The organism is Marinobacter sp. CA1 (assembly GCF_020546665.1).
Lineage (GTDB): Bacteria > Pseudomonadota > Gammaproteobacteria > Pseudomonadales > Oleiphilaceae > Marinobacter > Marinobacter xestospongiae.
Window position 1 is genome coordinate 2,275,610 of record NZ_CP071785.1, and the last position, 230,686, is coordinate 2,506,295.

The window sequence follows — 230,686 nt, forward strand, 5'->3', positions numbered from 1 at the left end:
ATCGGAATTCTGCACCGCCATCATCAGGCCATTGATAACGGCCTTGATGGACGCGCCGCCGTGGATGATCTCATAGAGGCCCCGCACCAGCGGCATGTAGATGCCGGCGTCTTCAGCCTTCTCCTTCACCAGTTGCAGGGTGTGGATGCCTTCGGCAACCTGGCCAAGTTCGGCAGCGGCGTCCTCGAGGGAAGCGCCCTTGCCCACCGCGTAACCCACCCGGTAGTTGCGGCTTTTTGAGGAGGTGCAGGTCACCACCAGATCGCCGACACCGGCCAGCCCCATGAAGGTCATGGGATTGGCACCGAGACTGACGGCAAATCGGCTCATCTCCGCCAGGCTGCGGGTGATCAGCATGGCCTTGGCGTTCTCGCCCAGATCCAGCGCCGCGGCCAGGCCGGAGACGATGGCATAGATGTTCTTCAGTGCACCGGCCAGCTCCACGCCGTAGATGTCGACATTGGCGTAGACCCGGAAATACTCACAGCCCAGCAGCCCCTGCACAGTGCGGCGAACATCCGGGTCTTTGGCGGCAATCACAGTGGCGGTCAGGTCGCGGTTAACAATCTCGCCCGCCAGGTTGGGCCCGCTGAGCACCCCGATCCGGGTGCGGGGAATCTCTTCCTGGAGGATCTCGCTCATCAGCTTGAAGCCGTGGCGTTCGATGCCCTTGGTCAGGCTGACTACGATCTGGTCGTTGCAGAAATCCGCGGCGTGTTGCTGGATCACCGCGCGGAAGGCCTTGCTGGGAATGGCGACAAACACCGCCTCGGCCGACTGCACGGCCGTGGAGAAATCGGTGGTGGGGCGAATGTCACCCGTCAACTGGATTCCGGGCATGTAACGCTGGTTGGTGCCCTGCTCTGCCACTTCCCGGGCCTGTTCGCCATCGCGCATCCAGAAGTGCACAGTGTGGCCGTTCTCCGCCAGCACCTTGGTGATGGCCGTGCCAAAGCTGCCACCGCCGAGCACGGCGACCTGCTTCTTCTGGTCGGAGTGGGATGAGGTTGAGTGAGATTGTTGAGACATAGGGTTTCCGTCTACGCATCCATGAGAACGTACTGTGTGGCTGGAGCACGGCGGAGCGGCGTCGCCCTCGCATTACACCCGTGACAGTGCGTGCAACCGTGGCAACACAAGCCAATGCAGTGGGCAGTGACTCAGCCGTGGTCCTCGCATTCCAGCGCCCGGACAAGATTCTTGAACTCTTCGCGGTTCTTGCTGTTCAGGCCCATCAGTACGCGGTGAGCGTCCAGTACCTTGTCGCGGACCTGGTGTTCGCTGGCCCGCAGGACTGGAATTTCTTCTAGTTCTTCAATTCGAGAGGCGGGTTCGCGAACAATGATGAAGATCTTGTCGAACCCCATAGAGGTGATGATTCGGGTAATGTCCGGGTTGGTCGAAATCAGTGTGGGCAGGAATTTGCTCTGTCGGTGGGCGGCCATCGCGATCTTCGCCAGCAGTCCCAGGGTGGTGCTGTCGATGATTTCGGTTTCCGTCAGATCAATCACCACCGTCTTGAAGTGCGGGTCCTGGGTGATGGATTCCACCAGATTATCCAGCGTCGAACACAGGTTCAGACGGATCTCGCCAATAAACTTGAGGACGTAGATGCCCTGTTTCTCAGCTTGGAGGATCTTGTAGCCAGCCATGTTCACACTGCCACTATTTCGACTCGGGGCTGTCCGTCAGCAAGGGTCCGTTTGCTGGGGCAGCGGTTGATTCGCCATCGGTCGCGGGTACTCCATCGGAATCGGACTCAGCTACAGTGACGTCTGACCCGGACAGAGCTCTATCGGACACAGATACAATCGCGATGTCATCCGGCAGCTCGTTCATCTCACCAAGCTGCAGGGCGTCGCTCAAAGATGCGATAGTGTGACGACCTCCTGATACGAGTTCAAGTAATCTCGCCTCCTTTTCGGCGAGGCTCTTGGCCTTTATAACTTCCAGTATTCCATCGGAAAACAGATATAACTGGAATGGTCTGTCCAGGCGAACCTGGTACACCTCCCACTCGGGATCTTCGAACAGTCCCACCGGTAATCCGTTGCCCTCAAGAAACAGCGTTTCCCCCTGCTCGAAAGACAGGATGGGCATCGGGAAATGGGCACCGACCGCGTAGGTCAGCGTGCGTTCTTTCTCCGAAATAATGCCTACAAACACTGTGACATGTTTTCCCAGCCCGGTATCCAGCAATTCCGAATTAATTCGCTGCAGGAACCGGTCGGGGTACAGAATGTCGTCGCTGGAACCTCGCCGCAGGTTGCGCTGGAGCCGGTTGGTCAGATTCTTCAGCAGTACGGTGACAAACGCCGAACTGGCGCCATGGCCGGATACATCGGCGATGTAGACCAGGGTCTGGTCGCGGGAAATGCGGAAGTAGTCGAGGAAATCACCGCTCAGGTAGAGCGACGGTTTGATCAGGTGATCAATGTCCAGCGCTCCGAGCTGGTAGTCGTGCTCCGGCAGCATCTTGAGCTGAACCTTGCGACCGGCCCGCTGATCAGCGCGCAGCTCCGAGATACCGGCCCGCAGATCGCTGTTGGCTTCCTCAAGCTCCTGGCGATATAGCTGGTTGAGCCGGTTCACCCGAACCCGGTCAAACAGCTTGCCCAGCACGTCATCGATCAGCGACTTGTCACGCAGCGGTTTGAGCACAAAGTCCTCCGCGCCGGCACGAAGGGCCTCCACAACCACGGTGGCTTCGGCGGTTTCGCCGTAGGCAATGACGGGGATGAAGGTGTCCGTGGCTTCAAGCTGGTCGCAGAGTTTACGGAGGTCGGCGGGTGACAGGTCGGCGAAGACGGCGTCAGGCCGGGGTTCGGAGGACAGGGCCTTTGCGGATGCCAGATCGGCGTAGCCGCAGACATAGAAGCCCTTGGATTCAAGGTAACGATCCAGTTCCTGTCGGGATGTTTCATCCGGATCGATGATCACGATGCGCTCGGTGCGCGAGGTCATGGCTGTCGCCCTAAACTACCAGTGTGAAACGACAAATCGCTTGGAAGAGTCCATATTTGCCTATTCTGGCACGTCCCTGTGATATAACAAGACACGAATCCGTCTGTTGGAGACAATTTCACAATGCGCAGCGCCGTAAACGACCTGCTTGGTGCTTATGACAAGCTGATCATGGACCCGGTTCACGGTGGTATTCCGCTTTACCGCCACGAGATTCGGGTCATCGACCACCCGCTGTTCCAGCGACTGCGCAACATCTGCCAGAACGACATCCTCAGCCTGGTGTTTCCCGGCGCCACCCACTCCCGTTTCCTCCACAGCGTGGGCGTCATGCACGTGGGTGGGCGCATGTTCCGGGCGATGATCGATGCCTACCTGCGGGAGAAGCAGCTCAGCGAACAGGTGGATCTGACCCTGAGCCAGCTCGATGCCATCGATTACCTCACCAAGGTGATCCGTCTTGGTTGCCTGCTGCATGACAGCGGCCACTCCAGTTTCTCTCACCAGTTCACCCAGGCGCGGCGGATCAACGAGCTGATGGCTCGGGGCAACCGCTTTGAGGAACTGTGGCGGGGGGAGGATTACCGGCGGTACTACCCCGACCAGCCACCGGAGCTGGAGCACGAGCACTATTCCGTGCGGGTGGCCCATGATGTTCTGGGTGCCATCGGGCTGGATGAGGCTGGCCTGCATACGGAGGACGTGCTGGGGATCATGGAGACCACAGACGTGGTGCCCAGCGAGGCCTTCTGTCGTCACGCCCGGACCTTCTGGTCGTTCATCGCCGGTGGTGACGCCGACAGCGGCGCCCTCGCCCACGAGAACATCCCCCGGCTGGTGATGGACCTGCTGTCATCCATCGTGTCCGGAGAGATTGATGCCGATCGGGCCGATTACATGCTACGGGACGGCTTCCACTCATCGGTCACCATTGGCGGGTTCAATCTGGACCACCTGCTCAGTAACCTCCGGTTTGGCTGGGAGGTGGAAACACCCTGGCTGGGCCTGGCGATTACCCACAAGGGTCTGGGTGCGCTGGAGGATTTCGTCTACAGCCGACACCAGATGTACCGCAAGGTCTATGCCCACAAGACCGCCCTGGGTTTTGACTGGCTGCTGAGGGAGGCCATCAACGAAGTGCTGGAGGAATCCGAGACCTTTGACTGGGTCGACACCTGCCTCAGCGATATGACCCATTTTGCCGACCTGACCGACAGCTTCTTCTGGGAAGCCTTCCGCCGCTACGCCCGCCGGCACCCACGGAGCTACTCACGCTGCATTGTTGATCGGGTCAAACTGGATCACCTCGATACCCGTGAGAACCTCACTCAGCAGGCGATCCAGAACCACTGCCAGGCGCTGGAGCAGCAGCTGGGAATGGCCGCTGGCGAAGTGGTGACCTGCTCGATGCGGGCCCGCTTCTCCAATATCCAGGACAACTTCAACGGCATCAAGGTGTTGATGAAGGACCCGATCCACCGCACCCGCAGCCTGAAGAAGATTACCGATGTCAGCGCCTTTTTCAGCAAGTTTGGCGATGGCACCATCACCCACTTCTACCGTCGCCCGGCCCTGCTTAGGAACTGACCTACCCGCTCAGACCCCAGGCCGTCAGCAGGCTTTCAGCGCTGAGGAAGGCGCCCTCCACCCGGCCGCCGTGCAGCCAGTCGCCACACACCGCCAGCTCGCCGCCAGCGAGGATGAGGTGACCCGGCGCGGCGGACACTTCGGCACGGGCGAACAGCCAGCGGTGGCTCAATACCTGATCCGGCTGTACAGTCTCGCCGGTCTGCTCCCGAAACGCCGCCAACAGCGCAGCCTCCACCTCGGCGCCGGTGGCCTCCCGGTGGCTATCGGACCACTCACTGCTGCCATGCAGCACCCACCACTGGCCAGCGTCCTTGCGGCCGGGCTTGCTGCTGTTGTTGGCGGCCCACTGCAGCGGCCCCTGCTGAAACTGAATGCCATCGTAGTCAAGGGATAACGGTGTGCTGAAGTGCGCCGCCACCGCCCAGCAGGGCGTCAGGGCGTCGAGGTGATCCGCCAGGACATCGGCCTCATCGTCCAGATCACTGGCCGCCAGCAGGTCCCGGGCCTGAACCGGCGGCTGGCACAGGATGAGCCGATCGTAGTCGCCCCAGCTGGCGCCGGCCTCATCCTCCAGCTGCCAGCCCTGGTCCGGGGTTTGGCTGATGCGGGTAATGCGGGTGCCGGTGTTCAGCGCCAGGCCGTCTGACAGGGCCCGGGTGATGGCTGACATTCGGGGCACGCCGACATACCGGGTGTCGGCATGGTAGGGGCTCAGGGTGCCGTCAGGGCGCTGGTAGCGCAGCGTTCCCGTCCATTCGCCGAGGCAACCGCTGGCGTGGTCGGCCAGAAACCGGCGGAATCGCGGGTCCCGTACGGTGAAGTACTGCGCGCCCAGGTCCAGGCTGCCCTGCTCAAGCCGCTTCGAGGCCATGCGGCCACCAGGTCCCCGGGCCTTGTCGAACAGGGTGACCTGGAAATCGGCCTGTTTCAGGCGTTGGCCCAGGGTCAGGCCGGCAATGCCTGAACCGATCACGGCGATACGGCGTACCCCTGCCAGCATTGACGATTCTTTTCTCATTCTTGACGCATCCAAACTCATGATCCTAAACGTAGTTAAGGTCATAACATTGCTTTGTTCGCTGAATGCCAAGGTATTTCGAGGTCTTATCAGCGCGACAGCACCGAGCAGACACGTACAGGAAATGACAAGGAAACAGCGGGTATGACCCAGGCGAACCGTTGGCTTTTAAACATTCTAAGGTGGTTCGATTCCGAGGCCGGATTGGATCACATTGATTCCAAATCCCGAAAATTCAATGCGTTGAGGGTGATACCTTTCCTGCTACTTCATGCCGCCTGCCTGCTGGTTCTGGTGGTTGGCGTCAGTCCCTTTGCGCTGGCGTTTGCGCTGGCGTTCTTTGTGGTGCGGATGTTCGCGATCACGGCGTTCTATCACCGCTATTTCGCTCACAAGACCTTCCGCACCTCCCGCTTCTGGCAGTTCCTGTTTGCCCTGCTGGGGGCGAGTGCGGCGCAGCGGGGGCCGCTGTGGTGGGCGGCCCACCATCGCCACCATCATCAACACTCCGATCGCTCCGATGACCTGCATTCCCCACATCATGGCGGCTTCTGGTGGTCCCACATCGGCTGGTTCACCTGCGATGCCGGTTTTGTCACCGACGAGCGCAGGGTACGGGACTGGCTGCGCTTTCCTGAGCTGCGTTTTATCAACCGGTTTGATGCGCTGGTTCCGCTGACGGCCGCCCTGGCGATCTTCGGACTCGGCGAGCTGCTGGCGGCAACGGCGCCCTCCCTCGGCACCAATGGCTACCAGCTGTTGGTGTGGGGATTCTTCGTCTCCACCGTGGTGCTGTTCCACGCCACGGTTTCCATCAACTCACTGGCCCACGTCTGGGGCAGGCGGCGTTTTGACACCGCCGATGACAGTCGCAACAACTTCTTCCTTGCCCTGCTGACGCTGGGGGAAGGATGGCACAACAACCACCATCGCTGGCCCCAGTCGGCCCGCCAGGGCTTTCGCTGGTATGAAATTGATCTCACTTACTACGCACTCTGGCTGATGGCGCGTCTCGGGATCATCTGGGACCTGAAACCGGTTCCGGAGCATATCCAGCAGGAAACCCGGGCAAGGGATGCCAAGAACGGGAGGGGAACATGTCGTCAGTAACTGCAATCAATGGCACTCCGGCATCCAACGGGTCGATGAGTTCGGAGGCCGCGAAAAAGGACATGATTGAACGTTTCCAGGCGCTGTTCCAGGCCATGGCCGGCGGACAGGTTGCCGGCCTGGAGGCGGTCTATCATCCGGACGTGGTGTTTGTGGACCCGTTCACCCGGGTTCAGGGGCTTGAAGCGTTAACCCATTATTTTGAAGGCGCCTACCAGAACGTGATCCGCTGTGACTTCGCCTTTGGCGCCACCGTTGCCGATGATCGGGGATTCTGCCAGCCCTGGACGATGTCCCTGCGCCACCGCCGGCTCCGAAAGGGCGAACTGATCCGGGTGGATGGCATCAGCCAGCTCACGGTGGACTCTGGCCTGGTGCGACTGCACCGGGATTACTTTGATGCCGGCCAGTTGCTCTATGAAAACGTACCGCTGCTTGGTTCGGCGGTTCGCTGGTTGCGGAGGCAGGCGGTATGACCCGGCGACTGACGACACCAACCACCATCTGGCTGACCGGGGCGACCTCCGGCATTGGCCGGGCCCTGGCGGAACAGCTGGTGGCCCGCGGGCATAGGCTGATTGCCTCCGGGCGTAATGAAAGCGCATTGGAGGCATTGCAGGCCCTGAACAGTGAACGGGTCATGCCACTGGCCCTGGACACCACCAGCCAGGAGGATCTGGCGCAGGCCCGGGCCGCGTTCGACCAGCCCTGGCCGTTGCAGATGGTGATACTCAACGCCGGTACCTGCGAGTACCTGGACCCGGCGGATTACCAAAGCTCGGTGGTGGAGGCCAACCTGACCACCAACGTGATCGGCACCAGCCGCTGCATTGAAGCGGCGCTGCCGGCGCTCCGCCAGGCTCGGGCCCAGGGACTGCCCGCCACCCTGGTGATCGTGTCGTCCTCGGCCTGGTGGTTTCCGTTTGGCCGTGCCGAGGGTTACGGCGCCTCCAAGGCGGCCCTGAGCTACCTGGCCCACGCCCTGCGGGCGGACCTTGCTGCGGAGGGCATTGAAGTGGTGACGGTATCGCCGGGGTTTGTGAAAACCCCGCTCACTGATCGCAACGACTTTCCCATGCCTTTTCTCATCGATGCTGACGATGCCGCCGGCAGAATCATCAGTGGGCTGGAAAAGGGGCGCCGAGACATCGAGTTTCCCCGACGCTTTACCTGGACACTGCGGCTGCTTGGTGCCCTGCCCCGGTGCTTGATCGACCGCATGGCGGCGGCAATGTCGAGGAACCAAAAAAACCAGCAGGAAGCCAATCAATGAACCAACCGCGTCAGCGAATTGCCATCATCGGAACCGGGATCGGCGGGCTCACCGCCGCCTGGCTGCTGAAAGATGAGCACGACGTACAGCTCTACGAGGCCAACGATTACGCCGGTGGCCATACCCATACCCGGGTGGTCCATCGCAATGGCGTTGACTGGCCAGTGAACACCGGGTTCATCGTGTTCAACGACTGGACCTACCCCAACTTCATCAAGTTGATGGACCGTCTGGGCGTCGCATCCGAAGAGAGCGACATGAGTTTCAGTGTCGACAGCGAGGCGTCGGGTCTGCAGTACAACGGCAATCGCCTTAATACCCTGTTTGCCCAGCGCCGTAATCTTCTGAATCCGCCGTTTCTGCGGATGGTGCTGGAGATCCTCAGGTTCAACCGTCTGACCCGGGATGACCTGGCCAACGACCGCATCCAGGACGATGAGCCGCTGGGCAGTTACCTCAACCGTCACGGTTTCTCCCGCTACTTCCGCAACCATTACATCGTGCCCATGGGCGCGGCGATCTGGTCGGCGCCGGAGGTGGTGCTGGAACAGTTCCCGGTGCGGTTTTTCCTGCAGTTCTTCAACAACCACGGCATGCTGTCGGTGGATGACCGCCCCACCTGGCGGGTGTTGTCCGGCGGGTCCGCCAGCTACGTGCACCGGATGATGGCCACCTTGGGCTCGCGTACCCGGCTCAACTGCCCGGTGACGTCGGTCAGGCGCGAGGCGGACCAGGTGCTGGTGTCCTGTGCAGACGGCACCGAAGCCTTCGATCAGGTGGTGTTCGCCTGCCACAGCGATCAGGCGTTGGCGATGCTGGCCGATCCGACCGAGGCCGAGCGGGAGATCCTTGGCGCCATTCCCTACCAGATGAACGACGTGGTCCTGCACACCGACGAATCGGTGCTGCCTTCCAACCGGTTGGCCTGGGCCGCCTGGAACTACCGGGTGCCGGCCCATGCCACGGAACCGGTGTCGGTGACCTACAACATGAACATCCTGCAGAATTTCCATCAGTCGTCGGAGACGTTCTGCGTCACCCTGAACCGGACCCGGGATATTGATCCCGACAAGATCATCGATCAGTACCGCTACGCCCATCCGGTGTTCAGCATGGAGGCCGTTGCCGCCCAGCAGCGCTACCACGAGATTGGCGGCCACAACCGCAGCCACTTCTGTGGTGCCTACTGGTTCAACGGCTTCCATGAGGATGGCGTTCGCAGTGGCCTGCGCGTGGCACAAGCCTTTGGTCTGGGGCTGGACTCATGACCGCAACGTCTGCGCTATCGCCCTGGCGTAGCCAGTGGCTGCAGGGCGAGGTCCGTCACCGGCGCCGGGCACCGGTGAACCATGAGTTCCGTTACCACACCGGCATGCTGTGTCTGAACCTGGCGGAATGGCACCGGCTGGACTCCCTCAGTCGCTGGTTGTCAGTGGAGCGCTTCAACTGGGTATCCCTGTACCGACGGGACTACTTTCTGCCCGAGGCACCGGATCTGGACACAGCGGTGCGAGACTGGGTACACGATGCCACCGGCTGGCGCCCGGACGGGGCCGTTGAGCTGGTGACGCACCCCCGCTACGCCGGCCATGTGTTCAACCCCGTGAGCTTCTACTTCTGCTATCCGGAGAGCGCGGACCCTGCCAGCGGCGCCGTGCCGAGAGTCATCCTGGCCCAGATCACCAACACGCCCTGGAAAGAGCGCCACGTCTACTGCCTGGAACCAGACACGGAACAACAGGAGCGCAAGGCTGGCGGCTGGCAGAGCGTGCGTTTCCGTTTCCCCAAACGCTTCCATGTCTCTCCGTTCAACGGCATGCGGCAGGACTACCAGTGGCTGTTCAGCTTTCGTGATGACCAGCTGCGCATTCACATGAATGCGTACGAAAACGGTGAGAAGCAGTTTGACGCCACCCTGGCGATCCAAAGGCAGCCACTGACTCGTAAGATCTTCCATCAGGCGCTGCGGCGCTTTCCCCTGGAGTGCGCCAAGGTGGTCACCGGCATTTACTGGCACGCGCTGCGACTGAAACTCAAGGGCGCGCCGTTCTATACCCACCCGGACAAACTGCCGGAGGATTGCCCGGAGCACGCCCTGGGCCGCAACGACACCGGGCGCCTGTTACCGGGTAGTGCGGGAACCGCGGCGGGTAGTACCAGTGACATTAACAGTGACAGTGCCAGTGACATTAACAGTAACAGCCGACAGACAAACCGCAGGCATACACCGACAGACAGTGGAAGGGTCCATTCATGGCGAACCTAGAATCAGCAAATACCGTCTCGCAGACCGGGAATGGCAACTCGAAGGGTGATGCCGCGTCATCACGCGATGGTGGCGGTGCCGCTATTCAGCTCACCCGCAAGCTGGTACTGGCCCAGTTGGGTGCCCTGGGTAACGGTGTGCTGAGGATTCGGGAGCCTGGCCGGGCAGATGTGGTACTGGGAGATGGCGATGCCCGCTATCCCGCCGCGGAGATGGTGGTGCACGATGCCAGCACCTGGACCGATCTGGTCACCGGCGGCAGCATCGGAGCGGCTGAAGCGTTTGTTGCCGGCGACTGGGACACACCGGATCTCACCAGTCTGCTGCGGTTTTTCGCCCGTAACGTCGACCGGATGAACCGTTTCGAGGATCGCTTCTCCTGGATCTCGAAGCCGCTGCTTAAAGGGCTGCACTGGCTCAATCGCAATACCCCTGCTGGCTCCCGCAAGAACATCCAGGCTCATTACGACCTGGGCAACGAGTTGTTCGAGACCTTCCTCGACCCGACCATGATGTACTCCTCCGCCAAGTACCCCCATGAGCAGGCCTCGCTGGAGGAAGCGGCGGTGCACAAGCTGGACCTGATCTGCCGCAAGCTGGATCTCGGACCCGACGATCACGTGGTGGAGATCGGCACCGGCTGGGGTGGCTTTGCCATCCACGCAGCGAAGCACTATGGCTGTCGAGTCACTACGACGACCATCTCCGAACAGCAGCTGGCGCTGGCAAAGGCGCGGGTTGAAGACGAAGGTCTGGCGGATCACATCACCCTGTTGTTCGATGACTACCGCGACCTTGCCGGCCAGTTCGACAAGCTGGTGTCGATTGAAATGATCGAGGCGGTGGGCCCGCAGTATCTGGACAGCTATCTGGCCAAGATTGATCAACTGCTCAAGCCCGGTGGCCAAGCACTGATTCAGGCCATCAACATGCCGGAGCAGCGTTATCAACGGGCGTTGAAAAATGTGGATTTTATCCAGCGCTTCATCTTCCCGGGCAGCTTTATCCCGTCGTTCGGCGCCATCCTGGGCTCGGTACGGCGGCGCAGCGATCTGGTGCTCTCACACGTGGAGGATCTGACCCCGGACTACGCCCTCACCCTGGCTGACTGGTGCCAGCGCTTTATGGCCCACAGCGACCGCCTAGAGGCGCTTGGCTATGACCAGCGGTTCCGCCGGCTGTGGCAGTTCTATTTCGCCTACTGCGAGGCCGGGTTTTCCGAGCGGACCGTCGGTGTCGCCCAGATCCAGCTGGAGAAGCCGTTCGGAGTCTGAATGAGCCACATCCGATCCCGTCCTTGGCGTCTGTTCACCAACTTTGTGCTGTTCCAGGCCGGTTGGCTGGTGTGCGTTATCGGCACCAACCATCTGGCGGTGCTGGTGGCTGTGGCGCTGGTGGTGCTTCATCTGCTGCTGGTCAGTCACCGGCCGGCGCTGGAGCTGGGATACATAGCTCTTGGTACCGTCGCAGGTTCACTACTGGACGGACTGTGGTGGCAACTCGGTATCCTGCAGCCGGCAACCGGCGCACTGGATGCGGCATGGATTCCGTTATGGCTGGTGTTGCTGTGGTCGCTGTTCCTGACCACCATCAATCACTCCCTGGCGTGGGTGGCTGACCACCGCTGGCTGCCCTGGCTGCTCGCTCCCATTGCCGGCCCGTTGGCGTACTGGTCGGCAAGCCAGCTTGATGCCGTCCGGCTGCAGCCGATGTCGCTGGCCTTCATCGCGCTGGGCTGGCTGCTGGTGTTTCCTCTGCTGATCCAGCTTCGCAACCGCTGGTTTCGGGCGCTGGCAGCGGGAGAGACCTCATGAGCGGGGCAGGCTATCAACCACGTCTTCAGGCTGTCCGGCCCGCCCGGACGGTGGCGGTGGCCGCTGTGGCGGCGCTGGCACTGGCGGCTGGGCCGGCGACAGCGCAGGAGCTGTTCCGCTTTACCGGCACCGCCTACGCCGGGTCGGAGCAGCCGGTCTATGAGGAACAGCACCAGGTACGCGGCCAATGCCGTCAGGGCCGGTTCCGGCCGGAGCAGCACGAGGTGCGCTACGTCGATGTTGGCAGTGGCGAAACCATCGGCAGCAAGCAGCTGACCTACCCCGGACGGCTGACCCAGCCGGAGGTGAGATTTGAGCTGCCATCGTGGCAGCAGTCCCTGGTGATTACATCCAGTGGCAACGGGGAACTCCGGGTTGAATCCCGTGAGCGCGGGAATCTTGAGACCGCCAGAGTTGAAATCAGCGACGCCGTGGTGGTTGATGCCGGCTTTGATCACCTGGTTCGGCAACACTGGTCGACCCTGTTAAACGGCGAATCGGTGCCGTTCCGGTTTCTGGCGCCGTCCCGGGGCGAGCACTATGGCTTTGAGCTGGAGCCCGAGCCGGGCAATGACTACCACCTGGCGGTCACCATCCGGCCCAGCGGGTTGATGATGAGACTGCTGGTCGATCCGATTGTGCTGGGCTACGACCGCACCGGCGCCCTGGTGCACTATGCCGGCCTGACCAACATTCCCCGCACCCGGGACCAGAACCATGAAGCGGACATCCGCTACCAGGTGACAACCCAGCCCGCCTGCCCCCTGCTTTCCCCTCAATAACGCCCGCTCTGGCCTCGGCCGACTCGCAACTGACACTTTCGCCCCGATTGCCGTAGACCGTGCCACATCCGCTCCGGGCTTTCTGTGTTAGACTCGGGCGATATTTGACGGGGCTGTCTCAAAGCCCCCTAACCCTATGAGTCAGTTGAGTATTCGCCCATGATGTTTGTATCGTTCAACGTCAACAGCATCCGTACCCGGTTGCATCAGTTGCAGGCTGTTATCGACACCTTCCAGCCGGACGTGATTGGTCTGCAGGAGACCAAGGTGGCGGACGACGCGTTTCCCCGGGCGGAAGTGGAGGCCATGGGCTATCACGTTCACTTCCATGGCCAGAAAACCCACTATGGCGTTGCCCTGCTGTCCCGTCAGGCGCCGGCTTCGGTGCAGAAGGGATACCCCTGGGATGACGAGGACGCCCAGCGCCGGTTTGTAGCGGCGGACTTTGAGGTTGGTGACCAGACCCTGACGGTGATCAACGGCTATTTCCCCCAGGGGGAGAACCGCAGTCATGAGACCAAGTTTCCGGCCAAGCGCAAATTTTACGCCGACCTGATGCAATACCTCGACGATATCGGTGGAGACAACCGCCAGATCGTGGTGATGGGCGACATGAACATCTCCCCCACCGACCGGGATATCGGCATTGGCGATGCCAACGCCAAGCGCTGGCTGCGGGAGGGCAAGACCAGCTTCCTGCCGGAGGAGCGCGAGTGGCTGTCACAGGTTGAGTCTCGCGGGCTGACCGACGTGTTCCGCCACCTTCATCCTGAGGAAGCGGACACCTTCAGCTGGTTTGACTACCGCAGCCGCGGCTTTGAACGGGACCCCAAGCGGGGCCTGCGTATCGACCTGATCATGGCGAGTGCCGGGTTGCTGGATAAGGCGGTTGAGGCCGGCGTGTCCTACGAAATCCGCGGGATGGAGCGTCCGTCTGATCATTGTCCGGTGTGGGCGCGGATTGATATCTAGGGACGGAGGGCCGATCGCGCCACCATGAAGAAAAAGGTCAAGACCCGGGATCGCATTCTCAGCACCAGTCTGGTGTTGTTCAACTCGGTGGGGGAACCCAACGTGACGACCCTGCTGATTTCCGACGAACTGGAAATCAGCCCCGGCAACCTTTACTACCACTTCAAGAGCAAGGGCGACATTGTCGCCGAACTGTTTGACCAGTTTGAACTGGAAATGCAGGACCTGCTGGCGGTGCCGGACGATGTGGAGGTATCGCTGGACCAGCTGGGCATCTTCCTGCATCTGCTGTTTGAGGCGGTGGCGCGTTACCGCTTTCTGTACCAGGACCTGGTTAACGTGCTGTCCCGTTACGATGCCCTGCAGGCCAGATTCCGCCGTATTCTGGCGGCCAAGAAGCGGGCCTTTCAGACCCTGTGCGCCAGTCTCCAGCGCCAGAAGATGGTGGCACTGCCGGGGCCCCAGCTTGATGCACTTTGTGAGCAGTTGACGCTAACTTGCTGTTATTGGAGTAGTTACGACACCCTTTCACATCTTGAAGATCGGGACTCGGTAAACCCGGGGCGTGGGGTTTACCAGATGCTGCACCTGCTGATGCCCTACCTGGGCGAAGCAGAACGTGAACAGATGGCGCTGATCAGCCAGGATTACTGGTAGGCATGACCGCCGGCAAGAGCCGGCTCGGCGCATTGAAATTCCCCTACTCTTCTTCTGACCGCGGCTCGCCCCGCAGTTCACGGAGCTCCGACTCCAGCGCGTCGATGCGCTTTTCAAGCAGTTCGATTTCCTCCCGGCGATGAATACCAAGCCGGCGCAGTGCGCCGGAGACCCGCTGGTCAAACAGGTTTTCCAGCTTGTCCCAGGTACCGGTGGCTTTTTCCCGAACGTCTTCGACCCGGTCTTCCACCGACTTCACGTGTTTCTCAACCACGCCACGGGTTTTGCTCTCAAGCTGTTCGCCTTCCTGTACCAGTCGATCAAAAAACTTGCCGGCATCCTCTTCCGCCTTGGTGTAGGCACCGAGACCGGCCAGCCAGATCTGCCGGGCCGAGTCCTTGATCTTACCATGCAGCTGGGGATCGGTTTCTGGCTTGTGATCGTCGTGTTCAGACATCGGTAAAACCTCGGGCGCAAGGGGCTTGGGTGTTGTTGTGCAGCGTTCTCATTGTATCGCAGTGTTGTCAGAAATTCAGTGTCTTAGCGGCCTGAGCGGAGTCAAAAAAGCGTAATCAGGAACGGTTGCTATAAGCATTGGTTCAATATGACGAAATGAACTCAAACAGCCGTGAAACCACCTTGAACTGTGCAAAATTTCGTCAATACTTCCTATACCGGTATCCCTGCTGATGCCGGTTTGTCTGGAAGTCTTTCATGGATACTACTCGCACGCCTCTGCCCGGCCATCAGTGCCGGGCTTTTTTCCGCCGGCAAAACGATATATAATTTAATATATTGTATAATAGCATATTGATACTGCGGGCCGCCCATTGGTCCGCTGCGGATTGACCGGAGAGCGCCCATGCTTGATCGCAACCCTGATTGCCATTCTGACCACAGCTCTGATCACCGTCTTGATCACTGCCCTGAACACTACATTGATCAGGAAGCCATGCTGCAGTCGGCGGAACAGGCCAGTCTGTTTCTGAAGTCCCTGGCCAACCGTGATCGCCTGCTGTTGCTCTGCCAACTGACGGAGGGCGAAGCCAGCGTCAGTGATCTGGAACAGCGAACCGGCATCGGCCAGCCGTCGCTGTCCCAGCAACTGGGGGTGTTGCGCCGGGAAGGGCTGATCGCGCCCCGGCGCGCCGGCAAGCAGGTGTTCTACCGCCTGGCCGATCCCCGGGTCGAGGCTCTGCTCGGCCAGCTTTACGAACTGTTCTGCCGGCCCCAAGGCCCGGATGAACAACCGGATGAGACCATTGGAGACATGAAATGATCACCATTGACTGGGCGTCCTTTACGCCCCTGTCGGCCTTGCTGGGGGGCGTCATGATTGGTGGAGCGGCAGGCCTGCTGTTGCTGCTCAACGGTCGCATTGCCGGCATAAGCGGCATCCTCGGTGGCCTGCTTGGCGGCAATCGTCGCGACGCCGGCTGGCGCCTGGCCTTTCTGGCCGGGCTGTTGCTCGCTCCGTGCCTGTGGATGCTGGTTGCCGCCCTGCCTGCTGCGGTGATCGAGGCCGACTATGCCACCCTGGTGGTCGCGGGGTTACTGGTTGGGGTTGGCACCCGGTATGGCTCCGGCTGCACCAGTGGTCATGGTGTGTGTGGGCTGTCGCGGTTGTCGCCGCGATCGCTGATTGCCACGCTGAGCTTTATGGCCGCCGGCTTTGGCACCGTTTACCTGATTCGACACGCTGTAGGAGGCTAATCGATGAAACTCTGGATCACGTCGTTTCTGGCCGGGCTGGTCTTTGGGCTTGGGCTGATCGCCTCCGGCATGGCAAACCCGGACAAGGTGCTGTCCTTCCTCGACCTTGCCGGTGCCTGGGACCCGTCCCTCGCGCTGGTCATGGTGGGGGCCATTGCAGTCGCCAGTGTCGCGTTTGCTCTGGTGAAGCGACAGTCGGCACCGGTATTTGGTCGCGAGTTCCAGCTGCCCACAGCAGTCCGCCCGGACCGTCGTCTCGTCTTGGGCAGTCTGACCTTCGGCGTCGGTTGGGGCGTTGCCGGCTTCTGCCCCGGCCCGGCCCTGGTGGCTCTTGGCGCCGGTATTCCCAAGGCTGCGGTGTTTGTGGCGGCGATGGTCGCCGGTATGGCACTGTTTGAATTGCTTGAACGTTGGCGCACACCCCGGCGGGCCGGATAGAATAGTTGATCAACCGTGTCGGAAACATGATGCCCAGAGGACCTGCTGCATGGACCCAAGAAAGATAGACGACGACATCTCGGTAGCACCGCAGATTCAGCCGGAAGACGTGGCAGAGGCCGCGCGTCTGGGATTTAAGACGCTGATCGCCAACCGTCCGGATCATGAGGAGATGGGGCAGCCGGAGATGGACGAGATTGCCGCGCTCGCCCGTGAACATGGTCTGGACTGGATCTATCAGCCGGTTCAGTCCGGCAATATCCAGGATCAGGACGTCGAGGCGTTTGGCCACCATTACCGGGATGCCCAAAAACCTGTGCTGGCGTTCTGCCGTAGTGGCACCCGTTGCTGCGCCCTGTGGGCCCTCAGCCACGCCGGGGAGCTGCCTGCAGACATCATCCTGCTCAAGGCCCTCAATGCCGGCTATGACCTTTCCGGCCTGAAGTATCGGCTGCTGTAGCACCGACTGCCCTGCCCGGGCTGCATCCGCCGACTGATCTCTATCGGCTGCGGCCCCGTATTCCATCAGTTGTCATTTGCGCCAAAGGAACTCTCATTTCATGCAATACAAAGGTGTCGATCACTTCACTCATGGCCAGCCAGAGCGGCTTGGGGTTCTGATTACCAACCTGGGGACGCCGGATGCCCCCACCACACCCGCCCTGCGCCGTTATCTGGCGGAGTTTCTGGCAGACCCCCGGGTGGTGGAAGTGCCGCGACTGATCTGGTGGTTCATTCTGCATGGCGTAATCCTGCGTATTCGGCCATCCCGCTCGGCCGAAGCCTACAAAAAAGTCTGGACCAGCGAAGGGTCACCGCTGATGCTCCACACCGAAAAGCAATGCGAAAGCATCCGGGAGGTACTGCAGACCCGTTACGGCGACGATCTGGTGGTGGACTTTGCCATGCGCTACGGCGAACCCTCGATTGCTCAGGCGCTGGACCGGATGGAAGCCAAAGGCGTGCGCAAGCTTCTGGTGCTGCCGCTGTACCCTCAGTATTCCGCCTCCACCTCCGCCTCTACCTTTGACGCCCTGGCCGCGGACTTTGTCGCCCGCCGTCGGCTGCCAGATCTGAGGTTTGTCTCCCACTACCACGACTTTCCGCCGTACATCGAGGCAATGGCGGCGCACATTGAGGCGCACTGGCAGGCTCATGGCCGCAGCGACAAGCTGATGCTGTCCTACCACGGTGTTCCGCTGCGCTACCTGAAGAACGGCGACCCCTATCACTGCGAATGCCACAAGACATCACGGCTGTTGGCCGAACGCCTTGGGCTTGAAACCGGGGATTACCTCACCACCTTCCAGTCACGGTTTGGCCGCGAAGAGTGGCTCAAGCCCTATACCGATGAGACGCTCAAATCGCTACCCGGACAGGGCGTGCGAAGCGTGGACGTGTTCTGCCCGGGATTCTCGGCGGACTGCCTGGAGACCATTGAGGAAATTGACGAAGAAAACCGGGAGTACTTCCTGGAAACGGGTGGCGAGTCCTTCCGCTACATCCCCGCACTGAACAGCGAGCCCGGCCATATCGACGCGCTGGTCGCACTTATTGAGCAGAACCTTCAGGGCTGGCCCCGTCCGGACAATCGCGAGCAGCTGTTGCAGGATCAGGCTCAGCAGGCCCAGGCCCTGGGCGCTGAGAACTAGACCCCAGCTCTTCATTCCCCTTCTGGTCCTGACCTGGCAGTGATTGGCAGAACACGCAGTCCTCCAGGTCGTTCCCGGCGCCACCGGTTTCCACGTACCGGACCCGGTGCCGGGACTGTCCCCGATTGGTCGACACGGCGTATCGAGAATTCTCCATGCGATCAGTTTCTGAATAGTCTTTGCTCATGAGAAAACCTTCTGGGCGAAGCAGCGGAATCGGTTCTTGAGTGGCCATTAGAGACTCATGGCCTGAAAAGGTTCCGCACAGAAACTCAGTGAGCTTACGACGGCTTCGCTGGCCTACCATGCCGCCCCGGTCCACTACCAGCAAAGGCAGCCAGGTTGTTGAAATATTGAGCATAATTATTGCCTGACCGTCCGCGTCTGTTTTACACTCTGCGGCGCGCTGCCGACGTGCAAACGGTATGCATTCAAGCCTCATCAGGCCCTCGCTCACCGGAGCTGCAAACGCTGAAAGGACGCTGTCGGAGACGCTGCAGGCCGGCAGTACAGGCCATTGAGAGGCCCTACAAACAGTAAGAAGGGATGCTTATGAAGGACTTCAAGATGGGCGAAGTTCTGGGGTTGATGCGCCAGACCGCTCCTTTTCTCATTTTCCGCTTTCTGATCTATTTCGGTATCACCCTCGCCTATGTCCTTGCGACCGGCATAGGTGCAGGCCTGGGCTATTTCGTCGGTCATATCGGTGACGATCCCAGTGGGTACGGCGCCTGGGGTGGCCTTATCGGGTTCGGTGCTATTTCGGGCGTGGCCTATTTTCTTCGCGAATACCTGCTATACGTGGTCAAGGCAGGCCATATCGCCGTTCTGGTGGAGCTCATGGAAGGTCGCGAGCTGCCGCAGGGGCGCGGCCAGATTGACTATGCCCAGGAAATCGTGCGCCAGCGCTTTGTCCAGGCATCAACACTGTTCGGCGTTGACCAGTTGATAAAGGCGGTATTGAAGACCTTTAACAAGGCCTTTTTCACGCTTTCGTCGTTGATCCCGATTCCGGGTTTCCAGGGCGTGGCCAATTTCATCAATACCGTCATCAACCTGTCGCTAACCTATCTGGATGAGGTCATCCTGGCGTACAACTTGCGCACCAAAGCCGACAACCCCTGGCGCGCCAGTCAGACAGCCCTGATTCTCTACGCGCAGAACTACAAAGTCTTTCTGAAAAACGCCTTCTTCCTGGCATTCGTGATCTGGGGCATGACCCTGGTCGTGTTCCTGCTGATCCTGGCCCCGGTGGCCGGACTGGTTTCTCTGTTTCCCGGTACCGCAGGTCCGTTAACGGTGATTATTGCTCTGGTCTTTGCCTGGGGCGTCAAACAAGCCGTCATTGAGCCGCTGGGCATGACCGCCCTGATGCAGATCTTCTTCAATACCACCGAAGGCCAGGAGCCAGATCCCGAGTGGGACGCCCGGCTTAACGAGGTGTCCGACAAGTTCGCGTCATTCCGCGACAACGCCTTGGCATGGGACAAGGACAACAGCAAGGGGTAACTTCTACCAACGCCCCTACCCCTGACGTGCCTGCTCCTTCAATTGGTGGCCGTTGGCGATCATTGCGGAGGAGTAAGGTATGTCGAGGAAAGCGCGGTCGCGCTAATACTCCTCCTGTTCTGGTGTTGCTGGCGGTTGCTGAAGTGGTCTCGTTGAGCGCCGGTAACGCCATTCTGATTCTGACAGCCACAGCGGATCGATCAATCCTTGGCGCAACGGTTGCCAGTTGAGCAACCGGAGGAACCGCCCTGAGCGGAACCACATGCAAATAGCAAAATCACCCGAAGATTGAACCGATAATATTGCCGATCATTTCAAAAACAGAAAGCACACCTTCCACGAACACTTCGAAGAAACCTGTGACGCACTCCAGAGCGCTGTCAGCGGCTATCACAACTGGGGTTGCTATTGCCCCAAAGGAAGAGACAAGCACGAAAGCGACTACCAGATTGAGTCCCGCAAAAACAATGTAAGTTGTTGCGCCAATAAGCGACAAGGAAGACGCCGCTCTCAACAGCTTTATCCAGATAGGACAATCTTCTTTTCTCTTCATTTCAGTCCCTGAAACAATGACGACTGGTTTTGGCGGCGACTAGGGAGCCTCGGATTAATATGTTGAATTAACTTAGTCTTCGCATCTTTACTTATCAGAGCTTCAATTATAGATAGGCACCACACTAGCACTACTTCTTCTTCTCAGCCGCTCAACTATAGTATTTAACTCATCTTCCGTGATCACCTTTTCTGAAGCCAAAAACTTCAAATGCCTCAGGTAGATTGATACTTTTTCATTTTTAGATAGTTTATTGCTATATTCAATTGCCTTGATCTTTCTCTCCAGTTCATCAACAAATTCTTCTACAGCCTTCTTTGATGGTTTGGATGGGCTAAGAAAAATGATACCCTCGCTGGTCCTTCGATCATTGAATATAAGCAGGTTTTTATATGCCCCTTGAAGCTTTACCATTGAAACAAACGAAAATGTACCAAAAACCAAAAAAGCGACAAGAGCTTTGGCGCCCGTATCTTCACTGTCGGCTGTAGTGATCATAATATAGAGCGAAATTAGAGCTAGCGCGGTCGATAACAGAAACGCTGATATCGTAACAACTTTTAGATGTCGATAAGTTGTAGGGCGTGATGTTAAATTATCTATGGGAATCGATGTAGTAGTGGAATTTGAAAGGCTTGAGCTTGTGAACTCCAATTCTCTGTCATCATTAACTGTCAATACAACTTTCTTGAACGGAAAGTACCTTTGTTCGAGTTTAAGCATTATATCTCCTTGGACATAAGGTCGCCAGCATACGGGCCTTTGTAGTAGAGGGAAGCCGAAACGGAAAAGCCGCCGCTACCCTTAGCACCACTGCGCAATGGATGGTTCAAGCTTCACCATTCCCAGGGTCTCCCCTTTTCGGAGCTGTATATAGAGTGTTTTGAGGCCTAGAGTCAAATACCCAGGCTACCTAATCAAATGATCTCTATACTCCAACCACAAAAACAAGCCTAATGGTATCAAAATTAAAGGTAAGTGCTCTACACCCCAAACACCAACAACTGCGATTACTATTTGATGGATAAGCAAAACGGAAGATGCCAACAGCACGCTCCAGAAACGCAGAAAGAACAATCCAATATTTGAGATTAGCCAAAGTACCAACAAGGATACAATTGCATAAAAATACCAGGGTTCAAAGTTCGCATCATAAGATGCCTTATTGGTTATCGCGATTGCAAGAACTCCTGAACCTACCAAAGCGGAGATTACGCAGAATAGCGGAATAATTAATGGTCGCTTCATGTTCGCTCTTTAAAAGGCAGCTGGGTAGCATGGCGGCATGCATAATCGAATAGGCGCCAATTTTTCCGATATTAGTTTTAATCGTAAAATATAGAAGATTAAGGCACTAGCCCCCTATATTTTTACCTATTTACCGACACTTTGGCGGAAGACCGGTAAATAACAGCGGTTATTCAGATATTCCCTAGACACATACCTTAAATCCGGCTTAAATGCATCGATTGACATCACAGCAAATTGTTATTCGCCACTCAAAAACCGGGATTCACCATCAATGACCCAAAAGATCTTTTCTACAGGAATTAAACCCCAGAAGTCATCATAAGCTGAGCTCCAATTTTTAGGGGCAAACTTTTCAAAAACTCCACTAGGCTCTGGAAACAAATTCTTTAGAACTTTGAGATCTAAATCAATGTATACGGATGGCCGCATCTCCAAAACACTTTCATTAGAGGCTAAGGGTTGGTAAAGCTGCATTAATTCCTGTAGTTCGTCCGTTGACACTTCGAATTCTTTGAATCTTTCTATTAGTAATTTCCCGTTACCATTAGTCAACGAATCCAAAAGCTCTATATCACTTTGATCCGCCTCCTGCCCGAACACACTGGACAGCGACACTCGATCCAAAAAGCACTCATCTTTCTCCACTACATACCAAGTGCCTACGCCCCCTGACACCACATACGCAATTATGTTTTCAGAATACTCCGGATATAGCTTCATTCCGCCAAAAAACTCCGCAGAGATTTTATACGACATAAAAATGTGCAAAATAAGAAACTCACGACAACGGCGATGTCTTGGTTGTGGACTCAATTCACGGACATGGCGCTCAGCTAAGCTCTGTCTCTATAATATTAAATGTAAGATTTATTATCTCTCACTTATAACGCTGTAGTTTTAATTATGCCGCAATAGTATACATAGTTATCCATTGAAGCATCTGCATACGCATCAGCATTTGATACATGTCCATAGCCACCCACTCTAGCTATTTCTACACCGTTTCTGAATGATATCAGAACTCCGTGCTCCTCCTCCCAATCACAACCGCCAGTAAACTGACAATAGAACTCCTTAGTAATTTGACTACAACAAATAGACAATGATGATATGTGAACATAGTCGAGAATATTGGAATCGTCATATTGAGGTGGCATCTCTTCAAGAGATTCCTCACCAGCAACAAAAACGAAATTTTTATAGTAGGCATACAGATGCTTTTTTGTGATATCTCTGGCTTCGTTACCTAAGGCCAGAGAGTTCAATAATGTCTGCTCGATTCCATCTCTCAAATCTTGTAAATCCTGATCATCAAAGTCCAATCTTATCGATACCTTTAAACCATTTAGAAACTTTATGGAAACTTCTTCTGACATCCAATCGTACAAACTCTCGTCATATTCGCTCTCGACTCTATTGAAAATGATATTTGCCAGATTAATTTCCATTGACAATTCCTTAGAACAATTGTGAAAAATAATTATCTGAACCAATCCTGGCAACAATCATGGAAAGTCTTCAGCTCAGGTTTCATAATGACTAACCTCCGAAGAATTTTTCTCTGATGGTTCTAAACCGTGTTGCCACTGCTTAATGTGGAACCGCCACATCGGCATAATGGCGCCGACTTGGTTCGCGCCATAAGAGACAATCCGCAAAAAACAGAACAGACCTATTACTTATTTAACTTCGGGCTTATAAACCGTCTAAACCTATTATCCAATTTGTGATGTTTTTCTCCAAAACTCTACATCTTCATTGGTGATTTTTTCTTTACCCCATCCATCGCCCTCATGAAACAATGAAAACTTGAACGGGGTTAAGCAAGGCAAATGATGTAGTTTGGAAGCAATGATAACTTGCTTAAGTGATTCATAAGAGATTTGGTTGTTAGCAGAACCCCAAAAGCTGGACCAAAGAATTTCAACAGTTCCCTCAATAAGTGTTCGAAACACATGCTCTGAAACACCTGAACCCTGAAGCTGCGATTTTAGCGCCTCAGGAAAAGAATCGCCAAGCCCACAATTTACTAATTCTGGCTTTGCTTCTTCCCAAGAACAAAACTCATCCGGATATCTTATTAATGGATATTGCCACATATACTCTAAAAACTCTGTTGTGTAATCAGAGTTCACTGAGTTTTTATTACAAAATCTCTCTATGATTAATAATGCTATAGCTTCTCTGGCTGTTAGAGATAGTGTTTTACATGATTCCAAATAAGATTCCATACTCCTCCAAGGAATAACGCCGCGCTCTGGGGCAAATCGAAGCGCAGAGTAGGTTTGTCAATAGCAGCACTTGATGGGCAGTCAGCTATGTCTGAATCCACCAAGTTCTCGCACTCAAATTCCGATCTTATCGGAAGACAACATTATGTTACGAAGAATTTGCGTTGAGATTGCTGCGCCATCCTCTTCGATAGCCAATGAAAGGCTCAACTCCTCTGAGTTATCAAGAAATTTCCATACTAGCGCAATAGTTTCTTCAATCTCGTTGTCAAAGATCTCATGCTCGAAAACAGGCGCCTCGGTTTCGAGGGCCCAGGTGACTTCAGCAATATTTGCCTTGGATAGTGAGCGGACTGCCTTCACGACAGCGGCCGATTTCGAGCCACCAAGAACCGTAATTGAGATCACCGACATACATATCCTCTGCTTTTCCCTAACAGACATTATATAGCGTGCTTCAATAGTGAAAAAATTTGACTGCATCATTATTACGTAGTGTAGTGGCAATAGCGATCCCTTGAGTTCCTAGCAGAACAATAGCCTATCCACCCGTAACGACAAACACCCTCATCTATGGCATTTCGGTAATGTCAGCCCGTCAAAATAGCCGTGAAGGAAGCAGAACGCCCATGGAAGAACTTGAGGGTTTCTCTGTATACCCCGTGTCAGAAACCGAATCTTATCTGCGTGATGCAGACGGCCAGCGTGTTGCCCGACTTCCCGGTGTTGTCCTGGAGAAAGCGTTCCGCCTGAAGGATGGCGCGTTTCTGGCTGTGACCACCGACGATTGCCCCTTTGAGGAGGGGTTTCACATTTCGCTGTTCAGATCGGATGGTTCACCGCTGGAAACAGCCTGCAGGGCGATTCCATACTGCCCCGGTATCATCACGGATCTCTTTGCGATCAGCGATGATGCGGTGAAGATGGTGCTGCAGGACGGCGAAACCATCGTCATCGCGGTCCGCCCAGAGGGGACCAGAAGTCCGTTGAAGTTCATCCAGCAACGATTCATTTCCAATAACGGTATCTTCGGGAGGCACTACCTTGAGATTTCAGCCCCATAGGATGACAGCGGGCCAGCGATAGGATCAGGGGTGTAAGCGGCTGATGAAATCCAGGATTGCTGTTGCGCCTCAGAAAACCGCGACCATCGGAAAGGTTCAATGATTGTGAAAATATCGTTTTCGAGAGGAGGCAAAAATCGGAGAGGATTGAAACGATGTTGAAGCCAGAGAAGAAAGTGGCGGTGGGCCAGGGATTCGAACCCCGGGAAGGCTATTAACCTTCGGCGGCTTTCAAGACCGATTCACTTAATTCTATAAAATGCATAAAAATCAATGCATTAAGATTTTTTTCTTAGAAGATGGCGTATGCCAAAACTCAAGCGCAAGGCCCGTGGTTACGCGAGTAAAGCATTGCATTTTCTAAGCAATGTTTTTGTGTATCATTAGCTACTGAAGGCTAAAGACTAGTCGTGTTCTGTGAAACCGGCCCTATTCACAAGTCCATCGGGGGAATCTTACGTTACCTCATCTTTAAATTTGGCAAGTCAATTAAAGCTGGCCTTCCTTGCGACGTTGAGTGGGCATTAGTTATAGAGCAAAAGTTCCGATTTGATAAGATCGCAAGAGTCAGTTGTCTCGGCGACGCTCCTTGATGTCAACAATAAGTCGTTTAAGTTCTTGAATGTCAGTACCTAGGTCTGTTGCGGACGGTAAAGATATGCCCCGATCCGCAGATGGGTCATGTGCTTCAACCACATCACAGCAGCGTTTGTGAATACGATCGATAGCTTCATATTCGGGCATGCTAAAGCCCACCACGCCTTTTAGCTTGTTAACCTTAACCCAGTCCCGGTACCTGGCGACAACACCGTTGAAGATAACATCCTGGATAACTCTCTCAACTGTGGCTCTTAACTCGCTATAGAGTATCCTAAGCTCGCGAATTAGAGCCTCGGACGGGTATGGTGACCATTGGTGGGCTAAATCTTGCTGGCCGATCTCTAGCGACTCTATACGTGCTTTATATCCTTGGTGTCCCCAGGGCAGCCCTTCTCGCACATAGCCCACAGAGTCTCGATCTCTCTCCAGATACATTAACCGATAGCTTGTAGCGCTTTGATCTATTTCGTCGCGTAGTTGTCCGAGAAACGAAGTGTCGTGAGTGAAAACGATTACTTGTCTTTTCGATGCCTCCTCCACCAATCGTTTGGCAACGCGTATTCTCCGCCAGTGATCAAGAGAAGAAACAGGATCATCAAAAATGATACCGCCCTTATGGTTAGCTGTGGCTAGCTCAGCGAAAAAGGATGCCAGCGCGATGGCGCGCTGTTCCCCTTCGCTTAGTATTTCATCAATTCTTGTTTCGGTCGGAACATCTAAGATTAGCCTGTGAAGCATCTGTCCCTTGAGAGTTCGGCTCGTTAGCACAGTCCTTATATGATCTACCCCAAGCGCGCCCAACTCTTCCTCTAAAGCCGCTCTCAGCTCTTCGTTAACTGCGTGGCTTGCGAGTTCTTTTGACTTGGCTGATATTGGCCTTGTGTTTAGGGTGCGTTGGCACTCCTGGAGCGCGGCTTTCTGCTTGATATTGCGTAGCACAGTTAACAGGGGCGCTAGAACTTTCGATAGCTCCAAGCGAGCTGAAAGCTCCGCTCGCTCTTCTTCGAGCCTCCGCTTCTTTTTTGGATCTGAAGCGCGGATGAAATTTCTAGCGAGTTGTAACTGCTTCGCCGCTAAGCTGCGAATATCTGTTCGTGGTGAGGCGTGAAGAGGACTGACGTTTAGCCAGTCATTGGATGTTACGGCACGAAGCATCGATTCTCTGCGGTTTTGAACACTGGTCTCGAATTCCCGAATCTGAAACGGGAGATTCGCATCTAGCATGGAAATTTCGTCAGCCAGATTTATGGTCATACCCACATGGAGCTTGGCGCTTTCTATCTTGTTCACCGCATCGGACAGGGCTTGCTGGTTCTTATTGGCTTGTACCGATACGTCTGATTCGACGTATTTTGCAAAGCGAATGAGTCGACTATTTGCCTCTTCGGTCAGGTTCTGCTGACAGAGGGGGCAGGCCTCGTATGCCTCAGCTGAAGGAAATCCTGTTTCCTTGTACACTTCTTCCACAGCAAAGCGCTTGGCTGCATAGAAAAGTGCTTTCCATGCTTCCGAGCCAGTTCCTGGTATCAAATCTTCCCCAGCTCGCAAAGCTTCTGCTGCATCGTTGACCGCTTTGTCAGCGGATATTTTATCGTTGGTTAGCTTTGCTAGCTTCCTGACGGCTGCGTCTGACACCCATTTAAGTGGATCGTCTAGATCATCTGCCAGATTCTTCAAACGCTCTTTGGATAGCGTTAGTTCTTTGGCCTTTACCAGTGGATCGACGTTAGCCAGAACATCATTTAATTCCTTTAGTCGTTCATTTTCCTCTTCACTGAGAGTGCTTAGCTCTGTGATGTCTTCTTCGCTGGTATTGGGTCCCAGCTCGCTAACCATTCTGCCCGCTTGGGTCGCTCCCCTTAAGTGAACGAAGGGGCTGGTATCAACGTTAAGCTTTTCAATTTCCTCATCTAAAAGATGCTTAATCCGTGGGATTACTTTGTTGGCGAGACTTTCAATGATATCCAAGCCGTAAGGCAAGTAAGCTACGTCGTGTTCGTCAGTCAGGATAGAGCGCGCGCATCTAGTGTCGAAAACGGATATTGTCGACAGAGGCTCAGGTGATACCTGATCTCGAGACCAGTCGAGCGTTTGAGGGCTGCCTTCCAGCTCAATTTCAAACCGGCCTGTTGGCTCCTTTAGAGCGGCTTCAGAATCTGAAGCGTCAGGGTGTATCGACTCAGTTTGATCGCGCGCTCTGCACGCTCTTTTAAGTACTCGAGCATACCCAGATTTGCCAGAGCCATTTGCGCCGAATATCACTGTGATGCCGCTGGGTTCGAAGATCAGCTCTTGGTCAGGACTGATCTTATTTACGTGGCTAAGGCCTCCCATCGACTTGACAATAACAGAGCTTTCAGGAGCGAGAGTGGTGGGTAGGTGGTCTTTGCTCAGAGGGTCGGGCGACAGTTCGGTCTGATCCAGCAGTCCATTCTCTGCTTTCATCAGTGCATAAAGTTCCTGATAGTCTTGGTCGCTTAAGATACTCTCCTGTGCAAATAGCCGCCTTAGTGCGTCCCTTATCCAGTCTGGAAGGTCTTGGCTCCAATCTAGAATGTTTTGTAGCAGAGGTGTGGTAGATGGTGTTTCGTCTACCTCACTGACTGTTTCTGGTGCCTCCCCTTCGTTTCGCTCATATGTACTTTGTGAGGAGCTTGCTTGAAAAGGTTCCCAAGGAGTGCATGAGTTGATCCATCGCTCTGCAGCATCGTCGCTGACGTCAAAAGTTTCTTTTGTGATTACGTTAATCAATTTCATCGCCCGACTCCTTGGCTGGGATGGCAACTCCACGTCCCGAAGAAGAATAAATTTTACTCCATGTTGGCTAAAATAGCGTGCTTGCGCAAATTTAGGTATTAATCCCGATTCGGGGCAAGGAGATGGACGCTATAGATTATTGCCATGGACAGGTTTTGATTGCTCACGAAGTATTAATGCGCTGAAAGATCGCGCCGAGGCTGCATTATGAAACTGGGGCTTACCGATAGGGCGCACAAATTGCGGAAGAAGCTGAAATAGATTGGCTAAAAGGAGGGGGCCTTGTAAAGCGATCTCTCGGCCGAAACTGTGATAGATCCGCAATTAGCTTCAGGTACGGCCGAGGGCACCGTGTCTCAAGTAAGCGCCGACAATGCTGCCAGACGGGTGCAGCAAATTTCTTGAGTAATCTTTGTTAAATTCGCGAATTTTGGGAGAGCATCTTCTAAAACCATAGAACATGGAGTTATCGAGAGCTTTTCGGTAGCTCTTAGGAGGAATCTTGAAAGGATCTGTAGAGTATTGCATTTAAAGGAAAAAATGGCGGTGGGCCAGGGATTCGAACCCCGGGAAGGCTACTAACCTTCGGCGGTTTTCAAGACCGCTGCATTCAGCCACTCTGCCAGCCCACCGTTTAACACTTTTTACGCCGTCGTTGCGACAGCGGTGTGCATCATACCGGAATCGCCCTGCCTGTCAACGCCTTGCAATCGAATTCATGGAATTCTTTGAGTCCCCCGTTTTCACTGCCAGGCGGAAAGAACGTATCATCGCCTTATGGAAAGATCTGCCCGGGACATGGACGCCTATGAAGAACGCCCTCAAAAAACTGTCACGCCTGCTCGTTTTTATCTCACTGATGGCGTTTCTGCTCTATACGCTCGGGCAGGCAATGATCACCCAATGGCAACACGCGGAGGGCGATCTCTGGCGCTACCTGGGAAGCCTGGCAAAAAGCGTTCTGATGGTTGTCTTCATCTGGAAAGTTCTGCCGTTTGTGCTCAAGACGATAGACCCGGTTCTGATCAGGCGCCACCAGGCGAGGTTGAAGAAGCAGTTTCCCGACTATGCGGGCTGTAAACCATTTCCCGACGACCGCGACCCCGCGGTTGCTCTGGGGAAAGAGACCCTCTTTCTGTTCCGGGATGGCGAACCGGACACCATTGCTCTGGCAGGTCTGTCGGGGTTGGAGTTTGGCCGTGACCGGCACTGTCTGTTTCTGGCCAGCAGGTACCAGGACGGCGCTGGTTACCGCTACTGGTTTCCCGACGATAGCCGGGATTGGAAGGTGGTCGCGGGCTTTCTGGTGCAGGAAGGTCTGCCAGTCAGCGCTTCCGGGTTTGAGGACGCCCCGCCCTCTCCCGAGCAGTAACGCCAACATTACCCCGATTTAATGAAATCCTTGTGGGGGTTGGAGGTCGTAAATGATTGAAAGTTACGTATGCAACATTATGATGAGGGGTAGTGTAAGAGTCATCGTAACTACAAACCCTGGCTCGTCATTCAATCGGAGAAAATAATGGAACACAGACAAGTTCACACCCGGCAGGCCTACCAGGCGTCGCACGCCGGTACATCCACCGGTCTCAATGCTGACGTCTCGAAGGTCCTGCGTAACACCTACACCCTGCTGGCCATGACTCTGGCATTCAGTGCCGTGATGGCCGGTGTGTCCATGGCAGTTGGTCTGGGCCGTGGCGCCAGCTTGATCTGTAGTCTTGGCGCCCTGGCGCTGGTCTGGCTGGTACTGCCGCGTACCGCCAACAGCACGGCCGGTATCGGCGTGGTTTTCGCGTTCACCGGTCTGCTGGGTCTTTCCCTTGGGCCGCTGCTCAGCTACTACCTCGCCCTGCCTAATGGCGGCGCCATTGTGATGCAGGCCCTGGGCGGAACGGCCCTGGTGTTCTTCTCGCTGTCTGCCTACGTGCTGACCACCAAGAAGGACTTCAGCTTCATGGGCGGGTTCCTGTTCGCCGGCCTGATGGTGGTGATCTTCGCTGCCCTGGGTGGCTTCGTTGCTTCCCTGTTCGGTGTTGATGTCAGCGCCTTCAGCCTGGCCATCAGTGCCGCCATCGTGCTGCTGATGTCCGGTCTGATCCTGTTCGATACCAGCCGTATCGTTAACGGTGGTGAGACCAACTACATCATGGCCACGACTGCGCTGTACCTGAACATCTACAACCTGTTCACCAGCTTGCTGCACCTCATCGGCGCCTTCAGCGACGACTGATCTGCCCGCTGGCAAGAAAAACCCCGGCCTATTGCCGGGGTTTTTTGTTTCTGGGTTACAATGCGGCCAGAACTATCCCATTTCATTCATCCATTCGCTTTGGAATTCAGCAGGTTGCAATGAGTGCCGTCAAACCGGTTTCGTTTACGTTGGTGATTACCGGCGCCCCGTACGTCAGTCAGGCGCCGCAGACAGCGCTGTCGTTTGCCAGGGCGGCCGTATCTGCTGGGCATGCCATTGATCGGGTATTCCTCTATGGTGACGGCGTTCACCTGGCCAGCAGTCTTTGCTGCGCTCCCAGCGACGAGGTGAACTGGCACCGGGAATGGTCGGATTTTATTGCCCAACAACAGATTCCCGCCGTGGCCTGTATTGCCTCTGCCCTGCGCCGCGGCCTGGTGGATGACGGCGAGGCCCGGCGTTACGAACGGGATGCCCACAATGTCCAGCCTCCGTTCCGGTTGCTGGGGCTCGGGGAATGGGTGGAGAGCATGACCTCTTCGTCACGGGTGCTGTATTTCCAGCCGGGAGGCGGTCACTGATGTCGGTGCTGGTGATTGTGGATCGCTCGCCCTATGGCAGTTGGAGTGGTCGCGAATCGATGGACATGGCGCTGTCCCTGGCGGCCTTTGATCAACCCGTCACCCTGCTGTTTAGTGGCGTTGGTGTGAACTGGCTACGTGCGGGACAGGACCCGGCCGGCATTTTCCAGAAGGCGGTGGAGCGCAATCTCGCTGCAGCCCCGATTTTTGGCATTGGCGCCCTGTTGGCAGATCAGCAGTCCCTGGAAGACTTTGGCCTTGATGCCAGCCAGTGCGTCACCGGCGTTATGCCGGTGACGGTGGAGCCGACGCTGCTGGCCCGCTTTGATGATGTGGTGTGTTTATGAGTGAATCCTCAGTGGCTGATGGCGCCGGTATGGCGAGCCGTCATGCAGTATTGCACATTCTCAATAAGCCGCCGGGGCATGCACGTACCCGCCTGTGCTTCGCCACCCTGGCGGCGACCGATGCCCTGGTATTGATTGAGGATGCAGTGCTGGCGCTGGCCAGCGGGCTTGAAACCTCCGCCGCCATCTATGCTCTGGGCCCAGATCTGGCGGCCCGAGGTCTGGCGGCCGATAACGGCCAGACTGGCGTGATCGTGATTGATTATGAGGAGCTGGTGGCCTTGGCCGCTGGCGCTGACAAGACAGTGAGTTGGTAATGTCGCAGACCCCTGAACGAAACAACGAAGGCTTTCTGGAAGATCCGTGGGCCTGGAGCCGCGATGTTGCGGCGGTGATTGCCGGTGAGGACGGAATCGAACTCACCGGGGCGCACTGGGAGATCATCGAGTTCCTGCGCTCGTTCTACCGGGATTACCAGATGTCCCCGCCGTCCAACCGGCTGTTCGTCAAGGCGGTGAAGGAAACGCTGGGAGACGACAAGGGTAACAGCATCTATCTGATGCAGCTGTTCCCGGGTACCCCGGCCAAGACCGCCTGCCGCATCGCCGGTCTGCCCAGGCCAACCAACTGCCTGTAACCGCTTTTCATTTCATTGTTTGACCCTGGAGTTGCCATGGACCTGAAGCAGCCATCTTCTGCCCTGCCCAAGCCGAAACCCGGTGAGCACCCCTTTGCGCCCTATGTCCGCATCCTGGGCAAGGGAAAGCGCGGTTCCCGCTCGCTGACCTTCGACGAAGCGCGGCACGCCATGGCACTGATCCTTCGTGGTGAGGTGGAGGACGTCCAGCTGGGCGCCTTCCTGATGCTGTTGCGGGTCAAGGAGGAAACACCGGAGGAGCTGGCAGGCTTCGTTCAGGCCGTGCGGGATCAGGCGCAGGCGCCGGCCTCACTGCAGGTGGATCTGGACTGGTCATCCTACGCCGGTAAGCGTCGCCACAATCCCTGGTTCCTGTTCTCCATCCTGCTGCTGGCCGAACACGGCCTTCGCGTGTTCGTCCATGGTGCCGAAGGGCATACCCCCGAACGCATTTACCTCAGTGAAGCGATGGCGGATTTCGGGTTTCGGACGGCGGAGTCCTGGGATGAGGTGAAAAGCCAGCTCGATAGCCAGGGCTTCAGTTACCTGCCCCTGGCCCGGTTTGCCAAACCCCTGGCAGAGATGATTGACTTGCGCCCAATCATGGGCCTGCGCTCCCCTGTGCACTCCCTGGCCCGGCTGATTAACCCGCTGGGTGCCCGTACAGTGCTTCAGGGCATCTTTCACCCACCCTATGCGCCCATGCACCAACAGGCGGGGCTGCTGTTGGGCTATCAGCACCTGGCGGTGATCCGTGGCGAAGGCGGTGAGATTGAGCGCAATCCGGACAACGCCCTGAAGGTGTTCCAGGCAACACTTGCTGAAGATGGTGTGGGCGAAGGCCGCCTGGCGGAAGTGACCTGGCCGGCGCTGTTCGAACGCCGGCATGTCAAGCCCGAAACCATTGGAATGGAGGCGATGCGCCGGGTCTGGCGGGGTGAGGAACGGGACAGTTACGGCGAGGCGGCAACCGTGTCGACGGCTGCCCTGGCGTTGCTGGAGACCGGCCGCGCCGATAGCCAGGAGAAAGCAATGGCCCTCGCCCAGCGGTTATGGGACGGACGCGACAAGACACGCTTTGCGGCGTCCTAGTTGCTTGCGGCTTTACAGCTGCCCCGGCTCTGTTAAGACCGGCTTGTTATGACTGATTGCGGGGGCGTTCACGGCCGTTGGATCGTCGAGCGAGGTCCTCGGCCGTGCCCAGAAAGCTGCTCAGGCCATTCTCAAACAGATCCGAACCGAACCTCAGAAACTGGCGGGTGGACTCTTTCGCCGCGGCGTCCGGCAGCTCCTTCAGGGACTCGCTGACCCCCTGTTTTACCCCGGCCCGTACCTTTGGCTCCAGCTGGTCAGTGGCGGCAATGAGCTGTTCCACTTTCCTATTCAGGAAAGGCTTTAGAATAAGCCAGTAAAATACTGATAAAACGAGTGTTACTGTCGCCGCTGTTGCGACAATGTGAATCAGCAGTGTCTGCCAGAATGCCATAACGTCTCCCGTTCCAGTCAGGCCGCCAGGTTCAGCAGGGCAAACTGCAGTGCCCCTGCCAATGCGCCGAAAATACCGCCGATCACCATCAGTTGCAGTTCTTCTTCCCGAAAGGCTGGCCGCAGGATGTCCTGAAACTCCTCCGGTCCGAGCCCTTTCATCTGTTGCGACAGTACGCTGGCGACAACCGGCGCCCGTTCACGATTGAACGCAGGGTCGCAGAATACATCCTGGGTGGCCAGTACCGCCTTGTTGTTCATTGCTTTTTTGAGATCGGTGTAGCCGGTCATGCCGATGGCCACCTGCGTGGTGAGTTTCATCATCACGGTGTTGTCCAGCAGCGGTCGCAGGTGCTTCTGGATGATGGTACGGGTGCGGTCACCGTGTTTACCGTGAATCATCGCGTCGGCGACTTTTTCAACGGTGATCAACTCTTCCGCCACCAGTCGCGACCAGATCTCGCTGATCTCCGGCTGGCGCCGCAGGAACAGGCCCTGGATGCGCCAGAACAGCAGTCGGCGGGGACGTAGCGGGCTGAAAATCAGGTTGATGGCCAGCCAGTTGGTGGCAAACCCCACCAGAAATCCGCCCAGCGGCAACAACCACGGTTCCGGATAACGCACCCAGAATGGCACCAGTGCAGCCCCCAGCAGGCCGCCAATAATGGCGCCTTTGTTGATCACCGAGTTCAGCTCAACAGAGCCTGCCTCCTTGAAGATGCGGTTCATCAGGTCCGGATGGGTGGACAGCTCCCGGCTCAGCAGCGCCTTGAGGTCCACCAGGTCGTTCAGGTCGTCACCGAAATCCTCCACCATGGTTTCAATCCGGGACGGTAGCTGTTCCCTGGCCCACTGGTAGATGCGGTTGCGCAGGAACAGCGGCATGTTGTCCCACAGCACGGGCTGGATCTCGTACATCACCTCATCGATGTACTCGTCCAGCCGGGGGGTAACCTGGGACACAATCTGTTCAACGATGCGCTGGGGTTCCAGCTTTCGGTAGACTTCATTGAGGTTGCCGAACTGCTGCAGAGTGCGGTCAATACAGATGTGGGCCATCTTCTCGGATTTGCGGGGAATGACCCCCTGCCAGCCTACAACGCCAAGCCCAATAAACTGGACCGGATAGAACGACATCTGGATTGCCAGCCAGTTGGTACACCAGCCCACGATCGCAGCCATGAGCGGCACTGACCAAAGTGCGAGATCGACCAAGATAAACCCCAGTGACAAATTTCGGCGCTTGCGCGCATGGTTTGCTGCAGTGACCGTCCCCAACCGGAAACGCCCACCCTTATTCTCGTTGTGCGAAAAATGATGAAGTATACGGGAATGGCGGGCATTGGCCGTGCCGCCATGCACAGACGGGAAACGAAGCCGTAAAAACGACAAACCGGCCATACCGCCGGTTTGTCAGGAAGGGTCTATCACAATGCCAGAGGGGCCGACTTTTTAGGGATCACCGGCCTGTTGCGGGTCCGCAAACCTCCTGTTGAAACCAGGTACGGTTACTGACAGCGATCGCGGTTACTGATAGTGATCACAGTTATTGATAGTAGGCATTGTCCTTGACGGAATGGTCGGTGACGTCGCGGACCGCAGTAATCTCCGGCACCCGCTCTTTCAGGGTCGATTCCACACCCTGCTTGAGGGTCAGGCTCACCGCACTGCAGCCCTGGCAGCCGCCGCCAAAACGCAATACCGCGACGGATTCGTCCACCACTTCAACCAGGGCCACATCGCCACCGTGGGAGGCCAGACCGGGGTTGATCTCAGAGGCCAGGACGTAGTTGATCCGGTCCGGCAGCGGAGCGTTCTCGTCAACGTTCGGTACCTTGGCGTTGGGCGCTTTGATGGTGAGCTGGCCACCCATCTGGTCCTTGGCGTAGTCGACGTAGGCATCTTCCAGGAACGGTACCGAGGCATGATCCAGGAACAGGGTAAACTTCTCCAGATCAACCTGCTCATCGGTGGGCACAATCTCGTTCGGCGGACAGTAAGCCAAACAGGTTTCCGCATGCTTGGTACCGGGCTGGGTCACGAAGATGCGAACCCCCATGCCTTCCACGTCCTGCTTCTCGATAAGTTGCGCTAGGTAGTCCCGCGCGGAATCTGTCACAGTTACCAGTGCCATTTCCAATAAAACCTGTTTGAAGAATGTGGGTTTATTTTAATGGAGTTCCAGCGAACAAAAAAGACCAACCAATACACTCAGACATTCCCGGGTGCCTGTGCGCTGCACAGTCCGGGAAAACGGGTCAGGGATCATATCCTTAGACGAAAACCTTCAGGACGGTGTGTAGCATTTTTGCTATGATCTCGCGCCACCTGACACCGATGAGAGCCGGAAGCACGTCCTATGAATGACCGCGAAACGCGCCTTGCCACCCTTAACAAGATCCTGAAAGAGCGCATCGTCGTCCTCGATGGTGGCATGGGCACCATGATCCAGAATGAAAAGCTGGATGAGGCTGCCTTCCGTGGCGAACGATTTGCCGATTACGACCGGGAGGTGAAAGGCAACAACGATCTGTTGTGCCTGACCCAGCGTGAACTGCTGCGGAAAATCCATGAAGACTATCTGCTTGCCGGCGCCGACATCATCGAAACCAATACCTTCAACTCCACCCAGCTGTCCCAGGCGGACTATGGCCTGGAGGCGATTGCCCGTGAGCTCAATGTCGAATCCGCCCGCCTGGCACGGGAGATTGCGGATGAGGTGACGGCACGTCAGCCCGACAAACCTCGCTTTGTCGCCGGCGCCGTTGGCCCTACCTCCCGTACCGCGTCCATTTCACCGGACGTGAACAATCCCGGCTACCGCAATGTCGATTTCCAGACCCTGGTGGACAACTACTACGAGGCGGTGGGTGGCCTGGTTGAAGGCGGCTGCGACCTGATCCTGATCGAGACGGTGTTCGACACCCTCAACGCCAAGGCGGCCATCTACGCCACCCAACAATTCTTTGAGGACAGCGGCATTGCCCTGCCGATCATGATTTCCGGCACCATCACCGATGCGTCGGGGCGGACCCTGTCCGGCCAGACCACGGAGGCGTTCTGGAACTCCATTGCCCATGCCAAGCCCATCTCCGTGGGCCTCAACTGCGCCCTGGGTGCGGATGCACTGCGGCCTTACGTGGAAGAGCTGTCCCGGCGTGCCACCACTTACGTCAGCGCCCACCCCAACGCCGGCTTGCCCAATGAGTTTGGTGAGTACGATCAGACGCCGGAGGAGATGGCGGAGATCATTGAGGGGTTCGCCCGGGATGGTTTCCTCAACATTATTGGTGGTTGCTGTGGTTCCCGCCCCGACCACATTGCCGCCATCGCGGAAGCCGTGGCCAAGTACCCTCCCCGCGCCATTCCAGACGTCAAACCCGCTCTGCGGCTGTCCGGGCTGGAGCCGTTCACCGGCGACGAGAACACTCTGTTCATTAACGTCGGTGAGCGCACCAACGTTACCGGCTCCAAGCGTTTCCTGCGCCTGATCAAGGAAGAGCAGTATGAGGAAGCGCTGAGTGTCGCCCGGGACCAGGTCGAGAACGGTGCCCAGGTGATCGACATCAACATGGATGAGGGCATGCTGGATTCCCGGGAAGTGATGGTTACCTTCCTCAATCTGGTGGCCTCCGAGCCGGACATCTCGAAGGTGCCGATCATGATCGATTCCTCCAAGTGGGAGGTGATCGAGGCCGGTCTGCGGTGCGTCCAGGGCAAGGCGGTGGTGAACTCCATCAGCCTGAAGGAAGGCGAAGACGAATTCATCAAACGCGCGCGTGACTGCATGCGCTACGGCGCCGCGGTGGTGGTGATGGCGTTCGACGAAACCGGTCAGGCCGACACCTATCAACGCAAGGTGGAGATCTGCAAACGGTCCTACGATGTGCTGGTGGGGATTGGCTTTAACCCGGCCGACATCATTTTCGACCCCAACATCTTCGCCATCGCCACCGGGATTGAGGAACACAACAACTACGCGGTTGATTTCATCGAGGCAACCCGCTGGATTCGTGAGAACCTGCCCCACGCCTCGATCTCCGGCGGCGTCAGTAACGTGTCGTTCTCGTTCCGGGGCAACGACGTGGTCCGCGAGGCGATCCACTCCGTGTTCCTGTACCACGCCATCAAGGCCGGCATGAACATGGGGATCGTCAATCCGGGCCAGCTGGTGGTCTACGATGAGATCGAGCCGGATCTGAAGGAAATGGTTGAGGACGTGGTCCTCAACAAGCGTGCCGATGGTACCGACCGGTTGCTGGAAATCGCCGAGAAGTACCGCGGCAAGGGCGGCAAGACCCAGGAGGAAGACCTGGCCTGGCGGGAGTGGCCCGTTGAGAAGCGGCTCCAGCATGCGCTGGTCAAGGGCATCACCAGTTACATCGTTGAAGACACCGAGGCTTGTCGCATCAACGCTGAGCGCCCGATCGAAGTGATCGAAGGCCCGTTGATGGATGGCATGAACGTGGTGGGCGACCTGTTCGGCGACGGCAAGATGTTCCTGCCCCAGGTGGTCAAAAGCGCCCGGGTCATGAAGCAGGCGGTGGCCCATCTGATTCCGTTCATCGAAGCGGAGAAGAGCGAAGGCCAGAAAGCCAAGGGCAAGATCCTGATGGCGACGGTCAAGGGCGACGTTCATGACATTGGCAAGAATATCGTCGGCGTGGTGCTGCAGTGCAACAACTACGAGGTGATCGATCTCGGGGTAATGGTGCCCTGCGACAAGATTCTGGAAACCGCCCGCAAAGAGGACGTGGACATCATCGGCCTCAGTGGCCTGATCACCCCCTCGCTGGATGAAATGGTGCATGTTGCCAGGGAGATGCAGCGGCTGGATTTCCAGATTCCGCTGATGATTGGCGGTGCCACCACTTCCAAGGCCCATACCGCCGTCAAGATTGAGCCTCAGTACCAGAACGACATTGCACTCTATGTCTCCGATGCCTCCCGCTGCGTCAACGTGGCGTCCCAGCTGCTGAGTGATTCAGCCAAGGAGCGCTTCGTCTCCGCTGCCCGCGACGAGTACGACACCATCCGGGAGCGCCGCAAGAATCGTGGCGACCGGGTGAAGCTGGTGTCCCTGAAACAGGCCCGTGAGCGCGCCACCGAGCTGGAACTTGCGGACTATAACCCGACCCGGCCGGAGTTCACCGGGGTTCGGGTGTTCGAGGACTACGATCTGGCGGAACTGGAACCCTACATCGACTGGACGCCGTTTTTCATTTCCTGGGACATGTCCGGCAAGTACCCCGCCATCTTTGACGATCCCAAGCGGGGTGACGCGGCCCGCACCCTGTTTGCCGACGCCCAGCGGATTCTTCGCCGGATGATCGATGAGCGCAAGGTCACGGCAAAGGGTGTCATCGGTTTCTGGCCGGCGCACCGTCGTGGTGATGACATCGTGGTGTACACCGATGAGAGCCGCCGTGAGGAACTGACCGTGCTCCACCACCTGCGCCAGCAGGATGAGAAATCACCGGGCAAGCAGATGCAGGCGCTGTCCGACTTTGTGTTACCCGAAGGTGATGAGCGCTGCGATTACGTCGGCGGTTTTGCCGTTACCACCGGCATCGGCGCAGAAGAGTTTGCCAAAGAGTTCGAAGCCGCCAACGATGACTACAACGCGATCATGGTCAAGGCCCTGGCGGACCGTCTGGCCGAGGCTTTCGCCGAGCGCATGCACGAACGTGTGCGCAAGGAATTCTGGGGCTATGACCCGGATGAGGCGTTCGATAACGACGCGCTGATCAAGGAGCGCTATCGCGGCATTCGCCCTGCCCCCGGTTACCCGGCCTGCCCGGATCACACCGAGAAAGCCGCGCTGTTCGAGCTGCTCAACGCGACCGAGAACGCCAGCATTGAACTGACCGAACATTTTGCGATGTTCCCGGCTGCGGCGGTGTCGGGCTGGTACTTTGCCCACCCTGAGTCAAAGTACTTTGCCGTTGGCCGCATTGGACGTGACCAGGTGGAGGACTATGCTGAACGTAAGGGCATCAGCCGTGATGATGCCGAGCGTTGGCTGGCCCCCAGCCTGGGGTATGATCCGGCGGAATAACCGCCGCTCTGCCTCCAGCGCTCCCCCAAGGACGACCAGGAGGCAGAGACATGTTGGAAGAGCGAGAATCACAGACCCAGACGCCGGAATCCCAGCCTGACCGAGCCCGCTCCCCCGGGGTACTCAAAGTCATGCAAAGCATCCTGGCCGGGGCGTTTGGGGTTCAGTCCGAAAAGCGGCGTCAGGAAGACTTTGCCGGCCACAGTCCCTGGCCCTACATCGTAGCAGGCATCCTGTTCACCACCGGTTTCGTGCTCACGCTGGCACTGGTGGTGCGCTGGGTGCTGTCATCCTGATCCAACCACCAGTCGCGCTACTGCCCGCTTACCCAGATCACGGCGAAGCTGACCGCCAACAGGATCACGACGGTGATAACGACGGCATCGGCCTGGCTGTCTGAAAGCTCGTTCTTCTTCATCTCGCGGTTCCTTGTGATGTGCTTTGTAGTGGCGCTTTGTTGTTGTGCTGCCTGTCTTGCTGCCCGCAGTGATGGTCGATTGCACTGAAGGAAAAAGCTGCGAACAGCGTTGATGGATAGTCTGCGGATGCTTCAGAGACTCTTTAAGAAGCTAGGTCGAGAACGGCCGGACGTCCAGTCTGCCAGCGCACCAATGAGCGGCTATTTATATCTCCTAAATCGATAACCATATTTAGAAATAATCATTTTAACAATAAAGACAGGGTGATATTCTCCTCTGCGCACAACCACCCCGCACTGATTAGCAGGAAGTTCCGCTATGTATGTTTATGACGAACACGACCGGCAGATCCTCGCCGAAAGGGTCGCCCAGTTCCGTGATCAAACTGACCGCGCTCTGGCCGGTGAGCTGAGTGAAGACGAGTTCCTGCCGCTGCGATTGCAGAACGGCCTCTACGTCCAGCGCTTTGCGCCGATGCTTCGGCTCTGTGTTCCTTACGGCATGCTGCGTTCCGACCAGTTGCGTCGCCTGGCCCGCGTTACCCGGGACTACGACAAGGGCTACGCCCATTTCACCACGCGCCAGAACGTCCAGTTGAACTGGCCCGCGCTGGAAGACGTGCCTGACATCCTGGCCGAACTGGCTGAGGTGGAAATGCACGCCAACCAGACCAGCGGCAACTGCATCCGGAACACCACCACCGACCAGTTTGCCGGCGTTCAGGCCGACGAAGTGGCCGATCCGCGCCCCTACTGCGAAATCATCCGCCAGTGGTCAACGTTCCACCCGGAGTTCGCGTTCCTGCCACGGAAGTTCAAGGTAGCGGTCAACGCTTCCGAACACACCGATCGCGCGGCGATTCAGGTGCACGACATTGGTCTGCAACTGGTCCGCAACGATCAGGGCGAGCTTGGTTTCCGCGTGCATGTCGGCGGTGGCCTGGGGCGGACACCCATGGTCGGGCCGGTGATTCGTGAGTTCCTGCCCGAGTTGGATTTGCTGACGTACCTCGAAGCGGTGCTGCGGGTCTACAACCGCTATGGCCGTCGCGACAACAAGTACAAAGCCCGGATCAAGATCCTGGTGAAGGCGCTGAGTCCGGCCGTATTTGCTGAGAAAGTGGAAGCGGAATGGGCCCATCTCAAGGATTCCCCGACCCGGCTGACGCCGGACGCGGTTGAGCGGGTGAAAGTCTACTTCACTGAGCCGGAGTATCAGACTGTACCGGATCAGAGCGACGCGCTGGCGAAACTGCGGTTCGAGCACAAGGGATTCGACAACTGGATTTCCCACAACGTCGAAACCCATAAGCATTCCGGTTATGCGCTGGTGACCCTGACCATGAAGAACACCGGCACCCCGCCGGGCGATATCAGTGACCAGCAGCTGGATCATCTGGCTGATCTGGCGGACCGCTTCAGCTTCGGCGAAGTCCGGGTCACTCACCAGCAGAACGTGGTACTTGCAGACGTGCGTCAGGACGAGCTGTTCGAGCTGTGGCAGGCCATCACCCCGATGGGCTTTGCCACCGCCAACCTCAATACCCTGACAGACATCATCTGCTGCCCGGGCGGTGACTACTGCGCACTCGCCAATGCCAAGTCCATTCCGGTGGCCGAGTCAATCCAGCGTCGTTTCGACAATCTAGATTTCCTGTACGACCTGGGCGACATCGACCTGAACATCTCGGGCTGCATGAACGCCTGTGGCCACCACCACGTTGGCAACATCGGTGTGCTGGGGGTCGACAAAAAAGGTGAGGAGTTCTACCAGATCAGCCTGGGCGGTTCGTCCCATCACGACGCCGCCATTGGCAAGATCCTTGGACCTTCGTTTGCTCGGGAAGCCATGCCGGACGTGATCGAGAAGATCATTGATGTGTATGTCCAGAACCGCAACGACGAAGAAGCCTTTATCGATACTTACCGCCGGATTGGGATCGATCCCTTCAAGGAGCGTGTTTATGCCTAACATCATCAAACTCGATGGCAGCGTCCATAACGACGAATGGCAGGTGGTTGCCCGCCCGGCTGATGGTGAATCGCTGGTGGTGCCTGAAGGCCCTGCCCTGGTGCCAGTCGACCTCTGGCTCGCCGGCCGTGAGCACTTCGCCGATCGCAGTGACATCGGCGTGTGGTTCGAAGGCCACGACGAACCGGAAACCCTGGATGGACTGGTCAATGAGCTGCCGCTGATTGCCGTGAACTTTCCCAAGTTCGCCGACGGACGTGGCTACAGCATTGCCCGCCTACTACGGGAGCGTTACGGCTTCCGCAACGAACTACGGGCGATTGGTGATGTGCTGCTGGACCAGCTGCAGTTCATGAAGCGCTGCGGCTTTGACAGCTTCGCACTCCGGGAGGACAAGGACCCGGCCAAGGCGGCCCGTTGCCTGAACTTCTTCAGCCAGAACTACCAGGCCGCAACGGACAACGATACACCGCTGTTCCGCCGTCGGGCATCCTGACGGGATTTGGTATTACCCTGCACAGCGGGGTGATCGATCAAAAAAAGAGGCAGCCGCCAAGCGGTTGCCTCTTTTTTATGGGATGCGAGTTGCCAGAACTGGGCATTGAAACCGCGTCGGTTCAACGCCTCACAGCGAGTGATCGAGTACGATCTTGCCGGCGGACTCACCCCGCAGGAACGCGGCCAGTGCCGAATCCAACTCCCCGCGCCCGATACGACGCACCTGCCCTTCGGTCGTCGGGCAGGCCCAGGAGCCCGCCAGTTTTTGCCAGACCTGCTGTTTGTCGGCCAGCGGAATCTCCACCGAATCCACGCCCAGCAGGTTCACGCCACGCAGGATAAAAGGCAGCACGGTGGTTTCCAGTTGGGGGCCGGCAACCAGGCCACAGCATGCCACCGACCCGCCGGGCCGGATTTGCTTCAGCAGCTCCGCTAGCGGACTGCCGCCGACGGTGTCAATGCCGTGGGCGAACACGGGTTTCAGCAGCGGTTTCTTCTCGGGACCAAGAACCTCCCTCCCCTGGACGTCTTTGGCACCCAGGGCCTTCAGGGTACCGGCCTGACTCGCCTTGCCGCTGATTGCCACAACCTCAAAGCCCAGCGAGGCCAGAATTTCCACCGCAACGGAGCCAACAGCACCGCTGGCTCCGGACACTGCAACCGTACCGTCGCCGGGATCAGCGCCTGCCATCAGCAGCTTGCTGACACAAAGACCGGCCGTCAGGCCCGCGGTGCCATAGATCATCGCGGTCTCCGCCGTCCAGTCTGCGGGCATTGGAACGCACCAGCCAGCAGGGACCCGAATGTACTCGCCAAATCCACCCGCGGTGTTCATGCCCAGATCGTAACCGGTCACGATCACTTTCTGGCCGGGCTGAATAGCTTCGCTGGACGAAGCCACCACGTCTCCCGCCGCATCGATACCGGGGGTGTGGGGATAAGATCGGGTAACCCCCTTGTTGCCGGAGGCAGACAGCGCGTCCTTGTAGTTGAGTGACGAGTGGCTCACCCGAACCAGAACCTCATGGTCCGGCAGGTCTGCGGTATTGCAGGTTTCTTCCTGGCCGGCGAAACCGTTGTCCTGCTCCCGGACAACCCAGGCTTGGTACTCCAGACTTTCGGTCATGCTGTCTCTCCGTTCTCGGCGTTGTTATTGAATTTTCTGGTTACGAAAGGCGCTGATCAGGCGCCAGAAGCCGTGCTCAATGGCGCCGCTGGCTGCCAACCCCAGTTTCTCGGCAACCGAGCGTTTGTGGTGGAAGCTGACGGTAATGACGTCCGCGCGATCACAGGCTTCGATCAGATACTCGTCCGAGGTGCGGATCTCGTCAATCAGATGAACGTCCAACGCCCGTTTGCCGAACCAGATATCGCCATTGGCGACCGCGCCGATATCCAGGTCCGGGCGACGCTGGCTGACGTACTCCTTGAACAGACCGTGGGTATCTTCCAGATCGGCCAGAAACTTCTGCCGGCCCTTGTCAGTGTTCTCACCGAAAATCGTCAGGGTGCGCTTGTGCTCGCCGGCGGTGAGCACTTCAAAGTCGACATCGTTCTTCTGCAAAAATCGATGGAAGTTGGGCAACTGGGCAACAACGCCAATTGAGCCAATAACCGCAAAGGGCGAGGCTACGATGCGGTCAGCCACGCAGGCCATCATATACCCGCCACTGGCAGCCACCTTGTCGACGCAGGCGGTCAGCGCAATGCCCTTGTCCCGAATTCGATCAAGCTGGGCCGAGGCCAGGCCGTAGGCGTGCACCAGCCCGCCACCGCTTTCTAGCCGGACCACCACTTCGTCTCGGCCCGGTTCCGCCACGCTGAGAACACCGGTGACGGCCTTGCGCAGGTTGTCGGTATCGCTGGCCTTGATATCACCATCAAAATCCAGCACAAACACGCGAGCTTTGGCGGACGCGTCAGAGTCGCTCTCTGAGTTGTCGGCAGAGGCTTTTAAGGCCTGTTTGCGGGCCTTGTCTTCGGCCTTGCGTTGTTTCTTCTGCTGCTTCTGCCAAACCTTGCGCTCCTGGTCGTCCATCAGCTTGGCCTGGAGCGCCTCCTTCAGCTTGCGGTAATGGTCATTGAGTTTGCGGGTCCGTAACTCCCCGTCTCCTTCCTGTCCGCCCTGGTTGCGGTGGGCGGCCGAGACAATGACGGAGACCACCACCACGACTGCAATCACCAGGGTGACGGCCTTAGCCAGGAACAGTCCATAATCCGAAAGAAATTCCAAAGCGTTTCTCCAGCTCTGTAAGGTATGTGGGCATGAGCAACGATTGTAACTGAGCCGGACTCAGGGACAACCCTGCGATTTCCGGCCAAAAACGCCAGATTGCGTAGGACATCGAAGAAAATTAAAACAAGCGTTCGATCGAGCTTGACAGAGCCCAATGGTCACCATAAAGTCGAATGGCATTGCCGGGTCAGCCACTGACGGGTCCAACAAGACCGGCCTTTCCAAGGCTCCGGCAACACGACTAACAAGCGCAAGCCATACAGAAAATAAGGGTAATCCAATGTCTGTAGCTCAGGTATTTGAAAAGCTGGAACAGAACTTTAATGCTGACGCAGCGGCCGGTCTGGATCTGGTGTTCCAGTTCGATATCGAAGACGACAAAACCTACCACCTAGTAATCAATGACGGCACCTGCAACCTGGCTGAAGGTGCTCACGACGACCCGTCTGTTACCCTGATCATGAACTCCGAAACCCTTCAGGGCATCGTTTCCGGCGAAACTGACGGCATGCAGGCGTTCATGGCTGGTCAGCTGCGTGCTGAAGGCGACATGATGCTTGCGACCAAACTGGGTGAACTGTTCACCATGGGCTAAGCCCGACAGTTTCGTGAAAAACCTGCCCCAGCGGCAGGTTTTTTTGTGCCTGATTGCTTTCTGCCAATGTCTGATGACCTGCCAATGTCTGACGACTTTCCGCTAGTGAATCCAGACCTGCACCGCCTCCCGCGCCGCTGTATTGGCCGGCGTAGCAGCAAGCCCTGTCGCTGAGAGTCTGATATCAAACAGCGCGCCATCGGCCATGGGCATGAATGTGGCGTTGCCGTACACCCCGTCAACAAACGGCAGATTGAACTGCCGGTCCAGCGCCCACAGGTCCGGCCATGCGGCCTCATTCAGCGCGACGACACTGCGGGTCGCCTGTCGCTCCTGCTCCAATGACACGTAGCGGCCGCTGAGGCGCTCCAGACGGTACCCCGGCTCTACCTTCATCCATGTCAGCGGCCCACCAAAGTGAATGATGCGGGCGTCCACCTGCCATTGGTCTCCATGGAGTGTGTAGCGACCCTGCTTGCCGGCTTCGGTTTCCAGGGTTACCTGCCAGAGCTGTGGCCCCAGACGCGCAACCCCCACCGTGGCAACGGTGCGCATACCGGTGAGGGACTGATACTGGGTAAGACCGGCGGCAACCACCACGGCGTACCCGCCACTGGCCAGCAGGGCCAGTGCGAGGGTGCCTTTAAGCCAGGCAAAAAACCAGCGGGGGCGCAGGCAGAAGGCCAGCCCGGCGATGAGCAGAATGGCGCCGATTCCGGCCAGTACTGCCATGGCGGACTGGTAAGACATGAATTACAACCCTACGTCGTCCAGAGACGATTCGGCCAGATTAAGCAGGTCGAGGTTACGGTCTTCCCGGGTACCAACGCTTTCGATGTAGTACTCCAGTGACGTCAGTGCGTCCGCCAGAGCCTCGAGCACCTGATGGGACGGCGCTTCCTTCTCATCGAGCAGTCGACGCTGAATGGACTCCGCAACCCGGTCGAGAACGTTGGCGGCGGCGGTATCCTCCACCATCTGCAAACCACCCCAGATGCTGTGCAAGGTCGCTGGCAGGTTGGCCAGGTGGAGCTTGTCGTAATCCGATTCCACGAATGCGGTGATGGCCCGTTTGGCCAGCGTCAACGCACTTCGCGCCTCATCCCCCACAACGAACAGCGCCTCGCGAAGATACAGTGACTCCTCACTGGTGGATTGATTCTCCGCCAGACCGTCGGTTTCCGAGGTGATGCCATGGCTCACCATCTGGGCAATAGCGCTCTCGATGGCCAGAACCGAATCCGCCAGGCCGTAAAGCTCCTCCTCGGCTGGCAGTCGTGATTCGCTTTCCCAGTGCCGCAATTTACCGGCTTCGACTTTCGCGGCTTCGGCCAGCTGTTTGAGATCGAGCATCAACAGGGTATTTGCCAGCTGCTCCAGAGAGCCCGCGATGCTGGCCAGTTCCGCCAGATCCGGTTCAATGCCGCGCTCGATAATATCAAGCTTGTCCTTGAGCTGATTGAGCTCTTCCTGCAATGCCTCGGACAATGACTTCAGTACGTCGGTGCCTGGTCCGTAGAGGCGCTTGCCGTGGGATTCCAGCATGGCGTCGGAAAACTCCGCGGGCGCCAGGTGGAATGCAGCGAGGATGTCTGTGACCTCGGGGTTGGCTGAGCCGCTGCGGTAAAGCAGATAAACCAGCTCCTTGATCAGCGAATCCGGCGCATCCTTGCCGGTTGCCACCTTACCGACATAAACAATTTCACGGGTGTAGCGCTCGATGCGCATGATCAAACGCTTGCGGGCCTTGGTGAAGCCCATTGCGCGATCCAGCATGGTGTCGGCCACGGTTGCCACCAGGCACCACATCTGCCCCATGGGCGCATCACCGCACAGACGAACAAACCCGCGTGCGGACCGGCCAATGAGCTTTTTGCTCACCACCTCGTTGCGTCCTTTGAGGATGCCCAGCAGGGCAACCTGGAACGTCAACCGCATGCGCCGGGCCATGATTTCGTAGTCGCTCTCCTGGCCTTCAAAAGGCGCAGCGGCGAGCTTCTGGCAGAAATCCGGGCGGTGTTTGACGTCCGCTTCAAAGAAGCAGGACTCGGGATAGGGCTTTTCCTTGCGGGCCTCCCGCAGGTCATTGATCACCGGCAGCAGCAGTTCCGGGTGGTCCTCCCGCTGGCGATGGTAGTACTCCACGTAGCGACGCAGGATGAACAGTGCACTGTTGAGGGTTGTCAGCAGTACGTTCTTGTCGTCATTGGCGCCAACCGGCACGTCATTGGCCAGGGTAACCGCTTCCTGGCACAGCAGGGTGCCTCCCCGCAGCTCCACCAGCACGAAAATGCCGCGCAACTGGTTGATGAAATCGACGCAGTTCTGGAGATCTTCACCGCTCTCCCGGTTTTCCTGGAAGCGCTCGAGACTGGCCTCAGCCTGTCTGATCGTCTGTTCGATTTCACTTTTGACCAGGTCAAACGACTGAGATTTCGTCGCAAGAGACGATTGGACCATAAACGCTTCCTGTAGCAACTGCGGAGAATTCCGCGTCCTCTTCTTATCGAACCGGGCGGAAGATTGATTTGCGAGTTCCTTGCCAATCACCGGCGGCATTTCGGAAAGTGCGGCCAGCCTGTAAAACTGGCGTACTAACCATTACTTATAACACAAAACTCAAGTCCCTCAAGAAACACCAAATGTAACAATAAGTACACCTGAATGCAGTTCTCACAATGCGGCGCCGGCATAACTTTTACTGTCTGCTAGCGCGACAGTTCGGATGGGAGTCGATCCGGGGCCGTTAGTGCGACAGCTTGCTCCACAGGGTTTCACCAGCCGCCTTGGCAATCACCTCCAGAAGCTCATCGTGGGCTTCCAGCTCCTCATCACTGGCCCGTGGCACCGCCAGCTGTGGCCTGGAGGCGGATAGCCGCCGAATGCCACCGGCTTCGCCGCCGCCCTCTTCTTCGTCATCCAGTACCAGCGCGGTCTGGCCACCAGTCAGCAGCAGGAAGACGTCGGCGAGGATCTCAGCATCCAGAAGTGCGCCGTGAAGTTCGCGGTTGCTGTTGTCGACGCCGTACCGCTTACACAGGGCATCCAGGTTGTTCTTCTGCCCCGGATGCTTTTCCCGGGCCACCGCCAGGGTGTCAAGAACACCGCAGTGATCGGCGGTCTTGCGGACCGGTTTCAGGCGTGCAAATTCGGCATCCATGAAGCCGATGTCGAACGCCGCGTTATGAATGACCAGCTCCGCGCCCTTGATGAATTCAAAGAACTCATCGGCAACCTCGGCGAACTTCGGTTTATCGGCAAGGAATTCGTTGGTAATACCATGGACGCTGATTGCTTCGGCGTCCACTTCCCGTTCCGGGTTTATATAGACATGGTAGTGTCGGCCGGTGAGCTTACGCTCAATCATCTCGACACAGCCGATCTCGATGATCCGATGGCCGGCGTTGGGATCGATGCCTGTGGTTTCAGTATCCAGGACGATCTGTCGCATGGAATGCTCCGGGCAGTTACTGTTCGGTTAAGTCGTCTATAGAGAATCAGGCGTTGAGCAGTTCGTCCACGCCACGATTGGCCAGTTCATCAGCCAGCTCGTTGTCAGGAATGCCAGCGTGACCCTTGACCCAGTGCCATTCGACCTGATGACGACCAACCTCTTCGTCAAGGGCTTTCCAGAGATCGTCATTCTTGACTGGCTTGCGGGCGGCGGTTTTCCAGCCGTTCTTTTTCCAGCCCTTCATCCACTCGGTGATGCCCTTGCGGACATACTGGGAGTCGGTGTAGAGCGCCACCTCACAGGAGCGGTTAAGGGCCTTCAGGCCCTTGATGGCAGCCATCAGCTCCATGCGGTTATTGGTGGTGTTGCGTTCGCCGCCATGGAGGGTTTTCATGGCGTCGCCGTATCGGAGCACAACCCCCCAACCGCCAGGGCCGGGATTGCCCTTGCAGGCTCCGTCGGTATAGATAATTACGTTAGCTGTCATTGAACCTACCGTTCTCGCGAATACACCCTCTGGATGCGCCAATGGCGCCGGTCCCGGGCAGTGTAATAACGTTGCTCTGGCGCCAGCGGCGCCGGGTCCGGATCGGCGCGTCCACCCGTTTGGTGGCAAGGATACAGTAATAGGCACCAACTGGCAGGAATCCATGGCCGCCGATCCGTTCCAACAGGGACAACCGTTCCATCAACCGGGAATTCTGGAAGGGTAACCCCATAAAGTAACTTGCGGATTTCTCGACCTTGAAATCCAACAGACTGAGCCAGTCTTCCATCCGCGACCGGAACAGGAAACGTCCGCCCCAGGGGCCGCTTCGACTGCGGCTGAGCGCTTTGCGTAGCCCCCATAGGCTGATTGGATTGAAGCCTATGTGCAGTAACAGCCCGCCACCGCGCAGCACCCTCGACGCTTCCCGCACTACCTGATGGGGATAGGCGGAAAAGTCAGCGCTGTGATGGAGCAACACCAGATCCATCGAGTCCCCCGGAAACGGCAGTTCATGACTGCTGCACACCGCCACGCCTTCAGGCAGGTCGGCACTCCACTCTGGCGTGGTAGTGATCTTGTGCGCAAAGTCGGTTCCGCTGGCCAGCGGCAGACGGTGGCTGACGCCGACCTGGAGCTGTCGGGCGCCGGGCAGGATATCGGCCAGCACCTGATCGACACAGCGTCGCTGGTCAGCGATCAGGGCGCGTCCCAATGGTGTCTGGAACCAGCGCTCAAAGCGACGGCAGCGTTCGGCATATTCTGGCTGTTCCAGTTTCATGGGCGTCACCTGGTCTACCGGAGGCGGTGGTTGGCGGGTGGTTGGGCACCCGCTGTGATTGCTCTATCATAGCAATGACACCCCTACGGTCACATGTGAGATTGTATGCGTTCCATTGCGGCCATTCCGGCTTTTAACGACAACTACATCTGGTGTCTCTATGACACCGACACCCGCAAGGCGCTGGTCGTTGACCCCGGGCAGGCGTCCCCGGTGGAAACCTACCTTGCGGACAATGACCTGACCCTCGACACCATCCTTATTACCCACCATCACCCCGATCATGTGGGTGGCGTGGCGACGCTGGAGGCAAACTGCCGTCCCGCCAGAATCGTGGCGCCGGAACGTTCGCCCTACCAGGGTGGCACTGAGCGTGTTGCCGGCGGTGACGTGGTGGAATGGCAGGGCATCGCGTTTGAAGTGATTGCCGTACCCGGCCATACCCTTGATCATCTGGCTTACTACACCAAGACCCCAGTGTCCGGGCACCCGGTGCTGTTCTGTGGAGACACTCTGTTCGTGTGCGGGTGCGGCCGGCTGTTTGAGGGATCACCGGCTCAGATGCGGGCGTCGCTGGCCAAGCTCCGCGCTTTACCTGGTGACACCGCTGTTTACTGCGCCCACGAGTACACGCTCGCCAATGTGCGCTATGCGCGTCATCTGTTACCGGATGATGAGGCCCTGCAACACTTTGAAAGCCAATGTCAGCAGCAGCGGTCCCGGAACGAGCCCACGGTTCCGGTGATTCTGGAGAATGAGCGCCAGCTCAATCCATTCCTGCGCTGGGATGATCCTGATGTCGAGGAAGCAGCCAGAATCTATGCCGAAGCCCATGGTTTGGCGGCTGGCAGCGCGGACGAGGTGTTTGCCGCAGTTCGCCATGGCAAGGACCATTTCTAGTCTGATGACGATTGGTCGGCACATCGATAAACCCGTATGGGAGCGGGAACCGGTTGCCGGCCTCTGATCTGCCGGTTACATCATACGTCCCCGGTTACAGAATCTGTCACTGGCGTAACCCCGGGCGCCTTGCCCCAACCGTGTCCTTGCCATAGAATTCGTGCAATTTTGCATGGAATTCAACCCACTTATCAGGGGAAGTTGGCTCTCGGTGCCAGCTTCCGGATCACCGCCCTATGACCTCGAAACGCCTCCCCGCCCTGCTGCTTGTCAGCGCTCTCACCTCTGGCTGCGCCAATATGCAATCGTCCGGACTGGCATTCTGGAGCTCAGAGTCCGACGCCTCCGGCAATGAAGTGCTGGAATCCGAGAACCTCCAGGTGGCGGCTGGAGACGACGAACTGGTCAAGGCCATCGAATCGGGAGACGGCAGCGCCGCCAACGCAGAGCTGGACGACTCCATCGACCCGGAGCTCAAGGCAGCGGCGAGCAAGGCCCGGGAATCCCTGGATGCCATTCCCGATCAGGTGGACGAAGCCAACACCACGGTGGACCTGTGGCAGCGCCTGCGGGCCGGCTTCGCGCTGGATCTGGAGGTCAGCAACACCCGCGTGCAACAACAGCTGGCGTGGTACCGCAAGCACCCCCAATACATTCAGCGGGTGTCTGAGCGTGGCAGCCGCTACCTGCATTACATTCTCTCCGAAGTTGAAGAACGCGGACTGCCCACCGAACTGGCCCTGCTGCCGGTGGTGGAAAGCGCGTTTGATCCGTTTGCCTATTCCCATGGCCGGGCCTCCGGGTTGTGGCAGTTCATCCCGTCCACCGGCAAGTACTTTGGCCTGACCCGTAGCTGGTGGCACGATGAACGCCGCGACATTGTGGCCGCGACCGACGCCGCCCTCACCTACCTGGACCGACTCGCCGAGCGTTTTGACGGCGATTACACCCTCGCCCTGGCCGCCTATAACAGCGGTGGCGGTACGGTGTCCAGCGCCATCCGCCGTAACGATCGGCGGGGTAAGCCCACCGACTACTGGTCGCTGGACCTGCCCCGGGAAACCCGCCACTACGTGCCGAAGCTGATCGCCCTGGCGAAAATCTACCAGGACCCGGAAGCCTATGGCATTGAGCTGCCAGCCCTGGAAGATAAACCCTACTTCGAAGTAGTCGAGACCGGGTCCCAGCTCGATCTCGCCCAGGCCGCCAATCTCGCCGGCGTCTCCATGGACGAGATCTATCTGCTGAACCCTTCCTATAACCGTTGGGCGACCACCCCGGCAGGTCCTCACCGGCTGCTGGTGCCGGTTGCCAACGTTGAGCAGTTCCGCGCCGGCCTCGATGCCCTGCCGCCGGAGCAACGGGTATCCTGGCAGAACTACCAGGTGGTTGGCGGTGACAGCCTGATCGTCATTGCCCGCAAATTCGGCACCACCGTGGATGTGCTGCGGGATGTCAACAATCTTCGGGGCAACCTGATCCGGGTGGGCCAGCGCCTGTTGATTCCCACCGCCTCCCGGGGTGACGACGCTTACGCCCTCAGTCAGCAGCAACGACTGGCCGCAACCCAGGCCCGTGGTGGTCGCAGTGGTAGCGGCACCCGCGTGGACTACCGGGTCCAGCGTGGCGACACCTTCTGGGATATCGCCCGGGAACATGGTGTGAGTGTGCGGCAGGTTGCATCCTGGAACGGCATGGCGCCGGGCGATCCGCTAATGCCTGGCAAGCAGCTGGTGATCTGGTCCCAGTCGGCCACGCCGTCTCCCACCCTGGCCAGCAACAGCCGTAACCAGGCTATGGTACGCAAGGTGGGCTATCGGGTTCGCCGGGGCGATTCGCTGTCGACCATTGCCAGCCGCTTCTCGGTAAACGTGAGTGACATCGCAAGCTGGAACAACCTCAATACGTCCCGATATCTGCAACCGGGACAAAGTCTGGTACTCTACGTAGATATTCGTAACAGCAACTAATCAGGAAGCCGGCATTGGTGAGCGGAGCTCCCGGTGCCGGCAACCACACAATAATCAGAAAAGCATGAGAGGCACATGGGAACACACAGGCAGACCTCATTGCGTACATCCCGAACAACTCCCACTATTCCGACACGGACACCCCCCTTTTCTCGCCGGCTCGTTTGCAACCTGATTGTGGCAGCCTCTTTCGCCATTCCCTCACTTTCTTTCGGCGCTACCGAGACCCCGGTTACCCCTACCCATGGCATTGCCATGCATGGTGAACCGGCCTATGCCGCCGGGTTCGAGCATTTCGACTACGTCAATCCGGACGCCCCCAAGGGCGGCACCCTGCGACTGGGCGTGGTGGCCAATGGCTACGATTCGTTCAACCCGTACGTGATTGGGACGGTGTCGGCGGTTGGCGTGGGTGCCTATGTCTACGACACCTTGTTGGTGAAGTCATCGGATGAACCTTTCAGCGCCTACGGGCTCATCGCCGAGTCGCTGGAAACCCCCGAGGATCGCAGCTACGTGGTGTTCAACCTCCGCGAGCAGGCCCGTTTTCAGGACGGTGAACCGATCACCGCCGAAGACGTCAAATTTTCCTTTGAGCTGCTGACCACCGAGGGACACCCGCTATTCCGCAACTACTATGGCGACGTCAGGGCGGTGACCGTGGAAGGCCCGCATCGGGTACGGTTTGATTTCAAGGAAACTGAGAATCGGGAGCTGCCGTTGATACTGGGGCAACTGCCCGTTCTGCCCAAGCATTACTGGCAGGACCGTACCTTTGGCGACAATGGCCTTACCGCCCCTGTCGGCAGCGGCCCCTACCGCATTGGTGACTTTGATGCTGGCCGCTCCATTACCTTCACCCGAGTAGACGATTACTGGGCGGCGGATCTGGGCGTTCGTCGTGGCAAGTTCAACTTCGATCGCATCCATTACGACTACTACACCGATGAAACCGTGGCACTGGAGGCCTTCAAATCCGGCGACTACGATTTCCGGCGCGAGTCTTCCGCCAAGTCCTGGGCGACGGCCTATACCGGTACTCCCTTCGAGCAGGGACGGATCGTGGTGGAGGAACTGGAGCACCATAAGCCGATGGGCATGCAGGCGTTCGTCATCAACAGCCGCCGCCCCCAGTTCGCCGACCCGAGAGTCCGGCGCGCCCTGGCAATGGCGTTTGATTTCGAGTGGGCCAACACCAACCTGTTTTACGGTCAGTACACCCGCACCGACAGCTATTTCGAGAACAGCGAGCTGGCCTCCAGCGGCCTGCCCGACGGGCGTGAACTGGAGATCCTGGAGCGGTACCGGGATCAGTTGCCGGATGCGGTGTTCGAGTCCGAGTACCATCCGCCAACAACCAATGGCCCCAATGGCTTACGAGCCAATCTTCGGAAAGCCGTTGAGCTTTTCAAGGAAGCCGGTTTCGAGATCCGGAACCGCAAGATGGTCCATGTCGCCACCGGTGAACCACTGACCTTCGAGTTCCTTCTGCGTAGCAAGACCTTTGAGCGCATTGCGCTGCCATTCAAGGCCAACCTGGCCAAGCTGGGTATTGATGCCGAGGTCCGCCTGGTGGATACCACCCAGTATGTACAACGGGTCCGGCGCTTCGACTTTGACGTGGTCAGTCTGGTGATCGCCCAGTCCGATTCTCCGGGTAACGAGCAACGGGAATTCTGGGGTTCTTACAATGTTGATGTCGTCGGCTCCCGGAATTACGCCGGTGTCAGTGACCCGGTGGTGGACGAACTGGTGGAGCAGATTATCCAGGCTCCGGATCGCCAGGAGTTGGTCTACCGCACCCGCGCGCTGGATCGGGTACTGCTCCATGGTCACTATGTGATTCCGCAATGGCACATGACCATGGACCGGGTTGCCTACTGGTCGAAACTGGAACGCCCGGAAGCCCTGCCCAAGGACGGTTTCGACCTCGATACCTGGTGGATCGACCCGGACGCAGAGTGAGCCCGCCGATGTTGCGTTGTCTGCAAATCCATTCCACCAGGCGCGGAGGCTAGCCCATGGGCGCTTACATCCTGCGGCGCCTGGCGCTGATGATCCCTACCCTGGTGGGGATCATGTTGCTCAACTTCATAGTGGTGCAGGCCGCCCCAGGCGGCCCGATTGAACAGTTCATCGCCAACATGGAAGGCCATGGCGGCGGCACCCTCGATCGGGCCACCGGTGGCGGTGGTGCCGAAGTGGTAGATAGCTCCTCGGACAGTCGCGGGGCTCGCGGTATCCCCGAGGAACTGCTGAACGAACTGGAAGTGCTCTACGGTTTTGACAAGCCCCCACACGAGCGCTTTCTCAAGATGTTGACCGATTACGCCACCTTCGACTTCGGCGAGTCGTTCTATCGTGATCGTACCGTGGTGGAACTGGTGCTGGAGAAACTGCCGGTGTCGATTTCCCTGGGGCTGTGGTCAACGCTGATAATCTATCTGATCTCGATTCCCCTCGGGGTTCGCAAGGCGGTCACCGATGGCAGCCGTTTTGATGTCTGGACCAGTTCGGTCATTGTGGTGGGCTATGCCATCCCCGGCTTTCTGTTTGCCTTCCTGCTGATCGTGCTGTTTGCCGGCGGAACCTACTTCGATATCTTCCCTCTGCGCGGCCTGACCTCGCCGAACTGGGACCAGATGCCCTGGTACCAGCAGGTTGCCGACTATTTCTGGCACCTGGCGCTGCCGGTCACCGCCAACGTTATCGGCGGCTTTGCCACCCTCACCCTGTTAACCAAAAACTCGTTTCTGGATGAGATTGGCAAGCAGTATGTGGTGACCGCAAGAGCCAAGGGGCTGGAGGAGCGGCAGGTGCTCTATGGTCATGTATTCCGCAATGCCATGCTCATCGTCATCGCCAGCCTGCCGGGGGTACTGGTCGCCCTGTTCTTTACCGGCTCGCTGTTGATCGAGGTGATCTTCTCACTCGATGGTCTGGGATTGTTGGGCTTCGAGGCGGCGCTGAACCGGGACTATCCGGTGGTGTTCGGCACCCTCTACATCTTTACCCTGATGGGGTTGGTGCTGAAGCTGGTGAGTGACGTCACCTACGTGCTGGTGGACCCCCGCATCGATTTCGAAAGTCGGGAGGGCTAGCACTATGACCGGCATCCAACTGACTCCTATCCAGCAGCGTCGCCTGCAGAACTTCAAGGCCAATCGCCGCGGGTACTGGTCGCTCTGGCTGTTTCTCATCCTGTTCCTGCTATCACTGGGGGCAGAGCTGGTCGCCAATGACCGGCCACTGATGGTGTCCTACCAGGGCGAACACTACTTCCCGGTTGTGGAGACCGTGCCGGAGGAGACCTTTGGCGGCTTCCTGCCGACCGAGGCGGACTATCGGGACCCCTTTATTCGGGATGAGATTGAGGCCAACGGCTGGATTCTGTGGCCACCGATCCGTTTCAGCTATGACACCATCAACTACAACCTGGACGTACCCTCACCGGCGCCGCCCTCAGCGGAAAACTGGCTTGGCACCGATGACCAGGGCCGGGATGTTGCTGCCCGGGTGATCTACGGGTTCCGGATTTCCGTGTTGTTCGGGCTGATTCTGACCCTGCTCAGCTGTCTTGTTGGCGTTGTCGTGGGAGCCATTCAGGGCTTCTATGGCGGTAAGGTGGATCTGCTGGGGCAGCGCTTTATCGAAATCTGGTCCGGACTGCCGGCGCTGTATCTGCTGATTATCCTTTCCAGCATCGTGCAGCCCAATTTCTGGTGGCTGCTGGGCATCATGCTGCTGTTCAGCTGGATGGGCCTGGTTGATGTGGTGCGCGCCGAGTTCCTGCGGGCGCGTAACTTCGAGTATGTCCGTGCCGCCCGCGCCCTGGGACTGGGTAATCGGATGATCATGTTCCGCCATATTCTGCCCAATGCCATGGTTGCCACCCTCACGTTCCTGCCTTTCATTCTGACGGGCGCGATCACCGGGCTGACCTCGCTGGACTTTCTCGGCTTCGGCCTGCCCTCCGGATCACCCTCCCTTGGTGAACTGATTGCCCAGGGCAAATCCAACCTGCACGCGCCCTGGCTGGGCATCTCCGCGTTTGTCAGTCTGTCGCTGATGCTGACGCTGCTGGTGTTCGTCGGCGAAGCGGTGCGTGATGCCTTTGATCCAAGGAAAGCCTGACATGGGATTGTTGCTGGAAATCGACAACCTCACCATCCGTTTCGACCAGGGCAAAGAGGTGGTCAAAGGTGTCTCGCTGAACGTCGCCAGATCCCAGACCCTGGCGCTGGTCGGTGAGAGCGGATCGGGCAAGTCCATTACCGCACTGTCGGTACTGCGACTGCTGGATGCCCGCCATGTGGACTACCCTTCCGGCTGCATCCGGTTCGATGGCGAAGATCTGCTGACGCTACCGGAGTCCCGCCTGCGGCAGGTTCGCGGGCGTCGGATCAGCATGATCTTCCAGGAGCCGATGACATCGCTGAATCCGCTGCACACGGTAGAGAAACAGATTACTGAGACCCTGGCCCAGCACCGGGGCCTACGGGCTGACAAGGCCCGCCGCCGCTGCCTCGAACTGCTTGAGATGGTGGGTATCCCGGAACCGGAACAGCGTCTTGCCAGCTACCCGCACCAGCTTTCCGGAGGCCAGAAGCAGCGGGTGATGATTGCCATGGCCCTGGCTAACGAGCCGGACCTGCTGATTGCAGATGAGCCCACAACCGCGCTGGATGTGACCGTCCAGAAACAGGTGCTCGAACTGCTGGGGCAACTGCAGCAGAAGCTGGGCATGTCGGTGCTGTTGATTACCCACGATCTCACCATCGTCCGTCGCTACGCCGATTACGTTGCGGTGATGGAACAGGGGCAACTGGTGGAACAGGGCGAAACACAGACTCTGTTTGAGTCCCCAAACCACCCCTATACCCGCAAACTGCTGGACTCCGAGCCCCAGGGCGCTCCGCCTCCGGCGGCCGGCCCTGCACAGCCTTTGCTGACGGTTGAGGATCTGGCGGTACGTTTCACTACGGCCAAGTCCTGGTTTGGCCGCCCCAAGAGCTGGTTCGAGGCCGCCAAGGCCATCAACTTTTCGATCAACGCCGGCGAAACCCTGGGACTGGTGGGCGAAAGCGGCAGCGGCAAGACCACCATTGGCCATGCCCTGCTCAAGCTACTGGATTGCAAGGGCCAGATCGTACTTGACGGCAATGACCTCTCGGATCTGAACCAGAAGCAGTTCCGGCCGGTGCGGCGCCACCTGCAGATTGTGTTCCAGGATCCCTTCGGCAGCCTGAGCCCACGGATGTCGGTGTCCGAAATCATCCGGGAGGGTCTGGAGATTCATGAACCGGACACCACCAAGGAAGATCAGGAACAGAAAGTCATTCAGGTGCTGCGGGAAGTCGGCCTGGACCCGGAGGCCCGACACCGCTACCCCCATGAGTTCTCCGGCGGCCAGCGCCAGCGTATTGCCATCGCCCGGGCACTGGTGCTGCAGCCAAAACTGATCGTTCTTGACGAGCCCACGTCGGCACTGGACCGCACGGTTCAACGGCAGATCATTGACCTGCTGCGGGCGCTGCAGGCCCGATATGGGTTAAGCTATCTGTTCATCAGCCATGATCTGGCGGTGGTCCGGGCCCTGAGCCACAAACTGATGGTGCTGCGACGAGGTGAGGTCGTCGAGTACGGTGAGGCGGAGCGGATCTTTGCCCAACCGGAATCGCACTACACCCGGGAACTGCTCAGCGCGGCGTTTTTTTACCGCAATCCAGGCCGGGACGACCACGATCGCGCGACCGAATTGACTACGACCAATTGAGCGTTACCCGGTAGGTCAGCCATCAGGGATAATGCCCCCACACTGAAACACAGGGAGATCACCAATGGGACTACTCAGCGGCAAGAAGGCACTGATTGTCGGAGTGGCCAGCAAACATTCCATTGCGGCCGGTATCGCCGAAGCATTCCACCAGCAAGGGGCGGAACTGGCGTTCACCTATCAGAACGAAAAACTCAAATCCCGGGTTGAAGGTTTTGCCGAGGGCTGGGGCAGCTCACTGACGTTCCCCTGCGATGTCGGCAACGACGAAGAAATTGAGAATGTCTTCAAGGCCCTGGGCGAGCACTGGGACAAGGTAGACATCATCGTGCACTCCGTTGGCTTTGCACCGGCTCATGAGCTGGATGGCAACTATGTTGATGTTACCACCCGTGATGGTTTCCGCATCGCCCATGACATCAGCTCCTACAGCTTCGTGGCGCTGGCGAAAGGCGCACGCAACATGCTGAGCGACAACAGCTCCATGCTGACCCTGAGCTACCTTGGCGCCGAGAGAGTTCTGCCCAACTACAACGTAATGGGGCTGGCGAAGGCATCACTGGAAGCCAACGTGCGCTTCATGGCGTCGAGCCTGGGACCGGATGGCGTGCGGGTAAACGGGATTTCCGCAGGTCCGATCAAGACCCTCGCGGCTTCGGGTATCAAGAGCTTCCGTCGCATGCTGGCCGAGAACGCCAAGCGGGCGCCTCTGCAGCGTAATGTCACTCAGGAGGAGGTGGGTAATGCCGCCGCCTTTATGTGCTCTGACCTGGCCAGTGGCATCACCGGCGAAATTCTGCACGTGGACGGCGGTTTCAACGTGACTGCCATGGGCACTCTGGAAGACTGAGCGTCCTGACGGCGTGGCCGGCGCTGTTTATGATCCTGCCGGTCACGTCAGTCCTCAACCATCGCCACTGCCATCGCCTCGATCCAGCACAGGTAGTCGGCGTCCTCGGATTCCAGAAATCTCAGCCCGACCGTCCAGCGGCCATCCTCCAGTGGGTTGCTCCAGATGACTTCCGCCGTCAGATTATGCGCCGTCTGCCCTTCCTGAAGCCGGATGGAGACTGGCAGCAGGGCGTCGATGGGCACTGACTGATCGGTGGTCAAACGGGCACCGTTGGTCGACAGGTCTGTGGACCAGCTCTCCAGATACTTCGCCGGATAGCCGGCAATGTCATCCGCCGCCTCCAACTCCAGCCTGACCCGGGCCCGACCGGTCAACCGGTATTCGGAACGCTGCTCCGATGCGCTGCGGGCACCGGACGAAGACTTTGTCATTGCGTTTCACCGCTCTGCTCGACCTGGACTGGCGTTTCTCCTTCCCTTGGGGATTGGCCAGACCTGCGAGCGTTCAGTTTCGACCTACCCGGATGCGTCCCACCACCCGGGATAGTGTGTCATCGAACTCCGCCGAACTGCTCAGTACCCGAATCCGGCCCGCCACGATATCAGCGACCAGGTCGTCTTCAGGATACTCCGTCCGGTTGAGTCCAAGACGGTCAACAAACACCAGTTTTCGGGTGGCGTTGAGCCGGACCGCCAGTTTCAATCGCACCGCCTCCGGATGATCCGGTGTGGGTTCGATTGCTATCCAGCCACCGAGCTTAAGATTGTCGATGGCGTGCTGCGCCGCGGCGGTCAGCTCACGCTCCACCCGCTCACGCTCTGCCTCTTCTTCGGCCTGTCGTTTGGCGGCCTCTTCAGCCTCGGCACGGGCCCGCTCGGCCTCCCGGGCCGCCAACTCCTCCCGCTTCCTGGCTTCGGCAGCCTCCACCTTGCGGCGCAGCATTTCCGCCCGTTCTCTGGCTTCGCAGGCGGCTTTCTCCCGCTGCTGTCGTTGCTGGTGGAACACGCCGAGCAACTGCGTTACCGTTTTACCGGCAACGTCCTGGAATCGGTTCAGTGGCGGTAACGGGCGCAGCCTGCCCGCCTGCCTTGCCGCCGTGAAATCCCGCCAGGGCATCAGACCCAGCTTGACGCCGGCGCCATTGGTCCACAGCACCTCGCAGGTGTCCTCAAGCAGAGCAAAGAAGTAACGGCGCTGCTCCGAGGCTCCCTCTCCCTCAACGAACCACTGCTGGATTACCTGTGTCAGTTGGTCTTCCTGGGGAGGCTGGAACCCCAGCCAACTGAGATCAAACTCGAAACGCTCGTCCAGAGCTGGCGCCAGGGCTGGCGTTTCACCCCGCAGGCGACTGACGATAACGGCTTCTACCCCTGCAAGGGCATGTTGGGGGAGAGGCCTCTCCTGAACGCGTTGCCAGACCGCCAGTATGCGGTCGCCAATCTGTTCTCCCACCTGGTACAGACGATCGAGGGAACGTTCAGACAGTGTCGGATCACCGATCCAGACCAGCCACTCCAGCAACTTGCTGGCGTGTTTCCAGTCATCGCCCTCGATGCCATTGCGCCAGACAACCTGGCGCATCAGGGGGCACCAGTGCTCGCGGATAAACTCCGAGATCGGCGGCGGCAGTTGTCGACCCTGGAGGGCGCGACCAATGACGGCTCTCGACGTCTGGTCCGCCCGGCGCTGACGGGCCGCGCCCTGCTCGGTGACCAGCAGGCGCTGACGCAGCTTGGTGATCTGCTCCTGTCGCTTCTGGCTGTCAACGTCCCACTGGCTGGCAAAGTCCTCAAACGGCGCCATCTGACTGTATTCAAAGCAGGCCGAGACCGACACTACCATCTGCTCCAGCTGGTCGAGCAGTGCTCGTGCCGAGCGCCCCCCGGAATCGCTCCAGCCGCGCCATTCCACCAGACTGTCGAGCCAGTCCCGCAGGCTGTCGGCAAAGGCGGCGTCACAGTCCTGATCCAGGCGCCAGGCCAGAAAGAAGCGCAGCCGTGCCACCTTGGCGGCCAGCACCGGGTGCAGGCCGGAAGTGGCCAGGAATGCATCCATAACCCGATCCGCCAGAAACGCCGAGTTCACCTGGCGCACGGTCCAAGTCAGCTCGAGAGACTTCAGCAGGCTGGTAACCGACTCATCACGCTGTTCCGACCAGCAGGACTGCAGCAGTGGCCGCCAGTCTTTGGCCTGTCCCGGCTCCACCTGGCCAACGGGGTACGGCAGATCCGGAATGCGGATGCCGGCCAGTAACTCGGCAATAGATTGGCTTGGTGCCGATGAACCCGGGTTGGCGGATGGCTTGGTTTGTTGCGACATTCAGCAGATGGTCCAGCTTGGTATGGCGGGAGGGGAAGTCCACGTTTCATTGCAGCATGCTTGCCCGCCTTCGTCCAGTGAATCCGCGCGGCAGAGCGGGCCGCATTGCATTGCCCCCCCAAATCCCGCAGTATATCGAACTCCCTGAAACCTGGCCGCAAAGGCCGCCCGGCCCTGCTCTGGCAGACGGCGGGCAGTCTGACAAACGACCGCGCAAGAGGACAGGACGGGGACTGCAAATTATAAAAGTGAGAGGGCCAATACGTGCCAACGTTGCAGCCCCGACAACGTAATACATCGAGGTAGACTAAAGCATGTCCGGCAAGAAGCTTGAGAACCTCAACGTTGCCAGCCAGGAAACGTTGATCACTCCCGACGCCCTGAAACAGGAAATGCCGCTTTCCGATCAGGCCGCAACTACCGTAGACCAGGGTCGCCAGGCCATCTATGACATTCTGGATGGTAAGGATCACCGCCTGTTTCTGGTGGTTGGCCCCTGCTCTATTCATGACGTCAAGGCCGCCCGGGAGTATGCAGAGAAGCTCAAGGTGCTGGCCGACGAAGTCAGCGATACCCTGCTGATCGTGATGCGAGTCTACTTTGAAAAGCCGAGAACCACCGTGGGCTGGAAGGGGCTGATCAACGATCCGCACCTGGATGACACCTTTGACATCGAACAGGGCCTGCACATTGGCCGCCGGCTGCTGCTGGACATCGCCGAACTGGGGCTGCCCACCGCAACCGAAGCGCTGGACCCGATCTCACCTCAGTACCTGCAGGATACGATTGCCTGGTCGGCCATTGGCGCCCGCACCACCGAGTCGCAGACCCATCGCGAGATGAGCAGCGGCCTGTCGATGGCCATCGGCTTCAAGAACGGAACCGATGGCAGTCTGGACGTGGCGGTGAACGCCATGAAGTCGGTTTCCCACCCCCACAGCTTCCTGGGCATTGACCAGCAGGGCCAGGTATCCATCATCCGCACCCGTGGCAACGCCTATGGCCATGTGGTGCTGCGCGGTGGCGGCGGCAAGCCGAACTACGACTCTGTCAGCGTTGCACTGTGTGAGCAGGCGCTCGAGAAAGCCGGGCTGCGCAAGTCGATCATGGTCGATTGCAGCCACGCCAATTCCAACAAGGACCCGGCGCTGCAACCGCTGGTGATGCAGGACATCGCCCACCAGATCGTCGAGGGCAACACCTCCATTCAGAGTCTGATGATCGAGAGTCACCTGAACTGGGGTAGCCAACCGATTCCGGAAAACCGGGATGAAATGAAGTACGGCGTCTCCATTACCGATGCCTGCATCGACTGGGAAACCACCGAAAAGGCCATCCGGGAAATGCGCGACAAGCTCAAGGATGTACTGCCCAAGCGCCTGAACGGCGAGGGCTGAGGAAGCGACCCGGGACGGGCAAGCCGTTCCGGGTCAGTATTGCGGCAGTCAGATCGTTGGCTCGCCTATCGGCTGTGCACCGATCCAGTCCAGCCTGGAGCGCAGCGACACCACGTCACCGATGATGATCAACGTCGGTGCCGGCACCCCACTCTCTTCCACCCTGGTGACGATGTTGCCAAGATTGCCCACAACCACCTGTTGATCGGGCGTCGTGCCTTTGGATACCAGGGCAACAGGCATGGTATCCGGCATGCCGTGCCGCATCAGTTCTCGACTGATGATCGGCAGCCCCACCAGCCCCATGTAGAACACCAGGGTCTGGTTGTTCTGCACGAAATCCTGCCACGGCAGATCGCAGGTGTCGTTCTTGAGATGCCCGGTCACAAATCGGACCGATTGGGCATAATCCCGGTGGGTTAACGGGATACCGGCGTAGGCGGCACAGCCTGATGCAGCGGTGATGCCAGGGACAACCTGAAAGCGAACGCCGGCATCCGCCAGTGTCTCAATCTCCTCACCACCACGGCCAAAGATAAACGGGTCGCCGCCTTTGAGGCGCACGACCCGTTTGCCGGCCTGTGCCAGGTCCACCAAGCGTTGGTTGATCTGGTCCTGAGGTAGGGTGTGATCGGAACGGCGTTTGCCAACGTGGATACGCTCCGCCTGCGGCGGAATCATCGCCAGTATGTCGGCGGAGACCAGGCGGTCGTAAAGCACCACTTCAGCCGAGGTGATGATGCGCCAGGCTTTCAGCGTCAGCAGTTCCGGATCACCGGGGCCAGCTCCCACCAGAAACACTTCACCCGCAGAGTTGTTGGGATTGTCCGTTACCGGATTGTTCCGGTAACGGGGCGGCACCGTCGCGGTGCGCGCGCCCTCTTTCGGGGCGCTTATCGGTCTGTTTTGGTTCATTGAATCCTGTCAATGCCTCGCATGTACGGCTTGAGTACATCCGGAACCAGGATGCTGCCGTCGGCCTGCTGGTAGTTCTCCATCACAGCGATCATAGCGCGACCGACGGCGAGGCCAGAACCATTCAGCGTATGCACAGGCTCCGGCTTCCCGGTTTCCGGGTTCCGCCATCTTGCATGCATGCGCCGTGCCTGGAAATCACGGGTATTGGAGCAGGAAGAAATTTCACGGTATTTGTCCTGCCCCGGCAGCCAGACCTCCAGGTCGTAGGTACGGGCGGCGGAGAAGCCCATGTCGCCACCGCACAGCTCAACCACTCGGTACGGCAGTTCCAGCAACTGAAGCACCTTCTCGGCGTGACCGGTCAGCGTCTCCAGCGCGGCATCGGAATCCTCCGGACGTACCACGTGCACCAGCTCCACCTTCTCAAACTGGTGCTGACGAATCATGCCGCGGGTATCACGGCCGTAGGAACCCGCCTCGCTACGGAAACAGGGCGTATGGCTGACCATCCGCAGTGGCAGCTGGTCGGCGTCAACGATGGTATCTGCCACCAGGTTGGTTACCGGTACCTCGGCAGTTGGAATCAGGTATAGGGGATGCTCGTCATCGCCCGCCTTGAACAGGTCTTCTTCAAACTTCGGCAGCTGGCCGGTGCCAAACAGCGTGTTGCCGTTGACCAGGAAAGGCACGTAGGTCTCGGTGTAGCCGTGGTCGGTTACGTGCAGGTCGAGCATGAACTGGGCCAGTGCACGGTGCAGCCTCGCCAGCTGACCGTTCATAACCACAAAACGGGAATGAGCCAGTTTGGTTGCGCGCTCGAAGTCCATGCCGCCGAGTTCTTCACCAAGGGCAACGTGGTCTTTGGGTTCGAAGTCGAAGGTGCGTGGGGTGCCCCATTGACGGACTTCCACGTTGTCATCTTCTGAAGCCCCGGCCGGTACGGTGGCATCGGGAATGTTGGGAATGCCGGCCAGGAAGGCATTGAGCTCCTCCTGTACCTGGCGCAGTTCATCCTCGGCCTCGGAACGCTGGCGTTTGAGTTCTTCCACTTCGTTCAGCAGCGGCTGGATGTCCTCACCGGCGGCCTTGGCCTTACCGATTGACTTGGAGCGCTTGTTCTGCTCGGCCTGCAGGGACTCCGCACTCACCTGGATCGAGCGACGACGTTCTTCCAGCTGCTCAAAGGCGGACTGGTCGAAGTCAAAGCCTTTGACGGCCAGTTGACGGGCGATCTCTTCGGTCTGGGTGCGGACGCGTTTGGGGTCGAGCATGTTAATCCTGATTGGTCATCGGGTGAGTGGTTTGCGTGTCTGAGCATTATACCTGTGCAGACGTGGCATGCCATATTTCGGCCACCAACGGAGCGTCACTCCGCCGGGTCCGAACCGGGGTAGCGCCGTCGGTTACTGGCCTGGTTCAAAGCGTCCAGTCGCTGGCGTTTTTCTGCCAGCTTGATCTCCAGCCCCCGGTTGACGGGCTGATAGTAACGCCGGTGGTGAATCGGTTCCGGCAGATAGGATTCACCGGCGGCGAAGGCATCTGGCTCGTCGTGAGCGTAACGGTACTCATCGCCATGCCCGAGGGATTTCATCAGTGCGGTGGGGGCATTGCGCAGATGCACCGGCACCTCATAATCCGGGTCCTGGCGGATATCCGCCATGCACTGATTGAAGGCCTGATACACCCCGATACTCTTTGGCGCCATCGCCAGATAGGTGGTGGCCTGGGCCAGAGCAAGCTCCCCCTCCGGCGAGCCCAGCCGTTCCTGGGCATCCCAGGCGTTCAGACTAAGGGTCAGTGCCCGGGGATCGGCGTTGCCGATATCCTCGCTGGCGATCCGGACCAGTCGCCGTGCCACATAGAGCGGATCACATCCGCCATCCAGCATCCGGCACATCCAGTAAAGTGCGCCATCCGGATCAGAACCGCGGACCGACTTGTGCAGCGCGGAAATCTGGTCGTAGAAGCGATCACCGCCTTTGTCGAACCGGCGCAGGCTGGTTTGCAGTACCTGTTCCAGCACGGCGGCGGTAATCGCCGGCCGCCCCTGGTCATCCGGCTCGGCCAGATCGCTCCCCACCTCCAGAATGTTCAGCGCTCGCCGGGCATCGCCACCGGCGGCGATCGCCGCCAGGGACAGCACCTCGTCGGTGACGGCAATGCGGCCATCCAGACCCCGCGGATCTGTCAGAACCCGGCGCATCAGCCCCTGTAACTGGTCGTTGTCCAGGTGTTTGAGGACGTAGACCCGGGTCCGGGACAGCAGCGCGCTGTTGAGCTCAAATGAGGGATTTTCGGTGGTGGCCCCTACAAAGATGAAGGTACCGTCCTCAATGTGGGGCAGGAAGGCATCCTGCTGACCCTTGTTGAAGCGGTGGACCTCGTCCACGAACAACAGGGTGTCGCGCCCTTCTCCCTGTTTGCGCAGCTTGGCCCGTTCAACGATGGTGCGAATCTCCTTCACACCACTGAGCACGGCGGACACGGTTTCGAAGCTGAGGTCACCGACATTGGCCAACAAACGGGCAAAGGTGGTCTTACCCACCCCCGGCGGCCCCCACAGGATCATCGAGTGCAGTTGTCCCTGCTCCAGGGCCCGACGCAGGGGCTTGCCCGGTCCGACCAGGTGATCCTGACCGACGTATTCGTCCAGCGAGCGGGGCCGCATGCGGGCCGCCAGGGGCTCAAAGCCCTGCTCATTGAACAGTGTATCCTGCATCAGGGGGCGTCCTGAATGACGTCCACGGATTCGGGGTAGTCCAACTCGAAGGCACTGTCGGCCAGATCCTGATTCAGGCGGATGCTGTCAAAGCTGAGAATGCTCAATTGCGCCAGGGAATCCCGCATGCGCATTTCCTGCAGCTCACCATCGACGAACGACAGTTTCAGCGATACAAACAGGGAATCTGGATTCCTCGGTGTCAGGGTGAACTCTTCGGTCTCGTTGCCAAGCGCACGGTGGCTGATGTCATAGGTTTCAGCAAGATTATCCACTTCGCCGCTGAGCAGCAGCGCCGGCGTGCTGGAGGCGCGCTGGTCGAGTTTATGGATAGTGACCTGTTCCAGATCCGGGTCATAGAGCGTGACTTCTTCACCGTCACTGACGATGAACTGGGACATGGGCGAGTGAGTTGACCAGTAGAACAGTCCGGGGCGCTTGGCCTTGAGCTCACCACGGGTTTCCTGAACCTGACCACCGTTTTCATTGACCAGAATCTGGATGAAACTGGCCTGGTAGGTCCGATACGACTTCAGGGTATCAGCCAGTTGCTCCGCAGCCAGTTCGGCCCAGGCACTCGGGGCGCTGGCCATCAGGGCAACCACGGCCGCCAGGTGGATCAGGCGACGGCCTAGTGTTCGTATCGATTCCATTACTGTTGAACTCCTGTGTTTGAGCTATCGAGGCTGAACGCCCCGGTTGGTTCTGTATTGCTGTGGGAGCGGTTCAGTCCCTGGGGGGTGGGGGTGCCAGCACTTCGCGGGCACCGTTGTGCCCGGCAGCGCTGACCACGCCGGAGGCCTCCATGGCATCCACCAGGTTGGCGGCCCGGTTATAGCCGATCTTGAACTTGCGCTGCACCGAGGAAATGGACACCCGTCGGCCCTCGGTCACGAAGGCCACGGCCTCGTCGTACAGCGAGTCGCCCTCGCTGTCCCCGCCGCCTTCGGACAGTGACGGCACCCCCGGCAGGCTCTCACCCTCGGCACCCGTGAGCACTTCGTCGACGTATTCCGGCTCACCCCTGGCCTTCCAGGCGCTAACCACCCGGTGGACCTCATCATCATCGACGAAGGCGCCGTGGACCCGTACCGGGAGACCAGTGCCCGGTGGCAGGTAAAGCATGTCGCCATGCCCCAGTAACTGCTCGGCGCCGCCCTGGTCGAGAACGGTCCGGGAGTCGATCTTGGAGGACACCTGGAACGAGATTCGGGTGGGAATATTGGCCTTGATCAGGCCGGTGATCACATCGACCGACGGCCGCTGGGTTGCCAGGATCAGATGGATGCCGGCCGCCCTCGCCTTCTGGGCGATCCGCGCGATCAGTTCTTCCACCTTCTTGCCGACAATCATCATCATGTCGGCGAACTCGTCGATCACCACCACAATAAACGGCAGGGTTTCCAGCTCGGGCCGCTCCTGCTCCTCATTCAGCAGGTGATCCTCGGGCTGCCACAGTGGGTCGAGCAGCGGTTCGCCGGCGTCCCGGGCTTCACGGACCTTGCGGTTATAGCCGGCAAGGTTACGCACCCCGAGACTGGCCATCAGCCGATAGCGGCGTTCCATTTCGGCAACACACCAACGCAGGCCATTGGCGGCCTCCTTCATATCGGTCACCACCGGTGCCAGCAGGTGGGGAATGCCATCGTAGATGCTGAGCTCCAGCATCTTCGGGTCCACCATGATAAAGCGGACCTCCTCCGGTGAGGCTTTCAGCAGCATGCTCAGCAGCATCGCATTGACCCCAACGGATTTACCGGAGCCGGTGGTCCCTGCCACCAGCAGGTGAGGCATCTTGGCGAGATTGGCCACCATCGGGTTGCCGCCGATGTCATTACCCAGTGCCAGCGTCACCGGCGAGCTGGATTCGGTAAATACCTTGGCGCCCAGCACTTCACTGAGTCGCACAATTTCCCGGCTTTCATTGGGGATCTCGATACCAATCACCGATTTGCCGGGAATCACTTCCACAACGCGGACAGACAGAACCGCCAGGGAGCGCGCCAGATCCTTCGCCAGGTTGGAAATCTTGCTGACCTTGACCCCGGGCGCCGGCTTGATCTCAAACCGGGTGATCACCGGGCCCGGGTTGACCTCCACCACTTCCACCGAAACACCGAAGTCCGCCAGTTTCTCCTCAAGCAGCCTGGACATGTGCTCCAGAGACTCCTCGGAGTACCCGCTCTCTTTCTGGCTTTCAGGCGGGTCCAGCAGGCTCAGCGGCGGAATCGGGCTTTCCAGATCCTCCAGCAGCGTTGGCTGCTTGCGATCCGTCGCTGGCGAACTGGCACGATCCTCCCGCTTGAAGGGCGAGATCCGGACCGACTTGGCCTTACTCTCCACCGGCTTGCTGTCTGTGGCTGTGGGCTCGGCTTTGGGTTTCTTGCGGGCTGGGCGCGGCGCCGGTTCTTCAGCTACCGGGCGGGATACCGGGTCCGCCACCAGGGGCACGTCATCGGGCTCAAACGGCAGGTCTTCCAGGCCCGGTTCGCTACGCTCCGGTGCCTGGCCGTCATCTTTGTTGCTACCGCCAAGGAACGGCAGCCGGCGCCACCAGGCGGGCTTATCGTTCGCTTGCGGTTCGTCGTCAGCGAGTTCGACCCGCTCCCGAAGCACAGGCGGCTCTGGCTCCCTGGCAACTCGGGGCCGGGGTTCCGGCACTGCCGCTTCTTCGGGTACTGCAGGCTCGGTCTGGGGTTGTGGCCACAGGGAAAGCGCAAACGCCTTCACTCGCTCGACCGTTTGCAGGGTCAGCTCGCCAACCTTGTCCATCAGCCAGAACCAGGACAGACCGGTGGTGACGGTGAGGGCGAACAGGAAGATGGCTACCAGCAGCAGGGTCGTGGCCGGCAGATTGAAAAACCGGACCATGGCATCAGAGACGGCCATGCCCATCACACCTCCGGATGAGGCGCTCAGACCAAACAGCGAGTACAGTGACAACAGGCTGGTTGCCGACAGCAGAATCAGCAGAAAGCCCCCGAAACGCACCATGAACAGGGGCCAGTGCATTTCCAGCGGATCATTGCGCCTGCGCACCAGCATCACGGCGTACCCCGCCACCATCAGCGGGAACAGGAAGGCGACATGACCGAAGAAGTCCATCAACAGACTCGCCAGCCAGGCACCGGTACGCCCGGCGGCATTGGAGACCTGGGTTTGATGGCCAATGCTGGCCCAGCCTGGATCGGCCGGACTGAAGGTCACCAGCGCCATGCCCAGATAGATCGCCAGTACGATCAGCGCAATGACGGCGCCTTCACGGCTGCCCTGGGCAACCAGGCGTCGGAACCGCAGCTGTTTCTCGGTCAATTCCGGCGTTTTCTGTTTCTCTGTCTTTTTGGACTCGGCCATGAATGATCTGATTATTCCGTTACAGTTCGTGTACGGCGGGCCCGATGGGAGGAAGCCCTCCCCTGCCCTGTCAGGCCCGGCCAATATCCCGGATCAGGCGCCGGCAGCAAGTGCCGCCAGTCCCCGGGCGAGATCCTGCTTGAGGTCCTCGACCGACTCGATGCCGACCGACAGCCTCACCAGGTTCTCGGTTATACCAGCCCGCGCCTTGTCATCGTCGGACAGGCGACCGTGAGTCGTGGTAGCGGGATGGGTAATGGTGGTTTTGACGTCGCCCAGGTTGGCGGTGATGGAAATCATGCGGGTGGCATCAATCAGCGACCACGCCTGCTCCCGGCCTCCACGAACCCGGAAAGACAGCACGCCACCAAAGCCATCCTGTTGACGGGCCGCCAACTCATGTTGCGGGTGGTGGCTCAATCCGGCGTAGAACACCTCTTCAACGGCGTCCTGCTGCTCCAGCCACTGCGCCAACTCTAACGCATTGTCACAGTGGGCACGCATACGAATCGGTAACGTTTCCAGGCCCTTGAGGAACACCCAGGCATTGAATGGGCTCATGGTCGGGCCGGCGGAACGGAGGAATCCGTAGACTTCCTCCATCAGTTTGGCTGAGCCCACCGCCACGCCGCCGACACAGCGACCCTGTCCATCCAGGTACTTGGTAGCCGAGTGAATGACGATGTCGGCGCCCTGCGACAACGGACGTTGCAACACCGGGGTACAGAAGCAGTTGTCCACCACCAGCAGAGCATCTGCGGCTCTGGCCAGATCAGACAGTGCCGCCAGATCGGCAACCTCACACAGCGGGTTGGAGGGGGTTTCAAGGAACAGCATACGGGTGTTGTCGCGAATCGCACCCCGCCATTCCTCCATATCGGTCAACGACACGAAGGACGTCTCCACGCCGAAGCGGGCCAGATACTTCTGGAACAGCACGTTGGTGGTGCCAAAGACCCCACGGGAGCACACCACATGCTCCCCGGCTTTCAACAGCGCAATGCAGGTGCTGAGGATGGCCGCCATGCCAGACGCCGTGGCGACGGCCCGTTCACCGCCTTCCATCGCCGCGATCCGGCCTTCGAAGGCCTGCACCGTGGGGTTGGTGAAGCGGGAGTATATGTTTCCCGGTTCGTCACCGCCAAAGCGGGCTGCAGCCTGGGCGGCACTGCCGTAGACAAAGCTGGAGGTGGGGAAGATCGGGTCACTGTGCTCCAGCTGGCCAGTGCGGATCTGCCCCGCCCTCACCGCCAGGGTATCGATCGACATGCCGTCCAGATCCGATTCCGGGATCCAGAGGTGTTCTTCGCGGCGGTGAGTCATGGGTGGTCCTCTCAGTCTTCGTCGTTGTGCAGGTCGATGATACCGTTGTCTTCATCATCGCCATTGCTGGCACTGCGGCTCTTGTCGTTGCGCAGGGCGTCAATGCGCTCAAGGTAGGCGGTGTCGATGTCACCGGTGACGTAGTTGCCGTCAAACACCGAGCATTCCCAGGATTCAATTTCCGGATTGACGTCGTTCACGCAGGTGATGAGATCTTCCAGATCCTGGTAAACCAGCCAGTCCGCACCGATGATCTCACAGATCTCATCCACGCTCTTGTCGTGCGCAATCAGCTCGTGGGCAGAGGGCATATCAATGCCGTAGACGTTGGGGTAGCGCACTGGGGGCGCCGCGGACGCGAAGTAGACGTTGCGGGCACCGGCATCACGGGCCATCTGCACGATTTCCTCACAGGTGGTACCACGGACGATGGAATCGTCCACCAGCATCACATTCTTGCCACGGAACTCCAGGTCGATCGGATTCAGTTTCTGACGCACAGACTTCTTGCGCATTTTCTGGCCGGGCATGATGAACGTGCGGCCAATGTAGCGGTTCTTGATAAAACCTTCCCGGAACTTGACGCCCAGGCGGTGGGCCATCTGCATCGCCGAGGTCCGGCTGGTGTCAGGGATCGGGATCACAACATCGATGTCATGCTCCGGCCGCTCTCGCAGCACCTTGTCTGCCAGGGTCTCGCCCATCCGCAGACGGGCCTTGTAGACCGATACCTTATCGATGATGGAGTCAGGGCGGGCAAAGTAGACGTGTTCGAAGATACAGGGAATCAGGTGCGGCTTGTCGGCACACTGCTGGGTGTAGAGGGTGCCGTCAGTCTCGATGTAAACCGCCTCGCCCGGTTCGATGTCACGAACCAGGGTAAAGCCCGCGGCACTGAGTGCCACGCTCTCCGAAGCGATCATGTATTCCGTGCCCTCGTCGGTCTCGCGGGTGCCGTAGCAGGCCGGACGGATACCGTTGGGATCACGGAAGCCCACAATGCCATAACCGGTGATCATCGCAATGACCGCGTAGGCGCCCTTACAGCGCTTGTGAACGGCCTTTACGGCGGCGAAGATTTCATCCTTGGTGGGATTCAGTTTGCCCAGCTTCTGCAGCTCGTGGGCGAACACGTTGAGCAGGACTTCGGAGTCGGAGTTGGTGTTGATGTGGCGCAGGTCAGTACGGAACAGGTCCTGGCTCAGGTCGTCGGCATTGGTCAGGTTGCCGTTGTGGGCCAGGGTAATGCCATAGGGGCTGTTGACGTAGAATGGCTGAGCTTCGGCCGAGCTGGAACTGCCGGCGGTGGGGTAACGTACGTGGCCAATGCCGACGTTGCCCACCAGACGACGCATGTGGCGGGTGCGGAATACGTCGCGCACCAGGCCATTGTCCTTGCGGAGGTAGAAGCGCTCATCCTGGAACGTCACAATCCCCGCCGCATCCTGGCCCCGGTGCTGTAACACCGTCAACGCGTCATACAGCGACTGGTTGACGTTTGAAGTACTGACAATACCGACAATTCCACACATGGATAGGGTCTTCTCCGAAGCGTTAAAACTGAATGTTAGCGGGTGGTGGCCGCTGGTTCCATAGGGGGTTGTGACGGCTCCCCTGCGGGGCCGAGAAAGCGGGCAAATTCGTCGCCAAAGGTGCGGCGCGACCAGTCTTCTACGGTGGCGAGGCGCTCGATCATGACGGACTCCCGCCACCAGGTATCATTGGCCAGCGGGGTGTAGCGGACCAGGGCAATGGCGACCACTACGATCACCAGTCCCCGAAGCAGGCCGAACGCCATGCCCAGAACGCGATCCGTGGCGGTCAGGCCGGTGGCGTGTATCAGGTGTCCCACCATGTTATTGATAATGGCGCCGATGATCAGGGTGGCAAAGAACAGGATGGCAAAAGCGGCCACCAGCCGAACCATTGGAGTCTCAACAGTGTCGATGAGCAGGGACTGCATCTGCGGGTGAAACGTGCGGGCAATCACGAAGGCACCGACCCAGGCAACCATGGACAGGGCTTCACGCACGAAGCCGCGTTTGAGGCTGATCAGCGTGGAAACAGCAATCAGGGTGATGATGACCCAGTCGATCCAGATCAGCGCGTTCATGGAGTCCAGCAGCGAAGGTTCAGGGTTAAAGCGAAGCGCCTAGTCTAACAGGAATCGGGAGTGCACAAAAACGTGATTCCCCCCGTTGTCGCAGGCGCTTACCTTGACGCTGCTCACCGATCTGAGCTGGTGACCAGGCTGTTGAGGCCAAACATGCCATCTAGCGTTTTCTTGGCACGCTCGGCCTCGGATTTGTCGGCGAAAGGACCACAGAACACCCGCGTCAGCGTGCTGTCGCCCCGACTGACGGTCTGCAGGTGGGAGCTGTAACCCTCCTTGCGGGCATTGTCCCGAAGACGGCGGGCATTGTCGGCGTTGCCAAAACTGCCAAGCTGCACCACCCAGGCACCCTCCAGTGACCGGCTGTACTCTTCATTTGCCGGTGTTTCGGCTGCTGGCTGAGACGGTTTCGGGGCAGTCTCTGCGGCAACGTCAGCCTGGGCTGGCTCTGGTTCAGGCGTGGGTTCTGGCTGGGGAGCTGGCTCCGGTGTCGTATTGACGGACTCAGCGGTATTGCTCTTTGCCGCGACACCCTGCGGCTCGTCGTCTACCGGCTCAATGATCGGCTCTGGCTGGGACTGGCCGTCCGCCTCTTCCAGATAGTAGGAAGGCTGCTGGATATCCTGTTCCTCAACCGGCTCAACTTCCGGGAATGGCGGCTCCTCTGGCAGGGGAATAACCTGGGTCGAGCGCTTGGAGTGAGGCTCATCGAACAGCATGGGCACGAAGATAACCGCCAGGGACACCAGCACCAATGCGCCGATCACCCGTTGTTTGAGTCCGTCCACCTTTTGCTAACCCCTGTCTGTGTTCAACGTGCTGCGTTCAGCGTATCGATATGACTTTGATGTCCGCCGATACTAACCGGCCAGGGTCGAGAACTCAAAATCATCGCCACCGGATGACGGAAGTTTAAGGCGCATTCGATTCGGTGGCCAAGGCGTCCCCGCGCTCCTCGGGTGCCCCCAGTGCCACTCGCGCCTCGGCGACCGTAAAAAACGACCCGAACACGATGATCAGGTCATTTTCAGCAGCGTCGGCAACGGCCTGCTTCAGGGCATCGGCAACGGTTGCCTGCTGCGTCAGGGCGCACTCTCCCAACCGCTCGGACACCAGTGCCGCCAGGGTATCCGCACTGCGCCCCCGAGGCTGGTCCAGCCCCGCCAGGTACCAGTGCTGCACCACGGTGGCCATGGCATCGACGACACCGCCGGCGTCCTTGTCAGCCAGGCAGGCATAGACCGCGCGGACGACACCGCCGGCGCGACACCTGGCCTGCACCCGGCTTGCCAGCCAGGCAGCGGCATGGGGATTGTGGCCGACATCCAGATAGACATCCGGCTGCTGGGCACGCTGCTCAAAACGCCCAGGCAGATGGACTTTCGCCAGAGCCGCCTCGATCTCCGTCGCCGTCATCTCCGGCAGCAACGTCAGCGCCGCCATCACCGCGGCGGCCATGCTTGCCAATGGCAGCGCCGCATCCCGGGGCAGTGACAACTGTTGACCCAGTGAAGGAATCGACAAAACCGGCTGGGCAGCGTCTCCCGTCAGCATCATGTCGACCCCCAGGCGCTTGAGCGCAACCCTCTGGGCGGCGGCCTGTTGCAGCACCGACCGGGGCGGATTGGGGTCGACACAGATGGCGGGTCGACCAACCCGGAAGATACCGGCCTTCTCGAAGCCGATAACCTCGCGATCGTTACCCAGGAACGCGACGTGATCAATGTCCACCGAAGTGATGATCGCCAGGTCCGCATCCACTACATTGACCGCATCCAAACGGCCCCCGAGCCCCACCTCAAGCACCCAGTCCTGCACGCCGGCCCGGGCGAGCACGACAAATGCCGCCAGGGTGCCAAATTCGAAGTAACTCAGGGAAATGCCACGCCGGGCCTCTTCGACCTGGGCGAACGCAGTAATCAGCTCATCGTCCGTCGCCAAACGGCCGTCGATGACGACCCGTTCGTTATAGCGGTGCAGGTGGGGAGACGTGTAGCAGCCGACGGTGCGGCCGGCGGCAGCAAGGACCCGAGACAGGCACGCCACGGTGCTGCCCTTGCCGTTGGTGCCGGCAACGGTCACCACCCGCGCTGCGGGCGGCCGGGGAAACAGGCGGCGATATACCGTGAGAACCCGATCAAGACCAAGGTCAATCTCGACCGGGTGAATGGCTTCCAGGTAACGCAGCCAGTCATCGAGACTGGCCTTCGACCCGGGCGCTAATGGTTCAGCTGACGTCGGCATCGGCGTCTGCGTCCGGCTTCTCGGTAATCTCAAACTCGATCGGCGGCTCCCCTTCCGGGCGCTCCTGATCGGTGAATTTTGCCAGCAGGCCAGAGACGCGCTCACGCAGCTCATGACGATGCAGGATCATATCGATGGCGCCGTGCTCCAGCAGAAACTCGCTGCGCTGGAAACCTTCGGGGAGCTTTTCGCGGACGGTCTGCTCAATGACCCGGGGACCGGCGAAGCCGATCAGCGCGTTCGGTTCGGCAATGTTGAGGTCGCCCAGCATGGCCAGGCTGGCAGAAACGCCACCGAACACCGGGTCGGTCATGATCGAGATGTAGGGAATCCCCTCCTGCTTCATCCGCTCCAATACCGCAGCAGTCTTTGCCATCTGCATCAGCGAGAAGATCGCCTCCTGCATTCGGGCACCGCCACTGGCGGAAAAGCAGACCAGCGGAATCCGTTCTTCCAGACAGACGTTGGCAGCCTGGACAAATTTCTCTCCAACCACCTGGCCCATGGAGCCGCCAACGAAGTTGAACTCGAAGGCGCAGGCAACCAGCGGAATACCCAGCGTCTTACCGCGCATGGCAAGCAGGGCTTCCTTTTCGCCGGTGGCTTTCTGGTTCTGGGCCAACCGCTCCTTGTAGCGGCGGCTGTCCTTGAATTTCAGTCGATCCCAGGGTTCCAGATCGGCACCGATCTCTTCGCGGCCGTCGGCGTCGAGAAAAATGTCGAGACGGCGACGAGCAGTAACCCGGAGATGGTGGTTACATTTGGGGCAGACATCCAGATTCTTGTCGAGCTCGGGCTTGTACAGAAAAGCGCTGCATTTGGGGCACTTTTTCCACAACCCTTCGGGAACGCCAGTCCGCTGCTTGGATTCCGAGCGGATCTTGCTCGGCATGATCTTGTCAAGCCAGTTACTCATGGTTTTGTCCTGTCCTTCGATGCCTGCCTGAGCCTCACCAGCCCTGTTGATCAGGAGGCGAGGTCATCCAGTGCGGTGCGCATAGGTTTGAGCAGATCCCCCAAAGCGCGCTTCAGCTGCTCCGGATCCGCCTGGTTTCGGGCAATTGTATCGACCAGCACGCTACCGACAATTACACCATCGGATACCCGCCCCACAGCGGCGGCGGTTTCTGCATCCCGGATACCAAAGCCAACGCCAACCGGTAACGCGGTCAGATCATGAATGTGCTGCACACGCTCGGCCACTTCGTCAACGTTGATCTTGGCTGCGCCGGTAACGCCCTTGAAGGAAACATAGTACACATAGCCGGAGGAGTGATCGCTGATCGCCCGGATACGCTCGTCCGTGGTGGTCGGCGCCAGCAGGAAGATCGGGTCCAGCTTGCGGGCCGTAAACAGTGGCGCCACGTCATCGGCCTCTTCGGGCGGCAGGTCGACCGTCAGCACACCGTCCACGCCGGCTGCCGCGGCGGTATCGGCGAACGTCTCATAGCCCATGGCTTCCATCGGGTTGAGGTAGCCCATCAGCACCACCGGCGTATCGTTGTCATCCTCGCGGAAGCGGCGAACCATGTCGATCACCTGACGCAGGGACGTACCATGAACCAGCGAACGCTCGCAGGCTGCCTGAATCACCGGGCCATCGGCCATGGGATCGGAGAACGGCACCCCCAGCTCAATGATGTCAGCGCCGGCTTCGACCAGGGTATGCATCAGCGATACGGTCTGATCCGGGTGCGGGTCGCCGGCAGTGATGAATGGAATCAGGGCCTTGCGCCCCTGCCCCTTGAGGTTCTTCAGTACCCCTTCAATACGACTCATGGCTGCTCCTTGTGCAGGCCGGCCGGACGGCGTCGCCGCCCGGCAGAAGCCCGATTAACTCAGATTTCGATGCCGTCGATCTTGGCGATGGTGTGAATGTCCTTGTCGCCCCGACCCGAGACGTTGATGACCAGGATCTGGTCCTTGTCCATGGTCGCCGCCAGTTTGGTGCCGTAGGCCACGGCATGGGCGGATTCCAGTGCCGGCATAATGCCTTCAACGCGGGTCAGCTGACGGAAGCCGGCCAGTGCCTCGTCGTCGGTCACAGACACGTAGTTGGCACGCCCAATGTCCTTGAGCCAGCTGTGTTCGGGTCCAACGCCAGGGTAGTCCAGGCCGGCACTGACGGAATGAGTAGCCGCAATCTGGCCATTCTCATCTTCCATCAGGTAGGTCCGGTTACCATGAAGCACCCCGGGGCGGCCGGAGCACAGCGGCGCCGCGTGTTGCCCGGTCTCAATACCGTGACCGCCGGCTTCAACGCCATACATTTCCACGCCTTCATCGGTCAGGAACGGGTAGAACATGCCGATGGCGTTGGAGCCACCGCCAACGCAGGCCACCAGCGCATCCGGCAGACGGCCGGCCTGCTTCAGGCTCTGTGCCCGGGTTTCACGGCCGATCACCGACTGGAAATCCCGCACCAGCAGCGGGTATGGGTGGGGACCAGCCACCGTGCCGATGATGTAAAAGGTATCGTCGACATGAGAGACCCAGTCCCGCATGGCATCGTTCATTGCATCTTTCAGGGTGCGGGTGCCACTTTCAACCGCATGCACTTCGGCGCCCAGCAGCTTCATGCGGTAGACATTGAGGGTCTGGCGAGCAATGTCTTCGGCGCCCATGAACACATGGCACTCCAGTCCAAGCCGGGCACAGACTGTTGCCGTCGCCACGCCGTGCTGCCCTGCCCCGGTCTCTGCGATAACACGCTTCTTGCCGAGAAAGCTGGCCAGCAGCGCCTGACCGATGGTGTTGTTCACCTTGTGAGCGCCGGTGTGGTTGAGGTCTTCGCGCTTGAGCCAGATCTGGGCGCCACCGACTTCACGGGTGAGCCTTTCGGCAAAGTACAGCGGACTGGGGCGACCCACGTAATCGGCCAGGTCTTTGTCGAACTTGGCCTGAAACTCCGGATCGTTCTTCAGCTGGAGGTACTCTCGCTCCAGGGTCATCAACGAATCCATCAGGGTTTCGGACACAAAACGGCCACCAAACGCCCCGAAATGTCCGCGGCTGTCCGGCAGTGAACCCAGCATCTCTTCAGTCAGTTTTATCGACACGATGAACCTCGTTCAGGAATTCTTTGATTCGAGCGGCGTCTTTCACGCCCTTGCGGATTTCCACGCCACCGCTGACATCAACGGCCCAGGGTTTCACGGCGGTAATGGCGCGGGCTACGTTATCAGAGTTCAACCCCCCGGCCAATATGAGCGGCAGCGGCCGCTGCTGCGGGATCAGGGTCCAGTCAAAGGACTTGCCCGTACCGCCATAAAGGGTTGGATCATAGGCATCAAGCAGCAACCCCGACCCCAGCGAATAGCGCTCAAACGCGTCTTCGACATCTTCGGTAGTGGCCACCCGGACCGCCTTGATCCAGCGTCGCCCGAACTGATTGCAGAACTCGGGTGACTCGTCGCCGTGAAACTGGAGCAGATCCAGCGGCACCTGGTCGAGAATGTTACGAACATAATCGGCGTCGGGATTGACGAACAGCCCAACCAGCGTCACAAATGCGGGCACGGCGGCGGCAATCTCCCGCGCCCGGGCAACGTCGACGGCCCTGGGGCTGGGCTCAAAAAACACCAGGCCGATGGCATCAGCACCGGCGTTGGCCGCCGTCAGGGCATCGCCGATTTCGGTAATGCCGCAGATCTTGGTTTTGGTCTTCATCAGTTGTGCCTGGCTTTGACATGGATCTGTGAAATTGGTCGCGGGCGATTGCCACCATCACCAAACCAGGGTCTCAGGAATCCCGGCCCACAATTTGCGAGTGGTGGACCAACGCCCTCAGGATACCCCACATCAACCAGATAAAGGCCAAACGGTGGCGCGGTTACCCCTGCCAGGGACCGATTGCGGGCGGCCAGCACCTCGGCAACCCAATCCTCCGGTCTTTTTCCCGTCCCCACCGCCATCAGTGCACCGGCGATATTCCGGACCATGTGATGGAGAAAGGCATTGGCCTGAACGTCAATCACCACATAGTCACCATGGCGGCTGACCGTCACAAACTCCATAAAGCGATTGGGGGACCGGGACTGACAACCGGCGGCGCGGAACGACGTGAAATCGTGTTCGCCGACCAGTGCCTGAGCAGCGCGATGCATTGCTTCTGCGTCCAGTGGCCGAAAGTTCCAGCTGACCTGGCGGCGAAGAATGCCAGGCCGCACCGGTCCATTGAAAATGACGTAGCGGTAGCGCCGATAGATCGCCGAGAAGCGGGCATGAAAGTCTGGCGCCATGGCTCCGGCCCAGTGAACCGAGATGTCATCGGGCAAGGCGGTGTTAATGCCCATCACCCAGGAACGGCGGTTGCGGACGCTGGTGGTCTCAAAGTGCACGACCTGATAGCTGGCATGAACCCCCGCGTCGGTGCGGCCTGCGCAGACCAGCTCCACCGGATGATCGGCGACTTTGGCAATGGCCTTCTCCAATTCCCCCTGGACCGAACGCACTCCGGACTTCTGGTACTGCCAGCCGTGAAAGTGCTCGCCATCGTATTCAAAAACCACTGCGACACGGCCATCGCCAATTGCATTATCAGTACTCAACGGGGGTGGATCAATAAACAAGGGTCGTCAGCGCCTGATCGAATGGGTCTTGTCAGCAGCCCTGTTGAGCCGCCGCCAGAACGTAAAACGCCGGCCCAATTCCGGGCCGGCGGCTTACGGGGTGAGAGGTATTATAACCAATCAGGACAGAGTTTTAAGGAGATCCTGTGCCTCGGCCTTCTGTTGATCATTCCCCTCAATGGCAACCTCTTCGAGAATGTCCCGGGCACCATCACTGTCGCCCATCTCGATGTAGGCTCGCGCCAGATCGAGCTTGGTGGCAGCCTCATCAGTACCGGCTAGGAAGTCGAAGTCGTCATCATCGCCGAGCTCGGATTCGTCGATATCCGGCACCGTTGAACGGCCTTCCGCTTTCGATTCCGCCTGATCCGATTCCTCCGCTACATGCCCGGCATCCGCTGCCTCGTCGACAGACTCGTCTGCCAGCGGCACATCGAGATCCTCGTCCGCCAGATCGTCCGCGACAGGCAGGTCGGCATCACCGGCCGCCAGTTCGTCGCTGTCGGTCTGCGCATCCGGGGCTTCCGGCGCTTCCGCGGCAGGCTCGGATTGGGCTGGCTGCTCCTCCGCGACCTCTTCCATCAGCGCCAGGTCTTCATCGCTAATATCAAGCTCCAGGTCATCGAGGCCGCCATCATCGTCTGCCAGGGCGTCACTCTCATCCTCACCGGCAACCTTGTCCAGTTCGGCGTCAAGTTCGTCAAGGAAGGACTCATCCAGCGCGCCGTCTTCACCAACTACCAGATCGCCTTGCGCTCCGGCATCATCCGTAGACTCTGATCCGCTATCCAAGGCCGAAAAATCTTCGGCGGCAAGCGGATCTTCATCGGTCAGAGATGGCGTTTCAGCGCTCTCCTCCTGGGAGGGCTCCTCGAGGTCGAAGGCGTCGATATCGAGATCGTCCAGTGACTCCAGTTCGTCTTTGTCCGCATCTTTGGACTGAGTAGCCTGATCGTCCTCCAGCAGGCCATCGAGATCACCGTCATCCAGATCCAGGGAGGCAAACTCATCTTCCAGAGAATCGCTGTCAGTGCTTTCAAGCCCGGTCTCGACGTCGTCGCCCAGATCCAGTGACTGTTCCAGCTCTGCCAGCTCAGCATCAAAGTCGTCCGCACTGTCTGTGGACTCAACGGAATCGAACTCGAGGCTATAGCCATCGTCCTCGCTGGCCGGCTCTGTGGTCTCGCCTGCTTCTGCCGACTCGGCACCTGCGTCGTCTTCGCCGGATTTCACGTCGATATCCGACAAATCGTACTCGATGGGACGGTCCCGGCTATCGCGGTCATCTTCCTCAGCGTCGTTTTCGTCAAGGCCTTCCAGCGCACCTTCAAGATCCGCGGTGAGGGCGTCGTCGTCCGCTTGCGACTGCGCCGACTCAGGCTGCTCAGCTTCTTCCGGCTGCGTTGCGCCGAAGCTGTCCGACATCAACTGGGATTCAAGATCGTCAATACTCGGAACCGACTCGGCTTCCTCGAGGCGTGCTCTCAGGCCTTCGGCCTCCGCAATCGCCTGCTCATCCTCAAACGCTTCCAGCTCGCTGTACTGCTTCTCAAAGGAGTCGCGGTCTTCGGCGTCGGCGTAAACACTCAGCAGCTTGAGCCGCAGATCGGTGCGACTCGGCTCCCGGGAAATGGCGTTCTCCAGAGTGCTGACGGCCTGATCGGTACGACCGTAAGCGACGTAAGTGTCGGCCTCGGCAATTGGATCAACCCGCTCTTCAGCATCCTGAGGTGCGGCTTCCTCGCCGGTCTCAACCTCATCGCCAAGGGAAATGGAATCGCCTTCGTCGTCACTTTCGCTGGTGAGTTGCTCGTAGAACTCTTTTTCCTTACTGGCGTTGCGGCGAGCCACCAGCAACAGACCCAGCAACAGGGCAACCACACCACCGCCAAGACCAATCTGGTACATCGGGTTGGTCATGATCTCGTCGATGAGGTTGTCCGGGAAGCCTTTCTCGGGCTCAGGCTGCGGCGCAGGCGGGGCGGCTTTCTTGGGCTCTTTGGCTGCCGTCGTTGCCGGTGCGGCCTGCTCTCCGGCCGCAGACTCGGGCTGACTGGATGACTGATCCATGCCGGCCATATCCGTTTCGCCGTCTGCCGCCATGCCAGTCTCAGCATCTGGCTCGGCAGTCATGGTGTCTGAGCCGGTCGCTTCATCGCCACCGTCAGGCATCATGCCATCATCGCCTGCCAGTTCGGATTCATCACCGGCCAGTTCGGTCGGGGCCTCGCCCTCCACGTCCGTTGCCGGCTCCAGGCCGCTATCATCCGCCATCCCGTCCTGTGAAGCGTCAACCTCACCGGCCATGGCATCGTCACCAGCAGCTTCACCGGTGGCAACGTCATCACCGCCATCAACCGGAGACGGACTCTGCGGCGCATCACCTTCCGATACCGCCTGCTCGAACTCCGCCAGCTGGGTGTTTTTCAGTTCCAGCAGGCGCTGCAGGGTTTCGACCTGATCCTGAAGGTCTTCAACCCGGCCACTGAGGTCTTCGTTCTCGCGACGGGTGGCTTCAAGCTCTTCCATCGCCACTGCGCTGCCAGCATCCACGCCACCAGCCAGTTGTCCCTGGCCGCCGGCGGAACCGCCGTCGTCGGCATCACGGGGACCTTCTTCGTCGGCCACCAGCAGTTTGAGCTCATCCGGGCCGCTGCTCGCGGTACCGGAGTCCGTCGATGGCGCTGAAGGCGCATCATCGCGCGCATCCACGGCACGGCGTTCAGTAGACAGCTGCTGATTCTGCTGGGCAACCTGGCGACTGGCCTCACCTGCGGTACGGGACTGGATCTGCTCAAGACTGGGCACTCGCAGTACCTGGCCGCGCTTGAGGCGATTGATGTTGCCGCCAATAAACGCATCCGGGTTCAGATCCTGGATTGCCAGCATCACCTGTTGATGGGAAACGCTGTTGTTCGGACGAACCTGCGAGGCGATGCCCCAGAGCGTATCCGAAGCGCTGGTTGGCCCCAGGGTATCGCCGGCAGAGGCGCGCGGTGCCGGAGCCTGACGAGATGGCGTGCTGGGTGCAGATACCTGACGCTGGGGCGTCGGTGCCTGGGTGGTGGGTGCCTGAACCGTCTCTTCAACACCGGAATCCTCGGCGTAGACCGGCGGATCAACCAGCACAGCGTATTCCCGCATCAGCCGGCCGCTGGGCCAGGTCACTTCCAGCAGGAAGTTGAGATAGGGTTCTTTGACAGGTTCCGTGGTGGAAACGTTGACAATCAGACTGCCATCGGCAGCCGTACTGACGTTAAAGCGGAGTCTGCTAAGGAAGTAATTTCGATCAATGCCAACCCGCCGGTACGCGTCTTCCGAAGCGAGGTTCACAAAGACTTCGTTGGGGTTAACGCCCTCACTGCTGTTGAGGGAAATGTCGGCCTCGAGCGGCTCATTCAAATAGGACTGAAGCTCAATATCTCCCAATCCAAGAGCCTGTGCGACTCCCGAGCCGAGCCCTCCAGCCAGCGCCAGGGCAACCGCAAGCTTGCGTACCTTCATGCTTTTTCCTTTCCAGTCTCCGTTATTCGTTACTGCTTTATTCAAACAGAATCGGACGAGGTTGGATGACTATCGTCTATAACTCTTCTAGTTATTATGCGACCCGACATCGTAGTGATTGGGCAAGTATTGTTGATAAAGCCAGTTTTATCAATCAATCAGCCCTTTTCGTTCCACCAATTTTTTAGCTGTTTCATGGAACTTGCTGTTACCGCGTCATCATAGCTTCAGTTTTATGACGCGCAGTATGTCATTCCCAGCAGATCGCTCCTTTGACTCCGGACAACCCAGCTTACCAGTGAAGCAGGTTGCATCCATTCGTCATCCGGAAGGGAAACGACCGGTCTCAAGGGGGGTCGCCTGGGAGACTTGCAAGTCTAGCCTACACGCCAGACGGCGTGAACCGGCAACCACCGAAAATAACAGGGGCGGAGACTGAAAGTCAGCCTCCGCCCCTGTTTGGTTGCCGGAAACCGGACACAGTTGGCAGAACGCCAAAGTGCCGGTGGCGCCATTAGCGCTCCTGCAGTATCCGCAGCATGCGGCGCAATGGTTCCGCCGCACCCCACAACAACTGGTCACCAACGGTGAATGCGGAGATATACTCCGGCCCCATCGCCAGTTTGCGGATTCGACCCACCGGAATGCCCAAGGTGCCGGTAACCTTTGCAGGCGTAAGCTCCTGCATGGTCGCTTCCTTGTCATTCGGAACGACTTTCACCCATTCGTTGGCGCCATCAAGAATCGATTCGATCTCGTCCAGCGGCAGATCCTTGCGCAGCTTGATGGTCAGCGCCTGGCTGTGGGAGCGCATGGCGCCGATACGGACACAGATGCCATCGATCGGCACCGGGTTATCGCTGCGACCCAGAATCTTGTTGGTTTCGCACTGCGCTTTCCACTCTTCCTTGCTCTGACCATTATCGAGCTGTTTATCGATGAACGGAATCAGGCTGCCACCCAGCGGCACGCCGAAGTGGTCGGTTGGGAAGCTGTCAGAACGCATGGTTTCGGTGACCTTGCGATCAATGTCCAGAATGGCGGAGGACGGATCGGCCAGCAGCTCCGACACGCCATCACGCAGCTCGCCCATCTGCGACAAAAGTTCCCGCATATTCTGGGCGCCAGCACCGGAGGCTGCCTGATAGGTCATCGGGGATACCCACTCAATCAGGTCCTGCTCCAGCAGACCACCAAGGGCCAGCATCATCAGGCTGACGGTGCAGTTGCCACCGATGTAGTCCTTGACGCCGCGGTCAAGCGCTTCATCAATAACGTTACGGTTGACCGGGTCCAGAACAATGACGGAATGATCCGCCATCCGCAGCGTGGACGCGGCGTCAATCCAGTAGCCTTCCCAGCCACTGTCACGCAGGCGCTGGAATACGTCCTGGGTGTAGTCGCCACCCTGACAGGTGACGATGACGTCCATTCCTTTCAGGGTCTCGATGTCAAACGCGTCCTGGAGAGGTGGAACGCCATCCTTGCCCACGTCTGGTGCCGGTTTACCGGTTTGGGAAGTAGAGAAAAATACCGGTTCGATGTCGGCGAAATCGTTTTCTTCACGCATGCGCTGCATGAGGACCGATCCCACCATGCCACGCCAACCTACAAGTCCAACTCGCTTCATGTGCGACCTTTGAACCTCATTTTATGCCCGCCCCTTGCCCGTATCGCCGGCAGGGACAGGATGGATGATCCCGCGGCAACGCATCTTGTTGCCGTCGGGTTCGCTGATGTTATAGCGCTGCCAGTACCGCCTCACCCATTTCACGGGTGGTTACCTTGCGGCCGTCGTCGGACATGATGTCCGCGGTACGCAGTCCCTGGTCCAGCACTTTGCTGACCGCTGCCTCGATGGCCTGTGCTGCGTTTTCCGCCTGCAGGCTGTAACGCAGCATCATGGCGGCAGACAGAATGGTGGCCAGCGGATTGGCAATGCCCTGACCAGCGATGTCCGGCGCGGAACCGTGACAGGGCTCGTACATGCCCTGCTTGTCAGAGTTCAGTGAGGCCGATGGCAACATGCCAATTGAGCCGGTCAGCATTGCCGCTTCGTCGGAAAGAATATCACCAAACATGTTGCCGGTCACAATCACATCAAACTGCTTGGGTGCGCGAACCAGCTGCATCGCCGCATTGTCGACGTACATATGGCTCAGTTCGACATCAGGGTAGTCCTTCGACAACTCTTCCATGATCTCCCGCCACAGCACCGTTACTTCCAGTACGTTGGCCTTGTCTACAGAGCACAGTTTTTTGTTGCGCTGCTGCGCAGCCTCAAACGCGACCCGACCAATTCGACGGATCTCGGACTCGGAGTACACATACGTGTTGTACCCCTGGCGCTCTCCTCCATCCAGCTCACGGACACCTCGTGGTTGGCCAAAATAGATGCCACCGGTGAGCTCGCGCACGATCAGGATGTCCAGGCCAGACACCACTTCCGGCTTGAGGGAAGACGCCGATGCCAGCTGCGGGTAGAGAATGGCCGGCCGCAGGTTGCCGAACAGCTCGAGGTTCGAGCGCAGACCCAGCAGGCCTTTCTCGGGACGAATGGCCATGTCCAGGCCATCCCATTTGGGGCCGCCAACGGCGCCCAGCAGAATCGCGTCGGCCTTGCGGGCCTTGTCCAGAGTATCGTCCGGTAACGGCACTCCGGTGGCATCAATCGCCGCGCCGCCAACGTGAGCGGAATCAAACACCAGCCCGAGGTCGAACTGCTCGTTCACCTTGTGAAGCACCTTCTCCGCCTCTGCCACGATTTCCGGGCCGATGCCGTCGCCAGGCAACAACAATACCGATTTACTCATGCTCTGCTCCTTCTTAACCTGATGTTCTGTCGTTGTTCAGCCGGGGGTGTCCCGGGCCAGGTATCAATTGCCGGTGTTGAACAGCCAAGGCGCGCTCTGGCGGCGCTTGCTCTCGTAATCCCGGATCAGGTCCGCATCTTCCAGGGTCACGCCAATGTCGTCCAGGCCATTGAGGAGACAGTGACGGCGGAAGTCGTCCACCTCAAAGCCAAAGGTGTCGCCACCAGGCGTCGTGACCGTCTTGGCTTCGAGGTCAATGGCTAACTGATAGCCTTCCTGCTGCTCAGTTTCAGCAAACAGCTGGTCAACGACAGACTCTTCCAGAACAATGGGTAACAAGCCATTCTTAAAGCAGTTGTTGTAGAAGATATCGGCAAAACTCGGGGCAATGATGACCCGGAAACCAAAGTCGTCCAAAGCCCAGGGAGCGTGCTCACGACTGGAGCCACAGCCAAAGTTGGTTCGCGCCAGCAGCACACTCGCACTCTGGTAACGCGGTTGGTTGAGGACAAAGTCCGGGTTCAGCGGACGCTGCGAGCAGTCCTGGTCCGGCTTGCCTTCGTCCAGGTAACGCAGTTCATCGAACAGATTGGGACCAAACCCGCTGCGCTTGATGGATTTGAGAAACTGCTTGGGAATGATCATGTCCGTATCCACATTGGAACGGTCCAGGGGGGCAACAACGCCCTGATGTTGCGTAAAAGCGCGCATGGGACTTATCTCCTTGTGGATCAGTGGGTCAGATCGCGAACGTCGACAAAATGGCCGGCGATGGCTGCCGCGGCCGCCATACCCGGACTCACCAGGTGGGTACGGCCACCGAAGCCTTGCCGCCCTTCGAAGTTACGGTTGGAGGTGGAGGCGCAGTGCTCGCCCTGCCCCAGTTTGTCGGCGTTCATCGCCAGGCACATGGAGCAGCCGGGATCACGCCATTCCAGACCGGCCTCGATAAAGATCTTGTCGAGGCCTTCCTGTTCGGCTTGGGCCTTGACCAGACCGGAGCCCGGTACCACCATCGCCTGTTTCAGGCTTGCCGCCACCTTATGGCCTTTCACCACAGCGGCCGCCTCGCGCAGATCTTCAATGCGGGAGTTTGTGCAGGAACCGATAAACACCCGGTCGAGCTTGATGTCCGTAATCGGCATATTGGCGTCCAGCCCCATGTACTTCAGTGCCCGGACAATGCCTTCGCGCTTGATGGGGTCCGCTTCGGCGGTCGGGTCTGGCACCGTGCCATTCACACCTGTGACCATCTCCGGCGAGGTGCCCCAGGTTACCTGAGGCTGAATGTCACGACCTTCCAGCTCCACGACTTTGTCGAATTCCGCGTCATCGTCACTGTGCAGGGTGCGCCAGTAGTCAACCGCGGCATCCCACTGCTCACCGTTCGGGGCGAACGGACGACCCTTGACGTAATCGATGGTGATGTCGTCCACCGCCACCATGCCAACCCGGGCACCGGCTTCAATGGACATGTTGCAGATGGTCATACGGGCTTCCATTGACAGCTTGCGGATCGCTTCGCCGCCAAACTCGATCGCATAGCCTGTACCACCGGCAGTACCGATCTTGCCGATGATGGCGAGAACCACGTCTTTGCCGGTCACGCCGGCACCGAGTTCGCCGTTGACCTTCACCAGCATATTCTTCATCTTTTTCTGGACTAGGCACTGGGTCGCGAGGACGTGCTCAACTTCGGACGTGCCGATCCCGTGGGCCAGTGTGCCAAACGCTCCATGGGTCGAGGTGTGGGAGTCTCCGCACACGACAGTCATCCCCGGCAGCGTGGCGCCCTGCTCCGGCCCGATGACATGAACGATGCCCTGACGCTGATCCTTGATCTTGAACTCGAGGATGCCAAACTCGTCGCAGTTGCGGTCCAGAGTCTCAACCTGGGTACGGGATACCGGATCCACGATACCGTCGATGCCCTTGTCGCGATCGGTGGTTGGCACGTTGTGATCCGGCGTCGCCAGGTTGGCGTCCAGTCGCCACGGTTTGCGGTTGGCCAGGCGCAAGCCTTCAAACGCCTGGGGCGATGTGACTTCGTGGAGCAACTGGCGATCGATATAGATCAGCGCAGACCCGTCATCCCGCTGCTTGACGAGATGGTCATCCCACAATTTGTCGTAAAGGGTTTTACCGGCCATGACTGGCTCCTCAGCTCTCTCAGTGGTTATTCTGACTGTGTTTTATTCGACCGCGTCTATCCGACAACGTCTTTTCGGTAACCGCCTGCCCCGGCGCGTGAATCCCCGGAACAAGTGGCGGTGACTGTGGCGATCATGGTATACCCTTCCTTGAGATAACCTCAATTCATGTTTTTTATAGATTGCATTCCACTTAGGAATGCAAATGCCTGCAGGGACAACCATGGACACCAACAGCCTCAAGGCGTTCGTCACCATTGTCGATATCGGCTCCTTCTCAGAGGCCGCTGAAACCCTGCACCTGACCCAGCCCGCCATCAGTAAACGACTGGCAGCCCTTGAGAATCAACTCGGCAGCCCGCTGGTGGATCGACGCCAGCGTCACCTGCAACTGACCGAAGCCGGCAGCCGGCTATTGCCCCATGCCCGCCGCATTCTGGACGAGCTTCACAACGCCCGGGTGGCGCTTTCGCCAGACAACGACGATATTGGAGGGGAGCTGGACATCATTGCCAGCCACCATATCGGACTCCATCACCTGCCAGCGTGGCTGCGCCGGTTCAATCGGGAGCACCCACAGGTGCGCCTGAACCTGCAGTTCATGGAGTCCGAAAGCGCCTACGTGCAAATGCGAAAACGCAACGCCGAACTGGCGTTCGTCACCCTCAGTGATGACATGGACAACAACTTCGTGGTGTACGAACAATGGGCGGACCCCATGGTCTTCGTCAGCGGACCGGAGCATCCGCTGGCGCGACTGACCGCACCCGGGCTCGCGGACCTGAGCCCGTACCCGGCCCTGTTGCCCGACACCTCCACCGCAACCTATCGGGTGGTCAGCCGGCTGTTTCTGGAACAGTCCCTGACGCTGAAGCCGCAAATGCCCACCAACTACTTGGAAACCATCAAGATGATGACCAGCGTTGGGCTGGGCTGGAGCGTGCTGCCGCTGAGCATGGTGGATGACTCCATCGTTCACCTGCCCATCACCCAGCCGGTGAGCCGGGTGCTGGGCGCCATCGGCCTGGACGGACGCACGCTGAGTTCGGCGGCACGGGCGCTGCGGGATATTGTTCATGGCGAACAGATCAAGACACCGGGTTGAACAGAGATCGCCCTCAGTGAACCCGCTTTAACGACAGAGACAAGGAGACCCGAATGGGCTTCGACGACTACCTCAAGATCCTTGCCGTCAAAGACGGCTCTGACCTGTACCTCAGCACAGGCGCGCCGCCCTGCGCCAAGTTCCAGGGCACCCTGAAGCCGATCGACCGAACGCCCCTGAAGCCCGGCGAGATCAAGGAGATCGCCTACCGGATCATGGATCAGGAGCAGATCGAGGAATTCGAGCAGGAACTGGAGATGAACCTGGCTTACAGCATTCCCCAGGTAGGCCGGTTCCGTATCAACATCTTTCGACAGCGCAATGAGCTGTCCATTGTGGCCCGCAATATCGTGACCGAGATTCCCAATGCGGATGACCTTGGGCTTCCGCCCATCCTGAAAGATGTGGTGATGTCCAAGCGCGGCCTGGTGCTGTTCGTTGGCGCGACCGGCTCCGGTAAATCCACTTCCCTGGCGGCACTGATCGATCACCGAAATTCCAACTCCCGGGGTCACATCATCACCATTGAAGACCCGGTTGAGTACATTCACCGTCACAAGAAGTGCATCGTCAATCAACGGGAAGTTGGCGTTGATACCCGGAGCTTTCATCAGGCGCTGAAGAATACCCTGCGACAGGCGCCAGACGTTATCCTGATCGGCGAAATCCGCGACCGGGCAACCATGGAGCACGCCCTGGCATTCGCCGAAACCGGCCACCTGTGCATCTCCACGCTGCACGCCAACAACGCCAACCAGGCCCTGGACCGGATCATCAACTTCTTCCCGGAAGAGCGGCGTCCTCAGTTGCTGATGGACCTGGCCATGAACATTCGCGCCTTTGTGTCACAACGCCTGATCCCAACCCTGGACGGCAAGCGCTGCGCCGCTATCGAGGTGCTGCTGGGCACGCCCACGATCAGCGAGCTGATCCTACGTGGCGAGATTGATGGCATTAAAGAGATTATGGAAAAGTCGTCGAACCTTGGCATGCAAACCTTCGATCTGGCGCTGTTCAACCTATGGAAAGAGGGCAGGATCAGCCAGGAGGAGGCGCTGAAAAACGCGGATTCTGCCAACAACCTCCGCCTCAAAATCAAGCTGGATGGTGGTCAGCCTGACAGTCCACCAACTGTAACTGCCGGCCCCCGACCGGCACCAGCACCAGGCAAACCGGATGGCGGCCTGTCGCTCAAACTGGAAGAACCGGATGAGGACCCGGATCAAAGCTGATCAGTCGGGAACACCGGAAGGCTCCGGCGGCGCTTTGAGGCCCCGCCAGGCAACCAGCACCCCCAGGGCGATGGCGACCGCACTGCCCCAGAATGCCGCGTCGGTACCCACGCCCTCCACCAGGAAGCCGGAGAGCCAGGCACCGACAGCGCCGCCGGCACCAAACGTCAGGCCACTATAGAGCGCCTGACCCTGGCCATGATGGCCGCCGCCGAAATAGCCATGGATGTACTGGACCGACAGCGCATGCAGCGCGCCGTAAGATGCGGCATGGAGCAGCTGGGCAAACACCAGCACGGCCAACAGGGACGTTGCCTCGGCGATGAGCACCCACCGCAACAGCGTCAACAGCAGCGCGGCGATCGCGATCTGGCGCACAGTGAACCGACGAAACAGCCGGTGCATCACGATAAACAGCGCAATTTCAGCAATGACTCCCAGCGACCAGAGCACGCCAATGGCAAACTTTCCGTAGCCGTGTTGTTCCAGGTGAATGCTGAAGAAGGTGTAGTAGGCGCCGTGCGACACCTGTAGCAGGAAGTTCATCAGAAAGAAGGCAATCACTGCCGGATGCCGCAGGATAGCCCATAACTCGGCAGCACCGGCCGTTGAGCGTGCCGGACCACGCTCGGCTGGCACCAAAAAGGCGGAGATGGCGATGCCGGCAAACACCGGCATCACAATCCACGGCAGGAAACCGATGGGCAGCCACTCCAGGATCGCACCGACACCGGCCACCGCACCGACAAAGCCCACCGAACCCCAGAGCCGAACCCGGCCATAGCGCGCCCGGTCCCGCCCCAGCCCCTGCAGGGTGATCACCTCATACAGCGGCAGCACGGCGTTCCAGAAGAAGGTGAAGGCCAGCATCACCAGCAGCAGTCCGAAGAACGCCGGTTCCAGAAACACGCCGGAGAAGCATACGGCGCCCACGAAAGCGCCGGTGCGTACCAGCCGCACCCGCTGTCCGGTGCGGTCGCCGAGCCAGCCCCAGATGCTGGGAGCGACGATCTTGGTGAGCTGAATCGTCGCCATCAGGGTGGCGATCTCAAGGTAGCTGAAGCCCCGGCCTTCCAGATACAGCGACCAATAAGGCAGCAGCGCCCCCAACAGGGCAAAGAACCAGAAGTAGAGGTTGGACAGCCGCCAGTAAATACGCCCTACCCTCGGTTACGCTCAATATCCGGGGTGGTAACCTCCACGTCGCCATTCTGGGCGCGATGGCGCAGATAGTGATCCATCAGCACCAGGGCCATCATGGCCTCGGCAATGGGCGTCGCACGGATGCCGACGCAAGGATCGTGGCGGCCGGTGGTAATGACCTCTACCGGGTTACCATCGACATCGATACTGCGACCTGGCAGTCGCAGGCTCGAGGTTGGCTTGAGCGCAATACTGGCAAGGATCGGCTGGCCGGAAGAAATACCCCCGAGGACACCGCCGGCGTGGTTGGAGAGGAAGCCTTCCGGGGTCAGCTCATCCCGGTGTTCGGTCCCCTTCTGGCTGACCGATCCGAATCCAGCGCCAATCTCGACGCCTTTGACAGCGTTGATGCTCATCAGCGCATGGGCCAGGTCAGCGTCAAGACGATCAAAGATCGGCTCGCCAAGCCCCGGCGGGACGCCTTCGGCCACCACATTGATGCGGGCGCCAATGGAGTCACCCTCCTTGCGCAGAGCATCCATGTAGGCTTCCAGTTCCGCCACCTTGTCGGCGTCCGGGCAGAAGAACGGGTTCTGGTGCACCTGGTCCCAGTCCAGCTTGTCGACCACGATGGGACCAAGCTGGGACAGATAACCGCGAATGTTAATGCCAAGCCGTTGCTGCAGAAACTTTCGGGCCACGGCACCTGCGGCAACCCGCATTGCGGTCTCCCGGGCGGAAGAGCGGCCGCCACCACGATAGTCGCGGAACCCGTACTTGTGGGTGTAGGTGTAATCGGCATGGGCCGGCCGGAACTGCTCGGAAATCTTGGAGTAGTCCTTGGAACGCTGGTCGGTGTTCTCAATCAGCAGGCCGATCGGTGTGCCAGTGGTACGCCCCTCGAAGACGCCAGAGAGGATGCGGACCTGATCCGGTTCCCGGCGCTGGGTGGTGTGGCGTGACGTGCCCGGCTTGCGACGGTCCAGATCGCCCTGCAGGTCGGCCTCGCTCAGCTCAATTCCGGGTGGGCATCCATCAATGATGCACCCCAGAGCTGGCCCGTGGCTTTCCCCAAAGGTGGTCACCGAAAACAGCTTTCCAAAGGTATTTCCAGACATAATTCAATATCTTATTCAGGTTATTTAAAACAGGTTCGAGCCATTGAAGATGCCGACCTAACGACCACTCTGCGCTCGCCAGGCTTTCAGGTCGGCAGCGGAAAGCAGGAATACACCATCACCGCCGTTCTCAAATTCCAGCCAGGTCAGGGGCAGTTGTGGGTAGGCGGCATCCAGCGCCGGCCAGCTGTTCCCGACTTCAACTATCAGCAAACCGTCCGGGGTCAGATGGTCCGCAGCCTGGGCGAGTATCCGATGGGCAATATCAAGACCATCGTCCCCCGCAGCAAGCCCCAGTTCCGGTTCATGACGAAACTCATCCGGCATGCTCGCCATGTCTTCGGCATCCACGTACGGTGGGTTACTGAGGATCACATCGTAGCGGCCATCGATGTTTTCGAACACATCGGACTGAATGGCCCGCACCCGGTCACCCAACTCATGGTAGTCGATGTTGCTGATGGCAACGTCCAGGGCGTCAGCGGAAAGATCCGCCAGGTCCACCTCGGCGTCCTCAAACACCGCCGCTGCGGCGATGCCGATGCAGCCACTGCCGGTACACAGATCCAGTATCCGGTTGACCGGACGATCCCCCAGCCAGGGTTGCAGGCCAGCCTCAAGCAGTTCACCAATCGGCGATCGGGGCACCAGAACCCGCTCATCGACATGGAATGGCAGCCCCATAAACCAGGCTTCACCCAGCAGGTAGGCCAGCGGCACGCGCTCATTGATACGGCGGTCAGCCCTGTCCAGGATCAACTCTCGCTCTTCCCGGGTGAGACGGGCATCCAGGAACAGCTTGTTGTTCTCCAGCGGCAGATGGAGGCTGCGCATCACCAGCTGGACGGCCTCATCCCACACATTGTCAGTGCCATGGCCATAGAACAGCGGCGAGGCTGCAAACCGGGAAGAGACATAGCGGAGGTAATCGCGCACGGTGTGCAGGTCGTCAATCGGCTGGGTCACGTCATTTCCTTGAGATCAATGCGTCGGGTGGCGAATTATACGCTAGATCGCCAACGGACCAGAACTGTTCTGCGCCTGTTCGTAGCGATCCAGGGCCAGAATCATTCGCTCACGGCCCAGCTGTATCAACTCCGGTGCCTTGTGGTAATCGTAGGTACGGCAGGCATTCTTGGGCACGTTCACCAGCAGATCCGGCGGATAGCCGGCAATCTTGTACTGCACCAGCGCGCTTTGCATGGTCTCAATGGTGAGGTTCATCACATCGAACTTACCGATACCCAGACGCTCCCAGTCAATGGCAGCTCCCTCGTCCGTGCCTTTGCGATCCTCGTCTTTTTTCTCCGACACGGCCTTGCTGATGCGCGCCTCCACATCGGCACCCTCGCCCTGCTCGCGCTTGCCGGTAAAGGCCTTAAGCAGGTCCCAGTCGAACCATCGGGACGCCTTCTCCTGCACCTTCTGAACCCACTCCTCCGCGTCACTCTCGCTGTCTTCCGCCAGATCAAAACTGGCATCGGGGGCGGTCGGCGGACGCCGGCGGTCGTCTTCCCCGCTGAGGTTCACCGCGACGATGAGGTCGGCGTGGGAAGAAATGGTGGGGATGATCGGCAATGGGTTAAGCAAGGCTCCGTCCACCAGCACCCGGCCATTCAGCACCAGCGGGGTCACCACGCTCGGTATCGCGATGGAGGCCCTGATAGCCTGATCCAGAGGGCCTTCCTGAAACCAGATTTCCTTATGGGCCAGCAGGTCAGTGGCCACTGCGGTGTAGGGAATTGGAAGGTCTTCAATCCGGGTTTCGCCGAGCAGCTCTCTGACCACTGAGAACACTTTCTCACCACGGATTGCACCAACGGAATTGAAGGTGACGTCCAGAAGCTTGAGTACATCGAACTGACCGAGACCGGTGACCCAGTCCTTGTAATCTTTCAGTTTGCCCGCCGCATGCATACCGCCGATCAGCGCCCCCATGGAGCAGCCGGAGATCGCAATGATGTCGTAACCCCGCTCCTGCAGCACCTCAATGGCGCCGATATGGGCATAGCCCCTGGCACCACCGCTGCCCAGAGTCAATGCGACGGTCTTTCGCCTGCCAGTCTGGGGCGTGGGCGGGTTTTCCCCGGTAACCGCGGGGGACGGGTCACCTTGAGCGTCAGGGTGGTCACTCATGAATACTGTCCTGCAGAAATGCACTGTGCCGCTACCCGGCCAGCCTGGCTCAGGTAGCGGATGACGGATCAGGGGGCGGAGATCACCACAATCTCAATACGGTCACCGCTGCGATCCGGGGTTGGCATGGAAACGGCGGGGCCCACCACAATCGGCACCTGCTGCTCACGACTGATCCCGCTTTTCTGCAGCAGTGACGACATGGCTTCCAGCGCCTCACTGGCACGCGCCATTGAGACCTCAAGGGTTTCACCGTCTGCCAGGGACGAATGGGCGGTGATCACCACGGCGCTGTCCGCGCCGCTGGCCCAATCCGTCACCTGCCGGCGATCGGTGGAATCCCACTCGAAACGATAGGTGATTCCTCCCTGCCAGGGCACCACAATCGGCCCCCGGACCCGTTCCGACAACAGATCCAGACCAGGCACATCGGCACCCTCGCCCAGGCGCAGTTGCTCCACCCAGACATAGTCGGTCAGGTTACCGCGGGTGACGGTGTACACCAACACCAGGTGAATCGAGGCGTCTTCCTGCACCGCGGCAACCAGGTAGTCCTGGTTGGCATCGCGGCCGTAGAGAATTGACTGCCGGAATATACGGTTGGCCCAGACGCTGCTCCGGCCGCAACTGCGACCTTCACACTGATAGAGAATCTGGGCATTGAGCTTCTTGAGTTGATTGAAGTAGTAGGCCCGGGCGTCCTCGCGATTGGAGTCTTCCGCAATCTTCAACAATTGCCCTTCGCCGTTGACCGGCACCCGTGCCAGCGATTCCGAACGGATACGGTCATTCACCTCCCTCACCCGGCTGAGCAGCACCAGGTGGGCCGGCGACACAATCTCGGTTTCGGCTTCAACTGAGGCAAGAGGAAAGGCCGGAACAACCGTCTGTGCCTGCAGCGACAGGGGCACAATCAGCCCCAACAGCAACCCGAGAGCAGTCAGGACCCGGGCACTTGCCCGGCGCCCCCGAGGTTGCACGACCACCGGTTTGAAAAGGCGTAGCGGACTAATTCTGCGAGTCATCATCCAGAAATTCCTTGATGTGTTGACTGACCGGAGCAATCTCACCATCCAGGTGGCAATGATGACCGCCCGGCACCGAAACCTTGCGTAATGACCGGATAGCGTCCAGGCGCCTTGTCATCTCTGGCCGCGCAGGCAGAAGCCCGTTCTCTGCGACCAGCAGCAGCGCCGACGTGTTGACCTCGGTCAGCATGGCCAGCACCTGCTGCTCATCAAACTGCATACTGGATGGGTGCCGGAGGCGGGGATCGGTACGCCAGCGGTAGCCGCCATCCACTGCCACCAAATTACGGGGTACCAGCTCTTCCGCGGCCTGCTGGGACAGGGGACTCAACCCGCCTGCACGAACTCTGGCGGCCTGTTCCTGTGACGGATACAGCGGCCCGGGTGAGGAGCCCTGTTCGCGTTTGACCAGGGCCGAGCGCAGTTGCCCCAACACCTGTTCCGGCGGCCGGGTGATTGGCCCTAGACTGTCGATCATGACCAGCCGACGCACCCGCTCCGGGAATGCCGCCGCGCACAGAAGGGAAACGGTCCCCCCCAGCGAGTGGGATACCAGATCGACTGGCTCGTCAAAATGATTGGCCAACAGTTCTGCAAGATCAGCAACGTAGTCCACCAACAGGTAGGACTGGCCGGCCGGACGGTGATCGGAGTGACCGTGCCCTGCCATGTCAATGGCAAACACATCCCGGCTGCCAGCCAGCTCAGGAGCCAGCCGGGCAAAGGTGCGGGCATTGTCAAGCCAGCCGTGGACCATCACCACCGGGGTCGCGGCGGATGAATCAACCCTGGTTTTAGGCCAGTGCAGCCCGGCAAGAGTGAGGTGTCGAAGTGGCCAGCGAATCTCCTGGCCGCCTCCGGCTTCGGAAACGTCCGGCACTGGCGTCGCTTTGTGGTTCATGAAGTCCGGCCTTTCGCGGGCGGCGCCCGCTACATCGTGTGAGTCGGACGATCCGAGCTGAGGGAGCCAGCCAGGTACGATTCGATCTTGGTGCGTGCCGTTTCGTCATCGCCGTTGAACTGTACGCCAATACCCGCCGCCCGGTTTCCCTGTGCACCCTTGGGCGTGATCCAGATGACCTTGCCGGCAACCGGAATCTTCTCCGGCTCATCCATCAGGTTCAGCAACAGGAACACCTCGTCCCCGAGCTGATACTGCTTCTGGGTAGGAATGAACAAGCCGCCCTGGCGGATGTAGGGCATATAGGCGGCGTAAAGCACCGCTTTGTCCTTGATGGTCAGTGTCAGAATGCCACTTCGAGCGCCAAATCCAGGCCCCATGATCAACTACCTCTGTGCTAATGGCCCCAAGACCGGAGGGGCTGTCCAAAATTCATTATATTTCACAATCATAGCAGGCTAACACCAGCCCCGCACAGCGGCCCGCTCAGGCCCGCCGGCGACGCCTGGGCATCAGCGCCTGCCACTGCATCAGCAGCCGTTCCGCCTCCAGTTCAGGACTGACATTGTTGATGCCGGCCGCCCGGCTCTCCCGCACTGATGACAACAGCTCGTGAGCTCGCCAGGGCGGGTTGTGTTTGGCCAGATAGCGCAGCATTTCCGCTGCCTCGGGATCAGCAGGATCAGCCCCCACTCCCAGGCGGGCCAAGTCCGCCGCCCACTTTTCCATCAGTAGCAGCGAGCCATCGAGCCCGAGGGTCTTTAACGGCTTGGCAGCTTCCGGCAGTGACAGCTCGTTTTTCATGAACCGACGAAACGCGTCCAGAGCGGTCTGTCTCTGTTGGATGAAGTCACCGGTGAGGTAATCCAGGGCCAGTCTGGGTGCCAGGCCAGCCAACCGAAGTGCCTGGACCAGGTGTTCCTGGTCCATGGCTCCACCCTGCCCGGAATTGCCCTCAGGGATGTGCTGCTGCAACCAGGTCAGGCCGGTTGCGAAATCCGGGGTCGGCAAAGTGACAGTCTGACAACGGGAGCGCAGGGTCGGCAGTATTGGCCGGCCGGTCTCCTGCAACAACAGCAGTGTGACGTCATCAGATGGCTCTTCAAGAGTCTTTAGTAACGCATTGGCTGCATTGATATTTAGCTGATCACTGCGATTCACAATGACGATCTTGCGATGGCTTACCTGGGGCGATGCGACCGCAAACGCGGACAACGCCCTTACCTGATCGACCTTGATCATGCGTGATTTTTCCGGCGCGTAGCGACGGATATCGGGATGAGAGCCCGCAGCAACCAACTCGCACTGTTTGCATTGTCCGCAGGGTGCTGACCGCGAGTCGGCGATCGCGCTGGCAAGCCGGTCGCAGACCAGCAGCGCCGCCACCGCCTCGGCATAGTCACCCTTCCCCACCCCTCGCTCTCCGGCCACCAGCAAGGCGTGAGGCAGGCGATCATTGCGGAGATTGTTGATCAGCTGGTTCCAGGCTGTGTGCAGCCAGGGCATGGAGTCAATCGCGGTGATCAAGTTGGTTCCTGGAGTCTGTGTGTTCATCGGCCGTCAACGGGCTTTGCGAAGAATGCGCCGGTTCACGCCCAAGATGCGTTTCAGGCGTGCCAGATCGGCCTTGCGCTGAGCAGGCTCAACGCTTCCGGCCGAGGCACCATAGTAATGGCTGTTCACCATCCGGGCAAAAGCTCTTGCTGTCCCCCGCAGGGCTGGCCAGCGAGCCTCCGCCGAGTCCGCCAGTTGACTGGGTGTCGCCGTTGTCGGCGCCTCCAGACCGGAGCGCTCCAACAGCTGACGCCATTGCGCCACCACCCGCAGATACGGGTCCCGCGTCAGAATCCCCCGCAGCTTCCAAGCCGACACCAGACCTGCCACCAGGAGGCCAAACGCCACCAGGCCAGCACTGAAGTAACCGAGTTCCTTCATACCGATGTTGCCAGGCAAGCGGGACATCAGATCCAGTTGCGACTGCCCCTGGTAGCCGACCACCCAGCGCTGCCACTGGTAGTTGAGGCGGTCGACCTGGAGACTGGCCCAGCGGATTAGCGCCTGATCGCCATAGCGCTGTGGTGACGTCCAGTCCTCTTCCAGAAACGACCCCTCGTCCGCCACCGCTTCCCGCAGACCGGATTCGATACGGTCCGGCGCGATCGCCGCCGTCGGGTCTACCCGGGTCCAACCGGAGCCCGGTAACCAGGCTTCCACCCAGGCGTGGGCATCGTACTGACGGACAATCAGGTATTCGTTATTGGCACCGGGATCTCCGCCCTGGTAACCCGCAACCACACGGGCCGGAATGCCCGCCGAACGCAGTACAAAGGTGGTGGCCCCGGCGTAGTGTTCACAGAAGCCCCGTCGTTCATCAAACAGCAGGGTGTCGATGCCATCGTCCGGCATCAGCGGTGGACGCAGGGTGTAGAAGTACGGCTGCTCACGGAACCGGGTCAGAAGACGGGCAACCAGTTCCCGATCCGAACTGGAGGTAGCCCTAAGCTCGCTGGCGAGGGCCCTAGCCCGTGGGTTGCCCTGTGCCGGCAATTGCAGGAATCGGCGACGAAAGGCCGGTGACAGACCGGCGTTGAGCAAAGTGGCGGTATCCCGCGACAAGCGGTAGCGCACCGGCGTATCCGCGGGGCGCTTGAAGCGGAACAGGCCCCAGCGTTCCTCCTCGAGGTTCTCCGATACGGCCCGGGAATCGGCCAGCGCGAATGCCCAGCGCTGACCGCTGGGGTCCATCAGGACGTCGTACTCGTTGTCCTGAAGCTCTTCAAGACCACTGTCGACGGACACCCGGCCGGGACGGGTCGGCCGTTCGGTATCCCATTGGCGCCAGGTCGTGCCATCAAACCGGTCAAGGATCAGCCCCCGCCAGTACAGCTCGCGATTCGGCGGCAGGCCATCGGCAAAGGTCACACGAAAGGCTCGCTCACTGCTCTGCGCCAAGTTCGAAATATCTCCGGGGGACATGGTGTCACTGATACCAGTCTGGCCCCGATCAGACACCAGAGGCACGCTCCACAAAGGCTCAAGCCGTGGAAAGAAAAGGAACAGCAGCAAAACGATCGGCAGACTCTTGAGAAACATTCCGCCAAGACGGCGCCAGCCGGCTGCCAGTACATGAGGCGCGCCCGGAGCGTTCAGCACCTGGATGCCCAGCAGCAGCAGCGCCACCCCCGCAAGGTTCAGCAGTGTCCAGAAAATGCCCTGCTCAAACAGAAAGTTGACCGTCGCCAGATAGACCAGAATGAAGAACAGAACATAGAAATCGCGGGACGTGCGGGTCTCAAGCCATTTCAGCCCTACCGCAATGACAAAGAAGGAGGCCGCCGTATCCACCGTGAACCGGCCCTCGACGGTGACGATGTAGGTCGCGATCAGCAGAGCCATAACCGTCAGCCGAAGCCAGCGCCCCGGCAGACCCACGCGCCCGCTCTGAACCAGCCAGCGCCAGCCGGCCAACAGACCGCAGGCGCCGAGTAGCCAGGGAGGCAGCCGGTCCCATTGCGGCAGCAGCAGGATGAAAAACGCCGCAATCAGCCACAACAGCGCACTGGCGGGAATCGGTGTTCCGCTGGATGAAACCGGGTTACTGCGTTGAGCCAACATCATGATGTCGCTCCCCGGCGCTCCGCTCCCTGAGCGGCGGGATCGTGTTGACCAAATACGGCGAGTGCACGCAAACAGCGAGCACCATGGGCGGGGCCGGTGTCCGGCGCAATGAACTCCCCGGGCAGTTTCAGCCCAAAGGCCTCATCCGCCCCCAACTTCTGCTGTACCAGGGCGGTGAGGTAGCTGAGTCTCAGTTCCTGCTCCACGCCCGGAAACGCGTCGTAGTCCAGCCAGTCCGGACGGCCCTGCTGCCCGCTCCACTCGGCGATAACCATATCTCCGGTACGGGCATAGCGTTTCCACAGCACCCGCTGGCTCAGGTCCCCCTGGCGCCAGGGGCGGATATCCACGTGATCCTGGCCATCGCTGGTGATCCGGGCGTCCGCCTCACCGTCATCGCCCTCGGCAATGGGTGATTCCGGAGGCAACAGCGGTCTTGGGTACACCACCGCAGCCGTCGATGGCCGAATCCAGGACCAGGCCTTGAGCAGGCCAAACGGAAAACGGGTTTCCACCCTCACCCGGTCCATCACCAGATAGCCACGCAGGCTGCTGCGGGCGAGCAGAGTCATATCCTGGGATTCCCCGGGCTGGATGTGCTGCTGCGCCAGTACCTGATCGTGGTAACGGAGTTCCAGGGCCAGGGTTGCCTCCTTGCTTCTCGTCCCCCGAAACACGAAAGGTATCTTGTCACCAGCGTAGCCCTCACCCGTCTGTACAAGGGTCAACTGCAGCCCGCTGAGATTGCGGTGGGTCTGGTGCATCGCCGCCACGAACACCACCCCCAGAATAAAGGTCATCAGATAAATAAGGCTGTTCTGGTAGTTGATACCCGTCAGCAGCATGACCACCAACAGCAGACCGAACACCACACCAACACCGGTCGGCAGGATAAAGATGTTGTTCTGCACGAACTGCTGGGTGTCCGAACGGGGAATCCGTCGGTTGACCCAGCCTTGCCAGCGTTTTCTAACGGACTTCAACAGCATGCGTTTCCCGGGGTTGTTAACAGCTTCTGACAGTGAGTGACCAATCATTACCCATTACGTTCACAAAGACCCGCTAAGCGACTTGCAATGCCGTGTCGCAGGCTAAATACTGGCCAATGCACCGATGTCTGCAGCCACTTTGCCAAGTGGCCTGACAATAGCATAAACGCGCAATACTTTTTCCGCCCTTTCAATGAGGTACGCCGGGGCGCAGCAATCGGGTTAAACACCTGAGGTGGACTATGACAAGACAGCAATGGCTTTTAGCAGGGATGTCAGGACTGATCATCTCGTTACCGGTGAATGCCGGGGTTCGAACACTGACCTCCGATGAAATGGTAGAAACGTACGTCAAGGACTCTGCGGTTATTGTTGTCCCCCAGTCCCAGCGCAAATCCGACGCCGATCGGCGCCGAATTCTGAAGTCGCTGACGATCTCCCCGGGCGAGCCGGTGATCACGGAAGCGGAGGAACTGGCCTATCAGGACTCCATCCGCCATTACCAGTCGCTCAACCAGGACGATGCCCTGGCCCAGGCGGAGGAGGAGTTTCTCCGGCGGGCGTTGCTGATTCCACAGGATCAGTTGGCACTTGCCCAGCCACCGGCGAATTTCAATCCGGAGATACCAACCATCGTCTTCGGGCAGCAGGCCGTTATCCCGGACGAACCTTTTACCCAGATGTTTCTTAATGACCAGCTGGGCATCAATTTTGACGGCCAGAACGTTAACCTGTCCTTCGGCAATCTGCCGGGGGTCGACCAGATCACCATGCCGCAGGGCATCAATGAGGGCCCGGTGCGCCTGACCCCGCGACCGGGTGGTGGGTTTGATCTTTCGATCCAGGTGCCGGACCAGCAATAACCAGACGTCTACGCAATATAAAAAGGCGCTCGCCAGCAATGGTGAGCGCCTTTTTTGTGTTGATCCGTCAGGCCCAGCAGTCGCCTGCCTTGCTCCAAAACGAAAAAACCCGGAGGCAATCCCCCGGGTCTTCGACAGAGGAGAAATCCGGTGTTTGGATTTCTCCAGTCAGGCAATGAAACTGCCTTGCTGTCTTAGTGACCGTATACGGTCATCTTCGCACTGATGTCCAGATCCGTCATGTAGACGTTACCGATGCTGGCAGCAGTGCTGCTACCCATGCGGATGTTTTCCAAATCCAGGTCACCGGAGAAGTTGTTGATGTTGAAGGCCAGAGCATCATTACCCGCGTTGTTGGTCGCGGTGCCCAGATCAACCTGAGCGTGAGCAAAGCTGGTGTCAACGATCGGAGTGCCGGAGGCGTCAACAATGGTCAGGCCGTTGGTGTCATCGCCACGGCTGTTGTGCAGTTTGAAGTCCATGTAGGTGCCGATGAAATCAGCATTCAGGCTGCCGTTGGCGTTGAAGTAGGCGTTGACGTTCAGCGCGTTCTGGTCTTCCTGGATCACGATGTCGATCGGACCGAGCAGACCGGTGATGTCCAGATCGGAAACGAGCGTGGTGCTGGTTCCGCCGTTGGCACGTCGTTCCGCATCGAGATTACCAACCGTGCTACCTTGCTTCGCGAGACTAACAGCGCCGATGCTCACACCAAAGTCAACCGGTACGCCAGATACTGAACGAATGCCAATTACGAGGTCACCGTTCTGAACCTCAGGCATGTCTGCTTCATAGCTCGCAGTTCCGCCAGTTCCGGTTTCGGTATTGGTCCACGTAACATTAGGCTTGTTGGTGTCGGCACCAACGAGGTAGCTGTTACCCATTCCGATCGAAGCTTGTGCAGTGTCTCCGGCGCCGGAGCTACCAGCCACGTCAATGTACAGTGCGACGTCATCAAGTGCGCCATTGGTACCACCAGTACCAGTCAGCGGGTTATTTGCACCACCAATTTTAACGTCGGAGATGGCGAGGAAACCGGCGTCTTCATACGCGATCTCGCCAATGCCCACCTCAGCTTCAAGCTCGATGGTGATACCGTTCTGACCGGTCACATTGCCCATCATGGAATCGTCGAGGGCTTTGAGCTCTGCCTGGGCAGCGAAGGGAATGGATGCAACCGCGGTTGCCAAAGCAAGTTTCTTCAGGCCTTTCATTTTTTTCTCCTTAAAGGAAATAACTTTTATTTTTGTTGCGGCTTGATTCCGTCACCGCAAGGCCAGTGTTGCAGAGCAGGACGGGCGATTCTGCGATACGGTGCACAATATTTAACCCGCCACTAACATTTCCTTACATTTCTGAGAGGCGCGTACCAGTTCTACGGAGAACGCCGCTAATTAGCCGAATTTCCTCGATTTTCTACAAAGATCATAGCGTCGAAGGTGCCCGTAACCCCTTCTCCATACTCAATTCCGGCATCGGATTCGCGGTACCGGGTTGCCAGGATCTGCGCGAATCCGGTCAGGTACTCAAGCTCGATATTGATCTGCGGCTGTTCGTCGCCTTTGTACTGGTAGATCACGGCAGACCCCAGTATCCGGCCGGAGTCGGCCTGGGTTGCCAGCGCCCGCCTGATCGCGTCCAGCACCAGGGGCGCATTGATGTTCTCAATCTCTTCGCCAGGCTTCACCGCCCAGACATACTTCACGTCACCATTGGGCAGCAGCCCCGCACCAAACGGCGCAAAATCGCCGTAGGCTTCCATCAGCGCCTTGGCTTTGCGCAGGGCGTGACGAGACAGGTATTGAGTGTTGGTGCGGATCTCACGCGCCACCTGCTCGGTGGTCACGGTTTTTGGTGCCTGTGCCTGCTCCTCCGCCTGCGCGGGAGTCAAAAGTTGTGTAAGGGACAGGGCCGTAGCAGCAATCAGCTTTTTCACAGTACCTCCAGGTGATTGAGGAGCCTCTGATTAAATCCGAATCGCCTCTGCGCGATCTGAGGGCTGTAGCTGCAAGGCGCGGTTCGCAGCCAATGGCCGTAGCCCTTGGCAAGGACCGTAACGCCGCAGATGCAGCCCTCAGAGCACGCCCTTCGGGGCCTTCAGAGCGATCCACACTCGGCGTTGCACCTTCTTGAAAGGCAACCAGCCTTCCTGCAAAGCCGCGCCTTGAGTGTGAACCGCTCTGAAGGCCAGAGGTGATCCGGAGTTAATCAGAGACTCCTTAGCTTCGTTGTTATTTTCGGGCAATGCGAGCCGCCCATTTTGCGGTAAAGTCTGAGATAATTGGCCGGGTTCAGCATCTACCCAGCCAGCACCCGGCAACATACCTTGTTTCTGGGGTTCATCTCTCAAACCCGAGTTCCAATGTCAGAACACCGCAACATCCTGCACCTAGATTCACACCAACACCGTGAACGCTTTCTCACTGCGTTTGCCTCGCAGCCCGGATTTGTCTGCTTTGGCGATCCCGGGCGACCCAGGGGGGCGCCCTGCTGGCTTTCCGCCTGGCCCATCAGAACGCTGGCAAACTCCGGTACGGAAGATTTCCATGAGTGCGTCGCCCAAGGCCTGGCCAACGGTGTCCGGTTGGCGGGTTGTCTGGATTATGAACTGGGCTACTGGACAGAAAGTGCCTTCGCCAAGAGTGCTCCGGGGCTGGCAGACACGCCCCCGCCGGCATCCGCCGGCTGGTACGACTGGCAACTTGTTCCAGACGACCACGACGGTCTGCGCTGGCAGATTCATCTGGCAGCGACGGCGGATTCGACCATCCTCGACAAGCTGGACGTTCTAAGACGACAGAGCAGAGCTGCCCCGAGTGCTGAAGTCGCCCCCCTTACTCTGTCCCCCTTCAGGGCCGATGAGGACGAGACCAGCTACCGGCGAAAAGTACAGCGCATCCTGAACTACATCCTCGCTGGCGACTGCTATCAGGTAAACCTGTCGCAACGCTTCCAGTGCCGCTTTAACGGCGACCTGTGGCAGGCTTACCGTCACCTGACCCAGTGCATCCCCACCGGTCATGCCGCTTTCCTGCGCCAGGGTGAACAGCAGGTGATGTCGATCTCGCCAGAAAGTTTTCTTGCCATAGACTGCGACCGGCAAGTGGTCACCCGGCCTATCAAGGGTACACGGCCCCGAGGCGAAACGGAGGTCGAGGATCAGGCGCTGGCGCGCTCCTTGAAAGGAAGCCCCAAAGACCGCGCCGAGAACATCATGATCGTCGACCTGCTGCGTAATGATCTGGGCCGTTTTTGCCAACCCGGCAGTGTACGGGCGGATCAGTTACTTGCTTTGGAAAGTTACCGCAATGTGCACCACCTGGTCAGCACCGTCTCGGGGCGGCTGGCGACCGACTGTGACGCCATCAGCGCCCTGCTTCGGGCCTTCCCTGGCGGTTCCATCACCGGCGCACCCAAGATCCGCGCTATGGAGATTATCCGGGAGCTGGAGACGTCACCTCGAGGCCCGTACTGTGGTTCCGTATTCCACCTCGACGGCGACGGCACGCTGTACAGCAACATTGCCATCCGCACCCTGTACGCCAGGGGCAACACACTCTACTGCCACGGCGGCGGCGGTATTGTTGCGGATTCTGATCCGGCAGAGGAGTACCGGGAGACACTGGATAAGGTAGGGCCGCTGATGCAGGCGCTGGAACTGACGTTTGGGGAGTAGAGAAAGCCTCCGCCACTATGGGCGAAGGCTTTTCTGGGCTCAGAAGCGTTCGCTGGCTTTCAGGAACTCTTCTCGCAGATCGTCGTAATTGTGCACCGCCGGGAATTGGGGAAATTCCGCGATAACATTGTCAGGCGCATGGAACAGGATGCCAGCTTCAGCCTGGGTCAGCATGGTGGTGTCGTTATAGGAATCGCCGGTGGCAATCACCCGATAGTTCAGCAGCTGGAATGCCCGTACCGACTGGCGCTTGGGGTCACGCTGACGCAACAGATAGTTGGTGATACGCCCCTGTTCGTTCACCTCCAGCTTGTGACACAGCAGCGCGGGATGTCCCAGCTTGGCCATCAGTGGCATGGCGAACTCATAAAAGGTATCTGACAGGATCACCACCTGGAATCGCTCACGCAGCCAGTCCAGGAATTCACGGGCGCCTTCCAGCGGGTCCAGGGTGCTGATCACTTCCTGAATCTCAGGCAGGCCATAGCCATGCTCATCCAGCAGTCGCAGCCGCTGCTGCATCAGCACGTCGTAGTCCGGAATGTCGCGGGTGGTCGCCTTGAGCTCTTCAATTCCCGTTTTCTCAGCAAAAGCGATCCAGATTTCCGGGATCAGTACTCCCTCAAGGTCAAGGCATGCGAGTTCCACGGTGATCTCCTTGGTTTGTTCATGGGGCGCGAACGAACGCCGTTTGGGTCTCGCGGTATGATATGTAATTAGGGCCGAGAATGCACCGGGCAAAGGCGCTGCTATAAGGATATGAGTGCAATGTCTTTCAGCCATTCACCGCGGGGTGGTAGATTGTAAAGCCTCCAGAAAACGAACACTTACCCACGCGCCCGGTTACACAATCATAACCATGGCTGAGCAGCCGCACTGCCGGCCAACTCCTGATAAGAGCACTATGACTGATATCGATACCCTGAGGCAGGAACTGGAAGGCAAGAGTCCCCGCGCCATCCTGAAGGCTGCCCTCGCCCATTACGACAACATCGCCATCTCATTCAGCGGTGCCGAAGACGTGGCACTGATCGAGATGGCCCACAAGCTCACCGACAACCTCAAGGTCTTCACCCTCGACACCGGCCGACTCCATCCCGAAACCTATGAGTTCGTAGACCGGGTTCGCGAGCACTACAACCTGGATATTGAAGTGATGTTTCCGGATTCCGCCGAAGTTGAGGATCTGGTTCGCCGCAAGGGACTGTTCAGCTTCTATCAGGATGGCCACAAGGAATGCTGTGGCATCCGCAAGATCAATCCCATGCGCCGCAAGCTGGCAACCCTGGATGCCTGGGTGACCGGGCAACGCAAGGACCAGAGCCCCGGCACCCGCAACGATGTCCCCGTGGTCCAGCTCGATACCACCTTCTCCGGCGAAGGGCGTACGCTGGTGAAGTTCAACCCGCTGGCAAACTGGAGTTCCAAGGAAGTCTGGGACTACATCCGCATGTCAGAAGCGCCTTACAATAAGCTCCATGAACAGGGCTACATCAGCATCGGCTGCCAGCCCTGCACCCGCCCGGTGCTGCCTGGTCAGCACGAACGGGAGGGCCGCTGGTGGTGGGAAGAGGCCACCAAGAAAGAGTGTGGCCTGCATGCGGGGAATATCATTGCCACCGGGCAAGACTGAGGCGCCCTAAAACACTCAGTAGGTCGGCAACTCGATATCATCAAACAACGCTTCCAGTTCGGCCCGGTTGCCCTGGTGGGCAACCGCTTCGTCCACCCGCTCTTTGGTCAGGTGGGGAGCAAAGCGTTGGATGAAGTCGTACATGTAACCCCGCAGGAAGGTGCCCTTGCGGAACCCGATGCGAGTGACGCTGGGGCGGAACAGCTGCTTGGCGTCGAGGCACACCAGGTCGGCGTCAGTCTTGGGATCGTAGGCCATGCTGGCGACGATACCAACACCAAGACCGAGGCGGACATAAGTCTTGATCACGTCCGCGTCAGCCGCTGTGAACACCACTTTCGGCGTCAGCCCCTGGCTCTGGAACGCCTCGTCCAATTTGGAGCGTCCGGTAAAACCAAACACGTAGGTGACCAGCGGGTACTCGGCCAGATCCTTGAGGGTCAGCTCGCCGACTTTCGCCAGGGGATGCTCACGGGGCACGATGATGCTGCGGTTCCAGCGGTAGCAGGGCATCATGATCAGGTCGGAGAACAGTTCCATCGCCTCTGTGGCAATGGCAAAGTCCACGGCGCCGTTGGCAGCCATTTCCGATATCTGCATCGGCGTGCCCTGATGCATGTGTAATGATACGTCCGGAAAAGCTTCGATAAACCCCTGGATCACCGGTGGCAGGGCGTAACGCGCCTGGGTGTGGGTGGTGGCGATACTCAGATCACCCTTACGCTGGTTACTGAACTCCTGGGCAATCTTCTTGATGCCCTCCACCCGGCGGAGAATCTCACCGGCCTCCCGGATGATGGTCTCACCGCCCGGCGTGATGCGGGTCAGGTGCTTGCCGCTGCGGGCAAACACTTCGATTCCCAATTCATCCTCCAGCAACCGGATCTGTTTGGAAATGCCGGGTTGCGAAGTAAACAGGCTTTGCGCGGTTGCAGACACATTCAGGTCATGGTGTGCCACTTCCCAGATGTAGCGCAGCTGCTGTAGTTTCATCGACCTAGTTGCTCCCTGGAACGGTTCGCGGCGCCCCGACAGCGCGGGGCACGATCAGTTTCAGCGTTGATGGCATCTGGGTAGCGGTTCAGGCTCCCAGCTTAAGACTCGCTGAATAGAATACGCATAAAAAAATCGTTTTTCATGAATTTTTAGAATAGATTGTTACCTGTTAGTCAGTTTAGACCATATCCTGCGACTCAACGGACCATCCTCATCCCAAAAGGCATATCGCCCCTTGACTTCACTGTGACAAACCACACAATTCATAGGCTTATTGACCACGGAGAGCCTGGGAACTTCTGACCAGTCCGGACACTGATGTCCCATATCGACCCTGCCTCCGAACGACACTTTTCTTGGGCTGCGCTATGCTGCTGACCACCAAATTTCTGCCTCCAGCGACCGATCCCCGGGCCGTGCAGCGCCCTCGATTGATTGAGATGCTGGAACCGACACCACCGAAGCGGCTCAACCTGATGGTCGCACCGGCCGGCTATGGCAAGACGACGGCGGTAGGCCAATGGTGCGCGGGCGCGACCGAACGGCTGGCGTGGCTGTCCCTGGACAGCGCGGACAATGAGCCCCGGCGGTTCTGGCAGTATGTCGCAGGCTCGCTGGCACACAGCGGACTGGATGGATTGGAAGAGGCCCAGCGAACATTGAGCCAGGCCGAGGTATCAGAACTTGATGGCGGCGTCACCGGCCTGTTGAACGCTCTGGCCGCTTCCAGTGAGCCGGTTCTGTTGGTGCTGGATGATTTCCATGCCATTCGGAACCGGACCATTTTGCGGCAGCTGGCCTTCTTCATTGACTATCTTCCGGCCAGCGTCACGATCACCCTCACCTCCCGCAACGAACCCGAGCTGCCATTGGCGCGCTGGCGAGTCCGCCACTGGCTCAGCGAGATTCACCCTCGCACTCTGGCGTTTTCCGAGCAGGAATGTGGTCACTTCTTTCGTGACTTCATGTCCCTGGCACTGTCGGATGACGAGATCCGCAGCCTGTGGCAGACCACCGAGGGCTGGGCCGCCGCCATGCAACTGACGGCCCTGTCAGGTACTGATGGCAGCTCTGATGGCGGCAAGCCCACGGTCAAGCTGGATGGGCGCCATATCAGCGATTACGTGCTGACGGAGATTCTCGATAACCAGCCGCCGGCGCTGTGTCAGTTCCTGCTTGATACGGCAACCTGCACCCGGGTGTGTGGGTCGCTGTGTGATCACATCCGGGAATCGTCCGACAGCCAGGACTATCTGGAACGTCTGCTGCGGGAGAACCTGTTTCTGGTGCCGCTGGATGACACCAATACCTGGTTCCGTTACCACGACCTGTTCCGCGAGGCGCTGATCCAGCGTGCCAGCCACCAGGCCCCACACCGGCTCGACCAGTGCCAGGCGCGGGCCATTGACTGGCTGCTGGCCAATGACCATGTCCAGGAAGGCATCAGTCAGCAGATTCTCCGGGAAGACTGGGAGGGCCTTGCTTCCGCGCTGACGCAGCATGGCAATGCACTAATCCATGCCGGCTTCCACCTGCCGGTGCTGGAGTGGCTCGACCACCTCCCGGACCGCTGGCTGCATGACAGCCCGCCCCTGCTGATGCTGCAGATCTGGGGCCTGTACTTCGCCAACCGGGTGGACCGGATTGAACCGTTACTGGGCGAGCTGGAGGATCTGCTGGACCGACAGGTCGCCGATTCCCATCCCGAAGCTGAAGGGGCGTTGGCCCTGCACAGTGAGATTTCGCTGATCCGGTCCTACCTGGCCCGCATCCACAACGACGAGAAAAGCGCGAGTGACCTGACCCGTCAGGTGTTGCAGGAGCTCGACCACACCCGCATTCCATTAAAGTCGGTCACCTACTATGGCCTGGGACTGGACTGCTTTGGCCAGGGCGACCTGGTTGCCGCCGCCGAGGCACTGCGCTCATCGGTCCAGCACGGGCGCATCGAGCGCAAACCCAGCACCGTACTCTCCAGTGGCGGCCTGCTGGCCTGGATTCAGTACTACCAGGGCGACCTCGACCTGGCGCTGGAAACCTGCAACGACATCCGGCACTGGGTCGACGAGCACTTCTACGATCCGCAACAACCCCGCCTGATCTCCTGCTGGCAGCAAAGCGTGCTGACAGAGATCTACCGGGAGCGGAACGAACCGGCACTGGCGCAAACGCACCTGTCGCCGCTGCTGGACCATCTGAAGTCCGGCACCGAGCCGGGGCAGCACATTGTTATTCAGTACGTACGCGGTCACCTCGCGTTCAGCGAGGGGCGGTTTGAAGAGGCGATTGACGCGCTGGAAGATGCCGAAGCGGTCGCCCGTCGGCGGCGGGAGCAGATTGTGTTCGACCCGCCGGCCTGCGGGGCGCTGCTGGTTCGCTGCCTGCTGGCCAGCAACCAGCTGGCCCGCGCCCGCCACTGGCTGGAGGCAGAAGGCCCCAACCGCTCCGGCAGCCCTCTCAACCAGCTTCATGAAACATTGGTTGCGGTGCGGGTGTTGCTGGCTGACAACCGTGTCGACGAAGCCCATAACCGACTGCGGCCCGTGCTCGCATCGGCTCAGCAACGCGGTTTCCACCAACTTACACTGGAAGCCGGACTGGTTCAGGCCGAGATCCTGCTGAGTTGCCAACAGGAGGCCGAAGCCGATGGCATTCTTGACGCTCTGCTGGCGAATGGCCTTGAGGCGGGCTTCCTGCGCCTGTTTGCGGATACCCCATCGAGACTGCAAACCCGCCTGCTCGCCAGGGCGACGCTGATCCGCGGTGGCAAGCGGGCCGAGGCACTGTGCCGGTTACTGGAAGCGCAGACAGCAAGGACTGCACCGGTCTCCGAGGGTACCGATACAGCCAACAGCCAACTGCTTGAGCCGCTGAGCCAGCGCGAGCGGGAAGTACTGGAACTGATCCACCAGGGTCTGGCCAACAAGGATATTGCTGCGACCATGGAGGTGGCGGCGGCCACGGTAAAGGCACACATCCGCAACCTCTATGGCAAGCTGGCCGTGGGCAGTCGTACCGAGGCACTGGCAAGAGCCCGGGAGCTGGGGCTGCTGGAATAACACCTGGCGGGGCACGGATGGTGTCAGGTTACGTGATGGTAATCACATTTCAGGGGGGCTAATCCCCCCACCTACGCCCTTTGGACGATCCGCCTACGCCGCGGATTCCCTATGATGAACCCGTAGTGAGATGACCCTCACAGAGAATACTGAAACTTCAGGCCTTCAGTCTTCTTGTCCTGCGTTCTACTGACGCACTTGAGTTCACACTAACTCCTTCCGACAGTGCCAACCTTTGTTGGCACTTTTTTTTGCCCACGAAAACCCTGGAACCTCTCGCGGGCTCAGCCCTTCGCTACTGCGCGGCATGGCCAGCGTTGCTCAGCCGGTCTTCAGCGTTCAATGATGCGCCGGAAAGGCGGCAACGCGTCCAGCAGCAACTGACCATAGCGACGGGCGACAATACGACGATCAAGAATGGTCACCCGCCCGGTATCCTGTTCGGTCCGCAACAATCGCCCCACGGCCTGGACCAGCTTGATCGACGCATCCGGTACGGTGATCTCCATGAACGGGTTGCCGCCCCGCTCCGTCACCCACTCCGCCAGGCTCGCATCGATCGGGTCATCCGGAACAGAGAACGGTAACCGGGTCACGACCACATGCCCCAGGTACTTGCCGGGCAGGTCAATGCCCTCGGCAAAACTGGCGACCCCGAACAGAACGCTGGGTTTGCCGCTGTCTACCCGCTCGCAATGCTGCTTGAGCACTTCCCCCTTGGCCATGTCGTCCTGGGTCATGATCAGCTCCGGGTAGTCCGACGCCAGGGCATCCCGCACGTCGTGCATCTGGCGACGGGAGTTGAACAGGACCAGCGTGGCCTTTTCGCCGGCCCAGAGTTCCGGCAGACGTTTGACCAATGCCTCGGCGTACCCCTCGTCAGTCGGCAGTACCGTCATCGACGGCACCTCCACGGTCGCCATATCGGCGTAACGGAACGACGATGGCACCACCAGGAAGCGGCTGTCGGATGGCAGACCGGCGCGGCTCTGGAGGCGGTCGAACCGGCCCAGGGCCGTCAACGTCGCCGAGGTCAGTACCGCGCCATAAGCCCGGGACCAGAGCCGGCTGTGCAACAGGTTGTCCGCCAGGATAGGACTGCTGTACAGGGTGATGTCTTCGACATGGTCCCAGCGCTGCTTGATCGCCCAGCGCGCCGCTGGTGGTCCCTTGGGCTTGCCCTCATCATCCAGCGGGCGATCCTCCCGCCAGGCCGCCCATAATCGCAACTGATCCTCGGCGCGGCTGTGAAAGGAGCCGATCACCGGATACCAGGCCTCGGCGGTCTCGCGGTCAACATCGTGCTCTTTCTTGTCATCGAAGGCTTTTTGCAGTTCGTCGGCCAGCACCCCCAACTGACGCACCAGCGTGGCGGTGGCAACCTGGGCGTTACCGGCCAGCTCCCGCAGGTCCTCCGGCAACGCGCCTTCCGGATAACGCCACTGCGCTGAGCGGCGCTCTTCACTCATGTCCCAGTCGGTATTGAGATTCACCTGCTGGTAGACCTGATCGAGTTCCACACCGACATCCCGGGCCGCGGTGCTGATCTTGTCCACGGTTTTGGCGGCCAGGGTCGCGGGCGCCAGGAACGGCGGGATCTTGGCCAGGGCCTGGGATAGCTGCTTGAGCCACTGCTGGGTGCCATTCAGCGGCACCGACGCCGCAAAGTGGTTGAGCGCCTTGTCCGGCAGGTGGTGCGCCTCATCGAAGATGAACAGGGCGTTCTCCGGTTCCGGCAGGATAGCCCCGCCGCCCAGGGCCAGGTCCGCCAGCACCAGGTCGTGGTTCGCCACCACGACGTCGGCCTCTTCCAGCCCCTTGCGGGCATCGAAAAAGGCACAGCTGTCAAAGTAGCTGCAATGACGGTTGGTGCATTGACGGTGATCGGTGGTCACCTGGCGCCAGGTGTCATCGGGAATCTGCGTCGGCCAGTGATCCCGGTCACCGTCCCACTCGCGGGAGCCGTAGCGCGCGAGCATGTCTTCAAAGAACGCGCGGGTGCCGGGCTCTTCATCGTTGTTCTCGTCCAGCAGGAACAGCGGCATGGTGTCGCTGTCGCCGTTGCCCTCATCGTGCAGGCGGGCCTCAAGCCTCGACATGCACAGATAACGTCCCCGGCCCTTGGCCAGGGTCCAATTGAACTTGAGTTTGCTGTGTTTGCGGAGGTCTGGCAGATCCTTGTTAACAATCTGGTCCTGCAGCGCCACGGTCGCCGTGGAGACCACCAGCGTCTTACCCAGTGCCCGGGCAATGGGAATCGCGGAAATCAGATAGGCCAGGGTTTTACCGGTACCGGTGCCGGCCTCCACCACGCAGGTAGCCGGAGCCGACGTGCGCTGGCCGTCATTCTCGGTGATATCGCCAAGGTAACGGGCAATCTCGGCAATCATCAGGCGCTGGCCATAACGGGCACGAATGCCCTTGCCCTCCAGCACTGCGCGGTAGGCGACCTGAATTTCCTGTTTAAGTGCGTCCGACAGAGCCATCAGCGTGGTCGCTTCCAGTCCCGGACCGTGCCGACACGAAATTTGACGCCATTCTGGCTGAGCACCACACCCTGCTCGGTAATGCGCTCAACCCGAAGTCCGTCGAACCGGTCTCCGATCCGCAGGTAGTGATCATTGATCATCACCCGGCGTGCCGCCGGATCGGAGGCGTAGATATGGCTGTTGAAAATCAGGTCCGGAACACTGCGCTGGAACGACAAAGGCAACTCCACCAGATGCGGAACCCGGCTGGTAGATTCCGCCGTTGACGCGGCTGTGGCCGGCAAAGGGCGGGGTGTGGACGGGACAATCACCGTCGGCCGCTCACTGGGCTGGGAGACACCCGGGTCGCCCTGCTGGCTCACCGGATCGTCCGTCAACCCAGGCGGTGGCGTACTGTCGCTGAGCGAAACCGACGCCGCCTCTGCCGTAGCAGGCGTTGTTGGAGCAGGCGTTGTTGGAACAGAGTGTGTCGGTGCCAGCGCTGGTTCGGCCACCCCGGTCGCGTTCGCCAACTGAGTCGCAGCCGGTTCCGTGGTCTGAGGCGCAGATGCCATCGCAGGTGTTACCGCATCGGTTCGATGCCCAGGCCAGAAAAGATAAGCCAGTACCCCTGCGTTCAGCAGCAATGCCAGGGCGAGAATGACCCAGATAATGACTGAACGGCGTTGTCGACGAGGCCGGTGAATCATCTGCACCTGCTGGGCAAAGTCCGGCACCCGACCCTGTTGCCGTTCGCTCTCAGACTTGCGCAGTGCATCAAGGATGTACGACATGTCAGCCCTCCGCCCCGGTGTCGTCGGCCAGCCTGGGTACACCGGGGTGCAGGTCGTTGTTGATCTGGATCAGCGTCATGGCGCCGGGAATACCATCCACCTGTAGGCCTTTGATGCCCTGGTACCACTCCACCTGCTGCTCCGGGCCCATATTCTGGACTTCGACCCGCTCCCGGTCCGATGCTGCATGGAGGTCGGCCAGCTGCATCAGCTGGCTGCTCAACCAGATTTCCTTGCTGGTACTGTCGTTGTCGCCCAGATATGGCGGCAGGCGCCAGAGCACACTGAAATCGCCGTACCAGAAATCCTCCAGTTCGCGAAAGGACACCGTGCGGCTCTCGCCATCAGCAAGACGTAGCCGGGCGTCGTCTCCGCGTAGCGAGACCAGGGTGACATAACGCTCCCGATTGCCATCACGCAACCGCAGGATGGTTGGCCGGTTGATCTGCAGCAGGCTGCGGCGGGTACCTTCGCGATGGAGGCAGCCAAGGCCCTGGCGCCGACCAAACTCACAGGCAACCGGGAAGTCGGATGGGGTGTAACGCTCACCCCACTGCTGGAACAGGGCCTGGAACGCCTCGACCTTGGATAGCGCATCGGTATCAAACCGGAACGGCACCGGCCTTGGCGCCTCTGCTGCGGCTTCAGCCGGGTCGTCGGCGGACGCAGGCCCACCCGGCTGCGCCCCCGCTGTGTCAGTCCCGTCTGTGGCGGCCTCATCTGCATCTGCGCCCTGCCCCTCGGCCTTCCCACGATCGGAGTCGGCCGCCTCCGGTTCTGAGTCATCCGCTGCCTGGGCGACAAAGGGGCTGGTCAGCCATTGCCGGCGCTCTCGATCGGATAGCCCCCAAGTGACAACCATGGCCAGCACCACAACTGCCAGGGCGGCAATGGCGCTTTTGCGGGGAAACTGCCTGCGGCCAGGCATATCGGGACCGGTCACCTCCCGCGCTGCTGTGCGGATATGTTCACGGGTAACCAAGTGCTCGCCTTCGGCGTAGGCTCCCAGCAAGGCCCGGTCGCTGATCAGATTGATCAACCGGGGCACACCACCGCTGAGTTTGTACAGCGCCTGAATTGCCCCCCGGGAAAACAGCTCACCCCGCTGTCCGGCCACACTCAGCCGATACTGCAGGTAACTGGGCAGTTCCTCTTTCTGCAGGGCGTCCAGGTGATAGCGGGCGGTAACGCGCTGGTTGAGCTGGCGCAGTTCCGGCAGCGACAACATGTCATTAAGCTCCGGCTGGCCCAGCAGGATGATTTGCAGCAGCTTCTTTTCGGCGGTTTCCAGGTTGGTCAGCAATCGCAGCTGTTCCAGCACTTCCGAGGAGAGGTTCTGGGCCTCGTCAATCAGCAGTACCTTGTGACGGCCGGCCGCGTAGGCTTTCAGCAGGTCTTCATTGATCAGGTCCACCAGTCGCTTGATAGACGACCCTGCCGGATGACGGATACCCAGCTCATCACAGACACTGGAGAGCAACTCCCGGGCCGACAACCGCGGATTGAGGATGATCGCCATGTCGACGTTGTCGGGCGCATTGTCAATGAAGCAGCGGCTGACCGTCGTCTTGCCGGTGCCAACCTCGCCGGTGATGACAATGAAACCGCCCTGGCCGCCAACACCATACATCAGGTGTGCCAGCGCTTCCTTGTGGCGATCACTGAGGTAGAGGTACCGAGGGTCCGGCGCAATGGAGAACGGCGGCTCCCGAAAGCCGAAGAAATCGTAGTACATGGGTATCCAGATCTGGTGCCTTCCGTCGGCTTCCCTGCACAGGTCGCAAACGGTACGCCGGACGTTCGTTTGCCCGATCCCTGGCAGCGCGGGTCAGCCGACCCTGGGGTCGGAATATTCGCGATATGATACCTGTCTGGCCGGGGTCACGCCATCTCGGCCAGCCCGTTAACCGGACTTATCCGGCTTCACCAGATACAGTTCACGCTGACTGCGACGCTGCTGATCTTTCAGTCGGGCCACGCATCGCTCCAGAGTCTTGGATATGCGGGCGTGGGAGCGAATCATGGAAATCTTCGGCCAGGTTGCACGTTCTCCTTCCAGGATCAGCTGCCGGACGAACTGGGGCTCCGGATTGGCCAACATGCGGCGGTAATGGGCGAAGGTGTAGTGCGGGGCAATGGTGACATCGCCGAAGTATCGTTGCGCCATGATGGTGTACAGATGCCCGGAAACCTGGCGCATCAGTTCCGGACGCACCCGCTTGCGCAGGTAGTCAAACACGCCCTGGCCATGAAACTGCACCTCGGCCTGCAGCACGTGCAGCGGCAGCTGCCAGAGACTCAGTTTCTCATCCCGACCGCGCCGGTTGAGAAAAGGAACCACATGGGGGTTGGTTTGACTGACGATGGTGAAGTTGACGTCGTAGAGGTGCATCAACCGTTCAATGGGCAGATCACTGACCACCGAGCCGTCCACAAACTGCTGCCGGGACATGTAGGGCAACACCGAACCCTGCAGATCTTTCTTCATCAACGTTACTGGCGGAAACACCCCCGGAACCGCGGCGCTGGCCAGGGCCGCGCTCCACACCAGCAGATACGGTGAGGTGTAGCCACTGAGCAGGCGGGCCTTTTGATGGCTCTGGGTCGGTGAGACGCTGATGTTGATGGAACGCCCAGTCTTCTGATAGGCCTCTTCGAAGGTGTACTCCCCAATGTTGTTGCGCAGGCAGGCCTTGAGCTGGGCCTGATCCATCAACCCGTCCCCACGACAGGCGCTGAGCAGGCCGCGCCACTTCCAGGCTTTGAGGTTGTGGGTTTCCGGCACCAGCATCTCGGGAATCTCGGCGTCGGTGTGAACGCCAAGCATGGCCGCAATGATGGCACCTATGGAGGAACCGGCCACAACCTGCGGTAACAATCCTTTTTCCCACAGCGCCTTGATCACCCCGAGGTGGAACATCCCCAGCGTGGCACCCCCGCTCAGCAACAGGGTGGGACGACCGAAACTGGTCAGGGTATCGCGGAAGAACTGGAGTTTGTCAGGCACCGGAAAGTCGGGAATCGGCGTATCACAGAGGAAATCCAGGGATTCGCACACCTGGGTAATGTATTCCTCGATCAGGTGCTTGGTACCAACATGGGAGTGAGTGTACAGCGCGGGGTTGCCAATGTTACCCAGATCGTGGTGCAGTCCTTCCCTCAGGGCACGCTTGAGGCGATCATACTCCCCGCCTTGACGGTAGTGTTTGAGGTTGGTGAGGCGGTCGAGGATCAACTCATAATGGTAGAGGTCAGAGGCGAACTCCTCCTTCCACTCCACATTGCCTTCCAGGTAATCCAGCTCCAGTGCCGCGCCCTTCCATACTTCGTAGTTGGGCGCGTTGACGAGCATTTGCCGGAACTTGCGGATACGGGAATCCATCATGGCACTACCAATCCCGGGTGGCTGGGTGTATCCGGACTATAACCCGGCCACCGGGCGGTATCAAAAGTGCATCAAAAGTCGTCGAGCATCAGATCTTCATCTTCCTGGGCAAACGGGTCTTCCTGGACTTCACCGTCGTTGATCAGGAACTCCCGGCGCTGCAGATAGGCGTTACGGATAAAGTTGTACTTGTCGCCGGAAATAAAGCTCTCGGCAGGGATAAGATCCGCACGGATGTCGACGATCTGAACGCCCTGGGCATAGTAGATTTCCGGTGCTTCGGCCAGGCTCCACAGCGATGGCATGGCGTACATGTCAGTCAGCATACCGCCGAAATCTCTCGGTGTTGACGGTCCCAGAAGGGGGAGCATCAGGTAGGGCCCGCTGTTCACGCCCCAGTAGCCCAGGGTCTGACCGAAATCTTCCGGGCGCTCCGGAAGCTCAAACACGGTGGCCACGTCGATCAGTCCACCCAGTCCGAACACGGTGTTATAGGTGAAGCGCCCGGCTGCCACGATCGCCGACTCCCCTTTCAGCTGGAGCAGGCTGTTGGCAAAGTTGCCCAATTCGGAAAGGTTGCTGAAGAAGTTGGTCACGGCGCGGTCAGCGAAGGTTGGCATCACCCAGCGGTAGCCTTCAGCAACCGGGCGCAGGAACCAGTCGTCAACAAACTCGTTGAAACCGAAGATATTCCGGTTCCAGTTCTCGTAGGGATCGGCGGGATCAAGCTGAGGCGGCGTATCGTCCCAGGTGTCGGCATCCGGCCGGGCCTGCTGGGTTGAGCAACCCGCCATTATCGAGAAACATGCAACCGCAATCCATACCCTGCTCAGATACTGCACCATAGCCTTCCTGAGGTTGTGATACCTGTCTCAATTGGTTAAAAGTAGACTCCCCCGAAATCAGCACCCGCTCGGGCTTTTAACGCCCGTTTGTACTTCTAAAGAGGAGAATCCATGTCCATTTCCGGCAACCCGGTCAGCAGTCTCCGTATCCCCCTACGCTGGGGCGATATGGATGCCTTGGGCCACGCCAACAACACCGTGTACTTCCGTTTCTTTGAAGAGGCCCGAATGGTCTGGCTCGACTCACTCGGTTTGGCCGATGAGAACGCGTCCAGCGGCGCGGTCATCATTACCACCGGTGCGACGTTTCTCAGGGAGATGGCCCACCCGGCAACAGTGGAAGTGAAAACATACGTGGGTAAGGCCGGAAATTCCAGCCTTGACACCCAGTACACTCTGACTGACGTGGACACGGGGGTTCGCTACGCCGAGGGATATGCCAAGATCGTCTGGATGGACTGGACTTCCCGCAGTTCCACTCGCCTGCCAGACCAGCTTCGGGAGCTGGCCCAGACACAGGACTGAGCGGCGCAGGAAAGACGGGCAGCACCCCAGGGTGCCGCCCTTTGGTATCAGCGCCGACGCACCACCACGCTGCCAATGGAGTAGCCGGCTCCGAACGAGCAGATAATGCCCAGATCGCCACTGGCCAGGTCGTCCTGATGCTGGTGGAATGCGATGATCGAGCCCGCCGAACTGGTGTTGGCGTACTCGTCCAGAATCACCGGAGCTTCCTCTGTGGTGGCGTCCCGACCGAGCACCCGGCGGGCGATCAGCTGATTCATGTTCAGATTAGCCTGATGCAGCCACAGGCGACGGAGATCATCCGGGGTCAGCGACAGGCTCTCAAGGTGCGACAGAATGGTTTCGGCAACCATCGGCGAGACTTCCTTGAACACCTTGCGCCCCTGTTGGACGAAGAGCTTGTCCGGCTTGCCAATGCCGCTCTCATCGGCGCGGTTGAGGAAACCGAAATTGTTGCGGATGTTGTTGGAGAATTTGGTCTTCAGGCGAGTGCCAAGGATGTCGAAGCCTTTGCCGGCATCAACATCGCTGTCCCGCTCAACCAGGATCGCGGTGCAGGCGTCACCAAAGATGAAATGACTGTCGCGATCGCGGAAATTGAGGTGACCGGAGCAGATTTCCGGGCTGACCACCAAGACCGCCCGGGCGGTGCCGTTTTCCACCGCATTGACCGCCGCCTGCAGGCCAAAGGTGGCTGAGCTGCAGGCCACATTCATGTCGTACCCAAAACCGTCAATACCCAGTGCCTGCTGCACTTCCACCGCAACCGCGGGGTAAGGCCGCTGCATGTTGGAACAGGCCACTATCACGGCATCGACATCTTCCGCGGTCCGGCCAGCGGATTCCATCGCCTGCTGGCAGGCTGTCACCGCCATCTCGCACTGTACCGACGGCTCATCGTTGCTGCGCTCGGGGATGTGCGGGGCCATCCGTTCCGGGTCCAGAATACCCTCACGATCAATGACATGACGACGCTTGATGCCGGAGGCTTTTTCGATGAAATCGGCGGCTGAAGGCTGCAATGCCTCCAGCTCACCCCGTTCGATGGCTTCAGCGTTGCTGGCATTGTGGCGCTCTACAAAGGTATTGAAGGCGACAACCAGCTCTTCGTTGCTGATGGTTGCAGGCGGTGTGTACAGTCCAGTCCCGCTAATGACGGCTTTAATCACGCGTAACCCCAAGTCATGTCTATTGAAAACGGTTCAATCAAAGGCAAATCCTAGCACAGATTAGCGCCTGGGCTGACACGACTTGTGTCGGACACCGATCACGAGTGTCCCCTCACTGCCGCACCTGCTCCCACTGTTTGTCGAGGCGCTTGATGGACACCGGCATCCGGGTTCCCAGTTGCTGGGCAAAGTAAGACACCCGGTACTCCTCCAGCATCCAGCGATAGAGGGTCAGCTCCGGGTCATCAATGCCCTGGCGACGGTGCTGCTCCAACCGCTTGGCATACCGACTCCAGAGAGGCTCGATGGCGTGGAGGAACTCCCGCTCCCGGCCCATCTCCCGGGGCATTTTCTCCAGTCGCACCTGGGCAGCCTCAAAGTAGCGGCCAAACTCCGCCAGCCATTCACCTGGGGTCTGCACCAGGAAGCCGGGGAACACCAGGTGCTCAAGCTGGAATTTAAGGTCCGCCATGCTGTTGGCCAGAGCCAGACTTATCTTGCCTTTGAGCCGCTTCATGATGTTGTGGTAGCCGGTCATGGCCTGGTGCAGATGCTCGTCAAGGGCGGACAGGGTGTCAAAGAAATCCCCCCGCCGCTGATCGTACAGCGCAACAAACTGCGGCTCCGACCGCGGCAGCCCCTCGCCCAGGAAATGCGCCATGGCGGCCGCCAGCAACAGGTCATCCAGCAGCACCCGGGCCTGACCGATGGGGGCAAACAGCAGTGCGGAGGCCTTGAAGTGAGCCAGACGTCGGTCTACATCCTCCAGGGTGTTACCCAGGCGGTTGATGATCAGCCGGGCAATGGCTTTACGACTGGCCCGTTCTGCCGCCAGTGGATCGAGGTACTGGGTTAGCCGGACGTCCTGGCCCAGGTCCTCAAGCGCCGGATAGACAGTAACCTGCATGCCACCGCGTTCGGTCTGAACCTGGACGGGCAATTCGCCAAACTGCCAGTCCTGCGCATCGGGCAGATCCGGCAGGTCGTTTCCGCTACCCGGGGCTGATGACAGCGCCTCCTCCGCCCGGCTCTCCAGCGTTTGCTGGAGTTGGTCGGTATCCCGGCCCTGAGCGATCACTCCGCCCTGATCGTCCACCACCCGGACGTTCATCCGCAGGTGGTGGGGCAAGCCATCCAGTTGCCAGTCTTGCGGTTCAATTCGTACCCCGGTCATCCGCCGCAACTGGTGCGCCAGGGTCTCGGTCAATGGTTCGTTGGAAGGCGCCATGTTCTCCAGCGCCGCATCGACGAAATCCGGCACCGGCACGAAGTTTCGGCGCAGCGACTTAGGCAACGCCTTCACCAACGCTATGCATTTCTCCCGCACCAGCCCGGGCACCAGCCATTCCAGGCGCTGGTTGGGCAGCTGTTTCAGCGCCACAATCGGCACCTGCAGGGTGACACCGTCGTCGTCGCCAGTCGGTTCGAACTGATAGCTCAGCGGGTAACTGACGCCTTCCCACTCCAGGTAGTCAGGGTACTGCGCCTGTTCGCCCTCATCGACAGGGCGTTGCAGCACATCATCCTCGGTCAGCTCCAGCGCCTTCAGCTCGTCCGCAGCAAGCGACTTCCACCAGCGCTCAAAATGCCCGCCGCTGATGACGGCGTCCGGCAGCCGCTGATCGTAGAACGCCACCAGCGTTTCGTCATCCACCAGCAGGTCACGACGACGGGTCTTGTGCTCCAGGTCCTCCACGTCGGCCAGCATGGCCCGGTTGGCTTCCAGGAAGGGGGCCTTGCTGGTGTAATCCCCTTCGACCAGCGCCCGGCGAATGAACAGGTCACGGCATTGTGCCGGGTCGAACTTGGCGTAGTTGATCTTCCGTCGAGGCACCACGTCCAGACCATACAATGAGACCTTCTCAAAACCGACCACCTGGGCCCGCTTACGCTCCCAGTGGGGTTCAAAGTGGTGTTTCTTGACGACGTGGCCCGCCAGCGGCTCGATCCATTCCGGCTCGATCTTCGCCACCATGCGAGCGAACACCCGGCTGGTCTCAACAATCTCTGCCGCCACCAGCCATTTCGGTGCGGATTTGGCGACTTTGGAGCCAGGAAAGATCTGCACCTTGCGGTTGCGGGTGGCCAGGTATTCCCGCTTCTCGATTTTAGTGGCCACCTGCCCCAGCAGACCGGCCAGGATGGCCTTGTGAATGGCTGGGTATGCGGCGGCTTCCGCATTGAATGCCAGCTTCTGCTCACGGCAGATCAGGGTGAGCTGACGATGAATGTCACGCCATTCCCGCATCCGCATCCAGGACAGGTAATACTTCTTGCAGAGTTTCTTGAGCTGGTTCTGGGTCTGCTCCTGGCGCTGCTCCTCATAGAAGTTCCACAGGTTGAGCAGGCTGACAAAGTCCGATTCCTTGTCGACAAATTCCGAATGCGCCTGATCCGCTGCCTGCTGCTTTTCCTGCGGCCGTTCCCTTGGGTCCTGAACGCTCAGGCCGGCGATGATCACCAGCACTTCACTGAGGCTGCCCTCATCCGCCGCTGTTACCAGCATCCTCGCCAGCCGGGGGTCGAGAGGCAACCGCGCCATGGTACGCCCCAACTGGCTCACCTTGCGCTTGCCATCCACGGCGTTGAGTTCTTCCAACAACTTATAACCGTCGTTGATCAGCCGGTTGTCCGGCGCCTCAAGGAACGGAAACTGACGGATGTCCCCCAACCCGCTGGTGGCCATCTGCAGAATGACCGACGCCAGGTTGGTGCGGAGAATCTCCGGATCGGTGTACTCCGGGCGATTGATGAAATCGGTTTCATCGTACAAACGGAAGCAGATTCCCGGAGCCACCCGTCCACAACGACCAGCCCGCTGATTGGCGCTGGCCTGGGAAATCGGCTCCACCGGCAGGCGCTGGATCTTGGAACGCACGCTGTACCGGCTGATTCGGGCCACGCCGGTATCGATCACGTAGCGAATGCCCGGCACCGTCAGCGAGGTTTCAGCCACGTTGGTGGAGAGCACGATGCGTCGCCCCCGATGCGCCTGGAACACCCGGTTCTGCTCCTGGTTGCTAAGCCGGGAGTACAGCGGCAACACCTCGGCATGGCGCAGGTCCGAATGCCGCAGCTGTTTGCTGAGGTTGCGAATCTCCCGCTCCCCCGGCAGAAACACCAGCACATCGCCTGGCCCCTGGCCGGCGCCGCGCTCGTGAGTCTCAATTTCTTCCAGCGCAGAGAGAATGCCATCGGCCCAGCTCTGGTCGCGGTCATCCTCATCGCCGGCAAGGGGACGGTAGCGGGTTTCCACCGGGTAAGTCCGACCGCTGACTTCCAGCACCGGCGCTTCACCGAAGAATTCACTGAAGCGCTCCACTTCGATCGTCGCGGAGGTAATGATGATCTTGAGGTCCGGCCGCTTTGGCAGCAACTGCCTGAGGTAGCCCAGCAGGAAGTCGATGTTGAGGCTGCGCTCGTGGGCCTCGTCGATAATCAGGGTGTCATAACGATCGAGGAAACGGTCATGCTGGATCTCCGCCAGCAGAATACCATCGGTCATCACTTTGACCCGGGACTGGTCGCTGGTGTTGTCGGTAAAGCGGACCTGGTAACCCACCTGCTGGCCCACCGATTCCCCCAGTTCCTCGGCGATACGCCCAGCGACGCTGCGGGCCGCCAGCCGTCGCGGCTGGGTATGGCCAATAAGCCCGCGGGTACCGCGGCCGTGGTTGAGACAGATCTTGGGTATCTGGGTGGTTTTACCCGAACCGGTTTCCCCTGCCACGATGATGACCTGGTGTTCGGCGAGCGCCGCGGCAATGTCATCAACCCGCTCCGACACCGGCAGGCCATCGGGATAACTGATGGCCCTATGGCTCTGGCAACGCGCCTCGACCTTGGCCAGGCCTCGGCTGAACCAGTCACGGGCCTTGTCCTGATCCCGGGCGGAGAGCTTGCGCCCCCGGCTTCGGGCCATCAGACGGCGAATGCGGGCCGCTTCCTGCTGGTTGCAGTGGTCCAGTTTCGACAGCAATTCGCCAATACTCATTTCGGCCGGATTGGTGGCTTCAGCGTGGGGGTCTTGGGCTGGCATAGGGTCTTCGGAAACCTTCTCTAATCAACGAAAAAACCCTGCCAAGGCAGGGTTTTCGGGGCCTGGCGATCGCGCCCTCGGAGGGACACGACCGATCTCCGTGACGCCGGTTACTGGGTCGCTTCGTCCCGCAGTTCCCGACGCAGGATCTTGCCGACATTGGTCTTCGGCAGCTCCTCGCGGAATTCAAACAACTTGGGCACCTTGTAAGCGGTCAGGCGCTCGCGGCAGAACTCTTTCAGCTCGCCTTCGGTCAGATCCGACGACGATGCCACCAGGAACACCTTCACGGCTTCGCCGCTCTTGGTATCGGGAACACCCACCGCGGCACACTCGATCACCTTCGGATGACTGATCACCACATCCTCGATTTCGTTCGGGAACACATTGAACCCGGACACGATGATCATGTCCTTCTTGCGATCGACGATGCGAATGTAACCGTCTTCCTGGATCAGGGCAATATCACCGGTGCGCAGGAAGCCGTCGTCGGTGAAGGATTTCTGGGTGTCTTCCGGACGCTGCCAGTAGCCACGCATCACCTGCGGGCCCTTTACGCACAGCTCACCCGGCTCACCCAGAGGGGTCTCATTGCTTTCTTCATCAATGGTCTTGATCTCGGTGTTGCAGATCGGCAGACCGATGGTGCCAAGCTGGATGGCGCTGGGCGGATTGAAGGTGACGACCGGTGAGGTTTCGGTCATACCGTAGCCTTCCGTGACTTCACAACCGGTCACACGCTGCCACATCTTGGCGGTGTCACTGGTGAGCGCCATACCACCCGAAGCGGTCATCTTCAGCGCGCTGAAATCCAGGTTCTTGAAGTCGTCATTATTGCACAGCGCCACAAACAGGGTGTTGAGCCCCAGGAAGGCGGTGAACTTGTGATTCTTCAGCTCTTTGACGAAGCCCGGAATGTCCCGCGGGTTGGGGATCAGCACATTGTGGGCACCGGCCTCAAGCATGATGCCGCAGTTCAGCGTGAAGGAGTAGATGTGGTAAAGCGGCAGCGGCGCGATCACCACTTCCTGCCCTTCCTGGACGATGGACCCCATCATCGGGCGAGTTTGCAGCAGGTTCGCCACCAGGTTGCCATGAGTCAGCATGGCGCCCTTGGCCACACCGGTGGTGCCACCGGTGTACTGGAGCACTGCGATGTCATCTTTCTTGCAGTCCACCGGAGTAAACTTGGCCTTACCGCCAGCACTGAGTACCGCGGGCAGGCGATGCGCCTTGGGCAGGTTGTAGGCCGGAACCATCTTCTTGACGTGCTTGACCACCGCATTCATCAGGGTGCGCTTGAGCGGCGAGTGCATGTCAGCGATTTCGGTCACGATGACATGTTCAATACCGGTATGCGGGACCACCTTCTCGGCGTTATCGGCCATGTTCGCCAGCACAACCAGCGCCTTGGCACCAGAATCGTTGAACTGGTGTTCCATTTCCCGCGTGGTGTAGAGCGGGTTGGTATTCACCACAATCATGCCGGCACGCATGGCACCGAAAACCACCACCGGATACTGGGTCAGGTTCGGCATCTGGACCGCGATGCGATCGCCAGGTTTGAGGTTGGTATGGTTCTGCAACCAGGCAGCAAAGTTACGGCTTTGCGTATCCAGGTCGCGGTAGGTCAGAGTGACACCGACAGCACTGAAGGCAGGGCGATCAGAATATTTCTTAACGGCCTGTTCGAATACCTCGATCATATTCTGGTACTTGTCCAGGTCTACCTCCCGGGGCACGCCGCCCGGGTATTTATCCTGATAGAACTGCTCAAAATCCATCACACCATCTCCTGTTTGTCGTTTGTGCTTGTAGGCTCTTGGGTACGGTCGGTGCTCTGCGGCTCCTCACCCTTCACTCTTTTTATATCAGGCCACAATATCAGTGAGTCACGGCTGGGATAATGTGACAATGCACTCCGTCGCGATTGCACACTCTTAGCCCAAAAAACAACCAGACTAAAGTCTCAGTCCTGAAAACGAGCGCAGAGAATAGCAGTTTTGCGAACGATGAGGTAGTTTTCGGAATAAGGCCCTGATCCCGGTCCTTTATACCCTCCCCCAGTGATGAATTACCACCACCATTGCCCTATTTGATGGCCCGACCAGCACAACCATATCCGCCTCATGACGGAAGGAACTCGATGGGAAAGCGAACCGTGCGCTTGTCGACGGCATCAGCGCCGAAGTTGAACAACCGTACCCGGTTGGCCAGCCGGGTTTCCAGTTCCGGGTGAGACAGCTCAGAACTCACCACCTCACATTTCGACACCCGACCGTCCGGTTCAATGACCAGCTCAAGCAGGATCTTGCCTTCCAGTGTCGGGTCTTGGCGCAGTTCCCGTCGATACAACGAATACAGGGCATTCTTCTGGGCATCGAACACCTGGCGAATGTTGCTCATGGCGCGTTCGCCATTGCCATCACCGGTTTCCGGAGCCGGCTCGGACCGGGGCCTGGCTGGAGCCGCCTCTGCCGCCACCGTCACCGATTTGACCTGATGATCTGCCAGTTCCGCGCTCCGTTGCGGTGCCTTGGTATCAGCCACACCACCACTGCTGGCCAGCACGTCCTTTTCCGGCTCCCGGGTATCGGTGTTGCGCCGATCTGATGCATTGGCCCGCAATTGCCCCGCAGGTATGGCAGTATCCTGCTGCATACTGGCCAACTGATCCTGCAGTGCCAGCAGGCCGGAGCTGGCCGCCCTCTCCCTTGCCTGTTCCACCGTCTGGCGCGGCGGCTCGGTCACAGCGGGCTTCGGTTGTGGCGCAGGCTCAGGCTGTGGCGCTGCTCTGGCTGCCGGGGGCTCTGGTTTCGGTTCCGGCTTGGGTTCGGGTACCAGTTCCGGTTCCACAGGTTCTGGCTGAACAGGTATTGGCGGTGGTTCAACGGGTTTTGGCGGCAACAGTTGTGCGGATTGCGGGGGTGTCCGCTGAACCTCGCCCAGGCTGGGTTCTGGTAACTGAATCCAGGGAATCCAGACGGCCGGCACCGCCGCCAATACCATCAGGATAACGAGAATCACGCCAAAACGATGGCCCTCTGCCGACCCAGAAGACCAGGGCAAGGTAACAGCTGGTGCGGTCATACTAGCCATGGGCGGCCACCTCCAGCGGCTTTACCGCCAGCCGCACCTGACGGAACTGCTGATCAACACAGGTCTGGAGTACCTGTCGCAACAGTTTGTACTCGGTGTCCTTTCCGGCCAGTACCGTCACCGGCAGGCCCGCGTCCGAAATCTCACCCTGCTGTTCGCGACGGCTGGCCAGGGCTGCCGCCAGGGCTTCCAGCCCCTCCAAGCCTGCGCCGCCATCGGTTCCCTCACCCTTTGCTGCATCGAGCTGAGCGACCTCGCGGCCGTCGATCAGAATGGTCCTTCCCTTGACCTCAACCGTCAGGCTCTCGGCTGCCAGCTGATCGGCACTGGATGCCGGCAATGGCAGGTCGGTGTTGGTTTTGAGCACCTTGACGTCCGAGGAATTCACCATCAGGAAGAACACCAGGATGGTGAAAATATCCATCAGAGAAACCAGATTGAGACCACCGGCACGATGCATGCGACCGTAGTGGCGTTGGCGCCGCAGGGCGCGACTGGAACGCTTCATGTCGCCCCTCCCGTCGCGATGGGGCTGATCGCGGTGCCAGGCACCGGGCTGGCCAGCGACACATCCGGGAACAGCTCCGCTTTCACCACGCTGGCAGCCACTACGGCCTCGTAGGAGCGCACGGTATCCAGCGCCGTTACCAGGGTCTGATAATCAACGCTTTCACCGACCTCAAGGATAATGTCGGTTTTTTCTGGAAGCCGCTGCTTGATTCGGATCAGCAGCTCACGTAGCCCGTCAAAGTCCTGCGCTCCCTCCACCAACGGCAGCTGGCCAAGGTTGCCTCGCTCGCTGTCCGCCACCAGCAAGCCACGGTCGGTGACGGTCACCACCAGCTGCAATTCCTCCGCCTCCGGAGCCTCACCGGGGGCCATGCCCGGAAAGTTCAGCTCAATCATATGCAGCTGATTGAACACCATACCCAGTAACAACACCGGCACCAGCACAATCATCAGGTTCATGAAAGCGGTAATGTCCAGTTCCGGCGTGGTATTCATCCGGCGATGTCTGCGTCTCATGCCGCTCTCCTGATCAGGCTGCAGCCGGCTCGGCCGCCTGGTCGGAAATGATGTTCAGCAGCTTGACTCCGGCCATCTCGAAACTGTCGACAATCTCATTGGTCCGGGTCTGCAGCAGGGCGTGGAACATCAGCAGCGGAATCGCCGACATCAGGCCAAAGGCCGTGGTGTTCATCGCCACGGAGATACTCTCGGACAGCAATGTGGCTTTCTGCGACGGGTCCGCATTGGCAACCGCCGTGAAGGCAGCAATCAGCCCGATGATGGTGCCCAGCAGACCCAGCAACGTGGCCACGTTCGCCAGTGTAGCCAGGTATTGGGTGCGCTTTTCCAGTCGCGGCAGCACCTCCATCAGGCCCTCTTCCATTGCGTACTCAATATCCTCCCGACGCTGGTTGTTCAGCAGCCGACCAACCCCGGCACCAATGATGGCCGCGATGTCACTGTTGGAATTGCTGGCCGCCTTCATGGCCCGGCGATAATCGCGCTTGTGCAGGAGCGGCAGCAGCCCTTTTTCAAAGATGCGGCGATTGCGCCGACGCACGCTACCCAGGAACAGGAAACGCTCCAGCGCTATGGCCAGACCAATCACCAGCACCGCGGCAATCGGGTACATGAAGGGACCACCATCCTGAAAGAACCGCACCACTGTTTCCAGCATCGTCATACTCCACTGTGATTATTGTTGGTTGTGTACCGAATCCAGATCGGGATTCAATGTCTGCCGGAACTGCCGGTGACGCTCAAACGTCAGTGGCTCCAGCGGACTCATAAAACCATCCCCGGCCGCCGGCAGCGCCGCTCTCGGTCGCCGGGGTATGCTCGGTGATCGCCAGGGCAGTATGTACAGCACTCGCGGATCATCGTCCTTGTTGAATGAGGACTGTCCTTCCACCCCCAGGCCGTGGGTCTTGGATATCGTGTCCGTGACCGTCTCTTCGGCCAGCACTGGCAACGTGTTCACCATCAGAACAATGCTCATCAAAGTAAAAGCCATCAGCGGCATTCGGCAGCTGATCCGTATAGGTTGGTAATCGCCGATCATGATTCGTCCACCCGGCGTTCGATGTCGGCAATCCAGCCTTCAACCCGTTTTTCAGGCGTTGGCAGCAGGGCCTGGTATTGGCGGTAATGGTCAAGCGCCCGCGGCAAGTCCAGCAGATACAACTCACTCAGCACCGCCAGGTTGAAATGCAGCTCCGGCACCTGGGGGGAATAGGCCAACCCCTGTTCCAGGACCTCACTGGCCTGGCGGAAGTCCCCGGCCTCACGCAACAGCAGGGCAAGGTTGTTGATACTCAGGGCATCCGCCGGATTGGCGGCAACGGCGTCGCGGTAGAGCGTGGTCGCTTCCGCCGTGCGCCCCTGCTGCTGACGCACCCAGGCCAGGCGCGCGGTCAATCGCGGGAGGTCATCCCGCTGCTGCAACAGCTGCTCTAGGGCCTGGGCGGCGTCATCCCACGCCTGACTTGCGGCCGCCGTTCGGGCACGTTCGACCAGCTGTTGCTGGACTTCGGTCAGTTCCGGCTCCGGAGGTATCGCCCTGGTGGACACCGGCGACTGCCGAGCGGTGTTTGCCGCCTGCCCGGCTCCCTCCGGACGTCCCCCGTCGTCGCCAGACATCGGGTTACCGGCGCAGCCCGCCAGGACAATCAGCACACTCAACACCAGTGACAGCTGTGCGCTAGGCATCTCCACCCTCCTCGTTTGTCCAGGCCATCCAGCGGGAATCCCGCTGGTATCTCCCCGGATGCAACTGGGACAGGACATCCAGGCTCTGTGCCACCCATTCGTCGAAGTAACCTTCAGACAGCCGCTGGTGATTGCGGGCGTGAAGCGCCAGGGCCTTCTCTTCAAACGGGTAGGCCTGCTCTTCCAGCAACAGGTCATACTGCATCGACTCCAGCTCATTGAGACCGTCTGGCCGGCTGGAAGCCATCAGGTCTGCCGCCAGCTTCCGGTACAGCTCAGCCTGGCGATACAGAGCTTCCGAGCCAGCGGCGTCGGTGCCAAACCGGAGCGCTTGCCGGTAGCGCTCCAGGGCCCGGTCCAGCGCCTGACGTTTACGGGCCAGGGACTGGGGCAATGGATGTATCAGCGCAATGTCCGCAAAGCTCTCGCCGGCGGCACGCCCCAGCACCAGCGCCGCCTCGGCAGCGGCTGCCAACGAGGCTTCCGAGTGCCAGTCACTCTCCAGCTCGCGGGCGACCAGGGTCTGACGCAGCGTATCTCCGGCCGCGCCGGAGCTGATCAGCCGCTGCCGCATCCGCTGCTGCAACAGGTGTTCCTGCTCATCCCCCGCCGGGGCCGCTGTCGCCAGGTAAGCCTGATAGATGCGATTGCGATCGCCATCAGCGCCTCCCTGGTGGTAGAACTCCGCCGCCCGCAGCTGCTTTTCCCAGGGCACCTTGTTCTGCGAGGCTCCGGCCATCAGTTCATCCGCAGCGCGAATGGGTTGGCCGGATGCATGGTAGGCATACACCAGTTTGTCGTGGATCTGGGCTGCAAGCGTGTGGTCGGGGAAATCGCCCCGGAACCGCACCAGTTCGTTGATGGCGGCCTGCCAGCGTTCACTGCTCAACAGGGTGTTGGCCGCGTCAAACCGACCCCGGATCGCCAGCTCACTGGAGGGAGCGACACTGTCGATGCGCTGGAAATGGGCCACAGCGACATCGATCTGGTCCGCAGCCAGCGCTACCTCGGCCTGCCGGTAGATACTGGTGGCAAGCTGCTCCACCAGGGCCTGGCGCTCGCTTTCGACAACAGCCAGAAGGCCCTGGGTCGTCATGGCCAGCGCTTCACGCCAGGACCTCTCGGCCGCATCAAACCGGGACAAACCCTGCTGGGCGCGGCCCTGGGCCAGCCAGGCGGCGTAACGATCCTCCGGGCTCGCGGCAGGATCAGCGGAGACTTCGGCAGCCATGGTCAGCGCTTCGGCGTCACGCTCCGCTGTCAGCAAGCGATTGGCAGCATCAACAAAGGCCTGGTTTCCCCGGGGGTCCATTGCAAAGCGACGATGGAAGCGCTGGATGCCGGCAACGTAGCCATCCAGGTCGATAGCCAGCGCCACCTTCCGGTCCAGACCCTCGGCCATAAGCCGCACCGCCGCCCAGGCGGCATCGGCCGCCTCCTGGTAGTCTGGCGCGTGGTAACCAGCGTTGCGGTATTCATCCAGCGCCCGTTGATAGTCCCCGGCCTGTAACCAGGCATCCCCGGCCAGGCGCTGAACGTCGCCGCTATCGGTCAGACGTGGCGCCAACAGGCTGTAGAGATCGCCAGAACGGGCAAATTCCTCGGCGGTGGCAGTCGCCGTGCCGGCGCGCTGATAGTGGTAATCCGCCAGTTCCCGGGTATAACGCTGCCACAGTACCTGCTCGTTCTCCTGCAGCCGATCGTAGCTGCCCTGATCGCGGTAGGCCGCGATGTAGTCGGCCTTGGCATCACGGGCCTGATCGGCAAACCCCTGCTGCTGCCAGACGGCAATAACCTGCTGGCGCAAGGCCGGCACGCTGGCGTGGGCTGGCTGATTGCGAATAAAGCGCTCCGCTGCCGCTACGCTGTCCCTGGCTCGACCTTCACTGGCGTAGTAGTCAGCCAACCGGTCATACAGCAGATATTCGTAGTCCCGCTCGCCGACACGCGCCAGACGGCTCGCCAGCGCATTGGCTCCGCCGGTCCGGGCGCTGATCAACGCCAGAATACGCAGGGTGTCGTCGACCACTTCCAACTCACCGTCGGGCACGGCCCGGAAGCGGTCTGTGACCTCGGCTTTCTGGTCCAGCACTGCGATGAACGAGTCCCCGGCCCGATCCAGCGCGTCCTGTTTGTACTGGCTCCAGCCCAGCATGTACCAGGTCTTGGTCTTGAGACTGTCGGTGGCGTCGTCGGCCTTGATGACCTGCTGGTAGCCGGCCTCGGCCTGAGCGTAGTCCTGTAGCGCAAACGCCCGTTCAGCAATACGGAAACGGGCTTCGTGAATCAGTGGCGAGCGCGGGTGTTCGCGGACCAGACGCTGCAACTGGGCGATGCTGCGTTCGCCTTCTCCGACCAAGGCGTGGGCCTTGGCAAGCTGGTACAGCAATTGGTCCCGCGGGTAATCGGACTCACCGGTCGCAATGAGCTGGTCGTAGTCGCTGATGGCTTCACGATAGAGGCGAAGCTCGGTTTCAACATCAATCTGCAGATCCCCGGCCGCCCGGTCCTGAAGGCTGGCCAGACGGTTCAGGGCATCAATCCGCAACGTCGGATCAAAGGTCTGGTCGAACATGCGAACGTAGCGGCGGGCCACTTCCCGGGGCGAGATGGCCGGAAGCGACTTGCTCTCGAATTGCAGGAACACAGGCCGCATGTCCCCGATGGTCTCGCCATCACGGTCCAGGGTCACCTGGAAGGCCTCCTGCCCCCATACTGGTGTCGATGTTGCCAGCACCAAGCCGAGCAACAGATGCGCCCCGGGCGCTGGCCATCTCATTCCGCCACCTCCCGCTGCAAATCCCGCTCGAGGGTGTTAAGCGCCAGATACTCATACAGGTAGGCAATGTGCTGTTCAGCACGATCCTGCGCAAGACGGATGCGTCGGCGTTCACCTTCAATAAAGTCCGTAGCGATGCGGTCAAGCTCCTGTCCCGCCGCCTCCTGCAACTCGGTCACAGCTGTCAGGAGCGTGGGGATTGTCGTTTTCAATGTCCGGGCCCGATCACGAAGACGGGCCTGCTGCGTTCTCGCGAACGTGGTTCGGTCCTGCCAACGATCCAGCGAATCCCGGATGTCCGACAGCTGGACCGTGATCGACGCCAGCTCCGTCCGGCTGGCTTGCTCCTCGTCGCCCTGAAGGTTCGCCAGAGCACGGGCCAACCCGGTTGCCTGAGCGGCCAGCTGCTCGGCTGTCGGGTTTAAGACGGACGTCCGCTGACGCTCATCCAGGGTCTCGATGAACAGGCCGAGGTCGTGCTCGTGACGTTGAAGCGTCTGTGCCAGATCCGCGAGGGTCGCCAGCCGAGCGATTGCCTGCTGGGCATCCGGTTGTTTGGCCAGGTGGAGCAGATACGCCAGCCGTGGCTGTGTCAGTGTACGGCTGTCGGCGAGGAACCACTCCACATCGCTGTTGCGGGCGGCCAGTACCATGGCCTGATAAGCGCCTTTGTTGTCGACTTCGTCGGCAAGCGTGGACAGGGTCACCTGCTCACTTTCCAGGGCAGCGTTGGCCGCCAGGTAGGCTTCGCCGGCCTGGGCGAGGTAGCCCAGTTCATCATAGCTGCGCCCCATTCCCAGCCAGGCGTCCACCGAACCGGAAAAGGCCAGCGGAAACTTGCGGGCGCGGTGCCAGGATTGCATCGCACCACGGTAATGGCGTTGGGCGAAGGTGGCCAAACCGTGAAGGTACAGGGCTCGAGGGGTCGCGAAGCTGTTCAGCGGGACGTCGTCCAGAAAACCGGTGGCTTTCTGGAACTCATTGCTCTGGTAGGCCAGAAAACCGGCTTTAAGCAGAAGCTCGGCACGCAGCGCCTCTGCTCGCCGCCGGTTGCCATCACCATCCAGCATCGCCAGCGCCACCCGGATCGCCACCAGGGATCTGGCCGAGGTACTGTCAACGTCACTGTAGCCCGTGGCGATGTTGTGATAGCCCATCGCTGCCCAGTAGCCATCATCCATGCTGGCCAGAACCCGCCCGGCCTGATCCAGTTGCCCTTGCTGAAGATAGTCGTCAGCCAGGTGGTACAGGGCTTCCTGCCTGGTTGCTCCATGGCTGAGACGGGCGGCGTTCTGCAGTGCCGAACGGGCCGCCTCCCGACCCTGCTCCGCCAGTTGCTCTCGTGCCAGCAATAGCCAGGCTTCGCCACGGTGGCGGTCGCCCCGGGTCAGCGCTTCCAGCAGTTGGCGAGCGTGTTCTGGGCGGCCACTGGCCAGCAGCGCCTTGGCTCGAACCAAATTGGCGGTCGGAGACGCCAGCCCCTGCAGCCAGGCCAGGGCCTGCGATGGTTCGCCGGCCGCTTCACTGAATCGCGCCAGTGCCAGCCGGCGCTCAGCATCCGTTGACGGTGCGGCGGTCACCAACGTCACGGACAGCATCAGAATGATTGAGCAGACAACCCTGACCACGCTACCTCCAGGCCAACTACCAGTGATTGAGCAGGACTTCCGGTTCAAAGTCCGGCGCCTCCGCGGCGATAACCAGTTCCAGGTGCGCTTCGCCACTTCGCTTACGGAAATCCAATTCGGTTTCCCGGCGCAGGTAGCGATCGTTGGCGCCCTGGCCGGTCATGGTCACCGACAGGGTATGGGGCCCTAATGCCACGTTGCCGACATACAGCTGTTGCAGACTGCCGGCCTGCAGGGATCTCAGTTCACGGGCACTGTAGAGATAGGATGCTGCTGGCTTGCCGTCGATGCTAAGTTCGATGGAGTCAAGCTCCAGCGCCTCGACATTATCCAGCGATAGAAAGACAGAAAGCCGGGTATCAGCGGGATGCAGCACTTGCTGCTCCAGAGTGAACAGGGATTCACTCAGTTGTGACACCTCGGACTTGAGCCGATCAATCCGTTGATCCAGTGCTTCGGCGCATGCCGCCCCGGACCATGCCGAGACAACCATCACCGATGCCAGGGCAAGGCGCTGCCAGCCCGACGCGTACAAACCTGTTGCCGTCATAACTGCCTGCTTCCGCATGTACTCTGTAACAAAAGGTATATGAAGAGTAACACTGGGAAACTGACAAGAACGGTATCCAGGTCACCAAATGGAAAACCGGTGTTCGTCGGGGATTTTTACAGCAAGGTGATGATTGGAGGGAGAAAACACCCAGCCGGATCAGCTGGAGATTTTCAGGCCACTGAAAATACTGAAAAATTAAGACATGGCCTCGCGATTGCTTCAGCCAGGGTGGCGGTAGCGCCCAAGGGCGCCGACCGCTTGATATGCCGAGCTTTGCCGATGCCCTCAACCGCATCGGCTTTTTTTTGCCTGGGCGTCCCTCTCCCGGGGATTCTGCTTACTTGCTGAGGTGCCGCATGGCGGATTCAAGGCCGTCGATCGTCAGCGGGTACATGTGATCCGACACCAACTGGCGGGTCATGCCCAGGGAACCACCCTGCCCCCAGTAACTCTCTGGCAACGGATTCAGCCACACGACTTTACGGAAGTGGTCGGTTACCCGTTGCATCCAGGTGGCACCGGCCTCTTCATTCCAGTGCTCGATAGAGCCTCCGGGGTGGGAAACTTCGTAGGGAGCCATGGTGGCATCACCGACAAAGATCACTTTGTAGTCCGGTGAATACTTGTGGAGGATGTCCCAGGTGTCTGTGGTTTCATTCATCCGGCGAATGTTGTTGGTCCAGACGCTCTCATAAATGAAGTTGTGAAAATAGAAGTACTCCATGTGCTTGAACTCCAGCCTTGCGGCGGAGAACAGCTCTTCACACACCCGCACATGGGGGTCCATGGAACCACCGACGTCAAAGAAGATCAGCACCTTCACCGCGTTGTGGCGCTCCGGCACCATCTTCAGATCCAGATAGCCGGCGTTGCGGGCTGTGGAGGCAATGGTGTCGTCCAGATCCAGCTGATCCGCGGCGCCCTGACGGGCAAATTTGCGAAGCCGGCGCAGCGCCACCTTGATGTTGCGGATACCCAGCGTAATGCCATCGTCCAGGTCGCGGAACTGGCGCTTCTCCCAGACCTTGACGGCGCGGCCTTGACGGCCGTCCTTCTGGCCAATGCGGAAACCTTCGGGGTTATAGCCGTTGGCGCCGAATGGCGAGGTGCCACCGGTGCCGATCCATTTGTTGCCACCCTGGTGACGTTCCTTCTGCTCTTCCATTCGCTGCTTGAACGCTTCAATGAGCTCTTCCAGGCCGCCGAGGGAGTCGATCCTGGCCTTTTCCTCGTCAGACAGCTGTTTCTCGAATTCGGCCCGCAACCAGTCTTCCGGGATCAGCGCCTCAAGCAGCTCGTCGAGGTTTTCAATCCCCTTGAAGTAGGCATCAAAGGCCCGGTCAAACTTGTCAAAATGGCGCTCATCCTTTACCAGACACAATCGGGAAAGGTAATAGAATTCTTCCATATCGGCGAAGGCCAGCCGGTTTTTCAGGGCCTCCAGCAGATCCAGAAACTCCCGCAGGCTGGCGGGCACTTTGGCACGTCGGATTTCCAGAAAAAAGTCGATCAGCATGGTAGGTCCCCTGCCCTGAATGAATGGTGGGGTGCACCGTGGCACCCCCTCAATCAGCTGCGGCGGCGCGCCATGAACGCCAGCTTCTGCAGCAGGTGAACGTCCTGCTCATTCTTGACCAGTGCGCCATAAAGCGGCGGTAGCGCGCTGCCAGCGTCCTTGTCCTGGAGCATCTTGGCAGACAGGTCATCCGCCATCAGCAGCTTGAGCCAGTCAATCAACTCAGAGGTGGAAGGCTTCTTCTTGAGCCCCGGTACCTTGCGAACATCAAAGAACACTTCCAGGGCATCCCGTACCACTTCCTGCTGGATATTGGGGAAGTGCACATCCACGATGCTCTGCATGGTGTCGTGGTCCGGGAAATTGATGTAGTGGAAGAAGCAGCGACGCAGGAAAGCATCGGGCAGTTCCTTCTCATTGTTACTGGTGATCACCACAATCGGACGTTTCTTCGCCTTGACGAACTCCTGAGTCTCGTAGACGAAGAATTCCATGCGGTCGAGTTCCAACAGCAGATCGTTGGGAAACTCGATGTCGGCCTTGTCGATCTCGTCAATCAGCAGCACCACCTGCTCGTCGGCTTCAAACGCTTCCCAGAGCTTACCCTTGACGATGTAGTTGCGGATATCCTTGACCTTCTCGTCGCCGAGCTGGGAATCCCGCAGCCGTGAGACCGCGTCGTACTCGTACAGCCCCTGCTGGGCCTTGGTGGTGGACTTGATGTGCCACGGGATCAGCCTCATGCCCAGGGCAGCCGCCATCTCCTCGGCCAGCAGCGTCTTGCCGGTGCCGGGCTCGCCTTTGATCAGCAGCGGGCGTTGCAGAGAAATGGCTGCGTTAACGGCCATTTGCAGGTCATTGGTGGCGACGTACTTGTCGGAGCCGGTGAACTTCATACGGTCGATTCCTGTTGCTGTTATCGTCGGATCTGGCGGCCGAGTATAGCCGGACGCCTACCGGACTGAAAACCTTAGCCTGCGTCCTTTTGTATCCGTATCGCGTCGATTTCGACCCGATAGTCCGACGATCACTCCTTTCCGTCGTCTTTTCGGCGCTCCCGGTTTTCGTCCTCATCGCCCGACTCATCGGGCAGATCGAAGTCCTCGATATCGGACAGATCAAAGTCCTCCAGGCCGAACTCATCGTCATCATCTTCCGAATCGTCCGGGAACGGGTCCAGCTCAGGGATCTCCTCATCGAGGTCAAAATCCTCTGGGAATTCCCGTTTTGGCTCCGGTTCTGGCTCCGGTTCTGGCTCTGGCTCCGGTTCTGGCTCTGGCTCTGGTTCTGGCTCCGGCTCCGGTTCTGGCTCCGGTTCTGGCTCCGGTTCTGGCTCCGGTTCTGGCTCTGGTTCCGGCTCCGGTTCCGGCTCTGGCTCTGGCTCTGGCTCTGGCTCTGGTTCTGGCTCTGGTTCTGACTCTGGTTCTGGCTCTGGTTCCGGCTCGGGTTCCGGCTCGGGTTCCGGCTCTGGCGCTGACTTGGTATCGGCTTCCTTATCCGGCTCTGCAGCAGCCTTGGCCTTGTTCCGGCGACGCCACAACAAGAACAGCGCGCCCAGGAACACCACACCACCGATCCCTGCGCCACCAATGAACAGCCACTTCTGATCAATCCCGGTATCGTCTGCCGCGGGCTCCGGCGGAGTTTGTGTCGGCTCCTCGACGTCACTGACATCGATTGGACCGGCCTCGGGTATCGCCGGGGCTGATTCTGCTGGGGGCTCTTGCTCAGCTGATGGCTCTGCTTCCGCTGAAGGCTCCGGTTCTACCGCAGGCGATGGCTTTGAAGGCGCCCCGGCAACCTCGCCACCGGTTTCCGGCAACTCGAAGGTAACAATCTGGCTGAACTTTCGGGAGAAGGTCTGGCCATCCGCCACCAGTGACAACTGATAGTCACCGGCGGCCGGCAGTTTGGGAATGGTGTCCTGATAGACGCCGTCTTCCGGCGGTCCGTTTGGCGCCAAAGGCTTGGTGCCGGAACGGCCGTCCGCAGAGGTGATGGTCAGGGAGACATCGATCACGCCAAGGAAATCGGGGTCCTGAATGCTCTGATCTTCCTCGTAGAACATCGCCTGGATCGCCAGCGGCTCATCAGCCGTAAACGCCGGCGGAATGGGGCTGACCACCATTCGCAGATCACTGACCACGGTGACCCGGCTACCCTCTCCCAGGTCACCGTCGATGGTCCACTGGCCGGCGGTTGGGTTGGAGACGGTGATCAGGTCATAGCCAGTCTCACTGGCCCAGCGTAACCCGTCCTGAGGCGAGTCTGCCTGGCTGCGACGACCCTGGGGGTCGATCAGTGCCAGCTCAACAGGCGGTTCACCAGTGGTACGCTCACCCGGGAAGATCAGCGCGGTGAATTCCTTGACGCCACTGTCCACCAGGAAGCCATTGTCCTCAATCGGCAGCTGTTCCTGGGGAACCGCGGTGTTCAACGCTCTCAGAAACGCCAGGTTCAGCCCATCGGCCGATTCGGCCAGGGAATAGGAGCCCTCGGTCTGGCTAGCGAATTGCCGCAGCAGTTCAAGGTCCGCCTGGTCCGAAAGAGCCACGGTGTGTATTGTGGCGCCCGCATCCTGCAGGCGGGTCAGCAGCGAATCCAGAATACGCTGGCGCTCACGGCTGTTGGCCGACGAATCCGGAGAGATATCGACCTTGCCATCGGTGAGCAGGATGAAGTGGGTTCGGCTGAGATCACCGCCGGTGTAGAAGTCGTCACTGGCGACTTCCAGGGCTTCGCCAAGATTGGTGCGAAGGGCGATCGAATTGATGGCCCGGGAACGTTCAATGGCCTTGTCCCGCCAGACCTCGCTCACTTCCCCGTGGGGCACCAGCATGTTGACGTACTGGCCAAAGGTCCAGACGCCGGCGGTCGAACCGCTGGGCAGCATGCGGGCCAGCAACCGGACAGCAGGCTGCCGCAGGTTGTTGGGATCGGTCTGTTTCATTGACCCGGAAATATCAACGATCACCCGGACATCGCTGTCTTCGGGCAGTTCCAGGGTACTTTGCTGGGCTTGGACAACCGGGGCGAGGACCACAACCCCGAGGATGAGGAGGCGTTTCAGGCCTTTGAGCATAGTGTCTCCTGAATCAGTGCTGTGTCAGCGCCGGGTCAGACGATAACGAACCAGATCCAGCAACCAGACCAGGGTCATTACCATGGCGGCCAGTCCCATGTTGAAAAATGCCCTGGCCGCCTCCTCGGCATTACCCAGTATGGCCTCATAACCGCCATGCAACCAGGCAGGTATCCACCACCCCGCCACCTCGGAGGACTCCACCGGCGTCGCGATAGCGACGATCAGCACCGCCTGCAGCAACGTCCGTAATCCATAAAGAGGCAGGAGTCGGAAGAACCGGCTCATCACATAGAAAAACACCAGAAAACCCAGGATGTAGATTCCCCAGAATATGCCATACGCCAGTTGTGCTTCCGCATTCATCATTTACAGAACCCAGTGAATAATATGTTCTTCCCAGTCCTCTTCCGGCACCCGGTCTTCGGATAAGACCCGGTGCCGGACCGATACGCCGGCAGCGTGAACGCTGTCCGGATCACCGGATACCAGCGGGTGCCAGTCCGCCAGAGGACGTCCTTCGTGAAGTGTGCGGTAGGCGCAGGTATAGGGTAACCATTGGTAGTCACCCACCGTGGCCGGGGTCAGAACGGTACAACCAGGCACCTTCGCCAGGCGGGTGGCATACACCGTGCACTGACAGCTCTCCTGATCCATATACCGGCACACCAGGTCGGTATGGTATACCTCGCCGGTGTCCTCGTCTTCCAGCTTGGCAAGGCAGCACTTGCCGCAACCATCGCACAGCGATTCCCATTCCGTGGGGCTCATCTCATGGAGTCGCTTCCGCTGCCAGAACGGGATGGCCGCTATCATCTTCTGTCCTTGAGCTTTTCCTTAAACTCTACGACGTAACTTTCCAGTTCTTCGGGCATTTGCAGGTAGAAATCCTTGTCTTCGATAGCCTCGAGAACGGCCTGCCCCGTGGCTCTCGCCAGCTTGCGCTCAGGCGTCAGCACCAGGTCCATCGAATGCACCGGCTCGCCAAAGATTTCGCGCAACGCCTCCGGCAATGTCGACCAGTCATGGCCTCGCCGTACGAAAATATAGGTGTCTTCCTTCTTGCTGCTGCGAAAGACAGAGACAAAGGTTTTATCAGTCATGTTGCAGTTCCGCTTCAATCTCAGAAAGGACCGGCTCGATCAGTTGACCGCGCCAGCCCGACAGCCATTCGCCGGAAACCTCGCCCTGTTGCACCAGGGACTCCAGCCGTTTGCGCGGAGCAAACAGCTCAATGGGCACGTCCGCGGTCTCCGCTGCAGACACAAAGCACGCCTTTACCCGCTTGTAGAGCTTCTGCTGCTCCCGGGTCAATGGCGGCCGGATGGTTTCAAAGTCGCCATCCGCCGCAACCGGCTGGTTGACCATCTCCACAATCTGTTCGCCGTAGCGGCGAACGACCGGCGCTGGCAGGTCCTTGATGCCGTTCAGTGCGCCCACTCGTGCCGGCATGGCGTCCACGATGGCGATCAGCAGCGCATCAGACACCACCCGGTTGCGGGGACGATCCCGGCGCCGACACTCCTGCTCGCGCCAGAAGGCAAGCTTCTGCAAAACCTGCTGCTTGGAGGTAGTTAACGCCCAGCCTCCGCGAATCTTGAGGTAATAGCGCTGTGGATTATCCTGGGCCGCCAGGTCGGTGGCGAACCGTGCGGTCTCTTCTGCCAGCGCGGGCAACAGACCACGCGCCTCCAGCGACTCGGTCACCCAGCGGAAGAGCGGCAACAGGAAACGGACGTCATCCAGGGCGTACTGTTCCTGCGCTGGCGTTAACGGACGCGCGAGCCAGTCCGAGCGGGTGGCAGACTTGTCCAGGGTCGCCCCGAACAGGGTTTCCACCAGGCGGGCATAACCAACGGAAAAGCCCGCCCCGGCAAGCGCGGCTCCGAGCTGAAGGTCCAGCAGCCCGGCTGGCTCAATGTCCAGCCAATGACGAAACAGCTCAAGGTCTTCGCTCATGGCGTAGAGGATCTTGGTCTTGCCAGCATCCGCCAGAGTATCCCTGAAGCGGGTGGAGTCGGCGGCGACGTCCGGGTCAACCAGGTAGTAATCCTCACCGACACCAAGCTGTACCAGTCCGGGAATCGGGAAAAAGGTGGAAACCCGCTCAAACTCGGTGTCCAGCGCCAGTGGCTGATCGCCAAGCCGGTCCAGTACTTCATCCAGTTCGGCAGAACTACGAAGCCAGCAGGCAGGGGATTGTGAATCAGTGGTCATGGTGTATAGGGACTGGGTTGGGGCTAGTCGCTCAGGGGTTTGCGACCGCGGAAGGCATGGGTCAGGGTAAAGCCATCAACATAGCCCAGCTCGCCACCCACGGGGATACCGTGAGCCAGCCGGGTGATCAATACATCACGACCGTCCAGGCGATCGGCGATGTAATGGGCGGTGGCCTCACCTTCGACAGTGGGGTTGGTGGCGAGGATCAGTTCGGAAATGTCCTCGTCGTTGATCCGTTGCAACAGGCACTCGATGCCGATGTCGGCCGGGCCAATACCATCAATGGGAGACAGATGCCCCATCAACACGAAGTAGCCGCCCTGGTAATCGCCGGCCTGCTCGATGGCCAACAGGTCAGAGGGGCTCTCCACCACACAGATGGTGCCGTTACCGCGCTTGGGATTCTCGCAGATCCCACAAACCGGGGTATCCGAGAAGTTCTGACAGCGCTCGCAACGGCGCACACCCGCCATCGCCGATTGCAGGGACTCGGCCAGGCGATGGCCACCGGTGCGTCCTTTCTCAAGCAGGTGAAAGGCCATCCGCTGGGCTGTCTTCTGGCCAACGCCGGGCAGACAACGCAGGGATTCCACCAGCTCGTCCACCAGAGGACTAAAAGCCATGCCGCTCTCCCGGCTGCAAAGTGATCAACATCGAGTAGCCCTTAGAACGGCATCTTGAAGCCCGGCGGCATGCCCATTCCGGACATCATGCCAGACATCTTGTCCTTCTGGTTGGCCTCGACACGACGCACCGCATCGTTAACCGCCGCTGCCAGCAGATCTTCCAGCACTTCACGCTCTTCGCTCATCAGGCTGGGATCAATGTCCACCTTACGGACATCGTGACGGCCGTTCATGGTCACTTTCACCAGGCCCGCGCCGGCCTCGCCGGTCACTTCCGCCTTGGCGATCTCTTCCTGGGCCTTCTTCATCTCTTCCTGCATTTGCTGGGCCTTTTTCATCAGGTCGCCCATGCCATTCATCATCGTCTTTCTACCTCTGTTCTTGCCTGCCCGGAAGTCCGGGTGAACTGGTTCGGCATCATTACCACGGCGTTTGTTGGCTGCGGATCACGATACCGGTTTAATGGAGTCTTCGACCACCCTGCCTTCAAAGCGTTCCACGATGGAACGCACGTGGGGATCGTTCTGAATGGAAGCCTCTGCCGCCTGCTGCCGCTCCTGTCGCGCGCGCTGCTCCCAGGCCGCGGGGGTGTCTCCTCCGGGATGACCCTGGCGTACCGAGAGCTGAACCTGGTCACCGAAGAACTGACGCAAGGCGTCCGCAATACGGTCCTGGTGACGGTCGTTAAGCAGACGGGCATGCCCCTCATCAAACGTCAGTACGACCGTATCGCCGTCCCGGCTCATGGCTGCGTGGCTGGCCAGGTTGCCTGGCATACCGACAATCCCCAGGGAACGGAAATCCCGAGGCCAGTGGAATTCGCCTGCTGCCGGTGCCGGCGCGGGGCTATCCATCCCCGCCGCCTCCGGCTGGTCGCTGGCAGGAACGGCTTCGGTTGGCTCAGGTTGCCCGGTTGGTGCTGGCGGTGCCGGCACGGATTCTGCCATCTCGGCATCTGGCACGGACGGTGCCGGCGCTACCGGCTCAGGCGGCGTCACCGCTTCCGGCGCCGGATTCTGGGCTGCTGGCTCATCGCTGTACGCCAGATATTCCGGAGGCAGATCATCGTAGCTGGCCGGGGGCGGGCCATCCTCCGTCGGTGCAGATTCCGGTATCAGGTTAGCCGCTGGTGACGACTCGACCGGCTGGGGCGAAGCCGTCTCACTGCCCCGGCCCGGCTCGCTGACCGGGGATGCGGTCGGTTCCGGCGCGGGTTCTGATGGCGCTGGCGCTGATGAAACGGGCGACACTGGCTCAGCTGGGGTCGCCGGGCTTGCGGCCACACTCGTTGGCGTAACTTCCGCTTCGGCTACAGGCGCCGGCCCAGGCTCATCGGCATTCTCCGGCAGCGCTGGCGCGCCCTGGGCCGCTATCGTCGGCGGTTCACGACGCTCAACACCGGGGCGAAACGCCAGCATCCGCAGCAGGGTCATTTCGAATCCCATGCGGGCGTCCGGCGTCACTGCCAGGTCTTTTCGTCCCATCAGCGCACTCTGGTAAAACAGCTGGGCGTCCTCAGCACTGAGCTGACGCGCCAGCGACTGAACCTTACCGGCATCCCCCAGGGCATTATCAACGCTGCCCGGAACCACCTGCTCCATGGTGACCCGATGAAAGAGAGACAACAGATCAGCCAGGATGACACCGTAGTCCGGTGCAAAATCGGACACTCGCTGAATCTCCGACAACAGTCCCGGTCCATCGGCGGCCACCAGGGCATCCACCAGTTTCTCGATGTCCCGCTGATCGATTGTGCCCAGCATGCTGCTGACATCACTGGCCGCCAGTTTCTGGTTGCCGAAGGCAATGGCCTGATCGGTGAGACTGAGCGCGTCCCGCATGCTGCCATCGGCGGCCCGTGCCAGTAGCCACAATGCGGCCTCTTCAAACGGGATGCCCTCCTGGGACAACACATGATTGAGGTGACCGGCGATATGCTCCGGCGTCATGCGCTTGAGGTTGAACTGCAAACACCGTGACAGCACGGTAACCGGCAGCTTCTGGGGATCCGTGGTCGCCAGCAGGAACTTGACGTGCTCTGGCGGCTCTTCCAGGGTTTTCAGAAATGCATTGAATGACTGGTTGGTGAGCATGTGCACCTCATCGATGAGGTACACTTTGTAGCGGCCGCGAGTCGGCGAGTACTGAACGTTGTCCGTCAGTTCCCGCATATCATCCACCCCGGTTCGTGAGGCGGCGTCAATCTCGATCAGATCGACAAAACGCCCCTCCATAATCTCCCGGCAGGTTGTGCATTCGCCGCAGGGATTCGGGGTGATGCCGGTTTCGCAGTTCAGGCAACGGGCCAGCAGCCTGCCGATGGTGGTCTTGCCCACACCTCGGGTGCCGGTAAACAGATAGGCGTGATGCAGCCGTTGGGTCTCCAGTGCATGCACCAGAGCCTGAAGCACATGCTCCTGCCCTACCATGTCCTGGAATGTTTGCGGGCGCCACTTACGGGCGAGTACCTGGTAGCTCATTGTCCATCAACTGCGGTTGTGATCAGCCTCAACCTTAGCATGGACCCGGATTGATAAGAAGCCAATACCCAATGGTTCAACTTGCTGAATTGCCGGCAAATCTTTGGTTCTAAAAGGGGAAGTAAACGAGGCTTGGGCAACAGGTTTGGCTTGTGAGTCCAACAGGCGGGATGCGGGGAGTACTGAAAACTGGGGGTGGCCCCACCAGCGACACTCCGGCACACAAGTCCACCGCTGCGGCTGCTCCCTTCCGGGCCTGACCGGGTTCACGGTTTATTGTTGCGAAGGCACCAATGGAGCCACCATAACGATCCGGACGTGCTCGTCCAGATGCGGCGCGCATGTTAACAGGGGTTGGCAGGCGCATCAACGCTTTTTGTTGTTGATTTCTTTCCGGGTGTTTTCCTCATACCCAGGCCACCCTCGCAGCGGTAACGCAATTGGATTAATCTTCGGAAAACCACATGGATGGATCCCCCAACCCGATACGAGGTGCACGTGACTGAAACTCCCGGAAGCTGGTCATTTACCCGCTGGATAACCGAAGGACAGCTGGAGGGGCTGGAGATTCACCACCCGGATTTTCATGCCAAGCTGCTGCTTCAGGGAGCACACCTGATTCAGTTCGCCCCGACCGGCGAGGCCAACTGGCTGTGGTTGAGCAAGGCCGCCCGCTTTGAAACCGGCCGAGCCGTGCGAGGTGGCATTCCGATCTGCTGGCCCTGGTTTGGCGTTCCGGACCGAAACCCACCACAGGTCCGCGAACACATTCATACCCGGCAAAGTCACGGCTTCGCCCGCACCCAACTGTGGCAGCTGGACCAACTGACGGAGTCCCCGGAAACCGTGGAAGTCAGCCTGGCACTGGAAATCGACGACGACATGCCCACGCTATGGCGCGGCAAGGCCCGGGCTTTGCTGACGTTCCGGTTCAGCGCCGATCTCCTTCACATTGCCCTCACCACCACCAACCTGGACAACAAACCACTGGCGCTTACCCAGGCGCTTCACACCTATTTGCCCTGCGACGACATCGCCAGCACCCAGCTGGAGGGTTTTGATGGCGTTAAGTTCGTCGACACCCTGCGAGACTGGGAGCTTTATGAGCAATGCGGCCCGGTCACCTTCGATGGCGAAGTCGACCGGATCTATCAACGCCCGGCCGAGCAGCAGGTTTGCATCCACAACGGCAACCGCCAGCAACAGATCACCAGCCTCGGCAGCCGCTCTGCGGTGGTCTGGAATCCCGGCCCGGAAAAAGCGGACTGCCTGTCCGACTTTCCCGCCGAGGCCTGGCGATCGATGGTCTGCGTCGAAACTGCCAATGCGCTGCACGATTTTCGGGTGCTAAATAGCGGACAGACCCATACCCTTGGAGCAATGATCAGCTGTCGACAAGGACTTGCTAGCGACTCATGAGCCTGACATCAAGAATAAAATCTGCCCTGGTTCCATCATCCCTGGAAGACCAGATCCGCAAAATCAGTAAGCCCATTGGCAGCCTTGGCTACGACCCCTGGGGCTATAACAACGAAACCATCAAGTACGGCTTTTCATTTACCAGACTGCTGTATGAAAAGTACTTTCGGGTTGAGACTCACGGCGTCGAAAAGGTACCCGCGGAGGGACCGGTGCTGCTGATTGCCAACCACAGCGGCCAGCTCCCGCTGGATGGGCTGCTGATTGGCTACGCCCTGGCCTCCCGCAGCGACAAGCCCCGGATTCCCAGGGCCATGATCGAGCGGTTTTTCCCGACCGTGCCCTATCTGGGCAACCTGCTTAATGAGTTCGGCGCGGTTCTCGGAGACCCGGTGAACTGCGCCAAGATGCTGGCAAACAACGAGGCGGTGATCGTGTTCCCCGAAGGCGTGCGCGGCTCCGGCAAGCTCTACCGGGATCGTTACCAGCTCAAGCGGTTCGGCAATGGCTTCATGCACCTGGCGATGAAATACCGCGCGACCATCGTGCCGGTTGGCGTCGTTGGTTGCGAAGAGACCATCCCCGCCATCGCCAACGTCAAACCCCTGGCCAAGCTGCTTGGAGTCCCTTATGTGCCCGTTGCGGTACCGGCGGTCCTCCCCGCCAAAGTACACCTGAACTTCGGTGACCCAATGATCTTCGACGAATCGGAGATTCCCGAGGCGCAGGTCACCGAGCGGGTGGAACAGGTCAAGGCCGCAATCAGCGAGTTGATCGACAAGGGACTGAGCGAACGCAAGGGGCTTTTCTGATGAGCGAACAAAAACGACCACACATCCTGGTAACCGGCGCCGCCGGTGCCCTCGCCCAACAGGTAATCCAGCGCCTGCGCCAGGACTGTGACCTGGTGGCGGTGGATTTCCGTGAACAGGTGTACCTCGGGGACGACATTCCCAGCTATTGCATCGATTTCAACAAGCGGGTGTTCGAAGACCTGTTTCGCCGCTACGATTTCGACGGCGTGATTCACCTCGGGCGCGTCCAGTCCAGCCAGTTGACCCGCATGCGCCGTTACAACGCCAACGTGCTGGGCACCCAGAAGCTGCTGGATCTCAGCCACAAATACGGCATCCGCCGCGTGGTGGTGCTGTCGACCTACCACGTCTACGGCGCCACCGCCTACAATCCGGCGCTCATCGATGAGGAAGCGCCATTGAAAAGCGCCGGCCTGTCCATGGACCTGGTGGACTCGGTGGAACTGGAGAATCTGGCCAACATCTACCTGTGGCGCTACCCGGAACTCAACATCACCATTCTGCGGCCGTGTAACATCGTCGGCCCGGGTGTCCGCAACAGCATCAGTACTCTGCTTGGCAGCGAACATGCGCCGGTGCTGGCCGGTTTCTCTCCGATGATGCAGTTCATTCACATCGACGACATGGCCACCGCTCTCGTGCTCGCCTATCACCACAAGGCCCGTGGAGTGTTCAATGTGGCTCCGGACGATTGGGTGGCCTATCAGCATGCCCTGCAGCTATGCGGCTGCCGACGTATTCCCGTGCCTTCCATTCCGCCATCCCTGGCAAGGACAATCCTGCGTACACTGAAACTCAGGAGCTTCCCCTCCTACCTGATGAATTTCTTCAAGTACCCGGTAGTGATCGACGGTCGGCTGTTTGCCCGGGAGTTTGATTTCACGCCCGAGCGGTCACTGAAGGAAATTTTCCGGTACTATCGGGAAAACAAGCATCCCGTCTAGGGCGACAGGTCGGTAAGGACTCCGACGCCCGCGCAGACGGAGTCCATTCGTTCACAGGGCAAGGGACGCAATAGCCTATGGCGACCGACCTTGGTGTAATCAGCCACTCTGCAGCAGTGCTGTCATACCTGCTGCTCGCCATTCTTATTGCCGGCAAGTACCTGCGTCGCGAAGTGGATCGCACCATGTTCCTCGCCGCCCTGGTGTCCGCCATCTGGGCATTCTCGCTGGTGAGCCAGAGCCTGTGGCAGCAGCCTGGCTTTTTCCTGCGCTACCTGCTGGAGCTGATCCGCGACGCCGCCTGGATTGCCGTGCTGCTGGCACTGCTGCGGGATGCCGGACGCTCCGGCCAGTTCATGGGCAAGGTTCGCACCGTGCTCAGCAACGCCACCATCACGCTGGTCCTGTTGCTGCTTGCCTCCGGCGTCCTGGAATATGCCTTCGGCATTGCCCTGCTGGATGGCAAGACCAAGGTGGTGGGCCAGATCGCGTTGTCGCTGCTCGGCCTGTCTCTGGTGGAGCAAATCTGGCGCAACTGCGGCAGCCTCGGCCGCTCCAGCATGAAGTACATCTGCGTTGGCACCGCCACTCTGATGGCGTTTGATTTCTTCATGTACGCCGATGCCCTGCTGTTTGGCCAGATCGCCGATTCGTTCTGGGACGCCCGCGGCTTCATCAATGCCTTCCTGGTGCCGCTGTTCGCGGTAAATGTCATCAATACCCGCAAGCAGCCGGTGGAATTCCAGCTGTCACGCAACGCCGTTTACCATGTCGGCACATTAAGTTTTGCCGGTATCTATCTGATTTTTCTTGCACTTGGCGGCTACTACGTCAAGGTCATGGGCGGTGATTGGGGCGAAGCCCTGCAGGTTTTGTTCATCACCCTGTCCCTGGCGGCGTTCCTCATTCTGGTCACTTCCCGCCGAGTACGCGCCCGGATCATGATTTTCATCAGTCAGAATTTCTTCGACTACAAGTACGACTACCGAGACGAGTGGCTGAAGATGACCCGGGAGTTGGCGGATCTGGGGGACGCTCCACCCCTGCCGGAGCGGGTGATCCGCATCCTTGGCGACCTGGTGGACAGCAATTCCGGCGTCCTTTGGCTGCGGGACGAAGATGGCAACTTTGCCCTTCAGGCTGCCACCAACATGACGCCTCCCAAATACACCACCATCGATGGCGAATCCGAGCTGATCCGATTCCTGCAGGAGCGTGAGTGGATCATCAACCTGGCGGAGTACCGGCAAGATCCAGTGCGCTATAACCTGCTGGAGATTCCCGACGCCATCACCAAGTTCACCGACGGCTGGCTGGTTATCCCCATGTACCTGGATAATTCGTTCTACGGCCTGACACTGATTGGCAGCCCCTACGCCAAAGTTGAGCTGAATTGGGAGAACTTTGACCTGATCAAGGTAGTCGCGCGCCAGACCTGTAACCTGCTGGCGCAAGCTGATGCCCAGAACCGGCTGTCCCGGGCCATGCAGTTCGAGGCCGTGAGCAAAGCCTCAGCGTTTATGGTGCACGACCTCAAGACCCTGATCGCCCAGCTTGGCCTGCTGGTGAACAACGCCCATCGGCACCGGAACAATCCTGAGTTTATCGACGACATGATTCGAACCACGGAGCACGCGGTACGGAAGATGTCGAACCTGGTGGAGCATATCCGCAAGCCAGAGGACAGCGGCAACGAAACCGCCACGATCGATCTCTTTGCGGTTGTCCAGCAACTGCTGGAGCACCACAGCAACGACCAGCCTGCTCCGCAACTGATCGGCAATCCGGACCGGGTACTGATTCACGCCGACGCTGACCAGCTGCGTAACGTTCTGGGCCATCTGGTGAAAAACGCCCAGGATGCCACACCGCCAACCGGAGAAGTCACACTGACCCTGAAAACGTCCCAGGGCCAGGTAGTGCTGTTCATTCAGGACACAGGCAGTGGCATGAGTGAGGAATTCATCAAGTTCCAGCTGTTCAAACCGTTTGAGAGCACAAAAGGCCTTACCGGCATGGGTATCGGGGCCTATCAGGCCCGCGAGTATATCCGCAAGATTGGCGGCAACATCGACGTGACCAGCGAGCCAGGGGTCGGCTCGTGCTTTTCGGTGCGTCTGCCGCTGGCCCAACCCAACGCGCCAACCTCGCAACAAACCACAGAAAACGACGAAATCAAGTCACCAAAGCGCATTAACACCGCCAGCTGATCGTCGAGTGCCAAAAAACCGTCCAGAGACGATTGCAATAGCCTAAACTACAGTTAAGAATCGACGGTAACGAGAAATCGTGCCGAGAGTGTACCGGGGCTCAACGTTGCTCGCGCGCTAAGCCACCCCCTCACGGGCTGGCAAAACAAAGGTTCAGCCGCACAGGGCCCGGTACTTGATCTATCCAGACAGTACAAGGACTTGTTGCAGTTGTGACTAAGCGACTCTTGATCGTAGAGGATGACCCAGGCCTGCAGAGCCAGATGCGCTGGTGTTTCAGTGATGACCTGGAAGTGGCGGTTGCCGACAACCGGGAGGCTGCCATGGCCGCCCTGAGAAGGCATGAACCCGAGGTGGTTACCCTCGACCTGGGCCTGCCACCCGATCCCGGCGGCGCCTCCGAGGGCTTCGCCCTGCTTGATGAAATTCTTCGCCTCGCTCCACAAACCAAAGTCATCGTGGTTACCGGCCGTGAAGACAAGGAAAACGCTGTCAAGGCCATTGGCATGGGGGCCAGCGATTTCTACCAAAAACCGCTGGACGCCGACATTCTCTCGTTCGTGGTCAATCGGGCGTTTCGCCTGGCGGAGCTGGAGCAGGAAAACCAGGAGCTCAACCGCCAGAACAATGGTGCCAACATCAAGGGCATTGTCGCCGCCAGCCCGCAGATGCTGACCATTTGCCGCACCCTGGAGAAAGTTGCCCCAACAGACGTAACCACACTGATTACCGGCGAAACCGGCACCGGCAAGGAGTTGCTCGCCAGAGCACTGCACGACCTCAGCCACCGGGCCACCAAGCCCTTTGCCGCCATCAATTGCGCCGCGATACCGGAAAATCTGCTTGAGAGTGAGCTGTTCGGCTATGAGAAAGGCGCTTTCACCGGCGCCACCCAGAGCAAGAAAGGCAAGATCGAGAGCGCCAATGGCGGCACCCTGTTCCTGGATGAGATCGGCGACATGCCCATGCCGCTGCAGGCAAAGCTGCTGCGTTTTCTGCAGGAACGGCTGATCGACCGGGTCGGCAGCGTCAACCCGATACCGGTTGATGTACGGGTTGTGTGCGCAACCCACCGGGATGTGCGGCAACTGATCGACAGTGGCGACTTCCGCGAGGATCTCTACTACCGCATCAGCGAAATCACCCTGGACGTGCCCTCACTGCGAGAGCGGGATGGTGACGCGCTGGTGATTGCCCATTCGCTGCTGAAATCCCTCGGCAAGCAGATGGAGCGTCCCAATCTGACGTTTTCGGAATGCGCTGTTCGGGCCATCAATACCTATGGTTGGCCAGGCAACGTGCGGGAGATGATCAACAAGGTGAAGCGTGCCACCATCATGGCGGAAGGCAAACGGGTGACCGCCTCCGACCTTGAGCTGGAGGCCCCGACGAGCTCAGGTCAGGATGCCATCAACCTGCGCCAGGTGCGTGAAACCGCAGAACGCCAGGCCATTCTGCAAGCCCTGCAAAGCAGCGGCTTCAACATGGCTCAGGCAGCACGCCTGCTCGGCGTTACCCGCCCCACCCTCTATAACCTGACGGACAAGTACCGGATCGAAACGTCACCGGAGGCGTCCAGCGCCGGCTAGTCTGTCGGCGCCACCAGATCGTGCGAATGGCCTCACAATAAAATACCAACAGGGAATACGTTCATGACCAACTTCCGTCATCTACTGCTGATTGGAGCGCTGGCCCTGCCGCTGCCGATGCTGACCGGTTGCGGAGACCAGGCTGAGAAGTCCGAGGCGCTGTCCCACATCGCCCGCAGCGACACCTACGTTGAGCAGGGCCAGTATCGCCCGGCGCTTCTCGAAATCAAGAATGCCATCCAGAAAGAACCCAACAACGTGAACCACCTGGTTCAACTGGCCTCGCTGTATCTGGAACTTGGCGCAGCACGGGAAGCATCCGATCTTCTTGAGCCCTGGCTTGAAGATCAAACCCAGGCGGTCGCCCTCACCCTGGCCCAGGCCTACCTCGCCAGGGGCAAGCACCTCTCGGCGGTTGAGACCCTGGACCGCATAGAACCGGAATCGGAAGCGGCGGAACTGGAGCACGAGCTGGTTCGGGCCGAGGCCCTGCGGCAGTCAGGCAAGCCCCGACAGGCATTGGCCGGCTTCCAGGCCGTCCATGAGCGCAGTTCGGATAACCGGGAGGCTCTGATCGGCATACTGCGCTCCCGCATCGACCTGGGAGACGCGAACCAGGCAGTGGCGACAGCCGACAATGCCCTCGACCCGCAGAACCCTGACCCGGAACTGCTATTCCTGAAAGGTCTGGCTCTGTACAAACAGGGTCAGGTCGAATCGGCCATCGAGGTGCTTACCGAGGCAACGGGGGCACTGCCCAGCGTTGATGTCTTCCTGCCGGTGCGCAGAGACCTGTTGACGCTGCTGTCCCAGGCCCTGACGCAGCAGGGCCGGATTACCGAGGCCCAGCTCTACAACCGTATCCTCGCGGAGAACACCGACACCGACGCTCGCGAACGCGCCAAGGCCGCGGTTTCAGCGATCCAGTCCGGCAATCTGGAAGAAGCCCGGGTCACCCTGCAGGACATGCTACAGCTGGACCCGGAGAATGAGCAGGCCGCCTTGATGCTTGGCGCCCTCAACCTGCAACTGGGGGACCTGAGTGAGGGCGCGGGTCTGCTGGCCGACAACCTGGACCCTGAAACCTCCCCCACTCCCTTCATTCGCGCCGCTACCCTGGCGCAGGTTGAACAGGGCCAACGCAAAGATGCCCTCGCCAATCTCAGCCGCGCCATCGAGGCCAGACCCAACGATCCGGATCTGCTCGCCATGCACGGCGTGCTGGCGTTGTCTCTGCCAGGGCGCGCGGATGAGGGCGTAGCCAGTATCAGCAAGGCCCTGGGGCTAAACCCCCAGATGACACGCCTGAACCTGGCCCTTGCCCGCCACCATCTGTCGGAAGGTCAGCCGCAGCAGGCACTGGGACAACTACGAATGGCGTTTGCAAACAACCCGTCGGATTGGCCTACCACCAGCTCCTACGTTGGCGAGCTTCTAAGGCAGGATGAACTGGGCGAAGCGAGGGAGATTCGCGATTCCCTACTTAACGGGTATCCGGACTCGCCCCAGGCCATTCTGATGGCCAGCCTTGTCGATGCCGGCCTGGAAAACAACGAACGCGCCCTGGCCAGGCTCAAGGAGCTGACCACCAAGCAGGCCAACTACCAGCCGGGCCTTATTGCCCTCGCCAACCTGCAAACCAAGCTGGAACGCACCGAGGCAGCAGCGGAGACCATGATCAAGGCGGCGAAACTCACGCCACAGAATCTGGAACCCCTGCGACAGGCCGGCCGACTGTACGCCATGACCCATTCCATGGAGGAAGTCGCTGAATGGCTGAAGTCGCAGACCGGTGATGATCCAGAGCTGAGCAACAGCGGTGCGGCGCTGATTGCCATGGTTCAGGTGCGTCAGGGCGAGCTGGACGCAGCGGCCAACACTCTGGCCGGAATCGACGCAGACACCGCCTCTGAGCCAGTCAAACACGCCAAAGCCCGTCTGCTGGTGGCGCAGGCGGAGGGCCTGATTGGTGATAAAAACTGGGCCGACGCCCAGGCCAACGCGACCCAGGCCATTGCGTTGCAACCGGCACATCTGGGCTTCGCACTGCTGCCAGCGCGGCTCTACCAACTCGAAGGCAAGCAGCAAGAGGCCATGGCGCAACTGGATGAGGTGGAAGAGCGATTCGGCACCCGACCTGAAATTGTGGTCAGCCGGGCCTCGCTGTTGCAGCAGATGGATCGGGCCGACGAGGCCTATCGGTATCTGGAAGAGCAATGGCAGGCCAGTGAAGATCAGCGCATGTTGCCAGCACTGATCAGTCTGGCTGAGACCCAGGACCCGGATCGCGTGGACGAACTCACCCAGACCTGGGCGGGCCAGGCGCCCGGCAATCTGCAGGCCCAGATGAAACGAGCCAACTACCTGATGCAACAGGGCAACGATGCGGCAGCAGCCCGACACTACCAGGAAGTCCTGGATCGGCAACCCAACAACATACTGGCGCTGAATAACCTGGCCTGGCTACTCCGGGAGTCCTCGCCGGCACGAGCGCTGGAGCTGGCGCAACGGGCCAGCGAGCTGGCACCGGACAACCCCGCTGTGCTGGACACTTACGGTTGGGTACTCCATCTGCAGGGCAAGCACCAGGAAGCAATGGCAGCCATTGAAAAGGCTCTGGCAGCAGCACCACAAAGCGAAGAAATTGCCGACCATCTGGAACAGGTGAAACAGGCACTATAGGCATAGACACCGTCCACCGATGACAGCGCCTACGTCTGTCATCGGTGGGTTACATGCCCGCAAAACCCAGCGTCAGACTTTGTACACCCCACGGAACAGGTCTTCCTCTCACCACCCTCACCCAGAAGAGTTATCGTTAAAACAGCTCACTAGCCGTACCAAGCGGCCAATTCCAGGCACAGTGGGCGTAACAGTGTTGGTGCTCTACCACACCCTGCTTGTCAGCTTCTTTTACATGCCCATTACAGAGCACCCCGGAAAGTTCAGAAAATCAATTAGCTACAACATTGGCACGGTAATCGCTTATTACTCGGCAGGGAGGGGTTTGAACAAGCTCACCCACCGGCCAAACCATCTGTGAGGGTGGGACGGAAAGCCAAGGATCTCAAAACAATAGAGACGGCCTGGCTGCACAAGAGAGATGGATACAAGGAATTAGTGACAAATTGGAGACAATTCCATGAAACTGAAACTCCTGACTGCAGCAATGGCACTGACCTGGGCTTCCTCGGCCAGTGCGGTCTATGTCAGTAATGATGGCGATGACGGCGTTGGTACCGGTCTGCAGGGCCAGATTGACGCAATCACCACCGCACCAACCCCGGGAAGTTCTTCCATTGATGTCAACGCGGATCAACTGGATGACGGTCTGGACAGCTACTGGAGCATTACCGGCTCAGGCGGCAGTGTCAGCACCTTCGTAGTAGAGGTTGCGGGCAATTCCGGGTCAAACACATTCGGTGTCTACGATCGCTCGAATCCAACGACCTTCGTTGAACTGTTTTCCGGCAGCGACGGCCCCAACAACGGTTTCGGCAGCCAGGTAACTCTGAGCTTCCTGGCCGATGGTTCGGTTGGTATCAATGGCTCCGACACTGGCATCGACTTTTCCAGCAACCAGTTCGGCTACTATCTGGGCAGCGCTTCCGGTCCCACCTTCTTCTCAGACAGCGATCTGAACACCAACGGTTCTGATCAGATGGTGGCCCTGCAGGGCAACGACGTTGACACGATCAACATCCCTGGCTACTTCGCCGGCACCTGGACTGACAACGAGTTCATCCTCGGCTGGGAAGACGTGCTTTACGCCGATGGCGACCAGGACTTCAATGACCTGGTGGTGATGGTTGAGTCCGTACTGCCTGTTCCCGAGCCGGGAACCTTGGCGCTGCTCGGTCTCGGCCTGGCCGGTCTGGGCGCGGCCCGTCGTAAAAAGGCGTAAGCCAGCAAGTAGTATCCCAAAGCCAGCTTCGGCTGGCTTTTTTATTGGCTCTGCCAGGGCCAAATCACCGCCGGTTAAGCCCAGGTTGTTGAACGGCGGCGAATACCCAGTATGCTGTAACGTAGTCGCTCAGGTCAGGCGGACCCCGGATGTCGATGTTAAGGAAGGCGCACACGAACCTGCCCCAGGCTGTACCCTATCTAACGGTCACACTGATCAGCCTGATACTTTTTTACCCCACCTGGTGGCGTTTGCTGTCAAAGTGGTTGCAGTTTGAACAGGTGCTGGTCCACGGTCTGGCCACCGCAGCGTTGTTCATCGGATTGTTACTGCTGCACCCGCCCCTGACAGCCCGCAACGCAGACACACCCTCGATTTCTCTGAACAAAGCCTCCCTGGGTGGCGGCCTCGCGCTTGTGGCCACCGTTCTTGTCTGGCTACTGATTGAACTGGCACGTATCGACACCCTCGCCTACCTGCTTCTTCCAGTAGGGCTGGCAGCCACCTGCTGGACCTTGCTGGGTTGGGCGGCTACCCGTGCGTTTCTTCCATACCTGCTGCTGTTGTCATTGTCCCTGCCAATCTGGGCCGACCTGGTGCCACCACTGGTGGCAATGGCCAGCGCGGTCGTGGGCACCTGGGTGCAATGGATGGGGATGACCGCATTGATTGAGGGGCATTACATCACCCTGCCCTATGGCCGCCTGGTCATCGCCGATGGCTGTTCCGGCATTCGTTACTTCGCCATCGCCATTCTGCTGTCGATGGTAACGGCGGTTCTCAACGACTATCGCTGGCGCGGCTGGCTTGCATGCCTGGGCGTTGCGGTGGCCCTCGGCCTGCTGGCCAACTGGGTACGCATCACCATCCTGGTGGTTGTGGCCTACGCTACGGATATGGAAAGTGCCCTGATCACCGATCACGAATTCCTCGGCTGGGTGGTGTTTGCTTTCTTTATCGGGCCTGCTCTGTATCTGGCACCGGTCAAACGTCGCCAACCGGGACACATCAAAGCACCAGGCTCGATCCGTCGCCCGGCACTCGCTTTTGTGGTTGCAGCCGCTCTGCTGGGGCCCGTTTCGCTGGCGTTTTTCCAGGCCCCGGGTAACCCGAAACCACCCTGGACCCTGGAGCTCGTCGATGCCCGGGTGGAGGCCAGTGCCGGACTGCCGCTGCCCATGGAACTACCGGGCAATCTTGACCAGAAAGTCTGGCAATCCGGGCCGTTCTGGTATTCCCTGGCCCAGACCCAGAAACGCCAGAGCAATGACAAACTGGTTCCCTACCTACGCCCCCCGGTTGATAAGGACACCTGGCAGTTACAGCAAACCAGCCCTCAAGGGGCCCGCCTCTACCGCAATATCTTTACCCGCGAACAGGTCGTGCTGGCCCAGTGGTATCAGGTTGGGCAGTTCCGGGCGCAGAGCTACCAACAGGCCAAGTTACTTCAGATACCGGCAACCCTAAGTGGCCAGAGCCGGTTCGCGCTGGTTACTGCGCAACTGGCCTGCGATCGGCTCAGCTGTGACCAGGCCCTGCTGGACATGGAAGCGCAACTTGCTACCTTGACGCTGCACCCCAGGGATGAGGCGCCCCAGACAATCGACGGATCAAACAGCTAGTGTCAGCCGGATTCCGGGTCATCAGAAGCGCCGCCCTGCTGCTGGGCCTGCAGGTAGTCCAGCGTGGGCTGGGCATTATCAGCACGCTGATCCTGGCCCGCCTGCTCACCCCCGAGCATTTCGGCATCGTTGCCCTGGTCACCATTGCGTTGCAGTTCTTTGAGCTTCTCGTCGAAACCGGGAACCAGCAGTACATTGTCCAGAAAAAGCACCTCAGCGATGACGACCTCCACACCGCGTGGAGTCTCGACGTCGTGATCAAGTCCTCGGTGGCGGTACTGATCATCGCCTCGTCGCCGGCGCTTGCCCGCTATTTCGACACCCCGGAACTAACCCTGGCATTGAGCGTAGCGGCGTTGACACTGCCAATCCGGGCCCTCAAAACTCCCGGAATGATGAAGCTGGCCAGGGAGATCAATTACCGCCCGCTGTTCCGACTGACGCTGTGGCAGAAGAGCCTGTCGTTCATCACGGTCATCGGATTGGCGCTGGTGCGTCCGGATCACTGGGCCATCATTGCCGGCAATGTGGTGTCGGCGGTCATACTGGCGGTCGGGTCCTATCGCGTCCACAGCTTCCGGCCGCGATGGACCCTGGTCCATGCCCGGGAGCAATGGCAGTTCAGCCAATGGTTGCTGATGCGTGGCCTGGTCGGGTTCACCCGATCCCAGATTGATAACTTGCTGGTGTCCCGCTTCTTCGGCACCGAGAAGCTTGGTGGCTACAACCTGGTACGGGAGATCAGCCTGTTGCCGGCGCTGTCCGCCATTATCCCGATGAGTGAGCCGCTGTTGGCGGCGATCGCCGAGCGCAAGGATCAGGCCGAGGTGCTAGCCTATCGGGTGCGCCTCAGCCTGGCCATCATGATTACCCTGCTCACCCCGATCACTGCCATCATCATGCTGTTTCCAGAGGCCATCGTCGCCCTGTTGCTGGGCAGTGACTGGGCGGCCTATGGCCCACTATTGCGTCCTTTTGGCCTGTTCTTTTTCACGTTTTGTCTGTTCGCCCTGACCAGCGACGCCGTAATCGCCCAGGGGCGGGTCAAGCCCCTGTTCTGGTTTGATGTGATCTCCACACTAACCATCATCGCGGCCCTCCTGCTCTATGGCAGCAGCAACCTCGACACCATGGCCTGGTTGCGGGGTTGGCTGGCGGTGCTGACAACCGCCGCCCTGATGCTGTTACTGAATCGCTGGTGCCAGTTTGGCCTGCAACGCCTGGCCTTCCTCTGTTTGCCAACGGCCACTGCCCTGCTGGCCGCGCTCGCGGCCTTTCTCGCCTTGGCTGGACGGTCTTCACTGACCGCCGCAGGCGAGCCGATCGGAGTGATCGAGCTGCTCTGGATGGGCCCGTTGGTGCTGGTGAGTTATGGCGCGGTGTTTATCGTGGCCTGCCTGCTGATCCTCCGCCATACCGAGGAATTCCGGCAGGTGCAGGAGTTGCTGGGAAGTCTGCTGACAAGGAACCGACACCCCGGCGATGCCCGTTAACGAGCCGAATGTAACTTTATGTAACACAAAAAAAGAGCTATTCTTTCAATAACTCGCATACTTTGACAGTTCAGGTAGTAGCGCAACCGTGACCCCCATTTCGATACAGCTTCAGGAACACCACGGCCTCAACCGGCGACGGGAGCGGATACGCTGCGGCGTGCCCATTGCCCGCTCTCAGGTCCACCAGACCGAAGAACTTACACTCACTTCGATGGAGCAAGGACCGGGACAAGGTGAACGAAAGGAAACGGCGGTCCCCTGCGACGTTACCGTCACTGGCCGTTGGCCAGATGGCAGCCTCCGCTGGGTATTGCTGGAATTCCTGCTCAATCTGGATGCCCGACAGTCTCTGACCCTCCAGTTAAAGCACCAGCAAGCGCCAGCCCTTCAGGCTGAAACGCCCTCCTGGCCAGACAATCTGCAGTTTGACGACAATCAGCCAAGCTGGCGCTTCAATGCCCCGAACAACGATCAGAAGGCCCGTTGTTCCCTCGTTCTTGAAGGCGAAGATGGCACCCAGTACCGCGGAGCCCTCGACACCAGCTGGGCGTTGGCTGGCAAGGGCCTGATCAGCCGCCGATTCCACACCAGCGGGTACTTCCTCGACCCTCGGGGTGACGGAGAGAAGAAGGCTGTGGCGCATTTCCATTGCCGCCTGGACCTGTTGGACCATGGCCGCACCCTGGCTACAGAGATCTGTTTACACAACCCGAGGCGAGCAAGGCATTCAGGTGGGCTCTGGGACCTGGGTGACGAAGGCTCACTGCGCTTCAGGAGCCTGGCACTGCACGTGGACCGGGAGTCCGCCGAGCGGCCGCATCAGGCTTGGCTGAAACCAACGCCACTGGCAGAAATCCGGACGTCTGCAGATACCATCAGTCTGCTGCAGGAATCCAGTGGTTTTGACAACTGGCACAGCCGCAACCATATCGGGGCCGATGGCGTCAGCCGGCCCCGGTTCCGGGGTTACCGGGTCAATATCGGCAACCTGCCTCCGGAAGGCGGTGATCAGGCCAGCCCGATCCTCGGTTTTACCCGAGCGGATACCACCCTGCAGGCCAGTCTGGAGCGCTTCTGGCAGAACTTTCCAAGCAAGCTTGGCGCTGACAGCGATGGCCTGGTGATCGAACTCTTCCCCGGCGATACCGCGGACTGTCATGAGTTGCAGGGCGGAGAACGGAAAACCCGGACCGCTTACCTTCACTGGGGGGACGATGCCCAGGCGCTGGACTGGACCCAGCAGCCGCTCTGCCCAGTACTGGAAACTGCCCATGTCGAAACCTGCCAGGTCTTCCACCACTTCCAGGCCGACGCCAAACCCGGAGCCCTGGAGGCGCTGATCCAGCGGGGTCTCGATCCAGATACCGGGTTTTTCGCCAAACGGAAAATCATCGACGAGTATGGCTGGCGCAATTTCGGCGACCTGTTTGCCGACCATGAAACGCTGTATCAGGAGCCTGGTGAGCCGCCTCTGATTTCTCACTACAACAACCAGTACGATCCGATTCAGGGCTTTGCCCGCCAGTTTGCGCTGACCGGCGATAAGCGCTGGTATGAGTTGATGGACGATCTGGCCTGCCATGTCACCGACATCGACATCTACCATACCCGGGAAGACCGCTTCGAATACAACAACGGCCTTTTCTGGCACACCGATCACTATCTGGATGCCCATACCGCCACCCATCGCACCTTCAGCCAACACAACCACACCAGCTCAACTCCCGGCCAGACTGGTGGCGGTCCAGCAGCGGAACACTGTTACACCAGTGGGTTGCTGTATCACTACTACTTAACAGGCAATGACCGTTCCCGGGATGCCGTGCTGGAACTGGCGGAGTGGATGGTGACGATTCATGAGGGGCAAGGCGGACTGCTGGAGCAACTGCTGGCACTGAAGAAACAGGACGTCCCCAAGCTCAAAGATCTGCTCCAGGGCAAGGCGCCGCTCAAACACCGTTACCCGTTCACCCGGGGAACCGGTAACTACCTCAACGCCCTGCTCGATGCCTGGTTGCTTACCGGCGAATCGCGTTGGCTGGCGCGTTGCGAATCAGTGATTCAGGACACCATCCACCCGGATGATGACCTCGCCCAGCGGGACCTGCTCGACGTCGAGACCGGCTGGTCCTATCTGGTGCTGCTCGCCAGCCTGGTGAAATACCTCAACCTCAAGCGCCAGTTCAACCGTACGGACGGTCCGTACCAGTTCGCGCTCTCGGCGTTCCGTCACTATGCGCAATGGATGAGAACTCACGAACGGCCATTTCTTGAGGACCCCGAACCACTGGAGTTCGCCAACGATACCTGGGTCGCCCAGGATATCCGCAAGGCCATGCTGATGTACCAGGCGGGCGGCCTGTTCCCGGACCAACGCACTGACTTCCTGGCCCAGGGAAAACACTGGCTCGACCAGGTTACCGACACCCTGGCTGACAGCCAGGAAGCCCATTTCACTCGCCTTCTGGTGATCCTGATGCAGAACCACGGTCCCCACCAACAGCCCCTGCCCATGCCATGCCAGCAGGAAGAACCGAACGAGCAGGAAATCGCCACTCTATCGACGCCCATCATGACCTGGTCACACCTGCTGGCACGGATGACCCGACGTCTGATCAGCGGAATCGTGGGCTTTCGGCCGGCTCGGGAGAAGGCCTGGCTCAACGCGAGGCTGGATCGCTCATGAACAGCCGGCAGGTGATCAAACGGGCAGTGAAATCAGTGTTCCTGGGTCTCGCCCTGCCATTGTGGCTGTTGTGCCACCTGATGGGTCTCGCCGGAAACCGGGATGGCGTGTTTCAGTCGTTCTCCCAGACTGTGAGCCTGGTCCCCGGGAAGCTGGGCATCTACCTTCGGGCAGCCTTCTATCGACTCGCCTGCCCCGACACCTCCGACGACATTTCCATTGGTTTTCTGACCGTTCTGTCGCATCGGGACACCAGCATTCAATCCGGCGTGTACATCGGGCCCCAGTGCAATATTGGCAAATGCTTTATCGGTCCCAATACACTGCTGGGCAGTGGCGTACACATTCTCAGTGGCAGCCGACAGCATGATTTCAGCGATCCCGGCAAGCCCATTCGTGAGCAGGGAGGCAGTTTTGAGAAAGTATCGATTGGTGCCGACTGCTGGCTCGGGAATCAGGCCGTGGTACTGACCTCAGTGAAGGATCACAGCATCGTCGCCGCCGGCAGCGTGGTGGTCGCCGAATTCGAAACCGGCGACATTCTGGTTGGCAACCCGGCTCGCCGCCTGCGCAACCGCTACCAGCAGGCACATGACGCTGACGGCGAACAACGGGGTTCCAGCGCTGAGGGTACTGTCAGGGAGGAAACGTCGCCATGACCGCCGGACTTGTTCAGCGTGTTTACGATGGCTCACCGGTTTGGTTTCAGAATCTGCTGGTGTCAGCCTATGGCTATAACCTCTACCGGAAACGCTATACCGGCGGTTATCGTGAGTTGCTCGAGCAAGTGCGCCAGGCACGTCACTGGGATGCCGATGAGATCGAGGCCTATCAGGCCGAACGGCTCCATGAAATGGTGCGACACTGTCGCCGTTCCGTCCCCTACTATCAGTCCCTGTTTGCAAAACTGGGGCTGACCGAACAGGATTTCACCGCCACCCGGGACCTGCCCAAACTGCCCATCCTCGACAAGGCAACCCTGCGCGCAGAGCCCGAACGATTCCGTGCGGCCGGTGAGCAGCCCTTTATGATCCAGCATACCAGTGGGTCGACCGGCACTCCGCTGGCGCTGGCAGTGAACCGCCGCACCTACCAACTCGCCATGGCACTGCTGGTGGAATTCGAGGAATACCATGGGGTTCCCTTTGGCGCCCGACGGGCCACCTTCGCCGGACGCATGGTCCAGCCCGCTGAGAGCACAACGCCCCCCTTTGCCCGCTTTAACCGGGCGGAGAACCAGATGCTGTTCTCCAGTTACCACCTCAATGACAACAGTTTTCCCTGGTATCAACAGGCGCTGGATCATTTTCAGCCCATGGAGCTGATTGGCTATCCGTCGGCGATTGCCGACCTGGCCAACCACTACCAGCAGACAGGAACCCGCCCCGGTTTTCAGCCACGGGCGGTGGTCACCAACTCCGAAACCCTGTTGGACTGGCAGCGAACAGTGATTGAGTCCGTGTTCGGTTGCCCGGTTCGAGACTACTATGGCACGGCCGAGTACGCCCTGTTTGCCGGACAGGACAGTGAAGGGCTCTATCGGCTCAACCCGGTGCTGGGCATCACCGAAGCCATTCCGGATGAGACGACGGGGGCCGAAACTGCCACCCTGGTAGCAACCACGCTGACGAATACCACCATGCCACTGTTACGGTACCGCATCGGTGATACAGCCCAACTGCTGGAACCGGCATACCAACCGGTACGGCCCGCCAGCCTTGCCCGCATCAATGGTCGCATCGACGACTACGTCGAAACGCCCGATGGTCGCCGTATCGGGCGACTGGACCACATATTCAAGGGCCTCAACGGCATCGCCGAAGCCCAGATTGTCCAGGACGCCAAAGATCACTGCACCATCAAGGTGGTGGTGCAGCCGGATCTCGATCCCGCCGAACTGCGGACGCTCAAGGACAACCTGAGCAAACGCACCGCCGGGATGCTGGCCATCACCGTACAGCAGGTGGACCGGATTCCCCGGGGGGCCAATGGCAAGTTTCGGGCGGTGATCCGCGAGCTTTCATCGCCACAGGAATCTCAGGCAATGGATCAGGCATGACCACTCAATACCGCTTCTCCATCGTGATACCCGCCCATAATGAAGCCCAATACATTGGCCAGTGCCTGACCTCAATCCGCGAGGGCATCGGCCAGCGTGACGACGTCGAAGTCATCGTGGTGGACAATGGCTCTAGCGACAACACCGTTGCGCTGGCCCGCGGCTTTGCCGGCGTGCAGGTACTGGAGTTTCCGGATGGCAAAGTGGGCGCCGTGCGCAACCATGGCGCCCGACACAGTCGCGGCGAGTTTCTGGTGTTTATTGACGGTGACTGCCTGCTGTCACCGGATTGGCTGGCTCACGCCGAGGCGCTGATTGCGGCCTATCCCGGGTCGGTGTTTGGCGGTGGCTGTAAACTGCGGCCAGACCCGGTCTGGGTCGAGAAATACTGGCTGCTTTCCGCCCCGGATCGTCCCACCACACTGCCCTCCAAGCTCATAGGAGCCTCCATCCTCATTGCCCGACACACGTTTGAGAAACTCGGTGGTTTCAACGAACAGGTGAGCTCCGGAGAGGATTCCATGCTGTCGGACCAGGTCATCCAGGCCGGCTTGCCGCTGCGCTTCGACGACCACTTAAGCGTCGTCCATCTGGGAAATGCCCTCACCCTTGGCGAGTTCATTCGTCGACAAAGCTGGCATGCGGAGAACTACCTCGCCCGCATTCAGGATTCGATCCGGGACCCAGTGTTCCTGTTGGTGAGCGTATTTCTGGTGTGCCTGTTAACGGCGTTGGCGGCCCTGGCTCTGTTGCCCTCAATTGGGCTCGGGCTGCTGGTGTTCAGCCTGCTGTTGCCAATGGTACTGACTGCCAAAAGGTTAATGAGGGCAGGTTTCCGGCGACCACCAGGCCCAGCCGCACTGGTACGGATCTATCTGCTCGACCTCGCCTACCTGGTCGGGCGCAGCCTCGGGATATTAAAAGGCCTCAGGCACCGCCAAGTCGCCTGAGGCCTTTCAAACCGCGCTGAAATCGTTAGAACGCTATTCCACCGTGATGTTCTGGGGCGGATTCGGCGGCATCACGCCATCGCCCACGCCGCCGGTTGAACCGGGGTAGTCGTCCATCACCACCAAGTCATCAATAGCGTACCAGTCCTCGAATCTCTGATTATTGGGCTCCGCCTGGAAATAGTCGTTGCCACTGATGGCGAAGTAGTTCCACTTGACCATCCGGTTCTCCGGGTTGTCCATGGTCCAGGGGACGTTGGTTCGGTTGAGCACCCGGTGCCCATCCACCCATATCCGATAAATACCGTCGGTGGCGCCCGGTGATGAATTCATCTTCACGTAGAAGCCTACCTTGGTCCAGCGGTTCTCATCCCCAAAGACCTGGTCGTGCTCCACGATGCCGCTGTAATCCACAATGTTGCCGCCATAGACCTGATCCTGAAGCTTCGGATCAGTCCCCCCCTCTTCCTGGCCTTCTATCGAGGAGGTGTAGTTGCGGGATTCACCACGGCGGTACTGATCCTTGAAGTAGTAGTTGTCGGTCTGGGGCGGCCCGCCGCGGAAGGCGATCACATGCCGGAGACCGTAGTTGTCACGCTTGTAATCCCAGAAGGCAATGGGCCCCAGGTCGCCACGATAGCCGCTGTAGGGCGTACCCTGACCATTCCAATGGCCGACCCGGAACATTTTCGAGGTATAGCTGGAAGCGTTGGTGCGGTTCCACCATTCCTTTGAGAAACGGATATAAAACTCAACGTAGAGCTGGTCGTACCCCCGGTCCAGGATCTTCATCAGTTGGCTGTCAGAGTTCCACATCGCCCAGCCGGAATCCGGGGTGTAGGATTCCCGCCAGAACACCGCGGACTTACCGCTACCGCCGCGGGCCTTATCGGCATTGGATGCCAGTATTTCCAGGGAGGCATGGTTGTTTGGATAACCGGTCTCCGGAGACCAGCGGGTACCCTGATAGAGGTGAGTCCAACCGTCCGGCAGGGTGAATCCGAGGCTCGCGTCCTGTGCTGACTCGGTCGAATGCATGGTGGAGGTAAAATCCGGCTGGTTGTCAAAGTTGTCCTGGAAGATCACGCCGGCTTCGCCCATGGCGATCGAGTTCATACCCAATGCCAGTACCAGACCTGAAGCCAATTTAGAGATATTCATAGTTTTTAGCCCTATACATGCAACCCTTGATCTAGGGTAAAGGATTCCTGTCCCTGTGGTTGTGACCAAACCAACGGCCCTGGCAGGTCCTGGATCACGACTCGTCAACCGAAAGCGCCTGCGACGGATAGGTCGCAATTACACAAAGTCTAGCACCGAATGTTATGGCGCACAGACGCACTATAGAAAGAGTTCTGCTGAATACCGCCACCATATCCCCTTCCGTTATATATTTGCCGGCTGTTGTCGACCGATGCTGTTTTTTACCGCCTTCAGCCAGAGTTTTGGCGACCGGGTGACCGGCAACCCGGCCCGGCGGCTCCAGGCGCGGGCATCAAGAAAGCTGGCCAGGCCGTTGTCCGCCGCCGAATAGTGAAATCCGGCCAGTGCCTGGCTGAACGCCTGCTGAAGTGCCTCACGTTGAGCGGCGGTGAGCCCCCGTTCCAGCGTGTCCAGCTGGAGCTGGGCCAGACAGCGCACCATGTTGCGCCGGATCTCGAGCCAGCCACTGCTGCCGGTCTTGCTGGCTGAGTGGCTGCGGTAGTGGTGCGTTGGTGCCAGGGTGTAGGCCGCCGGACCTTCCAGCGCCAGTCGGCTGAAGAAGCAGCGATCTTCGCTGGAACTCAACGAAATCGGAAACAGGCCCGCCCGATAGGCAGCGGAACGTCGAACAACCGCTCCACTGCAGGACACCACGCTGCCCCGAAGCAAAAGCTCAAACAGTCCGTCGCTGATCAGCCGGCTGTCCCCTGCCAATGGCGTAAATGCCAGTGAGGGCAGCCCCGTGCGCTCCAGAAAGGGCTCATCAACCACCTCGCCATCACGCAGCGGTCTGCGGTTTCCGAAGAACAGGCACAACGTTGGCTGTTGGGAAAATGCTTCAGAGGCCGAATTGAGGAATCCAGGCAGGTAGCGGTCGTCAGCATCCAGCATGGCAACCAGCGGTGTGTGAGCGAGGGAGAAGCCCAGGTTCCTGGCGTTGGACACGCCCGGGCAATCCGTCGTCACCAACCGGATTTTCAGATGGCTTTCTTCCGCCAACTGGGCAATCAGTTCCCGGGAACCGTCGCTGGAGGCGTTCTCAACCACAATCACCTCGACCGGCGGCAGAGTCTGGGCCTCCACACTGGCGATGGTCTCTTCTATATATTGCTCGCAATTGTGGGCCGGGATCACCACTGTCATGCCGACCGCGCGATCAGCGTCGCCCGCTGCCGCTAAATCCCCTGGTACTGATGTTTCCGACACTCGCGCCTGCTCCCTTCCCTGTCGCCTCAGAATTCGCTGGTGGCTGCTTTGTCCATCAGCTTGGCCATCACTCGCCCGCCATTAGCCCGTCACTCGCGATCGGGCAAACCTGACCGCCGGCTGCTATATAAAGGTATATCGTCCGATACCCGTTCCATCCAGTTTCATCGCGATGCTGATAATTGTGCTATGCAGTCACCGGCATTTATCTGGTAAACTTTTGTAACAAATTTTATCCGAAATGTATCGGACCATGGAAGGACATTGATGAAGGTTCTCACTGTCTTCGGAACCCGTCCGGAAGCCATCAAGATGGCTCCGCTCGTTCAGGCGCTCGGCGACGATTCCCGTTTCGAGTCCTATGTGTGTGTCACCGCCCAGCATCGGGAGATGCTGGATCAGGTGCTGAATCTGTTCACCATCGAACCCCAGTTCGACCTCAATGTGATGAAACCCGGACAGAGTCTTGCAGAGCTGACCGGACGGGTCATTGCCGGGGTTGACCGGGTGCTGCAGGAGGTGCGACCGGACTGCCTGCTGGTTCATGGCGACACCACCACCACGTTCGCGGCCAGCCTCGCGGGCTACTATCACAAAACCTGCATTGGCCATGTCGAGGCGGGCTTGCGAACCGGCAACCTTTACTCCCCGTGGCCGGAAGAAGGCAACCGCCGTCTCACTGGAGCCCTGACCAACCTGCATTTCGCGCCAACCGATGGTGCCCGTCAGAACCTGCTTGCCGAAGGCGTGGAAGACGGACTCATCACCGTTACCGGCAATACCGTGATTGACGCTCTCCTCAATGTCGCCGATCGCATTCAGCGTGCGCCGGAACTGCAGGCCGAACTCGCCGGACGTTTTCCATTCCTGGCCGCGGATCGTCGCCTGATTCTCGTCACCGGCCATCGACGGGAAAGCTTTGGCGGCGGCTTCGAGCGGATCTGCGACGCCCTGGCCCGCATCGCGTCAAATCACCCGGAGTGCGACGTGGTGTACCCGGTTCACCTCAACCCCCAGGTTCAGGAACCGGTACGCAGACGTCTTGGCCAGACACCAAACGTCCACCTGATTGCGCCCCAGGACTACCTGCCGTTTGTCTACCTGATGCAGCGCAGCCACCTGATACTCACCGATTCCGGCGGCATTCAGGAGGAAGCGCCTTCCCTCGGCAAGCCGGTACTGGTGCTCAGGGATACCACGGAACGCCCGGAAGCGGTGGACGCAGGCACCGTGAAACTGGTGGGCACCAACGTCGAGGCCATCACCGGCACCGTGGAGGCTCTGCTCAACGATACCCAGGCCTACGACGCCATGGCCCGGGCTCACAATCCCTACGGTGACGGTCAGGCCTGCGAGCGCATCATCGCCAGTCTGGCACAAACCCTTCGATGACAGCCGATCAGCAGTTCAAGGAACAGGACCATGAATGTCAGTAAGATCGTAGTAATGGGGCTTGGGTACGTCGGCCTCCCCACCGCCGCGGTGTTCGCCTCCCGGCGCATCCAGGTGCTGGGGGTGGACGTGAACCAGCAGGCCGTCGATACCATCAACCGGGGCGAGATTCACATTGTCGAGCCCTCGCTCGATATCGTGGTCAGAGCTGCCGTTACCGAAGGCTACCTGAAAGCCGCGACGCAACCGGAACCGGCCGATGCCTTCCTGATCGCTGTCCCCACCCCGTTTAAGGACGACAAGGTACCGGATCTGGCCTATGTCGAGAGTTCCGCGCGGGCCATCGCTCCGGTTCTGGCGGCAGGCAACCTGGTGGTGCTGGAATCCACATCACCAGTGGGGACGTCAGAGCAGTTGTCCGCCTGGCTGGCGGAAGAGCGCCCAGACCTGACGTTTCCCCACCAGGCCGGTGATGCCTCGGATATCCGCATTGCCCATTGTCCGGAGCGGGTGCTGCCGGGCCAAGTGATACGGGAGCTGGTGGAGAATGACCGGGTGATCGGGGGCATTACCCCAACCTGTGCCACCGAAGCGCTGAAACTTTACAAAAAGGTGGTCCAGGGCGACTGCATCACCACCACCGCTCGCACCGCGGAGATGGCCAAGCTCACCGAAAACAGCTTCCGCGACATCAACATTGCCTTCGCCAACGAACTGTCGCTGATCTGTGATCGCCTGGACATCAATGTCTGGGAGATGATCCGGCTGGCAAATCGTCACCCCCGGGTCAACATCCTCAGCCCCGGCCCCGGCGTGGGCGGGCACTGTATCGCTGTTGACCCCTGGTTCATTGTGGACAGTGCGCCGGAGCAGGCCCGACTTATCCGGCTGGCGCGGGAGGTCAATGACCATAAGCCGGACTGGGTGCTGCAGAAGGTCACCGGCATGATGGAAGCTCTGCACCGGGATCTGCCCGGTCGCACCCGCCAGGATATCAAGGTTGCCTGCCTGGGCGTCGCCTTCAAGCCAGACATCGACGATCTTCGGGAAAGCCCTGCGCTGAAGATCACCCGGGCCATCGCTGAACTGGGTTGCCAGGTGCTGGTGGTCGAGCCCAACGTCCGCACGCTGCCGGACCACCTCAGCCGCCCCAACCTGCGAAAAGCCTCGCTGGTGGAGGCTCTGGAAGAAGCCGACATTGTCTGCATTCTGGTCAGGCACAAGCCTTTCACAGAAGCCAGAAACGAGATAAAAAGAATTCCGCAGCTTATTGATACTGTTGGACTTGTTAACTAAAAACCCGGCAAGCGAGATGTTTCCATGACTTCCCCCAAGGCCGATCTTCAGGGAACCAAGGCGCTGTTCATTGCGTACTTTTACCCTCCGACCGTCAGTACCGGTGTGCCAGGTAGCATGCGCACCCTGAAATTTCTCAGAAACCTTGAGAATGGCGAATGCCACGTACTGACCAACGATCAGGACGTAGCGGATGGCGACAACGCCCTGAGCCACGTGCAACTGCCCGTCAACGGCGAGACCATCCACCGGGTCAAAGGCTGGGACCTGTTCAAGCTACTGCTCGCATTGAGGGGGCTGATCAAGTCTCTGCTGTCCCGGGTTCGCTCCTCCGGTACGACGGAGGATACTAGCCAGGCATCCGCCACCCAACCGCAAAAGGTGGTGTTCAAATCCGAAGCTGATGGCGCCGGCAAACGTGGCCGACTGCAGCAGCTGAAGGACTTCATCTACAACCTCTGCTACTTTCCCGACCAGGCCGGCCCGTGGATTCTGCCGGCGTTTTTTCGCGGCTGGCGGCTGGTCCGACGTGGTCAGGTTGACGTTATCTTTGCCACTGGCTCTCCCTGGTCAGGGTTGCTGGTGGGCTATCTGATCAGTCTGGTCAGTGGCAAGCCCTGGGTGGCCGATTTCCGCGACCCTTGGGTCAACAACCCGTTCCATCAGTCCAAAGGGCCCTGGCTGGACCGTCTGAGCGCCAAACTGGAGCGCCGCATCGTAATGCACGCCTCGGCGGTGTCTCTCAACACCGAACCGCTGATGACGGAATTCCTCGAGCGTTATCCCGAGGTCAATCCGGACAAGTTCCTGGTGATGCCGAACGGAATTGATCAATCTGATTTCCAGGACCTGCCAAATGCCACCACACCCAATCAGGCCGGCACGCTGAACCTGTGCCACGCCGGCTTCCTGTATGGCGTCCGCGACCCGGCGTCGTTGCTGGATGCCATCCGCGAGGTCAACGGCCAGCTGGCCGAGACGGACCAGAAGGTGGTGTTCACCCAGATTGGTGACCTGTCGCTGGATTACGATGTCCACGACCGCTACGCCGATCTGATCGAGCAGGGGTCGCTGATCGTCAAACCCGCCCAGCCGTACCGTCAGTGTCTGGGTGATCTTGCCGGTGCTGACATTGTGGTCAATATCCAGTCCGGCACCAAAACCCAGGTACCGTCGAAGCTCTACGACTACCTGGCGCTGGAGAAGCCCATTCTGCACATCACGCCCGATCACGGCGCGCTTGCCAATCTGGTCAGAAAATATCAGCTCGGTACCTGCCTGGCGCAGGAGGAACATCAGGCCATCGTGGACTATCTTATTAATCGTATACAACGAGTTGCGACGGGTGCCGGCATTGACGAGGCGTACCCGAATCGGAGCCGTTTCCTGATTGAGAACATCACTCAGGACCTGATCCAGACCCTACTCAGTCTCAGTCGCGAAAGGCAGCCCCATGAAACCTAATTTTGTGGTGATAGGCGCAGCAAGATCCGGTACGACCAGCCTTTTCCAATACCTGGAACCCCACCCCGAAATTGGCATGTCCCAGGTTAAAGAACTGAATTTTTTCTCCAATCCAACGTACTGGAACAAGGGGTTCGACTGGTACGAATCCCGCTTCCCCAACGCCAGCAGCATCAAGGCCGCTGGCGAAGCCTCCACCAGCTACACCAAAGCGCCTTTCACCGACGATGTACCCGGCCGCATTGCCCACTACAACCCAACTATGAGACTGATCTATGTGGTTCGCGACCCCCTTGAGCGCTACCTTTCCCACTATCTGAAGCGCGTTCAGACCGGCATCGAAAGCCGTCCCTTCGAGCGAACTCTGGATAACCTGGACAACGAGGCCAGTGCCTGGCAAGGCCGCTACTTCTACCAGTTGGAACACTATCTGCAGAAATTCGATCGCGAACAGCTGCTGGTGTTTGCGATGGAAGACCTGAAGCACAATGCCGCCGACACGGTCAAACGCATCTATCGCTTCCTGAACGTCGATGAGACCTATCAGGCCCCAGACCTGAACCGTATCCACAACGCTACCAACCGGGTCGTTATGAAGTCCCCCATGGGCAAGCGGATCTCCGAGTTCTATCGTCGCCATCTGGAGCAGCGGGACCTGCCCTTCACCTTCAAGAAAGCAGTCGCCAGCCTCGGCGATATCGGTGGCCAGGAAATCAGCAAACCCGCCCTGACCGAGGCCCAACACGACAAACTCCGGCGTTTCTATCTGCAGGACAGCCGTTTACTGCAGAGCGAGTTTGGTATCGATACCTCATCCTGGGTACTGGAATAGGACGCACGACGATGATCAAGCCCGTTTCATCACAAGCTCAAGGCCGAGCCCCCGACACCGCAAACACACCCCGCATCAGCGTGGTGATCCCAACCTACAACCGGGCCCACAACCTGACGCGGGCAATTCAGTCCGTATTGGCGCAAACCTGCCCGCCCATGGAGATTCTGGTTGTCGATGACGGCTCCACCGACGGCACGGAGCAGCTGGTGCAACAGCAGTTTGGTAGCCGTGTGCGTTATCTGCGGCAGACCAATGCCGGCTCAGCGGCGGCCCGCAACCGGGGGATCGAACATGCCGGGGGTGACTGGATTGCGTTCCTGGACTCCGACGACGAATGGCTGCCCAACAAGCTCGCCACTGACCGCGCAATGATCCTGGCCACACCGGACCTGGAGTTTCTCCATGGCAACCGGCGCCATCACTGGAGTGATGGTCGCCAGGACAATGGCCGGCAACACCAGCCCGCCTCGGATTTTGGCGACAAGCGTTATCTGCTGGCAGTCTGGGGCATCAAGACCTCGACCGTGGTGGTCAGGCGCAGCCTGCTGGACCGGCTGGAATACCACTACAACCCGACCCTGAAAACCTGTCAGGACTATGAATTCTTCTGGCGGGCAGTCGTTGAAGCGCATCGCGTGGGCTATTCCGATGCGCTGGACGTCATCATCCATATCACCAGTGACGGCGCCTCACGGGTTCGTCCCCAATGCCTGCTGATCCAGGACAACCTGACGGCCATCAGCAACGCGCTGGAATGGTGCCGTCGCTCAGGTCACCCTGACTTCGAAAAAATACTGGTCAAACGCAGGGTGATGGAGTGCCTGCACCTGATCCGCAGTCTCGGCAGCAGTCATCATGGCCGCAAGAAGCTGTATGCACTATGGCAGGCACGCTCCGAGCTGGCTTACGTACTCACCGGCAGTGTCCGGTACAAGTTTTTCTGACCACCGGTATCAGCGCTTGCGCCGGAGTCGCCCTGCCAGGCCCCGGAGTTCATCAAACAACGGATGCCGCAGCAGCGCCAGCCCCGCCAACCAGACCCATGGCAATACCAGAGCAATCACCAGAATCGGCTTCCAGTACTGGTCCTGGTCAAACGGCACCCACAGCCCGATCCCCCAGGTGGCGGCCATGCACAGCAACAGCAGAACGCCATTGCCAAGCCAGGCCCTGAGCAAATCAGTCACGTGCAGCTGAAACAACACCCGCAACAGCACGGTGGTAATCAGCACCTCTGCGATCCCCGCCACCAGAAACGCCCGCCCGATCCACTCCAGGCCATAGGGATAGGCCCAGAAGATCCCCGGCACCAGCGTCGACAGCACCAGCGCTTCCTTGACCAGCATGATCCGCTCACGGCCTGCCGCCAGCAGCAGGTCGTTGGCAAACCAGTGCACACACCTGGCCATTCCCCAGAACGCCAGCCAGGTGGCAATGGGCGCTGCGGCGTCCCACTGCAACCCGAAGAACAGGCGAATGGTGGGCAGGCTGGCGAGGCTCGCCACCCCCAGCACCGGAATCACCAGTGCCCCCAGTAACACACTAGCCCGCAGATAGGCCTGGGTCACGTCACCGCCCTCGCGCCGGGTTTTAGAGAGGTATGGCAGCGCCACCGGCGTCACCCCCATCATCAGGGTCTGGGAAATGAATTCCACAAAGCCGAGACCACGGGAGAACATACCCACCTGGGTGGTGGTCCCCAGTTTGCCGATGATCATGTCCGGGGCGGTGACTTTCAGCTTGCGAAGAAAGTTGGTCGCCGAGCTGAACACGCCAAAGCTGGCTACCTCACCGAGACCGCGGAAGCTGGGTTTCCAGACCATGTCCCTGGGCTTGAGCTGGATCAGCATCAGGAAGTTCAGCAGAGCCACCAGGGTCTGCCCCCAGGCCAGCGCGTAATAGCTGAAACCGGCCAGTATCAGCCCGATGGTGGAAACAAAACCGACGATACTGCCGATAAAGCGGATCTTGAACTGCACCCGAAACTCCATGTGCCGGGACAGCAGCGACGTTGGAATGCTGATGTAAGGCGCCAGAAAGAACCCCAGCGCCAGGATCGCAAAAATGCCAGCCAGCGGCTCCAGGTCATAGAATCTGGCCACCGGGATTGCCGAAAGCAGGATCAGCGCGCCCAGCCCCCAGGAAATGATCACCGTCAGTCCCAGCGCCCGCCGGACCTTATCGGCGGTGAGTTGCTCCTCACGAACCAGGTAGCCGCCGGCGCCAAGCATGCGGAACTCGGTCATGATCATTACGATGGCACTGGCAATGGCAAAGGTGCCGATCTCGTCCGGCGTCAGCAGCCGGGCAATCAGCATGGTGGACGCCAGCCCAATCAGCTTCATGCTGTAGCGGGCGGCGGAGGAATAGATAACGGCCTGACGAATGGAAGACATCGGCAACTGCGGCTCAAGCGAGGGAATGGTAGATGGCGCTGTACTCCGCCAGCATGTGATCGACGGAGAAGCGCTTGGCGAAACGATCGCGGCTGTTGCTCGCCAGCCGCTGATACAGTTCTGGCCGGGTCAGCAGCTGGCGCATGGCTTCAGCAAACGCCGCGCTGTCGCCTGGAGGTGTCAGCAGCCCGGTTTCTCCGTCGGCCACAATCTCCGGGTTGCCACCGACCTCGGTGCACACCGCGGGAACGCCCAGGCTCATTGCTTCCAGCAATGTCATCGAGGTGCCTTCCGTGTGGGACGAGAGCAGGAAAAGGTCCATGGTGGCCAGGTACTGGGCGGGCTGTTCAATGAACCCGGTGAAGACAATCCGCTCCGCCAGTCCCAGTTGTTCCGCCTGCCGCTCCAGGCCCGCACGGTCCGGACCATCCCCCACCATCAACAACCACAGATCCGGCATCTCGCTGGCAAGTTCGGCAAACGCCGCCAACATCATGCCCTGATTCTTGACCGGGTCGAGTCGGGCCACGGTTCCGACCAGCCGCGCCTGCCCGGGGATGCCCAGGGACTGGCGGATCGACTGCCCCTCACGGGCATCCCGCTGTAAACCACGAATGCCATTGTAAATAACCCGAATCCCCCGCCGGGGCAGGAATTCGTAACGGTGCAGGGCCTCCCGGGTGGCACGGGATATCGCCACCACCGCGCCACTGAGCAAGGCCAGCATGGGGTTGATAAGCATGGCCTTGTATCGGCGTCGATCCGGGTGGAAACGACCATGCTCGGTGAACACCACGCGAGCCCCCGTGCACCGCGCCGCCAGCCAGCCGTACACCCAGGGGGTGTATTGATGGCAGTGCACCAGATCACTGTCGAATTCGCGGATATGGTCCCTCAGCGCCCTCACAAGCTGCCAGTCGAAACCGGGCTGGCGGGGAACCGAGCGTACCTCGATGCCGTCGCGGGCCAGTTGCTGGCCGATCTCCCCAATCTGACCGTCGATACAGACGATCTGGTTGCAGAAGTCCGACTGCGGCATGTTGGACACCAGTTGCCGGATCACCTGCTCGGTCCCACCGATGCCCATGTTGAAGGTAACGTGCGTAATACGGATTGGAGTCTTAGCCATGGAACCTGCGTTGTCTGCTGGGAGCCAGAAAAACCGCCACCGCCAGAAGCCCGACAGGCAACAGCCACTTCATAACATAACTCATATTTTCAAAGAGATAGCGCTTGGTCATAAAGTGATAGGTGTCATCAAACAAGGCATAGCGGGAACCGTAGATCTCCACCAGATAATCCACTTCCGCCGCGCTGTAACCCGCCGCCAGGTAAGCGTCGCGCACCTGGCCCGGGTCGGCCAGTAACTGGTCCAGGGACACGGTCAACGGCACACCAAAGTCCGGGTCCAACAGTCGTGCGCTCTCCTCGCCCGGCACCTGATATTCCACGATCACGTGGCCACCGGCGAAGGAGACAATGCGGTTGTCGATGTCGTACCGGTCCAGAACCGACGACAGGATGGTCGACGCATCGCCACAGATGCCGATGCCCCGCTTCAGGTTGCGGCGGTAATCGGCATAGTGATACCGCTCGAACTGGGGCAGGCCGGAAAACCGTCCGATGGCCCAGAGGAAATAGTTCTCCCAGACGGGCACCAGTTGGCGATAGGCCACCGGGTCTACCCGTTTCCAGTCGACATGAACGAGGCTGGCGTTAGTGATCTGATTGGCCCGTTCCGCCACGACATGAGGAGAGTCCAGCTCTGCCAGCTCATCAATCAGGGCCAGGCTGCGGTGGTAGCTCACCACTTCCTTGGGCACAAACCGCAGCTGGTCGAGCTCGGTCACGCCAAGTCCGGGCTTGCGCAGCGGCTGGCTCAGGCCATACAGATTGATCGCCAACAGCGTCAGTCCCAATACCACGGCGATCAGGACGATGCCCGTGCGGACGGCTTTCATGGACCGTACTCCTGCCACCAGAGATCAAACACCAGCAGGCTCCACAATTCCTGGCTGAACTGCTGCTCGCCAGCCAGGTGACGCTGCCAGAGGGACTGCAACTGAGTCATGTCGAAGCACTGGGCAAGCCCGCCGTCGGTGGCGGTGAAGCGTTCGTGGGCCAGGTTACGCAGTTCCTGCCCCAGCCATTCCGCCAGCGGCACCGAGAATCCCATTTTCTTCCGGTACAGGATGTCATCCGTCAACATCGGCTTGAGCGACTGCTTGAGAATGTGTTTCTTCTCCCGGCCCCGGAGCTTGAGCGCCGACGGTATCGACGCGGCGTATTCCACCACCCGGTAGTCTAGCAGCGGCGCCCGGGTTTCCAGGGAATTGGCCATGCTCATGCGATCCACCTTGACCAGAATGTCACCCGGCAGGTAGGTCTTGATGTCGGTATAGAGAATGCGGGACAGGTGGTCGGGCCCGTCCGCATGGCCGTAGTGCATGCGGGTCAGTTCCGCCGGATCGTAATGCCTTGTCTCGCGTGCCAGATCCCCGGTGGCCAGCTGGTCCCACAGCGATGGACGGAAGAAACAATTGGTCAGGAAGAATGCCTCGTCCGGTTCCCGGGCAAGCGCAGACAACAGCGACCCGGCCTTGCGGAACAGGGCGTGACTGCCCTTACCCGCCACCCCGGCAAGCGTCGGGAACAGGCGCCGTCGCAACGGGCGGGGAAACAGCCCCCGCAACTGGTTCTCCCACAGATCGGTGACGTACTTGCTGTAACCGGCAAAGTTCTCGTCGCCGCCGTCCCCGGCCAGGGCGACGGTCACAGTCTGTCGGGCCAACTGGGAGACAAAATAGGTTGGCACAAACGATGGATCGGCGAAGGGTTCGTCAAAATAGCGGGCGATGCCCCTGAGCTGATCCGCCACGGTGTCCCTCACGGTGTACTCGTGGTGATCCGTGGAAAACTGGCGGGCGACCTGCTCAGCGTAGTGAACCTCATCAAACCGCTCGGAATCGAAACCAATGGCGCAGGTCGTTACCGGACCGCTGCTGTGTTCCGCCATCAACCCGACCACCGCACTGGAGTCGATGCCACCGCTGAGGAAGGCCCCCAACGGCACATCGCTCACCATCCGCACCCGCACAGCGTCTGACATCAGCTCCAGCAACTCCCCCGCGATCTGCTCCTCAGACCGGTCATCCAGGGAGCGAAACGACACGTCCCAGTAGCGATGCAGTTGCGTCTCCTGGCCATCGGTCTCCAGCCAGTACCCCGGGGGCAACTTGAACAGGTTCTGGAACACCGTCTTCGGATCGGGCACATACTGGTACGCGAAGAAATCCTTGACCGCATCCGGGCGCAACCGGCGCTCCAGCGGTGGCAGCGGCAGCAGCGCCTTGATCTCCGAGGCAAACGCAAAGTGGCCGTTGGCCTGGTAATAATACAGCGGCTTCTTGCCCAGCCGGTCCCGGGCCATGAACAGCTTGCCGGCCTCCCGGTCCCAAACCACAAAGGCGAACATGCCGTTTAACCGCTCCAGGCAAGCGCGGCCTTCGCGGGCATAAAGCGCCAGCAACACCTCAGTGTCTGATTCGGTACTGAACGAAACGCCCTGCCCCTGTAACGCCGTTTTGAGGTCGAGGTAGTTGTAGATCTCACCATTGAAGGCAATGACGTAACGGCCGCAGGCGGAGGTCATGGGCTGATTGCCATGCTCACTGAGATCGATGATCGACAGCCGGCGATGACCCAGCGCGATGCGGTCATCCAGATAGTGGCCTTCGGCGTCCGGCCCCCGATGTACAATGGCATCGGTCATCCGCGCCAGCCAGGCGCCGTGACTGTCGCGGGCAGGCATTGCCGGCGTACGAAGAAATCCAGCCAGTCCACACATCTAGCGGATCTCCCCCGGGGACGCCTGTGCCGGTGAACGATCCAGTAACTGCAGAAACAGTCGTTCATACTCCCGGGCCATGCGGGCAGCAGAATAGTCCTGGTCAATCCGCTCGCGGCCCTGACGACGCAGAGTCGCCACCAGCGAGGCATCCGACAATACCCGCTCGCATTGCACCACCAACCGGTCAACGTCGCCCAGCGGTGCCAGCAGTCCGGTCTGTTCGTCATCCAACAACTGGTCAACCCCGGGAATGTCGTATGCCACCACCGGGACTTCCATCGCCATGGCTTCCATCATGCAGCGGGGAATGCCTTCCAGGGAGGACGTCATCACAAACAGGTCAAAACCTGCCAATCGCTCCAGGCGATCATGGCGAAACCCCAGAAACTCTATGGCGTCGGCGCTTTCAAGACTGGACGCCAGGGCTTCCAGCTCGTCCCGCTGACGACCCTCTCCCAACAGTTGCAACCTCAGCTCGGGGAAACGGGCATGGAGGCGGTCAAAGGCGTTCAGCAGGTCCGGCAAGCCTTTGCGGGGAATCAGCTGGCCGATAAAGCCCAGGGTGCGGTGATTGTCCTGACGCTCTTGCGATGTCTGCTGCAGTTGCTGACGGAGGCCATCGATTTCCCGCAGGTCGACACCATTGCGGATAAAATGCACCTTGCAATCGGGCACCCGAAAGCGCCGCATGTCGTCCACCAGCTCCTCCGACAGGGGCGCCACCGCGTCAAAATGGCGCAGAAGGTAGGTTCCCAGGCGGATAAAGGCCGCCAGCTTCCAGCCCACCTTGCCGGAGTAGCCATGGGGCGTGCTCACGCAGCGGATTCCGACCCGACGGGCGGCCAGCCAGCCAAGAATGTCGGACTTGTAGCCATGGGTGTGGATCACATCAATACGGCGCCGACGGATCAGCTCCACCAGCTGACCCACGACCCGGGGATCGAAACGGCCGTTCATCGGCAGGTAGTGCACCTCTCCGGCTTCCCTGGGGTAGTACTCAGCCACTGAGAGGTCCTGATCGTCGCTCTCGCGGGTCACCGCCAGGTCACACAGCAAGTGATCTCCGGGCAGATTGTTGGCCAGGGCGATGACCCAGCGTTCGGCGCCATAGAACCCGTTGGGCGTAATGAACTGCAATACTCGAAGGGTCGTCATGCTAGCCTGCTTCCCTGACCATGGATTGATTCCGTCGCCGGCCCCGCACCGGGGCGGCGTTCTCTTCTGTGACCTTCTGCAGATAGAAGACGTTGACGGCCACCGCCACCAGCATCACCATCCAGTAGAGTATTTCGGCGCGGAACTGATTGATGAACGTGGCAGCCGCGAGATAACTGATCAGGCCACACTCGATGGCCAGCATCTTGAAGTACACCCGGTTGTCACCGTTCGCGATCACCCATCGTCGCGCCCGCTTCGTTGACCGATACAGCGTCACCAGCATAATCAGGAAGAACGCAAAACCGACCGGCCCAACCTCTGACAGCCCCTGGAACCACATGGAATGCACACTGCGGTTCTCCACACCACCGCGGGTTGCATCATCCATGTACACCGAAGCCAACTGGTTATACCCCTGCACGCCCATTCCCATCGGGTGATCCTCCAGCATGTCGAAGGTCGTCAGCCAGAACGTGACCCGTCCGGAACCGCTCTCCCGGGATTCCAGATCCTGCAGCGTACTCATGCGCTCCCAGAACTGGGCATCGGTGACATAAAGGGCGCCCGACAGGCCGGCAATGGCAATCACAATCGCCATCGCCCGCTGGCCCTTCCCCCGGTATCGGGAGAAAATCATGTACAGCAGATACAGCCCGGAGCCGGCGACCACCCCAAGGAACGCGCCCCGGCTGTTGATCAGTACCAGACCGTTGGCGATCAGCGCGCCGCAGAACACGCACAGCATCCGCACTTTCCAATTGCCCATCCAGGCGTAGTACATCAGCAAGGCCCCGGCGGGCACCAGGGCTGCAGCAACACCATTGGCATCCGGGGAGTCAACAAGCCCAATCCCTTCCACCCGATCGCCAGAGTTTCGGCCGGTAATGGTGGCCAGGTAACCGATGTAGGTGGCCCCGATCAGATAGCCCCACAGCGCGGCGTTCAGAGTGCGCTCGGAATTCAGCAGCTTGTACGCCACCAGGACAATCACCACGAGTTTGGCCAGATCGATGGTGAAGCGATGATGTGCCGCTGGATTGAGGGCGTAGAGATTGGCAAGGAAATACATCACCAGCAGCGCCAGCATCCACTTGAAAGCCGGCTGCCGACGCCAGGGACTGACCTCGGTGTACTGGCGGTAACGGATACCCAGGGAGAACAGCATCAACACCGCAGCGATGAAGGAATAGCTCAGCTGCGGTATCTCAACGCTCCACCAGCGGGCCCCCGGATTGAGGAAATAAATGAGCTGATAAAGGATGAACGATGCTGCCCCGCTGACCAGAAACGTTGCAGCAACGCCCCCCATCACCACGACTATGAATAACAGCGCGAACTTCGACATAGGACAGGCTTACCCGGACGACGGCCCTGACGGCAGCAGGCGTTCCCGCAGTTCCCGCTGCCAGCGTTTGATACGCCAGCGATACTGGATCTGCATCTCACCGACCACCGCCTGATGGGCGCGGTAATAGAGCTGGGACACCCAGGGCACCTGGTACTGCTCTGAGTCAGGCTGATAGCCGGTCTGTGCCATGATCTCCGCCGTCAGCGAATCAATAACGCGAATCTGGTGAGCGGACAGCTTCTTGCGCCACTTGCGGGTCATCTCCGGGTCCGGTGCGCGAAAGGTGTGGCGATTCTCCCGGCTGGGAATCACAAATGCTTTCTGTTCCGCGTAGTTGAGCATGGCGTCGTCGAAATCGATGCCGAGGAAATCGCACACCCGATGCAGACAGTTCTGCTGATCCATCACCAGGTCCTCGTACCGAAGCCGCAGAACCCTGTCACCCAGCTCAGCTTCAAACGCCAGCTGGCTCGCCACTTCGTCCCGCCAGCGCAGGGCACCGGTGTAGGCGTTGGTGCCCAGGCCCCATTTGTTCTCGATATAGGAATTGACCACCGCCCGGGGGTCCCGGGTGATGATGATGAAGCGCGCTTCCGGCAGAAACTGTTTCAGCGGTTCCAGGTAGGCCGTGAGCTCCGGGTCTTTCAGTCCCCAGATGCGTTTGCCTTCGCTGGCCAGCAACTCATCGATGCCTTTGCCGTACTGCTGTTTTACAAAGCCGTCGATGCCATCACGGATCTGATCACGGGTTGCGCCAGGGGTGAACACCGAACGCACCGGTAACTCATTCTTGATAAACACCAGGGGGTGTGCCGTCAGCATCCGGCATAACAGGGTGGTACCGGAACGCTGGGTGCCAATCAGAAACACCGGTGAATGCATGTTGACCTCCCTGTCCTGCGTATTGGCTTCGTTCATTTCCAGACTCCCCAGCCCAGGCTGCCCACCAGGACAGCGAGAGTTACCAGCCACAGGGCAACGCCGCTTCCCCATACCGACACCGCACCACCACCTTCACTGGCCCGGGCACTGGTCCAGGTGACCTGGGTCTGCCCCTGCAGGGCCCGCCAAATTCCCTTCAGGGCGTAAAGGTTGACCATCACAAAATAGTATGGCGCAGAAAACAGCATCGGCATGGCCTGGTTGTGACGGAGCAGGTGCCCACCACCGGCCGCCAGCACCACCACCAGAGCGCCGGCGGTGATCAACTGGAACAGCCAGAGCCCCTGGCTCGCCAGGATCGCACTGCCCAGCACGCCAATGGCAAGAAACAGCGGCACCAACCAGCGCAGGAGCTTGTGGGAAACCACCTGCCAGGCAAACAGGCCACTGCGGAAAGGGTTCATCACCTCACGGACTCTCATCAAACCGCGAATACTGCGATTGACGATCCGCTCCTTGCGACTGATTTCCTTGCTGAACTCGCCAGCGGTCTCTTCATAGCAACGGGCCAGTGGGTCAAACACGCCACGGTAGCCCTGAGCGATGATCTGCAGTGGATTGACGAAGTCGTTGATGTCCCGCTGCTGCAGCGGTTGCCACAACCTCCGGCGGATGGCGTATATCGCGCCATCCCCGCCCACCACTGAACTCAGACGGGATTCCATGGTCTTGATGGCAAGCTCGTAGCGCCAGTACAGCCCTTCGTTTCGGGCGCTGGCACCGGATGCTCCATCGGTATACAGCGCCGCCCCCACCACATAACCAACCTCCGGGTCCTGGAAGTTTCTCACCAGCATCCGAATGGCATCGGTGGCGTACATCGCATTGGCGTCACTGAAAACCACGACGTCGTCCCGGATTTCCTCAAGCACCAGATTGAGCCCCATGGTCTTGCCCAGCCGGCCTTCCTGTCGCACCAGTCGCACGCCCCGATCCGCGTATTCATGCACGACCTCATCGGTACCGTCGTCAGAGCCGTCGGACACCACCCAGATGGTGAGCCGGTCGCCGGGATAGTCGAGGGCCAGCGCGTTGTCGAGCTTCTGCCGGATCACGCCGATCTCGTTGTAGCAGGAAATCACCAGCGCCACCCGCGGTGTCAGCGGCCCCTGCCGATGGGTCACGGCCGGTCGTCCCCGGCACAGCAGCCACAGCAGAATCGGATAGCCGGCGTAGACATAGCCTGGCAGTGCCAGACAGCAGAGCGTGAGAGTAACAAGCAAAATCGTCATAGGGATTTGTTTTTCATTATGTATTCTTGTTCATGAGAATGCTGCATCTTGATAGCGTGCCGGACTGATCAGAGTGCTGAACGTCATAACGTGATGTACTTCCGGACTCGTGGACCAATCCAATTGGCCAGGGGCAATGGCAGTCGTTGCCACACCCGCTCAACCAGTGGCCGTAATCGCGCCGACAGGCCCGGCGAGTCGGGGGTTTCCGTGTTTTGACAGGACGAATCCCGATCGTCGGGATACCACTCCTGCCACAGCAACGGATGGGGCTCAGCACCCCACTGGCGTTTGAAACGGTAGGTGCCTTCATCCACCGTGGAACGACCAAAATCAAACTGACGGCAACCGGCATCACACACATGGGCCAGCAGGGCCCAGTAAAGCAGCATGTTGGGCGCCAAACGGTTGTATTCCGCCAGGGTCGATGCCCATGGAATGCAGGCCCTGTCACCCAGCAACAACACAATGCCGGCACCGACCGGCATCTCATTCAGGGTCACCAGACCAACCCGCAACTGACGGCCGTAGGCGGTTTTCAGACTCTGAAACCAGCCTTTGCTGTGCACCGGAGACCCCAACCGAAGCATGTTGCGGGCAAACACCGGGTAAAACTCGTCGATCGCGCTGTCCCGGTCACAGACCGAGACCGCCAGACCGTTTTTCTCGGCCTTGCGTATCTGACTGCGCAGTTTGGATTTGAAACCGGCAAACAGCGCCTCGCTGGATGCCGGCAGAGGCGCCAGCATGCGGACCTTGGTTCCCGCCGGAAAGCAGCCGCCAGCCCCCGGTGAGGACACCACTGAGGGCTGGGACCGGCGAACCTCCAGGCGACCAGCCCGCTGTTGCCTCGCCAGATCACGGGCGGCAGCGATCAATTTCAGCGAAAGGTCCAGCGAATCGGCCAGGGGGCCAGCCAGATCGCAGAACGGCAGCGAGGACAGCACCGGAGCCATCAGCGGGCGCTGGACCCAGACCAGCGGCAATACCCCCCGTAACTGCCCGTCCGCCATCGCCAGCACCACCTTGCCAGGGTGGCCATAGGCCCGTTCAACCGCAAACAGCCAGGCGCTGGCATGGTAAGGCGTGACGTCCGGATGTTGATGGACATAGCGGTCATAGGCAGCAACGTCCAGATCCGCCAACGCCACCACGACCACATCAAGCTCAGCGGTCGCGGATGAGGAGCCATCCAGAGCCTGGGGGGCCAGATCAACGCTCATAGTGAATGCTGCCCTCCCCCAGCCAACGGTTGCGAGCGCGACGCGCCACATCCTCCAGCTTCAGTTTGAAACGCTCTCGCTGCAGGGATACCTGCACCAGGTGACGATGCAACCGGCCCATATTGGCCTTGTAGCGCTCGTCCCCACCCATGAAATCGTAGTAGTGGAAGCCATGGTGGCGATAATCCTCAATACACAGACTGTGACCCAGCAGGCCGGGTTTGAGCCGGTTGTCTTCCTCCAGCTTCATTCCGCCCAAATAGAAGTACACGACCTGCTTGTGCAGCAGGTTGTAGAAAAAGGCGATTTCATCATCTCCGGCCATCAGCGTGATCAGATCAATTCCGCCCCGGGGCCACTGACTGCGGATCATTTCCCGGTGGAAGCGGACGAAGTCCGGATTGGCGAAGCCGCTCTGGTCCGGACCATCGCCCCATCGGGCCAGGTGCTTGGGACCGATTCGATCAAATACCTCCAGGGCCTCTTCCAGTGAGTCGGGGCGCACCAGGGTCACCCGACCACGTTGCCGGTACAGCCGGTGTGCCCGGTTGATCTGGTAGCGGGTATTGCGTGACAGACTATCGAGGTAGGGCTCGCCGGTGGTCCGGAGTTCATCCAGATCAACGCCATAACAGGGGGCTTCCCATCGCAGCTGCCGCTGCAGGCCGGTGATGGCGGTGTAGCGCTCCGCGTCCTCGGCGTCGATTGCCCCTACGATGAATTCATCCCATTCCGGCATTTCCTGGCACAGATAGTTCAGACACGCCTCGGCGACTTCATCTTCACGGCCGTTCTCTGCCAGAAAGCCGTTGTACTCAATCCAGATCTGGTCCAGCACCCGGTGCCCGGTCTGGTGTAATCGCAGACATCGGGAGCGCAGAAAACGGTGACGTCGTTCGTCCGTCTCCACAATCAGCCCCAGCCCGACCAGCCGATCACCGTCCGCCACCCGAAGCACCCAGGCCTTGGGCGCGTATACTTTCAGCCAATGCCCCATCCATTGCCACGACAGGAACACCGTTGGCGTCGCCCTGGCTTCCAGTTCCAGCCATTGCTCCGCCAACGCGGTCGGATCTGTCGCCGGCGCCCGGCTGACTGTGAGTGTTGCCTCAGTCATCAATGACCGTCCCGAAGTCCGTCAATGGGTTGGGTTGGGATGCTTGACCAGGAAAGGCCCTATCGCCAGGTAATCGAGCGTGCCCTGCAGGAAAGCCCGTACCGCGTCATGGGGACTGTTCACGATGGGCTCCTCATGCATATTGAAGCTGGTGTTGATCAGACTGGGGATGCCGCTGAGTTTCTGATATTCCTTGAGGATGTCGTAGTAGCCCGGATTGACCTCCCGCCGCACCAACTGAGGCCGTGCTGTACCATCGACATGGACCGCCGCCGGGCAGTTCTGTTTCATGAACTCGGTGCAGTCAAAGGTGATGGTCATGAACTCGGCGGCGTGTTCGGCACCCTCAATGTTGTGATAGCAACGCTCACGTTCCTCCCACAGGGTCACCGGCGCAAACGGCATGAATTCAGTGCGTCCCAGACGCTGGTTGAGCCACTGGTTCACTTCCGGCTCACGGGCGTGATACAGAATGGAGCGGTTGCCCAATGCCCTGGGTCCATACTCCATGCGACCATCAAACCGCGCCACGACCTTGCCGTTATGAATCAGCGCTGCAACCTCGGCGGCCAGGTTATCCGGTCGCTGGTAATCCAGCTCTTCGGCCGCCAGTGCCGCAGCCATTTCCGATTCCGCATAGTCCGGTCCAAAGTAGGCATTGCTGATCGATGGTTTGGCGCCCCCCGGCCAGCTGTGATAGAGCGCCGCGCCAGTGCCGCAGCCGCCATCGCCCATGTTGGGGTAGACAAAGATCCGGCGTACGCCTTCGATCTCGAAGATACGCTGGTTCAACTTGACGTTGGCGGTAACACCACCGGAGAGCACCACCGTGTCCATGCCGGTCTTCTCGACCCAGTAGCGGATGTAATCGGTGGCCACTTTCTCCAGCACATACTGGTAGGCCGCAGCCACATCGATCTTGGGAAACTTGGATGCCAGGTAACGGGAGAAATAGACGTTGTTGGACTCATAGATCCTGAAATCTCCTGGCGTCTGGTCAACGCGACTGAGCAGCACGTCCGCCAGAATCGAAGGATCGCCATAGGAGGCCAGCCCCACAATCTTGCCTTCGTGCCGGCTGGGCTTGAACCCAAGGGAAGAGGTTACATGCTCATACATGGTGCCCAGCGAATTCGGAAACGGCAGCCCATGAAGCCGATGTATACGGCCATCGCGAGCCTCACTGACTGAGCCTGCCAGGCCGGTGCCATAGCCATCGAGGGTCACGCACAACGCCTCATCGAATCCGCTGCAGTAGAAGCTGTTGGCGGCGTGGGACAGATGGTGGTCCATGCGCTTGACGGGCTGTTCCCAGCCTACGTCCCGAAGCCCCTGCTCCAGGTCCTGCTGCCAGTGCTGGAAGGACTCCGTGGCCAACTCGCCCCACTGGCGGCTGCCCTTGAGGGCGGCGTTATTCGATGCCAGTTTCTGCACTCCGGCCATGCTGTAATAGGAACTGTGCAGAAAGCCCTTCTCCATGGTCGCGTTCGGATGCTCAAGCCCATGGATCGGCTCGTTGCGATCCGGAACCCTGGTCATCGCCTCCTTGACCTGGCGGCTGAGGTCGCCGGGCTGAAAACTGCGGATAAACTGGCGCTCCTCCTCCAGGTTCCGAGTGTACAGCTTCTGCTCGTTCTCCCAGGTCAGGAACGGGTAGCAGACCATATCGAAATCTTCCATCGACAGGCCTGTGTACTCGAGGGCCTTCTGCAATGCGAGCCTGGGAAAACCGGACTGCTGTTTGGTCCTGGAGAAGCGCTCCTCACCAGCTGCGAACAGGACGTTGCCATCCTCGACCACCGACACCGTGGAATCCTTGTCCAGGGGGGAAATCCCAAGCACCTTCATGCCATTCTCTCCATCATCTTGCGAAGCCGGGAGGGTGATGACGCCTGCCCTCCCAGGTCATTAAAGAAAAAATCGAAAAAACGCCGGAAGCTGTCGAGAAATTCCCGCAGCTGTTGATCATCCTTGACGTAAGTGGTGTTGCCAGGCACGACACTTGGGCTGTGGAAGCTCCAGGTAAACGTACGCACGCCCCGCTTCAGCAGAAACCGGGTCAACTTGATGTGCTCATCCGGAGAAAACCCCTCTGGCGAGAGCATCAGCCGATCCACCGCGCCCAGGCGGGACAGGATGCCCGGCGCCTTGAAGCGCTTCAGCCGATTCGCCATTTCGAACAGAGGCACCGACCAGCCGTTGGCCCAGCCAACAAATTCACCGGTACACGGCAGCTCCAGGATCGACGGGTCCTCAGCGCCAAAAAAGAACGGATCGGCGTTGAAGTAGCGGTAGTCAGGTCCACCGTCTGACCGGGAATCCAACGGCGGGCAGACCGACAGATCAATGGTGAAACCGAGCTCCCGGAGGATCGCCGGCGTATTGGGCCCAAAGCCATAGCGGCCGGCCTTGTAGGCGACAGGCGCTGTGCCGAAATTGTCAGCAATGGTGTCCCGCAGACTCTGCAGTTTCGCCTTTTCCAGTTCGGCGGGCAGATTGCCCGGGTACATATTGGATCGGCTCAGGGTTTCCGACACCGGCGGTGTCACCCAGGGGTGAAGATGAGCGCCAATCTCGCACTGACCTGCGTCGGCGAACTGTTTCAGCAACCGGTAGCCTTCGGGCTTGCTGGCCACCGGGTAATCCACCACATAGCAGGGGCAGATGCCGTAGTCGTTGAAAATGTCCTGCACACGTCCCACATGGGCCATGGCGTCGACCGAATCCGCCGCGGAGTCGGGTTCGGCGTTCCAGTCAAATTCTTCTTCGGTATCGATCACCACCAGCAATTGCGGTGGCAGATCGGCAGGCAGTGTTGCCGCAGTGCGATTCTGAAAACAGTCCCTGGTCATCGTGAGGTCGCATTGAGTTCATGGGTGATTGAAAGCCGGACGTACAGCCGTTCTTGGTCCGGGTCCGCGCTGGCATCCCGGCGCAGGTAAGACTGGGTCACGCGTACGCCAACGGTGGTCGCTTCGCCGACATAGCGGCGCCAGTTCACGCTCAGGCGATGAATCTGGTCCTCGATGTCTCCACTGTCGTCACCGGCATCCCCGCTCCAGTTGTAGCTCAGATTGACATCCTGAAGGTGGGCCACGGGAAATCCGAAGCGGACGCCGGCACGGTACTGGTAAGTGCGAAGATCGGTGGTCTGGGATTCCTGGCGGGTGCCGCCAGCCACCATGCCAAACGAGCAGCCGCCGCAAAACGCTGACGATGAGTAGAAGAGCTCCAGCTGGTCCTGAACGTTGAGCTCGGTAACCCGGACGGTGAAGGGATCGAACTCGCTCGGCAGTCCGAGATCGAGCACCAGATCCAGTGCGGTGCTGGACATATTGCGGTTATAGCTGACGCCGGTGGTGCTCTCCTCGGAGACCCAGCTCCGACGCAGATAACCGGTTACGGCGTCGCTGTCCGTATCGCCGCCAGAGGTGTATTCGACGTCGGCCTGGCTGACGCCGACGCCAAATTCGAAACGACCGTGTTCCAGGTTGTTGCGATAGCCCAGGCTGGCGCTGTCGATGGTGACATCCGAGCCCTCTTCCTCTGACCAGCTCCTCTGGCCACTGAGACTCAGGGATGAATCCTCGGACAGGCGCCGGCTGAACTCGCCACCGGAGCTGTAGGAGTCGGTATCCTCGCGCTCACCCTCTTCGAAACTGCGCCCGGCCCGGCCAAAAAAGCGCAGGGTCGACAGGTCGCCGGGAAAAAACCGCAGACCGGCGCCGGTCGACAGGGTATTGCGGGTATCGTAGTTGGCCGGATCGATCAGGAAGCCGGTGTCGTTGCGCACTGACCGCACCGAGTGCCCCAGATCAAAGTCGAATCGCCCTGCGGGCCGGTAATAGGCGTACCGGGAGGCGCCGTTGATGTAGCTGGTGTCGCTGCTGCTGTCCTTGCGGTCGATGCGTTTGCTTTCCAGGTTCGCGCTGTAGCGGGCGGACAGGGAATTGGCACCCCAGGCAAGATCGGCCCCCAGCCCACCGGCAACGCCAATACTGGGTGTGGTGTCGTACTGTTTGCCGGCACTGCGATCCGTCACGGTGTGGCTGACGGCGGTGAAGCCGGAGGCGGATACGGTATAGCCGTTCAGCCGTTCACCCAGCCAGTCGGCATTCGCGGTTGAGACCGCCGAAGCCGCCACAAGCAACACCAGAGGCCTACCAACACTCGCCCACAATACGTCACCCGCCATACCGCCTACTCCTGAAAAATCAGGCCGGAGAATTTGTCAGAGCCCAGCGCATCCATCGAATCCATCAGCTCGTCGCCGGTAACCTTGCCAAACGGCACACCGAAAACGACCTGATCCGCGTAACGAACCAGAATGCGGGCTTCGGTACTGAGCCTGAACGGGGGCGCGTTGATGATGATGCAGCGATCGGGGTACCGCTGCTTGAGTTCGCCCATCAGTTGCTTCATCCGCACCGAGGAGAACAGCTCCACCGCCGAGGACGCCTGGGTGCCCGCAGAAATCGCCGACAGCCGCTCAATGCCGCTGGGGTAGATGATGTCCTTGATTGCCAGCGAGGAGTCAGCGACGAAATCCGTCAGACCATACTCCATGGGGGTCGACACCAACTCCGGCAGTGCGCTGCTGTAGGGGTCGCAGTCCACCAACAGCGCCGATGTATGGGCATCAAGAGCAAAGGAGACCGCCAGGTTAAAGGCGGTCAGGATCGAGCCTTCGCCATTGCCAAGACTGGAAAACAGCACCGAGAAATTGTTCTCTCCGGCCCGGTTCCGCAGCTGGATGCGAATCTCCCGATAGGCATCGAGAATCGCCTTGTTGGCCATCCCCGGGTAGATGATCTTGCGCATCCGCATCTGCTCACGGTTCCACGGGCGCGGATTGCCGATCATGCCCAGGGAAACGGCGGAATCGTAGACCGTCGGCTTGCTTTCCTCATCGGTCTCTATCCGCACCCAGTTGGGCTGTGCGGTCGTCGCTCCGGCAAAAGGACGCTCCTTGCGGAAGTTGTCCTCGGCCCTCGCCTCGCCCGAGTCTGAGCCGCGTTTGCGACGTTCCTGCTGGCTCCTCAGGAGCGCATTGTAGAGTTTGCTTTCGTCCATCAGCCGGGCTACTCCCCTACCAGACCAGTGAGCTTGGCGATTATCTGCTCAACCTGAATGCCCATGACGCTGAACACCAGAATATTCAGGTAGACGAACAGGAACAGCCCCAAGATAGCCAACAGCACCAGCACGTCCTTGCGCAGCAGTCGCTCCTTCCAGGTGCTGGAATAGTGCGGAATGGACCCCAGCACCGGGATGCTCTCGGGCAACGCCATGTGCAACGCCCGGACCGAGCGCAGGCGCTGGTCAAACATCACCAGCATGGTCAGCACCCCCAATACCACGGCGCTGCCTAGGAACGGACCGGCAATACCCACCTGGTAAAGCTGAAGCCCGTCCCACTGGGTCGGATAGGTGGCAGGTTCCTGAATCTGGTAACTCACACCCTCGCCCTGGACATCGAGCGTCATCGACAGTCGGGCCTTTTCCCGGCGCTGGAGCATGTCTTCGTAGACGTTGCGGGTTACATCGTAGTCCCGGGTCAGCTCCGACAGCTCCGCCTGGTTTACCGCCACCCGTTCGGCACGGGCAAAGGCTTCATCCAGCAGTGTCTGCAACGAGGCCAACCGGTTGCGCTTGACCTCAAGCTGGGTCTGGCTCTCAGCCAGTTGCAGTTTCAGGCTTTCGTAAACCGGGTTTTCCATGACTTCGGTAACCGCCCCGCGACGATCGGAGCCGTCACTGGCGGCAACCTGCTGCTCGAGATCCTCGATCTGCCCCAGCACACTGACCACGTCCGGATGGCTGTCGTGGTAGCGCAAACGCAGGGAATCCAGCTCCTGGTGGAGAGCCGCCAGGCGACGTTCCAGCGACGACTGCCCCGGATCAACCGTGACCCGGCGAACGGGCTGCTCGGTTTCCAGCTGGGAGGTGGTGAGCCGGATCTCGGCTTCTGTCTGCTGAATCTCCAGTTTCAGGTTCTCAATGGAGGCCCGCAGCCCTTCGATCCGGGACTGGACACTGCCCTCGGTACCGTCCTGGTTGTTGGACTTGAAGTCCTTGAGCCGCCGCTCGGCATCTTCCAGCTGACGCTGGTACAGCTTCACCTGGGAATCAATGAACTCGAAGGCGCCCTGGCTTTCTGAGCGCTTTTTGCGCACGGTTCGCTCGATAAACCGGTTCAGAGCCGTGCTCAGGACCCGGAAGGACTGGTCAGGATCTCCACTGCGATAGGTCAGCTCCAGAAAGTTGCGGTTTGACACCCTCAGATTGAGACGGTTACGCAGTGACTGAATGGCGCCGTTCCTGCTGCCATCGTCCATGGTTGCTCTTATCAGCCCGGTGTCAGAGCCCACTTGCTCAAGGAATGAGCGGCTCTGGATCAGCTCCCTCGCTTCGCTGATCCGGTCGAGGTCGGTCACTTCGGCCTGGCCCCGCAACAACGGCTCCAGGATGGTGGACTGATCGGCGTACAACAGGGCTTCAGAGGTGTAGGTTTTCGGCGTCAGGTAGCCGAAGGCCAGTACCCCCGAAGTCACCGCCATGAAGATCACCGCCGCCGCTACCCGGTGCTCGTAAAGCTCCCGGCGCAGCGACTTGATCAGATCAAGTATGAATTGGACATCCATCAGAGTTCGCCCCGGAACAGCTCTTTACGTGGCACGCTGATCACATCCCCGGGTTGCAGGGGATAGTTAAAGGTCATATCGCCATCGTCGAGGATGGCTTCCACATCCACGCCAAAGCTGCTGTAGCCCTCGCCAGTCTCACGGTGCAGTACCGCCCGATCCTCGGCGGCAAAATCCGTCACGCCGCCGGCCTGCAGAACAATATCAAGCACCGTCATGCCTGGCCGGAAGGCGATGGACTGGGGCGACATGACCTGACCGGTGATCCGCACCCGGTTGCGAAACTCCTTGCTGACCGGGTTGGTCACCATCACCGTCACTTCCGGACTGCGAATCAGCTCCGCCAAGGCGCCGCGGATCTCTTCCGCCAGCGTCTCCGGCTGCTTGCCATCGGCCATTACATCGCCCATCAGCGGCATGGAAATGAAGCCGTCCGGCCGCACCACGATGCTCTGGGACAGCTCCGGGTTGCGCCAGACGTGTATCGAAACCATGTCGCCCACGCCAATGCGGTAAGGGTCGGCAGACACCTCGGTAAGCACGGGCGATTGCGATGACGGCGTCATGCCTCCGCAGGCACTGACCAACAGTGCCAACATGCCCAGAAAACCCACTCGCAACGCTTTGCTTTTGTTCATAGTTCCCCCAAAGTCGGTTTTACTGCCCTGCCCGGCTAGCGCACGCCCTTGCCCAGCAGAACCACCTCGACGGTCTGGATCATGATCAGCAGATCCATTAAAAGGCTGTGGTTTTTAGAGTAGTAAAGGTCATATTCCAGTTTTCCTCTAGCGTCCTCGATGGAAGCGCCATAGGGATATTTGAGCTGCGCCCACCCCATCAAACCGGGCTTGACGTAATGACGGGTGTCATAGAATGGCACCTTGGTTTTCAGCTCGGTCACGAACTCCGGACGTTCCGGCCTGGGCCCGACGATGCTCATCTCGCCACGGATGACGTTGTAGATCTGCGGCAGTTCGTCGAGCCGGGTGTTGCGAATAAAAGCCCCGACCCGGGTGACCCGGCTGTCATTGGCGGACGCCCAGCGGGCCTTGCCGTCTTTCTCGGCGTCCTGGCGCATGCTGCGGAACTTGTAGATGCGGAATTCCTGGCCCAGCAGGCCGACACGGGTCTGGCTGTAGAGCACCGGGCGCCCGGTTTCCAGAAACACCGCCAGCGCGGTCAGCACGATAAACGGCAGCATCACCACCAGCAGGCTGAGGCTGACGGCCAGATCCAGGCAACGCTTGGCAAATGCCCGGCTCTTGGAGCCCTTGAAGCCTTCGGAAAACACAATCCACGACGGGTGCACCAGGTCCAGCTTCGCTTTCTTGAGCTCCCGCTCGTAGAAATCCACGGCGCTGGTCACGGCTATCCCCCGCAGTTTGCACTCCATCATTTCCTGCAACAGTGACCAGGCCCCCTCGGTCCGCCGGCGCTCCTGCTGTGCCACCACAATCTCGGAAATCCGGTGTTCACGGCAGTAGCGATAGAAATCGTTGGGCACATTCAGCAGATGCGCCTCATCCACGGTCGAGGTCTGGCTGTCCGGGATGCAGCCGACGATCCGTACACCAAGGAAACGGAGATTCTGCTGGTACTCATCCATCAGCGCACCGGCATACTCTCCGGACCCGAAAATCACCACCCGTCGTACCAGTTGCTCGGAATCGACAATGCGCAGGAACACCAGCCGCAGCGCGATGACCGCAGCGGACGCCATCAGCACCACCCACAGCAGATTGGTGCTGCCAGGATCGGCATCGGGAAACACCACGTAGAGCAGCGTGAGGCCAATGCCACCCACAAAGCAGTAGGCCACCAGAGTGCGGAAGAACAGCGAGGAGAAGGTCTCGTGCACCATGGCGAAGTAGCCGCCCATGGCCAGCGTGCCGCAGCTGAGAATGAAGGCAAACAGCAGCGATGCCAGAGGGCCAACAGACACCGAGGCATAGCCGATGTCAAACAGCCCGAACAGCAGCGACTGCAGGGAGAAAATGACGTACAACAGCCCGAACTCCAGCACGGCAAGCACCAGATACGGGATGTGGAGATAGTGTTTTCTGAATCTTATATACGACACGCTGAACATCCTTGTCGTCTGTTTTGACAATCAGCGACAAATTCAATCGACAAAGCAATCCCCTGAGCCGGCGCTAAATGGACCGGCCCACCGAATCCCCTGAACACTCTGTAATCATTCTGATCGCTGGACACTGCACGCTCAATCAAATTGTATCTGTTTGTAACATATTTTTACATTGTTTTCATTTTTGTAGCGGTCAAGTTCGTCTTTGTGAATTGTTTTTGTAACCCCAGTGAGTGAAAATTCGGTGACAGCTTTGGATTCGGAGGGACAGGCCATGGCCTGGCAGGATGACAACACCACCGGCAAGGACGCAGTGACGGAATCACCCGGGCAAGCCCCCGCTCCGCTGCATGCCATGAGTATAGACGTAGAAGACTATTTTCACGTCGCGGCCCTGGCGCAGGTGATCCGGCCTGACCAGTGGGGCGATTTGCCGTCCCGGGTTGAGCGCAACACCGAACAGCTACTGGCGCTGTTTGAACGCCATAACGTCAGGGCGACGTTTTTTGTGCTTGGCTGGGTCGCCGAGCGCTACCCGGGGCTGGTGCGCAAGCTGGCTCAGGGCGGGCACGAAATCGCGTCCCACGGTTACAGCCATCAACTGATCTACAACCAGACGCCAGAGGTCTTCCGGGAGGAAACCCAGCGAGCCAAGACCCTGCTTGAGGACCAGGTGCAGCGACCGGTCCGGGGCTATCGAGCCGCCAGCTACTCCATTACCCGGCAGTCCCTGTGGGCCCTGGATATCCTGGCGGAGCTCGGGTTTACCTGGGATTCCAGCATTTTCCCCATTCATCACGATCGCTACGGGATTCCCGGTTCACCGACCGCGCCCTACACCCTGGAGACCCCGGCCGGGCATCAGTTGCAGGAGTTCCCGCTCACCACGGCAAAGCTGTTTGGCGTCACCATTCCCGCCGCCGGTGGCGGCTACTTCCGGCAGTTCCCGTATCCGCTGTTCCGCTACCTGTTCCACCGCGCTTCGGACCACGGCCGCAAACCCCAGATGTTCTACCTGCATCCCTGGGAGATCGACCCGGGCCAGCCCCGCTACAACAACGCCAGCTGGTTCTCCCGTTTCCGCCACTACACCAACCTGGACAAGTGCGAGTCGCGCCTGGAGCGCCTGCTCACCGACTTTCGCTTCGGTACGGTGAGCGACAGCTATACTGATTACCAACGCCAGCAGCCAGAGACCAGTCCGGACCAGCGGGTTCGACTGGCCTGAAGCCACCGACAGGATTTTTCGCATGTACCTGGAACACTTCGGCCTGCACCGCCACCCCTTTCGTATCACTCCGGAAGACGACTTCATTTTCATGAGCCAGCAACACTCGCGGGCCTATGTCTATATGTCGTCAGCGATCTGGAGTTCGGAGGGGTTCGTGGTCATCAGCGGGGAAATCGGCTCCGGCAAGACCACCCTGCTGAAGAAGACCATCCGCAACCTCGATGGCAACCTGAAGCTCCTCAACATTTCCTACACCAATCTGGAATCGAAAGACCTGTTCAGCCTGATCCTTCGCAAGGCCGGCATCCCGATCGAATCCGACAGCAAGGTGGCCATGCTGTTCCAGGCCACCGAGTACCTGCAGGCCATGGCGGAGAAAGGTACGCCGGTGGTGTTGACCATCGACGAGGCGCAGAACCTGACCGAGGAAAACCTGGAAGACATTCGCATGCTGACCGGCATGGAGAGCATGGGCGGACCGTCCATGCGGGTGATCCTGCTGGGGCAGCCGGAACTGAAAGATCAGGTAACGGCCATTCCGCAGCTTTCCCAACGGGTCAAACTGTTCTTTCACCTGGAAGGACTGACAGCGGCGGAAACCGCCGAGTATATCGACTATCGTCTGCTGGTCTCCGGCCATGGTGGCAACCGCTTGTTTGACGAGGATACGGTCAAGGAAATTCACCGGCTGTCTCGGGGCATTCCCCGACTGATCAACAAGTTGTGCGACGGCATGATGATGTGTGCCTACTCCGAGGATCGCCCCTTCATTGATCCCCACGATCTCAAGAGCATTCGCAAGGACCTGCTGGGGGAGGATGATCTCGGACCAGGCGGGCGCAAATCCAGGCGCCAGCCCTCACCGTCGGCACAACAGGCCAACCCGCAGGCGTCACCGGAGCTGCAACTGGACGCTGGCGCCAGCCAGGCACTGAACCGCATCGCCCAGGCCCTGGAAAGCATCGACAGCAAGCTGGATCGCATCATGGGCAGCGCGGAGCGTAAACGCCGGGCGGCCGAGGCGGCGGACAACGTCAAGCCACTGTCCCCCAATCGCAACAAAACCCAATAGCGCAAACACCGCCACTCAGAACCCGTCTGGCGCCTGATTACCCAGGCCCAGTGTGGCGTGCAGGTGCTGCAGACAACGCACCGATTGCTCCTCACCAAAGGCAATGGCCCGGCAGAAGGCCTCCCCGCCGGTCAGGGTGGTGACGATGGGAATCCGGCACCGCAGGGCCTGGATGCGCTGGGCGGCGGTGGCGGCGGCAACCTCCCGGCCCTCACAGGTATTCACAATCAGCTGGATATCACTGCTGCGAATGGCCGCCAGCACCTCGGTTTCATCGCTGCCGATCAGCCGAATCATGTCGTCGGGTACTTGCTGGGCGCGCAGATAGGCCAGCGTTCCCCGGGTTGCAACGATGGTAAAGCCGCATTCAAGGAACACCCGGACCACCGCGACGATGCCAGGTTTGTCACGATCCCGGACGGAAACAAACACCGTACCGGCCTGCGGCAACAGCTCCCCGGCCGCCGCCTCAGCCTTGGCAAAGGCCTCATCAAAACTGTCGCCCAGGCCCATTACCTCACCGGTGGATTTCATCTCCGGCCCCAGGATCGGGTCCACCGCCGGAAACTTGTTGAACGGGAACACCGACTCCTTCACCGCGTAGTACGACGGCACGATTTCCTCGGTAAAGCCCTGCTCAACCAGTGACGTACCGGCCATGCAGCGGGCCGCCACCTTCGCCAGGGACACACCGATGGCCTTGGACACGAACGGTACCGTCCGCGAGGCCCGCGGGTTCACTTCGATGACGTAGATCTGGCCATCCTGCCACGCCAGCTGAACGTTCATCAAACCCACCACCTCAAGCTCAATGGCCATCTTGCGGACGGCGTCGCGCATCTGGTCCTGAACGTCGGCAGGCAGAGTGTACGGCGGCAGCGAGCAGGCGGAGTCACCGGAGTGTACCCCGGCCTGTTCGATGTGCTGCATGATGCCGCCGATGACCACGTCCTTGCCGTCGCAGATGGCGTCGATGTCCACCTCGATGGCAGCGTTGAGGAAGTGGTCCAGCAGCACCGGGCTGTCGTTGGACACCAGCACCGCGTTGCGCATGTAGCGCACCAGCTCTTCCTCGTTGTAGACGATTTCCATCGCCCGGCCACCAAGCACGTAGGACGGCCGCACCACCAGCGGGTAGCCGATTTCACGGGCCGCCAGCACGCCCTCCTCGTGGCTGCGCACGGTGGCGTTGTTCGGCTGCAGCAGGCCCAGGCGGCCAATCATCTGCTGGAACCGCTCGCGGTCCTCGGCGCGGTCGATGGCGTCCGGGCTGGTGCCGATGATGGGCACGCCGGCCGCTTCCAGGCCGCGGGCCAGTTTCAGCGGGGTCTGGCCGCCGTACTGCACGATCACGCCCTTGGGCTGCTCCACCCGGACGATCTCCAGCACGTCCTCCAGGGTGATCGGCTCGAAGTACAGACGATCGGAGGTGTCGTAGTCGGTGGACACGGTTTCCGGGTTGCAGTTGATCATGATGGTTTCATAACCATCCTCACGCATGGCCAGGGCCGCGTGGACACAGCAGTAGTCGAACTCGATGCCCTGGCCGATGCGGTTGGGGCCACCGCCGATCACCACGATCTTGTCGCGATCGGTGGCGTCGGCCTCGCACTCTTCCTCGTAGGTGGAGTACATGTAGGCGGTGCTGGAGGCGAACTCGGCGGCACAGGTGTCCACCCGCTTGTACACCGGGCGCACGTCCAGGTCGTGACGCAGCTTGCGCAGGCTCTCTTCGGACAGGCTCAGCAGCTTGGCCAGGCGGGCGTCGGAGAAGCCCTTGCGCTTGAGGCGGAACAGGGTGTCGCGGTCGATGTCGGCCTTGCCGGCCTGCTTGAGCGCCTCTTCTTCCAGGATGATGTCTTCGATCTGCACCAGGTACCAGGGGTCCACCTTGGTGTGCTGGAACACGTCTTCCACGGTCATGCCGCTGCGGAAGGCGTCGCCGATGTACCAGATGCGCTCGGCGCCCGGCTCATTGAGTTCGCGGATCAGGGTTTCGCGGCCGTCTTCGGTGGCCAGGTCGACCTGGGGCTCAAAGCCTTCGGAGCCCACTTCCAGCCCTCTCAGGGCCTTGTGCATGGACTCCTGGAAGGTGCGGCCGATGGCCATCACCTCACCCACCGATTTCATCTGGGTGGTCAGGCGGGCGTCGGCCTGAGGGAACTTCTCGAAGGTGAAACGGGGGATCTTGGTGACCACGTAGTCGATGCTGGGCTCGAACGAGGCCGGGGTGACGCCACCGGTGATCTCGTTGCGCAGCTCATCGAGGGTGTAACCAATGGCCAGCTTGGCGGCCACCTTGGCGATGGGGAAGCCGGTAGCCTTGGAGGCCAGCGCCGAGGAACGGGACACCCGCGGGTTCATCTCGATCACCACCATGCGGCCAGTGTCCGGATGGATGCCGAACTGGACGTTGGAGCCGCCGGTTTCCACACCAATCTCACGCAGCACCGCCAGCGAGGCGTTGCGCATGATCTGGTATTCCTTGTCGGTCAGGGTCTGGGCCGGGGCCACGGTGATGGAGTCGCCGGTGTGCACGCCCATGGCGTCGAAGTTCTCGATGGCGCAGACGATGATGCAGTTGTCGTTGCGGTCCCGCACCACCTCCATCTCGTACTCTTTCCAGCCGATCAGCGATTCGTCGATCAGCAGCTCGTTGGTGGGCGACAGATCCAGGCCGCGCTGGCAGATCTCCTCAAACTCGTCACGGTTGTAGGCGATGCCGCCACCGGAGCCGCCCATGGTGAACGAGGGCCGGATGATGCAGGGATAGCCGATGCGCTCCGCCACGCCCCAGGCTTCTTCCATGGTGTGGGCAATCTCGGCACGGGGGCATTCCAGGCCGATGGACTTCATGGCCTTGTCGAAGCGGTCGCGGTCTTCGGCCTTGTCGATGGTGTCGGCGTTGGCGCCGATCATTTCCACGCCGTGCTCGGCGAGAACACCGTGCTTCTCCAGATCCAGGGCGCAGTTCAGGGCGGTCTGGCCACCCATGGTGGGCAGCAGCGCGTCCGGCTTCTCTTTCTCGATGATCTTGGCGACGGTTTTCCAGGTGATGGGCTCGATGTAGGTGGCATCGGCCATCGCCGGGTCGGTCATGATGGTGGCCGGGTTGGAGTTCACCAGGATCACCCGGTAGCCCTCTTCCCGCAGCGCCTTACAGGCCTGGGCGCCGGAGTAGTCAAACTCGCAGGCCTGGCCGATCACAATGGGGCCCGCGCCCAGGATCAGGATACTCTGGATGTCAGTGCGTCTGGGCATGGATTGCCGCCACCTCCCTGTGAAGGGCCTTTGGATTGGCTGGAAACGCCATTGCCGACTGGCCAACGGGCGCTTACCAACACTATAGCCAAAGGCACATCAACGGGGGACGAGGCAGGTATCAAAAGCCGAAAGGAAACGAAGACAAAGACAGGAATGACAGACCATCGCCAACCGGGCAGACCAGCCCTGGCTGGCAATGGTTTGAGGATCGGGGAGCCTAGAAGCTGTCCCCGGGCACACGCACCCACCCTTCCATCAGGATGCGGGCGCTACGGCTCATGACCGCCTTGATGGCGGTCCATTCGCCGTCGCGCTGGGCGGCTTCAGCGCCAACCTTGAGGGTACCGGAAGGATGGCCAAAACGAACGGCGGAGCGCTCTCCGCCCCCCGCCGCCTGGTTTACCAGGGTACCGGGAATGGCCGCTGCGGTTCCGATCGCCACCGCGGCGGTGCCCATCATGGCGTGGTGGAGCTTGCCCATGGACAGCGCCCGCACCAGCAGGTCGACATCCGCCGCAGCCACGGTCTTGCCGCTGGAGGACACATAGTCCCGCGGCGGTGCCACAAAAGCCACCTTGGGCGTATGCTGGCGACTCGCTGCCTCATCAACGGAGCTGATCAGCCCCATCCGGATGGCACCATGGGCGCGAATGGTCTCAAACCTGGCCAGGGCTTCGGCGTCGCCGTTAATGGCCTCCTGCAGTTCCGTGCCCTGGTAGCCAATGTCTTCGGCATTGACGAAGATGGTTGGGATGCCAGCGTTGATCAGGGTCGCCTTCAAAGTGCCAACTCCGGGCACCTCCAGGTCGTCCACCAGATTGCCGGTCGGGAACATGGCGCCGTCACCATCCGCCGGGTCCATGAATTCCACCTGCACTTCCGCCGCCGGGAAAGTCACACCATCCAGCTCAAAGTCGCCGGTTTCCTGCACCGAACCGTTGGTGATTGGAACCTGGGCGATGATGGTCTTGCGGATGTTCGCCTGCCAGATGCGCACCGTGGCAATGCCGTTATCCGGAATCCGCTCTTCCGACACCAGGCCGGTGTTGATGGCAAACGCGCCCACAGCGGCGGTGAGGTTGCCACAGTTACCGCTCCAGTCGACAAACGGCTTGTCGATGGAAACCTGACCAAACAGGTAGTCAACGTCGTGGTCCGGCTGCTGGCTCTTGGCCAGAATCACCGTCTTGCTGGTGCTGGATGTGGCACCACCCATGCCGTCGATCTGCTTGCCGTAGGGATCGGGGCTGCCAATGACCCGCAACAACAGCTGGTCCCGGGCTTCACCGGGCACCTGGGCCGCTTCCGGCAGATCATCGAGCTTGAAGAAGACACCTTTACTGGTGCCGCCACGCATGTAGGTAGCCGGCACCCGGATTTGGGGTACGTGAGTCATATTGCTTACTACTCCAGAACGGGCTACTGCAAAAAAGAAGCCGGGAGCGGCCATCGCTCCCGGCTGTTGGTCATTACGCTGTCGCTGCAGATTCCAGGAAGTCTTTGGCAAAGCGTTGCAGCACACCGCCGGCCTGGTAGATCGACACCTCTTCCTGGGTATCCAGACGACAGGTCACCGGGACCTCCAGCCGCTCGCCGTTGGCACGGTGGATCACCAGGGTCAGCTTGGCCCGCGGGGACAGAGCACCTTCAACGTCGTAGGTCTCGGTGCCGTCGATGCCCAGGGTCTTGCGGGTCGTGCCTTCCTCAAACTGCAGCGGCATGACACCCATACCAATCAGGTTGGTGCGGTGAATGCGCTCGAAGCCTTCCGCCACGATCGCCTCCACCCCGGCCAGCGCCACGCCTTTGGCGGCCCAGTCCCGGGAAGAGCCCTGGCCGTAGTCCGCGCCTGCCACAATGATCAGCGGCTGCTTGCGCTCCATGTAGGTTTCGATGGCTTCCCACATCCGGGTCACCTTGCCTTCCGGCTCGACCCGCGCCAGTGAGCCCTGCTTCACGTCGCCGTTGTCATCCCGCACCATTTCATTCAGCAGCTTGGGATTGGCAAAGGTCGCGCGCTGTGCCGTCAGGTGATCGCCGCGGTGGGTGGCGTAGGAGTTGAAGTCCTCCTCCGGCAGGCCCATCTTGGCGAGGTATTCACCAGCGGCACTGGCCGCCAGGATGGCGTTGGACGGCGACAGGTGATCGGTGGTGATGTTGTCACCAAGGACCGCCAGCGGCCGCATGCCCTTGAGATTCTTCTCGCCCGCCAAGGCGCCTTCCCAATAAGGGGGGCGACGGATGTAGGTACTCGTCGGCCGCCACTGGTACAGCGGATCACTCTGGGCCTGGGAGTCGCGGGTGATGTCGAACATCGGGATGTAGGTTTCCCGGAACTGCTCCGGCTTCACCGCCTTGCTGACAATGGCGTCGACTTCTTCGTCGCTGGGCCAGATGTCTTTCAGGGTGACCGGGTTGCCCTGCTGGTCGTAACCCAGCGCATCCTTCTCGATATCAAAGCGGATGGTGCCGGCAATGGCGTAGGCAACCACCAGCGGTGGCGACGCCAGGAACGCCTGCTTGGCGTAGGGGTGGATACGGCCGTCGAAGTTCCGGTTACCGGAGAGCACCGCCGTGGCGTAGAGATCACGGTCGATGATTTCCTGCTGGATTTTCGGGTCCAGCGCGCCACTCATGCCATTACAGGTGGTGCAGGCAAAGGCCACAACACCGAAGCCGAGCTGCTCCAGCTCTGGCAGCAGACTGGCGTCTTCCAGGTACATTTTTACCGTCTTGGACCCCGGTGCCAGTGACGATTTCACCCAGGGCTTACGGGTCAGACCCAGCTTGTTGGCGTTGCGGGCGATCAGGCCAGCCGCGACCATGTTGCGGGGGTTACTGGTGTTGGTACAGCTGGTGATGGCAGCGATGATCACCGCGCCATCCGGCATCTTGCCTTCTTCTTCGGTCCACTTGCCGGCGATGCCGCGATCCGCCAGCTCTGAGGTCGGCAGATGGGCGTGGGGATTGGAAGGCCCCGCCAGCGTCCGCACCACCTTGGACAGATCAAACGTCAGCACCCGCTCGTACTCCGCGCCCTTCAGGCTGTCCGCCCAAAGACCGGTTTCCCTGGCATACTGCTCAACCAGGGCCACCTGATCGTCGTCCCGACCGGTGAGTTTGAGGTAGTCGATGGTCTGGCCATCGATGTAGAACATCGCCGCAGTGGCGCCGTACTCCGGCGTCATGTTGGAGATGGTGGCACGGTCGCCGACGGTCAGGCTGTCAGCGCCTTCACCGTAGAACTCCAGATAGGCACCCACCACCCGCTCTTTACGCAGGAACTCGGTCAGCGCCAGCACCATGTCGGTACTGGTGATGCCCGGCTGCAACTTGCCGGTCAGCTCGACGCCGACGATGTCCGGCAGACGCATCATGGAGGCACGGCCCAGCATCACGCTTTCCGCCTCCAGGCCGCCGACACCCACGGAAATCACGCCCAGCGCGTCCACCATCGGAGTGTGGCTGTCGGTACCGACACAGGTGTCGGGGAAGGCGACCTGAGTGCCATCATCATCGGAGCGAACCTGCACCACCGGCGACATCTTCTCCAGGTTGATCTGGTGCATGATGCCGTTGCCGGGAGGAATCACGTCGACATTACGGAACGCGGTCTTGGTCCAGTTGATGAAATGGAAACGGTCGTCGTTACGGCGGTCTTCCACCGCACGGTTCTTCTCGAAGGCGTCCTTCTCGAAACCGGCGTGCTCCACCGCCAGGGAATGGTCGACGATCAGCTGGGTCGGTACCACCGGATTGACCTTGGCCGGGTCGCCGCCCTGCTCCGCAATCGCATCCCGCAGGCCTGCCAGGTCAACCAGGGCAGTCTGGCCCAGGATGTCGTGACACACCACCCGCGCCGGGTACCAGGGGAAATCCAGCTCCCGCTTGCGCTCGATGATCTGCTTGAGGGAATCGGTCAGGATCGCCGGATCACAGCGGCGTACCAGTTGTTCAGCCAGAATACGGGAGGTGTACGGCAGCTTTTCGTAAGCACCGGCCTCAATGGCATTCACCGCTTCCCGGGTGTCGTAGAACTCCAGGTCGGTGCCAGGCAATGGCTTGCGGTATTGGTTAGTCATGCGTGCAATCTCATCAGGATTCGTTGGTTCTCGGGCTGACACGGTCTGCGCCGTGGCCCATCCGCCTGAAAACGGCAGACACCCGCACAAGCGATGTGCCTGCCCTGCGGCTCAGCGTTGTTCGATGGCCACCCACTCGGAATGCTCCGGGCCGGTGTACTCCGCACTTGGGCGAATAATCCGGTTGTTGGCGCGCTGCTCCTTGACGTGGGCAGTCCAGCCGGATACCCGGGACATGACGAAGATCGGGGTGAACAGCTCGGTCGGAATGCCCATGAAGTGATAGGCAGAGGCGTGGAAGAAGTCGGCGTTGCAGAACAGCTTCTTCTCCCGCCACATCACTTCCTCACAGCGAACGGAAACCGGGTACAACACGGTATCGCCCACTTCCTCGGCCAGCTGCTGGGACCACTTCTTGATGATGGCGTTGCGGGGATCGGACTCTCGATAGATGGCGTGGCCAAAGCCCATGATTTTTTCCTTGCGTTCCAGCATGCCCATCAGGCCCTGCTCGGCCTCATCGGCGGACTGGAACTTCTGGATCAGCGCCATTGCGGCCTCGTTGGCACCGCCATGCAGCGGACCACGTAGAGAGCCAATGGCCCCGGTCACGCAACTGTGAATGTCAGACAGAGTGGAGGCGCATACCCGTGCGGTGAAGGTCGACGCATTGAACTCGTGCTCGGCGTAGAGAATCAGCGACACGTTCATTACCCGCTCGTGCAGCTCGTTGGGCTTCTTGCCGTGCAGCAGTTCCAGGAAATGGCCGCCGATGGAGTCGGAGTCTGAATCGGTCTCGATACGGACGCCTTCGTGGGCAAAGCGGTACCAGTAGGTGATGATGCCGGGGAACAACGCCAGCATGCGGTCGATCTTGTCGTCCTGCTGGCTGAAGTCGGTTTCGGTTTCCAGGTTGCCCAGCATGGAGCAGCCGGTACGCATCACATCCATCGGATGGGCGTCTTTGGGAATCTGTTCCAGGGTGGTTTTCAGGGCTTCCGGCAGTGCGCGCATGCCGCGGAGCTTCTCTTTGTAAGCGTCCAGCTCCTGCTGGTTCGGCAGCTTGCCACGGAGCAGCAGATAGGCCACTTCCTCGAACTGGGCATTGTCTGCCAGCTCGGTGATGTCATAGCCGCGATAAGTCAGACCGGCACCGGTTTTGCCAACGGTACACAGCGCCGTTTCGCCCGCCACCTGGCCACGCAGGCCGGCACCACTCAGTTTCTTGTCAACCATGCTCTCTCTCCTTCTAACTTAGGCTTTCTGCTGCTTGAACAGCGCATCCAGTTTTTGTTCAAACTCGTGGTAGTTGAGGAAATCGTACAGCTCCATGCGGGTCTGCATCAGATCCACCACGTCTTTCTGGTCACCCTTGGCCAAGATGTTCTCATACACCGCCAGGGCCGCCTTGTTCATCGCCCGGAACGCGCTCAGCGGGTACAGCACCATGCCGGCGCCGGCCTCCTTCAGCTCCTGCTTGTTGTACAGCGGGGTTGCCCCGAACTCGGTGATGTTGGCGAGAATCGGCACGTCCAACGCTTCGGAGAACGCCTTGTAGTGCTCCAGCTCGGTCACCGCCTCGGCAAAGATGCCATCGGCACCGGCTTCGATGCAGGCCTGGGCGCGGTCGATAGCCGCCTCCAGCCCTTCCTGCTGGAACGCGTCGGTACGGGCCATGATAAAGAAGTCGTCGTCCTGACGGGCATCCACACAGGCCTTGATGCGATCAACCATTTCCTCTTTGGAGACAATCTCCTTGTTGGGGCGATGACCACAACGCTTCTGGGCCACCTGGTCTTCAATATGGACCGCCGCAGCGCCGGCCCGTTCCATCTCGCGAATGGTGCGGCCGATGTTGAAGGCGCCACCCCAGCCGGTATCAATGTCCACCAGCAGCGGCAGCTCGGAAGCCGCGGTGATCCGGCGCACATCTTCGACCACATCGTTCAAGCTGGTCATACCCAGATCCGGCAGACCGTAGGAGGCGTTGGCCACACCGCCGCCTGACAGGTAGATGGCCTGGTGCCCCACCTTCTCGGCCATCATCGCGGCGTACGCGTTAATGGTGCCAACAATCTGCAACGGTTGATTCTCTTTCAGCGCCTTGCGGAAGCGAGCGCCTGCGGACAGTGAGGTTGACATGGTCTGACTCCTTAGCCAGTGGCTTGTTGGATTTGTCGGGTCATCAGAAGGTCAGCAGACCTTCCTCAATCTTTCTCTCGATATTGCGACGGGCGGCGTTGATGTGCCGCTTCATCAGAAATTCCGCCAGCTCACCGTCCCGCTGGGCAATCGCCTCAACAATGCGGCGATGCTCACCCAGGGCCTTGTGGGGCCGGCCGGTGGAGGTACTGAGGCGGTAACGGTACATGCGCACCATGTAGTAAAGGTCACCCAGGAGCATCTGGGCCAACTTGGTGTTGCGGCTGCCAGTGGCGATACGGTAGTGGAAATCGTAATCTCCTTCGGCCTGATAGTAGGCCTGCCCCTGGGCCTGCTCGATGAGGGTCTCGTGACCATCCAGGGTTGCCTGCAACGCCGCGATTTCGGCATCGGTCATGCGTTCGGCGGCCTGACGGGCTGCCAACCCTTCCATGACTTCGCGAATGCGGTAAAGCTCAAGCAGCTCATCCGCACTGACGGACACCACCTTTACCCCGGCGTGGGGGCGGCGCACCAGCAGTCCGCGGGACTCGAGGCGCCCCAGCGCTTCCCGCAGTGGGCCGCGGGTCAGATTGAAGCGCGCGCACAACTCCACCTCGCCGATCTTCTCCCCCGGGGCCAGATCGCCCTTAACGATGGCCGTTTGCAGACAATCGAAGGCTTCGTCAGCTCGGGTTAAGGTTTGGACAGCATTCTGGCTCATGGTTTGTTGACAATCCTGGGTTGATACTGGCGAAAGTTACGCCTCCCACCCGGGATTGTCAACAATCGCCACCCGGGCGACAAACCGCGTTGCCGACAACCCCGACCGCCCCGTGGTGGCGCCCTCCCCCTTCCTCGCGTTCTCCGTTACACTGCCTTGATTCATTCCTTACCTCATCCAATAAGGACGCACAGATGATCAAAAAGTGTCTGTTTCCCGTAGCCGGCTACGGCACTCGCTTTCTCCCGGCGACGAAGGCCATGCCCAAGGAAATCCTGCCAATTGTTAACAAACCATTGGTACAGTACGGCGTTGAAGAAGCCTCCGAGGCCGGCATCAACGAGTTCGGATTCGTCACCGGGCGCGGCAAGCGGGCGATCGAAGATCATTTCGACATCAGTTACGAGCTGGAACACCAGATCGCCGGCTCCGGTAAGGAGAACCTGCTGACCTCCATCCGCGAGCTGATCGACAACAATACCTTCGCGTTCACCCGCCAGAATGAGATGAAAGGCCTCGGCCATGCCATCCTGACCGGTCGCAACCTGGTTGGCGACAATCCCTTTGCGGTCGTGCTGGCTGATGATTTCTGCGTTTCAGAGGGAGACGGCGTGCTGGCCCAGATGGTGAAGCTCTACAGCCAGTTCCGCTGCTCGATTGTGGCGATTGAGGAAGTACCGCAGGATGAGACCCACAAGTATGGCGTGATTGCCGGCGAATCCATGAAGGATGGCCTGTACCGGATCACCGACATGGTGGAGAAGCCCAATCCGGAAGATGCGCCCAGCAACCTGGCCATCATCGGTCGCTACATCCTGACACCGGACATTTTTGACATCATTGAACGCACCCCTCCGGGCAAGAACGGCGAGGTACAGATTACCGACGCACTGCTGGAGCAGGCCAAGAACGGCTGCGTTCTCGCCTACCGCTTCAAGGGACGCCGCTTCGACTGCGGCAGCATTGACGGCTTTGTGCAAGCCACCAATCACGTCTATGAACACATCTATAAGGCTGAGCAGTAATCCTCAGCCTGGTGCCGGGCCGGCAAGACCGGCCCGGTTCCTCCCCGGAGGCTCAGGGCACCAGTAACTGCAGAATCATCTGCCGCTGCTCCTGGTCTGCGGCCCGGAACCGCCGCAACAGCTCCCGCTCCTGGTCAGACGGCTGGACAACCGTCAGCGCCCGCTCCAGCTCCGTAACCGCCCGCACCAGCTCATCGCCATCCGCATTGGTCAGCCCCGGCAATTCCAGCTGCCCGGCATTGGAGGCATCCTCAAGATCCAGCAGCGTCTCCAGCGCAGCTCCCAGGCGCACGCACAGATGGACAAGCTCACCCACATCCGGGTACTGACGCCCCTGGGGCTGAGCGCTTTCCCAGGCATGAATACGACGCTCATCGATCCCACACAGGTCTGCCAGTTCGATCACTGACAACGACCGCTCCTCCCGCAATCGCCGTAACCTGTGATTGAAAGACTGCATGTAGCGCATCGTCATACCCCCGTGAATCGCGCACTGTTCGGTGCTCCGGGCCTGTTCCCATCACCCGGAAACCGCCATTACAACCGAGCGCGAAGCGTTTGACAAACGGTTCCGGGAAATCGGTGGGCTTGCAGACTACGGCCAAGGCAAAGAACTCCCGATTTGCCGACCCCAACGGTCCGACTCTCGCTGTCTGAAGGGGAAGATCATCATGAATTCAATATCATGGAGAAAAGCCAAGCGTCGTGGCAGAAGGAACGGCTTAACTATGGCAATTGCACCACAGTCAGTTTTTTAAATGCCCAACACCTACACCTATTGGCTCGATAAACAACTTAGCTAAAAAGTCGATGCTAGCAACACGGACGCGGTTGCTTCGCATATGCGCCTGCGTAAACGTATATGCCTCTTGGATGTTACCCTGCATCACATTTTGGGAGTCCGCGTAGAGAAGCATATTCTCCTCGGTGATGTACTGACGTATAAACCGCTCAAATTTCTCGAAGTCCAGTGAGCCATTTACCATGAGATGCACGTACCCATCGACAGTATTGACATCTCCATAGTGCAGCTTGTGCATGATGGTGATTATTTTTCGTCGTTCCATAGAGCGCTTAACTCCCACAACCACGCGCTTTTGGGTGATTTACATTAATATGAGCGAACACTAAAATCCTCCACTTCCCCCACCATCGCTGGGCGGGACGATACCGTTACTGCCGCCCCTACCAGAGCCTTTTACCCATCCGATGTTCAGATAGCGATGCGTGAAGATCGGGCCTATAATGGGAATCAACCAAGCAAGTGCACTCCAGCCAATCTTATGTCTTCGCGGCATCAAATCACGTGCACAAACTTCTATGGAAACCATAAAGGCAAAGGAATAATTGAGCAACGCCAAGAGACCCAGCGTTGCCGTTTCCAAGCTACTTTCCATCACAGTCACCTGTTAAAAGGCTTAGTCGCTGCTATCATGATCTAAACATGAGTCCTGTCGATGGCTGATAGCGAGGTCGAAACTCTGGCCCTCACTTTCGTTTCTGTTGCTATTGGGAGTATGCCCTTCACCGCTCACCAGCCTTTTGAGTGGCCAAATAGCCACCCATCTCGGAACAGCCTGAGGAAAATGACTTGCGGTTAAATGGAGTACAGTAAGTCCACCAAGTAAAGGCACGATCCACACAAAAACTCCCTGTGCCCAACGCTGTATTGATTCAAGGGTATCATCGCGTGAAAGGGCTACCATCGCTCCAATGTTCACCCATAGAGAAAATATGCCAATAAGAGCACTCAGAATCAGAATGATTTCCATACCAGCCCTTTTAACTTTTAGCACCAAGTACACCGGCAAAGGACATTGGCGTACTGTAGCATACACCATTGATTATAACCTTCCCCTTACTGTACGAACAGCTTAGAACCTGATCCCACCAGTATTTTGTTAACTCACTTGGCTTGCTAAACTTACTGACCAATTTTTCAAACAGATAACCACCCACAACCAATTCGAGCAGCTCTTGATTCATAATTACTTCGTATAGCTCTGGGTACCCTGCTTCGGCCAGTTCATCTTGCGGTGAACCGCATACTTCATCGTCTCTTCTTGACTCATAAACCCACTCTCGATAATTCCATTCCAGAATTCTCTGAATCTCATGAGCTTCGACTTCTATTCTGAACTCCTTACGATTCATTCTTGCTCTAGCTGAGCTCAAGCTCAATTCTGGGAGAGCAAATTCAACGATATCTTTTTTAGTATTCTCGATGTAAAGATAGATACTCATTTTCTCGAGGGCCTCTAACAGAGCCTTGTGACTCAAACTTCGGACTCTGGTCTTGACTTTTCCGATAGACAGTGGGTGCCCAATGGCCAGGTAGGCCATAATATCGGCGGGGATCAAGTTGCCCCAACGTCAACGGGGCTGTTTCTCACATCCTCAAGACGGCTCATTCTGCTGATGAAACGGCACCAAGTGCCGCCAAAGTCGGAAATGGGCTTCCGGCTGCTCCAGGGCCAATCACCGCCGTTTGATGCCGTTGTGTTAGATAGATTCAGCAGGCTTGCCCTCGCCTGTTTTTCGCCGAATCAACCCTGTGTTTTAGATCAAAGAAAGCTTCAGGAGCTCTGAATACGGGGAACCCTTTGTGAGACCTGAAAGTAACCGATCGCCCAAATAAACAAGGTTTAGAAAGCTTTATAGTTATCAGATGCTTGTGATTTGGGTATGCAAGACATACTTCGCAGATGCTGCTGATTGTAATTTCGTCCGTTTTACTCCCCTTGGAAACTCTCAGATATTCGCCGCAGTCATCAACTTGATCAGCGATTCCCCACACGGTCTTATTGAAATAGCGAAGACCACCTAGAAAGAAAATCAGTATTATAGGTAGAGACCACATCTCGAAACCTTCAGAGACCAAAGCAAATAAAAGCACGATCCCAACGCTCCCAAGCCACAGCTTGGCAAAGTCTTTATCAGATTTTCTGGCGGGAAAAGAAATTTTTTTGCCGGCCATACCAAACAAACCTCAAGAACATTCACATCGAAAAACTTCCTGGACGAGGATCGGTGTTTGCCTACCCCAAGTGAAGAACAAATTAGGAGAACATCCTTTCACAACATTCCGATCTTAGATCCCACTCCCGTATCTGGGCAAGCGCTAACTTTCGAGGCATCGAAAATGCCGTTTGGAGAGCTTTCGCCACTCTTTCCTAGCAAAGCCGGTGGGGATTTCGGGGTTTTCTACAGCCTCAACGCCCGGCACACGCGCCGGTTTGGAGCCGCAAAGCGGCGGAAAATCGGTCGCTGTGCAGCCGATTGATACTGATTGAGCCTTCTCCCCAGCCCAGCGGTTGCCCGCTAAGCTGGAAGGCGACCAAGCTCTACAAGGGAGAAGACTCAATGAACTTTTACCATAGCACCCACCGCCATTATTGTGGAATCGACCTGCACGCCCGCAGCCTGTATGTCTGTATCATCAACCAACAAGGCGAGGTGTTGCTGCACAAGGAAATCAAAGCCCGCCCGGAACCGCTACTGGCTCTGCTGGAACCCTTTCGCGATGATCTCGTCGTAGGTGTCGAATGCATGCACTGCTGGTACTGGATATCAGACCTGTGCGAAGAACACGGCATCAACTTCATTCTGGGCCATGCGCTTTACATGAAAGCGATCCATGGCGGCAAAACCAAGAACGACCGTATTGATTCCTTCAAGATCGCCATGCTCATGCGCGGTGGTAATTTCCCGCTGGCTTACGTCTATCCCAAGGAGGTGCGGGCCACCCGCGATCTGTTGCGCCGCCGGACTCGCATTGTCCGTCATGGGGCCATGCTCAAGGCCCACGCGGTGAACACTCTGGGCCAATACAATCTGCCACCCAGTAAAGCCAACCTCAACAACCCTGGCGGCCGGTCACAACTGACCGCTGCGTTTAGCGATCCAGACGTTCAGCGCAACATCGATCTGGACCTGGCCATCGTCGACTGTTATCAACACGAGCTCAAAAAGCTTGAATGGCATTTGGAACAGCAGGCCAAACAACACGATCCAGCATCACTCAACGTGCTGAAAACCATTCCCGGAGTAGGTCGCATTCTGGCCCTGACCATTCTCTATGAAGTCGGCGATATCCAGCGCTTCGAATCGGTTCAGAAGTTTGCATCCTACGCCCGCCTGGTGAAGTGCAAAGCCGAATCGGCCGGCAAGGTCTATGGCACTCAGGGCAACAAGATCGGCAATGCCCATCTGAAGTGGGCGTTCTCAGAGGCAGCTGTGCTGTTTATCCGTAACAACGACAAGGCCAAACGCTACGTCGACAAACTCCAGAGGCGGATGAATAAACCCAAGGCCCTGTCCGCACTGGCGCACAAGCTGGGACGAGCGGTGTACTTCATGCTCAAAGACAAGAGGGTGTTCGATGAACAACGGTTCCTGAGAGGTTAGTCACGACACGGGCTGAGCATGACGTCTAACTGGATCAGAAAGGATGACGCCGAAGACTGCAAGTCCGCTGACTGGTACCCGATACCCAAGCGGTTTTCTGTCACCGATGTTGAAGCCAGGGCGACTTGATTAGCCAGCCCGTGGGCGTGCCTTAATACCATGAGCCAGTGCGCTTACACCGGTCCTGAGCCTGACACTAACTGGAGCCATGCAGCCCGACACTTGAATAGCGCCAGTGACCGGTTAACCGATGAATGTCTGGTGCCCCTGACCCACCGAAGGAACGACCGGTCAGGCTGTGGTCCAAAGCCACGTAAGAGAGCCCCTATATGTGTTTGCTGTAAGTGCCTGACAGCTCCGCGAGACTGACGAAGCAGGCGTTCTTGCTCATGGGTTTAGGTTGGCCGCTGGCGCGGCCAAAAAAATGACTATTACCTATTGCATCCGAGAAGGCTCATATGGGTTATGCATCCCGGTTCCAGACTTTATAGGCATTGTTCGTAACAACCTTTACGTCACTAAGATCAAATGCTGCTCCCGCCTCATTTTTTGGGGTAACCCTACTCTTATACTCGGCGTGCTGCGAATCGATTTCATGCCATTGCCAGTGTTCGAATTGACCAGTTAAGTTGTAGTTCTGGCCTTCTAATAGGTACTGCCCGTCAATACCTACCTGAACGATGTCGACGAGTCTAGATCTGGCTTCCCGCTCCTCAACAGCCGAGTTCCGGAAGCATATAAAGTCCCAGTCAGAATCTGGTCGAAACTTGCCATTCGCGCGTGACCCGATAAACCAGACTGACTCAGAGCATGACTCCGCTTTGAGTTGGTCAATAACAGCCTGTACTTCTGGAGGAAATTCCATATTCGACATATGCATAACGCCGTGCGAAGCGGCCGGTTGGAGCGCCAGCGCAAAGCGGTGGACTTCCCCCAATAAAATGGACACGCCCCATCAGTTGATTCCTTCGAACTCTAGCGGAGTCCGGTAACCAAGGCCACTGTGCAGCCGTCGGGTGTTATAAAAGCCCTCAATATAGGCTTTTATATGTTTTCGTAATTGGCGCATCGTCACAAAACTGGTGGCGTGTAGCAATTCTCCCTTGAGCGTCTTGAAGAACGACTCGACCTCAGCATTGTCGGTACACTGGCCAGGCCGATTCATGCTGTGCTTTACCTGATGCTGTCTCAGTAATGCCTGGGTTTTGTGGGCTCGGTACTCAATACCTCTATCCGTATGGAAGTCCAGGCGATGCTTGATGGCCTTGTTAAAAGCGAGGCACATACTCAACCCATACCCTGTGGCCTGGATGATGCTCCGCTATTGTAGCCAACTCATCCTCAAGTGGAGCCAACTCGCCACTCGAGAGCTTATGGCTGAACACCGTGATTTCGGCACCCTGCTTACGCATTTCTGCTATCTCGTCCTCAGGGAACAATCCAGCGTTTAGCCACGCTGGAGACGGAGTCTCGCACATCTTTTTGCGATGTTCCTGAAAGCCTTTTTTCGTGAGTATGAGATAGACCATGACTTTTAACGCCGAAACTTTGCGGCAATTTTGGAGCCGCAAAGCGGCGGAAAAAATGTCCGCCAAAAGTGACAGGTTAGAACGGCCTTAGCTACGATAAATAAATACCATATTAGGGCACCCGTACCTTTTACTTACAGTGATCGACGTCTCAATTATTTCGGCTCCAGATGATATGTTTTGGAATTTATACGGGCCACCATCCTCTAGAGCGATCATAAGAACTTTAACGCAATCAAGATCAATTAGAGACTGCATAAACACCGATAGCTCAAGATATCTTTGCTCAGCTTTTAAAGGAAGATCGATGTCCAAGCTATAATAGTCAACTGCATCAAGGAAAGTATCGGCAACATTGGTATTTTTAGATTCACCAATACAGAAAAAGATGTTCAGCTCTTCTTCATTAACATGTTTTGAGAAAAAATCAACAGTGCTGGGATCTTGAAAATCGAATCTACAGAACTTCAGTGAACTTCGGTCTGAAATCGCAGAGCCAATAAATTCATAGTTTTCGGAATTTAACGCGACGAGAATTTTACTTGTCATTTTCTACTAGCCACTGATATTAAGTTCTAACGTCTGGGCTAAGCTGCCGGTTGGAGCGCCAGCGCAAACCGGTCGGCTTGAGCCCCTGGTTATCTGAAAATTTTTGCACCAAACCTCTGATAATCGTGCATTAAAGCTTTGAACTGCTTTGAATTTGCAGCTTTTTCCGGATTCTCCGCGATAAAATCTTCGAATTTCTTGAGATCTTTTTCAGGAATTTTCTGGTGTGCCAAAATCATTTCTTCCGCTTTTTCAAAAACATAGCTATGAAAGCCGTCAGGCCAACGGTATGACTTAGGGCTGAGTTTTCCCTCTTTGAGTGCGACTCTGCTGGCCCTCAATTTATTCAATTGTTTGGCCTTCACGACACCGAGAATGATAAAGGACGGGATTTTTGTATAGATATACAAGTCGGTTGAATTGCCAACGACATCCATCGCCATCCCCCTGAGGAAGTAGCGATTGATTCCTGTAGGCAATTCATTACTGTCCGTCGATTCTATTTCTTGGAGATGGAAAATATGCTGTTCGTATCGCTCTAAATTTCCGGTTTCCCCGAGAATAAATTTTCTCAGGTGGTCTTGGGCCGCGTCTAGTTGCTCGTAATATTCATCTGGCTTGTCTCGGTCAGGATTCTTATGGCGAATGAAGGTTAATGTCCGCCACGAGAGTGACGCGCACAACTTGGCAAACCAAGGGCCATAAGAGGCGGTTGAAAGTCCCTGATCCGCAAAGGGATAAAAAATTCTATTTGCGAACTCCCTTTCCCAATTTGATAGAAGTCCTTCGCACTGCCCACATAGCCAGTATTCCTTGGCTGTATCCTGTGCTCTTTTTTCTAGTTCATTGTGTTCTCTGAAAAATCCGGTAATCGAAGTCTTTTTAAGCCATTTCCCAACAAACTTGGGAATGAAATGGCTCTCCTTCAATTTAGTCTGTTGCCCACAAAGTCTGCATGTACCGATCATTCAGAAAACTCACAGATAACATTGATTCAACGGCACATGACGTGTTTAAACACGTCACCAGACGTAATATCCCGCCAACCGCATGAGGTCTTCGGGGTCTTGCCTTTTGCCAACAGACAGTGGATAGCATTTGGCTAAGTCAGCCAGAACATCGGGAGGGAGAAGTCGATCCAGGTTCAACATGCTGTTCCTCACATCCTTTCGAGGTGTCATCCGGCTGACAGATCGGTCGTCGCTCCAGAAGACCAGGTGCTGCCATGATTGGCAATGGGCTGCTGGCGACTCCAGGGCCAACCACAGGCGCTTCATGACGTTGTGTTAGGTAAAAGCTATATGGCTCTGCGCTGTGTGGCAAGGGCGTGCAACAGAGTTTGACAATTGGGGGTGTGAGGGATGGTGAGAACATGGCACGCTCAGCATTATAGGGCGGGCCATATGAGAGGCCTTTAGGCCTGCCAGTTCCGGTTACCGGTCTGCTAACCCACACGGTTTTACCCCTCCCCTGTTTGCGACAGAGGGCGGCCTCAGAAGGCCATCCACGCGATCTCGCCGTTCTGGATGCAGATTGCGATGGAGATCTCCCTAGTGACGCTCCAGGGCCGTAGTGAAGTGCTCAACATGAAATTCTCCGACTACCAGGACGGCCTGATCAAGGTGGTCCGCCAGAAGACGAAGAAACACGAGCATGCCCACCTGGAGATCGACTGCCCGCAACTGGCTGAGCTGATATCACGAGCCCGGCAGTCCGGGATCGCATCGCCCTACATTGTTCACCGGCGCCCGTCCCGCAAGATTCACTCTGATGAGCGGGACCACTGGACCCAAATACTCCCCAATCACTTCACCGCTGAGTTTCGTCGTCTCCGCGATGAGACAGGGCTGTTTGATGGTATTCCCAGGGAGAGCCGGCCGACCTTCCACGAAATTCGTTCACTCGGGTCGTGGATCTACAAACAGCGAGGGTATGACAATGAAAGCTATATCCAGCCGCTTATGGCTCACGCTGATGAGCGGATGACGCAGGGATATCAGAAGGGGCATTCTCAGGATTGGGTCCGGGTAAAAGCCGGGTTGGACCTGGAGGAGATACTGGCGGGTTAGCGGGGTATTTCGGAGCGGTCGCTCCAGAGATTGGGGGCAATCTGCAGTACTGTATAAGCGTTTTGTTTTCCGAAAATATTCCGAAAATAAAAAAAGCCAGTTCTCACGATCTCCGTAAGTAACTGACTTTCTTTGCAGAATTGGTAGGACCACCCAGATTCGAACTGGGGACCTCTACCATGTCAAGGTAGCGCTCTAACCAACTGAGCTATGGTCCTGTGTCCTGCAACGGGGACGCACTATAAGGATTCACGGTGGGTGGGTCAAGCCTTTTTTTCAATTTTGTTTCTGAAACAAAAAAATCCCCCGGAAACGGACGCTCCCGGGGGATTTTCAGGCACTGCCCTGCTCACCGAGTCGCGATCAAAGGCGGTCCACTTCGGCCTGCTCGCGCAGGTATTGCTGGTAGGCGGTGTACTCGCGCTGTCCCTGCAGGGTCGCGAGGAAATCGTCGATCTGCTGGAACTGCGGTCCCTTCTGGTCCACCTCGCCCTCATGGACGCTGTCCAGGGCGATAACCGCTACCGCACCTCCGGTACTGGCAAAGCCGTAAACGGCCTCCTCAGCGGCTGGACGGCCCAGAGAGAAGGCCTCGCCTACCACAGCCGGATGCACTGACTGGGTGTTGCGCGGCTGCTCGTCAAAGCTCTGCCACTCAATGCCAAGCTCAGTGATGCCTTCAATGTCCGCCAGCGACTGGCCGGACTCCAGCTCCTCGATCAGCTGGGTAGCACGCTCGGCCAAGGCCTCGCGGGTTTTCTCGGCTTCCAGCCGGGTGCGGATCTGGGCTGCAACCTCCTCCAGCGGCAATTGGCGGGCCGGATGGTGCGCTTTCACCCGCGCAACCACGGAGACGTTATCCCCCACATCGATCACTTCGGTGTTATAGCCGTCTTCGAGGGCATCCTCGAAGTACAGCTGACGCACCAGACCGGCATGGTCGAACGGAGCCATACCGCCATCGCGGGTAACGCCCTCGCGTTCACGGATCTCCAGACCCAGAGCCTCCGCCGGCTCGTTCAGATCATTCGCGCTGTAGGCGATATCAGCTAGCTCAGAGCGCGCTTCGGCATAGGCCTCATCGGCTTTCCGTACCGCCAGCTCACGACGCAGATCCGCCTCCAGCTCAGCCAGTGCCGGGACCTCGCTGTCGCGGACATCCAGCAGCTTGATGATGTGGGTACCGAAACTGGTCTGGACGGGCTCTGACACCTCTCCAGGCGCCAGCTCGAACATCGCTGCCTCATAGGCATCGGCAAACACGCCACGACCGGCAAAGCCGAGATCACCGCCGTTCTTGGCGGAAGCCACGTCGGCCGAATAGGTCTCAGCCAGGGCAGCGAAATCCTCACCCGCTGCCAGCTTTTCCTGCACTTCCGCGACTGTTGCGTCGACATCGTCAACGCCGCTGATCAGGATATGGGCGGTGCGGCGCTCTTCTGCGGCCAGTTCTTCTGCGCGTTTCTCGTAAAGCGCGGCAACCTCTTCCTCACTGACGCTGTCAGGATCGGCCAGGGACTCCAGGCTCAGTGCCACATACTGGGCATCGATGCTTTCCGGCTGCATGAATTCGTCGCCGTTGGCATCGTAGTAAGCCTGAACATCCTCATCGGTGACCGCCACGGTATCCGCTACCGCGGTAGCCGGGATCGAGGCAACACGGAAGCTCCGGGTCTGGTTCTGCAGGCTCATCAGTTGCTGTGCGGCTGCCTGGGCCACAAAGCCACTACCGGCCAGGCCGGAGCGGATCTGGCCAACCACGTACTGCTTACGGAGGAACTCGCGGAATTCAGCGACTCCCATGCCCAGGTTGCGAACCACCATCATGAACTGGTCACGGTTAAACGTGCCATCCACCTGAAATTCCGGCATCTGGGTAATCAGCGCGTCCACGTCGGCATCCGTCAGGGTCATTCCCTGGTTTGCCGCGTCCTGGGTCAGGATGCGATCCTGAATCAGGTTGTCGAGTACCTGGCGACGAATGCTGTCTTCATCAAGCAGCGACGGGTCGGGTTCTTCCATCTGGGACAGCTGACGCTGGCTCTCAATCTGAACCAGGCGATTGAACTCCCGCTCGGTGATCGGTTCACCATTCACTGTTGCCACTTCCGGCTCGCCGGAGAAGCCGCCGATGATCGCATCCATCCCCCAGATGGACAGTGACACGATCAGTAACGTAATGATTATCTTGGCAATGGTGCCCTGGGCATTCTCACGAATATCTTGAAGCATGGTCCTCCCGGATCGCCATCCGTTTCGCCTAGCGTCGATGGGGTGCGGCGAATACTGGCGTCAGGCCTCTGGTATCTCAAACATAAAAAAGGCGCACCCGATGCGGGATGCGCCTCCATATTCCTGGGGCGGCCTCTCGGAACCAGTCTCCGGGCCGCCTGGGCGACATCATCAACGACACCGCCGGAGAAAGAGCCTTACTTAACGGCGTCTTTCAGGGCCTTACCAGCTTTGAAGCCAGGTACTTTAGAGGCCGGAATCTTGATCTCAGCGCCAGTTTGCGGGTTACGACCGGTGCGAGCAGCACGCTCTTTCACCGAGAAGGTACCGAAACCGATCAGAGTCACCTGATCACCTTTTTTCAGAGCGTCAGTTACGGAGTCTGTCATCGCGTCCAGAGCGCGACCCGCGCTTGCCTTGGAGATGTCAGCGGACTCTGCAATTGCATCGATTAGTTCGGACTTGTTCACACTAAACCCCTTCGATTTCAGGTTGAAGATGTTATAGATATAAGTTGGCTATTCTTTAGGACGTTCCCGACTATCGCATAAGCGGTCAGAGAATTCCATTCTTCACTTTTTTTATTCCATTCGGTTGAAAACCGGAATTCGGAATAGGCATAAACTGCGCGGGAGCCCTTGGTATTGGCTGCTTCACGGCGAAACAGTTATACCAACGGGCTCTCCAGCGTGTCAACAACGCCGCCGAGGATTAGTGCGTATTTATCCGCTCGGAAGAATCGGCATCATCGTCTCTGGATTTGCCTGATCCGGCCTCGGCTGACACCTGTTCGCTGAGCGGTTCAGGGCTGTAAGCCAGGGCAATATCCAGCACTTCGTCGATCCATGTTACCGGACGGATTTCCAGAGATTCCTTGATATTATCCGGTATCTCCTTGAGATCGCGGACGTTTTCTTCCGGAATCACCACGGTCTTGATGCCACCGCGGTGCGCCGCGAGCAGTTTTTCCTTGAGCCCGCCGATCGCCAGCACACGCCCGCGAAGGGTGATTTCACCGGTCATGGCAACGTCTGCGCGGACCGGAATCTGCGACAGCGCAGAGACCAGTGCGGTGCACATACCGATACCGGCACTGGGGCCATCTTTTGGCGTTGCGCCCTCGGGAACGTGGACGTGCAGGTCGTAGTTCTCATGGAAATCGTCCTTCACACCAAGCCCTACGGCACGACTGCGGACCACGGTCAAGGCCGCCTGGATGGACTCCTGCATGACATCACCCAGCGAACCGGTCTTGACGACACGGCCCTTGCCCTTGGTCAATGCGCATTCAATAGTCAGCAGTTCACCGCCAACCTGGGTCCAGGCCAGGCCGGTCACCTGACCGATCTGGTTGGTCTCTTCCGCCAGACCGTACTTGAACTTCTGGACACCGGAATAGTCTTCCAGCATCTCCGGGGTGATGGTCAACGTCTTGCGTTCGCCGGCCTCCACATGCTCCCGCACGACCTTGCGACAGATCTTGGCGATCTCCCGCTCCAGCCCCCGCACGCCGGCTTCCCGGGTGTAGTAGCGGATCAGCGATCGCAACGTTTCTTCCGGCAGGTCCAGCTCCTTCTCGGTCAGCCCGTTGGCCTTGACCTGCTTGGGCACCAGGTACCGGAGAGCAATATTGACCTTCTCGTCTTCGGTGTAACCGGGGATACGGATGATTTCCATCCGGTCCAGCAGCGCCGACGGAATGTCCATGGAGTTGGAGGTGCAGACAAACATCACGTCTGACAGGTCGTAGTCCACTTCCAGGTAGTGATCGTTGAAGGTGTGGTTCTGCTCCGGGTCCAGCACTTCCAGCAACGCAGATGCCGGGTCACCACGATGGTCCATGCCCATCTTGTCGATTTCATCGAACAGGAACAGCGGGTTCTTGACCCCGACCTTGGACAGTTTCTGCAGCAGTTTACCCGGCAGGGCGCCAATGTAGGTCTTGCGGTGACCGCGAATCTCGGCCTCGTCACGCACGCCACCCAGCGCCATCCGGGTGTACTTGCGATTGGTGGCCCGGGCAATGGACTGGCCGAGGGAGGTCTTACCAACCCCGGGCGGCCCAACCAGGCACAGCACAGGCCCTTTCACCTTCTTCACACGGCTCTGAACCGCCAGGTACTCAAGGATGCGCTTCTTGACCTCTTCCAGACCGTAGTGATCCCGGTCCAGAATTTCCTGGGCCTTCTCGAGGTCATGGCGAACCCGGCTGCGCTTCTTCCAGGGCACGGCCAGCATCCAGTCGATGTAACCCCGTACCACCGTCGCTTCGGCGGACATGGGCGACATCATCTTGAGCTTGTTGAGCTCCGCTTCGGTCTTCTTGCGGGCTTCTTCCGGCAGTCCGGCTTCTTCCAGGCGCTGCTCCAGCTCCTCGAAGTCACCGCCGCCTTCACCCAGCTGGCCCATTTCCTTCTGGATGGCCTTCATCTGCTCGTTGAGGTAGTACTCCCGCTGGCTGCGCTCCATCTGTTTCTTGACGCGGCCACGGATGCGCTTCTCTACCTCAATCAGGTCAATCTCGCCGTCCAGTTTGCCCAGCAACAGGTCCACCCGCTGGCGCACATCCAGCGCTTCAAGGAGTTCCTGCTTTTCAGGAATGCGAAGCTCCAGGTGCGCGGCCATGGTGTCCACCAGACGCTCCAGCTCGGTGATGCCGGTCAGCGCATTGGAGACTTCCGACGGCACTTTCTTGGAGAGCTTGACGTACTTTTCAAACTCCTCCATCAGGGTCTTGACCAGCACTTCGCCTTCGCGCTCCGGCAACGACTCTTCGTCCATCAGGATTGCGGTGCCGGTCAGGAACTCGCCCTCCTCCATGGTCTGGATGCGAGCACGGGTATTGCCTTCCACCAGCACCTTGACGGTGCCGTCCGGGAGTCGCAGCAACTGCAACACCGTGGCCAGAGTCCCCATTTCGAATACGTCTTCCGGGCCCGGCTCATCGGTGCCGGCATCCCGTTGTGCCACAAGAAGGATTTCCTTGCTGCCCTCCATCGCGGCTTCGAGCGCCTGAATTGATTTGTCGCGCCCCACGAACAGCGGAACCACCATATGTGGGAATACCACCACGTCCCGCAACGGGAGCATTGGGTATTCTTGTACAGACTCTTCGGGGATCAGGGTCATAAGAAATCCTCGGGTTTTGTTTCTTTCAGCTTATCACCCTTCATTGGGGCGCTTGGTAAAATTGCAATATTTTTGCAGGAGGAATTGCGTCGGGGCTGTCCGTCAGGGCCAGTCGGCACGCGGGGCCAGATGCCCCCGTCCGGCGACACTAACAGCCGACCACAAAACGGAGAGGAAAAAAAAGGGCGTTGCCGCCCTTTTTCATATTGCTGAAACCTGCCAACGATCAATCGTCGGAAGCCGCCTTGGCATGATCGGAGCTGGCGTAGATCTTGAACGGCTCGGAGTCGCCATCAATCACGCTTTCGTCGATCACCACTTTGGTGACATCGGTCTCTGAAGGGATCTGGTACATGGTGTCCAGCAGCGTGGCTTCCATGATGGACCGCAGACCCCGGGCGCCGGTCTTGCGCTCCATGGCCTTGCGCGCAACCGCACGCAGTGCGTCTTCACGGAAATCCAGCTCAACCCCTTCCATATCGAACAGTTTCTGGTACTGCTTGGTCAGCGCGTTCTTGGGCTCAGTGAGAATCTGAACCAGCGCCGCTTCGTCAAGCTCGGTCAGTGTAGCCACCACCGGCAGACGACCGACAAACTCGGGAATCAGGCCGTATTTCACCAGATCCTCGGTCTCGACGTCCTTGATGATGTCGCCCGTGCTCTTGCTGTCGTCCTGACTCACGACTGAGGCCGTAAAGCCGATGCTGCTGCGCTCGGAGCGATCCTGAATCACTTTGTCGAGGCCAGCAAAGGCGCCACCGCAGATGAACAGGATATTGCCGGTATCCACCTGCAGGAATTCCTGCTGGGGATGCTTGCGACCGCCCTGTGGAGGTACAGACGCGACCGTTCCTTCGATCAGTTTCAGCAGTGCCTGCTGAACACCCTCGCCGGACACATCCCGGGTGATCGACGGGTTGTCGGACTTGCGGGAAATCTTGTCGATCTCATCGATATAGACGATACCGCGCTGAGCCTTGTCGACGTCGTAATCACACTTCTGCAGCAGTTTCTGGATGATGTTCTCAACATCCTCACCCACGTAGCCGGCTTCGGTCAGCGTGGTGGCGTCTGCAATCGTGAACGGCACGTTCAGCATCCGCGCAAGGGTCTCTGCCAACAGAGTTTTACCACTGCCGGTAGGACCGATCAGCAGGATGTTGCTCTTGCCAAGCTCGACTTCGGCCTTGCCTTCGCCGTAACGCAGCCGCTTGTAGTGGTTATACACTGCGACAGATAGAACAATCTTGGCCCGATCCTGCCCGATAACATACTCATTCAGCGTAGTGCGAATTTCATCAGGCGTGGGCAGACGATCACTCGCCTCTTCCTGCGAACTCTCCTGGATCTCCTCCCGGATGATGTCGTTACACAGGTCGACGCATTCGTCGCAGATGAACACCGAGGGCCCTGCAATGAGCTTACGGACTTCATGCTGGCTCTTTCCACAAAACGAGCAGTACAGCAACTTGCCGTTATCGTCGCCCCTGCCGTTTCTTTCATCTGCCATTGACTTACCTCTGGTCTGGATTTGTCGACGCACTCACCAATTACGTCGACAAATGGTGATGCGATTGGTTCCAGTATTACTTATTCTGAACGCGCTTATCAAATATTGCATCGATCAGGCCGTACTCCTTGGCCTGGGTCGGATCCATGAAATTATCGCGCTCGGTATCCCGCTCGATGGTCTCCAGATCCTGGCCAGTGTGCTGGGCCAGAAGGGTGTTCAGAGTGTGGCGAATCTTGAGAATTTCCTTGGTATGGATCTCAATGTCCGTGGCCTGCCCCTGATAACCGCCCAGCGGCTGGTGAATCATCACCCGGGAATGCGGCAGACAGGCACGCTTGCCCTCAGCACCACCGGCAAGCAGGAAAGCCCCCATGCTGGCCGCCTGACCAATACACAGCGTATTCACGTCTGGCTTGATGAACTGCATGGTGTCGTAGATGGACATACCCGCAGTGACAGAACCGCCAGGGCTGTTGATGTACAGGTGAATGTCCTTGTCGGGGTTTTCCGACTCCAGGAACAGTAGCTGGGCCACCACCAGGTTGGCCATGTGGTCCTCAACAGGCCCCACCAGAAATACCACCCGCTCTTTCAGCAGACGGGAATAGATGTCGAACTGCCGCTCACCCCGGGCAGTCTGTTCAATAACAATCGGCACCAGGCCGGCGCTCGTTACCATTGCCGGACCATCAATCGGTTTTTGCATCATGATGCGCCTGAACTCCTTCTGGACGTATTGTGACCACCCGGTCACCGGGGTTTGGTAGATTGTTCGTTATATAAAGAAGAAAGGATCAGCCCTTCCCTCTGGATGACTGTTACCGGGGCATTACTTTGCCACCCCCAGCCCAAGATGAAAACAGCCGGCATGACCGGCTGTTTTCTTTTCTCGCTCGCGAAGCCATCAGGCCCCAGTCTTAACGCTGGGGCTGACCGGCCTTGACGGCGTCTTCGTACTTCATTTTCTTCTCTTTCACCTTAGCCTGCTCGAGGACAAGGTCAACAACCGCGTCTTCCAGAACCACAGATTCGATCTGGGACTTCTGCTCGGCGTTGTTCTGGAAGTGGGCAACAACCTCTTCCGGCTGCTCGTAAGTGGAGGCGATCTCCTGGATCTTCTCCTCAACCTTGGCGTCATCCGCCTTCAGGTCCTTGCTCTTGATCACTTCCTGGAACAGCAGACCGGTCTTGACGCGACGGTTCGCCTGCTCTTCAAACAGCTCTTTGGGCAGCTGCTGGAAGTCTACCTGGCCACCGAAACGCTGTACGGCGTCCTGACGCAGACGGTCGATTTCCTGGTCAATCAGTGCCTGAGGCACTTCCAGTTCAGTGGTTTCCAGCAGGCCGTCAACAACGTCGTTCTTGACCTTGTTGGAGATCGCCTGCTTCAGCTCGCGCTCCATGTTCTTCTGAACTTCGGCACGGAAGCTTTCTTCGCTGTCGGCTTCGATGCCGTACTTCTGGAAGAACTCTTCATCCAGCTCAGGCAACTGCGGCTCTTCCACTTCGTGAATCTTGATTTCGAACTTGGCAGGCTTACCGGCCAGCTCTTCGTTGTGGTAGTCCTCCGGGAAGGTAACTTCAATTTCCAGCTCTTCGCCGGCCTTACCCCCAACGATGGCCTTCTCGAAGCCCGGAATCATCTGGCCAGAGCCCAGAGTCAGGCGGTGACCTTCAGCCGCGCCACCTTCAAACTCTTCGCCGTCAATAAAGCCCTTGAAGTCGATGGTCAGCACGTCCTTGTTCTTGGACTTGCGCTTCACGGACTTCATGGTGGCCTGCTGACGACGCAGGTTGTCGATCATGTTGTCGACGTCTTTGTCGGTGATTTCGGAGGTCGGCTTTTCAATGCTGATTTTGCTCAGGTCGCCCAGCTCGATTTCCGGCAGCACTTCGAAGATGGCCACGAACTCGAGGTCCTTGCCTTCTTCCATGGACTTCGGCTCAAAGCGCGGCCAGCCAGCCGGAGCAATATCCTGCTCTTCAAGTGCCTTCATGTAGTTGTCGCGCATGACTTCGCCGACGATTTCCTGGCGAACGCTGGCACCGAAACGACGCTTTACAACGCTCATAGGCACTTTGCCCGGACGAAAACCGTTCAGGCGAACGGTACGCGCGGTTTCCTGAAGGCGCTTTTGAACCGCCGCGTCAATTTCCTGGGCGGACACACCGATTGTCATGCGACGTTCGATGTTGGATGTCGTTTCTACAGACACTTGCATGGAAGTTCCTCGAATTACCGGTCAGTAAGTGAATGAATAATTACCTGCGCCCTGGTCACTACCTTGCCGGCCGTCAACCCAGGCAGCGCAAAATTAAAAGCGGTAGTCTACCACGGTTTTCCAGGCGGAGAGAAACACGAAATGCCGCGAAACCTGTCGCCAGAGCAAAGCCTACAAAGGAGAAGGCACAAAATGTGCGAAGGCAAAACAAACTACAGAAAGGAGCAAAAAATCAGGGGGATAGGTGGTGCGAAAGGAGAGACTCGAACTCTCACGGGTTGCCCCACTGGAACCTAAATCCAGCGCGTCTACCAGTTCCGCCACTTTCGCACATCAAGCACAGAATCGATGCCCTAATGACATCTTAAAATTCTGATCAGCGGGAAATCAACAAGGAGGGAAAGTGGGGTGGACGAAGGGGTTCGAACCCTCGACCGCAGGAGTCACAATCCTGAGCTCTACCAACTGAGCTACGTCCACCACATTATCACTTCAAACTTTAACGCTTTGAACTTTGCCTTGACCTGGACCGCTTATCGACCGGCCGACGGCTTAATGGCACGCCCGGCAGGATTCGAACCTGCGACCCACGGCTTAGAAGGCCGTTGCTCTATCCAACTGAGCTACGGGCGCTTAACCTTTCACCCACTTGAACATCCAGAATGGAAATGGTCGGGGTAGAGAGATTCGAACTCCCGACATCCTGCTCCCAAAGCAGGCGCGCTACCAGACTGCGCTATACCCCGTTCAACCTGAACAACAAGTGCCTCAGCAAAGTTGGCGCGCATATTACCGTCGGGTTTCCGCTTCGTCAACAACGATTTGGAATTTTCTTCAGATAATTCCGCCAGCAGCCAATTGCCGATGCCACTTTTTGTCATTCTACCACTACGCCTTCCACCACTACACTCTCTACCTACTAACTCTACTATCTACTACTAGCGCCACGCTCTCTGGCAGAACACTCGTTACCACCATATCCTCTATCTTCTACTACACGCGCTATCACGACACGACTACGACACCGATACCACCCAAGGGCGCTGCTACCCTCATTGCAGCCTGACACGACAGCGGCCAGCGGGTGATAGAAGAACGGCGCGGTGAATTGGAGTAGACGACGAACCATGAGACAATGCGCCGCTTTATAAGGCTGGACCCAAAGATATCGACATGACTGCGAAACTGATCAACGGAAAAGAAATCGCCGCCCAGGTCCGACAGCAGGTTGCCGCGGGCGTTGAGGCCCGTCGCCAACAGGGACTGCGCGCGCCCGGACTGGCCGTGGTGCTGGTCGGCAATGACCCCGCATCCCAAGTGTATGTTGGCAATAAACGTAAGGCCTGTGAAGAAGCCGGGATTATCTCCCTGTCCTACGACCTGCCGGAAAACACCTCTCAGGAGGCCCTGGAGGCGCTGATCGAAGAGCTGAACGAGAACACTGCGGTGGACGGCATTCTTGTTCAGCTTCCCCTGCCCTCTCATCTGGACGCCGATCCGATTCTGGTCAAGATCCGCCCGGACAAAGACGTTGACGGCTTTCACCCATTCAATATCGGGCGCCTGGTCCAGCGTCGGCCAGAGCTGCGCCCGTGCACACCCGCCGGCATCATCACCCTGCTGGACAGCGTCGGCACGCCCTATAAGGGCCAGCATGCAGTGATTGTCGGGGCCTCCAACATCGTAGGCCGCCCCATGGCCATGGAATTGCTCCTCAAGGGCGCCACCACGACCGTCACCCATCGTTTCACCGATGACCTGGCCCGCTTCGTCTCCGAGGCTGACATCGTCATTGCCGCCGTAGGCAAGCCCGGCCTGGTGAAGGGCGAATGGATTAAGCCTGGCGCCACGGTGATCGACGTTGGCATCAACCGGATGGAAGACGGCAAGCTGCGTGGTGACGTCGAGTTCGAGGCCGCCGCAGAGCGCGCTGCCTACATTACTCCGGTGCCCGGAGGGGTTGGCCCGATGACCATCGCCACCCTGCTGCAGAACACGCTGTACGCCGCCAACGAGCTGCACACGGACTGACCGGGCAACGCTGCACCCCACGTCTGACCGCTCTGCAAGCAGGCAATAAAAAACCCGCCGGATTGGCGGGTTTTTTATTATCGGTCGATTTACTGACCGTACTTGGCTTTCGCCTTGAGGCGGTAGGCATGCAGAAGCGGCTCGGTATAGCCGTTCGGCTGCTCACAACCTTTCAGAACCAGCGCCATGGCCGCTTCGAACGCGATACTGTCATCGAAGTTCGGAGCCATGTTGCGGTAGGCAGGGTCACCAGCGTTCTGCTGATCAACAACAGCGGCCATGCGCTTCATGGTTTCCTCAATCTGCGCTTCGGTGCAGATACCGTGATGCAGCCAGTTGGCCAGCAACTGGGAGGAAATCCGCAGGGTTGCACGGTCTTCCATCAGGCCGACGTTGTTGATATCCGGCACCTTGGAGCAGCCCACACCCTGATCGATCCAGCGTACAACGTATCCGAGGATACCCTGGGCATTGTTGTCCAGCTCCTGCTGGATGTCTTCAGCACTCAGAGAAGACGGATCTGCCAGAACCGGCACGGTCAGAATATCGTCCAGCGCAGCGCGCTGACGGTTCGCCAGCTCTTTCTGCACGTCGAATACGTTTACCTGGTGGTAGTGCGATGCGTGCAGAGTGGCCGCTGTCGGGGACGGAACCCACGCTGTGTTGGCGCCAGACTTCGGATGGCCGATTTTCTGCTCGAGCATGCCAGCCATCAGGTCCGGCATCGCCCACATTCCTTTACCGATCTGGGCAACGCCGGAAAAACCGGTTTCCAGACCAATATCGACGTTCCAGTTCTCGTAGGCGTTGATCCAGGCTGCCTGCTTCATTTCGCCTTTGCGGATGAACGGACCCAGCTCCATGGAGGTGTGGATCTCGTCGCCGGTCCGATCGAGGAAGCCGGTGTTGATGAAGACCGCGCGATCCTTGGCCGCATGGATACAGGCCTTCAGGTTCACGGTTGTACGGCGCTCTTCGTCCATGATGCCGACCTTCAGAGTAAAGCGCGGCAGACCCAGGGCGTCCTCGACTCGGGCAAAGAACTCGTTGGTGAAGGCGACTTCTTCCGGACCGTGCTGCTTGGGCTTAACAATATAGACAGAGCCCTTGGTGCTGTTCTGGAACTGACCAAGCCCCTTGAGATCGTGGATCGCGATCAGCGAGGTGATCAGGCCATCCATCAGCCCCTCGGGAATCTCGCTGCCGTCTTTCAGCAGAATCGCCGGGTTGGTCATCAGGTGACCAACGTTGCGCACGAACAGCATGCTGCGACCCTTCAGGCTCACCTCACCACCGTCTGGCGCGGTGTAAACGCGGTCTGCGTTCAGCTTACGGGTCATTTGCTGACCGCCCTTCTCGAAGGTTTCTTCGAGATCGCCTTTCATCAGGCCCAGCCAGTTCTTGTAGGCGACGATCTTGTCGTCGGCATCAACGGCGGCAACGGAGTCCTCGCAGTCCATGATGGTGGTCAGAGCTGATTCCATCAGGACGTCTTTGACGTGGGCGCCGTCGTCTTTGCCAATGGGATGACTGGCGTCGATCTGGATTTCAAACCGCATGCCATTCTTCGCCAGCAGGATACCGGTCGGCTCCGCTTCGGAACCGACGTAGCCGGCAAATCCGGACTCGTCTTTCAGACCGGTGACATCGCCATTCTGCAGTTTGACGGCCAGCTTGCCACCGTCCACGTAGTATTTGGCGGCATCCTTGTGGCTGCCAGCGGCCAGCGGAGCGGAGCTGTCCAGCAGGTTGCGGGCCCACTCGATAACCTTGGCGCCGCGCACCGGGTTGTAACCACGACCTTTCTCGGCGCCATCGTCTTCAGAAATGGCATCGGTGCCGTAGAGGGCATCGTACAGGCTGCCCCAACGCGCATTGGCGGCGTTGAGAGCAAAACGCGCGTTCATCACCGGCACAACCAGCTGCGGGCCGGCCATGGTGGCGATTTCCGGATCAACGTTGGCGGTGTCGATCTTGAAGTCGGCAGGTTCTTCGACCAGGTAGCCGATGTCCTTCAGGAAGGCCTTGTACTCGTCCATGTTGATGGACTGACCTTTATGATCCCGGTTCCAGGCATC

195 protein-coding genes, 6 tRNA genes, 1 other RNA gene and 1 riboswitch (2 of these 203 cut by a window edge) are annotated in these 230,686 nt (G+C 59.2%); of the genes, 69 read left to right on the plus strand and 133 right to left on the minus strand.

Features of this window, described 5'->3' with window-relative positions; translation table 11 throughout:
• From J2887_RS10430 to J2887_RS10440, 3 genes are all read right to left on the minus strand, one after another.
• Positions 1–1,029 carry the 5' portion of an NAD(P)H-dependent glycerol-3-phosphate dehydrogenase gene (locus tag J2887_RS10430; protein ID WP_227175938.1) on the minus strand. Its footprint begins 36 nt before the window's first position, so the window shows 1,029 of its 1,065 coding nt (coding positions 1–1,029); it begins with the start codon at positions 1,027–1,029; its stop codon lies beyond the left edge, outside the window.
• A gap of 131 nt (positions 1,030–1,160) precedes the next feature.
• Positions 1,161–1,652 (minus strand): STAS domain-containing protein, encoded by a 492-nt coding sequence (locus tag J2887_RS10435; RefSeq protein WP_227175939.1) that lies wholly within the window; start codon positions 1,650–1,652, stop codon positions 1,161–1,163.
• 13 nt (positions 1,653–1,665) lie between these two features.
• A complete protein-coding gene (locus tag J2887_RS10440) occupies positions 1,666–2,964 on the minus strand; it encodes a PP2C family protein-serine/threonine phosphatase (RefSeq protein WP_227175940.1) in 1,299 nt (432 codons plus the stop codon).
• 123 nt (positions 2,965–3,087) lie between these two features.
• On the opposite strand from J2887_RS10440, the gene J2887_RS10445 reads away from it, so the two are divergent.
• On the plus strand, positions 3,088–4,551 hold the full coding sequence (locus J2887_RS10445; RefSeq protein ID WP_227175941.1) for an HD domain-containing protein: 1,464 nt from the start codon (positions 3,088–3,090) through the stop codon (positions 4,549–4,551).
• Position 4,552: 1 nt separating this feature from the next.
• Here the strand turns inward: J2887_RS10445 and J2887_RS10450 are convergent, their stop codons facing one another.
• Complete coding sequence (locus J2887_RS10450) at positions 4,553–5,572, minus strand: NAD(P)/FAD-dependent oxidoreductase (protein ID WP_227175942.1); 1,020 nt, start codon at positions 5,570–5,572, stop codon at positions 4,553–4,555.
• A gap of 144 nt (positions 5,573–5,716) precedes the next feature.
• Here J2887_RS10450 and J2887_RS10455 point away from each other — a divergent pair, with 144 nt between their 5' ends.
• From J2887_RS10455 to J2887_RS10500, 10 genes are all read left to right on the plus strand, one after another.
• Positions 5,717–6,682: an acyl-CoA desaturase gene (locus J2887_RS10455; protein WP_227175943.1), complete on the plus strand. Its 966-nt coding sequence runs from the start codon at positions 5,717–5,719 to the stop codon at positions 6,680–6,682.
• Positions 6,670–7,158 (plus strand): nuclear transport factor 2 family protein, encoded by a 489-nt coding sequence (locus J2887_RS10460; RefSeq protein ID WP_227175944.1) that lies wholly within the window; start codon positions 6,670–6,672, stop codon positions 7,156–7,158. Before J2887_RS10455 ends, J2887_RS10460 begins: the two co-directional genes overlap by 13 nt.
• Positions 7,155–7,955, plus strand: a complete 801-nt coding sequence (locus J2887_RS10465; RefSeq protein WP_227175945.1) for an SDR family NAD(P)-dependent oxidoreductase — start codon at positions 7,155–7,157, stop codon at positions 7,953–7,955. The genes J2887_RS10460 and J2887_RS10465 overlap by 4 nt, the downstream gene beginning before the upstream one ends.
• The gene (locus J2887_RS10470) at positions 7,952–9,223 is read left to right on the plus strand and encodes an NAD(P)/FAD-dependent oxidoreductase (protein WP_227175946.1); all 1,272 of its coding nucleotides are present in this window, start codon (positions 7,952–7,954) and stop codon (positions 9,221–9,223) included. Before J2887_RS10465 ends, J2887_RS10470 begins: the two co-directional genes overlap by 4 nt.
• Positions 9,220–10,221, plus strand: a complete 1,002-nt coding sequence (locus tag J2887_RS10475) for a DUF1365 domain-containing protein (RefSeq protein WP_227175947.1) — start codon at positions 9,220–9,222, stop codon at positions 10,219–10,221. The genes J2887_RS10470 and J2887_RS10475 overlap by 4 nt, the downstream gene beginning before the upstream one ends.
• A complete protein-coding gene (locus J2887_RS10480) occupies positions 10,209–11,495 on the plus strand; it encodes an SAM-dependent methyltransferase (protein ID WP_227175948.1) in 1,287 nt (428 codons plus the stop codon). Before J2887_RS10475 ends, J2887_RS10480 begins: the two co-directional genes overlap by 13 nt.
• Positions 11,496–12,035 carry a DUF2878 domain-containing protein gene (locus J2887_RS10485; RefSeq protein ID WP_227175949.1) on the plus strand — a complete coding sequence of 180 codons (540 nt, stop codon included), beginning with the start codon at positions 11,496–11,498 and terminating at the stop codon, positions 12,033–12,035. It begins immediately after the preceding gene.
• Positions 12,032–12,817, plus strand: coding sequence for a hypothetical protein (locus tag J2887_RS10490; RefSeq protein WP_227175950.1), 786 nt, complete (start codon positions 12,032–12,034; stop codon positions 12,815–12,817). Before J2887_RS10485 ends, J2887_RS10490 begins: the two co-directional genes overlap by 4 nt.
• Before the next feature lie 159 nt (positions 12,818–12,976).
• On the plus strand, positions 12,977–13,789 hold the full coding sequence (gene xthA, locus J2887_RS10495) for an exodeoxyribonuclease III (protein ID WP_227175951.1): 813 nt from the start codon (positions 12,977–12,979) through the stop codon (positions 13,787–13,789).
• Between the two features lie 24 nt (positions 13,790–13,813).
• The gene (locus J2887_RS10500) at positions 13,814–14,446 is read left to right on the plus strand and encodes a TetR/AcrR family transcriptional regulator (protein ID WP_227175952.1); all 633 of its coding nucleotides are present in this window, start codon (positions 13,814–13,816) and stop codon (positions 14,444–14,446) included.
• A 43-nt stretch (positions 14,447–14,489) separates the two neighbouring features.
• On the opposite strand, the gene J2887_RS10505 is transcribed toward J2887_RS10500, so the two are convergent.
• Positions 14,490–14,903 carry a phasin family protein gene (locus J2887_RS10505; protein ID WP_227175953.1) on the minus strand — a complete coding sequence of 138 codons (414 nt, stop codon included), beginning with the start codon at positions 14,901–14,903 and terminating at the stop codon, positions 14,490–14,492.
• Positions 14,904–15,398: 495 nt separating this feature from the next.
• Here J2887_RS10505 and J2887_RS10510 point away from each other — a divergent pair, with 495 nt between their 5' ends.
• The 6 genes from J2887_RS10510 to J2887_RS10535 all read left to right on the plus strand — a co-directional run bounded on the left by J2887_RS10510 (position 15,399) and on the right by J2887_RS10535 (position 19,758).
• The gene (locus J2887_RS10510) at positions 15,399–15,725 is read left to right on the plus strand and encodes an ArsR/SmtB family transcription factor (protein WP_228752872.1); all 327 of its coding nucleotides are present in this window, start codon (positions 15,399–15,401) and stop codon (positions 15,723–15,725) included.
• Positions 15,722–16,159, plus strand: coding sequence for a YeeE/YedE family protein (locus J2887_RS10515; protein ID WP_227175955.1), 438 nt, complete (start codon positions 15,722–15,724; stop codon positions 16,157–16,159). Before J2887_RS10510 ends, J2887_RS10515 begins: the two co-directional genes overlap by 4 nt.
• Before the next feature lie 3 nt (positions 16,160–16,162).
• A complete protein-coding gene (locus J2887_RS10520) occupies positions 16,163–16,597 on the plus strand; it encodes a DUF6691 family protein (RefSeq protein WP_227175956.1) in 435 nt (144 codons plus the stop codon).
• 49 nt (positions 16,598–16,646) lie between these two features.
• Entirely contained in the window at positions 16,647–17,057 is a 411-nt protein-coding gene (locus J2887_RS10525; RefSeq protein ID WP_227175957.1) for a TIGR01244 family sulfur transferase, read from the plus strand.
• 100 nt (positions 17,058–17,157) lie between these two features.
• Entirely contained in the window at positions 17,158–18,249 is a 1,092-nt protein-coding gene (hemH, locus tag J2887_RS10530) for a ferrochelatase (protein WP_227175958.1), read from the plus strand.
• Positions 18,250–18,801: 552 nt separating this feature from the next.
• Positions 18,802–19,758 (plus strand): hypothetical protein, encoded by a 957-nt coding sequence (locus J2887_RS10535; protein ID WP_227175959.1) that lies wholly within the window; start codon positions 18,802–18,804, stop codon positions 19,756–19,758.
• Between the two features lie 277 nt (positions 19,759–20,035).
• Here J2887_RS10535 and J2887_RS10540 read toward each other — a convergent pair whose 3' ends face one another.
• From J2887_RS10540 to J2887_RS10565, 6 genes are all read right to left on the minus strand, one after another.
• The gene (locus J2887_RS10540; protein WP_227175960.1) at positions 20,036–20,311 is read right to left on the minus strand and encodes a hypothetical protein; all 276 of its coding nucleotides are present in this window, start codon (positions 20,309–20,311) and stop codon (positions 20,036–20,038) included.
• A gap of 102 nt (positions 20,312–20,413) precedes the next feature.
• Positions 20,414–21,034: a hypothetical protein gene (locus J2887_RS10545; RefSeq protein WP_227175961.1), complete on the minus strand. Its 621-nt coding sequence runs from the start codon at positions 21,032–21,034 to the stop codon at positions 20,414–20,416.
• A 765-nt stretch (positions 21,035–21,799) separates the two neighbouring features.
• Positions 21,800–22,318 (minus strand): hypothetical protein, encoded by a 519-nt coding sequence (locus tag J2887_RS10550; protein WP_227175962.1) that lies wholly within the window; start codon positions 22,316–22,318, stop codon positions 21,800–21,802.
• Between the two features lie 125 nt (positions 22,319–22,443).
• Entirely contained in the window at positions 22,444–23,010 is a 567-nt protein-coding gene (locus J2887_RS10555) for a DUF6985 domain-containing protein (protein WP_227175963.1), read from the minus strand.
• Between the two features lie 267 nt (positions 23,011–23,277).
• The gene (locus J2887_RS10560) at positions 23,278–23,793 is read right to left on the minus strand and encodes a hypothetical protein (RefSeq protein ID WP_227175964.1); all 516 of its coding nucleotides are present in this window, start codon (positions 23,791–23,793) and stop codon (positions 23,278–23,280) included.
• Positions 23,794–23,907: 114 nt separating this feature from the next.
• Entirely contained in the window at positions 23,908–24,207 is a 300-nt protein-coding gene (locus J2887_RS10565; protein WP_227175965.1) for a hypothetical protein, read from the minus strand.
• Between the two features lie 215 nt (positions 24,208–24,422).
• On the opposite strand from J2887_RS10565, the gene J2887_RS10570 reads away from it, so the two are divergent.
• Positions 24,423–24,857, plus strand: a complete 435-nt coding sequence (locus J2887_RS10570) for a hypothetical protein (protein ID WP_227175966.1) — start codon at positions 24,423–24,425, stop codon at positions 24,855–24,857.
• A 567-nt stretch (positions 24,858–25,424) separates the two neighbouring features.
• On the opposite strand, the gene J2887_RS10575 is transcribed toward J2887_RS10570, so the two are convergent.
• The gene (locus J2887_RS10575) at positions 25,425–28,214 is read right to left on the minus strand and encodes an AAA family ATPase (RefSeq protein WP_227175967.1); all 2,790 of its coding nucleotides are present in this window, start codon (positions 28,212–28,214) and stop codon (positions 25,425–25,427) included.
• Between the two features lie 541 nt (positions 28,215–28,755).
• Positions 28,756–28,846: transfer RNA gene (locus J2887_RS10580), tRNA-Ser, on the minus strand.
• 86 nt (positions 28,847–28,932) lie between these two features.
• Between J2887_RS10580 and J2887_RS10585 the strand changes: the two genes are divergently transcribed.
• From J2887_RS10585 to J2887_RS10615, 7 genes are all read left to right on the plus strand, one after another.
• Positions 28,933–29,586 (plus strand): hypothetical protein, encoded by a 654-nt coding sequence (locus tag J2887_RS10585; RefSeq protein WP_227175968.1) that lies wholly within the window; start codon positions 28,933–28,935, stop codon positions 29,584–29,586.
• A gap of 147 nt (positions 29,587–29,733) precedes the next feature.
• Entirely contained in the window at positions 29,734–30,444 is a 711-nt protein-coding gene (locus J2887_RS10590; protein WP_227175969.1) for a Bax inhibitor-1/YccA family protein, read from the plus strand.
• A 119-nt stretch (positions 30,445–30,563) separates the two neighbouring features.
• Complete coding sequence (tusD, locus tag J2887_RS10595) at positions 30,564–30,986, plus strand: sulfurtransferase complex subunit TusD (RefSeq protein ID WP_227175970.1); 423 nt, start codon at positions 30,564–30,566, stop codon at positions 30,984–30,986.
• Entirely contained in the window at positions 30,986–31,333 is a 348-nt protein-coding gene (locus J2887_RS10600; protein ID WP_227175971.1) for a DsrE family protein, read from the plus strand. Before tusD ends, J2887_RS10600 begins: the two co-directional genes overlap by 1 nt.
• Entirely contained in the window at positions 31,330–31,650 is a 321-nt protein-coding gene (gene tusB / locus J2887_RS10605) for a sulfurtransferase complex subunit TusB (RefSeq protein WP_227175972.1), read from the plus strand. Before J2887_RS10600 ends, tusB begins: the two co-directional genes overlap by 4 nt.
• Positions 31,650–31,970 carry a TusE/DsrC/DsvC family sulfur relay protein gene (locus J2887_RS10610; protein ID WP_227175973.1) on the plus strand — a complete coding sequence of 107 codons (321 nt, stop codon included), beginning with the start codon at positions 31,650–31,652 and terminating at the stop codon, positions 31,968–31,970. Before tusB ends, J2887_RS10610 begins: the two co-directional genes overlap by 1 nt.
• Before the next feature lie 36 nt (positions 31,971–32,006).
• A complete protein-coding gene (locus J2887_RS10615) occupies positions 32,007–33,062 on the plus strand; it encodes a glycosyl transferase family protein (RefSeq protein ID WP_227175974.1) in 1,056 nt (351 codons plus the stop codon).
• Positions 33,063–33,108: 46 nt separating this feature from the next.
• Here the strand turns inward: J2887_RS10615 and J2887_RS10620 are convergent, their stop codons facing one another.
• From J2887_RS10620 to nfuA, 3 genes are all read right to left on the minus strand, one after another.
• Positions 33,109–33,345: a hypothetical protein gene (locus J2887_RS10620; RefSeq protein WP_227175975.1), complete on the minus strand. Its 237-nt coding sequence runs from the start codon at positions 33,343–33,345 to the stop codon at positions 33,109–33,111.
• Positions 33,346–33,473: 128 nt separating this feature from the next.
• A complete protein-coding gene (locus J2887_RS10625; RefSeq protein WP_227175976.1) occupies positions 33,474–34,637 on the minus strand; it encodes a DUF445 domain-containing protein in 1,164 nt (387 codons plus the stop codon).
• Positions 34,638–35,001: 364 nt separating this feature from the next.
• Positions 35,002–35,589, minus strand: a complete 588-nt coding sequence (gene nfuA / locus J2887_RS10630; protein WP_227175977.1) for a Fe-S biogenesis protein NfuA — start codon at positions 35,587–35,589, stop codon at positions 35,002–35,004.
• 225 nt (positions 35,590–35,814) lie between these two features.
• Here nfuA and metH point away from each other — a divergent pair, with 225 nt between their 5' ends.
• The 4 genes from metH to J2887_RS10650 all read left to right on the plus strand — a co-directional run bounded on the left by metH (position 35,815) and on the right by J2887_RS10650 (position 42,399).
• Positions 35,815–39,513, plus strand: coding sequence for a methionine synthase (gene metH / locus J2887_RS10635; protein WP_227175978.1), 3,699 nt, complete (start codon positions 35,815–35,817; stop codon positions 39,511–39,513).
• 50 nt (positions 39,514–39,563) lie between these two features.
• Positions 39,564–39,809: a DUF2970 domain-containing protein gene (locus J2887_RS10640; protein ID WP_227175979.1), complete on the plus strand. Its 246-nt coding sequence runs from the start codon at positions 39,564–39,566 to the stop codon at positions 39,807–39,809.
• Positions 39,810–40,250: 441 nt separating this feature from the next.
• Positions 40,251–41,903, plus strand: a complete 1,653-nt coding sequence (locus J2887_RS10645; protein ID WP_227175980.1) for a nitrite/sulfite reductase — start codon at positions 40,251–40,253, stop codon at positions 41,901–41,903.
• Positions 41,896–42,399, plus strand: a complete 504-nt coding sequence (locus J2887_RS10650) for a DUF934 domain-containing protein (RefSeq protein WP_227175981.1) — start codon at positions 41,896–41,898, stop codon at positions 42,397–42,399. The genes J2887_RS10645 and J2887_RS10650 overlap by 8 nt, the downstream gene beginning before the upstream one ends.
• A gap of 129 nt (positions 42,400–42,528) precedes the next feature.
• Here the strand turns inward: J2887_RS10650 and J2887_RS10655 are convergent, their stop codons facing one another.
• Together J2887_RS10655 and sohB are read right to left on the minus strand one after the other, a co-directional pair.
• The gene (locus J2887_RS10655; RefSeq protein ID WP_227175982.1) at positions 42,529–43,527 is read right to left on the minus strand and encodes a YhdH/YhfP family quinone oxidoreductase; all 999 of its coding nucleotides are present in this window, start codon (positions 43,525–43,527) and stop codon (positions 42,529–42,531) included.
• A 24-nt stretch (positions 43,528–43,551) separates the two neighbouring features.
• The gene (gene sohB / locus J2887_RS10660) at positions 43,552–44,634 is read right to left on the minus strand and encodes a protease SohB (protein ID WP_227175983.1); all 1,083 of its coding nucleotides are present in this window, start codon (positions 44,632–44,634) and stop codon (positions 43,552–43,554) included.
• A 283-nt stretch (positions 44,635–44,917) separates the two neighbouring features.
• Between sohB and J2887_RS10665 the strand changes: the two genes are divergently transcribed.
• The gene (locus J2887_RS10665; RefSeq protein WP_227175984.1) at positions 44,918–45,232 is read left to right on the plus strand and encodes an SCP2 sterol-binding domain-containing protein; all 315 of its coding nucleotides are present in this window, start codon (positions 44,918–44,920) and stop codon (positions 45,230–45,232) included.
• A gap of 102 nt (positions 45,233–45,334) precedes the next feature.
• Here the strand turns inward: J2887_RS10665 and J2887_RS10670 are convergent, their stop codons facing one another.
• The 5 genes from J2887_RS10670 to J2887_RS10690 all read right to left on the minus strand — a co-directional run bounded on the left by J2887_RS10670 (position 45,335) and on the right by J2887_RS10690 (position 49,954).
• The gene (locus J2887_RS10670; protein WP_227175985.1) at positions 45,335–45,982 is read right to left on the minus strand and encodes a multidrug transporter; all 648 of its coding nucleotides are present in this window, start codon (positions 45,980–45,982) and stop codon (positions 45,335–45,337) included.
• Positions 45,983–45,985: 3 nt separating this feature from the next.
• The gene (locus tag J2887_RS10675) at positions 45,986–47,692 is read right to left on the minus strand and encodes a chemotaxis protein (protein WP_227175986.1); all 1,707 of its coding nucleotides are present in this window, start codon (positions 47,690–47,692) and stop codon (positions 45,986–45,988) included.
• Positions 47,693–47,978: 286 nt separating this feature from the next.
• Complete coding sequence (gene dnaQ / locus J2887_RS10680; protein WP_227175987.1) at positions 47,979–48,683, minus strand: DNA polymerase III subunit epsilon; 705 nt, start codon at positions 48,681–48,683, stop codon at positions 47,979–47,981.
• Positions 48,684–48,729: 46 nt separating this feature from the next.
• On the minus strand, positions 48,730–49,173 hold the full coding sequence (rnhA, locus tag J2887_RS10685) for a ribonuclease HI (RefSeq protein WP_227175988.1): 444 nt from the start codon (positions 49,171–49,173) through the stop codon (positions 48,730–48,732).
• Positions 49,163–49,954 carry a class I SAM-dependent methyltransferase gene (locus J2887_RS10690; protein ID WP_227175989.1) on the minus strand — a complete coding sequence of 264 codons (792 nt, stop codon included), beginning with the start codon at positions 49,952–49,954 and terminating at the stop codon, positions 49,163–49,165. Before J2887_RS10690 ends, rnhA begins: the two co-directional genes overlap by 11 nt.
• A 105-nt stretch (positions 49,955–50,059) precedes the next feature.
• On the opposite strand from J2887_RS10690, the gene gloB reads away from it, so the two are divergent.
• The 7 genes from gloB (at position 50,060) to J2887_RS10725 (ending at position 59,450) form a co-directional block, all read left to right on the plus strand.
• Positions 50,060–50,854, plus strand: coding sequence for a hydroxyacylglutathione hydrolase (gloB, locus tag J2887_RS10695; protein ID WP_227175990.1), 795 nt, complete (start codon positions 50,060–50,062; stop codon positions 50,852–50,854).
• A gap of 236 nt (positions 50,855–51,090) precedes the next feature.
• Complete coding sequence (locus tag J2887_RS10700) at positions 51,091–52,824, plus strand: lytic transglycosylase (protein WP_227175991.1); 1,734 nt, start codon at positions 51,091–51,093, stop codon at positions 52,822–52,824.
• Positions 52,825–53,079: 255 nt separating this feature from the next.
• Positions 53,080–54,789: an extracellular solute-binding protein gene (locus J2887_RS10705; protein WP_227176097.1), complete on the plus strand. Its 1,710-nt coding sequence runs from the start codon at positions 53,080–53,082 to the stop codon at positions 54,787–54,789.
• A gap of 56 nt (positions 54,790–54,845) precedes the next feature.
• Positions 54,846–55,925: a microcin C ABC transporter permease YejB gene (locus tag J2887_RS10710; protein ID WP_227175992.1), complete on the plus strand. Its 1,080-nt coding sequence runs from the start codon at positions 54,846–54,848 to the stop codon at positions 55,923–55,925.
• Positions 55,926–55,938: 13 nt separating this feature from the next.
• Positions 55,939–56,958, plus strand: a complete 1,020-nt coding sequence (locus J2887_RS10715) for an ABC transporter permease (protein ID WP_228752873.1) — start codon at positions 55,939–55,941, stop codon at positions 56,956–56,958.
• A gap of 1 nt (position 56,959) precedes the next feature.
• Entirely contained in the window at positions 56,960–58,600 is a 1,641-nt protein-coding gene (locus J2887_RS10720) for an ABC transporter ATP-binding protein (protein WP_227175994.1), read from the plus strand.
• Positions 58,601–58,664: 64 nt separating this feature from the next.
• On the plus strand, positions 58,665–59,450 hold the full coding sequence (locus tag J2887_RS10725; RefSeq protein ID WP_227175995.1) for an enoyl-ACP reductase FabI: 786 nt from the start codon (positions 58,665–58,667) through the stop codon (positions 59,448–59,450).
• A gap of 47 nt (positions 59,451–59,497) precedes the next feature.
• Here J2887_RS10725 and J2887_RS10730 read toward each other — a convergent pair whose 3' ends face one another.
• Positions 59,498–59,884: a PilZ domain-containing protein gene (locus tag J2887_RS10730; RefSeq protein ID WP_227175996.1), complete on the minus strand. Its 387-nt coding sequence runs from the start codon at positions 59,882–59,884 to the stop codon at positions 59,498–59,500.
• A 73-nt stretch (positions 59,885–59,957) separates the two neighbouring features.
• A complete protein-coding gene (locus J2887_RS10735; RefSeq protein ID WP_227175997.1) occupies positions 59,958–61,772 on the minus strand; it encodes a DUF1631 family protein in 1,815 nt (604 codons plus the stop codon).
• A 314-nt stretch (positions 61,773–62,086) separates the two neighbouring features.
• Here J2887_RS10735 and J2887_RS10740 point away from each other — a divergent pair, with 314 nt between their 5' ends.
• Positions 62,087–63,169 carry a 3-deoxy-7-phosphoheptulonate synthase gene (locus tag J2887_RS10740; protein ID WP_227175998.1) on the plus strand — a complete coding sequence of 361 codons (1,083 nt, stop codon included), beginning with the start codon at positions 62,087–62,089 and terminating at the stop codon, positions 63,167–63,169.
• Positions 63,170–63,217: 48 nt separating this feature from the next.
• Here J2887_RS10740 and cobA read toward each other — a convergent pair whose 3' ends face one another.
• From cobA to leuC, 20 genes are all read right to left on the minus strand, one after another.
• Positions 63,218–64,084: a uroporphyrinogen-III C-methyltransferase gene (cobA, locus tag J2887_RS10745; protein ID WP_227175999.1), complete on the minus strand. Its 867-nt coding sequence runs from the start codon at positions 64,082–64,084 to the stop codon at positions 63,218–63,220.
• Positions 64,081–65,358 (minus strand): serine--tRNA ligase, encoded by a 1,278-nt coding sequence (gene serS / locus J2887_RS10750; RefSeq protein WP_227176000.1) that lies wholly within the window; start codon positions 65,356–65,358, stop codon positions 64,081–64,083. Before serS ends, cobA begins: the two co-directional genes overlap by 4 nt.
• Before the next feature lie 95 nt (positions 65,359–65,453).
• Positions 65,454–66,806 (minus strand): replication-associated recombination protein A, encoded by a 1,353-nt coding sequence (locus J2887_RS10755; RefSeq protein WP_324197260.1) that lies wholly within the window; start codon positions 66,804–66,806, stop codon positions 65,454–65,456.
• Positions 66,806–67,459, minus strand: coding sequence for an outer membrane lipoprotein chaperone LolA (lolA, locus tag J2887_RS10760; protein WP_227176001.1), 654 nt, complete (start codon positions 67,457–67,459; stop codon positions 66,806–66,808). Before lolA ends, J2887_RS10755 begins: the two co-directional genes overlap by 1 nt.
• 73 nt (positions 67,460–67,532) lie before the next feature.
• The gene (locus tag J2887_RS10765; RefSeq protein WP_227176002.1) at positions 67,533–70,160 is read right to left on the minus strand and encodes a DNA translocase FtsK; all 2,628 of its coding nucleotides are present in this window, start codon (positions 70,158–70,160) and stop codon (positions 67,533–67,535) included.
• Between the two features lie 93 nt (positions 70,161–70,253).
• Entirely contained in the window at positions 70,254–71,483 is a 1,230-nt protein-coding gene (locus tag J2887_RS10770) for an O-succinylhomoserine sulfhydrylase (RefSeq protein ID WP_227176003.1), read from the minus strand.
• Between the two features lie 11 nt (positions 71,484–71,494).
• Complete coding sequence (gene purF, locus J2887_RS10775) at positions 71,495–73,015, minus strand: amidophosphoribosyltransferase (RefSeq protein ID WP_227176004.1); 1,521 nt, start codon at positions 73,013–73,015, stop codon at positions 71,495–71,497.
• A 35-nt stretch (positions 73,016–73,050) separates the two neighbouring features.
• Entirely contained in the window at positions 73,051–73,596 is a 546-nt protein-coding gene (locus J2887_RS10780; protein WP_227176005.1) for a CvpA family protein, read from the minus strand.
• Positions 73,597–73,709: 113 nt separating this feature from the next.
• Positions 73,710–74,384 carry an SPOR domain-containing protein gene (locus J2887_RS10785; protein ID WP_227176006.1) on the minus strand — a complete coding sequence of 225 codons (675 nt, stop codon included), beginning with the start codon at positions 74,382–74,384 and terminating at the stop codon, positions 73,710–73,712.
• Between the two features lie 124 nt (positions 74,385–74,508).
• The gene (gene folC / locus J2887_RS10790) at positions 74,509–75,840 is read right to left on the minus strand and encodes a bifunctional tetrahydrofolate synthase/dihydrofolate synthase (protein ID WP_227176007.1); all 1,332 of its coding nucleotides are present in this window, start codon (positions 75,838–75,840) and stop codon (positions 74,509–74,511) included.
• Complete coding sequence (gene accD, locus J2887_RS10795; RefSeq protein ID WP_227176008.1) at positions 75,824–76,756, minus strand: acetyl-CoA carboxylase, carboxyltransferase subunit beta; 933 nt, start codon at positions 76,754–76,756, stop codon at positions 75,824–75,826. Before accD ends, folC begins: the two co-directional genes overlap by 17 nt.
• 50 nt (positions 76,757–76,806) lie before the next feature.
• On the minus strand, positions 76,807–77,619 hold the full coding sequence (trpA, locus tag J2887_RS10800; RefSeq protein ID WP_227176009.1) for a tryptophan synthase subunit alpha: 813 nt from the start codon (positions 77,617–77,619) through the stop codon (positions 76,807–76,809).
• A gap of 59 nt (positions 77,620–77,678) precedes the next feature.
• Positions 77,679–78,887 (minus strand): tryptophan synthase subunit beta, encoded by a 1,209-nt coding sequence (gene trpB, locus J2887_RS10805; RefSeq protein WP_248165429.1) that lies wholly within the window; start codon positions 78,885–78,887, stop codon positions 77,679–77,681.
• Entirely contained in the window at positions 78,880–79,512 is a 633-nt protein-coding gene (locus tag J2887_RS10810; RefSeq protein WP_228752874.1) for a phosphoribosylanthranilate isomerase, read from the minus strand. The genes trpB and J2887_RS10810 overlap by 8 nt, the downstream gene beginning before the upstream one ends.
• The gene (gene truA / locus J2887_RS10815; protein ID WP_227176011.1) at positions 79,509–80,411 is read right to left on the minus strand and encodes a tRNA pseudouridine(38-40) synthase TruA; all 903 of its coding nucleotides are present in this window, start codon (positions 80,409–80,411) and stop codon (positions 79,509–79,511) included. Before truA ends, J2887_RS10810 begins: the two co-directional genes overlap by 4 nt.
• A 120-nt stretch (positions 80,412–80,531) precedes the next feature.
• Complete coding sequence (locus J2887_RS10820; protein ID WP_227176012.1) at positions 80,532–83,915, minus strand: FimV/HubP family polar landmark protein; 3,384 nt, start codon at positions 83,913–83,915, stop codon at positions 80,532–80,534.
• Positions 83,916–84,429: 514 nt separating this feature from the next.
• A complete protein-coding gene (gene asd / locus J2887_RS10825; protein ID WP_227176013.1) occupies positions 84,430–85,545 on the minus strand; it encodes an aspartate-semialdehyde dehydrogenase in 1,116 nt (371 codons plus the stop codon).
• Between the two features lie 109 nt (positions 85,546–85,654).
• Positions 85,655–86,728 (minus strand): 3-isopropylmalate dehydrogenase, encoded by a 1,074-nt coding sequence (gene leuB / locus J2887_RS10830; protein ID WP_227171156.1) that lies wholly within the window; start codon positions 86,726–86,728, stop codon positions 85,655–85,657.
• Between the two features lie 63 nt (positions 86,729–86,791).
• Positions 86,792–87,439: a 3-isopropylmalate dehydratase small subunit gene (leuD, locus tag J2887_RS10835; protein ID WP_227171157.1), complete on the minus strand. Its 648-nt coding sequence runs from the start codon at positions 87,437–87,439 to the stop codon at positions 86,792–86,794.
• 20 nt (positions 87,440–87,459) lie between these two features.
• Positions 87,460–88,878, minus strand: a complete 1,419-nt coding sequence (gene leuC, locus J2887_RS10840) for a 3-isopropylmalate dehydratase large subunit (protein WP_227171158.1) — start codon at positions 88,876–88,878, stop codon at positions 87,460–87,462.
• A 223-nt stretch (positions 88,879–89,101) separates the two neighbouring features.
• On the opposite strand from leuC, the gene J2887_RS10845 reads away from it, so the two are divergent.
• Together J2887_RS10845 and J2887_RS10850 are read left to right on the plus strand one after the other, a co-directional pair.
• Entirely contained in the window at positions 89,102–89,983 is an 882-nt protein-coding gene (locus J2887_RS10845) for a LysR family transcriptional regulator (protein WP_227176100.1), read from the plus strand.
• A gap of 53 nt (positions 89,984–90,036) precedes the next feature.
• Positions 90,037–91,215, plus strand: coding sequence for a PilT/PilU family type 4a pilus ATPase (locus J2887_RS10850; protein ID WP_227171159.1), 1,179 nt, complete (start codon positions 90,037–90,039; stop codon positions 91,213–91,215).
• Here the strand turns inward: J2887_RS10850 and J2887_RS10855 are convergent, their stop codons facing one another.
• The 10 genes from J2887_RS10855 to J2887_RS10900 all read right to left on the minus strand — a co-directional run bounded on the left by J2887_RS10855 (position 91,216) and on the right by J2887_RS10900 (position 102,148).
• A complete protein-coding gene (locus J2887_RS10855) occupies positions 91,216–92,370 on the minus strand; it encodes an MFS transporter (protein WP_227176101.1) in 1,155 nt (384 codons plus the stop codon).
• A gap of 5 nt (positions 92,371–92,375) precedes the next feature.
• The gene (gene aroC, locus J2887_RS10860; RefSeq protein WP_227171160.1) at positions 92,376–93,476 is read right to left on the minus strand and encodes a chorismate synthase; all 1,101 of its coding nucleotides are present in this window, start codon (positions 93,474–93,476) and stop codon (positions 92,376–92,378) included.
• 57 nt (positions 93,477–93,533) lie between these two features.
• The gene (gene prmB, locus J2887_RS10865; RefSeq protein WP_227171161.1) at positions 93,534–94,442 is read right to left on the minus strand and encodes a 50S ribosomal protein L3 N(5)-glutamine methyltransferase; all 909 of its coding nucleotides are present in this window, start codon (positions 94,440–94,442) and stop codon (positions 93,534–93,536) included.
• 42 nt (positions 94,443–94,484) lie between these two features.
• Positions 94,485–95,612, minus strand: coding sequence for a patatin-like phospholipase family protein (locus J2887_RS10870; protein ID WP_227171162.1), 1,128 nt, complete (start codon positions 95,610–95,612; stop codon positions 94,485–94,487).
• Positions 95,613–95,680: 68 nt separating this feature from the next.
• Complete coding sequence (locus tag J2887_RS10875; protein WP_227171163.1) at positions 95,681–96,640, minus strand: DUF4892 domain-containing protein; 960 nt, start codon at positions 96,638–96,640, stop codon at positions 95,681–95,683.
• On the minus strand, positions 96,621–97,541 hold the full coding sequence (locus J2887_RS10880) for an alpha/beta hydrolase (protein ID WP_227171164.1): 921 nt from the start codon (positions 97,539–97,541) through the stop codon (positions 96,621–96,623). Before J2887_RS10880 ends, J2887_RS10875 begins: the two co-directional genes overlap by 20 nt.
• A 29-nt stretch (positions 97,542–97,570) precedes the next feature.
• Complete coding sequence (locus tag J2887_RS10885; RefSeq protein WP_008171779.1) at positions 97,571–97,921, minus strand: PilZ domain-containing protein; 351 nt, start codon at positions 97,919–97,921, stop codon at positions 97,571–97,573.
• A gap of 106 nt (positions 97,922–98,027) precedes the next feature.
• A complete protein-coding gene (gene holB / locus J2887_RS10890; protein WP_416381857.1) occupies positions 98,028–99,068 on the minus strand; it encodes a DNA polymerase III subunit delta' in 1,041 nt (346 codons plus the stop codon).
• A gap of 33 nt (positions 99,069–99,101) precedes the next feature.
• Positions 99,102–101,159 carry a DUF3488 and transglutaminase-like domain-containing protein gene (locus J2887_RS10895; protein ID WP_227171165.1) on the minus strand — a complete coding sequence of 686 codons (2,058 nt, stop codon included), beginning with the start codon at positions 101,157–101,159 and terminating at the stop codon, positions 99,102–99,104.
• Positions 101,156–102,148 carry a DUF58 domain-containing protein gene (locus J2887_RS10900; protein ID WP_227171166.1) on the minus strand — a complete coding sequence of 331 codons (993 nt, stop codon included), beginning with the start codon at positions 102,146–102,148 and terminating at the stop codon, positions 101,156–101,158. The genes J2887_RS10895 and J2887_RS10900 overlap by 4 nt, the downstream gene beginning before the upstream one ends.
• Positions 102,149–102,420: 272 nt before the next feature.
• On the opposite strand from J2887_RS10900, the gene J2887_RS10905 reads away from it, so the two are divergent.
• Positions 102,421–103,011: a hypothetical protein gene (locus J2887_RS10905; RefSeq protein ID WP_227171167.1), complete on the plus strand. Its 591-nt coding sequence runs from the start codon at positions 102,421–102,423 to the stop codon at positions 103,009–103,011.
• 194 nt (positions 103,012–103,205) lie between these two features.
• Here J2887_RS10905 and J2887_RS10910 read toward each other — a convergent pair whose 3' ends face one another.
• A complete protein-coding gene (locus tag J2887_RS10910; protein WP_227171168.1) occupies positions 103,206–104,225 on the minus strand; it encodes a DUF6160 family protein in 1,020 nt (339 codons plus the stop codon).
• Between the two features lie 176 nt (positions 104,226–104,401).
• Complete coding sequence (locus J2887_RS10915) at positions 104,402–104,947, minus strand: hypothetical protein (protein WP_227171169.1); 546 nt, start codon at positions 104,945–104,947, stop codon at positions 104,402–104,404.
• 426 nt (positions 104,948–105,373) lie between these two features.
• On the opposite strand from J2887_RS10915, the gene pabB reads away from it, so the two are divergent.
• Positions 105,374–106,687, plus strand: coding sequence for an aminodeoxychorismate synthase component I (pabB, locus tag J2887_RS10920; RefSeq protein WP_227171170.1), 1,314 nt, complete (start codon positions 105,374–105,376; stop codon positions 106,685–106,687).
• 39 nt (positions 106,688–106,726) lie between these two features.
• Here pabB and thrH read toward each other — a convergent pair whose 3' ends face one another.
• Positions 106,727–107,335 carry a bifunctional phosphoserine phosphatase/homoserine phosphotransferase ThrH gene (gene thrH / locus J2887_RS10925; protein ID WP_227171171.1) on the minus strand — a complete coding sequence of 203 codons (609 nt, stop codon included), beginning with the start codon at positions 107,333–107,335 and terminating at the stop codon, positions 106,727–106,729.
• 256 nt (positions 107,336–107,591) lie between these two features.
• Here thrH and J2887_RS10930 point away from each other — a divergent pair, with 256 nt between their 5' ends.
• Positions 107,592–108,320: a phosphoadenylyl-sulfate reductase gene (locus J2887_RS10930; RefSeq protein WP_227171172.1), complete on the plus strand. Its 729-nt coding sequence runs from the start codon at positions 107,592–107,594 to the stop codon at positions 108,318–108,320.
• Positions 108,321–108,335: 15 nt separating this feature from the next.
• Here the strand turns inward: J2887_RS10930 and cysB are convergent, their stop codons facing one another.
• On the minus strand, positions 108,336–109,313 hold the full coding sequence (gene cysB / locus J2887_RS10935) for an HTH-type transcriptional regulator CysB (protein WP_227171173.1): 978 nt from the start codon (positions 109,311–109,313) through the stop codon (positions 108,336–108,338).
• Positions 109,314–109,684: 371 nt separating this feature from the next.
• Between cysB and J2887_RS10940 the strand changes: the two genes are divergently transcribed.
• Complete coding sequence (locus J2887_RS10940) at positions 109,685–112,375, plus strand: LuxR C-terminal-related transcriptional regulator (protein WP_227171174.1); 2,691 nt, start codon at positions 109,685–109,687, stop codon at positions 112,373–112,375.
• Positions 112,376–112,707: 332 nt separating this feature from the next.
• Here J2887_RS10940 and dinG read toward each other — a convergent pair whose 3' ends face one another.
• From dinG to J2887_RS10965, 5 genes are all read right to left on the minus strand, one after another.
• A complete protein-coding gene (gene dinG / locus J2887_RS10945) occupies positions 112,708–114,861 on the minus strand; it encodes an ATP-dependent DNA helicase DinG (protein WP_227171175.1) in 2,154 nt (717 codons plus the stop codon).
• On the minus strand, positions 114,861–115,637 hold the full coding sequence (locus tag J2887_RS10950) for a general secretion pathway protein GspB (RefSeq protein WP_227171176.1): 777 nt from the start codon (positions 115,635–115,637) through the stop codon (positions 114,861–114,863). Before J2887_RS10950 ends, dinG begins: the two co-directional genes overlap by 1 nt.
• Position 115,638: 1 nt before the next feature.
• Entirely contained in the window at positions 115,639–117,372 is a 1,734-nt protein-coding gene (locus J2887_RS10955; RefSeq protein ID WP_227171177.1) for an ExeA family protein, read from the minus strand.
• A 168-nt stretch (positions 117,373–117,540) separates the two neighbouring features.
• Positions 117,541–119,022, minus strand: a complete 1,482-nt coding sequence (locus J2887_RS10960) for a DUF3336 domain-containing protein (RefSeq protein WP_227171178.1) — start codon at positions 119,020–119,022, stop codon at positions 117,541–117,543.
• Positions 119,023–119,093: 71 nt separating this feature from the next.
• The gene (locus J2887_RS10965; RefSeq protein WP_227171179.1) at positions 119,094–119,816 is read right to left on the minus strand and encodes a VacJ family lipoprotein; all 723 of its coding nucleotides are present in this window, start codon (positions 119,814–119,816) and stop codon (positions 119,094–119,096) included.
• A gap of 162 nt (positions 119,817–119,978) precedes the next feature.
• Between J2887_RS10965 and J2887_RS10970 the strand changes: the two genes are divergently transcribed.
• The gene (locus J2887_RS10970) at positions 119,979–120,392 is read left to right on the plus strand and encodes an acyl-CoA thioesterase (RefSeq protein ID WP_227171180.1); all 414 of its coding nucleotides are present in this window, start codon (positions 119,979–119,981) and stop codon (positions 120,390–120,392) included.
• A gap of 47 nt (positions 120,393–120,439) precedes the next feature.
• Here the strand turns inward: J2887_RS10970 and J2887_RS10975 are convergent, their stop codons facing one another.
• From J2887_RS10975 to ffs, 23 genes are all read right to left on the minus strand, one after another.
• Positions 120,440–121,561: a beta-ketoacyl-ACP synthase III gene (locus tag J2887_RS10975; protein ID WP_227171181.1), complete on the minus strand. Its 1,122-nt coding sequence runs from the start codon at positions 121,559–121,561 to the stop codon at positions 120,440–120,442.
• Between the two features lie 112 nt (positions 121,562–121,673).
• Positions 121,674–125,555 carry an ATP-dependent RNA helicase HrpA gene (gene hrpA, locus J2887_RS10980; RefSeq protein ID WP_227176103.1) on the minus strand — a complete coding sequence of 1,294 codons (3,882 nt, stop codon included), beginning with the start codon at positions 125,553–125,555 and terminating at the stop codon, positions 121,674–121,676.
• Between the two features lie 155 nt (positions 125,556–125,710).
• The gene (locus tag J2887_RS10985; RefSeq protein WP_227171182.1) at positions 125,711–127,384 is read right to left on the minus strand and encodes an AMP-binding protein; all 1,674 of its coding nucleotides are present in this window, start codon (positions 127,382–127,384) and stop codon (positions 125,711–125,713) included.
• A 343-nt stretch (positions 127,385–127,727) separates the two neighbouring features.
• Positions 127,728–128,351: an AgmX/PglI C-terminal domain-containing protein gene (locus J2887_RS10990; RefSeq protein WP_227171183.1), complete on the minus strand. Its 624-nt coding sequence runs from the start codon at positions 128,349–128,351 to the stop codon at positions 127,728–127,730.
• A gap of 340 nt (positions 128,352–128,691) precedes the next feature.
• Positions 128,692–129,207: an ExbD/TolR family protein gene (locus J2887_RS10995; protein ID WP_227171184.1), complete on the minus strand. Its 516-nt coding sequence runs from the start codon at positions 129,205–129,207 to the stop codon at positions 128,692–128,694.
• Entirely contained in the window at positions 129,204–129,725 is a 522-nt protein-coding gene (locus tag J2887_RS11000) for an ExbD/TolR family protein (protein ID WP_227171185.1), read from the minus strand. Before J2887_RS11000 ends, J2887_RS10995 begins: the two co-directional genes overlap by 4 nt.
• 13 nt (positions 129,726–129,738) lie before the next feature.
• Positions 129,739–130,386, minus strand: a complete 648-nt coding sequence (locus J2887_RS11005) for a MotA/TolQ/ExbB proton channel family protein (RefSeq protein ID WP_227171186.1) — start codon at positions 130,384–130,386, stop codon at positions 129,739–129,741.
• Between the two features lie 18 nt (positions 130,387–130,404).
• Positions 130,405–130,707, minus strand: coding sequence for a hypothetical protein (locus J2887_RS11010; protein WP_227171187.1), 303 nt, complete (start codon positions 130,705–130,707; stop codon positions 130,405–130,407).
• Between the two features lie 59 nt (positions 130,708–130,766).
• The gene (locus tag J2887_RS11015; RefSeq protein ID WP_227171188.1) at positions 130,767–131,417 is read right to left on the minus strand and encodes a tetratricopeptide repeat protein; all 651 of its coding nucleotides are present in this window, start codon (positions 131,415–131,417) and stop codon (positions 130,767–130,769) included.
• Positions 131,410–134,196 (minus strand): tetratricopeptide repeat protein, encoded by a 2,787-nt coding sequence (locus J2887_RS11020; protein WP_227171189.1) that lies wholly within the window; start codon positions 134,194–134,196, stop codon positions 131,410–131,412. The genes J2887_RS11015 and J2887_RS11020 overlap by 8 nt, the downstream gene beginning before the upstream one ends.
• A complete protein-coding gene (locus tag J2887_RS11025; protein WP_227171190.1) occupies positions 134,193–135,824 on the minus strand; it encodes a hypothetical protein in 1,632 nt (543 codons plus the stop codon). Before J2887_RS11025 ends, J2887_RS11020 begins: the two co-directional genes overlap by 4 nt.
• A 16-nt stretch (positions 135,825–135,840) precedes the next feature.
• On the minus strand, positions 135,841–136,374 hold the full coding sequence (locus J2887_RS11030) for an AraC family transcriptional regulator (protein ID WP_227171191.1): 534 nt from the start codon (positions 136,372–136,374) through the stop codon (positions 135,841–135,843).
• A gap of 340 nt (positions 136,375–136,714) precedes the next feature.
• The gene (locus J2887_RS11035; protein WP_227171192.1) at positions 136,715–137,893 is read right to left on the minus strand and encodes a vWA domain-containing protein; all 1,179 of its coding nucleotides are present in this window, start codon (positions 137,891–137,893) and stop codon (positions 136,715–136,717) included.
• A 53-nt stretch (positions 137,894–137,946) separates the two neighbouring features.
• Positions 137,947–138,789 (minus strand): AAA family ATPase, encoded by an 843-nt coding sequence (locus tag J2887_RS11040; protein ID WP_227171193.1) that lies wholly within the window; start codon positions 138,787–138,789, stop codon positions 137,947–137,949.
• Positions 138,790–138,920: 131 nt separating this feature from the next.
• On the minus strand, positions 138,921–140,975 hold the full coding sequence (locus J2887_RS11045; RefSeq protein ID WP_227171194.1) for a VWA domain-containing protein: 2,055 nt from the start codon (positions 140,973–140,975) through the stop codon (positions 138,921–138,923).
• Between the two features lie 24 nt (positions 140,976–140,999).
• Positions 141,000–141,344 carry a hypothetical protein gene (locus J2887_RS11050; RefSeq protein WP_227171195.1) on the minus strand — a complete coding sequence of 115 codons (345 nt, stop codon included), beginning with the start codon at positions 141,342–141,344 and terminating at the stop codon, positions 141,000–141,002.
• A complete protein-coding gene (locus tag J2887_RS11055) occupies positions 141,345–141,791 on the minus strand; it encodes a YcgN family cysteine cluster protein (RefSeq protein ID WP_227171196.1) in 447 nt (148 codons plus the stop codon).
• Positions 141,788–142,078, minus strand: a complete 291-nt coding sequence (locus J2887_RS11060; protein WP_227171197.1) for a YcgL domain-containing protein — start codon at positions 142,076–142,078, stop codon at positions 141,788–141,790. The genes J2887_RS11055 and J2887_RS11060 overlap by 4 nt, the downstream gene beginning before the upstream one ends.
• On the minus strand, positions 142,071–143,192 hold the full coding sequence (locus J2887_RS11065) for a ribonuclease D (RefSeq protein ID WP_227171198.1): 1,122 nt from the start codon (positions 143,190–143,192) through the stop codon (positions 142,071–142,073). The genes J2887_RS11060 and J2887_RS11065 overlap by 8 nt, the downstream gene beginning before the upstream one ends.
• 23 nt (positions 143,193–143,215) lie before the next feature.
• Positions 143,216–143,818: a recombination mediator RecR gene (gene recR / locus J2887_RS11070; RefSeq protein WP_227171199.1), complete on the minus strand. Its 603-nt coding sequence runs from the start codon at positions 143,816–143,818 to the stop codon at positions 143,216–143,218.
• A gap of 41 nt (positions 143,819–143,859) precedes the next feature.
• The gene (locus J2887_RS11075) at positions 143,860–144,183 is read right to left on the minus strand and encodes a YbaB/EbfC family nucleoid-associated protein (RefSeq protein ID WP_227171200.1); all 324 of its coding nucleotides are present in this window, start codon (positions 144,181–144,183) and stop codon (positions 143,860–143,862) included.
• A gap of 84 nt (positions 144,184–144,267) precedes the next feature.
• Complete coding sequence (gene dnaX / locus J2887_RS11080; protein ID WP_227171201.1) at positions 144,268–146,301, minus strand: DNA polymerase III subunit gamma/tau; 2,034 nt, start codon at positions 146,299–146,301, stop codon at positions 144,268–144,270.
• 199 nt (positions 146,302–146,500) lie between these two features.
• Positions 146,501–146,597: signal recognition particle sRNA small type (gene ffs, locus J2887_RS11085), an RNA gene on the minus strand.
• A 202-nt stretch (positions 146,598–146,799) separates the two neighbouring features.
• On the opposite strand from ffs, the gene J2887_RS11090 reads away from it, so the two are divergent.
• The 13 genes from J2887_RS11090 (at position 146,800) to J2887_RS11150 (ending at position 165,995) form a co-directional block, all read left to right on the plus strand.
• Positions 146,800–147,720, plus strand: coding sequence for a D-hexose-6-phosphate mutarotase (locus tag J2887_RS11090; protein ID WP_227171202.1), 921 nt, complete (start codon positions 146,800–146,802; stop codon positions 147,718–147,720).
• Positions 147,717–148,532, plus strand: coding sequence for a lysophospholipid acyltransferase family protein (locus J2887_RS11095; RefSeq protein WP_227171203.1), 816 nt, complete (start codon positions 147,717–147,719; stop codon positions 148,530–148,532). Before J2887_RS11090 ends, J2887_RS11095 begins: the two co-directional genes overlap by 4 nt.
• The gene (locus tag J2887_RS11100) at positions 148,532–149,479 is read left to right on the plus strand and encodes an SDR family oxidoreductase (RefSeq protein WP_227171204.1); all 948 of its coding nucleotides are present in this window, start codon (positions 148,532–148,534) and stop codon (positions 149,477–149,479) included. Before J2887_RS11095 ends, J2887_RS11100 begins: the two co-directional genes overlap by 1 nt.
• Positions 149,480–149,556: 77 nt before the next feature.
• Complete coding sequence (gene prsK, locus J2887_RS11105) at positions 149,557–151,689, plus strand: XrtA/PEP-CTERM system histidine kinase PrsK (RefSeq protein ID WP_227171205.1); 2,133 nt, start codon at positions 149,557–149,559, stop codon at positions 151,687–151,689.
• Between the two features lie 212 nt (positions 151,690–151,901).
• Positions 151,902–153,278 carry a PEP-CTERM-box response regulator transcription factor gene (gene prsR, locus J2887_RS11110; RefSeq protein WP_227171206.1) on the plus strand — a complete coding sequence of 459 codons (1,377 nt, stop codon included), beginning with the start codon at positions 151,902–151,904 and terminating at the stop codon, positions 153,276–153,278.
• 63 nt (positions 153,279–153,341) lie between these two features.
• Positions 153,342–155,960, plus strand: coding sequence for a tetratricopeptide repeat protein (locus J2887_RS11115; protein ID WP_227171207.1), 2,619 nt, complete (start codon positions 153,342–153,344; stop codon positions 155,958–155,960).
• 335 nt (positions 155,961–156,295) lie between these two features.
• Positions 156,296–156,376, plus strand: a riboswitch (cyclic di-GMP riboswitch).
• A gap of 44 nt (positions 156,377–156,420) precedes the next feature.
• The gene (locus tag J2887_RS11120; RefSeq protein ID WP_227171208.1) at positions 156,421–157,182 is read left to right on the plus strand and encodes a DUF4114 domain-containing protein; all 762 of its coding nucleotides are present in this window, start codon (positions 156,421–156,423) and stop codon (positions 157,180–157,182) included.
• Positions 157,183–157,337: 155 nt separating this feature from the next.
• Positions 157,338–158,804, plus strand: coding sequence for an exosortase/archaeosortase family protein (locus J2887_RS11125; RefSeq protein WP_227176104.1), 1,467 nt, complete (start codon positions 157,338–157,340; stop codon positions 158,802–158,804).
• Positions 158,804–160,297, plus strand: a complete 1,494-nt coding sequence (locus tag J2887_RS11130; protein WP_227171209.1) for a lipopolysaccharide biosynthesis protein — start codon at positions 158,804–158,806, stop codon at positions 160,295–160,297. Before J2887_RS11125 ends, J2887_RS11130 begins: the two co-directional genes overlap by 1 nt.
• An 88-nt stretch (positions 160,298–160,385) precedes the next feature.
• Positions 160,386–162,986, plus strand: a complete 2,601-nt coding sequence (locus J2887_RS11135; protein ID WP_227171210.1) for a hypothetical protein — start codon at positions 160,386–160,388, stop codon at positions 162,984–162,986.
• Complete coding sequence (locus J2887_RS11140; protein WP_227171211.1) at positions 162,983–163,645, plus strand: acyltransferase; 663 nt, start codon at positions 162,983–162,985, stop codon at positions 163,643–163,645. Before J2887_RS11135 ends, J2887_RS11140 begins: the two co-directional genes overlap by 4 nt.
• Positions 163,642–165,045, plus strand: a complete 1,404-nt coding sequence (locus J2887_RS11145; RefSeq protein WP_227171212.1) for a hypothetical protein — start codon at positions 163,642–163,644, stop codon at positions 165,043–165,045. The genes J2887_RS11140 and J2887_RS11145 overlap by 4 nt, the downstream gene beginning before the upstream one ends.
• A complete protein-coding gene (locus tag J2887_RS11150) occupies positions 165,042–165,995 on the plus strand; it encodes a glycosyltransferase (RefSeq protein ID WP_227171213.1) in 954 nt (317 codons plus the stop codon). The genes J2887_RS11145 and J2887_RS11150 overlap by 4 nt, the downstream gene beginning before the upstream one ends.
• 33 nt (positions 165,996–166,028) lie before the next feature.
• Here J2887_RS11150 and J2887_RS11155 read toward each other — a convergent pair whose 3' ends face one another.
• Complete coding sequence (locus J2887_RS11155; protein WP_227171214.1) at positions 166,029–167,156, minus strand: hypothetical protein; 1,128 nt, start codon at positions 167,154–167,156, stop codon at positions 166,029–166,031.
• A gap of 225 nt (positions 167,157–167,381) precedes the next feature.
• Positions 167,382–168,341 carry a glycosyltransferase family 2 protein gene (locus J2887_RS11160; protein WP_227171215.1) on the minus strand — a complete coding sequence of 320 codons (960 nt, stop codon included), beginning with the start codon at positions 168,339–168,341 and terminating at the stop codon, positions 167,382–167,384.
• Between the two features lie 330 nt (positions 168,342–168,671).
• Between J2887_RS11160 and wecB the strand changes: the two genes are divergently transcribed.
• From wecB to J2887_RS11185, 5 genes are read left to right on the plus strand one after another with little or no spacing between them, the layout of a single operon-like run.
• On the plus strand, positions 168,672–169,796 hold the full coding sequence (wecB, locus tag J2887_RS11165; RefSeq protein ID WP_228752812.1) for a non-hydrolyzing UDP-N-acetylglucosamine 2-epimerase: 1,125 nt from the start codon (positions 168,672–168,674) through the stop codon (positions 169,794–169,796).
• A 30-nt stretch (positions 169,797–169,826) separates the two neighbouring features.
• A complete protein-coding gene (gene wecC / locus J2887_RS11170) occupies positions 169,827–171,092 on the plus strand; it encodes a UDP-N-acetyl-D-mannosamine dehydrogenase (RefSeq protein WP_227171217.1) in 1,266 nt (421 codons plus the stop codon).
• Between the two features lie 24 nt (positions 171,093–171,116).
• Positions 171,117–172,556: a glycosyltransferase gene (locus tag J2887_RS11175; protein ID WP_227171218.1), complete on the plus strand. Its 1,440-nt coding sequence runs from the start codon at positions 171,117–171,119 to the stop codon at positions 172,554–172,556.
• A complete protein-coding gene (locus tag J2887_RS11180; RefSeq protein WP_227171219.1) occupies positions 172,546–173,388 on the plus strand; it encodes a sulfotransferase family protein in 843 nt (280 codons plus the stop codon). The genes J2887_RS11175 and J2887_RS11180 overlap by 11 nt, the downstream gene beginning before the upstream one ends.
• An 11-nt stretch (positions 173,389–173,399) precedes the next feature.
• Positions 173,400–174,335, plus strand: coding sequence for a glycosyltransferase family 2 protein (locus J2887_RS11185; RefSeq protein ID WP_227171220.1), 936 nt, complete (start codon positions 173,400–173,402; stop codon positions 174,333–174,335).
• Positions 174,336–174,344: 9 nt separating this feature from the next.
• Here the strand turns inward: J2887_RS11185 and J2887_RS11190 are convergent, their stop codons facing one another.
• The 17 genes from J2887_RS11190 to J2887_RS11270 all read right to left on the minus strand — a co-directional run bounded on the left by J2887_RS11190 (position 174,345) and on the right by J2887_RS11270 (position 195,390).
• Positions 174,345–175,787, minus strand: coding sequence for a lipopolysaccharide biosynthesis protein (locus tag J2887_RS11190; protein ID WP_227171221.1), 1,443 nt, complete (start codon positions 175,785–175,787; stop codon positions 174,345–174,347).
• Between the two features lie 13 nt (positions 175,788–175,800).
• Complete coding sequence (locus J2887_RS11195) at positions 175,801–176,916, minus strand: glycosyltransferase (RefSeq protein WP_227171222.1); 1,116 nt, start codon at positions 176,914–176,916, stop codon at positions 175,801–175,803.
• Positions 176,909–177,748: a hypothetical protein gene (locus J2887_RS11200; RefSeq protein ID WP_227171223.1), complete on the minus strand. Its 840-nt coding sequence runs from the start codon at positions 177,746–177,748 to the stop codon at positions 176,909–176,911. The genes J2887_RS11195 and J2887_RS11200 overlap by 8 nt, the downstream gene beginning before the upstream one ends.
• Positions 177,745–179,634: an asparagine synthase (glutamine-hydrolyzing) gene (gene asnB / locus J2887_RS11205; RefSeq protein ID WP_227171224.1), complete on the minus strand. Its 1,890-nt coding sequence runs from the start codon at positions 179,632–179,634 to the stop codon at positions 177,745–177,747. The genes J2887_RS11200 and asnB overlap by 4 nt, the downstream gene beginning before the upstream one ends.
• Entirely contained in the window at positions 179,635–180,792 is a 1,158-nt protein-coding gene (locus tag J2887_RS11210; protein ID WP_227171225.1) for a glycosyltransferase family 4 protein, read from the minus strand.
• Position 180,793: 1 nt separating this feature from the next.
• Positions 180,794–182,140 (minus strand): O-antigen ligase family protein, encoded by a 1,347-nt coding sequence (locus J2887_RS11215; protein WP_227171226.1) that lies wholly within the window; start codon positions 182,138–182,140, stop codon positions 180,794–180,796.
• A gap of 9 nt (positions 182,141–182,149) precedes the next feature.
• Positions 182,150–183,061: a sulfotransferase family protein gene (locus tag J2887_RS11220; RefSeq protein WP_227171227.1), complete on the minus strand. Its 912-nt coding sequence runs from the start codon at positions 183,059–183,061 to the stop codon at positions 182,150–182,152.
• Positions 183,058–184,317, minus strand: coding sequence for a glycosyltransferase family 2 protein (locus J2887_RS11225; protein WP_227171228.1), 1,260 nt, complete (start codon positions 184,315–184,317; stop codon positions 183,058–183,060). Before J2887_RS11225 ends, J2887_RS11220 begins: the two co-directional genes overlap by 4 nt.
• A gap of 83 nt (positions 184,318–184,400) precedes the next feature.
• Positions 184,401–185,540 carry a FemAB family XrtA/PEP-CTERM system-associated protein gene (locus tag J2887_RS11230; protein WP_227171229.1) on the minus strand — a complete coding sequence of 380 codons (1,140 nt, stop codon included), beginning with the start codon at positions 185,538–185,540 and terminating at the stop codon, positions 184,401–184,403.
• Positions 185,530–186,657 carry a GNAT family N-acetyltransferase gene (locus J2887_RS11235; protein ID WP_227171230.1) on the minus strand — a complete coding sequence of 376 codons (1,128 nt, stop codon included), beginning with the start codon at positions 186,655–186,657 and terminating at the stop codon, positions 185,530–185,532. Before J2887_RS11235 ends, J2887_RS11230 begins: the two co-directional genes overlap by 11 nt.
• A 21-nt stretch (positions 186,658–186,678) precedes the next feature.
• A complete protein-coding gene (locus J2887_RS11240; RefSeq protein WP_227171231.1) occupies positions 186,679–188,505 on the minus strand; it encodes a carbamoyltransferase in 1,827 nt (608 codons plus the stop codon).
• The gene (locus tag J2887_RS11245) at positions 188,502–189,509 is read right to left on the minus strand and encodes a polysaccharide deacetylase family protein (protein WP_227171232.1); all 1,008 of its coding nucleotides are present in this window, start codon (positions 189,507–189,509) and stop codon (positions 188,502–188,504) included. Before J2887_RS11245 ends, J2887_RS11240 begins: the two co-directional genes overlap by 4 nt.
• Positions 189,506–190,852 (minus strand): hypothetical protein, encoded by a 1,347-nt coding sequence (locus J2887_RS11250; protein WP_227171233.1) that lies wholly within the window; start codon positions 190,850–190,852, stop codon positions 189,506–189,508. The genes J2887_RS11245 and J2887_RS11250 overlap by 4 nt, the downstream gene beginning before the upstream one ends.
• A gap of 5 nt (positions 190,853–190,857) precedes the next feature.
• Entirely contained in the window at positions 190,858–191,730 is an 873-nt protein-coding gene (locus tag J2887_RS11255) for a CpsD/CapB family tyrosine-protein kinase (RefSeq protein WP_227171234.1), read from the minus strand.
• A gap of 8 nt (positions 191,731–191,738) precedes the next feature.
• Positions 191,739–193,301, minus strand: a complete 1,563-nt coding sequence (locus tag J2887_RS11260; RefSeq protein WP_227171235.1) for an XrtA system polysaccharide chain length determinant — start codon at positions 193,299–193,301, stop codon at positions 191,739–191,741.
• Positions 193,301–193,939: an XrtA/PEP-CTERM system exopolysaccharide export protein gene (locus J2887_RS11265; protein ID WP_227171236.1), complete on the minus strand. Its 639-nt coding sequence runs from the start codon at positions 193,937–193,939 to the stop codon at positions 193,301–193,303. The genes J2887_RS11260 and J2887_RS11265 overlap by 1 nt, the downstream gene beginning before the upstream one ends.
• Before the next feature lie 35 nt (positions 193,940–193,974).
• A complete protein-coding gene (locus J2887_RS11270) occupies positions 193,975–195,390 on the minus strand; it encodes a TIGR03013 family XrtA/PEP-CTERM system glycosyltransferase (protein WP_227171237.1) in 1,416 nt (471 codons plus the stop codon).
• Between the two features lie 352 nt (positions 195,391–195,742).
• Between J2887_RS11270 and J2887_RS11275 the strand changes: the two genes are divergently transcribed.
• Both J2887_RS11275 and J2887_RS11280 read left to right on the plus strand, forming a co-directional pair.
• Complete coding sequence (locus tag J2887_RS11275) at positions 195,743–196,615, plus strand: XrtA system polysaccharide deacetylase (RefSeq protein ID WP_227176105.1); 873 nt, start codon at positions 195,743–195,745, stop codon at positions 196,613–196,615.
• Between the two features lie 22 nt (positions 196,616–196,637).
• Positions 196,638–197,690, plus strand: a complete 1,053-nt coding sequence (locus J2887_RS11280; RefSeq protein WP_227171238.1) for an ExeA family protein — start codon at positions 196,638–196,640, stop codon at positions 197,688–197,690.
• Positions 197,691–197,705: 15 nt separating this feature from the next.
• Here J2887_RS11280 and carB read toward each other — a convergent pair whose 3' ends face one another.
• The 6 genes from carB to J2887_RS11310 all read right to left on the minus strand — a co-directional run bounded on the left by carB (position 197,706) and on the right by J2887_RS11310 (position 207,902).
• Complete coding sequence (gene carB, locus J2887_RS11285; protein WP_227171239.1) at positions 197,706–200,951, minus strand: carbamoyl-phosphate synthase large subunit; 3,246 nt, start codon at positions 200,949–200,951, stop codon at positions 197,706–197,708.
• Between the two features lie 220 nt (positions 200,952–201,171).
• Positions 201,172–202,350 carry a 2-methylaconitate cis-trans isomerase PrpF gene (gene prpF / locus J2887_RS11290; RefSeq protein WP_227171240.1) on the minus strand — a complete coding sequence of 393 codons (1,179 nt, stop codon included), beginning with the start codon at positions 202,348–202,350 and terminating at the stop codon, positions 201,172–201,174.
• Between the two features lie 73 nt (positions 202,351–202,423).
• Positions 202,424–205,036, minus strand: coding sequence for a Fe/S-dependent 2-methylisocitrate dehydratase AcnD (gene acnD / locus J2887_RS11295; RefSeq protein WP_227171241.1), 2,613 nt, complete (start codon positions 205,034–205,036; stop codon positions 202,424–202,426).
• 111 nt (positions 205,037–205,147) lie between these two features.
• A complete protein-coding gene (prpC, locus tag J2887_RS11300) occupies positions 205,148–206,272 on the minus strand; it encodes a bifunctional 2-methylcitrate synthase/citrate synthase (protein WP_227171242.1) in 1,125 nt (374 codons plus the stop codon).
• A gap of 18 nt (positions 206,273–206,290) precedes the next feature.
• A complete protein-coding gene (gene prpB / locus J2887_RS11305) occupies positions 206,291–207,178 on the minus strand; it encodes a methylisocitrate lyase (protein WP_227171243.1) in 888 nt (295 codons plus the stop codon).
• A gap of 43 nt (positions 207,179–207,221) precedes the next feature.
• Positions 207,222–207,902: a GntR family transcriptional regulator gene (locus J2887_RS11310; RefSeq protein ID WP_227171244.1), complete on the minus strand. Its 681-nt coding sequence runs from the start codon at positions 207,900–207,902 to the stop codon at positions 207,222–207,224.
• Between the two features lie 194 nt (positions 207,903–208,096).
• On the opposite strand from J2887_RS11310, the gene galU reads away from it, so the two are divergent.
• Entirely contained in the window at positions 208,097–208,927 is an 831-nt protein-coding gene (galU, locus tag J2887_RS11315) for a UTP--glucose-1-phosphate uridylyltransferase GalU (RefSeq protein WP_227171245.1), read from the plus strand.
• 52 nt (positions 208,928–208,979) lie between these two features.
• Here the strand turns inward: galU and J2887_RS11320 are convergent, their stop codons facing one another.
• From J2887_RS11320 to J2887_RS11340, 5 genes are all read right to left on the minus strand, one after another.
• Entirely contained in the window at positions 208,980–209,402 is a 423-nt protein-coding gene (locus J2887_RS11320; protein WP_248169241.1) for a helix-turn-helix domain-containing protein, read from the minus strand.
• 271 nt (positions 209,403–209,673) lie between these two features.
• Positions 209,674–209,994, minus strand: coding sequence for a hypothetical protein (locus J2887_RS11325; protein WP_227171246.1), 321 nt, complete (start codon positions 209,992–209,994; stop codon positions 209,674–209,676).
• 60 nt (positions 209,995–210,054) lie between these two features.
• Complete coding sequence (locus tag J2887_RS11330) at positions 210,055–210,324, minus strand: hypothetical protein (protein WP_227171247.1); 270 nt, start codon at positions 210,322–210,324, stop codon at positions 210,055–210,057.
• Between the two features lie 385 nt (positions 210,325–210,709).
• Positions 210,710–211,171, minus strand: coding sequence for a hypothetical protein (locus J2887_RS11335; protein ID WP_227171248.1), 462 nt, complete (start codon positions 211,169–211,171; stop codon positions 210,710–210,712).
• Positions 211,172–211,439: 268 nt separating this feature from the next.
• Positions 211,440–211,904 carry a hypothetical protein gene (locus J2887_RS11340; RefSeq protein WP_227171249.1) on the minus strand — a complete coding sequence of 155 codons (465 nt, stop codon included), beginning with the start codon at positions 211,902–211,904 and terminating at the stop codon, positions 211,440–211,442.
• 386 nt (positions 211,905–212,290) lie between these two features.
• Here J2887_RS11340 and J2887_RS11345 point away from each other — a divergent pair, with 386 nt between their 5' ends.
• Positions 212,291–213,334 carry an IS110 family transposase gene (locus tag J2887_RS11345; RefSeq protein WP_227171250.1) on the plus strand — a complete coding sequence of 348 codons (1,044 nt, stop codon included), beginning with the start codon at positions 212,291–212,293 and terminating at the stop codon, positions 213,332–213,334.
• A 463-nt stretch (positions 213,335–213,797) separates the two neighbouring features.
• Here the strand turns inward: J2887_RS11345 and J2887_RS21845 are convergent, their stop codons facing one another.
• The 4 genes from J2887_RS21845 to J2887_RS11365 form a co-directional block, all read right to left on the minus strand.
• A complete protein-coding gene (locus J2887_RS21845; protein ID WP_416381917.1) occupies positions 213,798–214,214 on the minus strand; it encodes a nucleotidyltransferase domain-containing protein in 417 nt (138 codons plus the stop codon).
• A 75-nt stretch (positions 214,215–214,289) separates the two neighbouring features.
• Positions 214,290–214,619 carry a transposase gene (locus J2887_RS11355; protein WP_416381858.1) on the minus strand — a complete coding sequence of 110 codons (330 nt, stop codon included), beginning with the start codon at positions 214,617–214,619 and terminating at the stop codon, positions 214,290–214,292.
• Positions 214,620–214,950: 331 nt separating this feature from the next.
• Entirely contained in the window at positions 214,951–215,412 is a 462-nt protein-coding gene (locus J2887_RS11360) for a hypothetical protein (RefSeq protein WP_227171251.1), read from the minus strand.
• An 89-nt stretch (positions 215,413–215,501) separates the two neighbouring features.
• On the minus strand, positions 215,502–216,380 hold the full coding sequence (locus tag J2887_RS11365; protein ID WP_227171252.1) for a hypothetical protein: 879 nt from the start codon (positions 216,378–216,380) through the stop codon (positions 215,502–215,504).
• A gap of 558 nt (positions 216,381–216,938) precedes the next feature.
• Between J2887_RS11365 and J2887_RS11370 the strand changes: the two genes are divergently transcribed.
• Positions 216,939–217,481: a tyrosine-type recombinase/integrase gene (locus tag J2887_RS11370; protein WP_227171253.1), complete on the plus strand. Its 543-nt coding sequence runs from the start codon at positions 216,939–216,941 to the stop codon at positions 217,479–217,481.
• 141 nt (positions 217,482–217,622) lie between these two features.
• Here J2887_RS11370 and J2887_RS11375 read toward each other — a convergent pair.
• The 11 genes from J2887_RS11375 to J2887_RS11425 all read right to left on the minus strand — a co-directional run bounded on the left by J2887_RS11375 (position 217,623) and on the right by J2887_RS11425 (position 227,323).
• A tRNA-Val gene (locus J2887_RS11375) sits at positions 217,623–217,699 on the minus strand.
• Positions 217,700–217,844: 145 nt separating this feature from the next.
• Entirely contained in the window at positions 217,845–219,713 is a 1,869-nt protein-coding gene (locus J2887_RS11380; protein ID WP_227171254.1) for a SurA N-terminal domain-containing protein, read from the minus strand.
• 197 nt (positions 219,714–219,910) lie between these two features.
• Positions 219,911–220,183: an HU family DNA-binding protein gene (locus tag J2887_RS11385; RefSeq protein WP_227171255.1), complete on the minus strand. Its 273-nt coding sequence runs from the start codon at positions 220,181–220,183 to the stop codon at positions 219,911–219,913.
• Between the two features lie 241 nt (positions 220,184–220,424).
• Positions 220,425–222,842 carry an endopeptidase La gene (gene lon, locus J2887_RS11390; protein ID WP_227171256.1) on the minus strand — a complete coding sequence of 806 codons (2,418 nt, stop codon included), beginning with the start codon at positions 222,840–222,842 and terminating at the stop codon, positions 220,425–220,427.
• Positions 222,843–223,068: 226 nt separating this feature from the next.
• The gene (gene clpX, locus J2887_RS11395; protein WP_227171257.1) at positions 223,069–224,352 is read right to left on the minus strand and encodes an ATP-dependent Clp protease ATP-binding subunit ClpX; all 1,284 of its coding nucleotides are present in this window, start codon (positions 224,350–224,352) and stop codon (positions 223,069–223,071) included.
• Positions 224,353–224,428: 76 nt separating this feature from the next.
• Positions 224,429–225,064 (minus strand): ATP-dependent Clp endopeptidase proteolytic subunit ClpP, encoded by a 636-nt coding sequence (gene clpP, locus J2887_RS11400; RefSeq protein ID WP_227171258.1) that lies wholly within the window; start codon positions 225,062–225,064, stop codon positions 224,429–224,431.
• A gap of 208 nt (positions 225,065–225,272) precedes the next feature.
• Positions 225,273–226,577 (minus strand): trigger factor, encoded by a 1,305-nt coding sequence (gene tig / locus J2887_RS11405; RefSeq protein ID WP_227171259.1) that lies wholly within the window; start codon positions 226,575–226,577, stop codon positions 225,273–225,275.
• A gap of 245 nt (positions 226,578–226,822) precedes the next feature.
• A tRNA-Leu gene (locus J2887_RS11410) sits at positions 226,823–226,907 on the minus strand.
• A gap of 74 nt (positions 226,908–226,981) precedes the next feature.
• Positions 226,982–227,057 (minus strand) — tRNA-His (locus J2887_RS11415).
• Between the two features lie 76 nt (positions 227,058–227,133).
• Positions 227,134–227,210: transfer RNA gene (locus J2887_RS11420), tRNA-Arg, on the minus strand.
• A 36-nt stretch (positions 227,211–227,246) separates the two neighbouring features.
• A tRNA-Pro gene (locus J2887_RS11425) sits at positions 227,247–227,323 on the minus strand.
• Positions 227,324–227,750: 427 nt separating this feature from the next.
• Between J2887_RS11425 and folD the strand changes: the two genes are divergently transcribed.
• Positions 227,751–228,608 carry a bifunctional methylenetetrahydrofolate dehydrogenase/methenyltetrahydrofolate cyclohydrolase FolD gene (folD, locus tag J2887_RS11430; protein WP_227171260.1) on the plus strand — a complete coding sequence of 286 codons (858 nt, stop codon included), beginning with the start codon at positions 227,751–227,753 and terminating at the stop codon, positions 228,606–228,608.
• Between the two features lie 89 nt (positions 228,609–228,697).
• On the opposite strand, the gene J2887_RS11435 is transcribed toward folD, so the two are convergent.
• Positions 228,698–230,686, minus strand: partial view of a malate synthase G gene (locus J2887_RS11435; protein ID WP_227171261.1) — the 3' portion only. It continues 192 nt past the right edge of the window; only the last 1,989 of its 2,181 coding nucleotides appear in the window; its start codon lies off the right edge, out of view; the stop codon is at positions 228,698–228,700.

Coding starts and splice junctions, on each gene's coding strand:
- J2887_RS11240 (WP_227171231.1), bottom strand. CDS start 188,505: ATGAAGGTGCTTGGGATTTCCCCCCTGGACAAGGATTCCACGGTGTCG.
- J2887_RS11245 (WP_227171232.1), bottom strand. CDS start 189,509: ATGACCAGGGACTGTTTTCAGAATCGCACTGCGGCAACACTGCCTGCC.
- galU (WP_227171245.1), top strand. CDS start 208,097: ATGATCAAAAAGTGTCTGTTTCCCGTAGCCGGCTACGGCACTCGCTTT.
- tig (WP_227171259.1), bottom strand. CDS start 226,577: ATGCAAGTGTCTGTAGAAACGACATCCAACATCGAACGTCGCATGACA.
- J2887_RS11155 (WP_227171214.1), bottom strand. CDS start 167,156: ATGAATATCTCTAAATTGGCTTCAGGTCTGGTACTGGCATTGGGTATG.
- J2887_RS10640 (WP_227175979.1), top strand. CDS start 39,564: ATGTTGGAAGAGCGAGAATCACAGACCCAGACGCCGGAATCCCAGCCT.
- J2887_RS11010 (WP_227171187.1), bottom strand. CDS start 130,707: ATGAGCATTGTTCTGATGGTGAACACGTTGCCAGTGCTGGCCGAAGAG.
- dnaX (WP_227171201.1), bottom strand. CDS start 146,301: ATGAGCTACCAGGTACTCGCCCGTAAGTGGCGCCCGCAAACATTCCAG.
- leuB (WP_227171156.1), bottom strand. CDS start 86,728: ATGAGTAAATCGGTATTGTTGTTGCCTGGCGACGGCATCGGCCCGGAA.
- J2887_RS11000 (WP_227171185.1), bottom strand. CDS start 129,725: ATGAGACGCAGACATCGCCGGATGAATACCACGCCGGAACTGGACATT.
- J2887_RS10965 (WP_227171179.1), bottom strand. CDS start 119,816: ATGGCGGGTTGCTCAACCCAGCAGGCCCGGCCGGATGCCGACACCTGG.
- J2887_RS11360 (WP_227171251.1), bottom strand. CDS start 215,412: ATGACAAGTAAAATTCTCGTCGCGTTAAATTCCGAAAACTATGAATTT.
- J2887_RS10650 (WP_227175981.1), top strand. CDS start 41,896: ATGCCTAACATCATCAAACTCGATGGCAGCGTCCATAACGACGAATGG.
- J2887_RS11250 (WP_227171233.1), bottom strand. CDS start 190,852: ATGGCGGGTGACGTATTGTGGGCGAGTGTTGGTAGGCCTCTGGTGTTG.
- J2887_RS10540 (WP_227175960.1), bottom strand. CDS start 20,311: ATGAAGAGAAAAGAAGATTGTCCTATCTGGATAAAGCTGTTGAGAGCG.
- prpF (WP_227171240.1), bottom strand. CDS start 202,350: ATGACTCACGTACCCCAAATCCGGGTGCCGGCTACCTACATGCGTGGC.
- J2887_RS11150 (WP_227171213.1), top strand. CDS start 165,042: ATGACCACTCAATACCGCTTCTCCATCGTGATACCCGCCCATAATGAA.
- J2887_RS11115 (WP_227171207.1), top strand. CDS start 153,342: ATGACCAACTTCCGTCATCTACTGCTGATTGGAGCGCTGGCCCTGCCG.
- J2887_RS10720 (WP_227175994.1), top strand. CDS start 56,960: ATGGGATTGTTGCTGGAAATCGACAACCTCACCATCCGTTTCGACCAG.
- rnhA (WP_227175988.1), bottom strand. CDS start 49,173: ATGACAGCTAACGTAATTATCTATACCGACGGAGCCTGCAAGGGCAAT.
- J2887_RS11075 (WP_227171200.1), bottom strand. CDS start 144,183: ATGATGAATGGCATGGGCGACCTGATGAAAAAGGCCCAGCAAATGCAG.
- J2887_RS11380 (WP_227171254.1), bottom strand. CDS start 219,713: ATGCTTCAAGATATTCGTGAGAATGCCCAGGGCACCATTGCCAAGATA.
- tusD (WP_227175970.1), top strand. CDS start 30,564: ATGAGTGCCGTCAAACCGGTTTCGTTTACGTTGGTGATTACCGGCGCC.
- J2887_RS10555 (WP_227175963.1), bottom strand. CDS start 23,010: ATGGAAATTAATCTGGCAAATATCATTTTCAATAGAGTCGAGAGCGAA.
- J2887_RS10940 (WP_227171174.1), top strand. CDS start 109,685: ATGCTGCTGACCACCAAATTTCTGCCTCCAGCGACCGATCCCCGGGCC.
- trpA (WP_227176009.1), bottom strand. CDS start 77,619: ATGAGTCGTATTGAAGGGGTACTGAAGAACCTCAAGGGGCAGGGGCGC.
- J2887_RS10480 (WP_227175948.1), top strand. CDS start 10,209: ATGGCGAACCTAGAATCAGCAAATACCGTCTCGCAGACCGGGAATGGC.
- J2887_RS10485 (WP_227175949.1), top strand. CDS start 11,496: ATGAGCCACATCCGATCCCGTCCTTGGCGTCTGTTCACCAACTTTGTG.
- J2887_RS10645 (WP_227175980.1), top strand. CDS start 40,251: ATGTATGTTTATGACGAACACGACCGGCAGATCCTCGCCGAAAGGGTC.
- J2887_RS11310 (WP_227171244.1), bottom strand. CDS start 207,902: ATGAGCCAGAATGCTGTCCAAACCTTAACCCGAGCTGACGAAGCCTTC.
- acnD (WP_227171241.1), bottom strand. CDS start 205,036: ATGACTAACCAATACCGCAAGCCATTGCCTGGCACCGACCTGGAGTTC.
- J2887_RS10710 (WP_227175992.1), top strand. CDS start 54,846: ATGGGCGCTTACATCCTGCGGCGCCTGGCGCTGATGATCCCTACCCTG.
- J2887_RS11050 (WP_227171195.1), bottom strand. CDS start 141,344: ATGATGAATGCGGAAGCACAACTGGCGTATGGCATATTCTGGGGAATC.
- J2887_RS10535 (WP_227175959.1), top strand. CDS start 18,802: ATGAAGGACTTCAAGATGGGCGAAGTTCTGGGGTTGATGCGCCAGACC.
- J2887_RS10850 (WP_227171159.1), top strand. CDS start 90,037: ATGGGCTTCGACGACTACCTCAAGATCCTTGCCGTCAAAGACGGCTCT.
- J2887_RS11225 (WP_227171228.1), bottom strand. CDS start 184,317: ATGACGATTTTGCTTGTTACTCTCACGCTCTGCTGTCTGGCACTGCCA.
- J2887_RS11335 (WP_227171248.1), bottom strand. CDS start 211,171: ATGAGTATCTATCTTTACATCGAGAATACTAAAAAAGATATCGTTGAA.
- J2887_RS10740 (WP_227175998.1), top strand. CDS start 62,087: ATGTCCGGCAAGAAGCTTGAGAACCTCAACGTTGCCAGCCAGGAAACG.
- J2887_RS11055 (WP_227171196.1), bottom strand. CDS start 141,791: ATGATAGCGGCCATCCCGTTCTGGCAGCGGAAGCGACTCCATGAGATG.
- J2887_RS10565 (WP_227175965.1), bottom strand. CDS start 24,207: ATGTCGGTGATCTCAATTACGGTTCTTGGTGGCTCGAAATCGGCCGCT.
- J2887_RS10665 (WP_227175984.1), top strand. CDS start 44,918: ATGTCTGTAGCTCAGGTATTTGAAAAGCTGGAACAGAACTTTAATGCT.
- J2887_RS11340 (WP_227171249.1), bottom strand. CDS start 211,904: ATGGCCGGCAAAAAAATTTCTTTTCCCGCCAGAAAATCTGATAAAGAC.
- wecC (WP_227171217.1), top strand. CDS start 169,827: ATGAATGTCAGTAAGATCGTAGTAATGGGGCTTGGGTACGTCGGCCTC.
- J2887_RS11330 (WP_227171247.1), bottom strand. CDS start 210,324: ATGGAAAGTAGCTTGGAAACGGCAACGCTGGGTCTCTTGGCGTTGCTC.
- recR (WP_227171199.1), bottom strand. CDS start 143,818: ATGGCTTTTAGTCCTCTGGTGGACGAGCTGGTGGAATCCCTGCGTTGT.
- J2887_RS10730 (WP_227175996.1), bottom strand. CDS start 59,884: ATGACAAAGTCTTCGTCCGGTGCCCGCAGCGCATCGGAGCAGCGTTCC.
- J2887_RS11365 (WP_227171252.1), bottom strand. CDS start 216,380: ATGATCGGTACATGCAGACTTTGTGGGCAACAGACTAAATTGAAGGAG.
- J2887_RS10910 (WP_227171168.1), bottom strand. CDS start 104,225: ATGAAAGGCCTGAAGAAACTTGCTTTGGCAACCGCGGTTGCATCCATT.
- J2887_RS10875 (WP_227171163.1), bottom strand. CDS start 96,640: ATGATGACTCGCAGAATTAGTCCGCTACGCCTTTTCAAACCGGTGGTC.
- J2887_RS11180 (WP_227171219.1), top strand. CDS start 172,546: ATGAAACCTAATTTTGTGGTGATAGGCGCAGCAAGATCCGGTACGACC.
- J2887_RS11065 (WP_227171198.1), bottom strand. CDS start 143,192: ATGACCACTGATTCACAATCCCCTGCCTGCTGGCTTCGTAGTTCTGCC.
- J2887_RS11030 (WP_227171191.1), bottom strand. CDS start 136,374: ATGACGGCAACAGGTTTGTACGCGTCGGGCTGGCAGCGCCTTGCCCTG.
- J2887_RS11040 (WP_227171193.1), bottom strand. CDS start 138,789: ATGAAGTTCACCGGCTCCGACAAGTACGTCGCCACCAATGACCTGCAA.
- J2887_RS10700 (WP_227175991.1), top strand. CDS start 51,091: ATGACCTCGAAACGCCTCCCCGCCCTGCTGCTTGTCAGCGCTCTCACC.
- J2887_RS10930 (WP_227171172.1), top strand. CDS start 107,592: ATGACTGATATCGATACCCTGAGGCAGGAACTGGAAGGCAAGAGTCCC.
- J2887_RS11265 (WP_227171236.1), bottom strand. CDS start 193,939: ATGAACAAAAGCAAAGCGTTGCGAGTGGGTTTTCTGGGCATGTTGGCA.
- J2887_RS10515 (WP_227175955.1), top strand. CDS start 15,722: ATGATCACCATTGACTGGGCGTCCTTTACGCCCCTGTCGGCCTTGCTG.
- J2887_RS11370 (WP_227171253.1), top strand. CDS start 216,939: ATGCAGATTGCGATGGAGATCTCCCTAGTGACGCTCCAGGGCCGTAGT.
- cysB (WP_227171173.1), bottom strand. CDS start 109,313: ATGAAACTACAGCAGCTGCGCTACATCTGGGAAGTGGCACACCATGAC.
- J2887_RS10690 (WP_227175989.1), bottom strand. CDS start 49,954: ATGAAACTGGAACAGCCAGAATATGCCGAACGCTGCCGTCGCTTTGAG.
- J2887_RS10465 (WP_227175945.1), top strand. CDS start 7,155: ATGACCCGGCGACTGACGACACCAACCACCATCTGGCTGACCGGGGCG.
- J2887_RS10545 (WP_227175961.1), bottom strand. CDS start 21,034: ATGCTTAAACTCGAACAAAGGTACTTTCCGTTCAAGAAAGTTGTATTG.
- J2887_RS11005 (WP_227171186.1), bottom strand. CDS start 130,386: ATGCTGGAAACAGTGGTGCGGTTCTTTCAGGATGGTGGTCCCTTCATG.
- J2887_RS11020 (WP_227171189.1), bottom strand. CDS start 134,196: ATGAGATGGCCAGCGCCCGGGGCGCATCTGTTGCTCGGCTTGGTGCTG.
- J2887_RS11145 (WP_227171212.1), top strand. CDS start 163,642: ATGACCGCCGGACTTGTTCAGCGTGTTTACGATGGCTCACCGGTTTGG.
- prpC (WP_227171242.1), bottom strand. CDS start 206,272: ATGGTTGACAAGAAACTGAGTGGTGCCGGCCTGCGTGGCCAGGTGGCG.
- J2887_RS10460 (WP_227175944.1), top strand. CDS start 6,670: ATGTCGTCAGTAACTGCAATCAATGGCACTCCGGCATCCAACGGGTCG.
- J2887_RS10765 (WP_227176002.1), bottom strand. CDS start 70,160: ATGGCCGAGTCCAAAAAGACAGAGAAACAGAAAACGCCGGAATTGACC.
- J2887_RS10500 (WP_227175952.1), top strand. CDS start 13,814: ATGAAGAAAAAGGTCAAGACCCGGGATCGCATTCTCAGCACCAGTCTG.
- J2887_RS10600 (WP_227175971.1), top strand. CDS start 30,986: ATGTCGGTGCTGGTGATTGTGGATCGCTCGCCCTATGGCAGTTGGAGT.
- J2887_RS11060 (WP_227171197.1), bottom strand. CDS start 142,078: ATGACTGATAAAACCTTTGTCTCTGTCTTTCGCAGCAGCAAGAAGGAA.
- J2887_RS11195 (WP_227171222.1), bottom strand. CDS start 176,916: ATGGCTAAGACTCCAATCCGTATTACGCACGTTACCTTCAACATGGGC.
- dnaQ (WP_227175987.1), bottom strand. CDS start 48,683: ATGCGACAGATCGTCCTGGATACTGAAACCACAGGCATCGATCCCAAC.
- J2887_RS10870 (WP_227171162.1), bottom strand. CDS start 95,612: ATGAGTGACCACCCTGACGCTCAAGGTGACCCGTCCCCCGCGGTTACC.
- J2887_RS11355 (WP_416381858.1), bottom strand. CDS start 214,619: ATGTGCCTCGCTTTTAACAAGGCCATCAAGCATCGCCTGGACTTCCAT.
- J2887_RS10450 (WP_227175942.1), bottom strand. CDS start 5,572: ATGAGAAAAGAATCGTCAATGCTGGCAGGGGTACGCCGTATCGCCGTG.
- clpP (WP_227171258.1), bottom strand. CDS start 225,064: ATGATGCAAAAACCGATTGATGGTCCGGCAATGGTAACGAGCGCCGGC.
- J2887_RS11100 (WP_227171204.1), top strand. CDS start 148,532: ATGAGCGAACAAAAACGACCACACATCCTGGTAACCGGCGCCGCCGGT.
- J2887_RS10755 (WP_324197260.1), bottom strand. CDS start 66,806: ATGCAGGATACACTGTTCAATGAGCAGGGCTTTGAGCCCCTGGCGGCC.
- J2887_RS11120 (WP_227171208.1), top strand. CDS start 156,421: ATGAAACTGAAACTCCTGACTGCAGCAATGGCACTGACCTGGGCTTCC.
- purF (WP_227176004.1), bottom strand. CDS start 73,015: ATGTGTGGAATTGTCGGTATTGTCAGTACTTCAAACGTCAACCAGTCG.
- J2887_RS11035 (WP_227171192.1), bottom strand. CDS start 137,893: ATGCTGATCGACTTTTTTCTGGAAATCCGACGTGCCAAAGTGCCCGCC.
- dinG (WP_227171175.1), bottom strand. CDS start 114,861: ATGGCTCTGTCGGACGCACTTAAACAGGAAATTCAGGTCGCCTACCGC.
- J2887_RS10550 (WP_227175962.1), bottom strand. CDS start 22,318: ATGTCGTATAAAATCTCTGCGGAGTTTTTTGGCGGAATGAAGCTATAT.
- clpX (WP_227171257.1), bottom strand. CDS start 224,352: ATGGCAGATGAAAGAAACGGCAGGGGCGACGATAACGGCAAGTTGCTG.
- leuC (WP_227171158.1), bottom strand. CDS start 88,878: ATGGCCGGTAAAACCCTTTACGACAAATTGTGGGATGACCATCTCGTC.
- J2887_RS10610 (WP_227175973.1), top strand. CDS start 31,650: ATGTCGCAGACCCCTGAACGAAACAACGAAGGCTTTCTGGAAGATCCG.
- J2887_RS10985 (WP_227171182.1), bottom strand. CDS start 127,384: ATGGATTTTGAGCAGTTCTATCAGGATAAATACCCGGGCGGCGTGCCC.
- J2887_RS11325 (WP_227171246.1), bottom strand. CDS start 209,994: ATGGAACGACGAAAAATAATCACCATCATGCACAAGCTGCACTATGGA.
- J2887_RS10970 (WP_227171180.1), top strand. CDS start 119,979: ATGTCCATTTCCGGCAACCCGGTCAGCAGTCTCCGTATCCCCCTACGC.
- J2887_RS10560 (WP_227175964.1), bottom strand. CDS start 23,793: ATGGAATCTTATTTGGAATCATGTAAAACACTATCTCTAACAGCCAGA.
- gloB (WP_227175990.1), top strand. CDS start 50,060: ATGCGTTCCATTGCGGCCATTCCGGCTTTTAACGACAACTACATCTGG.
- hrpA (WP_227176103.1), bottom strand. CDS start 125,555: ATGAGTATTGGCGAATTGCTGTCGAAACTGGACCACTGCAACCAGCAG.
- J2887_RS10955 (WP_227171177.1), bottom strand. CDS start 117,372: ATGTACTACGATTTCTTCGGCTTTCGGGAGCCGCCGTTCTCCATTGCG.
- cobA (WP_227175999.1), bottom strand. CDS start 64,084: ATGAACCAAAACAGACCGATAAGCGCCCCGAAAGAGGGCGCGCGCACC.
- J2887_RS10490 (WP_227175950.1), top strand. CDS start 12,032: ATGAGCGGGGCAGGCTATCAACCACGTCTTCAGGCTGTCCGGCCCGCC.
- J2887_RS11095 (WP_227171203.1), top strand. CDS start 147,717: ATGAGCCTGACATCAAGAATAAAATCTGCCCTGGTTCCATCATCCCTG.
- J2887_RS10895 (WP_227171165.1), bottom strand. CDS start 101,159: ATGATGTTGGCTCAACGCAGTAACCCGGTTTCATCCAGCGGAACACCG.
- serS (WP_227176000.1), bottom strand. CDS start 65,358: ATGCTCGACCCCAAACGCGTCCGCACCCAGACCGAAGAGATCGCCCGT.
- J2887_RS11275 (WP_227176105.1), top strand. CDS start 195,743: ATGAGTATAGACGTAGAAGACTATTTTCACGTCGCGGCCCTGGCGCAG.
- wecB (WP_228752812.1), top strand. CDS start 168,672: ATGAAGGTTCTCACTGTCTTCGGAACCCGTCCGGAAGCCATCAAGATG.
- J2887_RS10905 (WP_227171167.1), top strand. CDS start 102,421: ATGTCAGGACTGATCATCTCGTTACCGGTGAATGCCGGGGTTCGAACA.
- J2887_RS11320 (WP_248169241.1), bottom strand. CDS start 209,402: ATGACGATGCGCTACATGCAGTCTTTCAATCACAGGTTACGGCGATTG.
- lon (WP_227171256.1), bottom strand. CDS start 222,842: ATGACCCTGATCCCCGAAGAGTCTGTACAAGAATACCCAATGCTCCCG.
- J2887_RS10705 (WP_227176097.1), top strand. CDS start 53,080: ATGCATGGTGAACCGGCCTATGCCGCCGGGTTCGAGCATTTCGACTAC.
- J2887_RS10520 (WP_227175956.1), top strand. CDS start 16,163: ATGAAACTCTGGATCACGTCGTTTCTGGCCGGGCTGGTCTTTGGGCTT.
- J2887_RS11255 (WP_227171234.1), bottom strand. CDS start 191,730: ATGGACGAAAGCAAACTCTACAATGCGCTCCTGAGGAGCCAGCAGGAA.
- J2887_RS10475 (WP_227175947.1), top strand. CDS start 9,220: ATGACCGCAACGTCTGCGCTATCGCCCTGGCGTAGCCAGTGGCTGCAG.
- J2887_RS10655 (WP_227175982.1), bottom strand. CDS start 43,527: ATGACCGAAAGTCTGGAGTACCAAGCCTGGGTTGTCCGGGAGCAGGAC.
- J2887_RS10575 (WP_227175967.1), bottom strand. CDS start 28,214: ATGAAATTGATTAACGTAATCACAAAAGAAACTTTTGACGTCAGCGAC.
- J2887_RS10670 (WP_227175985.1), bottom strand. CDS start 45,982: ATGTCTTACCAGTCCGCCATGGCAGTACTGGCCGGAATCGGCGCCATT.
- J2887_RS10615 (WP_227175974.1), top strand. CDS start 32,007: ATGGACCTGAAGCAGCCATCTTCTGCCCTGCCCAAGCCGAAACCCGGT.
- J2887_RS11345 (WP_227171250.1), top strand. CDS start 212,291: ATGAACTTTTACCATAGCACCCACCGCCATTATTGTGGAATCGACCTG.
- J2887_RS11015 (WP_227171188.1), bottom strand. CDS start 131,417: ATGCCTAGCGCACAGCTGTCACTGGTGTTGAGTGTGCTGATTGTCCTG.
- leuD (WP_227171157.1), bottom strand. CDS start 87,439: ATGCGCGCTTTTACGCAACATCAGGGCGTTGTTGCCCCCCTGGACCGT.
- J2887_RS10505 (WP_227175953.1), bottom strand. CDS start 14,903: ATGTCTGAACACGACGATCACAAGCCAGAAACCGATCCCCAGCTGCAT.
- accD (WP_227176008.1), bottom strand. CDS start 76,756: ATGAGTAACTGGCTTGACAAGATCATGCCGAGCAAGATCCGCTCGGAA.
- J2887_RS11140 (WP_227171211.1), top strand. CDS start 162,983: ATGAACAGCCGGCAGGTGATCAAACGGGCAGTGAAATCAGTGTTCCTG.
- xthA (WP_227175951.1), top strand. CDS start 12,977: ATGATGTTTGTATCGTTCAACGTCAACAGCATCCGTACCCGGTTGCAT.
- J2887_RS11260 (WP_227171235.1), bottom strand. CDS start 193,301: ATGGATGTCCAATTCATACTTGATCTGATCAAGTCGCTGCGCCGGGAG.
- J2887_RS11210 (WP_227171225.1), bottom strand. CDS start 180,792: ATGACGACCCTTCGAGTATTGCAGTTCATTACGCCCAACGGGTTCTAT.
- J2887_RS10435 (WP_227175939.1), bottom strand. CDS start 1,652: ATGGCTGGCTACAAGATCCTCCAAGCTGAGAAACAGGGCATCTACGTC.
- J2887_RS11270 (WP_227171237.1), bottom strand. CDS start 195,390: ATGTTCAGCGTGTCGTATATAAGATTCAGAAAACACTATCTCCACATC.
- J2887_RS10880 (WP_227171164.1), bottom strand. CDS start 97,541: ATGAACCACAAAGCGACGCCAGTGCCGGACGTTTCCGAAGCCGGAGGC.
- J2887_RS10900 (WP_227171166.1), bottom strand. CDS start 102,148: ATGCTGTTGAAGTCCGTTAGAAAACGCTGGCAAGGCTGGGTCAACCGA.
- carB (WP_227171239.1), bottom strand. CDS start 200,951: ATGCCCAGACGCACTGACATCCAGAGTATCCTGATCCTGGGCGCGGGC.
- J2887_RS10440 (WP_227175940.1), bottom strand. CDS start 2,964: ATGACCTCGCGCACCGAGCGCATCGTGATCATCGATCCGGATGAAACA.
- J2887_RS11220 (WP_227171227.1), bottom strand. CDS start 183,061: ATGAACGAAGCCAATACGCAGGACAGGGAGGTCAACATGCATTCACCG.
- asd (WP_227176013.1), bottom strand. CDS start 85,545: ATGAAGCGAGTTGGACTTGTAGGTTGGCGTGGCATGGTGGGATCGGTC.
- J2887_RS10845 (WP_227176100.1), top strand. CDS start 89,102: ATGGACACCAACAGCCTCAAGGCGTTCGTCACCATTGTCGATATCGGC.
- folD (WP_227171260.1), top strand. CDS start 227,751: ATGACTGCGAAACTGATCAACGGAAAAGAAATCGCCGCCCAGGTCCGA.
- J2887_RS10780 (WP_227176005.1), bottom strand. CDS start 73,596: ATGAACGCGCTGATCTGGATCGACTGGGTCATCATCACCCTGATTGCT.
- J2887_RS10625 (WP_227175976.1), bottom strand. CDS start 34,637: ATGGCTGCGATCGTGGGCTGGTGTACCAACTGGCTGGCAATCCAGATG.
- J2887_RS10585 (WP_227175968.1), top strand. CDS start 28,933: ATGGAATTCTTTGAGTCCCCCGTTTTCACTGCCAGGCGGAAAGAACGT.
- J2887_RS11200 (WP_227171223.1), bottom strand. CDS start 177,748: ATGAAAGCCGTCCGCACGGGCATCGTCCTGATCGCCGTGGTATTGGGA.
- J2887_RS11280 (WP_227171238.1), top strand. CDS start 196,638: ATGTACCTGGAACACTTCGGCCTGCACCGCCACCCCTTTCGTATCACT.
- J2887_RS10590 (WP_227175969.1), top strand. CDS start 29,734: ATGGAACACAGACAAGTTCACACCCGGCAGGCCTACCAGGCGTCGCAC.
- tusB (WP_227175972.1), top strand. CDS start 31,330: ATGAGTGAATCCTCAGTGGCTGATGGCGCCGGTATGGCGAGCCGTCAT.
- J2887_RS11230 (WP_227171229.1), bottom strand. CDS start 185,540: ATGAGCGTTGATCTGGCCCCCCAGGCTCTGGATGGCTCCTCATCCGCG.
- nfuA (WP_227175977.1), bottom strand. CDS start 35,589: ATGGCACTGGTAACTGTGACAGATTCCGCGCGGGACTACCTAGCGCAA.
- J2887_RS10885 (WP_008171779.1), bottom strand. CDS start 97,921: ATGGGGCCTGGATTTGGCGCTCGAAGTGGCATTCTGACACTGACCATC.
- J2887_RS11185 (WP_227171220.1), top strand. CDS start 173,400: ATGATCAAGCCCGTTTCATCACAAGCTCAAGGCCGAGCCCCCGACACC.
- asnB (WP_227171224.1), bottom strand. CDS start 179,634: ATGTGTGGACTGGCTGGATTTCTTCGTACGCCGGCAATGCCTGCCCGC.
- J2887_RS10725 (WP_227175995.1), top strand. CDS start 58,665: ATGGGACTACTCAGCGGCAAGAAGGCACTGATTGTCGGAGTGGCCAGC.
- hemH (WP_227175958.1), top strand. CDS start 17,158: ATGCAATACAAAGGTGTCGATCACTTCACTCATGGCCAGCCAGAGCGG.
- J2887_RS10445 (WP_227175941.1), top strand. CDS start 3,088: ATGCGCAGCGCCGTAAACGACCTGCTTGGTGCTTATGACAAGCTGATC.
- J2887_RS10510 (WP_228752872.1), top strand. CDS start 15,399: ATGCTGCAGTCGGCGGAACAGGCCAGTCTGTTTCTGAAGTCCCTGGCC.
- aroC (WP_227171160.1), bottom strand. CDS start 93,476: ATGTCTGGAAATACCTTTGGAAAGCTGTTTTCGGTGACCACCTTTGGG.
- pabB (WP_227171170.1), top strand. CDS start 105,374: ATGTCAGAACACCGCAACATCCTGCACCTAGATTCACACCAACACCGT.
- J2887_RS10770 (WP_227176003.1), bottom strand. CDS start 71,483: ATGACTCACCGCCGCGAAGAACACCTCTGGATCCCGGAATCGGATCTG.
- J2887_RS10820 (WP_227176012.1), bottom strand. CDS start 83,915: ATGAAGGTACGCAAGCTTGCGGTTGCCCTGGCGCTGGCTGGAGGGCTC.
- J2887_RS10525 (WP_227175957.1), top strand. CDS start 16,647: ATGGACCCAAGAAAGATAGACGACGACATCTCGGTAGCACCGCAGATT.
- J2887_RS11045 (WP_227171194.1), bottom strand. CDS start 140,975: ATGCTCAAAGGCCTGAAACGCCTCCTCATCCTCGGGGTTGTGGTCCTC.
- J2887_RS11125 (WP_227176104.1), top strand. CDS start 157,338: ATGTTAAGGAAGGCGCACACGAACCTGCCCCAGGCTGTACCCTATCTA.
- J2887_RS11160 (WP_227171215.1), bottom strand. CDS start 168,341: ATGACAGTGGTGATCCCGGCCCACAATTGCGAGCAATATATAGAAGAG.
- prsK (WP_227171205.1), top strand. CDS start 149,557: ATGGCGACCGACCTTGGTGTAATCAGCCACTCTGCAGCAGTGCTGTCA.
- J2887_RS10675 (WP_227175986.1), bottom strand. CDS start 47,692: ATGGTCCAATCGTCTCTTGCGACGAAATCTCAGTCGTTTGACCTGGTC.
- J2887_RS10570 (WP_227175966.1), top strand. CDS start 24,423: ATGGAAGAACTTGAGGGTTTCTCTGTATACCCCGTGTCAGAAACCGAA.
- J2887_RS10455 (WP_227175943.1), top strand. CDS start 5,717: ATGACCCAGGCGAACCGTTGGCTTTTAAACATTCTAAGGTGGTTCGAT.
- J2887_RS10995 (WP_227171184.1), bottom strand. CDS start 129,207: ATGAAGCGTTCCAGTCGCGCCCTGCGGCGCCAACGCCACTACGGTCGC.
- J2887_RS10735 (WP_227175997.1), bottom strand. CDS start 61,772: ATGTCGCAACAAACCAAGCCATCCGCCAACCCGGGTTCATCGGCACCA.
- J2887_RS21845 (WP_416381917.1), bottom strand. CDS start 214,214: ATGCATATGTCGAATATGGAATTTCCTCCAGAAGTACAGGCTGTTATT.
- J2887_RS11235 (WP_227171230.1), bottom strand. CDS start 186,657: ATGACTGAGGCAACACTCACAGTCAGCCGGGCGCCGGCGACAGATCCG.
- J2887_RS10470 (WP_227175946.1), top strand. CDS start 7,952: ATGAACCAACCGCGTCAGCGAATTGCCATCATCGGAACCGGGATCGGC.
- J2887_RS11190 (WP_227171221.1), bottom strand. CDS start 175,787: ATGTCTTCCATTCGTCAGGCCGTTATCTATTCCTCCGCCGCCCGCTAC.
- J2887_RS11175 (WP_227171218.1), top strand. CDS start 171,117: ATGACTTCCCCCAAGGCCGATCTTCAGGGAACCAAGGCGCTGTTCATT.
- J2887_RS11215 (WP_227171226.1), bottom strand. CDS start 182,140: ATGTCGAAGTTCGCGCTGTTATTCATAGTCGTGGTGATGGGGGGCGTT.
- lolA (WP_227176001.1), bottom strand. CDS start 67,459: ATGGAATCGATACGAACACTAGGCCGTCGCCTGATCCACCTGGCGGCC.
- prpB (WP_227171243.1), bottom strand. CDS start 207,178: ATGTCAACCTCACTGTCCGCAGGCGCTCGCTTCCGCAAGGCGCTGAAA.
- folC (WP_227176007.1), bottom strand. CDS start 75,840: ATGCCGACGTCAGCTGAACCATTAGCGCCCGGGTCGAAGGCCAGTCTC.
- J2887_RS10950 (WP_227171176.1), bottom strand. CDS start 115,637: ATGTCGTACATCCTTGATGCACTGCGCAAGTCTGAGAGCGAACGGCAA.
- J2887_RS10960 (WP_227171178.1), bottom strand. CDS start 119,022: ATGATGGATTCCCGTATCCGCAAGTTCCGGCAAATGCTCGTCAACGCG.
- metH (WP_227175978.1), top strand. CDS start 35,815: ATGAATGACCGCGAAACGCGCCTTGCCACCCTTAACAAGATCCTGAAA.